This is a genomic window from Ruegeria sp. CL7, assembly GCF_056536445.1.
In genome coordinates this window covers 1-173,096 of the sequence record NZ_JBQFPQ010000008.1, presented here as the reverse complement: position 1 = coordinate 173,096, position 173,096 = coordinate 1, and the positions used below count along the sequence as shown (strand labels likewise).

Genomic DNA, 173,096 nt, shown 5'->3' with positions numbered 1-173,096 from the left:
CGACCAGATACGACAGATGCCCGAAGGTCTTCCTCTCCGCCATCGCCCTCGCCGCAACCGTCATTTATTGGTTATGAGTCCTGACCCTAGACACCCAAAGCTTATGTTAACATGCAATTTGATAGCCTAATCGGGAAGCCGGGTTGCAAAGCGGAGCGGCGCCAACATGACTTCTGAAAGCAAAATAACTTATCTTTCTGACGAAGACTTGGAAGGTTTAGGGATCCAACCTTCGGAAGTTGCCGACGCGATTGAATCTGCGCTGATAGCCAAGGCAAGTAAGCAGCTTCATACGTCCCCTAAGACAGCCATTTTGCCCGGGGATGGACGGTACGCAATGTCGACCTTGGCAGTAGGAGATGATGGGTTCATCGTGACCAAACAGGTAACGGTGTGTCCGAACAATCCGGCAAAAGGGCTCCCTGCGATTAACGGCGCTATCATGGTAATGGACGGGCAAACCGGGGTTCTCCGGGCAGTCTTAGGGGCAAATTGGGTAACGTCTGTTAGAACAGCGGCGCTGTCAGTCGTCGCCGCGCGTCGACTTGCTGATCCCAATGCTGAGACAGTGGCTTTTGTTGGGGCCGGCGTGCAAGCTCACTCCCATTTGCTTGCGTTCTCCGAAGTTTTCCCCTTGAAAAGCATTCGTGTGTTCGGACGTGGCAAAGCGAATGTCGACAAGCTTTGTCGCCGGGCTCGGGACATAGACCTCGAGGCCCAAACAGCCACCAGTGCCAAGGACGCCTTGCGTGATGCCGATCTGGTAGTGACATCAATAACTTTGGACTATTCCATCGAACCTTTTCTGGATGCCCGATGGCTAAAGCCGACTGCCTTCGCCGCCATTACAGATGCCTGCATTCCGTGGCTTCCAGAGGGTATGACCGCTTTCAAAACTGTTATTGTTGACGACCGAAAACAGGAATCTGAAAGCGACAAACCAATGCTGCCATATCAGCGGGTAACAGGGGACTTGACGGAAATTGTCTCGGGAGCAGTCGATACCACTTTAAGCAAGAAACCGGCTGCATTCGCTTTCAGAGGGATTTCTTTGGGAGATTACGCAACAGCGGTACTCGCAGTTCGTCGGGCCGCCGAGGTACGAGCTCGGCAAAAGTAGGAAACTTTCGGCTTTGGGCTCAGCGCTGCCATTTTCTGCGATGAGCATGATTGACCGCTCGCAGCCCCGAACGGTCTTTGAAAGCTGGAAATTAACACCTCAGCCACCGTGGCTCGCTGCGACCGATTTTATGTTAAAGTAAGCAGGCATCAATTGGAGATTGTTGGCTCGGAGCAACGGAGATGGAACGCAAGTTAGCGGCCATTCTGGCCACCGATATAGTCGGTTTCGCGGGATTGGTATCACGCGATGAAAGCGGAACATTAGCTAAGTTGGTTCGACTAGAACGTGAAATCATCGGCATGCAGGTGGAAGCAAACCGGGGTCGTGTTTTTAAGTCTACTGGCGATGGGTTTTTGGCTGAGTTCTCGAGTGTCTTTGAGGCGGTCAATTGTGCAATTAACATTCAAAGAGCCTGCGCACGCGAAGCACGCCGGTCGAACAGTGACGACCCTCTCATCTTACGCGTCGGCGTTTCTCTCGGTGATGTCGTTGTACACGGCGACGATATTCTCGGAGACGGCGTAAATACTGCGGCACGGCTTGAAGCAATAGCGGAACCAGGTGGAATCGCGGTTTCAGGAGAAGTAATGGCGCAAATAGCGGGCAAGATAGATCTTCCGCTGGCGGATTGCGGTCACAAAAGACTCAAGAGAACTGATAGTCCAATACATGTCTACATGACCGTTTCAGAACCCGGAGAAGAGGGAGGTTTTCTGGATTTTGATGAAGATGAATTGGCCAAAACCTTAATAACTGGTGGCTGCATCTGTGGGTTAGTACGGTATGAAATAAACGCGCCTGCCATAAGCACCGGGTATTGCCATTGTAGTTGTTGCAGAAAATTTTCTGGTTCAGCAGTTAATGCATGGGCGGCTTTTCCCGCTTCTGCTGTTCGATTTCTCACCGAGGAACCTCGATACTTCGCAACTACGCCGATAGCAAATCGTGGCTTTTGTGCCAGATGCGGGGCAAGCCTAACTTATAAGCTCGTAAAGCCACGAGAAACGGCCTATCTGGTCCTGCATACTTCGAGCCTCGACCAACCGGAAAACTTTGCTCCTTCAGTCCACTCCGGAATAGAAAGCAAAATGCCTTGGTTTGATATTTTGGATGATTTGCCGCGGACAAGATCTTCAGACTCCAGAGTTTTGCAAGAAGCATGGTCAAGTGTCGGTCTACCAGACCCTGAAACTTGGGGACCTTTGGCTAAGCCGCCTGATGTTTTTTAGTGATCGAGCGATTTCTGCTTTATCCGCAAAGAGAGCATTCCTAGCGTTTGAGAAAATGACAACATCGAGCCCAATGCGGGCGCCCATTCGACGTTAGTGCGGCTGCACAACGACCGAACGCTCGTAGACCAGATCGGTCGGTCGTTTTTTCTAGATTTCCAGTGTCCCCGGCTCACGATCTACTGATCGGCTTGACTTCCATTGAAGCCATGTCGCGGCGGTCAACAGTTCTAATATGCGACAGCACCTCCATCTCGAAACTTTCCTTGAAGGTAAATGGGCATCTGTTCTGATTAGAGCATGAAACTGCAAACCTATTAATCTGACCTAACGTGGCAATGGTAGCTTTGTCCGCAGAGCAATCGTTCACGCCGAGCGCCGCGAAGGTTCGATTGCCGCTCGCCGCTATTCACTTCAACGACTGTTCGCAGACCAAATTGGGCATTCTTCCAGCGGCAAAAAATATGTTTCCACATGTTGCACACTTGCTATGACTTGCCGCTGGTCTACAACTGGTGTCGTCAATCAGGAATGCCTGCGGCTGCCAGCATTTTATAGTAGGCGTCATAGATTTCTGGTTTTGCGATAGAGATACGAGCGCGCATATGCCGGAACATTGAAACGCTAAAATCGGGTTCCCGCGACATATGAATACCTGCGAGCTCTCTAGCTCGGCTCCCATTGCCGAGAGCCATTTCCGCCACAAGTTCGTTCAGGCGAAAGACAGTCACAGTATTATGAAATGCACGCATTTTTTGGGCAGTTTCTCTTAGATCGCGCCAGTTCCCTTCCGCGATTTGCGACAGGCTGATACCCATGTGGACCCGGTAGTTTAGTGGGTCATTCGGGTTAAGTCGGAGCGCCTCCCTGGCATGAGCTTGTGCCACCTGCGCTTCACCCATCAGGCCATGCAGTACGCAACTGGATCCCCAGGCTGAAACGCAATTTGGGCTTCTCTCGACGACTTGATCCACAAGTGACAAACCGTACTCTGTATCCTCCGACAGAAACGCGAGTACGTAACCGGCATATGCTTGCGCCTCTAGGTCAAGATGTGATGCCGCCAGAGCCTCATGTGCCAGCTGAATTGCGCAATCAAATCGGGCCTCGTTTGGACGCGTATCCGGGTTCCATAGCAAAGTGCGGATCCAGCCTCGAAGAGCGCTTGCCAATGGGTACTCACTTGAGAGTGAAAGAGCTTTTGACAAATGGTCGTCTGCTTCAGTGAAATTGAACCTGTAGATCAAGGACTGCGCACGTAGGAAGTGATCATAGGCTCCAAGGGTGTCAGGGCGCTTGTGAGCAGCACGGTCTATTTCAGCTTGTCGGATACCTGGCGCAATCGAAGCAACGACAGCCTCGGTAATCTGGTCCTGAAGCTCAAAAACATCATCGAGCTTGCCATCGTATCGATCCGCCCAAACATGAGACCCGGTTTCCGCATCAATCAGCTGACCCGTGACACGCAACCGGTCACCAGCGCCGCGAACGGACCCTTCCAATATATAGCGGACACCAAGCTCTCGGCCGATACGACGCACATCAACCGAAAGCCCTTTGTAAGAAAAAGAGGAGTTTCGGGCGACCACGAATATCCAGGGCACTCTGGACAAGCTGGTGATTATATCTTCGGCTATACCTTCTGCAAAGTAATCCTGTTCAGCGTCAGGCGACAGATTGTCAAACGCCAATACGGCCACCGAAGGCTTGTCTGGGCGAGATTGAATTATCGGGGATTCAGTAGCAAATGCTGTTTGTACCGAGTAAGCAGTTACAGGGCGTGTGATATTCTTCAGATATTGCGGCCCCAATTCGGTGAACGATACATCCACCTTACCCACAAGGTCTTCGTAAACCCGACCTGAAACGATGATCCCTCCGGGAGGAGCAAGGCTTTCCAGCCGGGCCGCGATGTTGACGCCGTCACCAAGAACATCACCGTCGTCATCAAAAACATCGCCCGCGTGAATTCCCATACGGAATTGCATTTCCGGACTTTGCCCGCGCGCCCCGTTCCGCTCAGCCATCTGACGTTGCATCGTTTCCGCACATGCCAGCGCATCTACAACCGAGGAAAACTCTGCAAGAAAACCGTCACCGGTTCTTTTGAATAGGCGTCCGCCATTCAGGCCGACATGCGGCTCCAGCGCCCTAAAGTGGCCCCTATATGTGTGCAATGCGGCTTCCTCGTTAGCACTGACAAGCGCGCTATAGCCAACAACATCAGCCACGAGTATGGCAGCCAAGTACCGCTCCAAACAAAATCCTCCCGCGTATCCATTGTGAAGGAGTGTCAAAGGGATATTAGGGGTTTCGCGCATAAATCGCGATCAATATTCAATGAACATCAGTGACCGAATAACGACACGCAAGCTTTTTGCTTTTGGGTAAATTAGGCAGAAGCGGACCTCGAAAAACCGAACTTTGTAATTTCGACTTTACACCGCAGCACAGGCACTGGAGCAAGGTGCCGCGTATGACTGCCTTGAGGGCAAAACGAGCTTCTAGCCGCGAATGCAAGGTTTTCGCTTGGCACTTTGAAAGGCCTTCCTACTCGGGTGCCATCAAAATTCTAGGTTCAGCGCCGCATGCTTGCTATCGTTTCATTAAGGGTCCATTGGCGGAAATCAGAATGACGATACGGGCGTCTTCAAGGAAGGCATTCGAGTACAGAACACGTCTCACCGACAATCGGATTTGGGACATGTTCGCGCTGCGCCAAGGAGATGTGATTGTTGCAACACCGCCAAAGTGCGGAACAACATGGACGCAAGCCCTTGTGCTGTCGCTCTTGTTTGAAAAGCCAGGTATGGACAAGGTCATGGATGACCTGTCGGTTTGGCTCGACCCGGCGTTTCGAGATCAACTCCCCATAGCTCGAATGTTCGAAGCTCAAAGCCACAGAAGATGCATCAAGACCCATACGCCTTTTGACGGCATTCCTTTCGGTCCAGATTGCACCTACATCGCGGTGTTCAGACACCCAATCGACGCACATTTTTCGATGCGCCGACATGTGGCAAACCTGAAGGAAGACCTGATCCAAGACAGGTTCCCGGATGAGCCGACAGCTTCATTCGCCCTTTTTCTTGGTGAGACCGTTCGAGAGGAGATGGCCGATGGGATCACCCTTGAGGCCATCGTTCATCACTTCAAGTCCTTCAAGTCAAACATCCAACATCCCAACATACACATTTTCCATTACGCCGATATGCGGCGCGATTTGCTCTCTCATACTAGAAAGCTCGCTTCCGTACTTGGTTTGAAAATTGGCGATGAAATGCTGGCCGCAATTGCGGAAAGTATGCAGTTCGAGAACATGCAAGCCAATGCACGCGCGAGTGCTAAGGAAGAAACACAACGGTCCACAACCTTTAAAGACCCGTCAGCCTTCTTCGATAGCGCAAGCAGTCGCAAGTGGGAGGGCAAGCTTTCAGACGAAGACCTTCTTGCGTTTCACAAACGTCTTGCAGAGTTGCTTCCGGAAGTCGACGCGCGATGGCTTCAGTCTGGCGGAGAGCTTCCTGCTTAGGACCTCACTTTCTTAGTTAAGATTGCCGCTTCGGGACCGTCTCGGCCATCTGAGACTTTTTGCCGGATGACCCGTAACCACGATGAGCGGTCATTCATGCCCGCGAACGCGGCCAGGGTTTGCCCTAACCAACAACAGCCGTTCGCCGCGGTTTCGCCAGATGACTCAAATGTGGACGAAGCGGACCTTGCAAAGTTTGGTGGTCGAGACCGACTTTGGGCATGGTTTATGGTAAGATCCATGCAAGTGCTGCGAGGGAGAGTACCATGATCGACGCTGAACAGCGATTGTTAGACCACAACATCATTTTACCTGCGCCGCTAAAATTGCCTGTTGGTATGGTGTTGCCATTTCCGTGGATTAACGTTCGGGGCGACCGGGCGTTCGTATCTGGTCATGGACCACAAGAAATAGACGGTACTCCGGCCGCGCCATTTGGAGCAGTCGGAGAAAATGTGTCTGTGGAAGAGGGCTACGCCTCAGCACGCAAAGTCGGGCTTTCTATTCTCGGCAGTCTAAAGCGCGAACTTGGCAGTCTAAACCGAATAACGGGGTGGTGCCGAGTTCATGGGATGATAAATTGCAAATCTGGCTTCAGCGATACGCCTGCGGTTCTCAACGGTTTCACGGATTTGATCATTGACGTCTTTGGAGAAGAGATTGGCCGCCATTCACGTACGGCGGTCGGGGTGGCAGGCCTACCAATCAACTTCCCAATTGAAATCGAAGCAGAGGTTATTGTCTCAACGGCCTAGAATACACGTAAATCCGGAACGACCTACTGGTCAAAAAGGAGCAGGAATGTCGCTGCGCCGGGCAGAAGTACTGTATGGAAGAAGGCATTTGGGTGAGCCAGAAAGGAGACTTCATGATTAAGTTTATGCCTAAGTTTCTGATTGTAACGGCGCTTTGTACGATCCAATATTCTCAATTAGCACTCGCGCAAAGTCACACTCACGACGCTGAAATCACGCCATACGCCGGTCTGCAATCCAGGACCATCAAAAGCTTATCTGAGACCGATCTAGAAGAGCTGCGGCGCGGCGGAGGTTGGGGTTTTGCTTTACCAGCGGAGCTGAATGGCAAACCAGGCCCAGCACACTTGCTCGAATTGCAAGATGAACTTGGACTTTCGAAGGATCAGGTGGAAAGAATTGGCACGATCCATTCTGAAATGCGCAAACAGGCAATCGTCGCAGGCGAGCGGTTTATTGAGGCCGAAGCGGCGTTAAGTGAAGCGTTTGCCGGTGACCAGCTTGACTTAGCCGAGTTAAACAAACTTGTTAAAGCGGCAGAAACGGCGAGGGCCGAATTACGACTGGTTCATCTGTCCCGGCACCTGCAAACAACACCGCTGTTGAGCGCAGATCAAATCCAGCAATACAGCATTCTAAGAGGGTATGAGAACGACCCGTGCTCCAATGTGCCCGAAGGCCACGACCCAACCATGTGGAAAAAACACAACGGTTGCAGCTGAATCCTTTTGAAATCAGCGCAAACTAATGTTGGACATGGAGCTGGGAAATCTGATTGCCCTTCATCCAATCTCTCAGCTATGTCGAGCAAACACACTAGTTGTTCCATCCAGACCAACGAGCAAGGTTTCATAAGGTTCTCGTTCGTCTGAAAAATCCATGCCGGGTGAACCCATCGGCATGCCTGGAACTGTTAGGCCGAGGCCTTCAGGATGTTCGGACAAAAGTCGATAGATATCTACTGCCGGGACATGACCTTCGACAAAATAGTCCCCAATAATTGCAGTGTGGCAACTGGAAAGCTCATCTGGGATTTTCATTTGTTCTTTAAGCGACCACAGCTGCTCCTGTTCCATGTCTAGCGTATCGGCGCGAAATCCTGCGGAGATCAGGTGATCTACCCACGCGGAACAACAGCCGCAGGTTGGCGTCTTGTAGACTTTAATGAATGGGGCTTCTTGTCCGACGGAAGGAGTAGCCAACACTGCTGCTGTACCCGCTAATAGAAATTCGCGTCGTTTCATTGGTCTCTTCTCCGCTTCCTCATGGGACTACAAAGATATTGTGCCAAGGCCAAACTTTTCAATGTTACCGGACTGAGCATCAAACGGGCAGTTTCGATACAAGATCTGAATCTCAATCCAAATAACACTGGTCGCCAAACGTTTTGTGGGTTGCATCGCGTATGGCTCAAGTTCACTCGAGCGTTCGGCAATGGACCTCGCGATCAACGTCGTGGTGAGGTCCATAGCAACCTTCTAAGCCGTGGCCATGCCAATTGCCTTGGTGGTGCCTGCCCGTGCAGCCTGACAATGCAATCACTATGACCAAGAATGCCGCTCTGCGCGGGTGCTTGATCCAACAGTTCTGTTCCATGTGCAAACCAACCTAGTAGCAATCCGGCTACCTTTGCTTTGACGCAGGTCAACACCCCATTGCGGCGGCTTCCAAATAGCGGCAGTTAGTCTATCGTGAACAGCTCCTGTCTTTCAGCAACACCGCGCAATCTGTATTGCCCCAGGGAAACAAGACTTGGAATGGAGCCCACCAAGTCGCCCGCCACCTTATCGGAAACCACAATGTTCTGATCAAGAGCGCTGCACATGCCTAAAATGCGCGAAGTTGTATTTACCGCTGGGCCGACCACTGTGAAATCCAAGCGAGACCTACCGCCAATATTGCCGTAAAGAACATCGCCTGCGTGCAACGAGAGAGTGAAGCCGGTCGTTGGCAAACCATCAGCTTGCCGTCGTTGGTTGAGTTCCTCAAAAGTATCTCGCAACTCCGTTGCCGCGTGAATTGCGACGCGGCGAGCGTTCGGGACTTGATTAATATCGAAGATGGCAAGCATTCCATCCCCCATGAATTTTAGAACATTACCGCCATTGCGTTCGACTACGTCAACAGCTTCGGCGAAGTAGTCGTTTAGCAATTCTATGATTGAGTTCCCCGGAAGCGCCTCTGACAATTTGGTAAATCCTTGCAGGTCAAAATACCAAATCACCGCTGAGATAGTTTCCGATGAACCTCGGGTGATGTCCCCGGAAAGAACGCGCCTACTGGCGTCTTTTCCCAAGTACGCGGCGGTTATGTCTTCAGCCATCAGCCGGTTTGCCCCACATTTCAGCGTCAGGCAAAGTGGAGATATCAGTTGACGCAAACCGTCAAGTTGCTGGCTTGTGAAGCCCCCGCTCGCGTCGGTTGCCAACGAAATAATAGCACCTTCTTCGGCCTGCATCGGGTTAACAGGCGTAGCATTGTCCTGAACAAGGAAGAACCGTTTGACAGCAAAGTAGTCAGTTGCACCGCGCTCGCGAAGTTCGTCGAAGATCGGAAAGTTGAGCGCGGGTTCTTCGACTGTAAGATCTTGTCTGATCTCTTCAACGTTGTTTGCCAAAAGATAATAAATTGGACTTAGAACGTATTCCTCAGGCGCATCCGTTCTTCGGACAAAGTTCTCTCGCTCATGACCGCCATCCCTGTGCCAGCGAAAAGCGACAGTCCCAATCTCGGGATGATGAGCGCGAACAGTGATGTTTGCTCTTTGAAGCGGAATTCCTGCCGAAACAAGACGGTTGCAGAATGCTTCAAGCCAGAGCTCCACAGGCGCATTCTCTAAGCCCTGTTGAACCAGCCAATCTGCTATGTCCTGGATGGCGGCAGTCAGTTCCCAGTTTTGGACTAAAGGAGCTGCCATGATGTCCTCTTAGTGAGCTATCTGAACAGTTGGCTCGTAGTCTAATTCACTTCAAGGACACATCAAATTCAATTCTCCCACTGCGCTTGCAGCCCTAAGGTATATGCTGATCTTGTTGCGTGCTGCATGCGCGACACCTGGGCGATGGTCGCAATTCATCGGGAATTACTGGCGATGTAAGGTGTGCTGCGAACCTCAAAACAACTGGCGGTGCTGCTCCCCTAGAAGACTAGGCGATTTGCCGGAGTTACGGCGCCCCCAAGACTTAATCTTGCCAATCCAACCGATACAAGACGTGGTGACCGCGTAGACCTTTCAGGAGTCTGGGTTCTATTTCAGAAAAAGAGAAATCGGTTCGTCCTCCGACCATGGCGCGAGTCGCATCTGAAACGAGTATCTCGCCCGCCGCACCAACGGTCGTTATGCGTGACGCTTTATTGACCACCGTACCGAAAAAATCTCCACGAGATTGCACGACATCACCAGTATGAATCCCAATCCGGACACCGAAAGATGGCTCCTCGGAAGCCGATGCAATGGCCCCCTGGATCTTGATAGCGGCCGTCAGTGCTTCTTTCGCGGACGGAAAGACGGACAACGTTCCGTCTCCAAGGGATTTCACGAACTGGCCATGGTACTTTTCAATGATCGCCGCCAACACTTGGAAGTGGTTTTCGATCAGCACCGACCAACGCTGATCGCCCAACGCCTCCGCCAATGTTGTGCTGCCCTCCACATCAGTGAAAAGTACCGAAGCCAAACCTTCCGTTTGGACCAGATCGGGTCCATCTTCACGCGCAGTATCAACCAGTTTTTGGATGGCCAGCTGTTCCTTACCCACGAGTTCAATATTTGGAGTGGGCACTGAAGCGTGGCGATTGATGATCTTCCAGGCCGCTCCCTCCAGGACAAAAATCAGGACGGTGCGATAAAAGACGGCTTCATCAAAGCCGACAAACTGAATCTTGTGGACGAAGGATGACCATCCCGTTTCTCCGTTTTCGAAGGCCTCAGCTTCAACTTCTTCGAAAACGACGGGTGCCGGGATCTCCGCAAAAAATCCGCTAACCCCATCGCGAACTGCTTGCCCGCTCCAAAACTCACCTTCGCCTGTGCCAACGAACCTTAGTTCATCTGCCTTCGACAGAAAATCCTGCAACTCGTCAGTATTCTTCTTGGTTCTGAGTATTTCATACCAACGCCTCGAAACTGCCAGCAATTCAGGTGAGGAACGTATCATCACAAATGACTCGAGACGCTAAATGGATTGAAACTTGCAAGGTTTTGCAACCGGTATCTCCATTTTTCGAAACATTCAGGTCAATGCTGCCGCTGAGGTTTCGCCGGATCAAGACATTTGTATTTCTCCAGAACAGAGCGCATCAGACGCAGATCAAAATGCGCGCGTCGATTCAGAGCGAACTATCGATTGAGTTTCTAAGTTCGAATCCGGATCGCAGGGCATCGAATCGCTTCGCTGTCTGAGAGCTACTCTACGCTGTACTGACCCGCAAAATAGGATGCTTCATTCTTTTTGGCACACGCTAAGCTAGAAGGTTCCCAGAACTACGCGGTGAATTTCGAAGTGCAGCACGCTCCGTCTTGACATGGTTATGCGAACTGGTTCAGCTTGCGGTCATGACGTTCACACGCATCCACTGCCATCGAATATCGGCCTGAGGTCGATAACCCACGCGAAATCCGCGGGAGGCAGCATTGGTATGCGGGCGAGGCTTATATCCTTGTAATTGCTCCAGATTAGAGTGCACGAGTCGGTTCGATTCCGACGCCTCCTACCATCCTCAGGAGGTGTCCGACATGGCGGACAAAGTTACGAACGCAATTGATTTCAACGACATCAAGCAATCGGTCGAGGAGTGCCTCGGACGCACACCCGAAGGCTGGTCAGGCTTGGTCACGACGCTCTTCACAGAGATCAAAGAACACTGTGATCCGAAGGATGCCACCTACCCCTTCATCCTCCAGATCAAGGAGAAGCTGGGAGAGCTCCGCATCTACCACAGGTGTGATGATCGACACATCCAGTCGATGATCACCGCCACCATTGCACGAGCAAATCGTACCTGTGAGCGATGCTCAAACGCTGCCGAGACCCAACTTCTGGACGGCTGGTACAAGACACTTTGTTGCTGGTGCGCGCATGATGTCGCGAGCAAGCGCCACCCTGAAAGGAAGAGATTCTTTGGCGTTCGGAAAAATCCCCTTCGGGACAGGTTGACCTGCTCATTTTGTGGATATTTCGGTCAGATCGACCGATCTGATGACCGCGGACGTTGCCCTGCGTGCGTGGCGAAAGGCTGCTGAACGATGCTTAAAATCGTTGTCTACGTGAATGAGAGCGAAGTCGCCCGGGCCCATGCTGGGAATGTCAGCGACGATCTTAGTGGCCTCTGCGACTACGAAGTTCGCGTGAACGAACGAATGTCCAAGCCTCTCGGCATCGAAGAAAAAGCAGTACGCTTCGAGATCTCGCAGCATGATCGCAGGCAGACGGTGTGGGCACTGGTTGAGAAGATCGCCGCCATATGGCTGGAGAAGACCGGTGCGCGAGAGCCCCGCACTAAGGCTGATGAGGTGACGCGCGCATTCCTGAGGCTAAAGAAGGCCGAGTTTTTGACCGGACAAGCACCGCTGTCTGATCCGATCAGCAGCGCGGAGGAGTTCGACGCGCTCATTGCTGACGTGGAGATTGATCCATTGACCCGAGCTCTTTTGGCACTGCAAGAAGCGGCGTTGGCATTGGGCCAGGCAAAGCTGTCTGGTCCGATTTCCGCAGATGAAATCAGAGCGCGCAAGGTAGATGAAGAAGGCAACGAATTGCTGTCACAGATTCGGGCGAGCATTCGCGAGCTGGATGACCGCATCGCTAGTGAAGTGAATGGCGAGGACCAGGGCGAGGACGAGCATATAGATCCAGCCATCGAAGCTTTCCTTGAGCTTTTGGAGAAAGACATCGCTGCTGGCAACCTCGTTGGAGACCTAGCCGAACACATCAAAGCGCACAAACGTCGATTGGGTAACGATCATGACCCGGACAATTGAGCCAATTTTCACAGATACCGAAGATCTTCGATTCCTGAAGATGACATTTGCGGTTCACGACAGTGAAAGCAGTGTTGTGGCCCCAATTTCCACCGCCGATTTCGAACGTATCGAAGATCTGACGGACGAAGAAATCATGCGTGTGGCGATTAACAAAGCTGACGCACTGGCGCGGCTGAAGGGTGGGTAATGTGAAACCTGTTGTCGACTGGAATGACATCCAAACAAGCGTTCTAAAAGCACTTGGTGAGCATCGCGCTGGCTGGGCTGATCAGCTCGCACTAGTGTTGGAAGATGTGAAGCGCAGTGTTGCTCAACACACCGATATCTTTGGGGATGAGTTGCCGGTGATCGTACAGATCAAGCAAAAATTGGGAGGCCTTCGTGTCTACACACGAAAGTGTAATCGAAATATCCTCGATGAACTCGATACTCGTGTCGACGAGATCGAGAAGACGTGTGAATCCTGTGGAAACACCGCGCAGGTGCAGAGCATTCGAGGCTACCTAACGACGCTTTGCTGCTGGTGCTACAACGACTACCTTCAAAGTCGGTTTGAAGGCGCTGAGATGATTTGGCCAACAGATCTTGAGCTCAATGTGGCAGATCGCTTCCCGGACCTGGTGAGCGCTGATACTGCCTCACTGTGGCCAAGCATTGGGCCGGGTCGGCTCGTCCTGCTGGGAAGGTTTCTTGCGGAGGCGGAGCATCTGGTTCGAGAGAACTGTGAGACACCGATTCAAGTGCAGATCTCGGATGTTACGACGGGCTCAGACTGTTCGATCCAGATCAACTTCCGTCGGTATGATCAATGCCTGGATCTCCCGCTCAAGCGTCTCGTACTGGACAGCAAACGCACATGTGCACGATGTGGCCATGTGGGGGATATTGTACGGAAGAAGAACAAGGCAACTGCCCTGTGCGCGCACTGTCAGGAGCAAGGCGATTGGAATCCCTTCGATGAGTAATGAGTTTTCCGATGAAGAGATCTTTGGACGTCCGTTGGAGTCGATCCCTCTGGATGACCTGATTTATGAGCTGAAAGCACGACCGAAAGAGGGTTCAGATGCATGGCCGGCACTTCTGAGGACTGTACAAGAGCACATCGTGGACGCTGCTCCAGCTGACGGACTAGCAGAATGGACAGACATCTGGATTAAAGAGAATAAGTGGCCAAAGTGACTGAAAAAGACAAAATCACAGAAGGATCTGGTAGCGTCTATAAGGATATTGGCCTGCCGGAACCGGTTGTCAGTGTGCTGTTCTGCGACCTGAGGATCGTAGCCGTAAGAGGACAGTTCTACCCAGTTGAAATCGCGGTCTTGAGAGTGATCGATGACGAGCCATACACTTGGTCATCTCGCATCTACCCTGCCCTGAACTGGTCACATCAGGTTTTGGCCGCATCTCCAATCAACCTTTCGACGGCTCCACCTGCCGTGGATGTTGCAAGCCAGGTTTCGGGCATCATCGACCAATGCCCGGCGGGTTGGATCTATTCAGATTCTTCTTCAACGTCAGGACTACTGGAGCGCTTGCTGGCAGAAGCAGAGGTTAAATACGTTCAAAAAGTCGATGTGCTGCGTGCGGACCAGATCATGCAGGATGATGCATCTCGTCGAACGATGAAACAGCTGCTGAATTCACACAAGCGAACCACTGACGATCCGCTAGATGAGGTGGAGCGGTTGTGGACATGCTACCAAGCAGCGAAGGCCTCACAGGAAGGAGATGAGCGATGATTTTGGCGAAAGATGCCTGCCGTAGATAATCAGCCCTAGGCAAACGTTCGCAACTGGACTTTACAAATCCGAATAAGCGGACGGAGCTGACATTCGAGATCACCGAGTCTACCATAGCGGCATAAGTTAGGGAGGCTTCAACATGACTGATCCCAATGAAGTCGCGCACCATTACCACTCCGGTCACTTGCTAAAGCGAATTTCTGATGGTTGCGCAGCACTAGACTTGACCCCACCGATTTCTCGCGACGCTTTGGCGCCGGTTGACGAGTTTCACATTGGTGGACGCCTTGCGACCGAACCTTTTGTGCAGGCTTTAGACCTTTCGCCCCAAAGTCGGGTTGTCGATTTTGGATGTGGCCTCGGTGGTCCTGCCCGCTATGTCGCAGCGGCCACTGGTGCTCATGTGACCGGCATCGATTTAACTGCCGAGTTTGTGGAAACAGGACGCGCCCTTACAGAATGGACGGGCATGTCGGATCGGGTTCAACTCATCGAAGGCAGCGTGCTTGATCTGCCGTTGGAATCTGACTCGATGGACGCTGCTTACATGATCCACGTCGGCATGAACATTGCGGACAAAGTTGGCATCGCGCGGGAGGCAATGCGTGTGCTTAAACCAGGGGGTATTTTTGCGATTTACGATGTGATGCAAGTCGGCGAGGGCAATATGGATTATCCAGCGCCTTGGGCTTCGACTTCGGATCAGAGTGCGCTTGCACCACCAGAGACATATGAGGCGGCTTTGAAGTCCGTTGGTTTCGAATTGACCGGTAGGATCGACCGCACCGTGTTTGCCAAACAATTCTTTGAAGATTTGGCGGCTGCGCAAAGCCGTGCGGATGGTCCTCCACATCTTGGCCTGCATCTGATCATGGGCGACGACACAGCGCTAAAGGTCCAAAACATGGTGCGAAACATAGAAGGCGGATTGATAGCCCCGATTGAGATCCACGCCCGTCTGCCCATCTAACTTTGCGTCCGCACTGGGCTCGAATTAATCATTCTCTGCGGTGTGCGGATGGACCGATGGCAGCCCGAAGCAGACATTCACAGTCACGCTTTTCAGTTTTGCACTAAGCCATTCACTAGGACATGCGCGACGTTCAGAAAATCATGTTGTCTTTTCCAAGCAGCGTAATTTGCGCTACCAATAGACATGAATGGAGACCGCAGACTTTCCGCAGTACTCTCGGCCGATGTAGTAAACTACTCAGGCCAGATTAAGGCAGATGAAAATAGGACTCTCAGCGAACTTAGTGTTCTACGTCGAGAGTTATTTGATCCTTTGGTTAGCGATCATCGAGGTAATGTCGTTAAGAGGATGGGTGATGGATGGATAGTCGAGTTTAACTCGGTATCTGATGCAGTACGATGCGCCCTTGATCTTCAAAGCCAGGTGTCAACTCAGTCCTCATTGAAACTACGAGTGGGTGTGCATCTTGGAGATGTCGTATTCGACGAAGATGACATTTTCGGCGATGGCATCAATCTATCTGCACGTCTACAAGAGGCTTCCAACGAAGGGGCTGTGTTAATTTCAGATGTCGTCCATCGCAGCCTTGACGAGCGCCTCGCTGAGCAATTTTATCGCGCTGGAGAGCGACAGTTTAAGAACGCGCCGTCACCAATAGAAGTTTTCCAATGGTCGCCGCCAGGTTCTGCCCCACCGCGAGTAACTCCGGCTAGCCATACAAAGTCTCTGCTAATCGGCGTCTTACCTTTCGATAATCTCTCTTCTGACCCCGATCAGGAGTTTTTTGCAGATGGAATTACCGAAGAGATCATCACCACTTTATCAAAACTCCCGAATTTACTGGTCGTCGCGCGTAACTCTACATTCGTCTACAAAGGTCGCTCCGTTGACGTGAAACAGGTCGGTCTGGAGCAGGGTGTCGATCTTGTTCTTGAGGGAAGTGTCCGTCAAAGCGGTAACCGGGTGAGGATCACAGCACAGCTAATCGATGCAAAGTCCGGCATGCATATTTGGGCAGACCGCTATGATCGCCTCATTGAAGATGTATTCGAAGTTCAGGATGAAATCGCACTTAGGATTGCAACCGAGCTTCAAGTCGAACTGTTGGCGGGAGAAATGGCTCGTTTCAGAGGATCCGGCACAAATAACCTAGGCGCGTGGACTGCTCAACTAAAGGCCGTTGAGGCTTCGCGCAGAATTACCAGGGAAGCTCAGGCCGACGCTCGCCGATTTGCACAACAGGCAATTGCACTCGACCCGGGTTACTCGGCTCCGTATTGTACTTTGGGATTCATTTGCACTGTCGAAGCACGACATGGATTTGTTGCTGACCGGCGTGCCGCGCTAGCGGAGGCTCGTGACTGCGCTCAGCGAGCTCTGGAAATAGACAGCTACAACCCAGAGGCTCACGCTATTGCGGGTTTTGCGGATGCAATCGATGGCAAGCTGGTTTCGGCTATCGAGAAGTTCAACGAGGCACTAGCGCTGAATCCAAACCACGCTGACGTGGCTGCCAGACTGTCAATCACCCTAGCTTTCAATGGCCAGGCAAATGAAGCGATCCAAGTCGCACAACAAGCCATTACCCTGAACCCTCACTATCCAGGTTGGTATGCAGGCGTTCTGGGTTTAGCCCTTCGACTCGACGGTCAATACGAGGAAGCCAAGAAAGCATTCACCGAATATGGTCAAAGGGTTGAAGGCTTTGGTCACCTCGACCTCGTAATCGTCCATGTAGAGACGGGGAACCTTGAGGCCGCTCGCGATGAAGCACGGAATGTGATGAAATACCGCCCTCAGTTTTCCATATCGGACTGGGCGAAAACTCAACTTTTCTCTGACAGAGAAAGGCTGGAGAAAGACTGTGCGTCTTTGCGACTAGCCGGTTTGCCTGAATAAGAGCAGGGTTTCGCAGTAGCAGGTTGGTTTGTGATGGAAACCGATCTCACACGTTTCCGATTTGGGTTCGCGATGGCCTTGCGCTTCTAGGTGCCTTGGCGGTGGGCCGCAGTCCAAACCGGATAATCACAAATGGGCCTAGCAATTTCCCGGTTGCGGAGGAAAGCTGCCCTTCGCGGTTAAACAAACCAAGCCAAAATTTTGGCCGATTATCCGCAGGAACTTGAAGCTTAATTTATTTGATCACGCGGGCTTTATCAGTGTTTCCAGATATTCTCGAGTGTCGGCGTCCCACGAGCTGGGGTCCTCTCCATGGGCGACCACCGCGTGCAGTTCCATGAGCTTCCAGACTTCGTCCTTGGTCGCAGCAACTACTTTGCCCGGGCAGGCCTCCATGCCCTCGCAATCCTTGCAGGCATATGAATAAACAGTGTTCATCGCTTTCTCCTCCGTTCGCTCGAAAAGTTGCTTAGAACTCAGGAAACGTCGGCAGCCCGTCGTCGAGTTTTATCCATGGCTGCTGATGTGACACGAAGATGTGGGCCTTGGGTTGCGCAATCGATGGGTCGTCCAACGTTACAGAAGAAAACCAAGCGTCAGCGCTCCAGTCTTGGCCCTCAACTTCATTTAGGGCGGCATAGGTCAACGTCGTTCCACAGTCCCGACAAAACCCGCGGCGAATACCCGGAGTTTTCTCAATGTGTTGGATTTCGCCTTTGATAACGGCGAAGTCTTCGGCGGCCACTTTAGCCCAAGTTGCAAAGGCGCCACCAAGGGCCATTTGGCATGAACGACAATGGCAATGTCCCGACCAGACAGGTGGTGTCGCGATCTGGTATCGAACAGCACCACAGTAACATCCACCTTGAAGTTTTTCCATCGTATCAAGATCTCCTGGCATGCGGCTAGGTTGACATCAGCACTAAAGCATCCGCTCCAATATTTTATAATAGAAGCGCAGATTTTACTGTGAATAATGTCAAGAATGCCGATATTATGCGACTCAAATAGTCTAATCAAACATTAGAAAATCTACAGCATGGACTGGCTGCACCTTCCCCCAATGAACGCTTTGCGCGCCTTCTCAGCGGTTGCGGAAGCTGGGAGTTACACCGTGGCTGCTGAACGCTTGAACGTGACCCAAGCGGCTGTCAGCCAGCAGGTCAAATCGTTGGAAAGGCATTTGGGAGTAGCTCTCGTTGTTAGACGTGGGCGCAGCATTGAATTGACAGAGCCAGGCATCATTCTTGCGCGTGAACTGGGTATCGGCTTTGAAATCATTGGAAGGGGTGTCGAACGACTGGCAGAACACACAGCGCAGCGTCCCGTTCAAGTGACAATGTCACCAGCATTCGCGGTGGAGTGGCTATTGCCGAGAATGGCAGAGTTTCAACAACAACATCCAGAGATCACTTTGATGCTGAACCCAACTTCTGAACTGGTTCAGATAAGACCAGGCGGCATCGATGTCGCCATTCGGTATCACGACAGACGCATGCCGAGAAAAGAAGAGGATACTGTCCTTGTTTCCGACATGGTCGTGATCGGGGCACCTTCACTGGTGGGAGGCCAAGATCTGCGTGACCCGGCTTCTCTGACGAAGCTGCCCTGGTTGCAGGAACTGGGCACCAACGAGGCGGCTGACTGGTTCACCTATCACGGGGTTGTTCCTGCCGAACCATTGACCATAAATCACATGCCGGGGAACCTGATCATGACTGCGGTTCGCCGGGGTGACGGTATCACGTATACCGCCAGAGCTTTTTTCGAGGACGATCTATCATCTGGTCGGATGATTGAATTGTTCTCTGAGCCTCTCTTCGGCGTCTATTACATCCAGACGCAGGCAGAATTTCAGCGCCCCGAGGCTAAGGTGTTCGTCAACTGGCTTAAATCTCAGTCGCAAGTCGTATCGAGACACAACTCTGGAAGCTGAGACGTATCTATTTACCCCTCTGCTCTGTTTGCTCAAGACCGTTGGTTTCGCCGTTTCTTAAGGCTGCTTTGTGGAGGAGCCAGCTGCGATCAGAGCCGCCATCCCTCCATCGATGAACTGCACGTTTTGAAAACCCATCGCAGTCAATACATTTGCCGCTGCCGCGCCTCGGTAACTAGGAGCGCCGCCACAGGTGGTGAAAATTCGCCTTCCACGATCCTGTAACTCTTGAGATCTGTATTCACTTTCAAGGTCTGCCATCCAAGCGACGGCGCGACCAGGAGCCGGAATTGCTCTCGGGCTGATACCCGTGGCCGCCATTTCAGCACTATCCCTCACGTCCACCACAAGTGCGTTGGGGTCTTCGATCAGTACTGCCAGCGCGTCAGTTGCTGAAATTGGATTTGCTTTGGATATTTCCTGAGCTTCCATTTGTGCGAATGTTAAGACCATGTTGCCCCCCGACTGCAAATCCTACGCGATGCTACCATGCGGCTGATTTACCGCAAAACGGCATCCAAGCGATGATTGCCGGTCTTGTGGTCGCCCAGACGGTTGCCATCAACGAAGTTAAACAATTCCCGATCAACGGCAGAAGCGGGCCTCGCAAATGCCCCAGCCATTGCTGTTGATCCGAGATTACTCGGCGGCCAACGCCTTCTGCCTGCAATAACACGACGCCTTTATCGGCACCTCGGCGCGGGCAGCGGCCTTGTCCAATTGTAGCTTAATGTGGGCGGCTTCGACCGTTTCACCGCGCCGGGTGAGACATTCGTGCAAACCATGCAGGCTCCAGACGTTGCCCGGATGCTGACAGGCCCGGCTAAGCGTTGCATCCAGGCCAAGGTCTGCACGGTAAACAGCTTCGGCTTCCTCCATCTGGCCCTGTTCAAGAAGAAGAGCACCCAGCGCATGACGGGTGGGTTGCATCCAGCCCCAGGGCTCGTCGTATGGCAAGTTATCGTCGATCTCCACTGACTTTCGCAGGTGATCAAAGGCCGTTTCGTGCTCTCCTGTGTGATAGGCCAACTCACCCAGCATCATTTGCTCAGCGACCTTCAGAATGTCCCGACATGTGTTGTTGAACAGCATTCGGGTCTCAGGAACTCTGGCCAGAGCATCATAGAACTTGGCTTTTTCACTCTCGGCTTCAGCGACCCTGTGTAGGTTGGCCAAGGCAACCGTCCTTGCATACCGCATCATGGCGATAGTGACGCTGTAGAGCTCCGAATCTTCAGGTAAATCCTGATCAAGGATAGCCTGCCAGCGTCCAAACCTGATCAATACATGTTGTTTCATAGGAATGAACGCCTCGAACCAATCAGCCATTGGTCGAAGTGTCTCTGAAGGTAAAGTTTCGACAAGCTCATCGGCAGCTTCCAGTGCCGCCGTTGGCTGCCCTAAAAACATCGCTCCGTAGATTTTGAAGTGGTAGTTGTGACACCTGTAAACGGAATAGAAGTTGTCAGGACCTTCGCGTTCCAGGAACTTTCGATCTGACAAGATGGCTTTGTGATTACGCAACACAACGTTCATGTAATCTCCACACAAGACGTCAATATGGGTGGGCATGTGAAGCAAGTGCCCGGCTTCAGGCACCAACGTGCTGAGCACATCACCATGGCGAAGGGCTCGCTCAGGATTTGGCGACATTTCCATCAGGTGAATGTACATGTGAAGGAGCCCTGCGTGCTCCCATGCTCCGGGGAGTGTATCAAATGCAGTTTCGAGGACTGCTATGGCTTCAAGTGTATCGGCTCCATCCGCTGGTTTCCCAGTCGGCAAGTCCCAAAGCTGCCAAGGGGTCCGATTCATGAGTGCCTCGGCCAGGAGGGCGCAAACGTCGAGATCCTGTTTGAATTCAGCATGCAGCTTTCGCATCGCGTCAGCGAAGGCATCATTCCACGGGCTGAAATCCTCAATATCCGATGAGGATGGATAACGAGCCGGAATGGCTTCGATGAGCGCGCGTTCAACAGGCGTCAGTTTGTCCTTTAACGACGCAGCAGCCTCGATTGACGCTTTTGCCAAGGCGATACAGTCAGGCTTCTCGTCTTCTTCGAATGTTTCCCAGGGCTTGTTGTAGTTCGGCCCAATGCAATACGCGATGCCCCAATGCGCCATTGCGCAATTTGGATCCGCAGCCACGGCATTCTGAAAGCATACAATCGCTTCTTCGTGGTTGTACGCGTAAGTCCAAGCCAAACCACGATCAAACCAAAGCTGGGCTTCGTCCGACGAGGTTGTGATCTTTCGGCTGTAGCTACCGAGATCATAGTATTCCATCACAATAACCCCCTAATAAAAGGTAGGAGGTTACCACAATGGGCTGCTTCTCGATACTGGCGACATCAAAGCCGACCCAAGGCATAGACCCGACTTATATGAGCCCCATTTGATCGAAGCACTCTTCTTGGCGACTGATCAACTTATCGGCTACGTGCGTGACGCACCGTCCAATCCATCCACAGTAGCCCACCGACAAGACCACAAACACCGCTCGCACACCTAAGATGGTCTTTTGAGAAAGCTGATGTCGGCAGTCAGGTTGGTCTTTTCCGCCAACCAACACTTTTGGGGCCTGGTAAGGTCGTGCGACAGCTTCTGTTCTAACTGGCGTTGAAAACGTGTAATTTGGGCTCATTGCGGGCGTCAAAAATACGGGCACCCTACCCTTCTAGCGTGGCAACTGCATGGTCGTGAGAGGTATGCGGTCGATGCATGTTGAGGATACGTCGAGCTTCATTCGATTGTCCCGATATTGCCAGCGCATGCGCCAATGAAAACTCAATAATGTCGCGTTGCGCCCGGCTACCACCAAGGCGTTCGTGCTCAGACATGACACTTACGAATTTCTCAATCGCTTCGTCCGCATTTCCATCCGCCAACGCACGGAATGCGCCTGCTACCGAAGCAACGGTGGGGCCTGCGGGTCCCTTTGCGCCATCAATGGTTGCTTCCAGATGCTCTCTTTGTCCCGCCATCGCATGCGCAAGAGCAGCGTGAACATCCGCAAAAGCCAAGCCAGGCGAAGGAAAGAACTGAACAGCATAGTCGCTGAGTTGTTGCCAACGCTCCTGAGGAATTTGCTCGCCAGCCAAAAAGGCGCGGTGAACAATTGCTACACTATCAGTCAAAACGTTAAGTGGCGGCGCAGGAGGTCGGTCGGGGGAAACATAATCATCGAACAGCTTCCACATACCTGCCACATCGCCGCTCTCAAGCGCCCACAGAGCGACGTGCCAGCTGAGATGGCAGTGCAGATACGCTGTGAAGGGATAGTCTTGCCAGAACTCGCGAAGATAAGCGTAGCCAGCGTCCGTCTCCCCGTTCTCATAGTAGAGATGGGCCCTGACATGTGCACTGTGTGCGCTGTCTGGCTTCAACTCAAGTGCGCGCTCAATGTTTTCCGCGGCCGGGCCGATCTGTCCGGCCTCCATCTGGGCAAATGCATGCTGGCAGAGAAACCACCAGTCGTCGCCATAGTGCGGCTTCAACATGGTTGTGTAAGCAAGCTGCTCCGCCTCGCGACCAGCCCGACCTGAAAACCCTATTAAGCCAAATACGCTGGTACATGTCTGAGCAAGCAAAATATCTCGCGGATGGTCTGCGACGTGATCTCGGATGCGCCTGTAGGCCTGCGGTGCACGCCCCTCAATGAGATCGCTGATAATGTCGATCTGGGCGGCTTCGCGCGGGCTGACGCCATGCGACAGTTCCTTTGCGACGGCTATTTCACGCTTTGCATCTTGTCCACGCCCGACAGTAACAAGGTAGCGCGCAAGCCCAACATGCGGCATAGCAAAACCATCATCTGCCCGCATTGCAGAACGGTAAGCTTCTTCAACATCATCAAAAGCACCCAGAAAACGGTCGATGCCTTCAACATAGGCGTCTCGCGCAGTTTGTGATATGGTCGTTAGCGGGCTTCCGTACCGATCTTCAAGCATCCAAACCTTCCACTATCTGTACCAAACCTGTCCGTCAGTGAGCTATATGAGCATGCCTACCCATTAACGAGTCAAAGGAAATTGACGTTACGAGGCGCCATGATTTCAGCATCCGTTTCTTTCAGAAGTCTCATGAAATCATCAAAAAGCCGTTTGAACCATATTTGCTTTATTAAATCCAGATTTTCAAAAATTGGACTCCGAAAGCAATTTTGGGGATTATTCCATACGGCTCGACCCGCGTCCGGTTAGAGGAGAACGTAGGTATGACAACCCAAACTCGCCCGCTCATTGATACGGCTTGGTTGGCAGATAACCTGACTAACCCGAAACTACGCGTCATTGATGTTCGCTGGAAGTTTAGGGAGGAAAACGGCAAGGGCGTAGCCTATGACGATAGGAGTGAGTTCCAGGCCGAGCACATTCCTGGCGCAGTGTATGTTGGCATGTCGACGGAGCTTGCAGACAGCACTCAGAACACTCCCGACATGATGCTCGGGCCAGAGGATTTTGGGAATAAGATGCGCGAGTTGGGTGTTTCTAACGACAGTCATGTCGTGGTCTACGATGACTCCGGGCTTCCATTGGCGTCTGCGCGTCTTTGGTGGGCACTTTCGCACTATGGCCATAAAAACGTGCAGGTCTTGGACGGCGGCTTGCAGCAATGGAAACTCGAAGGTCGGCCCACTGAAACTGGCGATCTAACCGTTCAGCATGGTGACTTTGAACCAATAGTGCAGAGCAATTGGATTGCCCGCAAAGCTGATGTCTTGGATGCGATTGGTAAGCCCGGAGTCAGAATTGTGGACTTTCTTCCAAACGACCTCTTCCGAGGCGACGGAGTTCACACATGGGGAGGTCGCTCGGGACATATTCCCAGTGCCGTCAACATACCGGCGATATCGAACATCGATCCGGATTTGGCACACGTACCCATTGCCGAACGCGCAGCTAAACTAAAGGAACGTGGTTCATTCAAGTTGGCGGATCATTCCAAGCTCCTCAAGCACTATCAGGACAAGGGAATTCAAACTGACGATGAGGTCATCGCCTACTGCGGCCGTGGCATAGCTGCTTCTTGTGGGCTCCTTGCGTTGCGCCAAATGGGGTTCGAAAAGTCCCGCCTGTACGATGGTTCATGGGCTGAGTGGAGCGCCGATGAGGGCCTTCCGGTTGAAACCTCGTGAGACTACGATTTTGGGTCACTTTGGGTGGTCCAATTATTGACGCGTTGCTAGGAGGATATTTTCGATGACGGACAATTTCCGGCTGACCAAAAAAGCTGCGCAGAAGTACAACAACCATAGTGTGCCTGCGATGTTCGGCCCATTGGCTGAAGCAACAATGCAGAAGGTTCAGTTTCGAAGTGGCACTTGCGTTATCGACATTGCATGCGGCACCGGGGCTTTGACGCGAGAGATTGCAAGGAAACTGACGGGCGAAGGCCGGGTTGTTGGCGTAGATCTGAACGAAACCATGATTGAGGTCGCGCAATCCAATCAGCCGGATTGTCGTCATGTGCTCGAGTGGTATGCAGCAGATGTAACCGAGTTACCTTTCGAAAATGCTACGTTTGACTATGCCTTCATACAACAGGGGCTTCAGTTCTTCCCCGACAAATCCTCGGCTTTGCAGGAAGTTCATCGGATCTTGCGCAATGACGGTCAGCTATTTTTGACATGTTGGCGTGCAGTGTCGCCCTTCAATGGAGCACTTGCAAAAGCTCTCGAGCGGCATGTTGGAAAAAATGCCGCAATCAAGGCCAGAGCGCCTTTTTCGTTTCGAGATGGGAACCTCATTTCTAAGTTGTTGGTCGATGCAGGCTTCAAGATAGCTCGTCACGAGCCATTGGTACTAGAGCGCAGATTTATTGACCTTCGTGCGCAAATCATGGCGCTGCCAATCGAAACTGATCTTAGGGATGCAGGTGCTGACGTCACCAACAAGGTCGTGGAAGAGGTTGCAGACGCTTTGTCTAGATATGACAAAAAAGGCGTATTGCACGTACCGCAAGAAGCGCACCTTTTTGTCGCCGCGGTATAGGTCAACGACCACTGGCTCAGTTCTCTAATACGATCTTTACCATGGTCGAATGCCAATGCGGCATTAGCTGCCAAGCGTGGCTCCGCGTTGACGGTTGAGTGGACATCAAACTATACTTTTGCCATGGCCAGCGGAAAATACATCGACGATTTGTCGGTTGGCGAAACCTTCGAAACCGGCGGCGTTACGCTGACCGAGGGAGCGATTATTAACTTCGCACTGGTTCATGACCCGCAGCCCTTCCACGTTAACAAAGTGGCTGCCGCAGAGTCGATTTTCGGCGGTCTCATAGCCAGTGGATTTCAAACAATAGCGCTTACTTTCAGGTTGTTCCGCGACACTGGTGTACTTACCGGCACCAATCTGGGTGGACATGGTATGGACGAGGTACGGTGGCTGGCTCCGGTGTATTCCGGTGACACGATCAGCGTGCGCGTCACGGTTGAGGCAATTGCACCATCACGTTCGAAGCCAGACCGGGGAACGGTCAAATTCCGATACCAGACATTTAACCAGAACAATGTTGAAGTTCTTAACCTGGTGATGCACCACGTGATGGCATGTCGGAGTTAAGACGGTTTGCAGCGACTTGGGCGCGGCGATCAATTCGACCTCCCTTTGTCATCTTCAAGAGTATCCTTGGGCTCGCCACATAAGGCTTCTATTCGCAATTGCGGTCGTGGCGTACATGCAAACTAGCTTGTTCGCGTGTTCTCAATCCTTTTTTGCCCAAATAACTACTTGTAGATTGCCGCATAGCGAGGTGCGAAGAACTTAACGAAGGCTCTAACCTCTGGCCGACGATAGGCTTCCGGCGAAATGAGCATTAGGTGCGGCACCGCAAGTTCGGGGATTTCGTCGAAACATCGGATAAAAGACATGTCTGTTTCCACCAGCTTGACATTGCTGATCCCAAGGCCTTGCCCTGACCTGATCGCCGCATGCATTAGCTCCAGTTCAGTGAAAGACATGACAATCTGGTCCGGCTCCACGTGATTGGTCAACCATTCGTGGAATACATTTGGCACATCGTCCCGCTGAAAGGTAACAAATTGATGCCCGGCCAGATCATTCGTTGACCCCGGTAAGCCAAATTTGTCCGCGTAGTTTCTGCTGCCGAACAAAGACCAGCGGGCCGTGCTGATCTTACGACAGATCAGGTCAGGATCGGGATCGGTTCTTGCAAGGCGCAAAGCAATGTCGGCCTCGCCCGCCATCAGGTCCAGCGCCCGAACGCTGGACAAAAACTCGAATGCGACATCCTGATTGACGGCGGAAAACTCGTTTACGATTTCGATCATGCGTGCGGAGAAATTTGCCGAATAAGCGGTGATACGGATGGGTTGTGTCGACGTCAATTCTTTCGCGCAATCGACAAATTCAAGGACTGAAGTCTCTATTGCTTCGGCGAGGTGAACGAGGCGAAGGGCTTCTGGGGTCGGTTTGAACCCGTGCGTACCGCGCTCAAAAAGCGTCAAGCCTGTTTCTCTTTCGAGAACATCAATGCGTCGGGCAACCGTTGGTTGGGAGACCTTTAGCTTTCTGGAGGCCGCAAGCGTCGACCCTTCTCTGAAGACAGAGAGGAACACACGAATATCCGACCAATTTCGGAACCCGCTCTTCATTTTTGTAGAACAGCACAATTTTGTGCCGGATACCAGAAAAACGAGTGAACAGTTACCGTTGTTGCGACAGCGCAAGTAACTCGGAAAGGACCACGAGATGGCTTCTCATACAATGTCACCCAGCATCTGGACCGTATTTGGTGGACTGTTCGGTAGGACCAAGAGAGGCTTCCCTGAAAACCAGAAATCGCGGCTTACGGACAATGATCTTCACTCGGAACGCGACTATATAAATGAGGTGATCTGGAATAATCCGGACGCGTTTTCGAGTGAGTTGGACGTTCAGAACATGATGAGTCTGTATCCAGAAAGGTTCTGAAAACACTTGGTGACAATCGGCCGAACAGGGCGATTAGATCACGCCAAATACAGCTGCAAGCTGGAAGTGACAGCCACGCACCTGTGTTGTCGCCATTGAGTAAGTACCAATACGAGACCTTCTGTCATTACGCCTATCGCTGCGGTCGTTCGAACGTCTGATCAATGCCTGCACGTCTGGCACTTCCTTGGGACTTCACCGACGACAATTAAGTATGGACAAAAGATTTGCAGCACCTGTTGGGGCGCCTGTGACACCAATGGGGGTCTCTTGAACCGCGACTTTCATGAAGCCCGCGAAAGAACCTAGGCCGATTTACTTAGCTCAATCACCCCTTTTTGCGCACCACGACGACAAATTGGGTCATCGAAAAGAAGAAGCGTCCAGTCCTTGCAAGGCTGAGCTGCTCATCAAACCACGATTGCGCAACTGCGGGATCAACATGGTCATTTGCGACAGTGTATTGCTTCATGAGGTGCATCATCATGATTGCGAGGCCATCAGGCTTTAGCTGGTGATCTGTCATTGTGAACGACAAGACATCTTCCACATGGTCGCCGCGAGCCTTTATTAGTGCAGGCAGTCTTTCCGGGACGGAGCCACTCACAAAGTGCTGGTTCCAGGACGTCAGCATCTTTTGCATTCTGTCGGGCTCGTCGCTGAACCAAATCAAGCTCCCAAAGTGTAGATCGCTGATGACGAGGCGCCCGCCGGGTTTGACGCACCGCAGCGTGTCGGACAGTGCACCGTCTACGTCTTCGATGTACTCAAAGACCTGTACCGAGACGGCCTTGTCAGCACTCTCATCCTCAATGGGCAAACTATTTGCGGCACCAGCACGAAACTCCACGTTTGCGTAGTCACTGCACCGTTCTCTTGCTGCTGCTGTCATATCCTCGCTTGGGTCGATCCCGATGACATAGCCATCCGAGCCAACTGCGCGCGCCAACTCTGCTGTTAACATCCCGTTGCCACAACCGACGTCCAAAATGGTCTCACCGGGAGCAGGGCGCAGCGCATCAAATGAAGCCTGTCTTCGCCGCGTCAATTCAGCTCCTTGATAGGCGATTTCAAGTAATCTCGTTGTTTCAGCGTCAAACTTAAGCAACTCGCTCCCCTTACAAAGACCACAAGTCTACAAACCTTATCAGAAAATGGGTTATCTACGAAAAGCAGGACGGATCGTTGAGTCTTGGGCATGGATCCACCAACAATAAATGATTGCGCCGACTTGATCCGACGAATGATTTAACCTCGAGAGCGAAGGACGCAGCTGGCGTTTTATCGGACCATCTTTTTGTCGTCGTTCCAACGAAAGAACAACATCAATTCAAGGGATGTCGAGACCGTTCTCTCTTCCGAAATCGGTATAGAAGCTGTCACTGCGGCATCGGTTTAAAGTGGCTTCGTCCGCTTCTCTTGGGTCGGTGCCAGGGCTTTGGACACCTGTTCCTTCTATGAAGCGATTCACGAGATTAAAGACACCACAGACCTGGATAGCATCGAACAGCGCGCTCTCTGACCAGCCTGCCGCGTAGACCGCATTTGCGTCGGCTTCCGTCATTCGTGATGGCGAGATGGTGAGCTTTTCAATGTATGCCAGTAACGGTTTGAGGTGATCCTCGACGGGCGCCGTATCGCGGTCTTCCATCAGTGCCTCGATTGTCTCGACTTCAATACCGTAGGCTTTGGCGAAAACGATGTGCGCGCCATGACAATACGCACAAGCATTCAAGCCAGAGACATAGGCTGCGATTAGTTCACGTTCAGCAACCGAGAGGTCGCTCTCGCCCCTCATCACAAGGCTTTCGTACGCACAAAGCGGAGAGAGTTTATCTGGAAAGGCTTGATAGACACTTCCAAGTGTCGCGTTCTCCGGCAGAGATGGAAACAGGCGTTTCATTTAATTCTCTTTCAATCTTGCTATGGATTACGTTTTCTCAAAGTGAGGAACCAACGTTGTTTACGCAACCTTAAAGCAATTTCGGGTTCCGCTCAGAGATTCTGTTGGGATACTGCGAACGGTAAGTTTGCCAGACGACACCCCCAACTTGTTGCTGCTTGGTTAAAGGCAATTTCATTTGAGCCGTTCTCGTAAATTTGCAAAGTCAGCATTCTGCGCATTGATGTCATTGGTGCTTCGCGCAGCATCGGTCTATGTGGGCTCAATACCGTCATTTGCTGCATACTGAGCGTATGGCCGCTTTTAATAGGGATCATTTGCCGCTGAGCCTATTATCGCGGCTTATGTCAAATCTGGAGAAGTTCGTTGGATGAGGCCAAAGTCAGCAATTCTTATACGTGAGATTAAGTTCGACCTGCGATGGTTGCACAGTATTCTACATGAGGATTTGACATGAAAAAACTTGCAACCATTGACCTGCCCAGGACAAACGCAAACGCTTTTGAAGTGCTGGCGCGCTGCCAGTCCGCAGCCGAAAGAGCCGGAGCAGAACAAGCCAGAATTCAGGGCTTCCTTGAGGACGCCGTCCAAGGTGATTATGAGCACTTGTTGCGTGTGGTGAAAACCCATTTCGAGGTCTCTAGCGCCGGGACTTGATTAGAGAGGGCCTGGTATGCCGCTAGGCCCCTAATTCAAAATACTTTCAGTCACCAGTGAGCTGGCCTAACAGGCCAGCGGCTCATGTTGTGTTCGAGAACCTGGTCATCGCCCACGTAAAACCGGTGCGAATTTCCGACAGTTTCAGGAAAACGAATGTTTCTTCCGGTGATATCTTGAAGGACGATGCCCGCAGTATCACTATTAGACTAAGCGTCCTAAAACCAAGTCTTGTTCATTGTTTTCACTCCCTGATTGGCTGCGTTCCAAGCCAAAGCAGCTCACCGAAGCAAAACAAAAGCCCGCAAGCGAGCTTGATGCCGAACCGGTTGCGAAGGTCGGCACCAATATCGACCGGCCGGTCATCAATCTTTATCGACCCCATATCACCTCCGGGGATTGTCTGATTGTTACCGGGTATCAGGACTTCTTGTCTTCGCTGTCGATTTTGATGAAGGAATTGCCAGAGCTGAGGGATCCCGAAAACGACAGCGATATCCGGATCCGGATATCGTTCGGGATCGACACAGCGAATACCAAAAGGCTGACCAACCCCAAACCAGTCACCGAAGAAATGAAACTCTACTGGCTGGAGCGCTCCGGGCTTCAAGTGGAGGAGGATCACGATCTCATCGCAGTGCTGGCAAAACACGCCATCAAAACCGGGAAAATTGATCTGCGTGTCTTCGATCCGGAGCTCGCCAAACGCAAGTTGGGGATATCTGGGGATCGGCAGCTACACTCAAAAATCGTCAGCTCACCAAAAGGTGCCGTCGCCGGGTCCGCAAACTTTTCCTACTCAGGGCTCTACAGAAACATCGAGTATGCCGATGACCTGGATGCGGGCACTCATGAACTTCAGGTCGAACGCACAGAAGCCGCTGAGCAAGCTTGGGATGTGTCTGTCGATTGGAATACCGAAGCGCTGGAGATACTCGAAAAGCTTATCAAACCGGTGACCGCTGAAGACGCGATGGCGCGAACTATCTCGGAACAAAAGGGGTTTGAACCCTGGCTCACCGGCGCCCGAAAAGAGATCACGAGCCATACGCTGTTTGGGTATCAACAGGAGCTGACCTATGAGGCGTGTTCCATCGTCTATGACCATGGCATCGCCTTCGTAGAAGCGCCGACCGGTTCGGGAAAGACAGAAATCGGCTGTCACCTGGCTGAAGCATTGTCAGAAACATTCTCAGAAGTCGTTCCCCGCTCCCCCGTCCATGGCGTTGCGCGAAAAAATGCAGCTGTAATTGCCCCGCCCAAAGTTATTCCCAGTTGGCGCAAGTACTCGACAAACTCGCTCCAACCTGTCGCAAACAGCAAACTTGCCAAACAACACCTCCGCGGCGCTGGCGATGAAGAAAAATCTGGGCTCAGGCTCGATCAGTTTGGCATTCTGATAATCGATGAAAGCCACACAGTTACACCGGGTTTTGAACAAGCGTCTCAAATGGCCTCAGCCATCGAACTTGCCCCGCCAAGCTGGAATGTCTGCCTGTCGGCAACACTGCTCGGGAACCGGGATGTCGACTGGTTGGCCCATATGCAGGAGAAGCGGGCGTCCATTTTCATGACCCCAGCCTTCATTCAGGCCATGGGTGAATTGTTCGAGCGCGAAACCCACGTTCCCAAGGATATCTTCAACCAGGATACACAACTCGCCGTTTTGTCGGAGCCTGACACGACGCTCACGCGAGAGGCTCGCGCCGAACTCGCTCAACTTGTTTCGCCGTTTTTGACACGCAGACAAAGGCGATGCATCGGCGAGGACGAAGATCCCAAGAAGCACAGTTACCCGAAACTTGAAAACCACGGGCGCCCGAAGAAACTTAAGGTGACAAAGCCTCAGCAAACGCGCCTGGATGAGATTGTGGCACTCTGTAAAGAACTTGCGCCTGGCGGTAGGGTGACCGCTGTCGAGAAAAGCCGGTTCGGGCACGTCAGCACGCAACAAAGCACGCAAGACCAACTCTACATCCGCAACCTTTTGAACATTCTGCGCGTGAGCGCCGCCCAGGCCCATTGGGAGATGTCTCATGGAGCTATTGGCAAATCGCTTCGCGACTTCGAGCGTGGTGGGAAATCGAAGAAAAAGGTATCCCACCGCGACCAGTCCGACATGTTCGAAGCATTGGGAATAGAAGCGCCTGAACCCACAAAGAAATGCGACGCTCTAAACCAAAAACTGGGTCTCAGTGTTCTCATGGAGCTTGATGAGAAGCGGTATGAGGCGTGCCTGAGAATACAAAATGAAAAAGACAGAGTCGTCTTTCTCGCAGAACGGACGGACACACTCGAGATTTTTGCAGAAGCACTGTCGCGCAGAGGCCACCACACCAACTATGTCGTGGGAAACCAAACCAAGGGTGAAGATCGCGCCGTGAAGGCGATCTTTGGAGATGGCCCCGACAGCTTCAAGCGTATCAAACAGGGCAAGTCCGTTGAGTCTTACTTCCGACCTGGAGGAAAGAACGAACCAAAAGGATCTGCATCGGTTTTTTTGACTTACAAGATGGCTGAAGGCATCAACCTTCAGTCGTCAGACACGCTGGTGTTGCTTGGCCTGACCTCGAACCTGAAAGAGCTCATCCAAGGTCTGGGTAGGATCGACAGGATCGATAGTGAGTTCGGGGTCGTCAATTACCACCTTGTTGATGTGCCAGTAGGTCAGTTTGCATCTGACGAAAAAATCGCCCAGCGCATAGAGAACTATAAAACTTTGGCTGGGGAGGCGCTAATCGACGCCGTCTTGGAAGAAAGCACCGAAGACGCAGAACTGATCCTCGATAGTGTTGTTGAATATCTGCGATCCCCACGGCGGCTTCGCAACAATAACTTTCACGACGTGCTGGAACGCACCAAGCAAACAATCCCCGAAGACCGCTACAAACTCATCGACAGGGCCAAAATCCAGGGCACCTGGGGTGCAGAGTTGGCGCTCTTATCGGCTCGTGAGAAATTCACGGCGCTACATCTCAAAGGACTTAGCAAGAGCAATAGCTTCTTTCCGCCTCGCCTGCTGCTTCTTAAGGATACCCCGCCAGGCCTGATATTGGAACGCGACCAGCTGGCCTGCGTCCAATCTCTGGAGACTGCATACGAACGGACCAGAAGCCTTGGCATGGAGCACGCCCACATGTCACTGGAAGATCTCTCTGAAGCGCTAGAGACGATTTCAGAGCAGATCGGCAAGCTGACCGAGTGGGACTTGCGCCCGGCGCGCGTTGAGAGCCTCATGAAAGCCTGCGCCGAGTTCATGGGACGCAAGGGTGGTGTCGATCTCAGTGATCAAGAATGGTTTGGCCATCTGTCACTGCCGGCCGTGGAAATGGTGTGCGAGGCGTGGAGCCGTGAGCTTGATCCCTTCTGGGAACAAGCAAAACACGAAGTGCGCGACAGCTTCGCCTATGAGGATCTTCCCAAGGGGTACATCGCGCTTCAGGTTATCCTGGAAAAGCTCGAAAGCGATCATCAGGCGTCCGCTGAGATCCATGAAAAGATGGTCCGGGTCATCGAAGAAGCAGAACATGTTTCTCGCGACCACGAACCCGCAATTGGACAGCGCATTTCAGTGGTGTTCTTTTCAGATGGTGCAGGCGAGCACTAGGCGGCCTCAGACAGCAGCGAAGCGTAAACAAGCCCGTCTTGCTCGGCTAACGGCCTCAAGATGGCAGATCCAAGGTGGCCGGGCGAATGTTACCTTTCATATGGTGTTCAGGTCGCCCGCTGGTACGACACAACGGAACTCGGCCACCCGTTGGCAGTCATGATCCCTTTGAAAACACTCAATTTGTGCGACATTTGTGCAGCGTCTTCAACCTTTACTTGATAACGCCATATGCTACGATCTACCCAAAAGGGATTAGTTTGACAGATTTAACAAAATACAGCGCTAGCGGCCCAATGGCTGGATACTTGTTTCAATGCAGACTTGCTTTGCTACATGGCATGGAGTTGATCCGAAAGAACCCCGATGCGGTAATCTCTATTGAGAAATTCGATGACATTGCATTTGAAACCGATAATTTCGCCGATTGTTTAGTTCAAGCCAAGCACCACGTGATACCAAAATCGCTCGGCGATAAGAGCGAAGACGTTTGGAAGACTCTTCTCATTTGGATTGAGGGAGCCCAAAAAGGCGTCTTCGAAGTGATCAAAACAACCTATATGCTGATCACTACAGCAGAGTGCCCGACCGGCTCAGCAATGTCCAATCTGCGTGAGGGTGCATCGGAGCAGAACATCGATGCCGCTTACGGTTTGCTAACCATTGCTGCACAAGAATCTACAAGCACCACGACGAAAAAAGCGCGCAGCGCGTTTTTGGACATGACATCAAGCGAAGCAAAGCTGCTGCTCTCGCGTGTGGTAGTCGTAGACAGGCATCCAAATTTGATCGATGTTTTTTCGGATATCGCATCGCATTTTCTTACCTTGGCACCCAAAAATCCCGAACTTGCTGCACAGTATCTTGAAGGCTGGTGGCTAAGTAGGATTTGCCTCCATTTGATGGGAGAAGACAAGCAAGGTATCCCAGTCCATCATCTAATCCTCAAAGCTCACGAGATCGGAAAGATGTTCTCGGAAAATGCTTTGCCTTTAGATGACCCATCTAAACTGGACATCAAGGAATATAGTGAAGACGATGAAGCTCGGGTTTTTGTCCGACAGATGAGAGCCATTAAAATCACCGATGGCATGGTACGAAACGCAACGTCCGATTTCTATCGTGCATATGCTCAGCGGTCGCGCTGGAGCAGGGAAAACCTTATTCTTGAAGATGAACTCTCCAACTATGACGAGAAGCTCCAAGACGCGTGGCGGCGAAAATTCGACGCGGAGGTTTTGTTGAAAGGTGCTGATAGCGAAGAAGCAAAGGTACACTTAGGCAGAAACATATTCCTCTGGGCAACCCAAGAATCAACACCACTTCGAAACGTTGTTGAGAAGTGGATTACAGCGGGTTCGTACCACGGCCTTGCAGATCGGAATAAGGTCAGATGGCATCCGGATTACAACAGCGTTGACGTGGCGACACCGGAATTAGACAATGCATAAGGCTTGGCGGGACCGTCCTCGCGAAGAGGCATATTCCTTTAATCCTGCGTACCTATCATCTCTCATGTGCGAATTCGTTCGAGAGTTTACGAAGGCAAAGCAAGAGACGTGCCCAATTACTTTGGTGTATCTATTTCCGGCCTTGTCCCTGCATCGCCAAACAAGAAAACGTTTCCCTAGTCGTACTGTGACGTCGCTTTATGAGTGGATTCAGGACAACGAGGACGTTTTGGTCGATCTCCATCGTCGCACGAGTGCATTAATGCCCTTGCTTCGAGACGGTGCAAAATTCGCGATCTATCAGGAAGTTCTTGAGTTCAGTGGAGGCCATTGCTTGAAGATAGGACAAAAGAAAGGTCACTTCACACCGTCGTTCTTGAAATCAGCTTCGACTGATTTTAGTGAAACCGTTATTTCTACACGGTTTTTGGCCAAATGGTTTGCCAAATCTGGATCAGAGGCATCTATTCTTTCTGGCTGGGGGGTAAGACCTTGAGTTTCATAATTCGCGAAATGGTTGTTTACAGCCACACGGGAGAAGTGCGCTCTATAACTTTTAACTCGAACGGTCTGAATATTATTACGGGAAAGTCGAAAACTGGAAAGTCGGCCATAATTGACATTATTGATTACTGCTTGGGTAGGGGCAGTTACAATGTGGCTGAGGGTGTTATCAGAAAGAAAGTTTCGTGGTTCGGTCTCCATCTTGAAAACGATGGGGATGAAGTGTTTGTGGCGCGCGATAATCCCGGAACCGGGGCATCGACAGGTTCTAAAGTTTACTTCAAACGGGGCAAGCTTGAAGAACGTCCCACGATTGAGGAAATTGAGAAAAACACAACTGAGACCAGCCTCAAAAAGTTCATTACGCAATACAGCGGTATAGTCGAAAACGAACACCGTCCGATTTCCGGCACTCGAGACCCTTTGAGTGCGAATATTTCTCATGCTCTATTTATGTGTTTCCAACCGCAAGGGGTGATTGCGAGAAAAGATCAGCTTTTCAACCGGATGGATGATACGTTTCGGGCTCTGGCTTTGCGAGACACACTTCCCTACTTCCTAGGAGCAGTGGATGAAGAGCATTTCCGTTACTTGGCTGAACTTGATGAACTACGAAAACAGGCTCGACTATTAGAAGCTCAAAAAAGTAAACAGCTACAGGCCATAGAAGTGAGCAGATCGCGTGTTACACGTTTGGTCAACGATGGTAAACGAGTTGGATTAATTCCCCGGGACTATCAGGCAGTCGACGATTCCGTTTTTGACTATTTGTCGCAAATAGCGAAAACGGATGTCGAAGAAGCCGTTGACTATCAAGACTTCGGCGAAACAATAACTCAGTTGGAAGACGAAAGAAGTGCGATCTGGAACCGTATTGATGAATTGTCAAAGGATCGCGCGGCCACCGAGGCATTTTTGTCCGCTCAGACCGACTATGGAAGAGAAGTCTCGGAGCAGAAGTCTAGGCTGAGCAGTATTGGAATTTATAAAGAGCAGATTGGTGATAGAGCGATATGCCCCTTGTGCGCCTCACCTCAAGAAAACCCAACTCCTGATCTTGCAGAAGTGAATGCTGCTCTCGAAATCGTTGATAACCAACTATCGTCCGTACACAAAGAAAGCCCTCATTTGCTGTCACACATTTCTTCTCTAGAAGAGAAGATTCAGGCACTCACCATCGACCTAAGGGAGGTCTCAAAAGAGTTGAGAGCCGCTATATCTTCCGACGAACAGGCACGGGCAGCGCAAGAACAACTTGTTGATAGAGCTCGGTATGTCGGACGTCTGACGAATTTCATCGAAACTGTTTCACCTGAAGAGGATGATGCTTTCGATGAAGCGGAGCTTGATCGTGTAAAGGAACTTATCGAAACAGTATTGTCGAAGCTCAAATCCGAGGAAACGGAATCTAAGATTACGACTTTTTTGGACTTTGTTGGCCAGAAGATGACCGAATACTCCCAAAAGTTAAGCCTCGAATATCAAGGGAGCTCTCTGAGACTAGATGCGAAGAAATTAACAGTTGTTGCAAACACCGAAGATGGTCCTATCCCGCTAAACAGAATGGGAAGTGGCGAAAACTGGGTTGGCTATCATGTGTTGGCACACCTTGCACTTCATTGGTGGTTCAGAAAACGCGGCAGACCTGTCCCAGCTTTTTTGGTGCTAGATCAGCCAACCCAAGCTTACTATCCGCCTGATGCGCTCCAAGGCTCGCTGGATGAGATCAGGATCGATGCCGACAGGCGCGCAGTTCAATCGCTATTTGAATTGATGCATGAAGCTTGCCAAGAGATAAGCGCACCATTTCAACTCATCGTTTTGGACCATGCGCACCTACGACATGAGTGGTTTGAAAACGCCATCATCGAAGAATGGCGTGGCGACAACGCTCTAATTCCATCAAATTGGCCAATCGCTTAGGAAGGCGGAAATAGACCTACGACTAAGACAATTTCAATGAGAACTGAATCCTCCCTCGAGTGACTAAATTCGGGAGAGAATTGTTGATTGTATTGGCAGACTTAAGAAAGACAACCATGCTGATATGCCCCGACTGCTTTGAAAACTCCAGCCTACAAAATCGTATTAAAGAAATTCGGCCACGTTTTAATGAAGGTAAATGTGAGCAACATCCTAGTAAGAAAGGAGTGCCGATAGAAGAAGTCGCGCGGATTATGGATGAGGTCATAACGAACAACTACTATGTCTCGGGAGTCGATTACCTTGGGGAGCCGACTGGAAGCACCTTGCTCGACCTGATTTATGATCTGACAGGCGCTGATCATCACGACGTAGCTACCGCACTCCAGAACGCAATAATCGACAATGAAACTTGGTGGCCCAGTGATGGCGGCGACCCCTTCTTCTCAGAAGAAAATGGTTATGACCGCATTACAGAAGTATTTGACGAACAACGTTCGCAAATGTGGGATAACTTTCGCCGTCAAATAGTTAGTAAACAGCGTTTCTTCAATGACAGTGCTCAGAAGATGTTGTCGGCAATATTTGATGGGTTGCAGCTCCTCAGAGATGATCGAAACGAGCCCGCCATCCGTACTCTTGAGCCCGGGAAGTTGACGATCTTTCGAGCCCGACGTGCCAATACTCTGAGATCACAGGAAGCCATTTCGTCCAACGTTGCTCAAGAACTCGGGCCCCCGCCTCCTAGTCTACGAATGCCCGGAAGGATGAACCCATCCGGGATACCTTCTTTCTATGGAGCTTTCGATTTGGAGACCGCATTAGCGGAGTTGAGGCCAGCGGTCGGAGAGACAGTTATGGCAGCACAGTTTGATTTGGTGAGACCAGTGGTCGTGCTGGATACAACAAAGTTTGAACGCCCACCAAAAGCACTCAACATTTTTGCGAAAACTTACAACAAGCGCCTTAGCCTTTGGGGTTTCATGGCTGAGTTTATGAATGAAATTTCTCAACCATGTCTGCCAGGCGACGAGCACTTAGATTACATTCCGACACAGGTGGTGGCTGAGTATTTGGTTCACCTGCATCGCTTCAAACACAACGAACAAGAGAGAACGGTAGAGGGAATTATCTTCCGCTCAGCGCAAAACAGTGAAGGAAAAAATATTGTCCTGTTTGGTGATGCGACCAAAGTCAAAGCGGACCAGTCGACCCCGACCGGACGCGCCCGCCGTAAAAACCGACGACCTCATACACTTGAGGTAGTCGAGAATAGCCTAACAACCCAGATCATTGACAGTGTGCAGGTAAGCACTTCTAGTGTTTATACTGGAGTGGGTGAAGTTGAAGAGTTTTAATTGTCGATGGTGTTGCGTCACCACGCTGTCGTCCAGCGCAAGAGACAACCTCGGCAAGCAAGTAGTCCCAAAACCTATCAACCCTCACAACACGCCCTGAAATTCGCTGAGGTTCCAAGTGGGTTTTCCGATTGGCTAGCGATTGTTAGCTCCGGCTACTATTGATCGCCTCTCTCGGCATCAATTCTGGTGAGATTTCTGGGTACACTTTCAATCTCGCACTAGCAAAGAACAAGGCGCCGGTGACCAAAATTCCGGCGCCTTTTTTCCTGCAAAACCGAAGAGTTACGAATTGTGGGCGCTAATGACCTTGTGTATGGGCGCTAAAATCGTCGAAATGGGTTCGTATTGCCTTGCGGTTCAACATCAAAGCACCCACCCCCAGCGTCAACCACATTTCGAATGCCCGCAGCTGCGGCAGGTCATGCAGCCCTCAATCATCACCATGTCATACTGGCCGCAGGACGGGCAGGCCCTGCCGCGGGGGGCGTCCATGTTGACCACCTGCGCCTGCGGGTCGGATTTCAGCCCCATCCCTTCGCCTTCGAGGAACCCGATCGCGATCATGTGCTGCTCGATCACGCCGCCGATTGCCGCCAGGATCGAGGGGATGTATTTGCCCTGCACCCAAGCCCCACCGCGCGGGTCGAAGACGGCCTTCAGTTCCTCGACCACGAAAGACACGTCACCACCGCGCCGGAACACGGCCGAGATCATCCTGGTCAGGGCCAGCGTCCAGGCGTAATGCTCCATGTTCTTCGAGTTGATGAAAACCTCGAACGGACGGCGGCGGCCACCGATGACGATGTCGTTGATGGTCAAATAGATCGCGTGCTCGCTGTCGGGCCATTTCAGCTTGTAGGTCGAACCCTCAAGCGATTGCGGCCGATCCAGCGGTTCGGACATGTAGATGACATCGCCGCCATCCACCTCGTGCGGGGCATCCGCGCTTTCACCCGGCACCTTGTCGTCGTTTTCCGAGACGGTCAGAACCGAGCCGGTCACGTCGTTCGGGCGATAGGTGGTGCAGCCCTTGCAGCCCTGATCCCAGGCCTGCATATACACGTCCTTGAAGGCGTCGAACGAGATGTCCTCGGGGCAGTTGATCGTCTTCGAGATCGAGCTGTCGATCCATTTCTGTGCCGCGGCCTGCATCTTGACGTGCTCGGCCGGGGTTAAGGTCTGGGCGTTCACGAAAAAGTCGGGCAGCTCGACATCGCCGAACTTGTCGCGCCACATCTGAACGGCATAGTCCACCACCTCTTCCTCGGTCCGCGAGCCATCCTTCTGCAAAACCTTGCGGGTGTAGGCATAGGCAAAAACAGGCTCGATCCCCGACGACACGTTCCCCGCGTACAGAGAGATCGTCCCAGTGGGCGCGATCGAGGTCAGCAGCGCGTTGCGGATACCGTGTGCACGGATGGCTTCGCGGACATCGTCATCCATCTGCTGCATCGTGCCGCTGGCCAGGTATTTCTCGGCATCGAACAGGGGGAACGCCCCTTTTTCCTTGGCCAAGTCGACCGACGCCAGATACGCGGCGCGGGCGATCGCGTGCAACCAGCGCTCGGTCTGACGCGCCGCCTCGTCGGACCCATAACGCAGGCCCAGCATCAACAGCGCATCCGCCAGTCCGGTCACGCCCAGCCCGATGCGGCGTTTGTCCTGCGCTTCAGCCTCTTGTTCGGCCAATGGGAATTTTGACACATCAACGACATTGTCCATCATCCGGACAGCCGTGGCGACAAGTTCTTGCAGGGCCTTTTCATTCAAACGGGCTTTTGCCTCAAACGGTTCAACCACCAAACGCGCCAGATTGATCGAACCCAACAGGCAGGCGCCATAGGGCGGCAATGGCTGTTCGCCGCACGGGTTCGTGGCCGCGATGGTTTCAACATAGCTTAGGTTGTTGGCCTGGTTGATCCGGTCGATGAAGATCACGCCCGGTTCGGCATAGTCATAGGTGGCCTGCATGATCTTGTTCCACAGATCACGCGCCTGAACCGTGTGATATACCTTGCCGTCAAAGATCAGATCCCATGAGGCATCGGCCTTGACCGCTTCCATGAACGGATCGGTCACCAGAACCGACATGTTGAACATGCGCAGGCGGGCCGGGTCGGATTTGGCGGTGATGAACTGTTCTATGTCCGGGTGGTCACAGCGCATGGTCGCCATCATAGCGCCCCGACGCGAGCCCGCCGACATGATCGTGCGGCACATGGCGTCCCAGACATCCATAAAGCTCAACGGCCCCGACGCATCCGCCGCAACGCCTTTCACGTCAGCACCACGCGGGCGGATGGTCGAGAAATCATAGCCGATCCCCCCGCCCTGCTGCATGGTCAGCGCGGCCTCTTTAAGCATGTCGAAAATGCCGCCCATGCTGTCGGGCACCGTACCCATGACAAAACAGTTGAACAGGGTCACCTGACGCGCGGTGCCGGCACCTGCTGTGATCCGCCCGGCAGGCAGGTATTTGAAATCTTCCAGCGCCTCATAGAATTGCTCTTCCCAGTGCCCCGGGTCGTTTTCCACCCGCGCCAGATCACGGGCGATGCGCCGCCAACTGTCTTCAACCGTCTGATCGACGGGGGTGCCATCCGCCTGTTTAAAGCGGTACTTCATATCCCAGATCTGCTCGGCGATGGGGGCGGCAAAGCGGCTCATTGGTGATTCCCTGTGCTGAAAGAGGTATCCAGACTACCTCAAATCACATGCGCACCACAACACCTTGATGACATCTGGAACCGAGCTACAATATAAAGATGATCCTAGGGACGACTCTGTGGGAAAGCTGTGGATAATTACGTAAACCTCATAAAACTTTCGGTCGGGTCGGAAAGCGTCGACACGCTGATGGCCTGGCAGGACAGCTATCGCCAGCGGTTCGCAGATGGTCTGCCACGCCACGTCACCCGCATGTGGCCCAAGCGCGAAGCCGAAATTCTGAACGGCGGATCGATCTATTGGGTCATCAAGGGCGTAATCCAGTGTCGCCAACGGATCCTGCGGCTGGATGAAGTGATCGGAGACGATGGTATCCGCCGCTGTGCCATTGTGCTGGACCCCAAGCTGCACCGCACACAGAACGCCCTGAAACGCCCGTTTCAGGGATGGCGTTATCTCAAGCCTGAAGATACCCCTGCCGATTTGCCGAAAAACCGCGAGCAGGACGATGCCCTACCCGATGATCTGAACCGCGCCCTGGCGGAAATCGGGGTTCTATAAAGGCCGGCACCAGACCATCCGCAATGTGATGCTTTGAGGATGCCAACAAAATCGCATAGAATGTTTACTTGATTTTATTAAGTTAACGAGGGCAATCTATGATGATTGGACAATTTCGAACAATCGTATTGGCGGCTGTATTTGTAGCAGGTGGAACAAGCGTTCTCGCCGCCCCAAAGGATGGAACCTATAGCCTGACCGTGCCGTCCCAAAATCCGTTCCCGGTGTCGGTTACAATTACCGGCGGCAACATTGCAGGCATCACATCCTCAACGCTGCAAAATATCAACGGCGCCAGCGTTTCGGGGAACAGCAAAAAGCAATCCATCAGTTTCAACTTCGACAGCGCGAACTGCGGAGGCGGCAACACCGGCACCATGACATTCGACCTGAGAAAGAATGTCGTGTTCAAAAAATGGAAAGGGACGTGCAGGTCTAAACGTTTTGACATCAGCAAATCAGTGACCGCTGCCCCTGATTAAGTTTTGCTCACCCGGTCCATTACTTCCGCAAGCACCCGCTTGTCATCAGGCAAATAACTGGCCACCCGACTACGCCACAGCGTGGCCTGCGATTGCAGGATCAGACCGTCCGAGAGGATCTTCAGGTGGTTCGCGCGCAGGGTCTCTCCGGTCGAGGTGATGTCGGCAATTGCTTCAGCGGTTTCATTCATCACCGTGCCTTCAGTCGCGCCCTGACTGTCGACCAGCGTGTAATCGGCCACGCCCGCTTCTGTCAGGAATTCCCGAACCAGACGGTGGTACTTGGTGGCAATCCGCAGCCGGTGGCCATGGGTTTTGCGAAACGCGGCTGCTGCCGCGTCCAGATCATCAAGCGTATCGACATCGACCCAACATGCCGGGATTGCGACGATCAGATCAGCCTTGCCGAATCCAAGCTGCGAAACCTCTTCAACCTGCTGTTCCCAGCGCGGCAGTTTCTCGTGCACCAGATCGATCCCGGTGACGCCCAGATGAATCCGCCCCGCCGCCAGTTCACGCGGGATTTCCCCCGCCGACAGCAGGATCAGAGAGACACCGTCGATCCCTTCGACCTTGCCCGCATATTCCCGGTCCGATCCGCTGCGTGACAAGGTGATGCCGCGTTTTTCGAACCACGAGAAGGTCTTTTCCATCAACCGGCCCTTCGAGGGCACACCCAGTTTCAGGCTCATACAGCACCCTCCTCGATCTCCAGCATCAGGTCGGGGCGCAACACGCCGCCGACAGCCGGGATTTCGTCTCCACGGCCCAATTGCCGTGTCAGCGCGTCATAGCGCCCGCCCGTGGCGATCGGAGGCAAATCAGGCCGACCTTCCGCGTAAAACCCAAAAACGAAACCATCGTAATATTCCATTGATGTCCGACCATAGGCGGCCTCGAAATCCAACCGCTCGACATCGACTCCACGTGCTTGCAGTGCAGCCACACGCGCCTCCAGCCGGTCCAGGGCGGGCGTGACCTGCGGCAGATCCACCGCCACGTCGCGCAGCTGTTCCAGCGCAAATGGCATGGTCTCGCGCACATTCAGCAACGTTTCCAGCCCGGCCAGCTCATTGTCGGAAATCGGCGGCGTATCACGGTCTTCGCGCAGGGCTTCAATGCGCGCTGCGATTTCGGCCTTGCGGCGCTTGCCGATCATAGGGGCATCAAAGGCCATCGGATCGGCAGCGTCCAGCAGCGCGGTTCGCCCTTCCGAGGGCGCCTTGCGACCTGCAAACCGATCCAGCAAGATACGGAATCGGCGCGGTCTCCACAGGTGCCGCATAAGAGCGGCCTTGCGGCGCTCGGTCGTACGCAGCCCTTCGACCGCGGCGGTGAGGATACCGATATCCCCGGTTGCCGCACGCAAGGGCAGCCCGCGCAGTTGCAGCGCCATCAGCGAAAACACTTCGGCATCGGCACCAGCGGGATCTTCGCGGTCAAACACCTCATACCCCACCTGAATATACTCGTTCGAGCGGTCCGGGTCGTGTTCCTGACGGCGGAACACCTCACCGGAATAGGTATAGCGTGCAGGCTCGGCCCCGTCTCGCATGTGCATCTGAACAACAGGCAGGGTGAAGTCCGGGCGCAGCATCTGCTCGCCCCGCAGCGCGTCCGAGGTGACGTAGGCACGGGCGCGGATATCCTCGCCATAAAGGTCCAGCAACATTTCAGCGGGTTGCAACAGAGGCGTATCCACCACCTGCGCGCCCGCAGCCTCGAACCGAACACGCATCATCGCGGCACGGGCCTGTATTTGGGAACGGTTGGGCATGGGTCAGTCCTGACTGTCCAGAATTTCACGCACTTTCGCGACCAGATCAGCGCGCGATACTTCGAACTGGCTGGGGCGTTCTTTCCATTCCTCCAGCGTGGCGCTTTCGGCGATTTTGGTTCCAAGGATCAGGTCCTTGATCTGCACGATGCCTTTTGCCTTTTCGTCCCCGCCTTCGATCACCGCAACCGGAGAGTTGCGCTTGTCCGCGTATTTCAACTGATTGCCGAAATTCTTGGGATTGCCCAGATAGACCTCGGCCCGGATGCCCGCGTTGCGCAGCTCGGCCACCATCGCCTGATAATCGGCCATCCTGTCGCGATCCATGACGGTGACGACCACAGGGCCTTTGGCCTGGGCGCTGATCCGACCCTTTTCGCGCAGGGCCGCCAGCAGGCGGTCAACACCGATGGAAACGCCGGTCGCGGGCACTTCCTGTCCGGTGAAACGCTTCACCAGATCGTCATAGCGCCCGCCGCCCGATACGGACCCGAACTGCCGCTTGCGGCCTTTCTCGTCAAAGATCTCAAAGGACAGTTCGGCCTCATAGACCGGCCCGGTATAATAACCCAGACCGCGCACGACCGAGGGATCGATCTGGATGCGATCAGCGCCATAGCCGCCCGCGGCCAGCAACTCGCCGATCTGTTCCAATTCCGAAATGCCTTCGGCGCCGATTTTGCTGTCACCCACGGCCGCTCGCAGGTTGGCCAGCGTTCCAGCGGCATCATCGGCTTTGGAGGTCAGGAAGGCGATCACCGGCTCTGCCTGATCGTCGGACAGGCCCACACCGTCGATGAACGCGCCCGAGGCATCCAGCCGGCCCTTGGTCAGCAACTCGCGCACGCCATGCCCGCCAACTTTGTCGAATTTGTCGATGGTGCGCAGAACGTCGTCCCGCGCTGCCGCGTCTTCACCCAAACCCATCGCTTCGAGCACGCCGTTCAAAACCTTGCGGTTGTTGACCCGGACCAGATAATCGCCGCGTGGAATGCCCACGGTTTCCAGCGTATCCGACAGCATGGCGCAGATTTCGGCGTCCGCAGCCATGCTGGCCGTCCCCACCGTATCCGCATCACACTGATAGAATTGGCGATACCGCCCTGGCCCCGGCTTTTCGTTGCGCCAGACCGGACCCATCGCATAGCGGCGATAGGGCGTGGGCAAATCGTTGCGGTGCTGGGCATAGACCCGGGCCAAAGGTGCTGTCAGATCATAGCGCAGCGCCATCCAATCGCCGTTGCCGCCCTCGTCAAACTCCTGCCACGCAAAGACGCCCTCGTTCGGGCGGTCCACGTCTGGCAGGAACTTGCCCAGCGCCTCGACGGTCTCGACCGCACTGCTTTCAAGTGCGTCGAACCCGTAACGATGATACACGCCCGCAATCGTCCGCAGCATCTCGGTGCGCTGCGTGACTTCCTCGCCGAAATAGTCACGGAACCCTTTCGGCGTGACGGCCTTGGGGCGGGGCTGTTTCTTGGGCTTGGCCATGTGGGGCGTCCTTGGGAGTGTCCTTGTTCCGCGCGCGGTCTATCCCATGGTCCGCATCGGGGCAAGGCGCGCTTTCTCTGGCCTTGGGCCGACTGTGTCGCTATGACCAGCGCAAGACAGGAGTTCCCCATGCAGCATCTGGAAGAAGAGATCGCCCATCTGACCCATACCGTGGACGAGCTGAACACGGTCGTCACCAGACAACAGTCGGAAATCGACCGGCTGACCCAACGGGTTGAAATGCTGTTGCAGCGCGAAGCAGAACGGGCGCAGGAAGGATCAGGCGGCGTTGTCTTTGGTGACGAACGCCCGCCGCATTATTGAGTGGCCGGGAGGCCGTTTCTTCCGTTTTGTACAGGCGCTTGGGGCTTGGTAGTCCGTTTTGTACGAAACGTCTCAGGGCCGAACCGTCACACTCGGACAGAAACCGCGTTGGGTAACGGCGCCGGGTATGGGTCAGTTGTCAGTAGTGCGGACAAACCCGCCGCCCGGCCCAATGGCGTCTATTGGCGCTTCCGGCGCTTAATTGCTATTTCCATGGACATCCATGAACGGCAGCTTTCTGCATTAAAACCTTCCGAACAGTCTGCTTGGGACAACCAAATAGACCCTGCGGTTCACGTGAAGACCGAACTTATGCTGCTCCAACCGTGCCAAAGCACAGATGCAGAAACAGCCGCGGTTATCATTGCGGGGATTCCGTCTTTCCAGGAGTCAAATATCAGGTGACAGAAGATGGCTCCGACGGATGTTGCCAAAAGTGCTGCTGCTCCGAGCGGACCCAGCCAGGACTGTTGGAACCAGATTGTGACGGCTCCGAACAATTCAATGAGACCCACCAAGAACATGGCCTGCCGATTGAGGCCATAGCTTTCGAACATTGCGAGCTGTGTTTCGAAGATCTTCCTTTGCCAACCCGCAAGTTTGATTGAGCTCGCGAGCAGGAAGAACGCTGACAGGAGCGCAATGACTATCGTTAAGGTCATTCTTCTGGTTCCGTGTAAGAGCGCTTGAAAGCCTGTGGGGACTGACCAGTCCACCTCCGGAACGCCCGTGAGAATGCAGTCGGGTCGGAAAACCCGAGTTGCTGAGCGGTGTCAGTGACCGAGCAGGATTTCACACCCAACAGTTCAATCGCTTTCTCTCGTTTCATGCGTGCAATGACCTTGGATGTTGTCTCGCCACGTTCCGACAGACGCGCATTCAGGGTATTTGGATGCAAACCGACCGTGCGCGCGGCCTCTACCGCTGTAAACGCCGGATCAGCCAGTCGAGACCGGACGATGTCTTCGAACCCGGCCAAAAAATCGAGCGGGGCCGCAAGTTCCATGACTGATGGGTGATACTCGGGGTTGTTCTCCATCATGTCCTCTGAGAGGCGATGGTTCAGCCAGATGGATGGGAAGCGTATCGAAAACCCTCGATCGTCGCAGGGAATGCCAGTGACCCCATAAAACTGTTTGGGCAAAACGTTAGGGTTGGCCAGTTGCAGTACGATCTCACGCGGATCCCAACGGAAATCGATCACTCGGTGCAGCAAAGAAATCCAGATCCCGATCATGAAGCCATCGGCTTGGGCAGGTGACACTGACGAGCGAAAATGCCGTCGGGCCGCAAAGTAAGCATATTCGTCTTCTACGACTAAGGACTGAGTGACTGCATTTGACTCCTTCGAAACAATCTGGGTGAAACGTGTGAACAAGTCACCCAGCGTATAGGCCTTTGCAAGCTCCTGCCCTTTTGGAAGGAAGCGCTTGAGATCAACAGACTGGCCAACCCGAGTGCAAAAATCTGCTCCTTCGGCTTCAGATGCGGCATTGAAGGCTGCATATACGGTTTCATGTGACAGAAATTGCTCAGGTGCGATCATAGTTGCCGCGTCAAAACTCAGATGTGCGAAGACATCATCAGCATCCTGCCCCCGCGCGCGTAACGCCGCGACGACCGGCGCCAGTACTGTTGCCCGCACCAATGGCAGATCAGAGTCTTTTGGTGTTTTGCGATTCCCGAACATATTTGCTCCCTCTACTGGGACTCGTGCCTGCGCCACGGCGTGCTTTCCAGAAAAAAGTTCAATAACCTGACCAAATTCTAACCGAAAAATCTCTAACCTTAGGATACGGTCAAGCATTTTCCAAATGAAGGTGTCATATTCATAAAATGAAATGAACTAGTCGACATCGATCACGCAACTAGGGATTTGACATGGCAAGATATTGCAAAAGAGTTTTCGCTGCCTTGACATTTGTAACGCTGACGCTGTCCACCTCGACTGCATTTGCTCAGCAGGAAGCGCCATCAGTCACCTTGTTCAAAAACGTGAAAGTTTTTGATGGGAACACCGATGGTCTTCTGGACCTGAATGTTCTTGTTGTCGGCAACAAGATCCACAAGGTCGCCGAAGACATTCCAGAGACCGGTACATGGGAAGTGCAAGCTGGTCCGAGTGGGCCATTGTATTCAGAAATTCATAGCGGCAGCAGTGGCTACACTTTCATCATCGAGGGCGAAGAAGGGACGCAGACAGTCGAACTGTCGCCCAATGTCATTGACGGCGGGGGACGCACCTTGATGCCGGGCATGATTGATAGCCATACGCATTTTAACCTTTCTATGGACGGCGGGCGTCCGGGCATGGAAATGGCCAGGTGGGACTATATGGCGGGACATGCCTCGTCTGCCGCATTGGAGTGGTTCTACGATGGCTTCACGACAGTGCGTGATATGGGGGGCATGGCCGACGGATTGCGACGTGTCATCGACAACGGCCTAATGGAAGGACCTCGCATCTACAGCGCTGCCGGGATGATCAGCCAAAGCGCTGGTCACGGTGATCTCTTGTTTGAAAGCCAGACAAGTCCCCAGCAGAGTAGCACCTGGCGCAATGGCATATACCACATTGCAAACAGCCCTGATGAAGTTCGAGCAGCCGTTCGCAGGAACTTTAATGCGGGCGCCACCCATATGAAAATCATGATGGCCGGTGGTGTTGCCAGCAACAAAGGTCCCTTTGAGGCCTCTCAATACACCGACGCTGAAATTATCGCCGCAGTAGAAGAAGCTGCAACGCGTGGAACCTATGTTGCAGCGCACCTTTATCTTGATGAAGCCATTCGCCGTGCGCTCGATTTGGGTGTCATGTCGATTGAACATGGACAGTTCCTACAGGAAGACACGGCCATGTTGATGAAGGAAAAAGGTGCCTTCATTTCTCCTTACATTGCAGCCGTCATGAGCGAAGACATCCTGACCCATCCGGTCTATGGCAATCCTTCAACATTTGAGTACGCCAGAACACTTATGATGAAAGAGGGAACAAAAAACTTCGCTGAAGTCATCAAAAAGGTGAAGCCGAACATTGTGTTCTCAATCGACATCGTGAGTACCAATGGCATGGCCGCAAGACACCACCGGGACCATGAGAAATGGATATTCGCAGATACATTTGGCAACTATGAAACACTGAAAGCAATGACGTCCACTGGCGGCAAGCTTGCCGCCTTGACCGGTGGCAGTAACCCTTACCCCGCACCTCTTGGTGTCATCGAGGAAGGCGCATACGCCGACATTCTGCTTGTCGATGGAAATCCGCTTGAGGACATCACTGTTCTGGGCGGAAACCCTTCATGGTTTAACGCAGAACCGCGTCCGCGTGGCATCAAGACCATCAACCTCATCATGAAGGATGGCGTGATCTACAAGAACACTCTGCAATAATCCCTCGGGAGGCGGGGCTTCGGCCCTGCCTTCCATTGTTAAGAGAAAGAGTTGTGATGAAGATCAAAACAATGACTTCCCTGAGAGCAGTACTGGCCTTGTCGCTGACCTGCTCTGCCGCTCTTGCGCAGGACGACGCGCCGCCACGGACCCTGTTCACCAATGTTCATGTCTTTGACGGCATGAACGAGGCGCGGATCGAGAATGCCAGCGTTCTGGTCGAGGCCAACCTTATCAAGCAGGTCTCGGCAGAGACCATCGACGCGCCGGATGCTACGGTTATTGACGGTGGCGGGCGCACACTGATGCCAGGTATGCTGGATATGCACGTTCATATCTCGACCTTCGGGCCCGTGCAAACGCAATCGCGCGACGGGCTGCATCCTTACGCTCATGGTGCGTTGGCCGCAGATCGTGCCGAAGGGATGCTGATGAACGGATTTACCACAGTACGGGATCTGGGTGGTCCGTCAAATTTCATGCGTCTAATCATCGACGAGGGCGTCATGGTGGGGCCTCGCATCTATCCCACGGAAAACTGGATCACCACAACATCCGGTCATGGCGATTTCCGTGAATTGAATGACTCCCACCCGAATATCGCTGGCGGACGGCAACATTTCTACGAAGATTATGTTACGATTATCGCTGACGGGCGGGCGGAAACCCTGCGCGCGGCGCGTGAAGCATTCCGTCGCGGTGCGGTACAGCTCAAACTGTTCACCGGAGGCGGTGTAACAAGTTTGTTTGATCCACTTCATTCGGGCCCTCTTGATGAAGAGGTCCAAGCAGTCGTTGAGGTGGCGGAGCGCTGGGATACCTATGTCGCGTCTCATGCACACACCGCTGCTGCGCTTCAGCAGGCTATCGACAATGGCGTGATGTCGATTGAGCACGCACCCTATCTGACCGATGAGCAGGCCAAGACGATGATTGAAAACGGCATGTTTCTGTCCACTGCGTTTTCGCCAGTGTTTTCAATCTCAGTGGAACAAGCTGAAAAGGCTTATCCACCAGAAAGCTTTGCAAAGTGGAGCGTTATTCGGGACGCATCGGCAAACTTGCTGGAAGTGATGAAAAACAACCCTGACCTGAAAGTGGTTCTTGCATCAGATCATATTCCCCAATGGAATACTGGTCGCGAATATGATGATCGCGCGCTAGATGAGTTCGAGTTTTTCTCAGAAGCTATTGGCAACTTCCGGACACTAAAGTCGTTTACCTCGACAGCCGGAGAACTGAATGCTCTGACCGGCCAGATGAATCCATACCCAGAAGGCCCGTTGGGCGTCATTCAAGAAGGCGCCTATGCAGACCTATTGCTGGTCGATGGCAATCCTCTGGAAAACATCGAGATCATGAAGGATCCGGACACAAATCTAAAAATCATCATGAAGGACGGCGTGATCTACAAGAACACGCTGAACTGAGCGATGGGCGGGATGGTTCACCTCGTCCATCCCGCCCGTTTGTAAAAACCATTAGAGGAACCAAAAAACGGACATAGGAGAAAGAGACCCGTGGCAAGAAAGCTTTTGCAAGCCACACTGATCACAACCTTGCTTTGCGCGGCCGTAGTGAACGCACAGAGCAGTGGTCCGGGGGTTTTCAGTGCGGAAGGAGAAGGAGTGGTTGTGCCAGCCAAAAGCTGGGATGTGTCGGCAGCCGCCGAAAACCAGATCGACACTGTCCACTTTATTGAAGGTCAATTCGTCAAAGAAGGTGATCTACTGGTGACTTTCGACCAGGTCTTCAAGCAATGGGATGCCAAAATCGGTGAGTTGGCTCACCAGCAGGCCGTGGCTGAACTGGAGTTGGCCCAGGCTGACCTGTCCAGAAAGAAGCGGTTGGGCACCAATTCTGTGTCTGAAGTTGAGATTGCGCAAGCTGAAGCGCGTGTCAAAATCGCCGAAGCGACCGTTGAGACAAAGAGGCTCAATGCGGAAAAGGCCAAGGCTATCTCAGATCTCCAGCTCATCCACGCACCGTTCGACGGCCAGATGAGTGCGCCGCGGTTTCGCGATAATGCAAACGTCGTCGCCGACTCGCCCGAAATCGGAACCCTGTATCAACTGGATCCGATCCACGTTCGCGTGGAGGGAACGTACGAGAAGCATCAGGAACGCATCCTCGCGGGCGAAAGCCACGACAGTGTAATGGGCAGCCTGACTCTGGTGCTGGAACTGCCGGGAGGAAGTGAATTTCCACATCACGGACGCCTTATCTCAACGCCGTTTGAATTCGATCCGGAGACAGGGATTGGCTACAGCATCGCCGAATTCCCCAATCCTGAATTCCTATTGCGCCCCGGCATGAAGGTATTGGTCACGTCTTATGAAAACTCGAAATGATCCAAAGAAAGGGATATCAAATGAAAACTTGGACATCTCCGTTTCTGGCTTCAGCTGCATTGGCGGGACTTGCTACGGTTGCCGCTTCTGAAGCAGCAGACCACGGATCGCACTGGAATTTGATGTCTGACGCTTATGCTCGCGTCGGCGAGATTCTGAAATCTGAGGAAGGCACCATTGCCGTCGAGCGCTTGAACGAAGAATTGTCCGCGCTGAAAGAGGCGTGCGATAAGTTGGAAGTGAAAAGTCAGAACGCGCCATGTCACGAAGATGTACGGCGTCTTCTTTCCATTGCGACCTTCAACGCTGACCCCAATGATCCAAATCGAAACAAGACATTTCCAACGCATATTCCCGATTTTGTCAGCCCGGAGATGCGTGAGGTGATGGTTAACTGGACGCCCAATTGGCTCACCAGCAGTTGGGAAGGCTACCCAGACCCAACGGACTACGGTGCATGGCAGTCGTTGCACGATGAATTGATCGATCCGATGGAGGCCGCCGGCAAACAACTTTTAAAGACTTACAACTTGTCGACCGAGGAACGTGAGATAGGTGGTGTTAGAACGGTCATTATCAGTCCGAGCGAAAACCGCCATCCGGGAAAGATACTCATTCATGCACATGGTGGTGCCTTTTACGGAAACACTCCGGAAACAACGTTTGACCGGACAGCACCACTTGCCAATCATATGGGCATCGACATTGCCTCCGTCGATTACAAATTGATGCCAGCCCCCGACTGGGACATTTTGGACCAGCGGGATCAGGTGATCGCCGTTTTTGATGCACTGACCGGAGAGGGCGGTGGCTATAAACCAGAGAACGTCGGAATTTACGGTTGTTCCGCGGGCGGCGGATTGGTGGCGATGGCGACAAATGCCATGTCGCATCGCGGAGGAGCGCTGCCTGGTGCGGCCGTAATGCAAAGCCCGCAGACTGATTTCTCGTTCAATAGCGATTCGACATGGACGCTGCGGTACGACGATCCACGCACTAACGTAGATCACTTGATCGACTCAGTCTGGCCGATGCTGGGAATTACTGAAGAGAAAGCACAAGATCCGCGCTACTCTACTGTGTACGACAATTTCGAGGGGCGAGATTTCCCTCCGACGATGGTACAGACTGGGTCTAAGGAAATTCAGATGAGCGACGGCATACGCATGTACGGAGTCCTGCGTAGTGCGGGCCACGAGGCAATTCTGGATGTTCACGACGCCATGCAACACTGCTTCCACGGTCATTCCGAGACACCGGAATCCGCTGAAGCTGTTCGCCGCGTCGCTGTGTTCCTAGAAGAGCATCTTGGTTCGGAATGAGAAAAATGGATCGCTGAAAGGAGGGGGCGAGTGGCTTGGAGAGACGCTTTGAAGCCGCTCGCCCATATTGAAAAACGTAAGAAAATGGACGTTGTCAAGTCTCAGCGGATCGAGGCCGTTTTCCGCATTCGGGACCTATGATCCGAGCGCCGTGAACAGCCGATGTCCGCCCTTCGCGCTGATGCTGCACAAAATACGCATGCGCACAATGGGCTCATAGCTGCCATCCCGGCGATTGAAGGCAAAGCCCCCGCTTCTCGCTACGGATCCTCGACCGACTACACCCGGTCCAGCTCGATTCCCGAATTCATTCCAACCGGAACATCAGCTGCTGAAGCCACGGCCTCTCCACACCGGTTGCCTGATACATCGCGTGAAGAAAGTTGTGCGCTGACACCGGGTCGCTCATGAAGGGCGAAGAGCGGATTTCGCCCTTCTTCACCTCGTCGCGCGCCTCGTAGATCACCGTGTCTTCCTTGATCGTCGCCATGATCCTGACGGCGTCCAGCGTCTCGGGGTCGATGGCGGTGGGATCTTCGGAGAGGAGCACGAAATCGGCAAGCTTGCCCGCCTCGATCGACCCCTTGTCGTTCTCCTCGAAATGCTGCCAGGCGGGCCAGATCGTCAGCGCCTTGAGCGCGGTCGCGACGTCGACCCGGTGACGGGGGCCAAGAATGTCACCCGATCGCGTGCGCCGGGTCACGGTGGCATCCAGTATGCGCATGCTGTCAGGCAAGGCGACCGGCGCGTCGTGATGCGAGCCGAACATCATGCCCCGCTCGAGCAGCCAACCAGTGGGCGAAATGTTCTCGGCATTGACCGGGCCCACGGTGTGGTCGCGGTGCCAGTCGCCCCAATAGAAGGTGTGCATCGGGAAAAGGGACATGAACACGCCCAGCCGCTTGTAGGCGTCGACCTGGTCCTCGCGCAGGAACTGGCCGTGTATCAGTGCGGGGCGGTTGCCCGGATCGCCATACTTGTCCTGCGCAGCCTGAAGCGCAGCAATGAGCATGTCCGACGCGCCTTCGCCATTGGAATGGGTGATGATCTGGATGCCATTCTCGTAACACCAGTTCACGGCATCCTGCACCTGCTCGATGGTCACCGCCGAGTACCCCTTGTAGCCTGCAGGATAGTCGCCAACCGGGTCATAATAGGGACGGTCGCGGAGCGCGGTAAAGCCTTGCGGCGAGCCGTCGATCGTCAACTTGCAACCGCCCACGCGAATACCGTTTTCATATTCTTTCGAAACATTGTCGCCAATATAATCCCTGGCTTCCAACACATCGGGATAGGCCACGACGTCAATCGGTATCCTGCCGTCGGCCGCCATGGCCTTCAGCGACTCGACGGCAAACCCCGAGGACCGGCCGTCCTGCCCCGTGGTGTAGCCAAAACGCGCCCAGAGTTTGGACCCGGCAACCGCGAATTCCGCGAAGGCGTCCGGACCGAGTTGCTTCAGGACGGGGACGAGCGTCCCGAAAAACGCGTATTCCTCGAGAACCCCGTTCGGCGCGCCATCGGCTTCCCGCCGAATCTTGCCACCGGCCGGGTCCTGCGTCGATGCATCGTAGCCGACAATCTCAAGCGTCTTCGAGTTCGCCACGCCGAGATGGCCGGACTGGTGGACAATCACGATGGGAAGCTCCTGCGAGATCGCGTCAAGGTCTTCGCGGGTCGGGTGGCGCTTCTCGGCTAGCTGGGCGTTGTCATAGCCGAAGCCGATGATCACTCCGGCCTTCTCGACCGCATCCCTGTTTGCATCGATCCAGTCGCGCAGCGCCTGTTGCAGGCTGGCAATGTCCGTGACCCCGCCGTCCGGCGGCGAAAGAAGGTTCGCCGACAAGGCTTGCAGGCCACCGAAAACCACGTGCCCGTGACTGTCGACAAAGCCCGGCAGCATCGCCCGGCCGTCAAGATCGAACAATTCCGTCGCGTCGCCCCGGTGCGCCATGATATCCGCAAGCGCGCCGACGGCGAGGATACGCCCGTTCTTGACCGCGACGGCCTCGGCGGTCGGCTGCGCATCGTTGATCGTGAGGATCGGTCCGCCAGTATAGATCGTGTCGGCGGCCTCCTGCGCGGTCGCGCCGCTGGTTGACATGGCAAAACCCGCCAGCCAGACAAGATTCAGCAAACGTGACATCAGGAATACCCTCTCAAATACATCGGAAGACAAACGACTGAATAATGGTCGTGTCTATATAATGGTCGTGTCTATCGTGGCTAAAGCGTATTGCCCGACAGACACGCATTGCAAGATTTTTCGGCCAGCCAGAGGTGTCCGCAAGCCGCCATCCCGGCGACTGAAAGCGAAGCCCCGTCTTCCTGCTACAGTTCCTCGACCGACAGCACCCCGTCCAGCGACTTGATCGCGCCCTTGATCTGCGGGTTGATCGGAAAGTCCTGGCCCAGATCCATCTCGACATCGCCCGGCAGCCCCGGCGCCATCAGGCAGAGCTGGATCGGCCCCTTCGAGGCCCCGCGCGCCGCCCCGGCGGCGTCCTCGAGCACCTTGGCGACCGTTGGTACGACCTGCGCTTCGTCAACAAAGATGCGCAACCCGGTTGCTCCGGCTTCGGCCACAAGGGAATCCGCAGGACCAACCGAGCGGCCCAGCAGCTTGAGCTGATCGGCTTCCATCGTCGCCTCGGCGGTCAGAACCACCTGCGCGCCGGTTTCCAGAAACTCGCGGCACTTCTCCAACGTGTCCGAAAACAGCGTGACCTCATAGGCGCCGGTGGGATCAGACATTTGAACGAAAGCAAAGCGGTTGCCCTTGGCCGATTTCCGCTCCTGCCGCCCGGCGACAACCCCGGCCATCTTGGCGATGAACGGACCAGACCGGGCCTTTTCCGTCACCTCGTCCAGCGTCATCACCTGTTTGCGCTTCAGCGCGGGCATGTAATCGTCCAGCGGATGCCCCGAGAGATAGAAGCCGATGGCCTTGAATTCTTCGCTGAGGCGTTCGGCCGGCAGCCAGTCCGGCGTCGGCGACAGGCGCGGTTCGGGCAGGTCGTCGCCTGCCTCGCCGAACAGAGACACCTGATTGGAGTTTTTCTGTTCATGGATCGCCGCCGAATACTGCACCAGACGGTCAAGGCTTTCGAACACGCGGCGACGGTTCTTGTCGAGCTCATCAAAAGCGCCGGCACGCGCCAGCATTTCCAGCGGACGTTTGCCGACCTTCTTCAGGTCGACCCGGCGGGCGAAGTCAAAGAGGTTGACGAACGGTTTGTCTCCCCTGCCCTGCACCACCAGATTCATCGCCTCGACGCCCACGTTTTTCAGCGCGCCCAGCGCATAGACCAGTTGGCCATCCACCACGTCGAAGGTCGCCAGCGAGCGGTTCACGCAGGGCGGCACGTAGGGCAGGCCCAGCCCCTTGCGGACCTCTTCGAAATACACCGCCAGCTTGTCGGTCAGGTGGATATCGCAGTTCATGACCCCGGCCATGAACTCGACCGGGTGGTTCGCCTTGAGCCAGCCGGTCTGATAGCTGACCACCGCATAGGCCGCCGCGTGGGACTTGTTGAAGCCGTAGTTGGCGAATTTCTCCAAGAGGTCGAACACCTCGGAGGCCTTCTTGGCGTCCACGCCGTTCTTGGCCGCGCCGGCCTCGAATTTCGGGCGTTCGGCGTCCATCGCCTCTTTGATCTTCTTGCCCATCGCGCGGCGCAGCAGGTCGGCGCCGCCAAGGCTGTATCCCGCCATGACCTGCGCGATCTGCATCACCTGCTCCTGATAGACGATGATGCCCTGCGTTTCTTCCAGGATATGATCGATCAGCGGGTGGACCGAGGTGATCTCGCGCTGGCCGTTCTTGACCTCGCAATAGGTGGGGATGTTTTCCATCGGGCCGGGGCGGTAGAGCGCCACAAGCGCCACGATATCCTCGATGCAGGTGGGTTTCATGCGCTTGAGCGCGTCCATCATGCCCGAGCTTTCCACTTGGAACACCGCCACGGTCTTGGCCGCGGAATAAAGCTTGTACGTCGCCTCATCATCCAGCGGGATGGCGTTGATCTGGTTTTCAGCCCCCTCGGCGGGCTCATAAAGTTCGGTGCCATCGGCGGCGATGTGCAATGGGCGCCCGGATTTGAAAATCAGGTCCATCGCGTTCTGGATAACGGTCAGGGTCTTCAGACCCAGAAAGTCGAACTTTACCAGCCCGGCCTGTTCCACCCATTTCATGTTGAACTGGGTCGCGGGCATGTCCGAACGCGGGTCCTGATAGATCGGCACCAGCGCATCCAGAGGACGGTCGCCGATCACCACGCCTGCCGCGTGGGTCGAAGCATTCCGCAACAGCCCCTCGACCTGCTGGCCATAGGTCAGCAGGCGGTCGACCACCTCTTCCTCGCGCGCGGCCTCGCGCAGGCGGGGTTCGTCTTTCAGCGCCTTTTCGATGGAAACAGGTTTCACCCCCTCAACCGGGATCATCTTGGACAGGCGGTCCACCTGCCCATATGGCATTTGAAGCACCCGCCCGATGTCGCGCACTGCGGCCTTGGACAAGAGCGCGCCGAAGGTGATGATCTGACCCACTTTGTCGCGGCCGTATTTCTGCTGCACGTAACGGATCACCTCTTCGCGGCGATCCATGCAGAAGTCGATGTCGAAGTCGGGCATCGAGACCCGTTCGGGGTTCAGGAAGCGTTCGAACAGCAGGCTGTAGCGCAGCGGGTCAAGGTCGGTGATCGTCAGCGCATAGGCCACCAGCGAGCCCGCGCCCGAGCCCCGCCCCGGCCCGACCGGAATGTCGTGATCCTTGGCCCATTGGATGAAATCCGCGACGATCAGAAAGTAGCCGGGGAAACCCATGCTTTCGATGATGCCCAGTTCGAAATCCAGACGTTCCTGGTATTCCTCGGGCGTCACCGCATGCGGGATCACGGCCAGACGTTTCTGCAAGCCCTCATTGGCGATGCGCCGCAGCTCGGCCACCTCGTCATCCGCGAATTTCGGCAGGATCGGGTCGCGTCGATAGGCCATGAACGCGCAGCGTCTGGCGATCTCGACGGTGTTTTCGATGGCCTCGGGCAAGTCGGCGAACAGGGTCGCCATCTCTTGTTGTGACTTGAAGTAGTGCTGCGCCGTCAGACGACGGCGGCCTTCCTGCTGGTCGACATAGGCCCCTTCCGATATGCAGATCAGCGCGTCATGCGCTTCGTACATGTCCGGCGTCGGGAAATAGACGTCATTCGTGGCGACCAGCGGCAGGTTCTTGGCATAGGCCATCTCGACATGGCCGCGTTCTGTCAGGCGTTCGGCCTCGGGTTGGCCATCTTCACCCGGATGGCGCTGAAGCTCGATATAAAACCGGTTGGGGAACATTGCCGCCAGCCGATCGACCAACGCTTCGGCCGCCGGGCGCTGACCCTGTTGCAGCAGCATTCCCACCGGGCCGTCAGGTCCACCGGACAGGCAGATCAACCCTTCAGATCGGTCGGCCAGTTCTTCCAAAGTGACCTGAGGCAGTTGCCCGCCCTTGTCCACGTAGAGACACGTGCTGAGTTTCATCAGGTTTTCGTACCCGGTCTCGGACTGCGCCAGCAGCACCAGAGGCGCGGGCATCTTCGGCTTCTCGCCCGGCTGGGCCTGGACATAGGTCAGATCGACCTGGCACCCCATGATCGGCTGTACCCCAGCGCCGCTTGCGGTGACCGCGAATTCCAGCGCCGAAAACATCGAATTGGTATCCGTCACGGCGACCGCCGGCATTTCCATCTTCTCGCACAGGCCCGGCAGCTTTTTCAGCCGCACGGCGCCTTCCAGAAGGGAATATTCAGTGTGAACGCGGAGGTGGATGAATCGTGGAGAACTGCTCATGACGCCCAAGCTACCCCAGCCGGCTGCGCGGCAAAAGACTGAACCGCGTTACGTTTGCCGCAAAAAAATCGCCATTGATTATTCGGCTTTTTCAGAAGGTGCTTCGGGATTGACTGGGCGTCGCAATCAAAAACCGCTTTATTTACAAGTGGCTGCCCATTAATCAGAAAAGGCGGTCTCAGGCCGTATAAGTCTAATGGTGTATAACAGAGGCGGTTTTTCTTGCCAGACAAGCCGCGCTGTTTCTAACATCTCATGGCAAGCAATTCGCCCGCCACTCTTTCTACGTCGCATCGAAGGAGGGCCACAAGGGCGCAACCGGGTAAGGCGACGGGTTTCTCGAATGAACATCACGTTTCTTCTGAACGGAGAGACAGTGGAGTTGGCTGATATCGATCCGACAGCCACCCTGCTGGATTGGCTGCGCGAAGATCGCGGCCTGACCGGCACCAAGGAAGGCTGCAACGAAGGCGATTGCGGGGCTTGCACCGTGATGGTGACGGATGACGAAGGCGCCAAGGCACTGAACTCGTGCATTCTGTTTCTGCCGCAGCTGCACGGCAAAGCGGTGCGCACGGTTGAAGGCGCCAGCGGCCCGAATGGCGAAGCGCACCCGGTTCAGCAGGCAATGGTTGATCTGCACGGTTCGCAATGCGGCTTCTGCACACCCGGTTTCGTCATGTCGATGGTGGCCGGGCACACGAACGGTGCAACGGACCATGACACTTTGCTAGCAGGCAACCTGTGCCGCTGCACCGGCTATGCGCCGATCATTCGCGCAGCGAAAGCGGCCGAGGAACAGCCCGTTCCGGTTTGGGTCAAAGATAAACCACCTGCAACGATTGCCGCTTCGCGCATGCTGCCAACCTCATCCGACGAATTGGCCGCCGTGTATGCCGAGAACCCGAATGCGACTCTGATCGCTGGTGCGACCGATGTGGGCCTTTGGGTTACCAAGCAACTGCGCGAACTGGACCCGGTGATCTTCCTCAACCGCTGTGATGATTTGAAGAAGATCACGCTCAGCGGTGAAGAAGTCCGCTTTGGCGCAATGGTCGACATGAATCGCATGGGCACGGCGATGGCCGATCTGCATCCGTCCTATGCCGAGATGATCCGCCGCTATGCCAGCGTGCAAGTGCGCCATGCGGCCACCGTGGGCGGCAATATCGCAAACGGTTCGCCCATCGGGGACAACCCGCCCGCGCTGATCGCGCTGGGGGCGACGCTGCATCTGCGCAAGGGCGACGAGCGGCGGTCGATCCCGCTGGAAGAGTTCTTCATCGACTACGGCAAACAGGATCGGGTTCCGGGCGAGTTTGTGGAAGCCGTCAGCTTCCCGCGCCGACCAGATCGCCTGAAGGTTTATAAGCTCAGCAAACGGTTCGATCAGGATATTTCGGCCGTCTGCGGCTGTTTCAACATAACCGTTTCGGAGGGCAGCGTCACACAGGCGCGCATCGCCTATGGTGGCATGGCTGCTATTCCGAAACGGGCAACCCATGTCGAGGCCGCTTTGGTCGGCAAACCGTGGACGCGCAAGACCGTTGACGCCGCGCTGCCATCGTTTGCCGACGACTTTTCGCCACTCACGGATATGCGCGCCTCGGCCCTGTATCGACTGGAAACCGCCAAGGCGATGCTGCAACGCTATTTCCTGGAAGATCAGGGCGAGATCACCAATGTGCTGGAGGTGTCAGCATGAGTGTGACGCAAGCCCTGCCCCACGACGCCGCCCCTTTGCACGTTTCGGGCGCGGCGCGGTACGTGGATGACATCCCGACACCCAAGGGCACGCTGCACCTGGCCTTTGGCCTGAGCCCGATCGCCAAGGGCAAGATCACCGCAATGGATCTGTCGGCTGTCAAAAACGCCGAGGGTGTCGTGATGGTTATGACGGCAGAGGACCTGCCTTTCGCCAACGATGTCTCGCCCTCGATCCACGATGAGCCGCTGCTGTCGGACGGCACGGTGCACTACATAGGCCAGCCCGTGTTCCTGGTTGTCGCCACCAGCCATCTGGCCGCCCGCAAAGCGGCGCGATTGGGCAAGGTCGACTATGCCGAGGAAACGCCGATCCTGACGATCGCGGACGCCTTGGCCGCCGACAGCCGGTTTGAAGACGGTCCACGCATCTATGCCAAGGGTGATGCGGATGCGGCCATTGCCAGTGCGCCGCATGTGATCGAAGGTTCGTTCGAATTGGGCGGGCAGGAGCATTTCTATCTGGAAGGTCAGGCCGCGCTGGCCGTTCCGAATGAAGGTGCGGATATGCTGGTGCATTCCTCGACCCAGCACCCGACCGAGATTCAGCACAAGGTGGCCGACGCACTGGGTGTTCCGATGCACGCCGTCCGGGTCGAGACCCGCCGCATGGGCGGAGGGTTTGGCGGCAAGGAAAGTCAGGGCAACGCTTTGGCAGTGGCCTGCGCCGTGGCCGCCCGCGCAACCGGCAAGGCCTGCAAGATGCGCTATGACCGTGACGATGACATGATCATCACCGGCAAGCGCCACGCTTTCCGCATTTCGTACAAGGCCGGGTTCGATGAGCATGGCCATATTCAGGGCGTCTCATTCCACCACTATGCGATCTGCGGCTGGGCGCAGGACCTGTCGTTGCCCGTGGCCGACCGGGCGATGCTGCACTCGGACAACGCCTACCTTTTGCCGAACGCCCGGATCGAAAGCCACCGCTTGAAGACCAACACCCAATCTGCCACCGCCTATCGCGGGTTCGGCGGCCCGCAAGGCATGGTCGGCATCGAACGGGTCATGGACCATGCCGCGCATACGCTGGGTTTGGATCCCGTCGAACTGCGCCGCCGGAATTACTATGCACCCGCGCACGCCGTGGCCGAAAGCACACCGACAGAAAAACCACTGGGGCATCCCGATCCGCACGAAGACCTGACCAGCCGCGGCGCCGTTGAAATGGGTGACGCACCGGTGCGTCCTCTGCCTGCCGGCGGCAACACCACACCCTATGGGATGGAGGTCAGCGATTTCGAACTGCACGGCATGACCGAGGCGTTGCTGAAATCCAGCGACTATGCCGCGCGCAAGGCCGCTGTCGCGAAATGGAATGCCGAGAACAGTGTAATCAAAAAGGGCATCGCCTTTTCCCCGGTCAAGTTTGGTATCTCGTTCACGCTGACCCACCTCAATCAGGCGGGTGCGCTGGTGCATGTCTATCAGGACGGATCAGTCCACCTGAATCACGGTGGCACCGAGATGGGCCAGGGCCTGTTCCAGAAGGTCGCACAGGTCGCAGCGTCGCGCTTTGGCATACCGTTGGAGATGGTGAAAATCACCGCAACCGACACGGCGAAAGTACCGAACACGTCTGCGACGGCGGCATCTTCGGGAAGTGACCTGAACGGTATGGCGGTGAAGGCCGCATGCGACACGATCCGCGACCGGATGGCCGCCTATCTTGCGGAACGTCATCAGGCCGATCCATCAACGGTCACGTTCTCGGATGGGCATGTCTCGGTCTCAGAAGAACGCTACACCTTCGCCGAAGCCACCGCACTGGCCTATCAGGGGCGCGTCAGCCTGTCGACGACCGGGTTCTACAAGACGCCCAAGATCGAATGGGACAGGATCGCCGGGCGCGGTCGCCCTTTCTTTTACTTTGCCTACGGCGCTTCCGTTACCGAGGTGGCGGTGGACACTCTGACCGGTGAAAACCGAATTCTGCGAACGGATATCCTGCATGACGCGGGCGCGTCGCTGAATCCGGCTTTGGACATAGGTCAGGTTGAGGGCGGCTATGTACAGGGTGCAGGGTGGCTGACGACCGAAGAGCTGGTCTGGGATGACACGGGCAACCTGCGCACGCACGCGCCCTCGACCTACAAGATTCCGGCCTGCTCGGACCGGCCGGACATCTTCAACGTCAGGCTTTGGGATGGCGAAAACCGCGAGGACACCATCTATCGTTCGAAAGCTGTGGGCGAGCCGCCTTTCATGCTGGGGATCTCGGCCTGGCTGGCGCTGTCGAACGCGGTTGCCGCCTGCGGAGACAGATACCCGGCCCTGAACGCTCCGGCCACGGCCGAAGAGGTTTGGCGCGGGGTCCAGAGGATGAAAGGAGGCACCTGATGGGATTTGACCTTGAGGCTTTGAGGGAGGCGGTCAAAACCCACGGGAAAGTGGTTCGGGTGGTCATCGCCGGGATCAAAGGGTCGTCCCCGCGCGAGGTGGGTGCTGCGATGCTGGTCTGGAAGGACGGGCAAAGCGGAACCATCGGTGGTGGTACGCTGGAATACCAGGCCGCAGAGGCCGCACGATCGCAAACAGTCGCCACGCGCCTGACGCATCACACGCTGGGACCGGACATGGGCCAATGTTGCGGCGGAGCGGTCTCGTTGTTCAGCGAAGTCTATGATCTCAAGAAGGTTGAAACGCTGGATGATACGATCATTGCACGATCAGCATCCGGTGGCGCCGTGCCTCTTTCGGTCAAGCGAGTGCTGGCGGCAGCACGCAGTCAGGGTATTGCACCTGAAACACGCCTGACCGACGGCTGGATGATCGAACCGGTGCATAAACCGGCACGAAACCTGTGGATCTGGGGCGCAGGTCACGTCGGACGGGCGCTGGTGGATGTTCTGTCCCCCCTGCCCGATCTTGCGATCACTTGGGTCGATACCGGCCCCGAGCGCTTTCCAGACGTGATTCCTGCAGGCGTGACCGATCTGCCAGCGACGAAACCGGCCGAACTTGTGCGACATGCACCGCCCAATGCCGAGCACCTTGTGCTGACTTATTCACACAATCTGGATTTAGAACTGTGCAACAGGCTGCTTTTGCACGATTTCCGCTTTGCGGGACTGATCGGCTCGGCTACCAAATGGGCGCGGTTCAGATCGCGGCTGGCGGCTCTTGGGCATCCGCCCGACCGGATAAGCCGGATTACCTGCCCGATTGGTGACCCGTCGCTGGGCAAACACCCGCAGATGATCGCCGTGGGCGTCGCAGCGCAACTGCTGCGCCCGGCCCGGCAGAATGAGTTGAAGAAGGACCTGAGCGCGTGACCACTCCATTGCTGAGCCTGCAAGGGTTGACCAAAGCCTATCCCGGTGTCGTGGCCAATGACCAGGTGTCCTTTGATATCGGTGAGGGCGAAGTTCACGCCTTGTTGGGGGAAAACGGGGCCGGGAAATCCACGTTGGTCAAGATGATCTATGGGCTGGTGAAACCTGACAGTGGCACCATGCTGTTACGCGGTCAGCCCTTTGCGCCGCCTGAACCCCGCGCCGCGCGGGCTGACGGAATTGCGATGGTGTTCCAGCATTTTTCGCTGTTTGACGCGCTGAACGTGGCCGAGAACATCGCCTTGGGGATGGAAAACCCGCCGGCCATGGGTGATCTGGCCTCGCGCATCCGCGAAGTGTCCGAAACCTATGGCCTGCCGCTGGATCCGTTCCGCACTGTCGGCGATCTGTCCGCCGGGGAACGCCAGCGTGTTGAAATTATCCGTTGCCTCCTGCAAGACCCGAAACTGCTGATCATGGACGAACCGACCTCGGTGTTGACCCCGCAGGAGGTCGAGATCCTGTTCGAGACGCTGAACAAGTTGCGGTCCGAAGGCACGTCGATCCTGTATATCTCGCACAAGCTGGAAGAGATACGGACCCTGTGTGATCACGCCACGATCCTGCGTCTGGGCAAGAATGTGGGCGAGTGTGTCCCCGCTGAGACCTCGGCCCGCGACATGGCCGAGCTGATGGTGGGAACGGCCCTGCAAACCCCGGAACGTTCGGGGCGTGATTTTGGCGCAGTGACGCTGGATGTCAGCGGGCTGTCGGTGCCTTCTCCGTCAGAATTCGGTACCGCATTGCGCAACGTGCATTTGACCGTCCGCAAGGGCGAGGTTCTGGGCATTGGCGGCGTTGCGGGCAACGGGCAGGATGAATTGCTGGGCGTTCTGTCCGGCGAAATCCTGACATCTGCCGACGCGATCAAGTTCAACGGTCAGGCGATCGGCAAGCTGGGTCCGACTGCGCGACGCAAACTTGGCGTGTTGACCGCGCCCGAAGAGCGGCTGGGCCATGCCGCCGCCCCGAACATGAGCCTGACCGAAAACGCCCTGTTGACCGGGTCGGTTCGAGAGGGTCTGGAAAGCAACGGCTTTCTGAAATGGGCCGAGACCAAGAGCTTTGCGGAGAAGATCATCGAGATTTTTGACGTCCGGACACCCGGCCCGGACAACGCGGCGCGGTCCTTGTCCGGGGGGAACCTACAGAAATTCGTGATCGGACGCGAAGTGCTGCAAAACCCGGATGTGCTGGTGGTGAACCAGCCAACCTGGGGCGTGGATGCCGCAGCGGCGGCGGCCATCCGGCAAGCCATTCTCGACCTGGCGGCAAAGGGAACGGCGGTTGTCTGCATCTCTCAGGATCTGGATGAGTTGATGGAAATCTCGGACAGCTTTGCTGCGCTGAACGAGGGCCGCCTGAGTGCACCACGTCCGACAACCGGACTGACAGTAGACGAAATCGGGCTGATGATGGGCGGTGCCCACGGAATGGAGGTGGCGCATGTGTGATCTGTTGGGCCGCCTTCGGCGAGAGTATTTGAGAAAAGATGAAGAAGTCAGGGGAACGAGCTGATGATTGTGCTGGAGAAACGTCCTCAGCCTTCCAGGGTCTGGTCTTATGCGACGCCGTTGATTGCAGTTTTGGCGACGATGTTTTTTGGCGGAGTACTGTTCGCCATACTGGGCAAGAATCCGGTTGAAGCCATCGGCACCATCTTCTGGGAACCTCTTTTTGGTGAATTTGCCTTTTATTACCGCCCGCAGCTGCTGGTGAAAGGCGCTCCGCTGGTGCTTATCGCCATCGGTCTGTCGCTGGGCTTTCGTGCAGGCATCTGGAACATCGGGGCCGAGGGACAGTATATCATGGGCGCCATCTTCGGGGCGGGTGCCGGGCTGGCCTTTTACCCTTTGGACGCCTTCTATATCTTTCCGATCATGGTGATTGCCGGCGCCTTCGGCGGCTGGTTGTGGGCGATGATCCCCGCCTTCCTGAAGGTGCGTTTCGGCACCAACGAAATTCTCGTCTCGTTGATGCTGGTCTACGTGGCCGAGCAGATGCTGGCCTCGGTTTCTCTGGGTTTGCTGAAAAACCCCGAAGGGTTCGGCTTTCCGGGGTCCCGCAATCTGCAATCCTATGACAGTGCGCACAATGCAGAACTGATCGCTGGATCCGGCATGCACTGGGGTGTTGTGACCGCGTTGATCGCAGTGATCTTTGCCTATGTCCTGCTGAACCGGCACATGCTGGGCTTTCACATCCGCCTGACCGGCGAAGCACCGCGCGCCGCGAAATTTGCGGGTGTGAACCCGGCCCGGTTGATCCTGTTCTGTCTGGGTTTGTCCGGCGCGCTTGCAGGACTTGCAGGCATGTTCGAGGTTTCCGGCCCTTCAGGCGTGGTCAGCATCGATTTCAACGTGGGCTACGGTTTCACTGCTATCATCGTGGCCTTTTTGGGCCGTCTGCACCCTGTGGGCATTCTGCTGGCCGGTGGACTGATGGCGCTGACCTATATCGGTGGTGAAATCGCGCAGTCTCAGCTGGGCCTGCCTGCCGCTGCCATTCAGGTGTTCCAGGGCATGCTGCTGTTCTTCCTGCTGGCCTTCGACCTATTGACCAACTACCGCATCCGTGCGGCCCGTAACGAGGTGGCGTGACCCATGGACCTTGGTGAAATCAATCCCGTACTTCTGGTCGCTTCACTGATGGTGGCCGCGACCCCCTTGCTGCTTGCCGCGATCGGAGAGCTGGTCGTTGAGAAAGCAGGCGTTCTGAACCTCGGCGTCGAAGGCATGATGATTGTCGGTGCGATCAGTGGCTTCGCGATTTCGGTCGAGACGGGCTCGCCCTGGCTGGGCTTTGTTGCTGCTGCGATCGGCGGCGCTGTTCTATCGCTGCTGTTCGTCTTGCTCACGCAGTTTGCGCTGGCCAATCAGGTGGCCAGTGGTCTGGCACTGACCCTGTTTGGTCTGGGGTTCAGCGCGTTGATGGGGCAAAGCTATGTGGGGATCAAACCCCCCAGTATGGGCGACATCCATATTCCGCTGATCAGCGATATTCCGGTTGTCGGTCCGATCCTGTTTCAACATGACCCGATCCTGTACGTGGGCATCGCAATCACGGCAGCCGTCTGGGCGGTGCTTAAATACACCCGTCTTGGCCTGATCCTGCGGGCAGTCGGTGAAAACCACGATGCCGCGCATGCGCTGGGCTACAAGGTGATCAAGATCCGCATTCTGGCCATCATGTTTGGCGGCGCCTGCGCTGGTCTGGGCGGGGCCTATATCAGCCTGATCCGCGTGCCGCAGTGGACCGAGGGCATGACCGCCGGTGTCGGCTGGATCGCATTGGCCCTTGTTGTCTTTGCAAGCTGGAAGCCGTGGCGTGTCCTGCTGGGTGCCTATTTGTTCGGCGGCATTACCGTGTTGCAGCTTAATTTGCAGGCGGCAGGCGTTGCCATTCCCGTCGAGTATCTGGCAATGTCGCCCTATATCATCACGATCCTTGTGCTTGTGATCCTTTCGGCCGACAAGAGCAGCGCACCTGCCTCGCTGGGCCGGACCTTCCATGCCTCACACTAGGGGCCAACAGTACCAACTTGGGGAGTAACACATGAAATTCACTGCACTTCTGACGAGCGCCGCCATGGCGCTGGGTCTGGCCTCGGGGGCCATGGCCGAAGACAAGACCAAGGTCGGTTTCGTCTATGTCGGCCCGGTCGGCGATGGCGGCTGGACCTATGAACATGACAAGGGCCGGCAGGCCGTTGAAAAAGAGTTCGGCGACAAGGTTGAAACCGTATTCGTTGAATCCGTTCCCGAAGGCCCGGATGCCGAGCGTGTGATGACCCAGATGGCGCTGGAAGGCGCGGATCTGATCTTTACCACCTCGTTTGGCTACATGGACCCGACCATCAACGTGGCCAAGAAATTCCCGGACGTGAAGTTCGAGCACGCAACCGGCTATAAAACCGCCGACAACGTCTCGGTCTACTCGGCCCGTTTCTACGAAGGTCGCGCGGTTCAGGGCCACATCGCCGGTAAAATGACCAAGTCGAACATCATCGGCTATATCGGCTCCTACCCGATCCCCGAGGTGATCCGCGGCATCAACTCGGCCTATATCCACGCCAAGAAGGTGAACCCGGATGTCGAGTTCAAGATCGTCTGGGCCTACACATGGTTCGACCCGGCGAAAGAAGCTGACGCCGCCACTGTTTTGATCGAACAGGGCGCGGACGTAATCCTGCAACACACCGATTCGACAGCGCCGCAGGCAGCAGCGCAAGAAGCCGGCAATGTGATCACCTTCGGTCAGGCGTCGGACATGAGCGAGTACGCACCGCTTCCGCGTGTGTCATCGATCATCGACAACTGGGCCCCCTATTACATCGCGCGGACAAAAGCGGTAATGGACGGGACCTGGACGTCTTCCAACACCTGGGACGGTATCGGAGCAGGAATGGTTGAAATCGGTGAGATTTCGGACGCGGTTCCCGCAGATGTCAAGGAAGAGGCGCTGGCCCTGAAGGCGGCGCTTGCAGATGGCAGCTATCACGCGTTCACCGGTCCGCTGAAGAAGCAGGACGGCAGCGACTGGCTGGCTGAAGGCGAAACCGCTGACGACGGCACGCTGGCAGGCATGAACTTCTATGTCGAAGGGCTGGAAGGCGAAATTCCGCAGTAAGCTGTATCGTTAAGGAACGGAAAGGGCCCGCAATCCGTGTGCGGGCCCTTTTTTGTGCTGTGCGCACCTGAAGTGCCGAACAACGAATGAGTTTACCTCGTCAGCGCAATCGAGCTCAGATCCATCACGCCCTGCCCTGCCTTCGCCACCCCACCACGCTGAGACAGGCAAACAAGACTGCGGCGACGCAGACAATCGATGGCCCCGCCGGAGTATCGAACACATAAGCTGCCCGTAACCCCGCAACTGAGGAAATCGCGCCTATTGCTGCCGCTATCAACGCCATTGATTCGGGCGATCGGGCCAGATTTCGTGCCGCTCCCGCGGGAATGATCAGCATCGCCGCAATCAGCAATACCCCCACGACCTTGATCGCAACAGCCACGGTTACCGCCAGAGACAGAGTCAGAATCAACTGTTCCCGCCTCGGGTCGAACCCACTGGCATAGGCCAGTTCCTCATTCAATGTGGCCGTCAAAAGCTGAGCCCATCGCCAAGCGATCAGCGCCACGACAAGCGCCGCGCCGCCCCAGATCACAAGCAGATCCGAACGGGATACCGCAAGAATATCGCCGAACAGATATGCCATCAAATCAATGCGGACGCCGGACAAAAACGAAACGGCGACCAGACCGAAAGCCAAGGCGGAATGCGCCATAACCCCCAGCAGCGTGTCCATCGCATAGCCACGACCCGCCAACAAAGTGACCGTCAGCGCCATAATCAACGCAACAGCCAGCGCACCGGTGAAGATCGACATCTGAAAGGTCAGTGACAGGGCCACGCCCAGAATCGCGGCATGTGCGGTTGCATCACCGAAATACGCCATGCGGCGCCACACTACGAAACATCCAAGAGGTGCCGCCGCAAACGCAACGCCAATACCTGCAAGCGTTGCACGCATCATGAAATCGTCAAGCATCATTCCGCCGCTTCCTGAGGATCTGCATCATGGTCGTGGTGGTGATCATGCTCGTGCCGGTACAGGGCAAGCGCACCGCCTGTTCCCGTTCCGAACAAGGCCCGGTATTCGGGTGCCGAAGCGACCACCGCCGGCGATCCTTCACAGCACACATGGCCGTTCAGACAAATCACCCGGTCCGAGGCGCTCATGACCACGTGCAATTCGTGACTGATCATCAGGATTGCACATCCGGTTTCGCGGCGCACGGCCTCAATCTGCTGATAGAAACTCGCCGATCCGCGCTGGTCCAGCCCCTGGGTTGCCTCATCCAGCAGCAGGAGGTCAGGCTGGTTGATCAACGCCCGCGCCAGCAACACACGCTGAAACTGCCCGCCGGACAGTTGCGACATCTGACGTTTCAACAGATCCGGGACGCCCGCTTTTTCCAATGCCTCGACGCACTGACGGCCGGAGACACGGTCGGTCAGTCGCATGAATCTCTCGACCGAGATTGGCAACGTGGGATCCACGTGCAGTTTCTGCGGCACGTACCCGATCTTCAATCCGGGTTTCAGCGATACATGCCCGGCACTTGGCCTGGTCGCACCGATGATGGCGCGCAACAGGCTGGTTTTGCCCGACCCGTTCGGCCCGACGATGGTGACGATCTCGCCGGGTTCGACAGCCATGTCCACATGGCTGAGAACAGTGTTTGAACCATAGCGAACACTGAGATTCTCGACTGAGACGAGCGTCATTTTCAGGCCTTTTCGGTGCAGTCGGGGCAAAGTCCCTCGGCTTCTACAACCGTTCGCTCGATCTCGAAACCCGCTGCGCGCGCAGCGGCACCCAGAACACCTTTGGCCGGCGTGGACTGCGCCTCGGCAACAGCATCGCATTTTCTGCAAATCATGAATGCCGGCGAATGCGACGCGCCGGGATGAGAGCAGGCAACAAATGCATTCAGCCGCTCGATCTTGTGAACGAACCCGTTTTGAACAAGGAAATCAAGCGCCCGATAGGCGACCGGAGGTTGAGACCCGAACCCTTCCTCTCGCAGGCGGTCAAGAATTGCATAGGCACCAAGGGCCCGATGCTCTTGCAGCAGCATTTCCAAGACCTTGCGACGAACCGGCGTCAGGCGCAGCCCCTCGCCCTTGCAGCGCGCCTCGGCGGATACCAACGCAGTTTTGACGCAACTCTGATGGTCATGTTCCTGAAACCCGACCGGGGCCGCCTCATCGACAGAGACAGGATTCGTATCGCTTGTCATGTTATTTCATATCATGTATCGCCACTCGTAACGTTATAAAATCACACAGAGGGTCTGATGTCCAGAAAGCTTCTTCCAGTTTCGATCACGGTTGCATTGATGGGAGGAACGGCCATCGCGGACGTTCCGAACGTCGCGGTCGATATCGCACCGATCCACTCGCTCGTTTCCCGGGTTATGGACGGCGTCGGAACACCGGCCCTGATCGTCGCACCCGGTGCCTCGCCCCATGAATACAACCTGCGCCCGTCCGAGGCGGCCGCATTGCAGGATGCCGATCTGGTGTTCTGGGTAGGAGAAGACCTGACACCTTGGATGGAAAGTGCCATCGAAACCCTTGCCGACAGTGCGACGGTCACGTCCCTTCTTGACGCGGATGGTACGGTTCTTCTGGAGTTCCGCGAAAGCGCTGTTTTCGAGGCACACGATCATGGCGGCGAAGACGAACATGATCATGATGATGAGCACATCGAAGACGACGGGCACGATCACGATGATCATGAACATGGTCACGACGACCATGCAAAGGATGATGACCACGAGCATGATCACGACGACCACGCCAAGGATGATGATCACGGTCACGAAGAACATGCAGATCACGAAAAGCATGATGAGCATCATGATCACGCGCATGGCGCGCACGACCCACATGCGTGGCTTTCACCGGCGAATGCAGAAACCTGGCTGAACCTGATCGCCGCGCAGCTGTCGTCTGCCGACCCGGACAATGCTGGTGCATATTTTTCCAATGCCACAGCCGCGCGCGCTGAAATGGCCGCGCTGTCTGAACAAGTGGCCGAGACGCTTGGACCGGTTCGCGGAGGAAGCTTCGTCGTATTCCACGACGCCTACCAGTATTTCGAGGATGCATTTGACTTTCCGGCCGCAGGTGCGATTTCCATCGCCGACGCCGCGGACCCGAGCCCGGCTCGTATCGCCGAGATTCAAAGCCGTATCCGCGAAGAAGGTATCAACTGCGTTCTCGCTGAGCCGCAATTCAACCCGGGTGTCGTCAAAACCGTGCTAGACGGGACCGAGGCGAAAACGGGCGTAATCGATCCGCTGGGCTCTGATCTGGAACCCGGAGCCGATCTCTACCCGCAAGTCATTCTCAACATGGCGAGAACCTTGGCCGAGTGTCTCTAGCCCTGTTGCAAACCCGGCTCAGGTTGAGAAACTGGCCGGGTTCAACCTTTCAGGAGACGGGGCGGATCAACTCGGCGACCGAAAAAAACGGCAACCTCTTCATGCTCAACGGCGGTGCCAGAGAAACCGGGCACTGCCGCCTCTTCGACCAAGCGTGTTGCAACCAAACAAACCTTCAGGAACACGTCGCAATCACCAACGTGCTTGTCGGATCGCCTCGGAAACTGATTGGTCTCGCGCCTTGAGAAGTTCTTTCAGGAAGGTGATTTCAAACCCAACCTTTTCAGGGCTGCCTCCGCGGCCCGCGTCCACCGTTCCCGTAGGGCAGCGTTGGTGCTGTGGCGCAGGCCAAGTGATCTCAGATGCTCAAATCGTTTCGGGTCATCCTTCCCGAAAGACACCGCTACGCGTGGCCACCAATAGTCCACTGCGTCTTGCATGTCTTGCGACTCTCCGTTTTCAACCAGCTTCACGGCGCCTTCCAACGCCAGTTCGCCGTGATGTGCCTCGATCGGTGCGATCTGCCGGAAAGCCTCGGCCAGTGGCTGGTAAGAGACCGTCGAGAACTCGGCCAGTTGCTCTGCCACGGCACGGCTCATCAGCAGGTTCATGACGACGGCATCAGTCCAACCGGAAATCGGATAATTGAACACCGCAAGCCGCATGTCATGTTCGCTGCGGGTTGCGCCGATATCCGCTTTTCGATCCAACCGGGCAGTCCACGGGTGATGCGTGGCATAACGATCCGTGTCGGCACCGAACTCACCCATGATTTTCAGAACCCGGTCCGCATGGTCCGTCTTTTCCAGCACGATCTTCGCCGCCGCGATGCGTTCCTTTATGCCGGGGCCCTGGTTGATGACATCAGCAAAGCCTGCGGCACCTGCGAGTTCGCTGTCCACAAACGTAGCCATCAGTTTCATCAGCTCGGCGCGGTAACGCGGGGGTACGTTGGTCGGATTGGTCAGCACTCCGCCTGCGGCCAGATAGCTGTCAAGTGTCATGGCGTCGGTCATTGATCCTCTCCCTTTACTGGTCGTAGTCCACGACCACGCGGTCGGTCACCGGGTAAGCCTGACAACTCAGCACGTAACCTTTTTCGACCTCGTAATCTTCCAGCGCGTGGTTGGCGAGCATCTCGACTTCGCCCTCAAGAACACGGCAGCGGCAGGTTGAACAGACCCCGGCCTTGCAGGCGTAAGGTGCGTCCATGGCATTTTCCAGGGCGGCATCCAGAATGGACTGATCCTTCGGCAAGGTGACGGTCTGCGTCGCGCCGTCCAGTGTGATCGAAGCACTGGTCTGGTTTGCCTGCGTGCCTGCGTCGGCCGCGTCTGCCTTGCGTCTGGCCCGACCCGGCTGGGCGCTGGCGAAGAGTTCGAACTTGATCTGGCTGTCCTCAAGACCGTGTTCCCGCAGAGCGGCGGCAATACCCAGCATCATCGGCTCTGGTCCGCAGATGAATGCGGTGTCTGCATTCTTGACATCGATCCAGTGCTTGAACAGCTCTCGGCATTTTTCCTGCGTCACCAGACCGGTGAACAGATCAATCTCCTGCGCGTCGGTTTCCAGAATGTGGATGACGTTCAGCCGGCCCATATAGAGGTTTTTCAGATCCTCCAGTTCCTCGCGGAACATGATCGTGTTGATGCCCTTGTTGGCATAGATCAGCGTAAATCGGGATTTGGGTTCGCGTGCCAACGTGGTTTTGAGGATCGACAAAACAGGCGTGATCCCCGATCCGCCGGCGAAGCCAAGGTATTGTTTTTCCGCATCCGCTTCGATGGGCACGTGAAAATTGCCCATGGGCGGCATCGCCTGCACGACGTCACCTATGTTGAGCTCTTCATTTGCCCAGCTTGAGAACGCGCCACCCTCGACGCGTTTTATGCCAACCTGAAGAACACCGTCATCCTTGCCGGCACAGATGGAGTAGGAGCGGCGCAGTTCTTCACCGTCGAATTCGCGCCGGAACGTCAGGTACTGGCCGGCGGCGAAGTCGAACTGTTCCGCTGCGCCGTTAACAGGTTCAAGCGTAACGACAACCGCATCGCGGATGGTTTTGTGGATGTCGGTGACTTTCAAGTCGTGAAAACGTGCCATCCGGTGCTCCTCCTCAGATGCACTTGAAATAGTCAAAGGGTTCCAGACAGTCCGCGCAGCGCCAATGGGCCTTGCACGGGGTCGAGCCGAACTGGCTGACCTTTTCGACTGCTTTACTGCCGCAATGGGGGCAGCGATCCGGGCCGCCCGCGGGTTGCGGCGGCGCAATTCCATAATCTTCCAGCTTGGCGCGGCCTTTTTCGCTGAGCCAATCGGTGGTCCAGGCGGGTGAAATGCTGGTTTCTATGCGCAGATCCCCGATGCCGTGATCGCGCAGGGCGGTTTCGATATCCATACTGATGATGGATGTCGCCGGGCAACCGGAATACGTTGGCGTGACGGTTACGACCAGCGTATCAGCGTCCCAGCGCACATCGCGCACAATGCCCAAATCCACGACGGAAATCACCGGGATTTCGGGATCGGGCACGGCATCCAGCCAGCTCCATATCTGGTCAGTCGAGACCCGCATCCGCTTTTACCACTTTGCTCCGGGATAGGCGCGTTGCAGCCATTGCATCTGCGTCAGCAGATGGCCCAGATGTTCGGTATGCATGCGCCCGTTGCGGCCGCCTTTATGGGCAAAACGGCTTTCCGGAATGGTCAGCGTCGCCTGATTGAGGACCCGCTCAACCAGAGCGTCGTATTCCTCTCGCAAATCCGCCGGGTTCGGCGCGATCCCTGCGGCGACCATCTGGGCGTCCACCTCGTCGCTGGCAAACATCTCGCCCACATAGGGCCACAGGTAATCCAGTGCGTCCTGCATCCGTGCATGACTTTCCTCGGTTCCGTCGCCAAGCCCGACAACCGTGTCGCCCGAACGTTCCAGATGGTAGGTCACTTCCTTGCTGGCCTTGGCGGCGATTGCCGCGACCCGCTCGTCCGAGGAAGCCATCAGCCGCCCCAGCATGATCGAGTGCCACGCATCGAACAGGAATTGACGCATCAGCGTACGGCCGAAATCGCCGTTCGGCACCTCGACCAGCAACACGTTGCGGAAATCCCAGGCGTCGCGCAGGAAGGCCAGATCGTCGGCGCTTTTGCCACCATCGGCCTCTCCGGCAAGGCCCAGCCACATCTGGGTCTGACCAATCAGGTCCAGCGCGGTGTTGGCCAGCGCTATGTCTTCTTCCAGAACCGGCGCATGGCCGCACCACTCACTGACACGATGGCCGAGGATCAGGGTGTTGTCCCCCATCCGCAGCAGGAATTGCAGAAATGCCTCGTCCCGGGTCATCACATTGCCCCCACTTCATCGGGAATGTCGAAGAAAGTCGGGTGGCGGTACACTTTGCTTTGGCTTGGTTCGTACAGCGGGCCTTTGTCGCTGGGCGACGAAGCCGAGATGTTGTTGGCTTCGACCACCCAGATCGAGACGCCTTCGTTACGGCGGGTGTAAACATCGCGCGCGTTCTTGATTGCCATTTCCGCGTCAGGGGCATGTAGCGAACCGACATGTCGGTGGCTCATCCCATGCTGACCGCGGATGAAGATTTCCCACAGGGGCCATTCGGTATTCATCGGGTATCCTCCTCAGGGTAAGCTTATTCAGCAGCCAGATTGCCGGCCTGTTTCTTGCGGGCGTGGGCCAACAGCCCGTCACGGACCCACTTGCCGTCGTCCCATGCCTTGTTGCGCGCGGCCAGCCGATCCACGTTGCACGGGCCGTTGCCCTTGATCACGTCAAAGAATTCCGACCAGTCGGGTTCCGTAAAGTCGTAATGCCCCCGCTCTTCGTTCCACTTCAGATCCGGATCAGGGATTGTCAGACCCAGATATTCAGCCTGCGGCACGGTCTGGTCGACGAATTTCTGGCGCAGCTCGTCATTGGTGTTGATCTTGATCTTCCACGCCATCGACTGGGCCGAATGCACCGAGTCCTTGTCGGACGGACCGAACATCATCAGTGACGGGTACCAGAAGCGGTTCATCGCATCCTGCGCCATCTTGCGTTGCTCGGGCGTACCTTCGGCCATCTTGCGAATGGCATCGTAACCCTGACGCTGGTGAAAGCTCTCTTCCTTGCAGATGCGGATCATAGCTCGCGAATACGGCCCGTAGGACGTTCTTTGCAGCGGCACCTGGTTCATGATCGCCGCCCCGTCAACCAGCCACCCGACGGCACCGATATCGGCCCAGTTCAAGGTCGGGTAATTGAAAATCGACGAATATTTCATGCGGCCATCCAGCAGCATCTCGGTCAGTTCATCGCGGCTGACACCCAACGTTTCGGCGGCACAATACAGGTAAAGACCGTGCCCGGCCTCGTCCTGCACCTTGGCGAGAAGGATCGCCTTCCGCTCCAGCGTCGGCGCGCGCGTGATCCAGTTGCCTTCCGGCAATTGGCCCACAATCTCGGAATGAGCGTGCTGTCCAATCTGACGGATCAGCGTCTTGCGATACCCGTGCGGCATCCAGTCCTTTGGCTCGATCTTGATGTCCGCGTCGATCCGCGCCTGGAATTCAGCAAGCTTGTCCGGATCTTCATTCGACGCTTCGGATTCTACCATCTGAGCATACATGTCCCGTCTCCTCCGTTACACGCGTTCAAGTATAAGGGCCGCACCCTGCCCGACACCCACACACATGGTGCACAGGGCATAGCGCCCGCCGGTACGTTTCAATTGATAGGCCGCGGTCAGCACAAGACGCGCACCGCTCATGCCAAGGGGATGGCCCAGCGCTATTGCGCCACCGTTGGGGTTCACGTGGGGCGCGTCGTCGGGAAGACCCAGCTCGCGCAAGGTGGCAAGGCCCTGAGACGCAAACGCCTCGTTCAGTTCGATCACGTCCATCTGATCCACGCTCAGCCCTGCGCGGGCCAACACCTTGCGGCTGGCCGGCACCGGGCCGATGCCCATCACACGAGGTGCAACACCCGCAACCGACATGCCAACCACACGGGCCATCGGGGTCAGGCCGTTCTTGGCTGCTGCGGCCTCATTCGCCATCAGGATCGCCGCCGCGCCATCATTCACACCGGACGCATTTCCCGCCGTCACGGTTTTGTCGGGCCCGTTCACACCTTTCAGACCCGCGAGGTTTTCTGCCGTAGTTCCCGGGCGCGGGTGCTCGTCCGTATCAACGACAATCGGATCACCCTTGCGCTGGGGAACCGAAACCGGGGTGATTTCGTCCTTGAACACCCCAGCCGCATGCGCGGCGGCCCAGCGGGACTGGCTGCGCGCGGCAAAGGCATCCTGGTCTTCCCGGCTGATACCATAATCTTCGGCGACATTGTCGGCCGTTTGCGGCATGGAATCGACGCCGTATGCCTGCTTCATCTTCGGGTTCACGAAACGCCATCCGATCGTGGTGTCGTACACCGCGTTGCTGCGGGTGAACGCCGAACTTGCCTTGGGCATCACGAACGGCGCACGGGACATGCTTTCCACGCCACCCGCAATGGCCAAATCATAGTCGCCCGCCTTGATGCCGCGCGCCGCCATTCCCACGGCATCCATGCCACTGGCACACAGACGGTTCACCGTCGTTCCCGGCACATCAATCGGCAAACCCGCCAACAGCGCCGCCATACGCGCAACGTTTCGGTTGCTCTCGCCCGCCTGATTGGCATCGCCATAGATCACGTCGTCAACACTGGCCCAGTCGACCTGAGGGTTGCGCGCCTTCAATGCCGCCAACGGCAGAGCAGCCAGATCATCTGTGCGGACCGTCGAAAGCGCTCCTCCGTAGCGTCCGATCGGAGTGCGCGTCGCGTCACAAATGAAAGCGTCCATCTTAGAGTACTCCTGTTCCCATGGAACAATATCAACCGTCTGGTCGGTTAATAATTCCTCCCCTGATTCGATGCAAGTCTTATGTTACTCAATCTTCTTGTGTGCCGTACATCTTGTAACATTAAATGTGACTACTGACCAAAGAGGTTTTCTTGACTGCAAAAAAGACGACGCAGCCCTTCTTAACAATGGCAGGACATCCAGCAGCTCACCCGAACTTTGCCCCGCTGTGGGTCAGTCCATCAGCTCGGCTTCCAAGCTCGATAGCGAGGGGCGCGGCAGCCTGTCCAACAAGTGCGAGACAGCTTCTCTGCACGCCGCGCCTTTCCAGTCGTCCGGCAGGAAAACCGGTGGCAGGCTTGGGTGGCGCAGAACGATACGTCGCCAGGCATGCACCACCAGTACGCGCAGAACTGCCGAACGCATCGGATCGCCCGCCCCCTCTGCGGGCAAAAGCCGCTCAACAACCTGAATGGCATCCCAGAATTGATCATAGGCGGTTTTCAATGGCTCCGGCCCGCACAGGTCGCGAAGCCAGTTCGGGACGGACATCGTGTCGCTCTCGAAACCCAGAAGCTCTTCAAGATCATCCGGCATCGGCCCGGGCGCCATGGCCGTGGACGCATTCAGCGAGAAGTAATCCCCCGTCAGCATCAGGTCCGACAATTCCTTTCGGGAACTTTCCGAGTTGCTGGCGATGAGGACATGCCAGATATCCGGCATGTTCGGGTCGCGGGAATAGATACGCGGTGCGGCTGCAACGCTTTGACGGCGGCCAAAGCTGGTCAGCCTGTGCACACTGTTCCGACCAACCCGCGTGCTTTCAATCCAGCCTTCCTTGCGCAACCGATGCAACGCAACACGCGTGGCCTCGGCCCTGATCCCCGCCAGACGCGTAAGCGCGGTGATCAGTGATCCACTGATCTGATCTGATCCATCCTGCGCCAGATCGCCGAAAATCGTGACCAGAACAGACCACACCCGCTGGGTGCTTGTCGTGGTCAGCCGGCTGACACAGGTTTCAAACCAGTCTGGAGCGGTATCTTTCATTTGGACAGTATAATCAGGCCCGAGGGAATTGCCATCCGGCCCCGCGCGCCCGGTTTCGTACAGGGCCAGGATTTCGGCAACGGGATCGGTTCAGTCAAGCGTTATCGGGCAAGACAAATGATCGGCCGAGGCAGCGCCAGCTGCGCGCGGCCCGCGTTGCGTGCCGCTCTATTTGGAATGCATGTCACGTTTGCGGTTGCGAGTCCGTTTCGTGGCCTCGTCCGAGCCATCATGATAGGTTCCGAACCACTTGTCCCAGGGCATTTCTGCGTTGCCGTAATTGCATTCGTAATACCGGTGATGCAACTGGTGGAAAAACGCCCCGATCAACAACGCCTGACGGTCGCGCGCCCAGATCGCCTCGTACCCGGAATGAGACGAGGCGGCGCCCAACATCAGCCAATACCCCAGAAAGATCATGTGCACCGGGTTGCTGGGCAGTACCAGCACGATCAGGATGGCACTGAGATACCCCAAGGCCTCGACCGGATGCATCGACATGCCCGACCATGGGCCGGTGTTGACGTTGCGGTGATGTACGGCGTGAACATGTCTGTAGATGAATGGCTGGTGCAGAAACAGATGCACGACGTAGAAATGAAAGCTCTGCCAGATCGCCAGGATCGGAAACAGCAGCACGAACCAGACCGGATGCGCCGTGAAGCTGAGCGTGGCGATATAATTGTTGGCGTACATCCAGCGCAGAAAACACTCCAGCATCGATAGGATCGTCGCGCCAAAGACCATCGAATGGTAGATGTTGTCCCAGGTCTGATAGCCGAACTTATACAAAGCATTCTTGCGCTTCATGTAAGGCCGTGGGTCGTATTTCAGCAGCTTTCCCTGCCCGTCGACCCCGTAGAACCACATGTGCAGACCACCGGCGACGATCAACAGCAGCACCCAGTTCCGAATGAACACCCATGACATCCAGCCCGGGGCAAACGAAGCCTGCCCGGCATCGACGGGCTGTACCCAAAAGGCCACAAGGAAGGCCAAGGCCAGAAAGATCGAGCGGTCCGAGAACTGAAGCCAGTTCTGCCAAACCCATTTCGCCAGGACGCCGATTTTCGGCGGCCAGTTCCAGTACGGGGCGTATTTCACCGGCAAGTCCGGGTGCCAATGCCATTCGCGGCTCATGGGGCCGGGCTCGGGCGGTGCGTTGGTGGTGTCCTGAGGGTTCGCATCTTGAATCGTCACGTGATTGTCCTTTCCTGAATAAAGTCACCTTTTTCAGGACCAAGCCGGAGGCGGCTCGTAAGGATATTTGCGGGACGGCCGGCGATACATGATGTGACCTATTCGAGGAACGGGCGGCGGTTATCGTGCACATTGCGCGACCTGCCCCGCCGATCTGGTTTCTTGGGGGCACGAAAATCGGCCAGACGTTTCAGCCGATTTGCTTCAGGCGTGATGCAGGATCCGCCCATGTCGGCGAACGTATCGGCGCAAGATTGATGATCCGCCATGACATAGATCCGTTTCCTGCCCGCCGCGCACCGCCCTATTCGGCGGCCTTCAGGTCAGATCCTTGCGGGATCACTTCGTAACCGGGCTCTTCGGGTTCATCGTCCAGCATTTCCGATGGGAACCCCGGCGCGCGGATATCCAGCCCGGTTTTGTCTTCGAGCCGGCGGATGATGTTGGGGGAAAACTCACGAGGGCCGTATTTCTCGATCCCGTCCTTGAAAATCTCGATCATCAGCGGATTGATCTCCAGCGGCACCCCGGCGCGATCCGCCACCTCCTGAAACAGGCCGATATCCTTCAACACCAGGTCCATCGTGAACGAGATATCACGAGATCCGTTTAGGATGACCTGACTTTCGGTTTCATGCACGAAGGATGTTCCCGAACTGATCTTCATTGCCTCATACGCCGTATTCAAATCCATTCCGGCGGCCTTGGCGACCACAAGCGCCTCTGAACAGGTGATCAGGTTTGCAGTGGCCAGATAGTTGGTCAGCACTTTCAGTACCGAAGCAGATCCCAGTTCACCGGTATGAAGGATGCGACGCCCCATCGTGGTCAGAAAGGGCAGAATACGTTCGAACGTGGCGCGATCACATCCGGCAAAAATCGAAATGTTGCCGGTATCCGCCCGATGACACCCGCCCGAGACCGGACAATCGACGGCAGCGCCACCGCGTTCCTTCACCATCGCACCTAGACGCTTGACCTCAGCTTCATCCGTGGTGGACATCTCCATCCAGATTTTGCCCCCGGTCACTTCGGGCAGCATGTCCTGCATCACAGCGTCCGAAGCCGCCGGAGAAGGCAGGCAGGTGATCACCGCATCACAATCCCGCATCAGTTGTGCCGGATTCTCGGCGGCCTTTGCCCCGCGGTCGACGAAACCTGACACCAGGTCAGAGTTCAGATCATGTACGGTCAGATCAACGCCATTGCGCAGTAAACTGCCGCTGAGTTTCCCGCCGACATTTCCAAGGCCGATAAATCCAACTTTCATACCTGCGTTCCCTTTCCGGTGGCCAATCAGAGGACCAGCGCTGTTTTTCCCTGATGAAATCTACGGGCGTTGAATGCAGCGTGTAAAACGAATAAATATCGCCGGTATCCATAAAATTTTTTGGTGCTGGAAATGTCAAAAACGCCCAATCTGGTCTGGCTGCGGTCTTTTGACTGTGCCGCACGGCATATGAGCTTTACTGCTGCGGCAGAAGAGCTTGGCATCACCCAGACGGCCTTGAGCCTGCACGTCCGCTCATTGGAAGCACAGCTGGGCTGCCCTTTGTTCTTTCGTGCCGCGCGCAACCTCAGCCTGACAGAGGTCGGGCAGGCGTATGCGTTTTCAGTTCGGCGCGCCTTGGGCGATATCGACCTGTCAACCGCAAGCCTGTTTGGCTCCAGCCACAAGCATGAGCTGGTCGTGCGTGTGCCGATTTCCACGGCCAGCTTGTTCCTTGCCGGCAGATTGCCTGAGTTTTCACGCGCACACCCGGGTGTATCGATCAGGTTGGTTTCAAATATCTGGGCAGAATCCGCGGGCAGGGAAAACGTCGATGTCGAGCTGCGGTTGGGAAACGGGGAATGGAACGACGGGCCGTTCAGCAAGATCTCGGACGAACGTATCGTTCCGGTTGCAGCCGGATCACGAGATCGGAAATGGCCTTCGACGGAACAACTGCTGGTCAAACCCCAGATACAGATTTTGGGATTTCAGGACATGTGGCACCGGTATTTTTCCGCTTTCGGCACAGAGTATTCTCCTGCGGCGTCTTGCTTCACCGTGGACACGACAATTGCCGCCGTGGACATCGTGGCGGAAGGTGGAGGATACGCGGTAATCCTTGAGCGCTTTGCCAGAACCGCAATCAAGGCCGGAAGGTCCATCGCGATAGTCGGGGACGCCATTCCAATCGAACAGAGCCATTTCCTTGTCGATGGTCAGAGATCAAACGCGAACTCTGCTGCCAAACAGATGTTTGAAACCTGGCTCAAACAGATTTTCGCTTGAGATGTGCCTGCGGGCAGTGAGTTCGATCTTGTGTTTTTGCCAGTTACGCGCGTGCCCGCGTCTGCTTGCTGATCCAGTTTGCAAAAACTTGAACGGCGTCGTTCTTCTGACCTGTTGGCGTTGCGATATAATAGGCGCTGTTCGACGTGTTGGCGATCTGGCCGATTTCGGTCAGAACGCCGGACGCCAGCTCTTCTTCAATCAAATACGAGGGCAGAATGGCGGCACCCAAACCGACGACGGCGGCCTCGATCAGCATCGAGAACTGGTCAAACCGCATCCCCGGAAAAACCGCCCCCGGATCCAGCCCGAGTTGAGAGTGATAGGTAGACCACAGCTCGGGGCGCGAGGTCAGATGCAAAAGCGGCAGTTCAAAGGTTTGCGCACGGGTGTCCAGCCTGTGACGTCTCAGCAGCGCAGGTGCTGCCGTGACCACCAGATGCTCGGGGAACAACCTGCGCAATTGCGCGCCCGGCCAATCCTCCTGCCCGAAATGGATGGCCAGATCCATACGTCGTTCTTCAAGGCTGAAAGGCGTCGTGTAAGAGTGCAGATCCAGTTCGATTCCGGGATGGCGCGTTTTGAAATCCGGCAGGCGCGGCACCAGCCACCGTGTCGCAAAGGTGGGCAGGACGGCCAGGGTCAAAAGCGACGCACCGTCTCCGGCTGCAATCGCACGGTTGATCGTGCCGCTGAGACGTTCAAGATCACCTGCCAGCTCGTCCCGCAAGGCCCGCCCCGCTTTGGAAAGGCGCACTGCGCGTCCAACCCGCCGAAACAACGTAACGCCAATCGCGGCCTCAAGCTCTCGGACCTGACGGCTGATCGCGCTTTGCGTCACGCCAAGCTCTTCGGCCGCCATGGTATAGCTTTCATGGCGCGCGGCGGCTTCGAAACTGCGCATTAGGGCCAGAGATGGCAGTGAGTTGATCCGGGGCATGGAACTCATGAGTTTTAGTCACTGAAAAGATACTCATTGGCGTATTTTTCTCAAGTAACTTTGTGGCTAAAACCGAACTTGATTGCAGAGGAAGGTTCATGGTGTTCCAGCGCGCTGACCGGTTGAACGGTATCGAATTGTCGGAAATCGTCCAGATCTCAGAGGCCGCCGCCCGCCTGCGCGCCCAAGGGCGTAATATTCTGGCGCTGTCAACCGGCGAACCGGACCTGCCGACGCCGCCCCGTGTGGTCGAAGCTGCGCATTCAGCGGCACTGGAGGGCAAAACCAAGTACCCGCCCACTGCCGGTGTGCCTGAACTACGCGCGGAAATTGCCCGACAAGCAGGTGCCGAGATGACCCAGGTCATCGTATCAACAGGCGCGAAACAGGTGATCGCAAATGCGATGCTGGCCAGCCTGAACCCCGGCGACGAGGTCATCATGCCCGCCCCCTATTGGACCAGCTATTCCGATATTGTCCGGATGGCAGGTGGGGTGCCGGTTGTTCTGCCCTGCCCGATGGAACAGGGCTTCAAACTGCTGCCTGAACAATTGCAGGCCGCCATCACACCGCGCACGCGCTGGCTGATGCTGAATTCACCCTCGAACCCGTCGGGCGCGATTTACGCTAAGGCAGAACTTGCGGGGCTGGCAGAAGTGCTGGAGCGCCACTCGCAGGTCTGGGTTCTGGCCGATGAGATTTATCGACATCTCAGCTTTGCACCTTTCACGTCCGCGGCCGAGGCCGCCCCGGCACTGACCAACCGCATGCTGATCGTCAACGGTGTGGCCAAGGCTTGGTCGATGACCGGATGGCGCATCGGCTGGGGGATCGGGCCGTCCGATCTGATAAGCGCCATGGTCGCTGTTCAGGGTCAGGTCACATCGGGGGCATGCTCGATCTCGCAATGGGCGTCGCTGGCCGCGATCACTTGCGACCCCGAGTTGCTGGAGGAGCGTCGCGCCCTCTTTGCCGCGCGCCGCGATCTGGTCGTCCACGGGTTGAACGCAGTACCCGGGCTGCACTGTTCCACCCCGGACGGGGCGTTTTATGCCTTTCCGTCCTGCACTGGCCTGCTGAAAGAACAAGGCGGGCCATTTGACAGTGACGCGGAATTCTGCACGTGGTTGCTGGAAGATGCCGGCGTTGCCCTGGTGCCCGGCCGTGCCTTTGGGATGCCGGGCCATCTTCGCCTGTCGTTCGCTTATGCTGAAGATACAATTGCAGCGGGCCTTGCGCGTCTCAAAACCGCTGTGGAAAGGAAACTTGCATGAAACCTCAATCCGCCCCGCACCTTGGCCCCTTCACCTGGGACGATCCGTTCCTGCTGGAAGACCAGCTGGCCGAAGACGAACGCATGGTTCGTGATGCCGCACATGCCTACGCGCAGGACAAACTGCTGTCTCGGGTAACTGCCGCGTTTGCCAATGAAGAAACCGACCCGGCCATCTTTCGCGAGATGGGTGAGATGGGTTTGCTGGGAACAACCATTCCCGAGGAATACGGCGGTATTGGGTCCAGCTATGTGACCTATGGTCTGGTCGCGCGCGAGGTCGAGCGTGTGGACAGCGGCTATCGTTCGATGATGTCGGTGCAGTCCAGCCTGGTGATGTATCCGATCTACGCATACGGCACCGAAGAGCAGCGCCAGAAATACCTGCCCAAACTGGCAACCGGCGAATTTATCGGCTGCTTCGGGCTGACGGAACCCGATGCCGGTTCGGACCCCGGCTCGATGAAGACTGTCGCGAAGAAAACCGAGGGCGGCTATGTGCTGAACGGGTCGAAAATGTGGATCTCGAACGCCCCGATCGCCGATGTGTTCGTCGTTTGGGCCAAATCCGAAGCGCATGGCGGCAAGATCAAAGGCTTTGTCCTGGACAAGGGAACGGCTGGACTGTCGGCCCCCAAGATCGAAGGCAAGCTGTCTCTGCGCGCCTCGATCACCGGTGAGATCGTGATGAACAATGTCGAGGTCGGCGAGGACGCCCTGCTGCCCAATGTCGAAGGTTTGAAAGGCCCGTTCGGCTGTCTGAACCGTGCGCGTTACGGCATTGCCTGGGGATCGATGGGCGCCGCCGAGGCGTGCTGGCACGCGGCCCGGCAATATGGGCTGGACCGCAAACAGTTTGGTCGTCCGCTGGCGCAGACACAACTGTTCCAGCTGAAGCTTGCCAACATGCAGACCGAAATCACGCTGGGCCTGCAAGCCGCGCTGCGCGTGGGTCGCCTGATGGACGAAGCCCGCGCCGCGCCCGAGATGGTCAGCCTGATCAAACGGAACAATTGCGGCAAGGCGCTTGAGATCGCCCGCCATGCCCGCGACATGCATGGTGGCAACGGGATCAGTCAGGACTTCCACGTGATCCGGCACATGGTGAACCTTGAAACCGTCAACACCTATGAAGGCACCCATGATGTGCATGCCCTGATCCTGGGCCGTGCGCAGACAGGCCTGCAAGCCTTCGCCTAAGGACATCTGACATGGATCGCGCCGCAATCGTGCATGACAATTTCCTGCGCCGTGTTGCGGCGCGGGACTTTCCCGAAGGGCCCGCACCGGCCGGACCGCTGAGCGGTCATGAAGCCGTCGCACTTTACAGGGCGCAATGCCTGAGCCGGGCGCTGGACCGGCAAAGCCGCGCGATGCAGAAGGCGGGTCAGGGGTTCTATACGATCGGGTCATCCGGGCATGAGGGCATGGCGGCCGTTGCCGCGGCCCTGCGCCCGACCGATCCGGCGTTTCTGCACTACCGCGATGCGGCCTTTCAGATTGCCCGCGCGGATCAGGTGCCGGGCCAAAGCCCGACATGGGATATTCTGCTGTCCTTTGCCTCGTCTTCCGAGGACCCGATCAGTGGCGGGCGTCACAAGGTTCTGGGATCGAAAGCGCTGTGCATTCCGCCGCAGACCTCGACCATCGCCAGCCATCTGCCGAAGGCGGTCGGCGCGGCATATGCCGTCGCCGCTGCACGGCGTCATCGCCCTGAACATGCAGACATGCCCGAGGATGCCATCGTCTATTGCTCGTTCGGGGATGCCTCGGCCAACCATTCCACCGCACAGGGCGCGTTCAACACGGCGCAGTGGACGTCCTTTCAATCTGTGCCTCTGCCCCTTCTGTTCTGCTGCGAAGACAACGGGATCGGTATCTCGACCAAAACGCCGAAAGGCTGGATCGCGGCCACTTTCGCCAACCGTCCGGGCCTGAAGTATTTCTCGTGCGACGGGTTGGATCTGTTCGACACCTATCGCGTTGCGCAACAGGCGGCCGACTATGTGCGCAGCCGCAGGAAACCTGCTTTCCTACATGTTCGGACTGTTCGCCTGTACGGTCACGCCGGGGCCGATATGCCAACCACCTATATGCCAAAAGCCGAGGTTGAGGCCGAAGAAGCCAACGACCCGCTGCTGCATTCCGTGCGCCTGTTGGATCAGTGCGGCGCGATGAGCCCGGAACAGGCGCTGAGCGTCTACAATGATACCTGCGCCCGGGTCGCCCGCGTGGCCGAACAGGCCATCACGCGCCCTCGCCTGCAAAACGCAACAGAGGTGATGGCCAGCCTGATCCCGCCCGCACGCCCCTGCGCGCCGACCAATGGCCCAACACCCGAGCGTCGGGCCGAGATTTTCGGCGGCGATCTCAAGGCCCATTCCGAACCGCAGATCATGTCGCGATTGATCAACTGGGCACTGACCGATCTGATGCTGGAACATGGCGAGATCGTCATGATGGGCGAAGATGTCGGGCGCAAAGGTGGCGTTTACGGCGTGACCCAAAAGCTGCAAACACGGTTTGGCCCTGACCGGATGATCGACACGTTGCTGGACGAACAGTCGATCCTGGGCCTGGCGATCGGCATGGCCCAGAACGGGTTCACGCCAATGCCGGAAATCCAGTTTCTGGCCTATCTTCACAATGCCGAGGACCAGCTGCGAGGTGAGGCCGCCACCCTGCCCTTTTTCTCGAACGGTCAATACACCAACCCGATGGTCGTGCGCATTGCCGGACTGGGGTATCAAAAAGGGTTCGGCGGACACTTCCACAATGACAACTCGGTTGCTGTATTGCGCGACATTCCGGGCCTAATCCTGGCCTGCCCGTCGAACGGTGCCGACGCCGCGCGGATGCTGCGTGAATGCGTGCGCCTCGCGCGTGAAGAACAGCGGCTGGTCGTTTTCCTCGAACCCATCGCCCTCTACCCGATGCGGGACCTGCACGAGGCCGGAGACGGCGGCTGGATGCAAACCTATCCCGACCCTTCTGAAAAGATCGGCTTCGGCGAGGTGGGCGTGGACGGTGACGGCGACGATCTGGCCATCGTCACCTTTGGAAATGGCGTCTATCTCAGCCATCAGGCGCGCACGGTCTTGCAGGCCGACGGGATCAGGACACGGATCATCGATATGCGCTGGTTGTCCCCTTTGCCCAAAGCGGCACTGACACAGGCCGTGACCAGGGCCAAACGCATCCTGATCGTCGACGAAACTCGCCACCATGGCGGCGTGGCCGAAGCTCTGATGGCGCATTTTCATGAAACATGCGATGTGCCGCTGGCCCGTATCACCGCAGAAGACAGCTTTATCGCCACGGGCCCGGCCTATGCTGCGACCATGCCATCGAAGGACAGTATCGAAGCCGCCGCGCGATCCTTGATGGAGGCCGGCACATGAGTTCCGCCAAACAGACTGCCGTCGTCATCTGCCCTGGCCGCGGTACTTACAACAAACCCGAACTGGGTGTCCTGGGCCGGCAATTCAGCGACAAGACCGTGTTGCGACGCTTTGATGACATGCGGCGCGCGCAGGGGCAAGAAACGCTCAGCGAACTGGACGGTGCGGCCCGATATTCCATTGCCAAGCACACCCGCGGCGACAATGCATCTGCTTTGATCTATGCAGCGACTTTGGGTGATTTCCGCGCCATCAATCCTGACAAAATCGAAGTGGTTGCGGTGACGGGAAATTCGATGGGCTGGTATTCGGCGCTGGCCTGCGGCGGTGCGCTGTCCGCCGAAGGAGGGTTCGAGGTGGTCAACACCATGGGCACTCTGATGCAGGAACACATGATCGGTGGACAACTGATCTATCCTTTCATGGATTCCGACTGGCATCCTGACCAGACCCGCAAGGCAGAGCTGCTTGCCTTGGTGGATGACATTGACCGAACCGATGCAACGTTGACCCTGTCGATTGATCTGGGTGGCATGTTGGTGCTTGCAGGCGACGACGCCGGTTTGGCCGCGTTCGAAAAGGCAGTACCGGTGGTTCAGGAACGTTTTCCCATGCGATTGGCCAACCATGCCGGGTTCCATTCGCATCTTCAGGCTCCGGTCTCGGCGCAGGGCCGCACGAAACTGAGCGCTGGCCTGTTTCGACAACCGGACCTGCCCCTGATCGACGGGCGTGGCCGGATATGGTGGCCCGGAGCTTGCGACCCGAATGCACTTTGGGATTACACTCTGGGCCATCAAGTGACCGAAACTTATGATTTCACCCATGCCATCGCACAGGCCGCGCATGAGTTCGCACCGGATCTTTTCATTGTTACGGGTCCTGGCACCACGCTGGGCGGTGCCGTCGCGCAAAGCCTGATTCTGACCAATTGGTCCGGGCTGTCGGACAAGTCGACATTTCAGTCTCGCCAAGGAAACAGCCCGATTCTGTGTTCGATGGGAATGGTTGATCAAAGGAAACAGGTGACATGAACCTGTGGGCCCACCGGTCAGCCTCAGAGCCGGCGCGCCGAGGCTGCCAAGCCGTTTCAGAAAACCGGTGCAGGTAGTCCGGTTTGTCGTGTCCGGCGCTATTCAATGCGATAGAAACGTTCTGACGTGCCGCGAAAGACGTCGTCCAGCATCGACCCCGGGATGAGCGACGCATGCCGGGAAACGGTTTCCTTGTAGGTCGAGGTAAGGCTGTCGACCGGGAAATTCGATCCGAACATGCAGCGATCGGCACCAAATTGGGACAGGCAGGTTGAAACGATCGGCGAGACGCTTTCAGCATTCCAATCGTGGTCGAACATTCCCAGGCCGGAGAGTTTGCAAAAGACATGTGGCAGGTTTGACAAGGCCGTCAATTCATCTGCCCACCGTCGCAACCCTTGCGGGGTCCGGTCGTATGGCGAACCTGCGTGGCAAAGAGCGATCCGGGTCTCCGGCGCCTGTGCAAGGACATTCGCTGCTTGCCCCATCAGCTCTGGCAGCAGCTGAAGATCAAAGGAAAGACCACGCGCGCCCAGTTGCTTCAGACCAGCCAAGAACTTTGGGTCTTCAAGTAACGCGTTCGTGCCAGTTGAGGCGTCTTCACCCGGAGCGCGGCCAATAATCTGGCGAACGCCGCGAACCGAAGGCAGGGTTTGAAGACGGTCGAGCTGTGCATCCAGATCATCCGAGGTCAGATCGCAGAATGCCACCTGCACCAACGGCCAGTCAGGGAACTGGTCGGCAACGGAGTGTACCCACCGCGCCTCGGCCCAGGGGTCAGCGGCGCCGACCTGAATGTGAACCGAAGCGCCGAACCCCATGGCTTCGGCGTCCGCGCGAAACTCCGGGAGCAAATAGTCCCGCTGGATGGAAGACGGATCGCCGAAAAACCGAACGATACCTTTCTCTGTAAGCCAGGGGTAGTGCACGGCCGAAAGGTCCCACAGGTGGTGATGCGCATCTATCCTCATGATGCTTCAATCCCGGTGGTGCGCGCCAGAATATCCACACCCTGTCCTTTCCAGAAATGCAGCAAGTCGATGAAGATCCAGTTTTCGGCCAGCTTGTCTTCGACGCGGCGATAGATATCGATCACCCTGAATTCGCCGGGTTTTCCGGTGGCTGGCATCCCCATAAAACCACCTGTGGGCGTGGCAGTAAAGTTGGGCCATCCAAAGAAGCCACCGTAATGCCCTTCGGCCAGACGGCAGACATGATTGGTCTTTGACCGGTCCGTGAAGGCAGCGCGAAACGGTCCGGAGTGTTGCCTGGCATAACGTTCGATCGTGTAGGTCGCGCCAATTCCTTCGGGGCCCCACCAGATCATGTCCTGGTGCCACGTGCGCGCCAATTCTTCTTCCAGCGACAGCCCGCTGTCCCAACGGCCCAGATCCGCGATCATCGCATTGATGACCGCCAGCGTTTTTTCGCCTTCGTGTGCGGGCTGCTCATCATGCAGCAATCCATCATGAAACCTTGGTCCGGGCTGCACCAGATGTGCCGCAGTCTGCGGGGGGAACGGATTCTGGCCAGCCTGAACCATCAGGTGCGGGATGTCGAAATACATCGCCGTTTCGACAATTCTGTCACCGGCCACCTTGTAGAACGCGCAATATCGCAGGAACGCCATCTTGCCGGTCGGGCGAATACCCAACCACGGTCGGTCGAACAGCCCCATCAGATGGCCCATGGCGACAACCCAAACGTCGGTTTCTTTCTGCAACGCGTTTTGCCCCGCAAACAGAATATCCACTCGGTTCTGCAAATGAGCAAGGCTGCCCTTCAGCGGCTGCCAGAATTGCCGGGCAACCTGTTCGGCGCCGTTGATTTCGTTGAACGGGTGAAAGCCGCGCCACCTCGAATCCGAAGCGCAGAATTGGCTCATCACCTTCGGAGTTTCCGTCACTGCGGCGGAGTCCAATGCGGTGTGAAACGCAGAGACCAGTTTTTTTTCTGTCTGAAAGTTCACGGTATTTACCATTGTAGTCAAAGTTTTGCGAGCGGCGCGAAGCCAGGTTGAGTCGGATTTCTCCGCAATTTTTGCATACGTATGCAAAAAAGTCTTGCCTGATTTGATACATGCGAATTACAGTTTTGCAAACGTATGCAAAACGATTCCTTGCAGGGGGCACCATGGCGGAAATTCAATTGCGGAACGTCGGCAAGCGATGGGGCTCATTCGTTGGGGTTCACAATTTTGACCTGACGATTGCAGATCGTGAGTTTCTGGTGCTGCTCGGCCCATCAGGCTGCGGCAAGACAACCACCATGCGCATGATCGCCGGCCTCGAAGACGTGACGGAAGGCGAAATCCTTGTCGACGGCAAAGTGGTCAATGATCTGGAACCCAAGGACCGCGACGTGGCGATGGTGTTCCAGAGCTACGCTCTGTATCCCAACATGAACGTTTACGAGAACATCCGCTTTCCGCTGAAAGTGCGTGGTATCGACCCGGCGACGCACGACGAAAAGGTGCGCCGCGCCAGCGCCATGGTGGAACTGGACGATTTCCTGCATCGCAAGCCAGCCGAGTTGTCGGGTGGTCAGAGACAGCGTGTGGCACTGGCACGTGCCATCGTGCGCGAACCCAACGTGTTCCTGATGGACGAGCCGTTGTCCAATCTTGACGCCAAGCTGCGGGTTTCCACCCGGGCCCAGATCAAGAACCTAAGCCATGAGCTGGCCGTCACCACCATTTACGTCACCCACGACCAGATCGAGGCCATGACCCTTGCCGACCGCGTTGTCGTGATGAAACAGGGCGTGGTTCAGCAGGTCGGAAGCCCGACCGAAATTTATGACCGTCCCGCGAATACGTTCGTCGCCAGTTTCATCGGTTCACCTGCCATGAATTTGATGGACGGCGACGTGGCGGGCGGAATATTCCGCGCCGAACATGTCGAAATTGCGGTGGATGCACCGGATGGCCCAATGACACTGGGTTTCAGGGCCGAAGATGCCAGCCTTGCCGATGGCAAAGGTCAGATCACCGCTCCGATCTATACGCTGGAACTGCTGGGCGACGCGACCATGATCTCGGTTCGGGTCGGCGGAGCTCTGGTTTCGGTGAAAGCAGACAAAGCATTCCGCGCCGAGATTGGCGAAATGGTCTCGTTCTCGGTGCCGACGGAAATCTGTCACCTCTTCGAAGCTGGAAGCGGTGCGCGGATCGGGGGCTAACCCCACAAACGGCCCGCAAGGGCATAACACCGGTCCGGACGTCGACGACGGACCGATCCTGACAGGGAGAAACCTATGAAACTCAAGACGATCCTCATGGCCGGTGCCATGTCCATCGCCGCCAGCGGCGCGTGGGCAGATTGCGCCTTTGAAAACGAAGTGCCGCTAAAATCACTGTCCGCCGGTTTTGAAGCCTGGAAGGCGGTCACCGATGCGATGGCAGAATGCGGCAATTTCAGCGCATCGCTGGATCAGGAATTCCGCGAAAAGCAGCCCGAAGCATTTGCTGCGGATCCCGCGCTTTATCAGATCGGCGGTGTTTCAAACGCGACCCTGGTGCCGTTGCTGAACGCAGGCACGATCCGTCCGCTGGATGATCTGGTCGAAAAATACGGCCAGGACCTGCTGCCCAACCAGTTGATCAAGGTTGATGGCAAGACCATGGCCATTGCGATGATGGTGAATGCACAGCACCTGATGTATCGCGATGATGTTCTGGCTGAACTGGGCATCGAAGAACCGAAAACCTATGATGACGTCCTGGCAGCGGCCGCCAAGATCAAAGAAGCCGGTGTCATGGATTATCCGATCGGGGGAACGTTCAAGACCGGTTGGAACCTCGGCCAGGAATTCGTCAACATGTACCTTGGCGAAGGCGGCTCGTTCTTTGGCGACGGCAACGTTCCAACGATCAACAACGAGCAGGGCGTCGCTGCGCTGGAAACACTGAAAGCCATGACCGATTACATGGATCCGGAATATCTGGTTTCCGACTCGACATACGTTCAGCAACAATTCCAGCAGGGCAAGATCGCCATGGCAAACCTTTGGGCCAGCCGTGCCGCCGCGATGAATGATGAGGCCGAAAGCCAGGTCGTCGGCAAAGTCACCATGGCAGCCGCTCCTATGGGTTCGGCAGCACCGGCAACCACTATCTGGTGGGATGGCATCGTTCTTGCTTCGAACATGAGCGACGAAGAGGCCGACGCCGCATTCCGTGTCGCGCTTGAGGGCATGGACGGCGAAATGGTCAGCGCAAACAACGACGTCGCTGTTTGGCTGAGCCCTGCCTATTCAGCGGGTGCTTTGGCGGCAGGAGCAGCCGCTTCGGCTGAAGCGGGCGCAAAGGCGTACCCGGCATCTGGTCCGATGGGCATCATGCACACCGCCCTGGGCAACGGTCTGGCCGACTACCTGACCGGCGCCAAGGATGCTCAGACGACGCTGGCGGATATCGAGGCAGATTACATCACTGCCGCGAAAGAAGCCGGTCTGATCAGCAACTGATCCTCCCGTGGGAGGGCTACGGCCCTCCCGCCCCTTCCCCTCGAGAGTCATGAGAAAGGCAGAGCCATGAATTTCCGGACATTTGCCGCATTTGTCGGCCCCTCTGTCTTTATGATGCTTCTCTTTATCGCGTTTCCTCTGGTCAGCGTGTTCAAGCAGAGTTTTTACGTGACACAGCCGATCTATGAGACGGTCGAAAAGGAAACCTGCACGCCCGGTTTCCTGACGCAGACCTGCGTGACCGAGATGGTTTCGCAGCCAAAGCTCGACGAACATGGCGAGGTCATTACCCAAACCCAATATGTCGGCTTGCAAAGCTATCGCAACGTAATGGAGCCTGAACGCGCATGGCGCGCCATAAGCGACGGCAGTTGGCATGTGCTGTCTACGATCAACTTCTGGAAGGCGCTTCGGTTCACCCTGACCTTCACATTGATCACTCTGCCGCTTGTGGTCGGGTGCGGGCTTGGGATCGCAATACTGATCAACAACGCGGCGCGGTCCATCCGCGGCCCGGTGATCTTTGTGTCCCTGCTGCCCTTCATCATCACACCGGTGATCGGAGTACTGTCGATCAACTGGCTGTTCCGGGGCGACGGCATCCTGACCGCAATGATGGAATGGTGGCTGAACCGGGACATCGCCCTGTTCGCCCAAGCCTGGACCATCGAAATACTGATGATGCTCTACCGCGTCTGGCACGTGGCACCCTTTGCCGCAATCGTCTTCTACGCCGGGCTGCAAACGGTCAATCAGGACAGTCTTGAAAGTGCCGTGATTGACGGTGCGACCCGTTGGCAGCGCCTGAAATACATCGTCATTCCACACCTGATGCCGCTGATCATTTTCGTGTCGATGATCCACCTGATGGACAGCTACCGCGTGTTCGAAGAGATCGTTGGTTTTTCGAGCCAGGGCTACGTCATCTCGCTACAGTGGCTGACCTTCGATTATCTGACGCCTGATCAGGCCGGCAACCGGTCGATCAGCCGGGCGTCCGCCAACTCGATGCTGACCATGATCGGTGTCGTCATCCTGCTTATCCTGCCGCTGCGCCGTACGTGGCGCGACCATAAAGGAGGTCACTGACATGTCCTCGCGTGCGCTTCGCCAGCCCTTCAGCCTGCGGTTGACCTCGAACATCTTCCTTGCGCTCTGGTGCCTGATCGCGGCCTTTCCGATCTTCTGGATCGTGGTCATGAGCTTCAAGTCACCCGTCGATGCGTTCGACAGCAACGCGCTGAACGTGATCTTCGGGCCGGCCACGCTGAGCGTCGGAAAGGGCTTGTCGCTGCTGGATATCATTCTGGGCATCGCGGTTATCTGGGGCACGATCTTCGCTGCCACCAAAACACTGCCATCGATGATAAAGTCCTACACCAAGCCCGGTCAGGAATGGTTCGGCTGGCTGATCGGTGTTCTGGTCTTGCTGGTGGGTTTCCTGCTGGTGTTCTTCGTGGTCCTGCCTGCAATCCTGAACGTGTTGAACCCGCTGTTTGGCCCACTGGGACGGGATGTGCTTGGTCTGACGACCGAGCATTACAAAACCGTCTGGATCGACCGGGGCTTTTCAAACAACTTCAAGAACTCGCTGATCGTAACGACGGGCGTGGTGACGGTGTCGCTGACCGTGGGCACATTGGCGGGCTACGGTCTGGCGCGGTCAGGATCAACTTTGGCCTTCTGGATCCTGATCGTCGCACTGGTGTTTCGGGCATTGCCCCATTCGGTTCTGGTAGCAGGCTATCTGCCGGTGTTCATCAACTCGGCCGAATGGCTCAGCCCAATCTTGGGTGAGAACGCACCAACCTTGTACGGCAAGCCTTTTGCGGTGATCGCTGTTCTGGTTGCGATCAATCAACCCTTCACGATCTGGATGTTGCGCTCGTTCTTCCAGAACATCCCGGCCGAGCTGGATGAGGCCGCCCGCGTGGATGGGTGTAGCCACTTTCAGGCCTTCCGCCGTGTCATCATGCCGGTGATGTGGCCAGGTGTGATCACCACGGGGCTGTTCAGCTTCTTGCTGGCGTACAACGATTTTCTGGTCACCGCGCTGCTGCTTGATGCGCAGAACCAGACCATGGTTCCCGCCATCGTCGGCATGTTCAATCGCGAGACGACGACAACCGATCAGGTCGTTGCGGTTGCCGCTGCCGTGTCGATCACCGCGCCTCTGATCTTCCTTGTGCTGATTTTCCAGCGCCAGATTGTCAGCGGTCTGACAGCCGGGGCAGTGAAAGGCTGATGAGCAAGAACGCCCGACATAACGCCATGTCGCGCCACCCGGCGCTGAACAGGATGCCGAGGGACTTTCTGAGCATTGGGGCCGCACGTCCCAATCCCTCCCTTCGGCAACCTCAAAGGATAGAAAAATGAAAGGTTCCCGTCCCGAACAAGCGGTTCTGACCCGCGAAACGGACATGAGCAAGACGGAAGACACGCGCCGCGTGATCGAAACGATGGTTGATGGTCTGAATGATCACCGCATTGATGACATCGGTGAATTCTTCGCCGAAGGTTTTCGCTGGATGGGCAATCAGGGCTGCGGCACCAAGACCGGCCTGCAGGAATTTCAGGATAACTGGCAGCGCCCGTTTCAAGCCGCGTTTTCGGATAAGGTCTGCGTTGACGAAGCGCGCCTTTACATGGGTGAATGGGCCGCCGCCTTCGGCCGCCAGGAAGCCACGCATTCCGGCGAATTTCTGGGCATTGCCCCCACAGGCAAGCGTGTCGAAATCAGGTACATGGACTTCTGGAAAGTGGTCGACGGCAAAATTGTCGACAACTGGGTGAATGTCGACTTTGCCCACGTTGCGGCTCAGCTGGGCGTGGACCTGTTCAACGGCGAAGGCTGGGAAGCATTTGACCGCGGCGAGAAGACTCCGCCACGGCCGGAAAACTGAGGATTGGAAAGATGGCAATCGAGTATCTTAAACGCGGCAAATCCGATGCGGATCGGGCGGAAGATGATGCCAAGACCCGCGCCGTGGTTGAAGCGACGCTGAAAGACATCGAAACCCGTGGGGATGCCGCGGTGCGAGAGTTGAGTGAGAAGTTCGACAACTACTCACCTGCCTCGTTCCGCCTGAGCCAGCAGGAAATTGATGACCTGATCGGGCAATTGTCCGATCGTGAGCTGGCCGATATCAAATTCGCGCAGGAACAGGTGCGCAACTTTGCGCAGGCGCAGCGGGATTCAATGCTGGACATCGAGGTCGAAACCCTGCCCGGTGTCATCCTGGGGCATAAGAACATCCCGGTGCAATCCGTGGGTTGCTATGTTCCGGGCGGCAAATTCCCGATGGTCGCCTCGGCGCATATGTCGGTGGCGACCGCTTCGGTCGCCGGTGTTCCGCGCATCATCGCCTGCACGCCCCCGTTTCAGGGCAAACCCAATGCAGCGGTAATTGCCGCCATGCACTTGGGTGGCGCGCATGAGATCTATGTCATGGGCGGCATTCAGGCCATCGGGGCCATGGCATTGGGCACCGAAACAATCGATCCGGTTCACATGCTTGTTGGCCCCGGAAACGCCTTTGTCGCGGAAGCCAAACGTCAGTTGTTCGGTCGTGTCGGGATCGATCTTTTTGCAGGGCCGACCGAAACGATGGTCATTGCCGACGAGACCGCCGCAGATGCGGAGCTGTGCGCAACCGATCTGCTGGGGCAGGCCGAGCATGGATACAACAGCCCCTGCGTTCTGCTGACCAACTCACGCAATCTGGCCAATGACACCCTGGCCGAGGTCGACCGGCTGCTGGGCATCCTGCCAACCGCGGATACCGCGAAGGTGTCGTGGGACGAATATGGTGAGGTGATCGTTTGCGACACCTATGACGAGATGTTGCAGGTTGCCGATGACATTGCCTCGGAACATGTGCAGGTGATGACTGACCGCGACGACTGGTTCCTTGAGAACATGACCTGCTATGGGGCGTTGTTCCTTGGGCCGCGCACCAATGTTTCGAACGGGGACAAGGTGATTGGCACAAACCACACGCTGCCCACCAAGAAGGCCGGGCGTTACACGGGTGGTCTTTGGGTTGGTAAATACCTGAAGACGCACAGCTATCAAAAAGTTCTGACGGATGAGGCCGCGACGCTGATCGGCGAGTATGGCTCGCGCCTGTGCATGCTCGAAGGGTTCGTTGGCCACGCGGAACAGTGCAACGTTCGCGTGCGCCGATATGGCGGAATCAATGTGCCCTACGGTGCGCCCGCCCCTTACCGGGACGCTGCTGAATGAGTGACAAACACACACATCACAAGGCCCTGATCGAACCGCTCAGGGCTGCGATGTACGATTTCGATGAGGCCGGCGTACGCCGGGCTTTGGCGGAGGTCACGTCACCGGATGCCGTGTTCCGTCTGTGTCATCCCTTTGGGGACAGCGTCGGTAGTGGTGTTTTCTATGACACTGGCTACAAAGACTTGCTGGCGGCCTGGCCCGATCTTGAACGGCGGGACTATATCGTCATGGCCGGCCCGGATGAGTTCGGCGCAGATTGGGTCGGGTGTGGCGGCTATTACACCGGTGTTTTCACCGGCCCCTGGCTGGACATCCCGCCGACGGGTCATCAGGTCACGATGCGGTTTCATGAATTCTACCGCTTCGAATACGGCAAGATCGTCGAGATGCAGGCCCTGTGGGACATCCCCGAAGTCATGATGCAGGCGAATGCCTGGCCGATGGCGCCAAGTCTGGGCCGAGAATGGCACGTCCCCGGCCCCGCCACCCAGGACGGGTTTGTCCCCGGCCCTTATGATGAAGCCAAAGGCAAACAGACCTGCCAGCATATCATCGACATGCTTGATCATCTCAAGAAACACCCGTCTCAAGGCGGCCCCGAAGTGATGGAGATGGAACGGTTCTGGCACCCGCGCATGAACTGGTACGGTCCTTCGGGCATCGGCACCGGGCGCGGGTTTGCGGGGTTCCGCAACTGGCATCAGATCCCGTTCCTGAACGGTATGCCGGATCGCGGGCAGTTCGTGGACGACATCACCTATCACTTCTTCGGTGACGGGGAATATGCAGCTGTGACGGGCTGGCCCAACATGATCCAGACCGTCACAGACGATGGTTGGATGGGCATCGCTCCGTCAGGCAAGAAGATCACCATGCGCAGCCTCGATTTCTGGCGTTTGGAAAACGGCAGGATCCGGGAAAACTGGGTGCTCGTTGATTTGCTGGATGCGTACCGTCAGCTTGACGTTGACGTCTTTGCCCGTCTGCGTGAATTCAATAAAGCCCGAAATATGGGTCGTATTGAAATACCGGATGGAATGAGCTGATGACTAAACTGCCGCGCACCCCTTCATTTTCTCTGAGTGGAAAAACCGCCCTTGTGACCGGAGCCTCCTCTGGTATCGGGCAAGGATGCGCGGTAGCGCTGGCCGAGGCGGGTGCACATGTAGTTTGCGCGGCCAGAGGAGCGGATCGGTTGAATGAGACAGTTTCCGCTCTGAAAGAGAAGGGATGGTCAGCCGAAGCGCTTGTGATGGATCAGGGTGATTTGGACGCCCTGAAACAGCTTTTCGATCACCGCGCCTTCGATATCGTGGTGAATTCGGCGGGCGTGGCGCGCCACAGCCCGGCTATCGAGACAACACCCGATGACTTTGATGTTGTCACCGACGTCAATTTGCGTTCGGCCTACTTCTTGTCGGCCTACGCCGCCCGCGCTTTGATCAAGGCAGGAAAGCCGGGTTCGATCATCCATATATCCAGCCAGATGGGGCATGTTGGCGGGGTTGATCGGGCGCTTTATTGCGCGACCAAGCATGGGTTGGAAGGCATGGTCAAATCCATGGCCATCGAATGGGGCAAACAGGGCATTCGGATCAATACGGTCTGTCCGACTTTCATCCGAACGCCGTTGACCCAGTCCACATTCGACAATCCTGAACGTGCCGCGTGGATCATGGAGAAGATCAAACTGGATCGCGTGGGCGAAGTCGAAGACATCATGGGCGCGGTACGCTACATCGCCTCGGACGCCTCGGCACTGGTTACCGGCACCTCAATGTTGATTGACGGAGGTTGGACGGCAGACTGATGGCTGAGAAAGTAACATCCCTCCAGGTTGCCCAATTGGCCGGCGTTAGCCAGTCTGCCGTTAGCCGCGTCTTCACGCCCGGTGCCTCGGTCAGCAAAAAGACCGAAGAAAAAGTGCGCAAGGCTGCGTCTGAACTGGGCTATCGCCCCAACGTGCTGGCACGCGCGATGGTGTCCGGCAAAAGCAGGATCATCGGTTTGGTGGTCGCCTATCTGGACAATTACTTCTACCCCGAGGCGCTCGAGAAACTGTCCAATGCCTTGCAGGAACAGGGCTATCACGTTCTGATTTTCATGGCCTCCAGAACCGCTGGAAACATAGACGATGTGATGGAGGAAATCCTTGATTATCAAGTCGATGGCGTCGTTCTGGCATCCGTTGCGATGTCTTCAGACATTGCCACCCGGTGCCAGCAGGCGGGTGTGCCGGTGGTTTTGTTCAACCGCAGCCAGGACCTCGACGGGATCACATCTGTTACTTCTGACAACTATGCCGGTGGTCGCAAAGTTGCGGAATTTCTGATCACCGCCGGGCACAGTCATATCGCCTACATTGCCGGTTGGCCGGGTGCCTCAACCCAGCGGGACCGCGAGGCCGGATTCCGCGCCGCGCTCAACGATGCGGGCCAGGAATTGTATGCGCACGACATCGGAGATTTTCACACCGAGAAAGCGCGTTTAGCTGCCCGCCGGATGTTTGATGTCGAACCGCAGAAACGACCTGACGCCGTGTTTGTCGCCAATGATCACATGGCGCTTGCGGTCATGGACGTCATTCGGTTCGAGTTGGGATTGCGCGTGCCCGAAGACGTGTCTGTCGTTGGTTACGATGACGTCCCTCAGGCCGGATGGCTTGCCTACAACCTTACGACCATTCGCCAGCGGGCAAATTTGATGGTTGCTGAGACCGTTGATGCCCTGCTGGATCATATCGAAAACCCGACAGCTGCTTCGGCACGCAAAGTCGCCATTGATGGGCCGCTGATCGTGCGCACATCGGCACGTCTGCCCAAAGGCTGGACACCTCAAAGGATGAATTCATGAAAGGTTTCGATCCCAAGTTCCGGGATTTCCCCGACTATATCATCGGTATCACCAAAGAGATCTGGGAAGATCGGGGTATCGCCACGCTGCATGAGTATTACAGCGAAGACATTGTGGTACGCTCACCCGGTTCGGTGGTGTTGGGCAATCAGAATGTGATCGGCGCTACCATGGCAACGCTGGCCGAGTTTCCGGACCGGCAGCTGCTAGGCGAAGACGTGATCTGGTCCGGCACACCGGAAGAGGGCATGTTGAGCTCTCATCGGATCATTTCAACGGCCACGCATTTGGCCGAGGGTGTCTATGGCAAGCCCACCGGCACCAAGCTGCGTTACCGGATTCTTGCGGATTGTCACGCCATCGACAATCAGATCAACGATGAATGGCTGATCCGCGATCAGGGCGCGATTGTGCGCCAGATGGGCTGGGACCCTAAGGAATACGCCGCTGATCTGATTGCCCGGGAAGGCTGCAAAGAGAACTGCGTCAAACCTCTGACACCCGAAATTGATCAGCCTGGACCATACAAAGGCCATGGGAATGACAATGAATGGGGGCAGCGCTACGCCGACATTCTGACGCGGATCATGAACGCAGATATGGGCGTGATCGGTTCAGAATATGACCGCGCTGTTCAGTCAGAATATGTGGGTGGTGTAACCGGGCATGGCTGGCAGGCCATCGACCGCTTCTGGATGGGACTGCGGGCGAGTTTTCCAAATGCGGAATTCAAGATCGAGCATCAGATCGGGCGAGATGACCCTGATATGCCTCCGCGTGCGGCAATTCGCTGGAGCCTTTGGGGCAAGCATGACGGCTGGGGCGTGTTTGGCGCGCCGACTGGTGCGCAGGTTTATGTCCTCGGGATCAGCCACGCTGAATTCGGCGCACTTGTTGCGGGGCAGCCGCAGTTGCGCCGTGAATACACCCTGTTCGATGAAACCTCGGTCTGGAAGCAGATCCTGTTGCAGAACGGCGAGGTCTGAGTGGGCCGCCCGGTCTCATATCGCATCCTGTCGGGCGGTCTGTCCGAGCCCCGGACCGTTCGGCTTTTCCATATGTACCGTCAAAGCCTGAGGGCGCGGCGACTGAACCTGCGCCCGCCCGGAAAGTAAGGGCCTGTCCTACTTGGGCACACGAGCTTTCTTTCCAAAAACGCTGAATCGGATCGTACGTCATGACAAAATCATCCATCCCTTCCCGCATCGTCCGCTATGGCGAGCTTCAACCCTGTAAAACCGCTTTTATCGATGCCCATACTCCCGGCAGCGATCAGAAAGAGAACTTCACGATAATCGGCGGCGGCGTCTCGGAATCTCCGGACCAGCATGTCCACATCACGGACAAGATCGGCTTCAACATCGGAGCGGCAGGGCAGCCGCCGAAATGCCGCAACTCACTGCACAGCCACACCACCGCCGAGGTCTTTTTCGTTGCCAAGGGTCGTTGGCGGTTTTTCTGGGGCCGCTATGGTACGGCCGGGGAATTCATCGCCGAGGAAGGAGACATCTTCAACATTCCAACGGGTATTTTCCGGGGCTTTGAGAATGTCGGCCAGGATTACGGAATGATCATGTCGATCCTGGGCGGAGACGATGCGGGTGGCGGCGTCACCTGGGCTCCTCAGGTGATCGAAGATGCGCAGGCACACGGTCTGATGCTGGGCGACAATGGCGTTCTGTACGACTCCAAACTGGGCCAGGAACTGCCCCACAATGTCCGCCCGATGCCTGTGCTGACCGAAAAACAGCTGAAAAGCTATCCCGAAGTTCCTGTCGAGGATGTGGTCGGCAAATACGTTGCGCGGTATTGGGATCTGATGGCGTTGTCGGCCAATAAGCCCGCAAAGGTGATTGGCGAAAACGCGTTGATCAAGGACAAACCCGGATTCGAGGTCGATTTTCTGGGGCGCGGATCCGCAGTGACCCAACCGATCGCTGCCGAGAAACCAGTGGTTCTGATGCCGGCCAGCGGTCACTGGCGTGTTTCGATCGACGGGTACGAGACCACGATCTCGGTAGGCGACACGACCTTGGTTCTTCCTGGCGAAACCTATGGTGTTCAGCCTTCGATGACCGGACAGGCGGGCCTGTACCGGATCACCGCAACCGATGACCCGGCAGGAGCGACCTGGACAGGATGAACGCGGACCCGAATGACACCCACGCCGTTTATGAACGGCAGGCGACCGAGTATGACAGGCGCCGTTCCAAGGCCCTGTTCGAAGCGCGCTGGTTGGCGCGCTTCACGGCCAGCCTGAAGCCGGGTGACCGCGTATTGGACCTGGGCTGTGGCTCGGGCGACCCGATTGCCCGTTGGTTCATGGCCGAAGGGTTTGACGTCACGGGTATCGATTTTTCCGACGCCATGCTTGCCATAGCCCGCGACCGTTGGCCCGATGGCGACTGGCGCAACGCGGATATGCGGAATTTTGAACTGGATCAGCAGTTCGACGGCATCATTGCCTGGAACAGCTTTTTCCACCTTACGGCGGACGAGCAGAAAGACTGTATCGCCCGGATGGCGCGCCATTTGCGACCCAACGGAATGCTCATGCTGACCGTCGGACCTCGTGCCGGAGAGGTCAGCGGCACAGTGGGATCAGAGCTTGTCTACCACGCGTCGCTGTCCCCGGCCGGTTACGCCGGGTGTCTTGAGAAAAACGGGCTGCAAATGACCGGATACCTGGCCGAAGACCCAGAAGCCCAAAGCCACACGATCCTGATGGCACGAAAAATTTAAGGAGGTCCCCATGACCGTAAAAACAACACATGTTGGCTCTCTGCCCCGAACGCAGGACGTCGTGGATTTTATTTTTGCCCGCGAAAACGGCGAACCTTATGACACAGGCGCCTTTGATACCTGCATGGCCAACGCCGTGGCCGAAACGGTGCGCAAACAGGTCGAAGCCGGTGTTGATATCGTCAGCGACGGCGAAACTTCGAAAATCTCCTATGCGACCTATGTCAAAGATCGCTACACCGGGTTTTCGGGCGACAGCCCTCGTAACGCGCCGGCAGACTTGAAGATGTTCCCCGGCTTTCTGCAAAGACTGGCCGATGACGGCGGTACGCCACAATACGCAAGGCCGATGTGCACGGGTGAGGTGCGATCAAAAGGGCAAGGCGAGTTGCAAAAGGACATCGCCAATCTCAAGGCGGCCATGGCTCGACACGGGGCCGAGCGCGGCTTCATGAATGCCGCGTCTCCCGGAGTGATCTCGTTGTTTTTGCAGAATGATTTCTACCCGACGCGTGAGGCTTATCTGGCAGCGTTGGCCGACGCGATGAAGGACGAATACGAAACCATCGTCGCCGCCGGGTTGGACCTGCAGCTGGATTGCCCCGATCTTGCCCTGTCACGCCACATGCTGTTCACCGACCTGTCGGATGAGGCGTTCATCAAGATTGCCGACATGCATGTCGAGGCCCTGAACCACGCGCTTCAGAACGTCCCGCAGGATCGGGTACGGGTACATATTTGCTGGGGCAACTACGAAGGCCCTCATTGCTGCGACATCGCCATGGACAAGGTCTTCAGCACCCTGATGGCAACCAAGTCGCGCTATGTCCTGTTCGAAACGTCCAATCCGCGGCATGCCCATGAATGGACTGTCTTCCGGGACCGCAAGGCCGAGATTCCCGATGACAAGGTTCTGGTGCCCGGCGTGGTCGATACCACGACCAATTTCGTCGAACATCCCGAACTTGTGGCCCAACGGATTGACCGGTTCACGGAAATCGTGGGACCGGACCGGGTGATCGCGGGCAGCGATTGCGGCTTTGGCACTTTTGCGGGTTTTGGCGCCGTCGATCCCCAGATCGCCTATGCCAAACTGGCGGCGTTGTCCGAAGGGGCAAAGCTGGCTTCGGCATGAAACCTCTGATCTTGTTGCCGGGCATGATGTGTGATGCCCGGCTTTTTGGCCCCCAGATCAATGCTCTGTCGGGCAGAATGCCCGTAATGACCTTTCCGTTGTCTCATCACGACAGCATAGAGGCCATGGCCCAGGATATCCTTGGAAATGCGCCGCCGGTCTTCGCGCTGGCCGGGCTGTCCATGGGGGGTATCGTGGCGATGGAGGTCACGCGCCAAGCCCCCGAACGTGTTTCGCGTCTGGCCTTGCTTGACACTAATCCACTGGCGGAAAAGCCAGAGGTAAAAGCGCGTCGTACGCCGCAGATGTCCGCCGTTCGCAAGGGTCAGCTGAGGACCGTGATGCGTGACGAGATGAAGCCCGGGTATCTGGCTGACGGACCGAACCGGGGGGCGATCCTGGATCTGTGCATGGCAATGGCCACCGACCTGGGCCCAGACGTTTTCATACGTCAGTCCAAGGCACTTATGAACCGACCGGACCAAAGCGAGACACTGACGGCCTATGCCGGAAGGGCTCTGGTTTTGTGCGGGCATGAAGACCGGCTTTGCCCAGTTGAACGCCACCGACTTATGCATGACCTGTTGCCACGAAGCGCGCTTGAGATCATCGGCGACGCGGGCCATCTCCCGACATTGGAACAACCTGAAAAAACAACAGCGGCGCTGTCCCGCTGGCTGGAGGACACATGACACCGTCCCTTTTGTCTTTGCTTCGCAAAGTCGATACGCCAACTGTCTGCAATGCCATCGAGGTGGCACAGGGCAGGCGCGGGTTCGACAGGTTCACACGTGGCACCATGCTAAGCTCGGCCCCCGAAGGGCGTGCCATCGTCGGCTATGCGCGCACCGCCAAAATTGCTGCGGTCAATCCCCCGACCGAGCCGCCCGAAGTCATCAAAGCCCGACGTATGGCCTATTACAGGTACATGGCCGAGGCACCCGGCCCTTCAATCGCCGTGATCGAGGATCTGGATTATCCCGATTGCATCGGCGCATATTGGGGTGAGATCAATACGACGGTTCACAAGGGTTTCGGCATGTCTGGCGCTCTGACCAACGGTGTCATGCGGGATCTCGGGGATTTGCCTTCAGGGTTCCCGGTTGTCGCTGGTTCCATCGGCCCGAGCCATGGTTTCGTCCACGTCCGCGAGATTGACACTCAGGTTTCGATTTTTGGTCTGACAGTTGACCCCGGTGATCTGGTTCACGCCGATCGTCATGGTGCATTGGTCATACCGAATGATGTCGTTGATCAATTGGAAGGTGCCATCCAAAAACTTTTGGCGACAGAACGTATTGTTCTGGACGCAGCCCGCGAGCCCGCGTTTGATTTCGAAGCATTCGAAACCGCCTGGGCCGCCTTTGAAAAAGCAAGGGTCTGATCGCAGGGGTCGGAAACAATGAAAGCCGGCTGGGTGAAAAGCACTTACAAGTCCCTTGCTCGTCAACCCAGAGCAAGACGGCCTCTGCCAACGCAATGCCCGTGACGAAGTGTTACCCACATCCGTCTGTCCGGTGGCCGCGTCGCGCCGCTGCTGGTGACGCCCGAACGCAAACCGGACCGTTTCAGATAGAAGTCCATTACACCGGAGTGTAAGGGGGTTCAGATCCGTTCAGCCCCGTGTACAATCCGCGTTTCCAGACAGGTTCCGGAAAGAACAATCAAACCTTGTGAAAAGCGGCGCCCTGCGCATCCCTTCGCTGTTCTCCGATCACGTTCAGCATGGCATCTACATCTGCACGTACGGCTTGTGTTGCCGCTTCGCGCACCGGGCCAAAACCGCGGATATCCAGCGGGGCTGACAGGATTTTCAGGCAGGTTTCCGCCTCCAGCTCGGGGCTGACTTTTTCAATGCGATCCAAGACAGCCAGAAACCAGGCCAGGGTTTCGTTTTCAAGCTTGCGGTCCCTTGAAAACCGGAATGGATCAAGCCAGCCGCCGCGAAGCCTGCGTGCACGCGAAAGGAGCCTCAGAACGGGGGTCATCCAACCACCAAAGCTTCGCTTGCGCGGTCGCCCGCGTTCATCCTTGCGACCGCTCAGAACCGGTGGCGCGAGGTGGTATTTGATCCGAAAATCCCCTTCGAACTCGGACCGCAGTTGTTTCTCGAATTGTTGCGATGTCAGCAACCGAGCAACCTCGTATTCGTCCTTGATTGCCATGAGGCGAAACAGGGATTTTGCCGCAAGCGAAAGCGCTTCCTCGCGTATCTGGTCAGGCAGTGCTGCGGACAGACGGGCCAGGCGATCCCGGTACTTTTGCGCATAACCGTCATCGTGATAGGTCGCCAATTCATCGGACCGGTAATCGATTATCTGCTGCGATGTTTCTTGCGAAAAGCTCTTTTCCCTCGCATTCAGCATCTGCGGGTTTGCAGCGATCACCCGCCCCAGATCAAAGGCCATTATGTTGGCCTCGATCGCGGTTCCATTGAGCTTGATCGCCTGTTTGATTGCAACCTCACTGATTGGAATGTTCCCCAGCTGCCACGCGACACCAAACAGCAAGGTATTGGCAAAGACCGAATCCCCCAGCAAATCCACAGCCAACTGGTTTGCATCCAACGCGAAGACATTTTCTGCGCCAACGGTCCGGCGTATCAATGCTTCTCTTTCGTCGACCTTGAGCTGGGCATCGCGGTGCAAAACAAGGTCGCCTGTTGGCATTTCCGCACGGTTCAGTACGACCTTTGTGCCCTTGCGATAGTGAACCGAGGCTTTGGGCGCCGAAGACACGACCACGTCACACCCGATGACGGCGTCGGCGCTATTGGCCTCAATTCGGACCTGATTGATTTCTTCGGGCGTGCGGGCAATGCGAACATAGCCGACAACCGTACCGAATTTCTGGGCGAACCCGGTGAAATCCAGCACGCTGGCGCCTTTGCCTTCCAAATGCGCCGCCATCGTCAGAACGGCGCCCACCGTTACGACACCGGTGCCGCCGACCCCACCGACCAAAAGATCGTACGGCGCGTGCAGGTCAGGAAGCTGCGGGTCGGGAACCTTGGCAAGAAGCGACGGGATATCCAGTTTCTGCCTGGGTTCCTTTCGCCGCACCGCCCCTTCCACCGTAATGAAACTGGGGCAAAACCCGTTCAGGCAGGAAAAGTCCTTGTTGCACGAGTTCAGGTTGACCTTTCGCTTGCGGCCCAATGGGGTTTCCAATGGTTCAATACTCAGACAGTTGCTCTCGACCGAGCAATCGCCGCAGCCTTCGCACACCGCGGGGTTGATGAAAGCAAACCGCTTGGGGTCTTCTGTTTTGCCACGCTTGCGGCGACGACGTTTCTCGGTGGCGCAGGTCTGCTCGTAGATTAAAACCGTCACACCTTGGATGTCACGCAACTCACGCTGCACCGCATCCATCTCTTCCCGGGGGTGAAAGCTCGTTCGTGCCGGAAAATCGCTGGAATTGAATTTCGTAATGTCGTCTGAAACCAACGCGATCCGGTCCACACCTTCTGCGCGACAGGACTGGGCGATCCCGGAAACGCTGATAGGGCCATCAACAGGCTGCCCCCCCGTCATTGCCACTGCGTCATTGTAAAGGATCTTGTAGGTGATGTTCGTACCCGCCGCCACGGCCTGGCGAATGGCAAGCGACCCGGAATGATACCAAGTGCCCTCGCCAAGGTTTTGAAAGATATGTTTGTTGCCATTGAATTTCGAGGCAACAACATGCGGCACACCTTCCCCACCCATCTGCGCATAACCGACCGTGTTGCGGTTCATCCAACTTGCCATCACGTGACAGCCGATGCCTGACGCAGCCATGCTTCCATCGGGGACTTTGGTGGATGTGTTGTGGGGACAACCCGAGCAAAAATACGGAGCCCTGACCGCACCCGGAACATTCAGAACGGATGGCGGTTCGTCCGTCAGCGCCTTCGCCTTTTCAAGGAAACTCTCTTCCGGGAAAAAACGGTCGAGTCGCTCTGCAACGACTGGGATCAGGTTCAACGGGCTCAACTCTCCGGTCCAGGGAATCAACGGATCGCCCGCTGCGCGGTGTTTTCCGACCATCTTTTCGGGTTTGTCCCCCGGCCAGTCATAGAAATATTCCTTGAACTGGCTTTCGATGATCCCGCGTTTTTCCTCGACGACCAGCACCTCTTTTTTACCACGGACGAAAGACAGCGCATCGCGCCGCGCCAAAGGCCAAACCATCCCGACCTTGTAGATGTCGATGCCCAAACGGCGGCATCCGCTTTCGTCGAGCCCCAGAAGGCGCAGCACTTCCATCAGGTCCAGATGGCTTTTGCCCGTTGTGACAATCCCGAATGGGGCATCCTTGATGTCATAGATGCGCCGGTCGATCGGGTTCGCCTCGACAAAAGCCTCGACTGCCCGCAACTTGTGTTCGATCCGCGTCTCGATGGCCGGGCTTGGCAAATCGGCGCTGCGCACGTGCAAGCCGCCCGGCGGCAGATCTATTTCCGGCAAGGTAAATTTACGGTCCGGCTTCAACCGCACGGATTGCCCGCTTTCCACGGTTTCCGAAATCGCCTTGAACCCGACCCAGGTGCCCGAGTATCGGCTCAGCGCGATCCCGTATTCACCGAACTCCAGGTATTCAGCCACGTTGGCCGGGTTCAGCGTTGGCATGAACCAGGTCATGAAGGCGACGTCGGACTGATGCGGCATTGAAGAAGACACGCAGCCATGATCGTCACCCGCGACAACCAGTACCCCGCCCTTCGGCGACGAGCCATAGGCATTGCCATGGCGCAACGCGTCCCCTGAACGGTCAACTCCGGGGCCCTTCCCGTACCACATCGAAAACACGCCCTCGACCTCACAATCGGGATCAAGCGAGGCCTGCTGGGCACCAAGAACCGCTGTTGCGCCGAGGTCTTCGTTTACGGCCGGCATGAATGTGATCCTGGCCGCCTCGGTTTCCTCTTTCGCTCGCCACAGCTCCAGATCCAACCCACCAAGAGGAGACCCCCGATATCCGGAAATGAACCCGGCCGTGTTGTTTCCTGCTGCTGCGTCCCTGCGGGCCTGGTCTAACATGATGCGCACCAGAGCTTGCGTTCCCGTCAGGAAAACTCGACCCTTTGAGGCTTTGTATCGGTCCGACAGGGCGTAAGTATCGAATTTCAGGGACTGGTCAGTCATGGACACCTCGCCTTTTCTGGGCATTTTACCGGAATCTTTTGAGAAATATGTTCAACCTTCCCGTCATTTCCGGGTATTCTTGAAAAATCCTCTCTTCTTTTGTCGCAATTTGCGGTATTTTTCCCGGATGCTTCTCGACTCACGTGACTGCCAACTTCTCGCGCTGCTTCAAAAGGACTGTCGCATCTCAAACGCTGACCTTGCTGAACGGGTGGGCATGTCATCCTCTGCTTGCTGGCGTCGAGTCCGTGTGTTTGAAGAGGCCGGCCTGATTTCGCAGTACCGTGCCGAATTGTCGCCTGAACACGCCGGGCTTTCGTTTCAGGCCCTGGTGCATGTTCATCTGACCCGGCACAATCCGGAACATCTTGAACGCTTCATTGCCGCGATCGAGAAGCGCCCGGAAGTCATGGAATGCTACGCAACGACCGGGCAGGCAGATTACCACATGCGGGTGATCTGCAAGGATATCGGGGCTTACAACGTTTTTCTTGAAGAATTCCTGTTTCGCCTGCCGGCGGTGGAAAGCGCGCAAACAAATGTCGTTCTGCGCGAAATCAAACGCAGCAACGCCCTGCCCATTCCTTCCTGTTGAGATCGGTTCCCGGGTGGGGCTTTCCGGCTGGTATCGGCTTTGTTGCAAAGCTTTGAACGCACCAAGCGAAAGATCCACTCGAACCCGTTCCCAAGCTACGATTTGGCCCGCCAAACTCCACGGAATTGATGTTCATAGAATTTTTCACGCATCAGGTCTGGGAGCGCCCCCAAAAACCGTCGCGCAATTCAGCTTCAAGGCAGGTAAAACGTGGTTGCCTTTTCGACCGCAACCTTTTGGATTCCGCCTTCTGCGCCGCCCTCTGGGCGGAAGCTTCCATCGACGCCGAACAGCCGCAAAAGCGAATTTCGAAACTGAAGCCATTTTTTTGCTTCGCGTTTCGATTTTCCTGTTTTCTTTTCCCGTGCTTGCATCGAGTCCGGCTCCTGTTCGCTGCCGTCATCCCGAGTGTAGCATCGTTCCTTTGCTTTTTCAGATTTTTATCAGAGAACCTTACGACTATTTCGCAATTTCGTCGATCAGCCGCGTCTCGAGGAGCTGGCCATTCTGGTACAGCACCGGGTAAGCAATAGATGCGATATGGCTGTTGAACTCCCGGAACGCCCGCAACGTCTCAAGATGAATATCACTGGTTTCGAAGCTTTCCCGTGACCCGTGCTGCAATCGGCGCAGATGTCGTTTTCGGCTTTCACGTTCCACCCGTTTGATTTCGGTCTTCTCAAGGCTCAGCAGGCGCGCGCTTTCCAGATCGTCTGAAATAAGCACGTTTGATGCCAGCTTCATGTTGGCCAGAATGCCCTCGTGCATCTGAACAAGTTCCGACCAGCCTTCCTGCGAGAAACTCGAGCCTTTGGCCCGCATTTCACCCGCCAACACGGTCAAGCGCTTGGCCACGACATCACCGGCCGTCTCCAGCCGGATAGCGAATTCCATCAGGTCGCGTGCGGATTTTTCATCTTTTTTTTCATATACATCCGGTGGAATCGCCGAAACGAATGCCCTGATCCCGGACAGGCAATTGTTCACGTCCTCGTCGATGGCCTGTACCGCTCGAATCTGTTGTTTGTCGCCACTGCGATACAATTCCAGGCAAGGCCGGAACATGGTTTCGACTAGGTCGCTCATCCGCAGCAGCTCACGTTTGAGGCTTGGCAGGGCCTGGCTGGGATTTGCCACATTGCCAATGTCCAATGCGCTGGCCGGTCGTGCCGGTTGTGGAACCAGTTCCTTCTTCTGATCCGGCAAAAACCTTTCGAACAGAACATTCAATCTCCCGCAAAATGGCAAGGCCAGAAGCAGCAGTGACAGGTTGAACAAAACATGCACATTGACCAGCATCTGCCCGCCTTGCGGGTCTCCTAACAACCCGGTCCGCAAAGCCATGTTGGCGGCAAACAAACTCACCAAAGCCCAACTGCCACGCAATGCCAGGTTGGCATATGGAATGCGCCGGGCCTGGACTGGCATGGCGCGGGTGAGCCAGACCGGAATGAAGGCAGAGCCGAAATTCGCGCCAAACACCAAAGACATCCCGGCGGCGAACGGGATCGCTCCGATCTGCACAAGGGTGACACACATGAGGATGGCCGCCACCGAAGAATGCATGATGAAAGCCAAGGCGCCCCCGACCAGAAACGCGGTGATATAATCGCGCGCCAGATAATCCGCCACCGCGGGCAGAAACGCGCTGTCCCGAATGGGATCCATTGCCTCGCGAAGGAACCGAAGCGAGATCAGGATAAAGGCCACGCCCATCAGGATGCGCCCCATTTGCCGGGTTTTTTTGGCGTCGGTCTTTACGAACAGATACCCCCCAACCGCCAACAGCATCGGAACAAGCCAGTCCAGCCGGAACGAAAGAATCTGGATGATCAGCGCCGACCCCAGATCGCCGCCAAGCACAATCGCAAGGCCGGCAGGAAAACTGAGCATTCCACTGGCCGCAAACCCCGAGGTCAACAGAGCAACAGCCGCCGAGCTTTGCAACACGACCGCCATCGTCAACCCAACCACCGAGGCCTGAAGGTAGCTGCGTTGTTGGGTCATTACCCGCTGGAAAGACGCCCCATAGCTGCGCTCGATCCCGGTTCGCACCATACGAACCGCGTAAAGCAGCAGCATCGTCGCCCCGGCAAGGCTGATAAGGAAGCTGACAATTGCCATACTCTACCCCGTTATTCTTTTTGGCCCAGCTTGTCGCGGCGCATTGAATTATTCATGTTACCGGCCGCGATCGGGAAGGGATACATCCCATTTTGGCCTACAAGGCGTAAACTCCTGTGAGCTTCACCGCAAGCACTTGACCGCGCTTTGACGGAACATCCGTCACTTATGAACTTGGCCAAGGGCCCCCGGAAGGGCGCGGCCCCTGATCCTATTGTGACACGAGATCGGTAAGGGGCGTCAACTCTCGGCCTTGATTGCAGCAATTACGATATCGATTGCGCGGTCCAGTTCCAAACGCGAGATCGTCAGCGGCGGTGACAGTGTCAGAACGCACCCCTGGCTGATCTTATAGCTCAGACCGGCCTCGAGACAGGCATAATAGATCCGTTCGGCGCACGCGTTCCCCGGTGTTTTGTCGGCGCGATCATCGACGATTTCGATCCCGAACATCAGGCCCCTTCCCCGGATGTCTCCGACAATCGGAACGTTCTGAAGTTCATCCATCAAGCGACCAATGGCATGTTCACCCAGTTCGGCTGACCGGCGAACCAGGCCTTCGTCTTCGATGATCTGAATTGTCGTCAAAGCGGCACGGGCGGTGACCGGGTTTTTTTCGTGCGTGTAATGCCCGATGGCAAAATCTCCGCAGACATCTAGTTGCTTACGGGCGACACAGGCGGCAATAGGCAGGATGCCGCCGCCAAGCGCCTTCCCAAGTGTCACGATGTCCGGGATGATCTCGTCATGTTCAAAGGCGAACATCCTGCCCGTCTTGCCAAGACCCGTCGGGATTTCATCCATGATCAACAGCGCCCCGTGACGGTTGCATGCCTCGCGCACCGTCTTCCAGAACCCCGGCGGAGGGACATAGGGCACGGCACGCATCGGTTCCGCAATGACTGCCGCCACATCTCCTTCGCGCTCGAGGACATATTCGACCATTTTCGCACAAGCCAGCCCGCAGGTTTCGGGGCCCGCATGATTGTACGGGCATCGATAGCAGGCAAAAGGGGCGACATGTTCGGTACCGGACAAAAGGGGCCCCGCAATGTGACTGCGAAAGGTCGCCTCTCCGCCGACACTTGCGGCGCCGAAACCCGCGCCATGGAAGGCATCCCAGAAGCTGATTGTTTTGAAACGACCGGTGGCGGCACGCGCGATCCTGAGGGCAACCTCGTTGGCGTCGGATCCGCCAGTGGTAAAGAGCATTTTGCCCAGATCACCAGGCACGATCTCTGCCAGTTTTTCAGCCAGCTCCACCGCCGGATCATTGGTAAAGCGGCGGGGCGCAAAGGGCAGATCGTCAAGCTGTGCCTTTATGGCGGCTACCAAGCGGGGATGGCCATACCCGATGTGGTGTACCGAGTTGCCGTGGAAATCCATGTACCGGCGGCCCTCGATATCTTCGATCCAGAGCCCTTCGGCCTTTGCAATGGTGCTGACGCAGGGTGAGGACAGAGATTGATGCAGGAAAACGTTCGCATCGCGTTTGAGCAATGGCGATGATTTCGGCCCCGTCGATTTTTGCAGCCACGCCTTGCGCGCCTCGGACGTGTTTGATTCCCCTTCAGTGTGGACAATTTGTGGCATCGCCGCTCCTCTTTGCCGTCATCAAAAGATGCGGACCCCGCAAGGCCCGCCAGTACCAGGGAGGAACTGTGTTGCCCTTTCCGCAAAAGGAGTAAGGGCAACAGACTCAGTTAGGCCACGGCAGCGAATAGGTTTTGACGTTGGTGAAAAACTTCATCGCTTCGATGACGCCTTCCTTCACCCCGTTTCCACTGTCCTTGATGCCGCCAAAGGGCGACATTTCAATGCGGTAACCCGGCTGTTCCCAGATGTTGCAGGTGCCGACGTTCAACCCGTTGATGAAGGCAATCGCCCGGTTCAGATCATTGGTGCAGACACCCGAAGACAGGCCGAACTCGGTTCCGTTTGAAATTGCCATCACCTCTTCGTCGTTGTCCGGCACACGAACGATCGGCACGATGGGACCAAAGGTTTCCTCCATCACCAGCTCGCTGTCATGGGGAACCTTGTCGACGACGATTGGCGGCAGCAGCGCCCCCTGACGACCGGGGTGGTACAGAATTTCAGCACCCTCTTTTTCCGCCTGAAAAACGCGGTTTTCAAAAATTTCGGCGGCCTTGTCATGGATCACGCATCCCAATTCGGTTTCCGGGTCTTGCGGATCGCCGAACTTGATCTTCTTGGCCTTTTCAAGAACCAGCGGCACGAATGTATCGGCCACACTTTCCTGCACGAGAATGCGCTTGACCGCCGTGCAACGCTGGCCGGAATTTCCGGTAGCCCCCGCCACCGCAATGGCTGCCGCCTTGTCCAGATCGGCCTCACTCAGGTCATTCAGAACGATCAGAGGGTCGTTGCCGCCAAGTTCCAGCGCCTGACGCTTGTAGACGCCCTTTTCGGCGATCATCTTGCCGACGGGCACACCGCCGGTGAAGGTGATGATATCGATGTGCTCATTGGTGATCATTTCGTCGCCAATGTCGGCGGGCCAACCTGTCACGACCTGGAACATCTCGGGCGGCAAGCCGGCCTCGTAGAGAATGTCCGCCAGTGTCAATGCAGTCAGCGGCGTCAGCTCGGTCGGTTTGCAAACCATGCAATTGTTGGTGGCAATCGACGGCGCGATCTTGTGGCTGACCATGTTCAGCGGGTGGTTGAACGGCGTGATCGCGCTGATTGCTTTCACCGGTTCTCGGGTGGTGAAAATCTTGCGGGCCTTGCCATTGTGGGTCAGGTCGCAGGAGAAGATCTCACCATCATCCTTCAGTGCCTCGGCCGCCGCGAATTGATACACGTCCTGCGCGCGCTTGGTTTCGTAGATCGCATGCTGGTGACAGATCCCCAACTCCAGCGTCAGCCATTTCGCAAGATAGTCGCGCTTTTCGCCGATCAGCTCGCCTGCCCGTTGCAGGATCTGGCTGCGCTCGTATCGGGTCAGCTTGGGTTTGTAATTCGCCGCGATCTCAAACGCCCGGCGCGCATGTTCGGCTGTACCGGCTGGTACGTGACCCACAACCTCGTTTGTGTACGGGTAGAGAACGGGAACGGTGTCATCGGTAAAGACTATTTCGCCGCCGATCCGCATTCCCTCGTTGCGTACTTCGATTTTCGACATGGTCTGATCTTTCATAGCTTACTGTGCCGCCGCTGTTGTTGCGTAGAAGAAGGCATCGAAATTGCGCAGCACGGGTTGGTTTGGCAGGTCGATGACACGGTTCACGATGAAGGGAACTTCCTGCTCGGTCAAACCACCATGGCTGCGCAACGGCTCTTTGAGTGCTGCCAGATCGTGGCGATGCTCGGACGTGCCGATGCAGATGTTTTCACCGGAAACCATCACGATGTCGCCAATGCGGTCGCCCGGCAATTCGAATTGCTCGATCGCCTCGGCCTTGGTCAGCACATGAGTGATGCCGCTGGTCGCCTTGAGCTTGCTGATGATGTCGTCCTGGTCTGCTCCGTCAGGCAAATAAGCGGTTGCAAAAGACCCCAACGCGCCATGATGCACGACGTATGGATCGGTAATCGGAAGAATGACCCGCGCCGCATCCTTGCCCAGCCATTCGTCCATCAGGTCTTGCACGTACACCACCGAGGGGGATCCATCCGCCAAATGCTTTGGCTTCATGCCGTGATCCGCGGTCACCACGATGGCCGCACCCAATTCATCCAACTCGCCAAGATACCGGTCGAACATGGCATAGAAATCGAGTGCGCCTTTTTGATCGGGTGCAAACTTGTGCTGGATATAGTCGGTCGTCGACAAATACATCACGTCGGGCTTGAACTCTTTCAGCAGCTTGACGCCAGCGGCAAAGACAAATTCGGAAAGCTCTGCCGAGTAGACCTCGGGAACGTCCATGCCCAGCCATTCGCTGGCGTTGTCGATGCCATGTTCCGCCAGCGTCGTTTCACCCGACCGTTCGGAAGAAAACGCAACCGCCCTGCCCTCGTCAAATTTCAGCCCGGCCCCCAACAGCGCGCGCAGCTTGTCCTTGGCGGTTACCATCGCCACGCGGAAACCTGCGTCGTAGAATTGGGAAAAAATGGTCGGCGCACGCAGGAAGCGGACATCATTCATCATCACTTCCTCACCGCTGTCGGGGTCGATGAGGTAGTTGCCGCAGATGCCATGCACGATCGGAGGGCGCCCGGTGGCAATCGAAAGATTGTTGGGGTTGGTGAAGGACGGGATAACGGAATGGGCCAGTCGGTCCGTGCCCTCTTCGCGTATCCGCTTGAGATTGGGCATCAGCCCTTTCGCAATCGCGACATCAAGATATTCGGGCTCGCATCCATCAAGGCAGATGGCAATGGCAGGCACCTTCGGCGTCGGATAGACGCGCTCATTTGCTTCGACAGGGGTTTGAATGGTCATCTGTATTTTCCTTGATGTTTAAGCGGCCAGCTTGGCGCGTTCTTCCAGTGCCCGAAGAGGAGGAGCGGCGTTTGTCACGCCCATTTCTTCCAGGGATTCCTTTGCTGCGCGCACGACATTGCGCATGACGTCTTCGTCCATCTGACCGATGCATCCGACGCGGAAACTGTCGACGACGGTCAGCTTGCCCGGGTAGATAATGAACCCTTTGTCCTTCATCAGGTTGTAGAACTGATCGAATACGAATTTCTCATCGGCGGGGCAGAAGAACGTGACGATGATCGGGCTGAGCCAACGATTGTCCAGCAGCGTTTCGAAACCCAGTTCACGCATGCCCGCAACCATGACGTCCCGGTTGCGGGTGTAACGTGCGCCGCGGCCGGCAACACCGCCTTCAGCTGCATGCGCCCGAAGCGCTTCGATGAAGGCGGCGACCACGTGCGTCGGCGGGGTAAAGCGCCACTGACCGGTCTTGTTCATGTGCGCCCATTGGGCGTGCACATCCAGAGACAGGGAATGACTGTTACCCTTTGCGGCTTCCAGCTCGTTCTTGCGCGCCACAATGAAGCCAAAGCCAGGAACGCCCTCGATGCACTTGTTGGCCGAAGACACCATGGCTTCATAGCGAATATCCGAGGGCCTGAGCTCGATCGCGCCAAAGGCAGACATCGAGTCGATCAAAAGCTTGCGACCGGCTGCATATGTGGCCTCGGATATTTCCTCGACGGGGTTCAAGATACCCGAACTGGTTTCGCAGTGAATGGCAACAACATGCGTGATGGCCGGGTCATCCGCGAGAATGCGCGCAACCTCGTCGCCCCGTGGCGGCAGGTAATCGCCCTTGTCCAGCACGATATGGTCCCGGCCCAGATACTGTAGCGTCTGCGCAGAACGTTGCCCATAGGCGCCATTGGCCAGTACCAGCGCCTTTCCTTCCGGCGGAATAAAAGACGCCAGCATTGCTTCGACCGAGAAGGAGCCGCTGCCTTGCATTGGCACACAATCGAAGGCGTCGGCTCCTTCACCAAGCAGGTCCAGCAGGCTTGACCGCAGCTCTTTTGTCATGGCGCGAAAGTCGTCGTCCCAGCTGCCCCAGTCCTTCAGCATGGCCTCTTTCACGGCATAGGACGTTGTCAAAGGACCGGGTGTCAAAAGGTATGGTTCGCCGAGGCGCGGTTGCTCGATTTTTGGATGGGATGGCGTCATTACCGGGCTCCAGAACAGCGTTTTCACAAACACCATTGCAGCAACGGTTGCTATATGTGAAATTGCAAATATCAATCTAATTATAAGTGCAGCCTATGCACAAATCATTGGGGACCGGTGATGCGGCACAGCCAGCTCAAAGCCTTTCATTACGTGGCCAAACATGGCGGGTTTTCCCGCGCGGCCGAGGCGCTTTTTCTGACGCAGCCGGCAATTTCCGAACAGGTTCGAAAGCTGGAACAGGATCACGATCTGTTGTTGTTTCAGCGCGAACGAAAACGCGTGAACCTCACCCCCGAAGGCGAACAGCTTTACCGGTTCACAAAGCAGTATTTTGAGATCGAAGATCAGATCGAGGACTACCTTTCGGAAACCAAGGCCGCAATCGACGGGGAATTGCGGATCATCGCCGATTCAGCGCATCACATGACGTCTTTCCTGGGGTCGTTTCAAAAGAAGTACCCCAAAATCACCATCACCGTGCGGTCCGGAAACACCGAAGAAATTTTGGAAGAACTTCGGTCGTACAATGCCGAGATTGGTGTTGTCGGCAGCCTGTCCCCCGGCAAGGACATGGATGTGTTGAACCTTGGGTCCACTGAAATCGTGGCCTTTGCCGCCCAAGGCGTTCTTTTGGCATCCAAACCTTCGCTTTCTTTGGAAGAACTGGCCGATCTGCCGCTGGTTTTCAGAGAGCACGGGTCAAAAACACGTCAGAAGTTGGAAGAAGAAGCCGAAAGGCGCGGTATCACGTTGAATCCTGCAATCGTTGCGGAAGGACGCGAGGCCGTGCGCGAGCTTGTGGCCTCGGGGGCAGGCATCGGGTTTGTCTCTCAGGCAGAGTATGGGCATGATGATCGGTTGCGACAAATCAAGCTCAAGGACGTGAAGTTGCAAATGGGTGAAAGCATGATTTCGCTGTCGCAACGGCGCAACGTAAAGATCATCCGGGCCTTCATGGACTTTGCCCAGCGCGCGCTGGAAGAAAAAAGCCCCCCCGCCGATACCTGACCGGCGGGGGCACGGTTCCTTTGGCTACCGGCTTCGCCAAGCCTGAGTGCGCTTCAGGATGCCTTTTGAAGCAATCAGGTGAACGATCCGGGCAGCGGCGTTGGTGTAAAAGATCATCATGCCCATCGCCGCCGCAGGCGCGATATCCCCGGCATCATCCATGTTCAGCACCGCGATGGACGCAAGCGTCGTTTTGGGAGAATAGAGGAATACCACTGCCGACACGGTCGTCATCGCATTGACGAACAGATAGATTGAGATGTCCAACACCGCTGGCAGACAAACCGGAACCGTTACCCGTGCAAACAGCTTCATTGTCGGCTGTTTGAGCGAGGCAGACACTGACTCAAATTCTCTGTCCATTTGCTTGAGCGCGGTGACGGCCGTCAGGTGCGATACGGTGTAGAAATGCGTCACAGTGCAAATCACCAAAATCGCCATCGTGCCGTAAATCCCGTTCAGCGGATTGGACGGGTTGTTGAAGAAGAAGATGTAGGACAGCCCCAATACCATTCCCGGGATCGCCATGGGTAGCATCGCGAACATCTGGAAAATCGACCGGCCGGTTCTGAACCCGTTTGATTTTTCAACCAGATAGGCCCCGAAGAACACAACCGTCGTGCCGATGACTGCCGTCAGCAACGCCAGTTTGATCGAGTTGAAATACGACCCCCAGCCGCCGCCGTCCATTCTGTTGAACTGATAGTTCTTGAAGCTCAGACTCAGGTCGTAGGGCCAGAACTTGATCAGCGCCGCAAACTGACACACAGCCAGAAGACCAACGATGAACAGGCCGATCAGGCTGCAATAGATCAGGAATATGCGGTCAGCTTTCGGGTTTGGCGTCGCCTGATATGGCACGGAACGCGCCGAAAGCAGCGCAACCTGCTTGGACTGAACCATCCGGTCAATGGCAAAAGCCAGAATGGCCGGAATGACCAGAACCACAGAGACCACGGCGCCCATTTCAAAGTTCTGCTGGCCGATCACCTGTTTGTAGATATCCACAGCAAGCACGTTGAATTGACCACCGATGACCTTTGGCAATCCGAAATCAGTGATCACCAGGTTGAACACGACAAAGGCCGCCGAGATCAGGCCATAGCGGGCCCCGGGGATGGTTACGGTCCAGAAGGTCCGCCATGGCGTCGACCGCAAGCTGGCCGCAGCTTCATACAGGCGCGCGTCAGATATCGCGAGCGCGGTCGATATGATCAGAAACGCGTGCGGAAAGGTAAAGAAAACCGATCCGATCACGATGCCTATGGGGCCGTAAATGCTGGCACCGAACAGCAACTCCTTGATCATGCCCTGATTGCCGAACAGATAGACCAACGCGATGCCCGGCAAGAGCGACGGAACCAGGATCGGTGCCATCGCGATAAGGCGAAAAACACCCTTGAACCGCATGCAGCTTCGGTTCAGCGCATAGGCGAACCAAAACGCCAGTGTCACCGTCACAATGGTGCTGACGACCGAGATCCAAAGCGAGTTCTTGATCGAATTGAACAGTGCCGGTGTCGAGAAGTAGTTGATGAAATTGTCCAACCCTCGCGACTGGACCGGCCGCATTTGCACCCGGCGGAACGTGTTGGAATCAAGCTCGACCCAATCGGCGCCTTCATTCAATGTCGATCCGACCAGAAAGCGCCCGGTATCCGTCGTGTTGCGGATCTTGTACATCACCGGGCTGCGAAAGCTGAAATCAGGAAAAAATCCGGTTACCGGCAAGCGCCCGTCCGAACCCGTCACCAGGTCAGAGTCGGAATAGACCCCCAATTGCCTGTTCAACTCGTCTGCCGACAGAATCGTTCCGTCGAAGACGCCTGCGTCGTCACTTACCTGAAACTCGTACTGGGACAGCTCGACCCGATAGGTCGAAAACGACTTGGACAGCATCGTGTAAAGCGGCAACGCCAATGTCACGACCAGATACAGCGCGATCACCATCATGCTGCCGCGCATCAGGATATCATCACGGCTGAGCTTGGGCTTGATGTCCGGCCCGACAGGCAGGCTGTCCTGATTGGTAGAAACCGAGCTCATGCCTTGGCCTCCGGCGCTTCAAACGCCATAAGGCGGTTCTCGGGAAGCTCAATCACCACGCTGCGCCCCTCTTCCAGTTCCAGACGACGCACGGCATTGATCGAGAAATCCGCGATCAGTTCCGATGATCCGAACTTCTCGTTGTTCAAGCGGCAGCGCCAGAACGAACCCAGGAACTCCATCTCATCCAGCGTCACCTCTATGCAGTTCCGATTGCCGCCCGTGTCGAGATAACCAGCTTCATGAGGGATGATGTCTTCGGGTCGAATGGCCGCGATGATCGGAGTTCCATCGTTGAACTTGTGGCTGAGGCAGGCAAAGGTCTTTTCCCCGACGCTCAGACGTCCGCCTTTGGTGACCTGCGACCGGATCTGGTTCATTTCACCGATAAAGTCGGCAACGAACAGATTGGCCGGATCCCGGTAGATTTCGGTAGGGGGCCCCACCTGTTCGATCACACCATGATTCATGACCACGATGCGGTCTGCCATCGCCAGCGCTTCTTCCTGATCGTGAGTCACCATCACGGTGGTCACACCCAGCTTGCGCTGCAACTCCTTGATCTCGTGCCGCAGATGAACACGCACTTTGGCGTCCAGCGCCGACAGGGGTTCGTCCAGCAGCAAAAGTCCGGGGTTGGTCGCAATGGCACGCGCCAGCGCAATTCGTTGCTGCTGACCACCTGACAATTGCGCCGGATATTTCTTGCCCTGATCCGGCAGACCAACCAGGGTCAAGAGTTCGTTTACGCGAATAGCGATATCCGATTTGCTGCGGCCGGTGTTTTCAAGGCCAAAAGCGATGTTCTTTTCAATCGTCAGATTTGGGAACAACGCGTAGGACTGAAACACGATCCCGAAATCACGCTCGGACGGGGGCAGATTGGACACGTCCTTGCCATCCTGCATGACCGTACCCTTGGTCTGCAAATCCAATCCGGCGATTGCCCGCAAAAGAGTGGTCTTGCCGCACCCGGACGGGCCGAGGAAACAGACAAACTCGCCCTCGTTGATTTCCAAAGAGATGTCCTTGAGCGCCAGAAAGCTTCCGAACGCTTTCCACAAATTCTGGATGCTGAGATACAGTTCACCGGGTGGTGTTTTCTGAAGCACGGGAGAAGTCCTCACATCTGCACCTCGGGCGCGGCCGGTCCTGGCCGGTTGAAACCGGGTGAGTAAGTTGTTTTTCGGGGAACAAGAGACTGGTGTGCAGGAGAGGCACGAAAACCTCTCCTGCCAATGGGGTTACTTCGCTTCCGACTTTCCGTCATAGCGAGACTGCCATTCCTTCAGGATTGCCGCGCGATTGTTGGCGGCAAACTCAAAATCATTTTCGATCATTGCATCCAGAAGACCCTCTGGGAAGTGCTCAACCGGTTTTGCAACGCCCGGATAGGCGACAACTGCATAGCCGGTGTTGTACATCTCGTTGGCTTCCTTGGTGACGGTGAAATCCACCAGCTTTTGCGCGGCCTCCAAATTGGCGGTGCCAGCAACAATTGCGGTGGCTTCCATGTCCCATCCGACGCCCTCGGAAGGCACGATGATCTCAAGCGGCGCGCCGTCGGCTTTGGACTTTGCCCCGCGGAACGCAAAGGAAATGCCAATCGGGATTTCGCCTGCTGCGGCCAGTTTGCAGGGTTTTGAACCTGAATGGGTGTACCGCGCGATATTCTCGTGCAGCGCATCCATGTATTCCCAACCACCTTCTTCACCGAACATCTGCAACCAGCTGGACACGTCAAGGAAACCGGTGCCCGATGAGTTCGGATTGGGCATGATCACCTGATCTTTGTACATCGGATCGGTGAGATCCTTCCAGGATGTCGGCGGGGTCAACCCGGCCTTTTCGGCCTCGACGGTATTGTAGCAGACGGATGCAACCCAGGCGTCCATGCCGACCCAGGCAGGGGGGTTGTCGCCATCAACAAATTTTTTGTCCAGCTTTTCCACACCGGCCGGCGCATAAGGCTCCAACATACCTTCTGATTTCAGCAGCAGCAGCGACGTGGCGGCCAGGCCCCAAACAACGTCTGCCTGCGGATTATCACGTTCTGCCAGCAATTTCGCCGTAATGATCCCGGTCGAGTCGCGAACCCAATTGATCTTGATATCAGGGTGGCTTTGATTGAACGTCTCGGCATACCGGGCCAAGTCTTCCGCCTCGACTGCGGTATAAACTGTAAGTTCCGTTTCCGATGCCGCCGCCGTCGCCGTCAGCGCACCGATAGTCAGAGCTGCGAGAAGTGATGCTTTGTGTTTCATTGTGATCCTCTGTTGGTAATTATGTTGTTTTCGCCATTCTTGCGCGGCGTTAGAACTCGATTATTGTGCACCGATTGTTTGACAGCAGTTTGACAGATAAAAACGCCAATAAAAATCGATTATATCTTCGATGTCATAAGCATCTCCTATAGATGAAATCCGCTCGCCCCGGAAGATCAGCGCGGAACTGGCCATGACGATCAACAGATCATCAAGGCATGTCAAAGGAGCTTAATTCTCAAAACTTTCCCGCGGCGGCGCAAGAACGCTCAACGTGTCATCGCAAGGAGTCCGATCCCGATCGCGACAATAGTCGCTGCAAGAAGCCTGTTGGATTTCGGCCCTTCGCCGAACCACATCACACCAATAAGCGATGCAAAGATAACCGAACTTTCCCTAAGCGCGGATACAACGCCCAAGGGCGCGACCGTCTTCGCATACAGCACCAGCCCATACGCCACGCCAGAGATGACGCCGCCTGTCAGACCCGCCCACACATAACGCCTGGGCAGTGCGACGAAACGCTGCCATCTGGTTGCGAAGATAAATCCGGCGACAAAAATTTCCGCAACGAACAATGCCGCAATGTATCCCAGTATATTCCCGGACAGCCGGATACCAATGCCGTCCACAATCGAATAGGACGCTATCATCAGGCCCGTGCCAAACGACGCCGCCACGGCGACCCAGCTTGTGTTTCGGCCCAGCCCGACCAGGGACAGGCACCCAATCCCAGCCGAGATGCAGACAATGCCGACCCACGCGATCGGCGGCAGAAACTCACCCGCGAAAAGAATGGCACCCACCGTGACCAGGATTGGCGTCATCCCGCGTGAGATCGGGTACACCACCGACAGATCCCCATGTTTGTACGCGGTGTTGAGAAACCAATAGTACCCCCAGTGGATCAGGGTCGAACCGATGATGAAGGGGAACGCCGCCCAAACCGGCAAGCCGATAAAAGGCAACGCAATCAGCGCAGGCACGGCGTGGCCAAGCGCCACCAACCCCAAAACAACCGCTTTGTCGGGCGCGCCTTTGACAACCGCATTCCAGAGCGCGTGCAACACGGCTGCGGTCAATACGATGAGAACTGCCTGTAGTGTCATTGTGGCCCGACGATATGAGCTGAATATTTGTCTTGCGTCAGATTTCGACTTTCAGCGCTCTTGTTTGCGCGCGCATGCAGTGACTTGACCAAATCTTGATCTGTATCGCGGCAGCAACGGTTTAGGGGGCTCAATCCCGCTGGGCAATGCGACCCCGGCGAGGGGCGGATCAGGTTGGTCATCGCGGGTTGGTTGCACAACGGACCAACCAGACCAGCCACATGCCATGTGGTGCCACGGCTTGGTTGCCCCTGCTCAATAAGCACCACTTCACGTTGCCACTTTCCGGTCAGATGATACGCAACCGTGCAGCCAATGATGATGCCTCCGACAATAACATGCTGCGCTGTGCGAAAGTTTGGTGTCAGCCATCGGGTCGCTCCGTACTCAGGGATTCGGATTTCCCTTCACCCTATTTGTACTTTGCAAAATTTGGCAATTGCTTTCCTGTATTTGCGTTATGCTTTCACAATATCCACGGGTTGGCTTTGCAGCGCGCCAGCTATGCTGTTTGGCAACTCCTCATCCACAACCAGAGTCGCTTTCACCGGCAGAGGTTTCATCACAATCGGACCAACCACGTCGAACTTGCTGCTATCAGCCAGGATCAGCGGCCGCTGCGCCCGTTGCATCATCATATGACGCAGGTTGGCGCCTTCCAGTGAGAAATCCGTAAACAATGCCCGAGAGCTCACACCGCCGACCCCGATCAACGCATATTCCGTATTGTATCGCGACAGGTGGTCGAGCGTGTCCAAACCCAATGTGACATTCTCTGAAAAATCCAGCCGTCCGCCCAGCAGCGTGACTTCGGCGGCCGCCGACGCCAGCACAGATGCAATCGTCAAATCATTGGTATATATTGTAAGGTTTTGTCGCACAGCAGCCAGAGCCTGCGCCGCCGCCACTGTCGTTGACCCGCTGTCGATTATCACGCTGGCCCCGTCCGGAATCACGCTTGCCACATAGACTCCAATCCGTTCCTTGCCTTGCGGGTTGGTTTGAGCCCGGTCGGCCATCGGAGGTTCCCGCCTGCGAACACTGGTCGCGCCGCCCCGCACCTGATGAAGCTTGTTCTCCAGTGCCAACTGTTCAATATCCTTGCGCACGGTTTCCCGTGACACACCAAGCCGTTCCGTCAGCGAACGGATCGAGACCGCTGGCTGGCGCGAGACTTCTTCCAGTATGATGGCGTGGCGTTCAGGTGCGAGCATTGGCCGGCCCTTTGGTTTTGGACTGCACGAATATGCCAAAATTTGCAAACATGGTACAGCCCAAACACCCAATCAGGCATGCGTTGCCATGGCGCAGCGGTGACGCGCTCACACCAATGGTCAAGAGCGGTCAATGGACCCTGCCACCGGGCACGCAGTGACTACGCTGGATAGATGGGGAACGATTTGCACAACGTTGCGACCGAGGCTTTGCAGCGCGGAATTGTCGCGTCGGTATCACCCGTGGCCTCAGCTTCGATCAAATCCGCAATCACGTTTGCCAACTGGTCGAACGCGGCCTCTTTCATGCCGCGGGTCGTTGCCGCGCTCACGCCCAGGCGCAATCCAACCCATTCTGACGGTCGCGTGCTGTCATTGGGGATCGCGTTTTTGTTGGTCGTGATATTGGCCTTTTCCAGAACGGCCTCGGCGCGTTTGCCTGTGATACCCTTGGGGCTGAGATCCACGAGCACCAGATGCGTGTCAGTACCACCGGACACGATACGCAACCCCCGGGACTGCAAGGTTTCTGCAAGTTTGGCGGCGTTGGCTTTGACCTGCGCTCCGTAGTCCTTGAACTCATCCGTAAGCGCTTCGGCAAGGCAAACCGCTTTGGCCGCCAGAACCTGGCTGTGGATCGAACCCTGAACGCCGGGGAAAACCGCAGATTGCAGCCTCTTGAACCAGTCCTCGTTGTTGGTGAGGATCAGCCCGCCACGAGGACCACGCAGTGTTTTTGTCGTGGTGCACGTCACAATGTCCGCATGCGGAAAAGGCGAAGGATGCACGCCCGCGGCGACCAGCCCGGCAATATGGGCCATGTCCACATGAAAATGCGCACCAACCTTCCTGGCGATTTGCCCCATGCGCCCGAAGTCGATTTCCCGTGGATAGGCAGACCCACCCGCGATCAGCAGCTTTGGCCGGATTTCCTCGGCCAGTTTTTCCAGCGCATCGCAGTCAATGACCTCGGATTCGGCATCGACACCATAATGATGCGGTTCGAACCAGCGACCCGACAGGTTGGCCTTCAGGCCGTGACTCAGATGACCGCCGGCAGCCAGATCCAGCGACAAAACCCTGTCGCCAGGCTTAAGCAGCAGAAAGAAAACAGCAAGGTTCGCCTGGCTGCCGGAATGGGGCTGAACATTGGCATAGTCGCATCCGAACAGTTCCCTGGCGCGGTCGATTGCCGCCTGCTCGACGACGTCGACAAACTGACCGCCCCCGTGGAACCGGTTTCCCGGATACCCTTCAAGCGTCTTGTTGGTCATCTCATGCCCGAGAGCATCCAGCACCGCGCGGCTGACGATATTTTCGGACGCGATCAGCTCAATTTGGTCCTGCTGGCGCTTTTTCTCGTTTGCAAGAGCTTCTGCGACGACGGGGTCGGTCATCCCAACTGGGTTTTCAAAGTGCCGCGACATCCGGGCTCCTCCGATGCGATTGCGTTTTCTCCAAAATTCCAGAGTTCCACTGGCCGAAGCAAATCAGTATTGCTATTTATTTGCCGCAGAAAAACTAAGGCTTAAATGGATGTCACTTTCCCCTCGTCGCCCGAAAGGCCCACATCTCAATGCTTTACGAGCATTCGAAGCGGCGGCTCGGCTTGGAAGTTTTGCCGCAGCGGCAGACGAGCTATCCGTTACTCCGGGCGCGATAACTCAGCACGTCAAGGCCCTTGAAGCCTGGGCCGGCACCCAACTTTTTGTCCGAAATGCCCGCGGGGTCGAGATGACGGCGCTTGCCGAAGAGCTTTTGCCCGGGTTCACCCAGGCGTTTGATCAATTGGGAATGGCCGTGCAGGAACTTCGAACCAAGGCCCTGCCGCGCAAGGTCAAGGTCGCCGCGCTGCCGTCGATCGCGCAATTGTGGCTGGCGCCCAGACTTGGAACGCTCAGACAAATTGCCCCGGATTTGTCCGTGTCTGTTGTGGCCCTTGAAACGCCGCCAAACCTTACGCGTGAACCATTTGACATGACTTTGTTCTTTTCCGGTGAACCGATCGGAATCAACGAAATCAAAATAGCCGAAGATGTGATTTTCCCGGTTTGCGCCCCCTCGGTCGCGGATCGATTGAAATCTGTTTCAGATCTTTCGCAGGAAACCCTTCTCCATGACGGGGCATGGGCAAATGATTGGGACAATTGGCTGAACAGCCAACCAGATGGCGCACGTGTACCGAAGACGGGAACCGTGCACTCGTTGTATTCCGTCGCGCTGGAAGAGGCGCGTCATGGCGGTGGCGTGTTGATGGCGCACGAAGTTCTGGTTCAGAACTTGCTGGACAATGGCGATCTGGTTCGCCCGTTTTCGGCCTCGTTGAAGCTTCCTCGCGCAATGGTGGCCAAATTCACACCCTCTTTCAGCAGATCCCCCGTATTTAAAGAGTTCAGATCGTTTTTGCTGAACGCAAACTGAAAAGCGGTGCCCGCAAAACGGGGTGTTCGCGCCGATCAGGCCCGCCTTCCCCTGACAGTCTCGGCTGGCCAAATTTGGCGACGAATCCTTCGGGCGATACCATCAAATCCGTGAAGCTTCACATACTTAAGTCGTGGTCCGGCCTCGGACTGGAAGGTTGAGAAACGCGCCCCGACGATGCAAGCTGCTGTCAAGAACCATGGTTCGGGACGGAGGAAGAATGTCAGACGCGCGCCCCTCGGCGGAAACCGATCCTGGTCTCGCCGTACGCGACCTGAGCTTTCATTATGGCGCCAAGGCGGCTTTGGATGCTGTCTCTTTTGACGTGTCGGCGGGGATGTTCTGCGGTCTGCTCGGTCCGAATGGGGCCGGAAAATCTACACTGGTGTCGCTGCTCACGCGATTGCTTGTGGCGCCGGACGGTGAAATCACGGTCGCGGGCCATGATCTGCGCCAATCCCCACGCAAGGCGCTGGCAAAGCTTGGCGTGGTCTTTCAGCAACCGACACTGGATCTGGGTTTGACGGTGCGCCAGAACATGGCCTATTTCGCAGCTCTGCATGGGTTGTCGCGATCCGAAGTCCCTGGCCGTATCGATGCGGCGCTGGATCGGCTGAACATGCGCGACCGCGCCGGGGAACGAGTGCGCGATCTCAATGGCGGTCATCGCCGCCGTATGGAACTGGCTCGTGCCCTGCTGCACGAACCTTCGGTGTTGCTGTTGGACGAACCGACCGTTGGGCTTGATGCCGCGGCTCGGCACGCGATAACCGACCATGTGCACGACCTGGCGGAACAGGGGCTGTGCGTCTTGTGGGCCACGCATCTGACAGATGAAATGCGCGACGACGACCAGCTGCTGGTTCTTCATCGCGGTCAGATTCTTGCCAGTGGGCAGGTGGGCCGCCTGCGGGGGGATCAAACACTGTCCGATTGGTTCCTGTCCCGAACCGAGGTCCCGACATGAACGGATTCCTGGGAGTCGCCCGCGCCATCATCGGACGCGAGTTTCTGCGTTTCATCCATCAACGCGAACGATTTCTGGCAGCTCTGGTCCGGCCAATGGTTTGGCTTTTGATCTTCGCAGCAGGGTTTCGCGCGGCCCTCGGTCTGTCGATCATTCCACCCTACCAGACCTATATCACTTACGAGACCTATATCGTCCCCGGCCTGTGTGCGATGGTTCTGTTGTTCAATGGGATGCAAAGCTCGCTCAGCCTTGTCTACGACCGCGAGATGGGCTCGATGCGCCTTCTGCTGACCAGCTCGTTCCCGCGCTGGTGGCTTTTGTTCTGCCGTCTGCTGGGATCAACGGTGATATCCATCCTGCAAGTCTATACGTTTCTCGCATTGGCCGCTGTGTTCGGCATTGTCCTGCCCCTACCCGGATATGTCGCGGTTTTGCCGGGGCTGGTTCTGGGTGGTCTGATGCTGGGCGCGCTGGGGCTGGTGCTGTCCAGTTTCATCAAGCAGCTGGAGAATTTTGCCGGGGTGATGAACTTTGTCATCTTCCCGATGTTCTTCCTGTCCTCCGCCCTTTATCCGCTGTGGAAAATGGCTGAAAGCTCGCCATTGCTGCGGGATATCTGTGCGCTCAATCCTTTCACGCATGTGGTCGAGTTGATCCGGTTTCTGCTTTACTTGCAGATCAACTGGGGGGCCCTGCTGTGGGTTCTGGCGTCAACCGCGATACTGAGCGCGATCGCCGTTTGGGGGTACGATCCGGCCCGGGGCCTGATGAGGCGGAAATCATGACGGCCGCGCCACAAACCGCAAAGCGGAGTCTGCTTCTGAAAACACGCTTGGGCCTTGGGGCCGTCGTGCTGGGATCAGGCACCCTGCTGGCGGCCGCAATCCTTTACTTCGGGATGCAGACCGTCGCCAGCCGCCTGGAAACGGCACTGGCATCGGAAACCCGCATGGCACGATATGCTGCTCTGTCGACCCAGGCGGCCACATTTCTTGTGATCGCAACCGAGTCGATACAGACCGGCCAAACGGTCGAGTCTCGACTCGATCGCCTTTCGCCGATCCAAGACCAAATTGGGGCAACGTTTCTGAACCTTCGTTCCGATGTGGAAGATGCCGTTGCCGCGGTTCAATCCCTGGGGCTGGACGAACAATCGCGATACGGAACCCAATCCCTGGGTCTGGCCAGAATGGAGGCGCTGCTGGCCAGCACGCTGGAAGGGCTAGCCGACGCAGACGCCGATCAGGCCCAGCTCCGCGCCTATGTCGACTCGTTTGCGTCGGCGTTTGATCCCCTTCTCAGCCAGGCGGTGAATACCGAGGTACTGTTTCGAAACTCCGTCATGGCGGGAATCGAAAGGACCCGCTGGGTTCTGACCTGGGCGGCACTGGCACTGGCACTGTTCGCCTTGCTCAGCACGGCGTGGTTCTATTTTGGCCTGGTGCGACCGCAGTTCTCTCGTCTGGATCGGCTGCGCAACGCGGCGGTTCAGGTCGGCCGATCCGAATTCGCAATTTCGCTGCCTCAAACCCGCAATGATGAGATCGGCCAGTTATATGGCGAGACCAACCGCATGGCCGCTGCATTGAGAAAACGCCAGGCCGAGGTTGACGCAGAATGGGCCCGGTTGAACGAGACCATTGCCCAGCGAACCTGCGAACTGAGCGCTGCAAATGAGTCCCTGTCCAAGATCGACGAAAACCGGCGCCGCTTTTTTGCTGATGTCAGTCACGAACTGCGCACACCGCTGACGGTCATCATGATGGAAGCTCAGATAGGCCAGAGGGATAACCAGAACGCGCCAGAGGCGTTGGCAACAATCGAAAGCAGCGCGGCAAAACTGAACCAGAGAATCGATGATTTGCTGCGCGTCGCCCGTTCCGAAACCGGTGAGCTGGCTCTGGAACCAACCAACGTTGCACTATGCGATCTGATGCAAACAGTTGTGAGCGACATTCAACCTGAAATCGACGGCGCCGACATGCAGCTTGAAACGGGCGACTTCCCGGATTGTTCGTTGCACTGTGACCTGAACTGGATTCGTCAGGTCCTGCTCAGTCTGATACGCAATGCGATCCGACATGCGCGGGACGGGAAGGCGTTGTTGCTGTCCGGTCAATCGGTTGATGGTGGCGTTCAAATACAGCTGACCGATAACGGCCCCGGAATTCCCGACGGCGCCCAAACCCGGATCTTCGAGCGGTTTGTACAAGGAGGGGCAGCAAACAGTCAGGGTTTCGGTGTCGGGCTGGCACTGGCCAGGTGGGTTATAGAGGCCCATGAAGGAACCATTTCGGTGGCAAGCCCGGTTCCGCGTGAAGACGCCTTGGGATCAAATGCCGGTACAAATGTCTGCATTCGACTACCACTGGCGGAGGCATAGAAAAATGGTCTCCAGACTGCTGATCATAGATGACGACCCCAGAATCACGTCGGCCCTTGTCCGGGGCCTGTCGCTGCACGGCTACTCAGCCGAGGCTGAAAACCGCGCCGACCAAGGGTTGGAGCGGTTGAAAAGCGGTGTATTCTCGGGCGCGATTGTCGATGTCATGCTGGGAACCGACAGTGGTATCGAACTGGTCCGGGCCGCGCGTCTTGCCGGGGTCGGAATCCCGATATTGATGTTGTCTGCCCTTTCCGATGTCGATCATCGTGCCGCCGGGCTTGAAGCCGGGGCCGATGATTACGTCATTAAGCCGTTCAGCTTTGATGAGCTTGTCGCCCGGTTGCAGGTACAGGAACAACGCGTGCTGTCTCAGCGCCCGGACCCCGCGCGCCTGTCGTCGCGGGACAGAACACTTTCGATCCGCGAGACACGCATTGCGCTCACCGAACGTGAATTCGAACTGCTCACACTGCTCAACAGCAAGGCCGGATCGCCAATATCCCGAGGAGAACTGTTTGACACGCTCTGGTCACAGGACGGGTCCAGTAACGAAAACGTGGTGGACGTCTACATCGGATATCTGAGAAAGAAATTGGGGTCGGATGATTTTGGATTTGAAATCAAAACCATACGCAATCAAGGCTTCTGCCTTCAGGGAACTGCTCCACTGTCAGATGACGCCTGAGTACCGACCAAAGTCTAAATCCTTCTTATGAATTAAGAGTCGCACGGGCGCATGAGACCTGCCACATTGCTCGCAAGCACATTCTAGGAGGAGGACCCTGATATGGCTTGGAACAGACCTGTTATTCGCGAAATCGAATGCGGCATGGAAATCAACATGTACGGCCCCGATCACGACGATGAGCGCGGTGGCGGCCTGATTTGATCAGCTGCAAGCGCCAACATTAAATGACGTTGCGCGCAATAATACTTGGGGCCGCTGCTGGCGGCGGCCTTCCGCAATGGAATTGCGGATGTGAAAACTGCAATCTGGCCCGAAGCGGACATATCCCGGCGCAGACGCAATCATCACTCGCGGTCTCACCCGATGGCCAGAACTGGGCCATCCTGAACGCGTCTCCGGATATTCGAACGCAGATCGGCAATACGCCTGTCCTGTATCCGTCCGGGTTGCGAGAGGTGCCGATTCAATCGGTGCTGGTGACAAATGGTGACATCGACCATGTGGCCGGCTTGCTGACGCTGCGCGAGATGCAGTCATTCACGCTGTTTGCAACCCAGAGCATTCAGGACGTCATCGCGCAGAACCCGATTTTCGACGCCTTGAACGCCTCGGTCGTGACTCGCGCGCCTATCTCGTTGAATCAGACGTTCGATCTGGTTCCCGGCTTGCAGGCAACATTGTTTTCGGTGCCCGGCAAAGTGCCTCTGTATCTGGAAGGGGAACATGTCGAAACCGAATTGGTTGGCGAACAAACCGTCGGAGTGGCGCTGAGCGCGCAGGGGAAGACGGCATATTACATACCGGGCTGTGCCGCATTGACGCCCGAGCTGCGCGCCCGACTTGACGAGGCCGATCTTTTGTTTTTCGACGGCACGCTTTGGCACGACACGGAAATGGTGCAGGCCGGGTTGGGTCAGAAAACGGGCAAGCGCATGGGCCATATGTCGATGGACGGCCCCGATGGATCGATCGCTGGTTTCGCCGATATGAAAATCGGCCGGAAAGTGTTCATCCACATGAACAACACCAATCCGGTTCTGCGCCCCGACAGCGCCGAGAACGCCCGGGCAAGGGCGAAAGGCTGGACGATAGGCCAGGATGGCATGGAGATAACGCTATGACCCAAAGCCACAAAGAGTTCGAGGCCCGACTTCGTCAGATCGGAGCCGAGCGTTACCACGACCTTCATCCGTTTCATCATCGCCTGCACGGTGGTCAATGCACGCCTGACGAAGTGCGGGCTTGGGTGATCAACCGCTACTATTATCAGCATTCCATCCCGATGAAGGACGCCGCCTTCATGTCGCGTGTAGAAGATCCTGCGCTGCGCCGAGCCTGGCGGTCGCGGATCGAAGATCATGACGGCACGGAAGACAACGAAGGTGGTATCCGGCGCTGGTTGCGACTGGCCGAAGCCGTCGGTCTGGATCCGGACTATGTCGCCTCATGCGACGGCGTATTGCCTGCCACCAGATTTGCGGTGGACGCTTACGTGCGATACGTCCGCGAAAAGTCGTTGCTGGAAGCGGTTGCGGCCTCACTCACTGAATTGTTTGCTCCCAAGATTCATGCCAACAGGATCGAAGGCCTGCTTCGGCATTACGATTTTGCGGATGACAGCTCGCTTGCCTATTTCCGCAACCGCCTGAAAGAAGCCCCGAAGGATGTGGCCTTTGGTCTGGCATGGGTATTGGATCATGCCGACACCGCTGAAAAACAGGACGCGGCAGCCAAGGCACTGATTTTCAAGACCGATGTCCTCTGGTCGCAGCTGGATGCCCTGTGGGGCGCCTATGTCGAACCTGCACGAATTCCTCCTGGGGCATGGAAGCCGGACACCGGTTTACGGATGCGGCAGGCGTCGTAATGTTGGCGCAGGAGGTCCCCTTGCTACCGCGTGGTGTCCGCATCCATTTCGATTCCGTGCGAGAACAATGGGTTCTGCTGGCACCTGAACGGGCCGTGACGTTGGATCAGATCGGACATGCGATTCTGAGCGAAGTTGACGGCCAACGCAGCTTTGGTCAGATCACCGCGAGACTGTCCAGGCAATACAACGCCCCGGAAGAACAGATTGTCGAAGACAGCTCGGGGTTTCTGGATGCCCTTCGGGCCCGTCGCTTTCTGGATGTCATCTGATGCAGGTAAAACCCCCTCCCCCCATTGCCATGCTGGCCGAGCTGACGCACAGATGTCCGTTGTCCTGCCCCTATTGCTCCAACCCAGTCGAAATGGCCAAACTCGACAATGAAATGGATACCGAAAGCTGGGCACGTGTTTTCAGAGAAGCGGCGGCACTTGGTGTCTTGCAATTGCATCTTTCCGGTGGCGAACCCGCATCCCGCCGCGATCTGGTTGCGCTGGTCAATGCCGCGCGTGAGGCCGGGTTGTACACCAACCTGATCACGTCTGCGATCGGCCTGTCCGAGCGACGCCTGTATGAGCTGGACGAAGTCGGCCTGGACCATATCCAGCTTTCTCTTCAGGGCACCGACGCCGCGATGGCGGATAAGGTAGGCGGCTATCGCGGCGGGTTTGACCGCAAGATGAAAACGGTCGAATGGATCAAGAAGATCGGGTTTCCGCTGACCCTGAACTTCGTGCTGCACCGTCACAATGCCTACCAACTGCCGCGGGCGCTGGAACTGGCACAGGAGATGGGTGCCCGGCGGATCGAAGTTGCAACAGTGCAGTTCCACGGCTGGGCCTTGCGGAACAGGGATGCGTTGATGCCGACGCGGGAACAGGCGCAACAGGTGACGCGACAGGTGGCCGAGGCCAGGAAAGACCTCAAGGGGCAACTGGTCATCGATTATGTTCCAGCAGACTATCACGACGACTACCCCAAGCGATGCATGGGCGGTTGGGGGACAACCGGGCTGAACGTGGCGCCAGACGGTCAGGTTCTGCCCTGCCATGCGGCACAGTCCATCCCGCATCTGACATTTGACCGGGTACAGGACAAACCGCTTGCGGATATCTGGTTCCATGGCAGCGCGTTCAATGCCTATCGCGGAACGGATTGGATGTCGGACCCGTGCAAAACCTGCGAACGCAAAACCATTGATTTTGGTGGCTGCCGCTGTCAGGCCATGGCCGTTATCGGAGACGCAAGCGCCACTGATCCGGTTTGCATCAAATCACCCCACCATCAGACCCTGCAAAACCAGGCAAACGAACATGCCGCCAAATCGGATGCACCCTTCACATATCGTACCGCACCCGGTGCGGCGAGAGAGCCTGCGGAATGACCCTAACCAAGAACCGCACCGCTGGGCCCGGGTACCAGGGTCAGGATCCGGTCGGAAAGCCGCCGTGCTTCGGGTTTGGAATGCGTCACGAACAGGGTCGCCGGGCGATGCCGCGTGATGAGGTCCTCGGTCAGAGTCAGCATCGTCTCGGCCGTTTCGGTATCCAGTGATACAAAAGGCTCGTCCATAATCAGAAATTCAGGCTGCCCGGCAAAGGCGCGCGCCAGAGAAAGCCGGCGCTGCTGACCCAATGACAATTGACCGGGAAACAAATCCCCCTTTCCGTCCAGGCCGACGTCTGACAGCGCGGCGTCAATGTCAGCCTTCGACAGGTCACCATGGATCAGGGCGAGATTATCGAAAGCCGAACGCCATGGCAGCAAAGTGGGTTCCTGAAACACAATGGCAAGCCGATCCGGCCGCACGATTTGGCCTTCGAAATCCGGGTCAATGCCTGCCACCAATCGCAGCAGCGTCGTCTTTCCGATGCCCGATGGTCCGGTCAGCGCGACCGTTTCCCCAGCGGCGATGTCAAATGCAATGGGGCCCAGAACGGCGTGGTGTTCAAAGCGCTTCCTTTGGATGTCAATTCGGATCATGCAGTTCTCCACCGTCGAGCATTGCGCTCCAAAGGTTGAAGAACCAGCCATTCGACAACCAGCATGACAGCAATGAACGAAAACGCGTAGACCAGCACCATTGCCACATCGAACAGCTGAAAATACAAATGGATCTGAAACCCGACACCGGATGAGCGCCCAAGAAACTCGACCACGAGGACGATTTTCCAGATCAGAGAAAGCCCGGACCGTGCGGCAGCTGCGATAAACGGGGCAAGCTGCGGCAGGATCACATGGCGCTGTCGCCTTTGCCACGGCATCCGGTAGACCCGTGCCAACGCATCCAGATCCGGGCTCAGCGCCCGGCCGCCCTCTCGGAGGATCGTTGCGACATTGGGGATTTTGTTCAGCGTAACCGCCGTGATCGCCGCAGCCTCGGTCAATCCGATCCAGAGGTAGCACAGCACGATCAGAACCAGCGCGGGCAGGTTCAGGAAGACAACCAGCCATGGATCAAGCCAGCGGTTCAGCGCATCCGACCGCCCCATGGCCAGGCCAATGATCGTTCCCAATGTCATTGCCAGCACGAACGCCCAGATCACGCGTGACAGGGTCGCGCCAAGGCTGCGCAGCAACTCTCCTGACGCAAGCTCTTGATGCAACCTGGGGATCAGGTCCCAGGGTTGCGGCAGTATCTGAGGGTCTGCGGTCAGCGACGCCGCAACAATCCACAAGGCCACAAGGCCTGCGATAGACAAAAGCGGCGTGAGGCGCGCATTTTGCATCTGATCCTATTCCACGTCAGCAAAAAGACCCTGCGGCACAGTCGTCGCAGCGCCCACCAGTTCAGCCCCGCCCAATTCGGTCATAAGTTCCAGCATCCTGTTGGCCGCGACCGCATCTACCGGGCGGCGATCGGGAATACCGGCGATCCAATCGAGCTTGAGTTGTTCAAATTGTGCATCGGACTTGACGTTCATCCGCGGTCTGATCGCCTCCCATGCCTCGGGCGAATTGGCCAGCAGGTCCTTGGCGTCGCGGCTGGCGGCAAACAGGCTTTGCGCAAGGTCGGGGTGTTCGTTCAGAAAACTCTCTTTCAGGTAATAGCCCAGCAAGGGCGTATTGGTGTCGAGCCCCAAGGCCTGCCCGGCATCCTCAACCGAGATCAGCTCTTTCATGCCGGACGCTTTCATCTTGGCCAGGAAATGCCAGAAATTGATCGCCCCGGCATAATCGCCGTTCAAAGCAGATTTGAAGATCAGAGGCGGCGCACCGAACACCTGTTCGGTGTCGGCTTTCAAGTCCATCCCGTATTCCTTTGCTGCAAATGCGCGCAGGATCAGCCAGGATTTATCCAGCGGTCCACCCGCGATGCCGATCTTGCCGCCCGACAGGTCCTTCAAACTGGTTGCCGGGCTGTCAGCGGGCACAACCACCCCGCCCACGGCTTTGGAATAAGGGATGAACACATAGTCCTTGCCGGCAGCCCTTTGACGCGCAACCCAAATCCAGTCGGCAACCGCCAAATCAGCCTCATCCCCCTCCACCGCGATACGCGTTGCGCCATTGTCGGCAAACGGTTGAACATCAAGGACAAAGCCATGTTTCCGATCCAGACCGTTCCGGCGAATGGTCTCAAGCTCCCAATTCACCGTTCCGATCTTGAGTACGGCCGCGCGAATGGTCGGCAGGGTTTCGGCGGCCAAAGCCCCCGAACTGAGTGCAAATGCAAGGCACGCGGCAAGAAGTTTGAACATGACCCGATCCCGTTTAATCGCTATTCCGCCTTTCGGCTGATTTCATTCAAGTCTTTGTCCAGTTTGATGTCGAACTGGTTGCCGCCCTTGCAGATGACATCGTCCAGATCGTAACCATCATCTTCAACCTCGATGTCATCCGGGTCCATCTGACACTCGACAGAGACAAGATAGGCCTCGATCTTTGCCACCGTTTCGGCGTCAATGTCGTCGGCGAAAGCCGGGGCCGCCAGAAGCCCGACGGTTATCAACATTCCAAATCTTTTCATGACGTTATCTCTCCGTTACTGAATACTCACCGTAATGCGTTGCGTGTCACCGGTGGAACCGGGGATGCGAATTTCATGACTGCCGGGTTTGATCGCGATAAACGACAATTCGGCGACGCCGGCCTTGTCAAACTCGATGCTGTCCACCGCCATAGGACGGATCTCGATCTTGTTGATCACGATCTCATTCATCCAGATCGCGCGAAAGAAAGACGGCCCCTCGATGGCCAATTCCGCCGAACCGTCAGCGGTGATCTCAAGCTTGTAATACGCGCCGGATTGCAGAACCACGTCCTCACCCAACGGTTGCCCCGAAGCAAGCGTCAGCTTGATGGTTTCCCCGCGGTTGCATTTCGCCAGAAGCCCGGCAAATCCCAGATCATCGCAAAGAGGTGCCGCCGATATCGGCCCACCGAGCGCCGCGACCATTGCCGCGATCATAAGTTTCTTCATTCCTGTCCCTCCCAGAACTTCAGTCAATGGTCACCACACCCCAGGGCTGTTGCCCGACCTGCACCGATTTGATCGCCTTTTCAGAGGCGACATCGATGATGGTGATGTCGTTTGAATTGCCATTCGTGGTCAGCAGATATTTTTCGTCCGGTGTGAAGTCCAACTGCCAGACCCGCTGCCCCACCAAGATATAGTCCAGCACTTCAAGACTTTGCGCGTCAACGACTGCAACCCGGTTTGCGGGCCCCAAAGCAACGAACAGGCGTTTGCCATCCGATGTCACCTTAGCACCGACAGGCTGCAACCATTCCGGCTGCACGCCCGCTACTTCGAAGCTGATCTTGCCGACAACCGTCGGCGTTCCGTCTTCTGCAATATCCATGACCGTGACGGTTCCGCCGATTTCCGATGTCACGAACAGGCGCTTTCCATCCGCTGTATACTGGGCATAGCGCGGGCGCTGGTCGACCAGGACATTATGCTTGATGGAATAATCCTCGGTGGAAATGAAATGCGCCATGTTGGTGGTCTCGGACGTGTTGACCACGAACTTGGCGTCGGGGCTGATCCCCATGCCCTCGGGCTCGACGCCGACCGGAACCTCGGCCAGAATGGTGCGGGTTTCAGTGTCGGTGACCGTCACCAGATTGTCGTCCTCATTGGCGATATAGAGCCGCTTGCCCGAGGGTTCGAGAATGAAAAGTTCGGGGTCCGGACCAGAGGGCAAACTGGGAAGTTCTTCATAGGTCTCTGTATCAAATACCCGGATGATATTGTCATCCGAGGCACAGACATACAGCGTGCCGCCATCCGGACTGACGGTGATCCCGCGCGGTCGGTTGCCGCCTGGAAATTCGGTGATCACCTCCCAGGTTTCGGTATCAACCACGGTAATCGTATTGCCCCGCTCGTTCGAGACAAAAGCCTTGCCCGCAAACACGGGACCCGCGGTCAGCGCAGCACAGGCAACAGTCAACAAAAGTCGTTTCATCAATACCTCCGGTTACTCAAATGCGCGGCAGCTGGATTCCGCCCGATCCAATCCCATCGTATCGAGCGGTGAGACCTGGTGCAGAAACCCCTCTTGCGGACTGACGCTGACAGTGATCGACCCGTCATACAGAAGGATCGGCTGACGCAACTGCCCGTTCCATTCGCGGAATGTCACTTTCTGTCCTTTGAATGCGGCAAGCTCAAACTCGTCCGACAGAGCATAATCCCGAACACCTTCGGGCTCTGCCGTACTGGCGCGGGTCACGGCCTCGCCGATCACGCGCAGTGCAAGCCAGGTGTTGTAGTCTTCGGGGCGGACATAACGGCCTGTCAGATCCTCGAAACGGGTCTGGAACTGGGTCGCGCCCCATGCCTCATGCGCGCCGTGAAACGTCGTCGGACGCAAGCCGCCTGACCCCATCACCGGGCGCGGAGTCCAAAGGTGATAGGACAGATAGCGCGCGAAATAATCAGTTTCGTCTGCGGCAATCACAACGTCATGGTCTCGCGCATCCTGCGTGTCCAATGGCAATTGGCGCTGAACAAGGACGTGACCGGAATCCGTTCTACGAGACCCACCGGTATCCGCAAAGGTTCGATCTTCTGCAATCTTCGCGCCGAACTTTTTGGCTGCGCGGCGATACGCGTCTGCAAGCTGGACATCCTCGGGGTTGGATCCCGCCAACAGGAACCAGTCGCCCCATTTCTTCCAGACGGCAAACTGTGCAACCGCATCGGCCTTCATGGCGCGGGACGGGGCGATATGAAGCAGGTTGCCCCGGCAGTTTGCGTCGCGAAGATCGACATCAGGTGCAGACACGTTGAAAACAAGCGCCCCGGACTCTGCCGCCTTGTCTGTCAGGCGCAACATGTCAGGCGCTTTGGCCAAAAGGACGATCAGGCGCACGCCTCCGGCAAGGATCTGGTCCATTGCGGCATCAGCTTCTTCCGGCGGAACGGCCATCGTGATGGTCTCGTAGGTATGTCCCAGAAATCCGCCCGTGGTTCCGTTATCCTCATCCCCAAGCGCGGCGCCGGCAAACCCCAGGTCGTCCGGTTTCAGATCATATCGCGAGATCGGCAGAAGCGACGGATAGTCGATCCGCAGCACCGCAGCCTTCACATCCAGCGCCGCGGCGGTCATCGCGGATGCACACCAAAGAAGCGCCGCAAGCAGCGGCAGCAGGCGAGTATTCAAGATGTCCTCCCGTTGCCTGAAAGTCAGAGTTCAGATTGAAACACCCGGAGCATAGCGCCCCGAAAAACGGAACCGATACTTTTGGCCGTGTTGTAAAACAAAGCCTATCAGCTTCATCATTGAGCTCGATTCTTATTTTATAAGAATGCGCGTATATGGTTGATCTTGCTGCGGTTTCCCGCGACACCCGCCGATTTTTCAGGGGATGTGACGGGTGACTGGCGAGGTGCGCCCGGCCGTCAGGTCTGACAGAAGAAACGCCGAGAGCGCGCAGCGTCTGCCAACGCTCTGCGCATTCAGGGAGGACATGGAATGCATCGACGATTTCTTCTTGCCGCAACCGCCGCTCTGCTGGTTCCGGGTCTGGTTTGGGCCCACGGGCCGACCCGGCAGAAAGTCACGCTGACTGCCGAGGTCGCAGCCTCACCAGAGGAAGTCTGGGCCGTTGTCGGGAACTTTGATGACATGTCGTGGCATCCGGCTGTGTTTGCGACCGAAGGAAACGGCGGCAACGAGGTCGATGCGACCCGATTGCTGACACTTGGCCAGGAAGGCGGTCCGACGATCAATGAAATTCTGTACAAGTACAGCGCGGAAAAAATGAGCTACTCCTACCGGATCACCGAGGTCGCGGTAGAGGTGCTGCCTGTCACCAACTATTCGTCGCATCTGACGGTAAAACCGCGCGACGGAGGTGGTTCGATCATCGAATGGCGCGGTGCCTTCTATCGCGGGTATCCAAACAACGATCCTCCGGCCGAGTTGAATGACGAAGCCGCCATTGCCGCCGTGACCGGCGTCTATCAGGCGGGTCTCGACGCGTTGATCGAGCGGTTCGGTGCGGCAAGTTAGCCAACTGCTGATGTTGTTTTTGGCGCTCTCTGGCAGCCCGACACTGGCACAGACAGCATTCATCACCTGTCAGAACGGTGAGGAACTAAGCCGGATGGATCTTGCGCGGATGCAGGAAACGGCCCGCTGGCCCCTTCCTGGCAAGCCTGCGGGTGTGGCGGTTGGTCTGGATGAGACGCTGTTCACCGTGTCCCCGGACAGCAAGATGGTCAGGCGTTTGTCTGCCGAGACCGGTGAAACGATCGCACAAGTTACGCTTGAAGGGGGGCCGATTGGAATCGCACTGGATCAGGATCGCGGGCGGGTTTTCGTCTCGGACTGGTACAACGCCCGACTGTGGGTGCTGGACAGTGAAACTCTGAAAGTTCAATCCGAGTTGCCCACTGGAGCCGCCCCGGCGGGTATTGCGATGTCGAAAGACGGGCGTTTTCTGGCGTCGGCCGACAAGGACGCGGACCAGGTGTCGGTTTTCGATGCCGACACTCTTCAGCCTCTGCACCGCAGCCCGGTTGGATCACGCCCCTTCGGGCTGCGTTTTGACCCGGATGGGCGTCTGTTCGTCGGCAATGTCGGCAACAATGATGTCAGCGTGGTCGATGCGGAAACTGGCGCCGTTCTCGCAACGGTCCCGGTCGGGGAACGCCCTTACAGCATCGCCTTCGCCCACGGCCGGGCGTTCGTCACGAACCAATATGCCAATACGCTCAGCGTCATATCTCTGGAGACGCTCGAACATGAGGGCGTGGTTGATGTTGGAGAATACCCCGAAGGCATTGATGCGACGGCGGGCGAAGATCTTCTGGTCATCGCAAACTGGTTCGACAACACCGTCAGCATCGTGGACCCGCAGGCACTGTCGGTGGTAGAAACTATGGAAACCTGTGATGGGCCCCGTGCCTTTGGCAGGTTCCTGCAAGGAGGACGACCATGAAAGTTTCTCATCTGATTACAGTCCTGTTCTGTGTGCTGGCGGCTCCGGTTTGGGCATCCAACGAGGCATGGGAAAATGTCCGAGCGATGTTGTATGGCGACCGACTGATGCAAAACGGAGATGCGTTCATCGCGATTGATGCCCCCTATCGCACGCCCGATGATGCGCGGGCTCAACTGGCGGCTCAGGTTGCGGCCCCTCGGGGAACGAAAGTGGCCAAGGTGACGTTGGTGCTGGACGAAAACCCGATGCCGGTTTCTGCCGTGTTCGAGTTGGAAGAACCATTGCCGGGTTTCTACTTCGACGTGACCATGCGCGTGAACGGCCCGACCCCGATGCATGTCATCGCCGAAACCACGGATGGCCGCCTTTGGGTATCGGAAACTTTCGTCAAAACCTCGGGCCTTGGCGCTTGCGCGGCACCTCCCGGAACTGATCCGGAACTGGCGTTGGCAAACCTTGGAACGATGGAGGCCGAACTGGTGGGCCGCGTCCCTGCGTTGAACACGCGGGCACGATTGTCCAGCCTGGGGGCGAACCGGGCCAACAAGATGGATCTGAACATTGATCACCCGTCGCATTCCGGAATGCAGATGGATCAGATTTCCCTGCTGTTCATCCCGATGCGATATGTAGAGACCGTGGATATCGATCTTGATGGCGCGGGGTATGTCCAGATGACGGGGTCGATTTCACTGTCCGAAAACCCAAGGGTCGGCATTTCCGTTCCAAGCAGGGCGCAAGCGGTTGACGTGACCATGACGGATACGGACGGCACGGTCAGTCACTTACACAAAAAACTGGCGGGTTTTTAGATCAGCCGCCTCCGGCAACGGGCTGGCCCGGGGCTGGCTTTACCCGTTCCAGCGGATAGCCCCACAAGGCCCAGCCGTCGGTACCTTCCGGGAACCAATAGACTTTGGTGTATCCCCATTCGATTGCGCGTCGGGCGGCATTCCAGCTCATCCAGCAATCTTCTAGACAAAAGAACACGAGACCGTGGTTGATATCGCCATCGGTGCTGGCCTCTAGACCGGTACGAAAATAGTCTGTCGTAACATCGGCAATTGCGCCGTAGCCGACATTGGGCAACCACAGTGATCCCGGAATGCTGTCGCGCGGCTTGTCGCGCCAGATCGTGCCTTCAGGCAGATTGGCCGGTTTGGGAGGCTGCGGCAAAACGTCGATGAACGCGACGCTTTGTTCCTGCCATAGGCCGTACGCCTCTTCCGGGCCGATGACCGTCCCGCCGGTTATCTGATCCGGCACCGGCGCGCGGTAGTGGTCCATGCGATAATCACTTGGTTCGGGTACTGTCTGCGCTATTGCGGCAGTCGAGATCAACGCAATTGCCACCGTTGCCCGCATCATTGCGACAGGTCCAGAACCTCTGTCCCCAGATCATTCACCAAGGGAACACCGGCCTCGGCCAATAACGAATTGATCCCGCCCTGGTTACGCCGGATCAGGGAATTCAGCTGTCTTTGCCATACCTTCTCACCCTGCCGCACGCCCATGGTGATGCGATAGAACAGGCGCGGTGGCAGCTCTTCCTTGACCAGCGGGATCACCTTGAAATCAGGATAGTCTGCCTTGACCAGTGGTCCGCCCAGCGGACCCCAAAGAATGGCCGCATCGATCTCACCTGTTTGCAGGTCATCCAGCATGTCGATGGCCGGGCTTTCCACACGTCGGTCAACGAAGAGGTTATAAGGCTTGGCTTGCCCGATCAGCCCGTTCCGCGCCATATGAGCCGCGGGTGGTGTACCCGCCACGATCCCGATCCGTTTCCCTTTGAGCAGGGGATCTTTCAGCCTGTCCACCTGGGCCAGATCACTGTCCATCGGCACGATCAGCGCATAGGCGGACGTGTAGTAGTGGTTGGTGTTCTGCACCAGCTCATGACCTTGCGCATAACCGATCACCACATCGCAACGTTTGGCGGCCAGCGTGTTCCGTATGAAGCCCGTTGCCTGCGGAAACCAGACATATTGCACGGGCAATTCCAGCTTTGCGGCAATCAATTCGGCCAGTTTGTTTTCAAATCCCGATCCATCCTCGGATGACATGGGATAGTTGGCTGGATCCGCACAGACGCGAAAAGCCGTTCTTGAAACCAGGTCAGACGTCTGCGCCGACACGGGCACTGCCTGACAAAGCCAGACGCAAAGTCCGAAAATCGGCAGGTAGGCCTTAGCCCATACACGCATCTTCATCCTCGCGGATCACGTCGGATTTCGCCTCTTTCTTGGGCGGGCGGCCACGCGGGATCGCGCCCGATCCATGAGCCTTCAAGTATACATAGATGTCATCCAGAAAGCACATCACATTCGGGTTGTCGCCAAATCCCGGCATTACCGAGTTTTCAGCGGCGTTCACCACCTGGCGGCCATTGGTGACGACATCAACGAAGTCGTAATAATCCATTTCCAGCGCAGACTCTTTCAGAGCCGGCGCATAGGTCGAGCCCTCGCCATCCGGGCCGTGACAGACATGGCATTCCGCGTGATAGCGCCGGAAGCCCGAAAATGTCATCCAGTCTACGGTTCCATCCTCGGCCACGTTGAATGTCGGGATATCGTCTTCGGTGTAATACCGTCCATCTTCGGAATACGCGACTGCCAGATTGTCAGCGATCGCGGCAACAGGAAGGCACAATGCAAGAATTGATGCCAGAAGACGTACAGAATGGTTCATGGAACGCTCGTTTCTTTTCAAGTGAATACCGGCGCGGCCCTATTGAACCGCGCCGGCCAGATCTTTGGCTTAGTTCGGCAATGCGAACACGGTGAGCTGACCGCCCAGCGCGGTATAGTCGCTGAGTGCGGCATAGCCACCCACGGCGCCCAGACCGTCATTCGGGTTGGTCAAACCAGCCGCCAGACCGATACCGGCCCAGCCACCGACACCGGACAGGATGCCGATATACTGCTTGCCACCTTGCTCGTACGTCATCACGTTGCCGATGATGCCAGAGGGCGTTTTGAACTTGTACAGTTCTTCACCTGTTTCTGCATGAACAGCCTTCAGATACCCTTCGAGCGTTCCATAGAAGACAACGTCACCCGCTGTCGCCAGCGCACCCGACCAGACCGAGAACTGCTCTGGCAGTGACCACTTGATGCTTCCATCAGTGTTGTCCCAGGCAATGAAGTTGCCCATGCCACCATGGCTGTCTGGTGCCGGATACATCGCCAGAGTTGCACCCACATAGGGCTGACCAGCGGTATAGGACACGCGGAACGGCTCATAATCCATGCAGACATGGTTGGTTGGCACATACATCAACTGAGTCTTCGGCGAATAGGCCGCAGGCTGTTGGTCCTTGGTGCCCAAAGCCGCCGGGCAGATACCGGTCGAGTTCACGTCCTCGCCGTTCTGTTCCGTCGAATACTGCGCAACCACGGCCGGGCGGCCATAGGTTTCGCTGTTGGGATCCATGTCGACGCCAGTTGTCCAGTTCACAACCGGGTCGAATTTTTCGGCCACCAGCAGCTCGCCCGTCACGCGGTCCATGGTGTAACCAAGACCGTTGCGGTCGAAATGGGTCAGCAGTTTGCGCTGCTCGCCATCAATTTCCTGTTCCGTAAGGATCATTTCATTGATGCCGTCATAGTCCCATTCGTCATGCGGCGTCATCTGGTAGAACCATCTTGCCACGCCGGTGTCGATGTCACGCGCCATGATGGTCATGGACCAGCGGTTGTCGCCCGGACGCTGCGCCGGGTTCCAGGTCGACGGGTTCCCGGTGCCATAGTACATCAGGTTCTCGTCCAGATCCGCGGAATACCAGCCCCATGTGGTGCCGCCGCCGATCTTCCACTGATCGCCTTCCCAGGTGTTTGTACCCGAGTCCGCGCCAACCGGCTTACCCAGATGGGTGGTCTTTTCCGGATCAACAAGAATGTCCGAATCCGGCCCCATGGAATAGGCCCGCCAGACCTGCTCGCCCGAGTTCATGTCATAGGCCGTAACAGACCCGCGCACACCGAATTCGCCACCCGAGATACCGACGATGACCTTGTCCTTGATTGGCAACACCGTGGCCGTGTTGGTTTCACCAATCGCCGGGTCGCCATTCTGGACTTCCCAGACGACATCGCCGGATTTGGCATCAAGCGCCACAACCTTGGTGTCGGCCTGATGCAGGAAGATCTTGCCATCCGCATAAGCCACACCGCGGTTCACCGTGTCACAGCACATGACCGGAATCACGTCCGGATCCTGCTTGGGCTCATACTTCCAGACGATTTTGCCCTCATTTGCCAGATCCAAAGCATAGACAATGTTCGGGAACGGCGTGTGGACATACATCATGTCACCAATCACCAGCGGTGAACCCTCGTGCCCGCGCAGAACACCGGTCGAGAAGGTCCACGCCACTTGCAGATCACCTACATTGTCTGCGTTGATCTGATCCAGTTCGGAATAGCGCTGATTTTTGTAGTCACCCGTCTGGATCGCCCATTGTTTTGCGTTCTCCATCTGGGCAACCAGGTCGTCATTTGCATAGGCCGTGGTGGCCAGTGCAATGGCAATCCCGGAGGTCCAAAGCGATAGATTTTTCATTCAATCTCCTCCCTTTCGTGCAGCGATCTCTCTCTGCATTGCAACACCTCACCCAGGTCGGATTACGGTGTCTGTTGATGCTCGCCCCGACCGACGGTTTTCCGGTCGCTTAGGTGGGAGAGCAATGCGATCTCCTACGACCCGCTGTCCTCAAAGGTCGCAAGATATGCTATGATGTTGGCCCGATCGTCCTCTTTTCGCAGCCCGGCGAAGGTCATCTTGATCCCCTTCGCGTAGTCGCGCGGTTTCGTCAGAAACGCGTCCAGTTCTTCGGGTGTCCAAACCAGCCCTTCTTCGGACAGCGAAATCAACACCGGTGAATAGCCAAATCCTTCTACGGTTGCGGCCTGACGTCCAACAATGCCGTTCAGCATCGGCCCCACCTTGTTTTCAGCCCCCTCGCCCACCGCATGGCAGGCCTTGCACTTGCGAAAGACTTTCTCACCCGCTTCGGGGTCGCCTTCGGCACTTGCGAAGGCGGGGGAAAGCATGAGGCAGGTTGCTGCGAATACCGTTCTGATCACTATCAATCTTTCCTTGCTATTTTCATTGGCTGAGACGTTCCGCGTGCCATTCGACATGGTCGCGCGCAAAACTGTTCACGAAGAAATACGAATGGTCATACCCTTCCTGAATTCTGATCTGTCCGGGCTGGCGGCGCTTTGCCATCATGTTGGCCAACGCTTCGGGTTTGAGCAGATCAAGGAACTGATCATCCGCGCCCTGATCAATCAGCAGGTCACCTTTCCAGCCGTGCTCTTCCAGCAGCAGGGTGGCGTCATGCGCGACCCAGGTGTTTTCGTCGTCACCCAGATAGCTGCTGAGCTGTTTACGGCCCCAATCCGACCGCGTCGGGTGCGCAATCGGCGCAAATGCCGAAAGAGACCCGAATTTGTCGGAGTTGCGTATCGCGATCGTAATCGCACCGTGCCCACCCATGGAATGGCCCGTGATCCCGTGACGATCCTGCACAGGGAAATTCTTTAGTACGATGTCGCGCAGTTCGTCGACGATGTAGTCATACATCCTGAAATGGGCCCGCCACGGGTCCCGGGTGGCGTTCACGTAAAACCCGGCCCCCTGCCCCAGATCATAGGCGTCATCATCGGCAACATTGTCACCACGCGGGGACGTATCGGGAAACACAACCGCAACACCGTAATCCGCGGCCGCCTCCTGAAATCCGCCTTTGGTCATCGCGTTTTCATGGGTGCAGGTCAGGCCGGACAAGTACCACAACACCGGCACCGGGCCGGATTTGGCCTGAGGCGGCAGGTAGACGGCAAAGGTCATCTCGCAATCACAGGTCTCGGACGCGTGGGAGTACACGGTCTGCTCCCCTCCGAAACTGCGGTTTTGCGAGATGGTTTTCAAACCCATGTCAGTACTCCACGACCGCGCGGATCGATTTACCCTGGTGCATCAGGTCAAAGCCGTGGTTGATTTCATCAAGCGTCAGCTTGTGCGTGATCATGGGGTCGATCTCGATCTTCCCGGCCATGTACCAATCCACGATCTTCGGAACATCCGTCCGGCCCTTGGCACCGCCGAACGCGGTTCCGCGCCATGACCGGCCGGTGACCAGCTGGAACGGACGCGTTGAAATCTCGGCGCCAGCGGGTGCCACACCGATGATGATGCTTTCACCCCAACCTTTGTGTGCGCATTCCAAAGCGGTCCGCATCACGCCGACATTGCCAGTCGCATCAAAGGTATAATCCGCACCGCCGCCGGTCAGTTCGACCAGATGCGCCACGATATCACCGCTGACGTTCGAGGGGTTCACGAAATCGGTCATACCGAAATGAGTCGCCATTTCGGCCTTGCCGTCATTCAGGTCGACACCAACGATCTGATCACAGCCCGCCATGCGACAGCCCTGAATGACGTTCAGGCCGATCCCGCCCAGACCAAAGACCACGCAACGCGAACCAATTTCGACCTTGGCGGTGTTGATAACGGCCCCGATGCCGGTGGTCACGCCGCAGCCGATGTAACAAATCTTGTCAAACGGCGCATCCTTGCGCACCTTGGCCAGTGCAATCTCGGGCACCACGGTGTGATTGGCAAAAGTCGAACAGCCCATGTAGTGGTGGATCGGTGTGCCATCCAACATGCTGAACCGGGTCGTTCCATCCGGCAACAGACCGGCACCCTGAGTCGCCCGCACTTTCTGACACAGGTTTGTCTTGGGGTTCAGGCAATATTCGCATTCGCGGCACTCGGGTGTGTACAGCGGTATCACGTGATCGCCGACGGCTAAGCTGGTAACGCCTTCCCCGATCTCCAGAACAACCCCGGCACCCTCATGGCCCAAAATTGCAGGGAAAATCCCTTCGGGGTCATCTCCGGAACGGGTAAACTCATCCGTATGACATAGACCGGTCGCCTTGACCTCGATCAGGACTTCACCTGCTTTCGGGCCGTCCAGCTCAACCTCCATGATTTCCAGAGGTTGGCCTGCCGCCACAGCAACCGCCGCGCGTGTTCTCATCTCCGTCTGTCCTCCCATGGCACCGGAATCAACCGCAGTCCGGCAGCTTGGGTCGAGTATGGGGGCGAGCACCACGTGCAAACAATTAAGACAATGGTGTGTATTGGGTTGAATGGACTTCGCGCGCACATTTCATGCATGATGTCCGCGTGGAGGAAAGCTGTGATGTCAAACGGCAAGCTGATTGTTTTGGCGCTGGCCTGTCTGGGTGCGGCTGGCCCTGGCTTGGCTGCGGATTTCTCCGATCCAACATGGCCGTGCATTCAGCGCAAGGTCGAGGACCTGTCGCTGGGCCTCATGTGGCCGTATCAGGTTGTTGACGGCGAAACCGCTAAAAACACTGCCGACATCGACGAAATCGCCGGGCTGTTGGCCCTGAGGCGGATCGAACTGGAAGACCTTCGGCCCCAGGTTGCAGAGTTCGCCGCGCGGTACAATGGGGATCCGGATATTCTGGGTCAGGTGTTCCAGCGCGTCTTTGACACCTTGTCCAAAAGGCGCAAGCACATCATCGCGGGGATCGGAGAGTTTTCGCTGAAGCAGATCGATCTGGCCGAAAAGATTGATCTGGCCAGGGTGGAAATGGACCAAGCCCTGTCTTCCGACCCGCCCGACCATGACCGCGTTGACGCCCTGGAAGAGCAATTGGATTGGGATCAGCTTATCTATTCTGACCGTCAACGCTCGATCACCTATCTGTGTGAAACGCCGCAAATCATCGAGCGGCGCCTGTTCGCGATTTCGCAAATGCTGCAACAATTGACCTCAGACCAGGGTTGACGCAGCGCCCTCGGGGGCAAGAAGGGACACATGAAACACGTATTGATCATCTTTCTGACGCTGTCGCCCCTCTCGGCCCTGGGCCAGTCCCCGCTCAGCGGCGTTGACATGACCCTGCCCAAAATGACCCAAGCGCAAATGACCCGCGCCGATGTCGTGGCCCAGCTTGCGGCTGCAACGGCCGACGCCCCTGCCGATTTCACCCGGGTCTGGCTGAACAATCTCGACTTGTCCGGGTTGGATTTCAGCAACGCAATCCTGCGGGCGACGTCATTGAACGGCACCAATTTGTCGGGATCCACTCTGGACGGCGCGATTCTCAGCCAATCCTGGATGATCGGCGCCAACCTTTCAGGCGCATCGCTTGTCGGGGCCGAGCTGTTCCAGACCCAGCTCAGCCGGGCGGATCTGAGCGATACGGATTTCACAAATGCCAGAACAGCCGCCGATTTCACCAAGGCCAATCTGAACCGGGCAGTATTCAAAGGGGCGGATTTTTCGGCCGACATGCGCAACCAATCCATGGGGCTTATGCGCGGTGTTCTGTCCTCGGCTCGTGGATCGGACGTGGATTTCACTGATGCGCAAATGTCCCGCGCCGATCTGGAATTTGCCAAATTGCCTAACGCCAATTTCACCAATGCCGATTTGTCGATGGCTACATTGGGCGGGGCTGACCTGACAGGGGCCACTTTGTCCGGTGCCGATTTTACGAACGCCGATTTGACGGCGACGCGGCTGACTGCTGTTCAGGGCGCAGATCAGGCCAATCTGAACGAAGCGAAAAACGTGGATCGGGCCATTCGCTGACCGGGCTATTCCCATTCGAGTTCGGTGAATGCGACCGTTGCATTGCGCGGGTTGTAGGTGTCAAACAAGTCCCAGTGCACTGCTTCTTCCTGAGCGATCGTTTCAACCGCATCCCCCAACCGCTGGCCACTGTCGATTGCTTTGCGTGTGTCGCTTTCCAGCACGTTCAAATAGCGCATCATATCCTCGGCCCCTTCAGGCCACGCCAGGATCGGCCCACCATGGCCCGGTACGATTTGGGTGACCTCAAGCCCGGTCATCTGTTTCAAGACGCGTTGCCAGCCTATCAGTTGACCATCCAATGCCGGGGTGTGCCGGTGAAATACAAGATCGCCGGTGAACATGACGCCGGTGTTTGCATCCATCACGGTCAAGTCATTCCCGGTATGTGCCCGGGGCCAGGCCCGCAGGATCAGTTTGCGCCCACCCAGATCAATCTCGTGCGTGGTTTCGACGGCGATGTCGACGGAAATCGGCCCGATGCCCACATAGGCGCTTTCGCCGATCGCGGCGCTCAGGCTTTCGACATAGTTGCCCAACCGGTCCAGCAACGCTCTCTCCAGCCCCACATGGCCAACAACCTGCGCACCTGAAAGGGCCAAAGGCTCTGTACCCAATGTGTGATCGGGATGCATGTGAGTCAAAATTACGTGACTGACTGGCTTGTCCGTCTCGGCCCGAATGGCCCGCCAGACAGCCTCGCCTATCCATGGTGCCGTTCCCGTGTCAATCACTGCGACACTCTCCTGGCCAATGACAAACCCGATATTGGACACGTCGCCCAGATTGTCCGCGTCGGGTTCCGCTATCAAGCCGCGATGCACGAACAGACCCGGCGCAGCTTCTTCAAATTCCAGAGCCTGGCCAATGGGTTGGCAATAAGGCGCGCCGCTGCGCCGATCGGACAGCGGAGGAGGAGTTGATTTCAGCTTCTGCTCGCATTCAGCCTGGGATCGGGCTTCGTAACCCGGCAAAAGTTGTTCTCTGCAAGGCTCTGCCGCGACCTGCGCGCATAGCAAAATTACGGCTTCAAACATGGCAGCCCTCCGACCGGAACATTGGCACAGATCTCTGCCCGAACCACCGCGCCTTTCGTCGGCATGTATTTTCCCCGCATTTTGTGGCACATTCTTGGCCACCGGTTGCCGGAGGAGACACCATGGCCAGAGCACTAGCACCCGCAGCGATCCTTTCTCTTGCGCTGTCCCTGCCTGCATGGGCACAGCAGCCGATCAAAAATCCGCTGGTCGACAGCGAAACCTGGAAGGACCTGCAATACGATGTCGTGGGCGACGCCCAGATCGGGAACGCGGACACGCTGCTTTCGCTGGACGCCCCATACCGGGCGCATGATGCCGCAACGGTGCCGATCGTTTTGAAACAGCTTGATCCCGATGCCCGGATTTCTGCTGCCACCGTCGTGATCGACGAAAACCCGGCCCCGATCGCCGGCGTCTTCAGCTTTTCACCGGCCATGGGTCAGTTGGATTTCGAGATGCGCGTTCGCGTGAACCAATATTCGAATGTCCGCGTGATCGCTGAAACGCCGGACGGGCTTCATATGACAGGCCGGTTTGTCAAAGCATCGGGCGGCTGTTCGGCACCGGCCAGCAAAGACCCAGAGGTCGCATTGGCGTCCATGGGCAAGATGAAGCTGCGCAGCTTTGGGGAAGAGGCGCAGATTTCCACATCACGCCGAGAAGCTCAGATCATGATCCGCCATCCGAACTATTCCGGCCTGCAACGCGATCAGGTCACGCAACTGTTCATCCCCGCGCATTTCATCGACCATATCGAAGTCTGGCAGGGCGATGAGTTGCTGTTCACGATGGATGGCGGCATCTCGATCTCGGAAAACCCGGCTTTCCGTTTTGCCTACAATGACAACGGCTCGACCATGTTGACGGTCAAGGCAACGGATACCGAGGGCAACACGTTCGAAAAAGACCTGCCCAAAGCCGCGGCCAGCTGACGGACGAGCCTGCGTTTATCGGAAACAGACAACCTCGGCTTCTGCCTGCGCCCGGCGCAGGTCAGCCACCATGTTTTCGGCCAGTACCGCGCTTTTGAAAAACGCCATACGCTCTCCCCCGACCCGACGCATAGACAGAACAGTTTCCGCCTGTTCATAATGCTCATACGGCAGGATCGAAGCGATCAAATCGATCGAGCATGAACACCTATCCAGCATCTCGCGGGTTTGACCGTTGGTGACCATACATGCAAACACGTAATCCGCGCGCGCCGCGGTCGGGTAGTCATTGAGCCGATCCGCAACGCTTTGTGCTGACGCTGCAATGGGCGCGGCCAGAATGCCCGCGACCAGGGCCGTAAAGGTGATGCGGCTGCGTTCCCGAATTTGGCCTGACGTTTTCATTCGCGACCCTCCTGCATTCCTTCAAACCGCATTTCCGATCGATAAACGGCCGTGCCGTCACGTTCGGAAACAGCTTCCGCCACAAGGCTCAGATACCAGCCCGGAACCTCTTCTGACACCGTGACGCGAAGAACCAGGTCTCCGAACCCTTGCATCCGGTCGCGGTTCGGATCCTCGGCGAAAGGACGCATGAAAATGGTCCGAACGGGGATGGTTCTGCCACCAATCGCCGCCTCGCCTTCGACGATCTCGGCAGGTTGAACCAGCGCATCCTTGATACGGTTTCGGATGTAAAACGGGCTGCCTCCGGCGGACTCGGCCATATCCCGGATGGCGCTTTCATAGAAAACCATGATCATCGGATTGCCGACGCTGGCCGGAAAAACACCCATGGCGCGGTGTTTGTCATCTTGGCGAAATTCCAGATGGGCCATCTCGTTCCCGTCATCCAAAAAACTGAGAGAGATAAGACCGGTATCGCGTTCCGCCGCATCGGGTCTTAGCCGGTTTGTGACGGTACGCTGATAGATCAATTCCTTGTCACGTTCGATTGTGTCCAGAACGCCATTTTGGAACAGCAAATCATAGGCTTGCTCGGCATCAACCGATGCCGCGGAAACGGCTTTCAAACTCAGAAACAAAACGGCGATGCCGCAAAGAAGCCTTCTCATATCCTGGCCCTCCCAAGGATGAGAGTATGGGCAAATCGCCCCATGTCATCGCCGACTTTTGTCGGTGTTGAGCGTTTGCGCGTGCAGGGCATTCTGTATCTTCCAAAAGATCAAGGACCGCAGCCGAGGCAGCTTGACCGGTTTCGCCATAACCGAAATTTCATGCCGCAATCCGTCTTTGCGCAACGCTTCGCTGCGATCAGCCGTGATCAGAATCGCCGGAACTTGAGTCTGCGTCATCTCTCGGATCCGGTGAATGGCCATCACGCCAGTTTCCCCATCATCCAATTGATAGTCGGCCAGAATGATATCCGGGGGCATTCCTATGTCTTTTATGAATTGCAGCGCTTCCTTCGGCGACCGAGCCGGCAGAACACTGGCGCCGTTCTGTTCCAGCCACTGGGTTGTTCCAAAAAGAACATCGCGGTCGTTTTCAATCACCAGAATGATGAAATCCAACGGCAAGTCGCCCGTATTGGCCAGAAGATCCAAGGGTTCGATGGTGCTTGGCCCACTTTCGACCCTGTCCATTTCTATGCTGAACACTGAACCAATGCCAGGTTTGGACCGCAGCGACAGCTTGTGACCCAACAGCCGGCAGGCGCGGTCCACGACGGACAAACCCAGCCCCATGCCGGACCCCAATGGCACGTTTTCGGCCCGAGTGAATTCCTCGAACACGCGTTCCTGGTCTTTGCGTGCGATACCGATACCCGTATCCCAGACCTGCAAAATGACCTTGTCGCCGCGCCTGCGGCACCCCACCAGAACCCGACCACCCGGTTCGGTATACTGGATGGCATTCACGACCAAATTCTGGATTGAGCGCAACAGATAGACCGGGTCGGATTTCACGATTTCCGAACACGGAACCACATCAAGCGTCACATTCTTGCTCTCGGCCACCAGCGTTTGGTCGCCCTGTATCCCTGCAATCATCGTAGCAAGGCTAACTTCTGTGGGTGAGACCGTGTCCGGGTCAGCGGTTTCAAGCCGCGATATATCCAGCAATGAGTGCAACAGTTGTTCAGCAGATCCAAACGCACCGTCCAACCGCTCCATCATCTCATGAAGCTCTGTCTCACGCGTGATCTCCAGCAGGGTCGAGATCATGAGTTTTGCGGCATTGATCGGTTGAAGCAGGTCGTGGCTGGCGGCCGCAAGAAATCGTGTCTTGGAAGAAACCGCAGCTTCGGCGCGTTCCTTTGCGATCCGCAGCGCCTCTTCCACCCGCGCTTTTTCTTCGTATTCCTGAACCAGCTTGGCGTTGGCATGGGTCAACTCTGCCGTGCGTTCCATAACCCGGTTTTCCAGGGTTTCGGTCGCGCGTGCTTCGAACGTTACGTCTTTCAGCTCGACCAGAAAACCACCATCCGGTAGCTGGTTGACCTGAATGTCCAATACGCGGTCTGATCCGTCGCGCACACGTTTGCGCAACCAGCCACGGCTTTTCAGCTCGTGTTGCCACTTGCCGATCCTGAGTTCATCATCAGCCTTGATCAGCCCACGCGCCCGCATCAGATCCAAAAGCGTTTGCACTGGCATATTTGCCTGCAAGACGGATAGCGGCAGGTTCAGTATTTCCCGGAACCGCGCATTGTGCATCATGATCTTCGTATCTGACGAAAACGTGCAAACGCCTGAGCTCATGTTTTGGAAAACCGCCTTAAGGTAGTCCTCCTGACGGTCAATAAGGGTTTCTTTCTCATCACGGTTTCTGCGAACAACGGATGTGATATCGGTCAACAGAATGACCACATTCTGAGGCGACGTGTATTGTGCGCTGAGTTGATACCAACGATCCCCACGCAGTTCGATCACGTCGCTGGACACCATCCCGGTATGGCAATTGCGCTCAAGCGCATCCAGCATTTTCGATATGCCATTATCGGACGATACGAATTCAGGACTGTTCTGCACCAACAGAAAAAACCGACCCAGGCTGAGGCCGGGCCCGACAACATCAGACATATCCGGGAAGATCGCCTGAAACAGCTCGTTGCACAGGTTCAAATCACCATCCGTGAACAGCGCAAACCCTTCTTCCATGGAAGACAGGGCCTTGACGAGGCTCTTGCGGGTTTGTTCGCGTTCGTATCTGGCGCTTTCAAGTTCGGTGGTCGCGCGTTCCAGATCGCGACTCTGCTTCATCACCTGCTGCTGCAACTCTATCGCCGATTGAAACGCCAGAAAGGCGGACGGGCCTACATCTTTCTGACGGTTGGCGCGCCGCATCAGCGCATCAATGATCTTGGCCTGTTTGGATATCTGGATCTCTGGCGGGTCGTCAGGATTAAGCATGATCAGCTCAGTTCCCGCTTTTCGGGTTCAAAGAAAGCGACCCCTACAAAGGTCTGGTTCATGTGAACGCCGGATTGCTGTTCGCCGTAGGTGTTGAAGCCAACCACCCGGTGGGATTGCAAAACATCCGAAACCTGTTTGCTCAACTGCTTCTGTTCGATTTCGAGTTTCCGCAGAATACAGTCGAATCCAAGAATGAAATCCGGGGCCGTCCCGGTGTTGTCGCGCACATTCAACCCAGCTTCGAGCGTTTCAATAATCTCCTTCCCGCGCCCCAGTGTCATGATAAGGCCGTCATCGATCGCCGCTAGAAAAGACAGGGATCCCCCCTCCATCGGTTCACGAATGGCACGTACATAGTAATTGAGGTTCTGTCTGAGAAGCAGCGGGTTTTCCGCGAATACCAGCGGCGAAAGATCTTCGGCCGAACACCCGACCAATCGTGCATATTCCTGCGCTGCCGGCGCCCCGTTGATTTCATACACCACCCGTTCTTCCGGGTTGGCGTCGGTGATGATGATCTCTGACCCGATGGGCAGGAAATGATCAAAACCGATACCCTGAAAACCAAGGTTGGTTTCAATCAACAACAGGACGGCAGCATTGTTGTGCGCGCTGCCACCGTGAAAAACGAACGTCTCTTCATATTGAAGGCCATCCCCGGCAGAGCCGCCAAATATCGGCAATCCATCCAGAACGGTTTCCAGCGTTGAAACCAGCAAGTCTTCCTGCTTGGACAATCCATCCGTAAACACCAGCGCCAGCCTGTTCCACCCCGCCGTGTGGCGGAATCTTTCGGCCAGTCGCTGCGCTGCGGCAGCGATCTCCATTGAATTGAGCGGCCTGAGCGACTCGAACAAAATGGACGAACACCGAAAGTTGGACTTTGGAAAGGCCAACAGCAAAAGCGCATGGGATTCATAACCCGATCGCGTGATTTGACCTGCGGTAGTGCAGCCAAATACTGGAACACCCGCAAGTCTTCTGTTCAGGCAACGTGACACCTCTGCCGGGTCAAGAGTGCTGGGAATAAAGGCCAGGACAAAGCAGGACGACAGACTGTCGATTTCCGCGCAGGCTTCTTCAACGGCAGTCGTCGGGTCCAAATCATCGGAACGGCCAATCGCAATGAAATTTGGTTCATGCTCCAGATCCCGCATGTGTCCCCCCTAGTGTTGAAGAAAGGATTTGACCTCCGGTTCGTGTCGCGACTGTCTGGCGACAACCGAGTCGACCAGAACAGCGGCCTGGGTCCGGTTGCGCACCCCAAGGCGGCGCAGCAAAGCGGTGATATGTGCCTTGACCGTCGCCTCGGCCAACGACAGCTCATATGCAATCTGTTTGTTGGATTGGCCCACGCAGATAAGCTTGAGAATTTTAACCTGCTGCGGCGTCAGTGATGAAAGCTCGGGGCTGGATTGGTAGACGGTGCTTTCGGAGGGCTTCAGCTCTTCGACGCGGTTGTATTCGGTGGGTACGTATCTCCGCCCAGAGGTGATCTCCTGAATGGCGTGTTTCAGGGTTTGCGCCGGCGTATCTTTCGGCAGAAATCCCATCGCACCGTGGTCCAGCAAAGATCTTACCAACTCTCCGGATGCCAGTGACGATATCACCAGAACCGGCGCATTCGGACAGCGCTGCCGTAGCTGCTGAAAACCCGAGATACCCGTTACGTCCGGCAATTTCAGATCGAACATGATCAGATCGGGCTTGAAGCCTGCGCCAAGTATTTCAAGTGTCTGCTTCAGCGTGTTGGCTTTTTCAATTCGGCAGTTTTCGAAGCTCAGCTGCAACGCCGCGGCTAACGCATCGCTGAACAGCGGATGATCATCCACGATAAGCACGCTGGACACCTGGTCCACCGGTTTAGGGCATCCCGCAATGTGCATTGCTTCTCCTCCGACAGGAAAGGTACAGCATTTCCCGATCAGTTCAACTGTTTCATTTTGAGACACGCGAAAGATACCATAGATAACAAATGCTTGATGACTCAGCCGGTCTGGTTCCCGAGGAAGACCCTGGCAAACGCCTTCAAATCGGGCGCCGCAGCATTGGGATCAAAATACTGCCTGTCAAAGTCTTGCATGTGTTTGAGTCGACTGGATGAAGGGCCGTCGCGGCGCAGGATGGCAGAAGCCGCTTGCCGCAGCCTGTCTGCGCGGCCAGCCCTGGCACTGCGTCGCAATTCCCGGGCCAACGGATCAATAACCCCAAAGCGACGCAGTGCCCTTGAAACGGCCAGTTTGTGACCGGACATTCCAAACCCCAAACCGGCCAAAAAAACTACAATGGCGGTTGTGGCCATTGGCCAACCCAACAGCGTTGCTGGTGGCGCATCTGCCTCTGCGCCGCCAAGGTTTACGTCTTCGATGGCCGTGCCATAGGCAATGCGTTGCGGTGAGATGACAACCTCTCGGGTTTCACGGGCCACGGTATCAAAGTAACTGAATTGCAAGGGTTCAACGATGCCGGATGTGTCGTTTGAAGGGCGTATGGTCCAGCGCCAGAACGCATGGGTGACCGGCCCTTCCGGGGTCAGTTCGACAAGCCGTTTCTCAGGATGCGGGAAGATCAGGGCCGAAGGCGAAGTCAACTCGGGCATGGGCGGGATCATCTCGGGCGTCGCGCCCAGAGCTTCCAGTCGAATGACGCGCAAGACCCCCTCACCCGGTGCAAGTTGATCCGGCGCATTCGACCACTGATCCGAAATCTGCAATTTGCGAACCGGAAACCACCACTCCTTGGTGGCCGGGGCTTGCGCCACCTGAATGGTCAGCGGCTCTGATTGAATCTCGTGTTCGAACCAGTCGTCATTTTCGTCTGTCAGGGTCAACCTGTGCACAAACGGACCAATTGTAAGCTTGCCTGCCTCGACAGGATAGATCGCCATCCGTCGGATGAACACTTTGTATTTCCGGCCATTGATCCTTTGTTCCGACCAGCTGTCCGGACCCAGTTGCGCCCAGCTGAACCCATCCAGGCGGGGTTGGATAAGTTCTTCGCGCGTGATGTGCCGACGATAGACACCGCGGATCGTCAACAGCACCATCTCTTGGGTGAACGGAACCGGGGCATTGTCTTCGATGGCAACTTCGATCAACGCCTCGGAGGGCAGCACTGTTTTCGACTGCGCCAAAACCTGCATCGGAAATGCAACAAGAAGCAGAAACAGCCACTTCATTCCGGGTTCTCCGTTTCCGGAGGCGAAAGACCAAGCTTTTCCCGGCGTTTGTGTTCGTGTGCGATCCGGGCCGCCATGAATTCACCCGGAACATCGGAAAGCTGATTGAGCCAGCGCAGATCGGCAACCATGAACTTGTCATCAAAGATGCGGCGCACGCCCAGTTGCCCGCGACTGTCCAATTCCGCCAGTCCCAGCATCGTGTTCGCGTTCGTGACCTCACTGCCGGTTCCCGCCGCCCGCGCATTCCCGCGCGCGACAAAACTGTCGGCCTTGGGGCCGGATTTCCGTTCGGGGAAAAGGCTCAACGCCTCTGGGGTGATCTGCTGCCCTGCGTAATAGGCGGCCAGCACATCGAAATTCGCCTGGGCATCCAGGTTTCCCCTGGCCATGGCCTGATCATAGGCTTCCAGCGCAGCGGCCAATTGGCCGGTCCGGGCGTAAGCATTGCCGAGGTTGTATTGGTTCCCGGCGTGCTCGAAAGCACTGGCTGCTTTGTCAAAAACGCCCGCACGGTAGAAGGCAACACCTTGCCAGTCAGGGTCGGAAAACAGCTTTGCAGCCATTGGATACAGACCGATTGCCAATGCGACGCGGCCAAAAGGGGCAGCGCCGCCCAGCGCAAAGGCAACGGCAATACAAGTGGCACCTGCAATCGCGAACCACCTCATGCCCCTTCCCTCCAGAACAAAAACAGCAGGGGGAGCAATGCGAAATACAGCAAGTACCGCCCCAGATCATGCCAGAACAGCACCGGATAGTCCGCCCGTATCAAGCGGGTTGCGGCATCATCTGCCAGCCAATTGGCCAGATCATCTGACTGGTCCAAAGTGAAGACAGCGCCACCGCCGAGCGCGGCGTGGGTTTGGATTTGCGCAGTCGTGCGGTGAGCCGACACCAAGGACACGCGCACCCCTCGTGCGGCAAGCAATGCGACCCGCTGCAATGAGGGTGATCCCAGCCCGTCCCCGTCAGTGAACAGGACGACGTCCCCGGCCAGGATGCCCGCCCCTTCCATCCGCTGCAAAGCCAAAGCCAGCGCGCGTTCGGGTCGCGATCCCTTGTCCGGAACGGTCTGTCCATCGATGAGCGACAGCGTTTGACCCAATTGGCGGTGATCGGTGGTCATATCCGTGGCGACATACGCATCGCCCGCGTAAACGATGATGCCGCCGGGGCGGGACCCAAGCGCACTGACACCCAAACGCCCCATGCTCAGCAGTTGCGGCCAGCGGTCGCCTTCCGCCACGCTGTCAGATGCATCCACAAGGAACAATACGCCATCCAGATTGCGATAAGTCTGCGCGTCGCGCCGTTCGATTGCCGGGCCGGTCAGGGCAATCGCGACGATCCCGGCGGTCAGAAGCAAGGCGGCGGGTTTGAGCGGGAAGGAGCCGCCTTCGATCCGGCCGATCGCGGCCATCGCCTGGACAAGCTGCGGGTCGGTGATCTTGTCCCAGGCTCCGAACCCTCCGGCACGGGAAAGCAACCACCACCCTGCCCCGCAGATGACAGGCAGCAAAAGCCCCCAGACCGGTCTGAGTAAAGTGACATCCAGCTCAATCATCACGCTTGCCTCCACGCCGCCAACAGGGCAAGTGCGGCCGCCATTGCTGCGGGCCAGGTCCAGAATGATCGGTAGACCTCGGCCGTAAGGCCCGCGCTGTCCGTCGCTTCCAGCCGATCCAAGGCCTGAGTCACGTCGACAAGATCATCGGTGGTTTTGACGCGAAACGCTTCGCCGCCTGAAATTTCGGCAATGGCGCGCAGGGTTGTCGCATCGACGACGCCGCGCTCACCAGGTTCGGCGCTTTGCAGGTCTTTCGGGCTTAGAGCAATCGTATGGACCCGCACCCCCATCTCGGCCGCCAGTTCGGCCACGCCACCGGGGTTCGTGGCGCCCGCGTTGTTCACTCCATCCGACAACAGAATGACGACCCGCGACGCCGCCTGGCTGTTGGCCAGGCGCTTCAAAGCAAGGCCCAGACCATCGGATATGTTTGTCGCACGGCCCGAGATACCGATCGTGGCCTCTTGGATCCGTCGCGCGACAGCCTCGGTATCGAAAGTGAAAGGCGTGGCGAAATAGGCTTCGGACCCGAAAACAATCAAGGCCACCCGGTCGCCGGCGCGGCGTCGGGCGAACTCGGATCCAACGCGTGTCACCGCCTGCAAACGGGTGATCTGGCGCCCATCGAGATAAAAATCCTCCCGCACCATCGATCCCGAAAGATCCAGAACAATCGCAAGGTCCCGTCCGGACACTTTCAGGGCGCTGACGGGTTGCAGTTGGCGCGGACCGGACAGTGCAAAAATCATGAGCCCCCAAATGATCCACAAAATCAGGAGGTCCGCCAAAGTCCGGGTCCTGGCCTGAGCCTGTGGGCTGGCCGCCATAAGCATTCCGCCTATGCGGTCCGGAACTGGGAACCCCCGCTCGAAAACCGGCCGCGGCTTGACCAAACGTGTGATGACAAGAGGCAATGGCAGCGCCAACAAGATCCAGGGGTCAGCAAGCTCAAACACGACTAGCGACCTCCTTTTGCAGGGTCGCCAGATCCGGTTCACCACCGGGTCGATAAAGATCACCCGTCAACTCTGCATAACGCGTCGGATTCTGAGCGCGCAGTTTGTGCAATAGAGCCACCCTGCGGCGATCCACGGACCACCCCGGTGGTTCAACAGATCGATCCGGTGGATCCGGCCGCCTGTTTGCTGCGGTCTTAACACTCAGCAACCGCAAGATGGCGACACAGCCGACCGAAGCCAGCGCCGCGATACCAAGAACAGCCGCGAATTCCGCAACCGCCCCACCTGCGGCCTCGGCGGGCAAATGGATATCCCGCAGGCTGGCCAGCATCGTGGCTTCAGAGAGTGCTTTCTCACTCATGCCACATATCTTGCCGCGAAAACCGACGAAATGCGACGAGAGGTTTGTTCGACCGGGTCACTGGCATTCAGGACAAGCGCAGGATGTGTTGCCACCTTCTGAAACGCAAGTTCGCCGGCAGGCTCTGCCCGGGCCAGATAGACCCGCTTTTGCCGCCCATCTGAAAGGCGGATCGGATACCAGCCTCTTGGCATCTCATGCGCTTTGCTTTCAGTCACAAGCAGCAGTCTGGGGGTGCGGCGATGATTGAGCCGGTCCAGCACGTCCGAAAAGCCCTCTCCCTGCTGATCAAAGCCAGACGCGATGATAATCTCGGCGCCCGTCGCCGTCAGGCGCTCAACGCCGGCAAGTGCCTGTTCCAGCGTCCAGCTTTCATCCTCACCTTTTTGCAGCGCGGTCAGACTGCGCGCATGAGCCTGAACCAGGCCACCGATCACATCCAGCATTCCGCGCGTTTTCCCTCGCAACGGGACGATGACGGGTGCGCCGGGGGTAAGCGCCAATAGACCGACACGCCCGCCGCTTTCAACTATGAACCATCCGATCAGGGTCAAGGCTTCGGCGGCAGCGACTGACAGAAACGCCCGCTGGATGCCCCAGAACATCGGTGCACGAAAATCCGCAACCAACAGGGCGACGCGGTCCTGTTCCTCCTGAAACTGCCGGATATGCATACGCCCCGTGCGGGCGGTCGTTCCGCGATCCAAATGACGAATGTCATCCCCGTCCACATATTCGCGTACATCAGCAACCTCGACGCCCTGCCCGCGCTTTCGGGTCAGAAATCCTCCGGGCAGGGCCGCCATTGTCGGGTTGCCGCGGTCGGTCAATGCGATATGACGCAATGCAATCAAGGCCTCGGTCGTCAGGCGAACCCCCGCATGTGCCAGCACGCCCGTCACAGCGGCTCGACCGCATTCAGAATGTCGGCCACCAACTCGCGCGGCTTTTTCCCATCTGCAACGGCTCTCCAGGTCAGCACCATGCGGTGGGCCAGCGCATCGGGCGCAACAGCGGCGACATCTTCAGGCAGGGCGAAATCCCGGCCCCGCAGATAGGCGCGCGCGCGCGATGCCGAGGCCAGGGCCAATGACCCGCGCGGCGAGACTGCGTGTTCAATATATTCGGAAAACGGACCTTCACGGGTGGCAAGCACAAGCCGTACGATATAGTCCCGCAATTCTGGCGCGACGTGAACCGACTGCGCTTCGGTGCGGGCAATCTTCAGCTCTTCAAGCGTCATCCGCTGCGCGTCCGGAGGCCCATTCCGGGTTTCGGCGATGACCAGATCAAGAATCTCACGTTCCGTTTCCAGATCCGGCAATGTCAGTACGACATGCAGCAGAAACCTGTCCAATTGCGCCTCGGGCAAGGGAAAGGTCCCGTCATGTTCAATGGGGTTCTGGGTCGCCACGACCAGAAAGGGATCCGGCAGAGCGTATGTTTCATTGCCAACCGTAACCTGGTGTTCTGCCATGGCCTCCAACAAGGCAGACTGCACCTTTGGCGGCGCGCGGTTGATCTCGTCAACCAGCACCAGAGTGTGAAACACCGGCCCCGGAACAAACTCAAAGCGGCCTTCCTGAGGCTGGTAAACCGGTGTTCCGGTCAGATCAGAGGGCATCAGGTCAGGTGTGCATTGAATACGGGCAAAGCCGCCCTCGACAGCGTTTGACAGCCATTTGACCGCCCGTGTCTTCGCCAGCCCGGGCGGACCTTCTACAAGAAGATGACCACCTTCCAGCAGCGCGATCAAAAGAGAGTCCACCAGATGCGCGTGACCGATAAGCCCCTGCGACAGATACGCGGACAATCCCGCAATGGCGCGTGGCGGGTTTTCAGGCCTCGTATCCATATGTCCTCCCATAGCCTCTGAGGGCGCATTGCCTGCGCTCAGGCTACCCGGAGTCACCCGCCCGATAAAACACGTCAGATGGTATTACCTGGGCACACGAACCGAATTGGTGCAGCCTTCATCAAAAAGGGCTGCAAATCTGGGATTGGCCAGGGTTTCGTCCGCCTGCGCCCATAGCCGGTCATATTGGGCATCAATGTATTCGATAAAGCCGGGGTCTATGGTTTGATCCACCGGGGATTGCGCGACAGCATGCATCATGAAGATGTCAAACGCACAAAGACCGCTTGGGTTCGAATCCAACAATGCGCGCATGAAGTCGTGCGAACTCCAAGGCAGGCGCTGCAAGTTTACCGGCGTTTCCTGCAATTTCGACAAGAACCCTGACGATTTGTCATATAGCAGGATGTCCATGCCAAAGGTGAAGGACTGAAACAGCTCTTCCAGCAGGATCGATTTGTGAAAATCCCTTTCCAGCTTGCTGGTTTGATCATGCGCCGGTTGTTTGACCACAATATGGGTCCCCTGCCCCCGATAACCAAAAAAGGTCTGTGCCATCGCCGGTGATGTCACCACATAGTTTCGACCCGCAGGCAAACCAAGCTGGTGGAGTTCACTGAGCCAGTCGATATCTGACGAAAGGTCCCGATTGGGAGGGTGCCCGGAATACAATCGCAAAACCACGGTTCGACCGGTTCCACAATCGCGCGCAGATGGGCCTGCGTAGCGCATGGGTGTCGGGTGGCCGAAGCTGTGTTTCAGCAACGCCCGAAAAGTATCAAGAACGACAAGCGTTTGCGGATGCGGTTTTTCGCCAACCAGGCACAGGGCTGCACCGGCCTGATCGCGGCCATTGATGTGAACAGGGATCGCCATGTCGCGTCCCAGCATCGTGGACCGCAGCTCATACCCCCATCCTCTCTGTGCAAGTTCGATATAATCGCTCTTTTCTGCACAAAGCGCGCCTGCAAAAGCGACAATCGCCAATACTTGCAACAACAGATACCGCATTCAGCCCCACTCAAAGTGACGCGCATTCTATCCGGGATACGGGACTCTCGCAAAATTCTTTTAAATCCGCCTGGATGGGAATAACGATCCGTTAAGCCCACCAGCTGAGCAACCTGCTGAACCGGGCAGGTTCCGGGCGTGAATTGATCCTTGCGGATCATGTTAACCAGTTCGATGCCGGCTAGGGCAGATGCAGCTGAAGAGAAAGACCTGAAACCCAACATGGGCCTGATGCGACGTTTGATGACTCGATGGTCCTGTTCCAAGATGTTATTCAAACACTTCCGCCTGATCATCTCGATTGGGATCGGGCAGCCAAAACCTTTTCAGCATTTTGTTAATTGCTTTGAGACCGGCAGTGTTGGCCGGCTTTTGTCGATGACAATCTTCCGTGGCAAACCGTTCACCTCAAGCGCCCAAGAGAAAAACTCTGTCGCAGCGGTCTTATTGCGGCGCTTAGATAGCATGAGGTCCAGGGTCTTGCCGTGTTTGTTGATGGCCCGATAGAGATAAACCCACTCACCCTTCGCTTTCACATAGGTTTCATCCATGCGCCATGAACGATCAGCGGCGCTTTTTGTACCGCGACGCATCCGCTACAAGACCGGCATATTGGTTCACCCATCGGTTCAGAGGTGCGTGATCCAGTTCAACGCCACGTTCCGCCATGATTTCTTCCAGATCCCGGTATGAACACCGTATCAGAGATAGAAGAAAACAGCATACAAAATCCCCTCTTTCGGAAAATGCGCGCCCTTGAATGAGATCGTCATGGTTTGCTCCTGTCATTTTGAGCACGCGCTACCAAAACGACGCTTGATCTGACAGGTGGGAACAGTGTTTGCGAAAGAGCCGAGCTGGACTGCAAATGTCCAGGACGGTTGACTAAACCCTTTTAATTGCAGTTTCGATTTGACCACAAAACTTATCAATATCGCGCTCCAGCATATCGCTTTCTCGGGTCTCATCTCTGACTGCGGATAGTTCATCTACAACAGCCCGCGCTTTCTTTTCTGGAGCCGCTTCAGCAATGCGCACCAAAGCTCGAATAAGGGCGGCCGTCACGAGGCCATTGCCCCGAGCGGCGCGTCTTAGAGCTGGCATCGAGTCGTTAAACAACGACTCTGCCGTGATGGATGGGTAAACCACCCGCACGGCTCCGTCGTCATCTCGATACACACCCGTGCAGAGCTTGGACGACCACGCACGGGCCAGAGAGGCCGACAGACGGTCGATGCAGACTATTGCGGTGAACGTGTCGTTGACACCCGGCGACAATGCCCGAAGTGCGATTTCAACGAGAAGATGGACAGAAAAACGGATATCTCCGTTAGGGTCTCGCGCGGGGATCAACGGAGCTGCCGCCGGCACCAGATCATTGAGATTCTCATCAATATCACCATAAACATTGGCCAAAATGTCCGATGGAACCATAAAGTCACCAGGCTGCACATCAAAAACGACGACTGCTCCTGCTTGTTTGGCCGCATGCACCAGTTCTTCGGTGTTGATCGAGTTCACATATCCGGTGCCCGAAGCCGGGACCGGGCGCTTGTCTCCCTCCTCAGGAATTGCCTCTGAGGATGGAATATCTGCACTGTTTTCGATCGCGGTGCTCACTTGGCGATCCAAGGCTTCAGAAATCCGCGCCGCCTCCTGATCAATGGTTACGCGCGTCGATACTGTATGGACGAAGAGCAGCAGCAATAGAACTGAGACGATCGAATAGATTATGCCAACCACCACGGCTAGGTTCACTGATGTGTCATCGCGTACCAACCACAAGATCATCAAGCTGTATAAAAACGTTGCTCCAAGTGAACCAACTGCAACCTGGTTTACCCTGTCTTCGCCAAAACGCTGCAAGAGCCTGGGGCCAATAGATCCTGCTGCCAAAGTGTAGACCAGCAGAACAATGGAATAGACCATGACCAACGCGGACATGGATGCTGCCGAGATTGCGCTCAGTACATCGCTCGCAGTGCGATTGGAAACGCTGAGCCAATCGGAAGCGGACCAACCCCAACGTACGAGCGCTTGCTCGGTCTTGAAGACAATCCCAGCCACCAAAAGCCCTGAAAGACTTATGGCAGCAGGGATGGTTAGGAACCCGCGAAAGTATCTCACTAATTCTCTGGGTGTTTGCATTCCAGTCCCCATTCACAACACGCGCTTTCTTGACGAACCCTGCTTTACGCGAACCGGTCGGCCGCTTTTTTCAAAGCACTCTGCATGTCATTCCATGCAGCCTCGTAGCCCTCTTTGACATCTTCCCAGGCCTCGTCGCTGGTCGACTTCAACTCTTTCAGCTGAGCTTCTGCGTCAGACCTTACCTTGCAGAGCATGCTGAGTTGTTCCTCGAGCTCGATCTTGGCATCCGCTTCCGCCACTTTCAGCTTGGCTTCAAGAACATCAATCTGGGCATTCCAACTATCCAGTTGCAGCTGTGCCTTTTTCTCGTACCCAACGCGTGTCATCGTTTTTCCTTTCTTCGCAAACTGTGGTTCAGATCGACGGGAGCCGCCCACTAGGCCGCAACAATCGCCTTGAGCATCCAGACTGCTTCTTCATGCTTCGCCATCCTGGCGTTCATCAGATCCTCTGTAGCCCCATCGCCATAACGGGCGGCGGTCGCGGCAGTCTCACGCAGGTTCCGGGCAATCGCTTCGTGGTCTGCAACCAATTGTTTGATCATGCCCTCCGCATCTTTGACCGTCTCTTCTTCGGTCAATTTTGCCTGACTAACCATGTCAGTGAACGAAATCGGTGCCACCTGACCCAACGCGCGCACACGCTCGGCCAATTCATCAGCGGCCTCGAACAGGTCACGATACTGACGCTCTGTCAGCTCATGGATCGGCAGGAATAGTGAGCCCACAACGTTCCAATGTGTGCCTTGGGTTTTCACCATCAGGATCATTGTATCGGCCAGTATTTCCGTCACCGCGTTGGCGATCCACGCATTTTTGTCGATGCCTGTATCGTTCGTTTCTTCCTGAACTTCAGACTTCAATACTTGCTGTATCATATTCACTCCGTTTCGTTGCTTATGGAGTAAAAACTAAGGGGGACACAAAAAATTACAAATAAAAACATGTACTTATTATGGGTATCCGACGCATCATGGGGTGCTTCATGATCCTGGGTATCCTGCCCCACATGCCAATATTGATGTAGACACGCAGGCCCAATGCCATACATGCTTGGAGTAACTGACGTATGCTACTGAGGTCATGCCAGTGTCTGATCAAAATCGACCACCAAAGCGCACCGAAAAACTGCAACTGATGCTCGACCTCGAAGAGCTTAAAGTCATCGATGATTGGCGGTTCGAGAACAGACTGCCCTCCAGAGCGGCCGCCATTCGAGAACTCATCCGTCGCGGTCTGATTTCCAATGAGTTTGAAGAACCACCGACTGATGCGCCTTCCGGCGAGTTTCGTGTTGTGGATGAATGACAGGAACATTCACAGAGCCCCGCGCGAAAACCATTTTTGATTAAGGTGATGTTCAATTCTCACCTTCGCGCCGGTAGTTGACCAGCCTAGCGCGCCGCGAACACATTGGGGACGACTAGGAAGGGCTGTCTTCAGAATTAGTTCTTGGCGCCAGACTATCCTTCACATCGGGGCTGGCGCCCAGCCCGCTCTCGGCGTCAGCAAGCGAAATTGCCTCATCTTCACCGACAGCAAGGACGGCAGTTTCAGGCGTAACCACCCTTGCCGGAGCGCTGACGCGAAATGCGGTCTTGTCACTTTCAGGTACGGCTGACTTGGCCATAATCCGCCAGAACGTAAATACAATCATCAGGCAATGCGCTGCCACAGTTGTCATGAACAGGCCCTGTGGCCCTAATCCAGTCATTGCTACACCTGCTATCAGCGGCCCGACAATCGATCCCAGCCCGTAGACCATCAGCAACCCACCTGAAACCTGAATCGAGGTGCCCGGCGTAGCATGGTCGTTCGCGTGCGCAACGATGATTGGATACATCGCAAAAATTGCAGCGCCGAACATCCCGACCAAAGCAAGGTTCATGACGCGCGACTCCGGCGCAAGAAGGACGAAAGCCAGGTCCGAAGCGAGAGCCACACCCGCTGTAAACAGCAAGACTTTACGCCGGTCCATTCGATCACTTGCAAAACCAATCGGGACTTGCGCAAAGGCTCCGGCTAAAACCGGAATACTCGCGAACAAAGCAATTGCAGTAAGTGATAGCCCGACGCGATCCGCATACACCGCAGCAAGCGTCCCAAATGCTGCATTTGAAATGCCAACAAGAAAGACCGCGGCAACCGCAACTGGTGAGTTTCGCCACAACGCCGGCAGGTCGAGACGCACAGATGTCAGGGGTGCGGGCGACTCAGAGGTTGACAGGGCTGTTGGTATAAGCGCCAAACAATAGACCATCGCACCAATGGCAAAGAAGATGAAACCTGTTGCATCTCCCAGTGAGATAGCCATCTGACCGGCTGTCACCGCACCCAGGTTAACCATCGTGTAGACGCCAAAGACTGTACCACGCGTATTGGGTTCAACCTTATCGTTGAGCCAGGACTCGACGATCATTGCCGCGCCAGCAAAACAAAATCCTGAAACTGCGCGCGACGGTATCCAAGCCCACGATTCTACTACCACAGCCTGGAAAAGGATCGTTACGGCGGCAAGAGCACACATTACGCCGAAGGTTCGAATATGTCCTACTGCTCCAACAAGCCTTGGTGCAACAAGGCATCCTGCGACATAGCCAACTGCCCACCCCGTTCCCAAAAGGCCCAGAGAGCTGGCGGAAAAACCCTCGAAAGAGCCACGAACGGGAAGTATCAGACCATGGACACCACCTGCGAACAGAAGAAGCCCCGAACCAAGAAGTAACGCTGATATCGGTAAGAGCTGTCGGAACATCGGGTCCAGCCTAATGTCAAACTGAGAAATGAGAAGCTATTTTGCTCGCAATAGCGATTTGGCGAAGGTGATCAAGGCTTTCTGTACAGCAGTTTGGTCAACCTTTGGCAATCTACTTTCGCTACAACCACTTCGAGAGTTTGAATACGACGTAAAGTGCAATTCCGATGGCAACCGACGCCAGTGTCAGCGCCCAAAACGCAAAGGGCGCACTCAAGCCGGGCATGCCAGCAACATTCACGCCAAATAGACCAGTCAGAAATCCAAGTGGCAGAAAGATCGCGGCCACGACAGACAAGAGATAGCCGTTTCGAGCAAGCGCATTCGCGTGTTCGGCGTCCATTTGCTCCTGAAGGGCAGTCAAGCGATCCCGACTTGCGTCCAGTTCCTCAAGTGTACGGCGAGTGCGGTTCGCGGTTTCATTGACCAATACGGATGCGTCGCTGTGAATTACGCTACTTTTCAATGAGGACAAAGCGTCGAGCGCATCGCGTTGCGGGCTGATATAGCGCCGAAGTTTGATCACCGTTTGCCGCAATCGCGCAATGCTCTCTGGTTTGATTTCATTTCCTGAAAGTCCAACCTCTTCGAGAGAGTCCGTCTCGTCTTCAAGTTCAAGGGAAACAGCCTCAATCCGCTTTGTGAGCCCCGCAGCAAGTTCTGCCAAAAATGCACCGACACTTTCCGGCCCCGAACCGTTTTCGGCTCTTAGACGAAAATTGTCTGCTGCCCAGACTTTGCGCACACGGGCAGATACGATAGTTCTTTCTGTGGCCCAGAGCCTTAGTGAAACCATATCCTCCGGAGACGCGTCAGGGTTCAAGTTAACGCCGCGTAGGTTCAGGATGATGCCATCCTCGTGCAGATCACATCGTGGTCGCGTTTCGGATTGAAGCAATGCTTGCGCGGCTATGTTTGGCAGTTGTTCGGATGCCCATTGCCTCAAGCCGCTGTCGGCGAGGTCGAAATGAATCCAGCGGTAGCCGTTTTGCTGCCTTGCGAAGGGTTCTGGCCAATCTGAAGAGACAGGGACTGCTTGGCCCGCTACTATATCAAACGCACAGATGGGAGTGACTGTTTGTGTGTTCATTGGCGATCCTATTTTGCGTCGATTGGGAAGCCAATGCATGCCAAAGACTGCGCGCGGACAATTCCCTTAACTGGACGGACCATAAATGGTTTAGCGACCTATGCCACTATTGGTTACGGGCAGAACAAGGCGCATTGAACACTGAGAATTCCAAAACGCGTTCATCTTATGAAAGGTATCAGGTGAGCGATCAATCCGATGTGTGATGGGTCATTTCCCTCTGCGCTTCCAGTTCAGATTTATCATCGTCGTGAATACGCGCGAGGATTTGCACCGAGTGCACATTGGAAAAGGCCAGAACAAGTTTGATGTGTGTCCCAAGCCCTCTTCAAAAACTCTAAAGCTGAGAACCGATGGGCAGAATACCTAGAAAGCCGGCGACTATGTGATCCCAGGCAGAACCCGTCGGTTCTGAGCTATATTCGAGGACTTTGCCATCTGCGTCCCGTGTGCTCCATTTTAGCTGCCCTGCCTCCTCCAGCGTCACGCGATAGGTATATGCCGACAGTGCTTCGTCCAAAGCGCCTAAGGTTTGAATGGTCAGAGCTGGCGAGTCGATCAAAATGCCCATTTCTGTATTGATGTTGACCGAGCGAGGGTCCCAATTGAACGAACCGATGAACAGATACCGGTCGTCCACAGCAAACGCTTTAGAATGCAGGCCAGACCGAGACTGAGCCCAGTTAATACCACGACGTTGGACCTGATAGGCGTCCGGCCGCAATTCATAAAGCTCAACCCCGCTACGCAGCAATGCTCGGCGTTTCTTTGCGTAGTGCGCGTAGACTGGTGCGACATCGTTTGAAGCCAGTGAGTTGGTTACGACTTTGACGTCGACACCGCGGTTTTCTAGTTCGTTCAACCACCTCACGCCATTGTTGCGTGGCACGAAGTAAGCAGAAACGATATTCACCTCACTTTCAGCGCTTTCGAAATACGGCAACAGTTGCGACGCAAGAATTGGACCTGAGTTCTCAAGCCCCGCGGCCTTGGAAGGTGGATCGACGTAGAGTTTTGCGGGCACCCAATCTAGTGACAGCGCGCCGCCTGCAAAGTTTTCCCTCGCCGATTTTCTCAGGGCCGCGCCGTACCGGGTTTGTTTTGCTTCCTCTACCAATTCACTCAACCTGTTTCTCGCTTCGCTAAGTGTGAAGTCTTCGGGTTCCCCGACAACCACGCGGGCCGGAACAGCGAATTCACTGTTCCAGTATGCGTCAAAGCTCTGCGATACTTCATTCACGACGGGACCGACGGCTAATACGTCCAAATCTGCATAGTTCATTTCTTCCCGTGCCAGAAAGTATTCGGCCCCGATATTGCGACCGCCTACAATCGTGAACACGTTGTCTGCGGTCATCGACTTGTTATGCATTCTGCGATTGATGCGTTTGAAATCCGTTAGTCCGGCAACGACTAGGCCTTGGTCACGCCAGAAAGGATTGAACAGGCGGATTTCAATATTCTCATGGTGATCCAACGCGGCTGTCATCGCGTCATAACCGGATGTATCTATGTCATCCAACAGCAGCCGCACCCGCACGCCTCGATCCGCAGCCTGCAAAAGGCTAGCCGCAAAAAGGTGACCTGTCGGGTCGTTGTGCAAAAGGTAGTATTGAGCGTCAATCGTTCGCTCAGCCGCAGCAGCCAACAAAAGTCGTGACACCAGAGCTTGCTCACCGTCACTGATTAATTTGACGCCTGAACGGCCGTCTTTGGGATCTCCCAGCCGATTGGCTGCTAGAGCCAATTCAGTGGTTGTGGCAGCGGGTAACGAAGTCGTTACCGTTTTTTCATAAATGCGAACTTTAGGAGCGCAAGCGACGAGAACAAGCGTGCAGCAGGCACAAAGAACTATAGTCCATGACTTCATCGGTTTCCTCCAGCAGTCACTCTTAAGTGACTACGCTTGAGGTCACGATTGCAAGTTTGTTCTATAAAACTTCAGGAGGTTTCATCGCATAGTGAGGATTTAACGAAACCTTGGTCGTCATCCTGTCCATTGGGGTCAGGACCCATTGATTTCAGCGGGGTTGCGTGACTCACGGTTCGAAAAACGGGCGGTGAACATGTCTGATCTGTTTTGGCTGACCGAC

Annotated in this window: 160 protein-coding genes, 1 tRNA gene and 1 pseudogene; 78 read left to right on the top strand and 84 right to left on the bottom strand. The window is 56.3% G+C overall.

What is annotated here, in order from left to right; translation table 11 throughout:
- Positions 1 to 166: 166 nt before the first annotated feature.
- Complete coding sequence (locus tag ACR0LI_RS17505) at positions 167 to 1,120, top strand: ornithine cyclodeaminase family protein (RefSeq protein ID WP_480492634.1); 954 nt, start codon at positions 167 to 169, stop codon at positions 1,118 to 1,120.
- A 182-nt stretch (positions 1,121 to 1,302) separates the two neighbouring features.
- Complete coding sequence (locus tag ACR0LI_RS17500; RefSeq protein WP_170546192.1) at positions 1,303 to 2,352, top strand: GFA family protein; 1,050 nt, start codon at positions 1,303 to 1,305, stop codon at positions 2,350 to 2,352.
- A gap of 521 nt (positions 2,353 to 2,873) precedes the next feature.
- Here the strand turns inward: ACR0LI_RS17500 and ACR0LI_RS17495 are convergent.
- Entirely contained in the window at positions 2,874 to 4,598 is a 1,725-nt protein-coding gene (locus ACR0LI_RS17495; RefSeq protein WP_480621667.1) for an adenylate/guanylate cyclase domain-containing protein, read from the bottom strand.
- 458 nt (positions 4,599 to 5,056) lie between these two features.
- Here ACR0LI_RS17495 and ACR0LI_RS17490 point away from each other — a divergent pair, with 458 nt between their 5' ends.
- The 3 genes from ACR0LI_RS17490 to ACR0LI_RS17480 all read left to right on the top strand — a co-directional run bounded on the left by ACR0LI_RS17490 (position 5,057) and on the right by ACR0LI_RS17480 (position 7,361).
- Positions 5,057 to 5,884, top strand: coding sequence for a sulfotransferase domain-containing protein (locus ACR0LI_RS17490; protein ID WP_480718944.1), 828 nt, complete (start codon positions 5,057 to 5,059; stop codon positions 5,882 to 5,884).
- 266 nt (positions 5,885 to 6,150) lie between these two features.
- The gene (locus ACR0LI_RS17485; protein ID WP_480456286.1) at positions 6,151 to 6,639 is read left to right on the top strand and encodes a RidA family protein; all 489 of its coding nucleotides are present in this window, start codon (positions 6,151 to 6,153) and stop codon (positions 6,637 to 6,639) included.
- A gap of 74 nt (positions 6,640 to 6,713) precedes the next feature.
- Entirely contained in the window at positions 6,714 to 7,361 is a 648-nt protein-coding gene (locus tag ACR0LI_RS17480; RefSeq protein WP_480492638.1) for a Spy/CpxP family protein refolding chaperone, read from the top strand.
- A 72-nt stretch (positions 7,362 to 7,433) separates the two neighbouring features.
- Here the strand turns inward: ACR0LI_RS17480 and ACR0LI_RS17475 are convergent, their stop codons facing one another.
- The 3 genes from ACR0LI_RS17475 to ACR0LI_RS17465 form a co-directional block, all read right to left on the bottom strand.
- Positions 7,434 to 7,883 (bottom strand): DUF411 domain-containing protein, encoded by a 450-nt coding sequence (locus tag ACR0LI_RS17475; protein WP_480718943.1) that lies wholly within the window; start codon positions 7,881 to 7,883, stop codon positions 7,434 to 7,436.
- A 437-nt stretch (positions 7,884 to 8,320) separates the two neighbouring features.
- On the bottom strand, positions 8,321 to 9,556 hold the full coding sequence (locus ACR0LI_RS17470) for an adenylate/guanylate cyclase domain-containing protein (protein ID WP_480718942.1): 1,236 nt from the start codon (positions 9,554 to 9,556) through the stop codon (positions 8,321 to 8,323).
- Positions 9,557 to 9,821: 265 nt separating this feature from the next.
- Complete coding sequence (locus ACR0LI_RS17465; RefSeq protein ID WP_480718941.1) at positions 9,822 to 10,796, bottom strand: adenylate/guanylate cyclase domain-containing protein; 975 nt, start codon at positions 10,794 to 10,796, stop codon at positions 9,822 to 9,824.
- Between the two features lie 465 nt (positions 10,797 to 11,261).
- On the opposite strand from ACR0LI_RS17465, the gene ACR0LI_RS17460 reads away from it, so the two are divergent.
- The 8 genes from ACR0LI_RS17460 (at position 11,262) to ACR0LI_RS17425 (ending at position 17,236) form a co-directional block, all read left to right on the top strand.
- Positions 11,262 to 11,355: transfer RNA gene (locus ACR0LI_RS17460), tRNA-OTHER, on the top strand.
- A 19-nt stretch (positions 11,356 to 11,374) separates the two neighbouring features.
- Positions 11,375 to 11,881, top strand: a complete 507-nt coding sequence (locus tag ACR0LI_RS17455) for a hypothetical protein (protein ID WP_480492643.1) — start codon at positions 11,375 to 11,377, stop codon at positions 11,879 to 11,881.
- Positions 11,882 to 11,884: 3 nt separating this feature from the next.
- Positions 11,885 to 12,619, top strand: coding sequence for a hypothetical protein (locus ACR0LI_RS17450; protein ID WP_480621662.1), 735 nt, complete (start codon positions 11,885 to 11,887; stop codon positions 12,617 to 12,619).
- Positions 12,603 to 12,809, top strand: coding sequence for a hypothetical protein (locus ACR0LI_RS17445; protein ID WP_480621661.1), 207 nt, complete (start codon positions 12,603 to 12,605; stop codon positions 12,807 to 12,809). Before ACR0LI_RS17450 ends, ACR0LI_RS17445 begins: the two co-directional genes overlap by 17 nt.
- 1 nt (position 12,810) lies before the next feature.
- Positions 12,811 to 13,587 (top strand): hypothetical protein, encoded by a 777-nt coding sequence (locus ACR0LI_RS17440; protein ID WP_480492646.1) that lies wholly within the window; start codon positions 12,811 to 12,813, stop codon positions 13,585 to 13,587.
- A gap of 201 nt (positions 13,588 to 13,788) precedes the next feature.
- The gene (locus tag ACR0LI_RS17435; RefSeq protein WP_480718940.1) at positions 13,789 to 14,361 is read left to right on the top strand and encodes a hypothetical protein; all 573 of its coding nucleotides are present in this window, start codon (positions 13,789 to 13,791) and stop codon (positions 14,359 to 14,361) included.
- Between the two features lie 142 nt (positions 14,362 to 14,503).
- The gene (locus ACR0LI_RS17430; protein WP_480492648.1) at positions 14,504 to 15,334 is read left to right on the top strand and encodes a class I SAM-dependent methyltransferase; all 831 of its coding nucleotides are present in this window, start codon (positions 14,504 to 14,506) and stop codon (positions 15,332 to 15,334) included.
- A 186-nt stretch (positions 15,335 to 15,520) separates the two neighbouring features.
- A complete protein-coding gene (locus ACR0LI_RS17425) occupies positions 15,521 to 17,236 on the top strand; it encodes an adenylate/guanylate cyclase domain-containing protein (protein WP_480718939.1) in 1,716 nt (571 codons plus the stop codon).
- Between the two features lie 243 nt (positions 17,237 to 17,479).
- On the opposite strand, the gene ACR0LI_RS17420 is transcribed toward ACR0LI_RS17425, so the two are convergent.
- Complete coding sequence (locus ACR0LI_RS17420; protein WP_170415288.1) at positions 17,480 to 17,674, bottom strand: DUF1059 domain-containing protein; 195 nt, start codon at positions 17,672 to 17,674, stop codon at positions 17,480 to 17,482.
- 31 nt (positions 17,675 to 17,705) lie between these two features.
- Positions 17,706 to 18,116, bottom strand: a complete 411-nt coding sequence (locus ACR0LI_RS17415; protein WP_170787368.1) for a GFA family protein — start codon at positions 18,114 to 18,116, stop codon at positions 17,706 to 17,708.
- Between the two features lie 159 nt (positions 18,117 to 18,275).
- Between ACR0LI_RS17415 and ACR0LI_RS17410 the strand changes: the two genes are divergently transcribed.
- Positions 18,276 to 19,172, top strand: a complete 897-nt coding sequence (locus tag ACR0LI_RS17410; protein WP_480621658.1) for a LysR family transcriptional regulator — start codon at positions 18,276 to 18,278, stop codon at positions 19,170 to 19,172.
- A gap of 57 nt (positions 19,173 to 19,229) precedes the next feature.
- Here ACR0LI_RS17410 and ACR0LI_RS17405 read toward each other — a convergent pair whose 3' ends face one another.
- The 3 genes from ACR0LI_RS17405 to ACR0LI_RS17395 all read right to left on the bottom strand — a co-directional run bounded on the left by ACR0LI_RS17405 (position 19,230) and on the right by ACR0LI_RS17395 (position 23,122).
- Positions 19,230 to 19,625 carry a rhodanese-like domain-containing protein gene (locus tag ACR0LI_RS17405; protein WP_170594474.1) on the bottom strand — a complete coding sequence of 132 codons (396 nt, stop codon included), beginning with the start codon at positions 19,623 to 19,625 and terminating at the stop codon, positions 19,230 to 19,232.
- 186 nt (positions 19,626 to 19,811) lie between these two features.
- Positions 19,812 to 21,458: a hypothetical protein gene (locus ACR0LI_RS17400; protein WP_475191963.1), complete on the bottom strand. Its 1,647-nt coding sequence runs from the start codon at positions 21,456 to 21,458 to the stop codon at positions 19,812 to 19,814.
- 383 nt (positions 21,459 to 21,841) lie between these two features.
- A complete protein-coding gene (locus tag ACR0LI_RS17395; RefSeq protein WP_480718938.1) occupies positions 21,842 to 23,122 on the bottom strand; it encodes a tetratricopeptide repeat protein in 1,281 nt (426 codons plus the stop codon).
- A 266-nt stretch (positions 23,123 to 23,388) separates the two neighbouring features.
- Here ACR0LI_RS17395 and ACR0LI_RS17390 point away from each other — a divergent pair, with 266 nt between their 5' ends.
- The 3 genes from ACR0LI_RS17390 (at position 23,389) to ACR0LI_RS17380 (ending at position 25,738) form a co-directional block, all read left to right on the top strand.
- The gene (locus ACR0LI_RS17390; RefSeq protein WP_480718937.1) at positions 23,389 to 24,309 is read left to right on the top strand and encodes a sulfurtransferase; all 921 of its coding nucleotides are present in this window, start codon (positions 23,389 to 23,391) and stop codon (positions 24,307 to 24,309) included.
- A gap of 64 nt (positions 24,310 to 24,373) precedes the next feature.
- Complete coding sequence (locus tag ACR0LI_RS17385) at positions 24,374 to 25,165, top strand: class I SAM-dependent methyltransferase (protein WP_480718936.1); 792 nt, start codon at positions 24,374 to 24,376, stop codon at positions 25,163 to 25,165.
- Between the two features lie 87 nt (positions 25,166 to 25,252).
- The gene (locus tag ACR0LI_RS17380) at positions 25,253 to 25,738 is read left to right on the top strand and encodes a MaoC family dehydratase (RefSeq protein WP_480492655.1); all 486 of its coding nucleotides are present in this window, start codon (positions 25,253 to 25,255) and stop codon (positions 25,736 to 25,738) included.
- 164 nt (positions 25,739 to 25,902) lie between these two features.
- On the opposite strand, the gene ACR0LI_RS17375 is transcribed toward ACR0LI_RS17380, so the two are convergent.
- From ACR0LI_RS17375 to ACR0LI_RS17365, 3 genes are all read right to left on the bottom strand, one after another.
- On the bottom strand, positions 25,903 to 26,754 hold the full coding sequence (locus tag ACR0LI_RS17375) for a LysR family transcriptional regulator (protein ID WP_480492656.1): 852 nt from the start codon (positions 26,752 to 26,754) through the stop codon (positions 25,903 to 25,905).
- Between the two features lie 683 nt (positions 26,755 to 27,437).
- Positions 27,438 to 28,217, bottom strand: coding sequence for a methyltransferase domain-containing protein (locus ACR0LI_RS17370; RefSeq protein ID WP_480492657.1), 780 nt, complete (start codon positions 28,215 to 28,217; stop codon positions 27,438 to 27,440).
- A gap of 222 nt (positions 28,218 to 28,439) precedes the next feature.
- On the bottom strand, positions 28,440 to 29,012 hold the full coding sequence (locus tag ACR0LI_RS17365; protein ID WP_113789118.1) for a carboxymuconolactone decarboxylase family protein: 573 nt from the start codon (positions 29,010 to 29,012) through the stop codon (positions 28,440 to 28,442).
- Positions 29,013 to 29,465: 453 nt separating this feature from the next.
- On the opposite strand from ACR0LI_RS17365, the gene ACR0LI_RS17360 reads away from it, so the two are divergent.
- From ACR0LI_RS17360 to ACR0LI_RS17335, 6 genes are all read left to right on the top strand, one after another.
- A complete protein-coding gene (locus tag ACR0LI_RS17360; protein ID WP_480718935.1) occupies positions 29,466 to 29,669 on the top strand; it encodes a hypothetical protein in 204 nt (67 codons plus the stop codon).
- 238 nt (positions 29,670 to 29,907) lie between these two features.
- Positions 29,908 to 33,276 carry a DEAD/DEAH box helicase family protein gene (locus ACR0LI_RS17355; RefSeq protein WP_480718934.1) on the top strand — a complete coding sequence of 1,123 codons (3,369 nt, stop codon included), beginning with the start codon at positions 29,908 to 29,910 and terminating at the stop codon, positions 33,274 to 33,276.
- A gap of 260 nt (positions 33,277 to 33,536) precedes the next feature.
- Positions 33,537 to 34,727, top strand: coding sequence for an ABC-three component system protein (locus ACR0LI_RS17350; protein ID WP_480718933.1), 1,191 nt, complete (start codon positions 33,537 to 33,539; stop codon positions 34,725 to 34,727).
- Positions 34,720 to 35,223 carry a three component ABC system middle component gene (locus ACR0LI_RS17345; protein ID WP_480718932.1) on the top strand — a complete coding sequence of 168 codons (504 nt, stop codon included), beginning with the start codon at positions 34,720 to 34,722 and terminating at the stop codon, positions 35,221 to 35,223. The genes ACR0LI_RS17350 and ACR0LI_RS17345 overlap by 8 nt, the downstream gene beginning before the upstream one ends.
- Positions 35,220 to 37,154 carry a DUF3732 domain-containing protein gene (locus ACR0LI_RS17340; RefSeq protein WP_480718931.1) on the top strand — a complete coding sequence of 645 codons (1,935 nt, stop codon included), beginning with the start codon at positions 35,220 to 35,222 and terminating at the stop codon, positions 37,152 to 37,154. The genes ACR0LI_RS17345 and ACR0LI_RS17340 overlap by 4 nt, the downstream gene beginning before the upstream one ends.
- A gap of 83 nt (positions 37,155 to 37,237) precedes the next feature.
- Complete coding sequence (locus tag ACR0LI_RS17335) at positions 37,238 to 38,512, top strand: RES domain-containing protein (RefSeq protein ID WP_480718930.1); 1,275 nt, start codon at positions 37,238 to 37,240, stop codon at positions 38,510 to 38,512.
- A 387-nt stretch (positions 38,513 to 38,899) separates the two neighbouring features.
- Here the strand turns inward: ACR0LI_RS17335 and ACR0LI_RS17330 are convergent, their stop codons facing one another.
- Positions 38,900 to 41,182, bottom strand: a complete 2,283-nt coding sequence (locus tag ACR0LI_RS17330; RefSeq protein ID WP_480718929.1) for an adenosylcobalamin-dependent ribonucleoside-diphosphate reductase — start codon at positions 41,180 to 41,182, stop codon at positions 38,900 to 38,902.
- Between the two features lie 129 nt (positions 41,183 to 41,311).
- On the opposite strand from ACR0LI_RS17330, the gene ACR0LI_RS17325 reads away from it, so the two are divergent.
- Positions 41,312 to 41,743 carry a DUF1489 family protein gene (locus ACR0LI_RS17325; protein WP_171119093.1) on the top strand — a complete coding sequence of 144 codons (432 nt, stop codon included), beginning with the start codon at positions 41,312 to 41,314 and terminating at the stop codon, positions 41,741 to 41,743.
- A gap of 98 nt (positions 41,744 to 41,841) precedes the next feature.
- Complete coding sequence (locus ACR0LI_RS17320; protein ID WP_480490800.1) at positions 41,842 to 42,225, top strand: hypothetical protein; 384 nt, start codon at positions 41,842 to 41,844, stop codon at positions 42,223 to 42,225.
- On the opposite strand, the gene hisG is transcribed toward ACR0LI_RS17320, so the two are convergent.
- Genes hisG through hisS form a run of 3 tightly spaced genes read right to left on the bottom strand, consistent with a single transcriptional unit; the run spans position 42,222 to position 45,493 of the window.
- Positions 42,222 to 42,917, bottom strand: a complete 696-nt coding sequence (gene hisG / locus ACR0LI_RS17315; protein ID WP_171637052.1) for an ATP phosphoribosyltransferase — start codon at positions 42,915 to 42,917, stop codon at positions 42,222 to 42,224. The two genes, ACR0LI_RS17320 and hisG, sit on opposite strands and share 4 nt — an antisense overlap.
- A complete protein-coding gene (locus ACR0LI_RS17310; protein ID WP_210093026.1) occupies positions 42,914 to 44,002 on the bottom strand; it encodes an ATP phosphoribosyltransferase regulatory subunit in 1,089 nt (362 codons plus the stop codon). Before ACR0LI_RS17310 ends, hisG begins: the two co-directional genes overlap by 4 nt.
- Before the next feature lie 3 nt (positions 44,003 to 44,005).
- On the bottom strand, positions 44,006 to 45,493 hold the full coding sequence (gene hisS / locus ACR0LI_RS17305) for a histidine--tRNA ligase (RefSeq protein WP_480718928.1): 1,488 nt from the start codon (positions 45,491 to 45,493) through the stop codon (positions 44,006 to 44,008).
- 129 nt (positions 45,494 to 45,622) lie between these two features.
- On the opposite strand from hisS, the gene ACR0LI_RS17300 reads away from it, so the two are divergent.
- Positions 45,623 to 45,817 carry a SlyX family protein gene (locus tag ACR0LI_RS17300; protein ID WP_171723865.1) on the top strand — a complete coding sequence of 65 codons (195 nt, stop codon included), beginning with the start codon at positions 45,623 to 45,625 and terminating at the stop codon, positions 45,815 to 45,817.
- A gap of 293 nt (positions 45,818 to 46,110) precedes the next feature.
- Here the strand turns inward: ACR0LI_RS17300 and ACR0LI_RS17295 are convergent, their stop codons facing one another.
- A complete protein-coding gene (locus ACR0LI_RS17295; protein ID WP_171637055.1) occupies positions 46,111 to 46,479 on the bottom strand; it encodes a DoxX family protein in 369 nt (122 codons plus the stop codon).
- Positions 46,476 to 47,507, bottom strand: a complete 1,032-nt coding sequence (locus ACR0LI_RS17290) for a helix-turn-helix domain-containing protein (protein ID WP_171637056.1) — start codon at positions 47,505 to 47,507, stop codon at positions 46,476 to 46,478. Before ACR0LI_RS17290 ends, ACR0LI_RS17295 begins: the two co-directional genes overlap by 4 nt.
- 224 nt (positions 47,508 to 47,731) lie before the next feature.
- Between ACR0LI_RS17290 and ACR0LI_RS17285 the strand changes: the two genes are divergently transcribed.
- From ACR0LI_RS17285 to ACR0LI_RS17270, 4 genes are all read left to right on the top strand, one after another.
- Positions 47,732 to 49,210, top strand: a complete 1,479-nt coding sequence (locus tag ACR0LI_RS17285) for a metal-dependent hydrolase family protein (protein WP_480718927.1) — start codon at positions 47,732 to 47,734, stop codon at positions 49,208 to 49,210.
- Between the two features lie 71 nt (positions 49,211 to 49,281).
- A complete protein-coding gene (locus ACR0LI_RS17280) occupies positions 49,282 to 50,640 on the top strand; it encodes an amidohydrolase family protein (RefSeq protein ID WP_171637059.1) in 1,359 nt (452 codons plus the stop codon).
- Between the two features lie 90 nt (positions 50,641 to 50,730).
- Positions 50,731 to 51,561 (top strand): efflux RND transporter periplasmic adaptor subunit, encoded by an 831-nt coding sequence (locus ACR0LI_RS17275; protein WP_171723869.1) that lies wholly within the window; start codon positions 50,731 to 50,733, stop codon positions 51,559 to 51,561.
- A gap of 20 nt (positions 51,562 to 51,581) precedes the next feature.
- Complete coding sequence (locus tag ACR0LI_RS17270; RefSeq protein WP_480718926.1) at positions 51,582 to 52,883, top strand: alpha/beta hydrolase; 1,302 nt, start codon at positions 51,582 to 51,584, stop codon at positions 52,881 to 52,883.
- Between the two features lie 307 nt (positions 52,884 to 53,190).
- Here the strand turns inward: ACR0LI_RS17270 and ACR0LI_RS17265 are convergent, their stop codons facing one another.
- Both ACR0LI_RS17265 and dnaE read right to left on the bottom strand, forming a co-directional pair.
- Positions 53,191 to 55,029 (bottom strand): amidohydrolase, encoded by a 1,839-nt coding sequence (locus tag ACR0LI_RS17265; RefSeq protein ID WP_171723871.1) that lies wholly within the window; start codon positions 55,027 to 55,029, stop codon positions 53,191 to 53,193.
- Between the two features lie 185 nt (positions 55,030 to 55,214).
- Entirely contained in the window at positions 55,215 to 58,715 is a 3,501-nt protein-coding gene (dnaE, locus tag ACR0LI_RS17260) for a DNA polymerase III subunit alpha (RefSeq protein WP_480718925.1), read from the bottom strand.
- Here dnaE and ACR0LI_RS17255 point away from each other — a divergent pair.
- The 8 genes from ACR0LI_RS17255 to ACR0LI_RS17220 all read left to right on the top strand — a co-directional run bounded on the left by ACR0LI_RS17255 (position 58,714) and on the right by ACR0LI_RS17220 (position 68,443).
- Positions 58,714 to 58,878, top strand: a complete 165-nt coding sequence (locus tag ACR0LI_RS17255) for a hypothetical protein (RefSeq protein WP_210093033.1) — start codon at positions 58,714 to 58,716, stop codon at positions 58,876 to 58,878. The two genes, dnaE and ACR0LI_RS17255, sit on opposite strands and share 2 nt — an antisense overlap.
- A 180-nt stretch (positions 58,879 to 59,058) precedes the next feature.
- Positions 59,059 to 60,420 carry a xanthine dehydrogenase small subunit gene (gene xdhA, locus ACR0LI_RS17250; protein ID WP_480718924.1) on the top strand — a complete coding sequence of 454 codons (1,362 nt, stop codon included), beginning with the start codon at positions 59,059 to 59,061 and terminating at the stop codon, positions 60,418 to 60,420.
- Positions 60,417 to 62,819 carry a xanthine dehydrogenase molybdopterin binding subunit gene (gene xdhB, locus ACR0LI_RS17245; protein WP_480718923.1) on the top strand — a complete coding sequence of 801 codons (2,403 nt, stop codon included), beginning with the start codon at positions 60,417 to 60,419 and terminating at the stop codon, positions 62,817 to 62,819. Before xdhA ends, xdhB begins: the two co-directional genes overlap by 4 nt.
- Positions 62,819 to 63,754, top strand: coding sequence for a xanthine dehydrogenase accessory protein XdhC (xdhC, locus tag ACR0LI_RS17240; protein ID WP_480620381.1), 936 nt, complete (start codon positions 62,819 to 62,821; stop codon positions 63,752 to 63,754). The genes xdhB and xdhC overlap by 1 nt, the downstream gene beginning before the upstream one ends.
- Complete coding sequence (locus ACR0LI_RS17235) at positions 63,751 to 65,268, top strand: ABC transporter ATP-binding protein (protein ID WP_480718922.1); 1,518 nt, start codon at positions 63,751 to 63,753, stop codon at positions 65,266 to 65,268. The genes xdhC and ACR0LI_RS17235 overlap by 4 nt, the downstream gene beginning before the upstream one ends.
- Before the next feature lie 63 nt (positions 65,269 to 65,331).
- Complete coding sequence (locus ACR0LI_RS17230; RefSeq protein ID WP_171637078.1) at positions 65,332 to 66,414, top strand: ABC transporter permease; 1,083 nt, start codon at positions 65,332 to 65,334, stop codon at positions 66,412 to 66,414.
- A 3-nt stretch (positions 66,415 to 66,417) separates the two neighbouring features.
- Entirely contained in the window at positions 66,418 to 67,338 is a 921-nt protein-coding gene (locus tag ACR0LI_RS17225) for an ABC transporter permease (RefSeq protein ID WP_171232333.1), read from the top strand.
- 31 nt (positions 67,339 to 67,369) lie between these two features.
- On the top strand, positions 67,370 to 68,443 hold the full coding sequence (locus ACR0LI_RS17220; RefSeq protein ID WP_171637080.1) for a BMP family ABC transporter substrate-binding protein: 1,074 nt from the start codon (positions 67,370 to 67,372) through the stop codon (positions 68,441 to 68,443).
- A 124-nt stretch (positions 68,444 to 68,567) separates the two neighbouring features.
- Here ACR0LI_RS17220 and ACR0LI_RS17215 read toward each other — a convergent pair whose 3' ends face one another.
- The 3 genes from ACR0LI_RS17215 to ACR0LI_RS17205 are packed head-to-tail and all read right to left on the bottom strand — an operon-like array spanning position 68,568 to position 70,620.
- Complete coding sequence (locus ACR0LI_RS17215; RefSeq protein WP_171637225.1) at positions 68,568 to 69,365, bottom strand: metal ABC transporter permease; 798 nt, start codon at positions 69,363 to 69,365, stop codon at positions 68,568 to 68,570.
- Entirely contained in the window at positions 69,365 to 70,105 is a 741-nt protein-coding gene (locus ACR0LI_RS17210) for a metal ABC transporter ATP-binding protein (RefSeq protein WP_171723877.1), read from the bottom strand. The genes ACR0LI_RS17215 and ACR0LI_RS17210 overlap by 1 nt, the downstream gene beginning before the upstream one ends.
- Before the next feature lie 2 nt (positions 70,106 to 70,107).
- The gene (locus ACR0LI_RS17205; RefSeq protein WP_171119062.1) at positions 70,108 to 70,620 is read right to left on the bottom strand and encodes a Fur family transcriptional regulator; all 513 of its coding nucleotides are present in this window, start codon (positions 70,618 to 70,620) and stop codon (positions 70,108 to 70,110) included.
- A 57-nt stretch (positions 70,621 to 70,677) separates the two neighbouring features.
- Between ACR0LI_RS17205 and ACR0LI_RS17200 the strand changes: the two genes are divergently transcribed.
- On the top strand, positions 70,678 to 71,769 hold the full coding sequence (locus tag ACR0LI_RS17200) for a zinc ABC transporter substrate-binding protein (protein WP_480718921.1): 1,092 nt from the start codon (positions 70,678 to 70,680) through the stop codon (positions 71,767 to 71,769).
- 254 nt (positions 71,770 to 72,023) lie between these two features.
- Here the strand turns inward: ACR0LI_RS17200 and ACR0LI_RS17195 are convergent, their stop codons facing one another.
- From ACR0LI_RS17195 to ACR0LI_RS17150, 10 genes are all read right to left on the bottom strand, one after another.
- The gene (locus ACR0LI_RS17195; protein ID WP_480488456.1) at positions 72,024 to 72,785 is read right to left on the bottom strand and encodes a Phenylacetic acid catabolic protein; all 762 of its coding nucleotides are present in this window, start codon (positions 72,783 to 72,785) and stop codon (positions 72,024 to 72,026) included.
- 13 nt (positions 72,786 to 72,798) lie between these two features.
- Positions 72,799 to 73,872: a 2Fe-2S iron-sulfur cluster-binding protein gene (locus ACR0LI_RS17190; protein ID WP_480718920.1), complete on the bottom strand. Its 1,074-nt coding sequence runs from the start codon at positions 73,870 to 73,872 to the stop codon at positions 72,799 to 72,801.
- A 13-nt stretch (positions 73,873 to 73,885) separates the two neighbouring features.
- Positions 73,886 to 74,344, bottom strand: coding sequence for a 1,2-phenylacetyl-CoA epoxidase subunit PaaD (gene paaD, locus ACR0LI_RS17185; RefSeq protein ID WP_171118426.1), 459 nt, complete (start codon positions 74,342 to 74,344; stop codon positions 73,886 to 73,888).
- Positions 74,345 to 74,350: 6 nt separating this feature from the next.
- Positions 74,351 to 75,109, bottom strand: a complete 759-nt coding sequence (gene paaC, locus ACR0LI_RS17180; RefSeq protein WP_209835369.1) for a 1,2-phenylacetyl-CoA epoxidase subunit PaaC — start codon at positions 75,107 to 75,109, stop codon at positions 74,351 to 74,353.
- Entirely contained in the window at positions 75,109 to 75,393 is a 285-nt protein-coding gene (gene paaB, locus ACR0LI_RS17175) for a 1,2-phenylacetyl-CoA epoxidase subunit PaaB (RefSeq protein ID WP_171118424.1), read from the bottom strand. The genes paaC and paaB overlap by 1 nt, the downstream gene beginning before the upstream one ends.
- Positions 75,394 to 75,416: 23 nt before the next feature.
- Positions 75,417 to 76,394 carry a 1,2-phenylacetyl-CoA epoxidase subunit PaaA gene (paaA, locus tag ACR0LI_RS17170; RefSeq protein WP_171118422.1) on the bottom strand — a complete coding sequence of 326 codons (978 nt, stop codon included), beginning with the start codon at positions 76,392 to 76,394 and terminating at the stop codon, positions 75,417 to 75,419.
- A gap of 15 nt (positions 76,395 to 76,409) precedes the next feature.
- Positions 76,410 to 77,612, bottom strand: coding sequence for a 3-oxoadipyl-CoA thiolase (gene pcaF, locus ACR0LI_RS17165; protein ID WP_209835370.1), 1,203 nt, complete (start codon positions 77,610 to 77,612; stop codon positions 76,410 to 76,412).
- Between the two features lie 234 nt (positions 77,613 to 77,846).
- Positions 77,847 to 78,662 (bottom strand): PaaX family transcriptional regulator C-terminal domain-containing protein, encoded by an 816-nt coding sequence (locus tag ACR0LI_RS17160; RefSeq protein WP_171232340.1) that lies wholly within the window; start codon positions 78,660 to 78,662, stop codon positions 77,847 to 77,849.
- Between the two features lie 168 nt (positions 78,663 to 78,830).
- Entirely contained in the window at positions 78,831 to 79,862 is a 1,032-nt protein-coding gene (locus tag ACR0LI_RS17155; RefSeq protein WP_480718919.1) for a sterol desaturase family protein, read from the bottom strand.
- Positions 79,863 to 80,166: 304 nt separating this feature from the next.
- Positions 80,167 to 81,132 carry an NAD(P)-dependent oxidoreductase gene (locus ACR0LI_RS17150; RefSeq protein WP_480718918.1) on the bottom strand — a complete coding sequence of 322 codons (966 nt, stop codon included), beginning with the start codon at positions 81,130 to 81,132 and terminating at the stop codon, positions 80,167 to 80,169.
- A 132-nt stretch (positions 81,133 to 81,264) separates the two neighbouring features.
- Between ACR0LI_RS17150 and ACR0LI_RS17145 the strand changes: the two genes are divergently transcribed.
- On the top strand, positions 81,265 to 82,140 hold the full coding sequence (locus ACR0LI_RS17145) for a LysR family transcriptional regulator (protein WP_171723884.1): 876 nt from the start codon (positions 81,265 to 81,267) through the stop codon (positions 82,138 to 82,140).
- Between the two features lie 43 nt (positions 82,141 to 82,183).
- Here the strand turns inward: ACR0LI_RS17145 and ACR0LI_RS17140 are convergent, their stop codons facing one another.
- Positions 82,184 to 83,089 carry a LysR family transcriptional regulator gene (locus ACR0LI_RS17140; protein ID WP_480446260.1) on the bottom strand — a complete coding sequence of 302 codons (906 nt, stop codon included), beginning with the start codon at positions 83,087 to 83,089 and terminating at the stop codon, positions 82,184 to 82,186.
- Positions 83,090 to 83,178: 89 nt separating this feature from the next.
- On the opposite strand from ACR0LI_RS17140, the gene ACR0LI_RS17135 reads away from it, so the two are divergent.
- Genes ACR0LI_RS17135 through ACR0LI_RS17120 form a run of 4 tightly spaced genes read left to right on the top strand, consistent with a single transcriptional unit; the run spans position 83,179 to position 88,788 of the window.
- Positions 83,179 to 84,354: a pyridoxal phosphate-dependent aminotransferase gene (locus tag ACR0LI_RS17135; RefSeq protein WP_480718917.1), complete on the top strand. Its 1,176-nt coding sequence runs from the start codon at positions 83,179 to 83,181 to the stop codon at positions 84,352 to 84,354.
- Positions 84,351 to 85,553 carry an acyl-CoA dehydrogenase gene (locus ACR0LI_RS17130; RefSeq protein WP_171170247.1) on the top strand — a complete coding sequence of 401 codons (1,203 nt, stop codon included), beginning with the start codon at positions 84,351 to 84,353 and terminating at the stop codon, positions 85,551 to 85,553. Before ACR0LI_RS17135 ends, ACR0LI_RS17130 begins: the two co-directional genes overlap by 4 nt.
- An 11-nt stretch (positions 85,554 to 85,564) precedes the next feature.
- Entirely contained in the window at positions 85,565 to 87,754 is a 2,190-nt protein-coding gene (locus ACR0LI_RS17125) for a thiamine pyrophosphate-dependent enzyme (RefSeq protein ID WP_480718916.1), read from the top strand.
- Entirely contained in the window at positions 87,751 to 88,788 is a 1,038-nt protein-coding gene (locus tag ACR0LI_RS17120) for an ACP S-malonyltransferase (RefSeq protein WP_480718915.1), read from the top strand. The genes ACR0LI_RS17125 and ACR0LI_RS17120 overlap by 4 nt, the downstream gene beginning before the upstream one ends.
- Positions 88,789 to 88,886: 98 nt before the next feature.
- Here the strand turns inward: ACR0LI_RS17120 and ACR0LI_RS17115 are convergent, their stop codons facing one another.
- Both ACR0LI_RS17115 and ACR0LI_RS17110 read right to left on the bottom strand, forming a co-directional pair.
- Positions 88,887 to 89,759, bottom strand: a complete 873-nt coding sequence (locus ACR0LI_RS17115) for an amidohydrolase family protein (RefSeq protein ID WP_171723888.1) — start codon at positions 89,757 to 89,759, stop codon at positions 88,887 to 88,889.
- Positions 89,756 to 90,757, bottom strand: a complete 1,002-nt coding sequence (locus ACR0LI_RS17110) for a nuclear transport factor 2 family protein (protein WP_480718914.1) — start codon at positions 90,755 to 90,757, stop codon at positions 89,756 to 89,758. Before ACR0LI_RS17110 ends, ACR0LI_RS17115 begins: the two co-directional genes overlap by 4 nt.
- A 164-nt stretch (positions 90,758 to 90,921) precedes the next feature.
- Between ACR0LI_RS17110 and ACR0LI_RS17105 the strand changes: the two genes are divergently transcribed.
- The 15 genes from ACR0LI_RS17105 to ACR0LI_RS17035 all read left to right on the top strand — a co-directional run bounded on the left by ACR0LI_RS17105 (position 90,922) and on the right by ACR0LI_RS17035 (position 105,618).
- A complete protein-coding gene (locus ACR0LI_RS17105; RefSeq protein ID WP_480490834.1) occupies positions 90,922 to 91,968 on the top strand; it encodes an ABC transporter ATP-binding protein in 1,047 nt (348 codons plus the stop codon).
- Positions 91,969 to 92,043: 75 nt separating this feature from the next.
- Positions 92,044 to 93,255, top strand: a complete 1,212-nt coding sequence (locus tag ACR0LI_RS17100) for an ABC transporter substrate-binding protein (RefSeq protein ID WP_480718913.1) — start codon at positions 92,044 to 92,046, stop codon at positions 93,253 to 93,255.
- A gap of 66 nt (positions 93,256 to 93,321) precedes the next feature.
- Positions 93,322 to 94,344 (top strand): carbohydrate ABC transporter permease, encoded by a 1,023-nt coding sequence (locus tag ACR0LI_RS17095; RefSeq protein ID WP_480718912.1) that lies wholly within the window; start codon positions 93,322 to 93,324, stop codon positions 94,342 to 94,344.
- Between the two features lies 1 nt (position 94,345).
- A complete protein-coding gene (locus ACR0LI_RS17090; RefSeq protein ID WP_171637115.1) occupies positions 94,346 to 95,500 on the top strand; it encodes a carbohydrate ABC transporter permease in 1,155 nt (384 codons plus the stop codon).
- Between the two features lie 127 nt (positions 95,501 to 95,627).
- A complete protein-coding gene (locus tag ACR0LI_RS17085) occupies positions 95,628 to 96,158 on the top strand; it encodes an ester cyclase (protein WP_171637117.1) in 531 nt (176 codons plus the stop codon).
- Between the two features lie 11 nt (positions 96,159 to 96,169).
- Positions 96,170 to 97,501 carry a histidinol dehydrogenase gene (gene hisD, locus ACR0LI_RS17080; protein ID WP_171170235.1) on the top strand — a complete coding sequence of 444 codons (1,332 nt, stop codon included), beginning with the start codon at positions 96,170 to 96,172 and terminating at the stop codon, positions 97,499 to 97,501.
- Positions 97,498 to 98,550, top strand: a complete 1,053-nt coding sequence (locus ACR0LI_RS17075) for an ester cyclase (protein ID WP_480718911.1) — start codon at positions 97,498 to 97,500, stop codon at positions 98,548 to 98,550. Before hisD ends, ACR0LI_RS17075 begins: the two co-directional genes overlap by 4 nt.
- A complete protein-coding gene (locus ACR0LI_RS17070) occupies positions 98,550 to 99,314 on the top strand; it encodes an SDR family NAD(P)-dependent oxidoreductase (protein WP_480718910.1) in 765 nt (254 codons plus the stop codon). The genes ACR0LI_RS17075 and ACR0LI_RS17070 overlap by 1 nt, the downstream gene beginning before the upstream one ends.
- Positions 99,314 to 100,357 (top strand): LacI family DNA-binding transcriptional regulator, encoded by a 1,044-nt coding sequence (locus ACR0LI_RS17065; RefSeq protein ID WP_480718909.1) that lies wholly within the window; start codon positions 99,314 to 99,316, stop codon positions 100,355 to 100,357. Before ACR0LI_RS17070 ends, ACR0LI_RS17065 begins: the two co-directional genes overlap by 1 nt.
- Positions 100,354 to 101,343, top strand: a complete 990-nt coding sequence (locus tag ACR0LI_RS17060) for a nuclear transport factor 2 family protein (RefSeq protein WP_480718908.1) — start codon at positions 100,354 to 100,356, stop codon at positions 101,341 to 101,343. The genes ACR0LI_RS17065 and ACR0LI_RS17060 overlap by 4 nt, the downstream gene beginning before the upstream one ends.
- 191 nt (positions 101,344 to 101,534) lie before the next feature.
- Positions 101,535 to 102,500 (top strand): cupin domain-containing protein, encoded by a 966-nt coding sequence (locus tag ACR0LI_RS17055; protein ID WP_480718907.1) that lies wholly within the window; start codon positions 101,535 to 101,537, stop codon positions 102,498 to 102,500.
- Entirely contained in the window at positions 102,497 to 103,099 is a 603-nt protein-coding gene (locus ACR0LI_RS17050) for a class I SAM-dependent methyltransferase (RefSeq protein ID WP_480488489.1), read from the top strand. Before ACR0LI_RS17055 ends, ACR0LI_RS17050 begins: the two co-directional genes overlap by 4 nt.
- Positions 103,100 to 103,109: 10 nt before the next feature.
- On the top strand, positions 103,110 to 104,234 hold the full coding sequence (locus ACR0LI_RS17045; protein ID WP_171118384.1) for a cobalamin-independent methionine synthase II family protein: 1,125 nt from the start codon (positions 103,110 to 103,112) through the stop codon (positions 104,232 to 104,234).
- On the top strand, positions 104,231 to 104,926 hold the full coding sequence (locus tag ACR0LI_RS17040) for an alpha/beta fold hydrolase (protein ID WP_171637129.1): 696 nt from the start codon (positions 104,231 to 104,233) through the stop codon (positions 104,924 to 104,926). Before ACR0LI_RS17045 ends, ACR0LI_RS17040 begins: the two co-directional genes overlap by 4 nt.
- Positions 104,923 to 105,618 (top strand): RraA family protein, encoded by a 696-nt coding sequence (locus ACR0LI_RS17035; RefSeq protein WP_209835382.1) that lies wholly within the window; start codon positions 104,923 to 104,925, stop codon positions 105,616 to 105,618. The genes ACR0LI_RS17040 and ACR0LI_RS17035 overlap by 4 nt, the downstream gene beginning before the upstream one ends.
- A 280-nt stretch (positions 105,619 to 105,898) precedes the next feature.
- Here the strand turns inward: ACR0LI_RS17035 and ACR0LI_RS17030 are convergent, their stop codons facing one another.
- On the bottom strand, positions 105,899 to 109,360 hold the full coding sequence (locus tag ACR0LI_RS17030) for an indolepyruvate ferredoxin oxidoreductase family protein (protein ID WP_480718906.1): 3,462 nt from the start codon (positions 109,358 to 109,360) through the stop codon (positions 105,899 to 105,901).
- Positions 109,361 to 109,487: 127 nt separating this feature from the next.
- Here ACR0LI_RS17030 and ACR0LI_RS17025 point away from each other — a divergent pair, with 127 nt between their 5' ends.
- Positions 109,488 to 109,955, top strand: coding sequence for an Lrp/AsnC family transcriptional regulator (locus ACR0LI_RS17025; RefSeq protein ID WP_171118486.1), 468 nt, complete (start codon positions 109,488 to 109,490; stop codon positions 109,953 to 109,955).
- Between the two features lie 459 nt (positions 109,956 to 110,414).
- Here ACR0LI_RS17025 and ACR0LI_RS17020 read toward each other — a convergent pair whose 3' ends face one another.
- The 5 genes from ACR0LI_RS17020 to ACR0LI_RS17000 form a co-directional block, all read right to left on the bottom strand.
- Positions 110,415 to 112,079 carry a Na/Pi cotransporter family protein gene (locus ACR0LI_RS17020; RefSeq protein WP_480718905.1) on the bottom strand — a complete coding sequence of 555 codons (1,665 nt, stop codon included), beginning with the start codon at positions 112,077 to 112,079 and terminating at the stop codon, positions 110,415 to 110,417.
- Positions 112,080 to 112,319: 240 nt separating this feature from the next.
- Positions 112,320 to 113,672 (bottom strand): (R)-1-hydroxy-2-aminoethylphosphonate ammonia-lyase, encoded by a 1,353-nt coding sequence (gene pbfA / locus ACR0LI_RS17015; RefSeq protein ID WP_171118375.1) that lies wholly within the window; start codon positions 113,670 to 113,672, stop codon positions 112,320 to 112,322.
- Positions 113,673 to 113,778: 106 nt separating this feature from the next.
- Positions 113,779 to 115,227, bottom strand: a complete 1,449-nt coding sequence (phnY, locus tag ACR0LI_RS17010; protein ID WP_171637141.1) for a phosphonoacetaldehyde dehydrogenase — start codon at positions 115,225 to 115,227, stop codon at positions 113,779 to 113,781.
- An 18-nt stretch (positions 115,228 to 115,245) separates the two neighbouring features.
- The gene (gene phnA, locus ACR0LI_RS17005) at positions 115,246 to 116,490 is read right to left on the bottom strand and encodes a phosphonoacetate hydrolase (protein ID WP_171637143.1); all 1,245 of its coding nucleotides are present in this window, start codon (positions 116,488 to 116,490) and stop codon (positions 115,246 to 115,248) included.
- An 18-nt stretch (positions 116,491 to 116,508) separates the two neighbouring features.
- Positions 116,509 to 117,696, bottom strand: a complete 1,188-nt coding sequence (locus tag ACR0LI_RS17000; protein WP_209835386.1) for a 2-aminoethylphosphonate--pyruvate transaminase — start codon at positions 117,694 to 117,696, stop codon at positions 116,509 to 116,511.
- 120 nt (positions 117,697 to 117,816) lie between these two features.
- On the opposite strand from ACR0LI_RS17000, the gene ACR0LI_RS16995 reads away from it, so the two are divergent.
- Positions 117,817 to 118,707 carry a LysR substrate-binding domain-containing protein gene (locus tag ACR0LI_RS16995; RefSeq protein WP_171118368.1) on the top strand — a complete coding sequence of 297 codons (891 nt, stop codon included), beginning with the start codon at positions 117,817 to 117,819 and terminating at the stop codon, positions 118,705 to 118,707.
- 24 nt (positions 118,708 to 118,731) lie between these two features.
- Here the strand turns inward: ACR0LI_RS16995 and ACR0LI_RS16990 are convergent, their stop codons facing one another.
- The 7 genes from ACR0LI_RS16990 to ACR0LI_RS16960 all read right to left on the bottom strand — a co-directional run bounded on the left by ACR0LI_RS16990 (position 118,732) and on the right by ACR0LI_RS16960 (position 126,767).
- Positions 118,732 to 120,753, bottom strand: coding sequence for a putative 2-aminoethylphosphonate ABC transporter permease subunit (locus tag ACR0LI_RS16990; protein ID WP_480490851.1), 2,022 nt, complete (start codon positions 120,751 to 120,753; stop codon positions 118,732 to 118,734).
- Positions 120,750 to 121,865 carry a putative 2-aminoethylphosphonate ABC transporter ATP-binding protein gene (locus ACR0LI_RS16985; protein ID WP_209835388.1) on the bottom strand — a complete coding sequence of 372 codons (1,116 nt, stop codon included), beginning with the start codon at positions 121,863 to 121,865 and terminating at the stop codon, positions 120,750 to 120,752. Before ACR0LI_RS16985 ends, ACR0LI_RS16990 begins: the two co-directional genes overlap by 4 nt.
- A gap of 132 nt (positions 121,866 to 121,997) precedes the next feature.
- Positions 121,998 to 123,017 carry a putative 2-aminoethylphosphonate ABC transporter substrate-binding protein gene (locus tag ACR0LI_RS16980; protein ID WP_171118362.1) on the bottom strand — a complete coding sequence of 340 codons (1,020 nt, stop codon included), beginning with the start codon at positions 123,015 to 123,017 and terminating at the stop codon, positions 121,998 to 122,000.
- A 269-nt stretch (positions 123,018 to 123,286) separates the two neighbouring features.
- A complete protein-coding gene (locus ACR0LI_RS16975) occupies positions 123,287 to 124,126 on the bottom strand; it encodes an EamA family transporter (protein WP_171637153.1) in 840 nt (279 codons plus the stop codon).
- Positions 124,123 to 124,461, bottom strand: coding sequence for an FAD-dependent oxidoreductase (locus tag ACR0LI_RS16970; protein WP_480718945.1), 339 nt, complete (start codon positions 124,459 to 124,461; stop codon positions 124,123 to 124,125). Before ACR0LI_RS16970 ends, ACR0LI_RS16975 begins: the two co-directional genes overlap by 4 nt.
- A 123-nt stretch (positions 124,462 to 124,584) precedes the next feature.
- On the bottom strand, positions 124,585 to 125,340 hold the full coding sequence (locus ACR0LI_RS16965; protein WP_171637155.1) for a DeoR/GlpR family DNA-binding transcription regulator: 756 nt from the start codon (positions 125,338 to 125,340) through the stop codon (positions 124,585 to 124,587).
- A 161-nt stretch (positions 125,341 to 125,501) separates the two neighbouring features.
- The gene (locus ACR0LI_RS16960) at positions 125,502 to 126,767 is read right to left on the bottom strand and encodes a serine hydroxymethyltransferase (protein WP_480488503.1); all 1,266 of its coding nucleotides are present in this window, start codon (positions 126,765 to 126,767) and stop codon (positions 125,502 to 125,504) included.
- Between the two features lie 109 nt (positions 126,768 to 126,876).
- On the opposite strand from ACR0LI_RS16960, the gene ACR0LI_RS16955 reads away from it, so the two are divergent.
- The 10 genes from ACR0LI_RS16955 (at position 126,877) to pqqE (ending at position 135,056) form a co-directional block, all read left to right on the top strand.
- Entirely contained in the window at positions 126,877 to 127,761 is an 885-nt protein-coding gene (locus ACR0LI_RS16955; RefSeq protein ID WP_210093063.1) for a LysR family transcriptional regulator, read from the top strand.
- A 220-nt stretch (positions 127,762 to 127,981) separates the two neighbouring features.
- On the top strand, positions 127,982 to 128,728 hold the full coding sequence (locus ACR0LI_RS16950) for an ABC transporter ATP-binding protein (RefSeq protein WP_171637160.1): 747 nt from the start codon (positions 127,982 to 127,984) through the stop codon (positions 128,726 to 128,728).
- Positions 128,725 to 129,516, top strand: coding sequence for an ABC transporter permease (locus tag ACR0LI_RS16945; RefSeq protein WP_480718904.1), 792 nt, complete (start codon positions 128,725 to 128,727; stop codon positions 129,514 to 129,516). The genes ACR0LI_RS16950 and ACR0LI_RS16945 overlap by 4 nt, the downstream gene beginning before the upstream one ends.
- A complete protein-coding gene (locus ACR0LI_RS16940) occupies positions 129,513 to 131,114 on the top strand; it encodes a sensor histidine kinase (RefSeq protein ID WP_480488509.1) in 1,602 nt (533 codons plus the stop codon). The genes ACR0LI_RS16945 and ACR0LI_RS16940 overlap by 4 nt, the downstream gene beginning before the upstream one ends.
- 4 nt (positions 131,115 to 131,118) lie before the next feature.
- The gene (locus ACR0LI_RS16935) at positions 131,119 to 131,802 is read left to right on the top strand and encodes a response regulator transcription factor (RefSeq protein ID WP_171637164.1); all 684 of its coding nucleotides are present in this window, start codon (positions 131,119 to 131,121) and stop codon (positions 131,800 to 131,802) included.
- Positions 131,803 to 131,904: 102 nt separating this feature from the next.
- On the top strand, positions 131,905 to 132,006 hold the full coding sequence (pqqA, locus tag ACR0LI_RS16930; protein ID WP_117873022.1) for a pyrroloquinoline quinone precursor peptide PqqA: 102 nt from the start codon (positions 131,905 to 131,907) through the stop codon (positions 132,004 to 132,006).
- 23 nt (positions 132,007 to 132,029) lie between these two features.
- Complete coding sequence (gene pqqB, locus ACR0LI_RS16925) at positions 132,030 to 132,926, top strand: pyrroloquinoline quinone biosynthesis protein PqqB (protein WP_171723911.1); 897 nt, start codon at positions 132,030 to 132,032, stop codon at positions 132,924 to 132,926.
- Positions 132,923 to 133,672 carry a pyrroloquinoline-quinone synthase PqqC gene (gene pqqC / locus ACR0LI_RS16920; RefSeq protein WP_171723912.1) on the top strand — a complete coding sequence of 250 codons (750 nt, stop codon included), beginning with the start codon at positions 132,923 to 132,925 and terminating at the stop codon, positions 133,670 to 133,672. Before pqqB ends, pqqC begins: the two co-directional genes overlap by 4 nt.
- Positions 133,672 to 133,944, top strand: coding sequence for a pyrroloquinoline quinone biosynthesis peptide chaperone PqqD (pqqD, locus tag ACR0LI_RS16915; RefSeq protein ID WP_171723951.1), 273 nt, complete (start codon positions 133,672 to 133,674; stop codon positions 133,942 to 133,944). The genes pqqC and pqqD overlap by 1 nt, the downstream gene beginning before the upstream one ends.
- Positions 133,944 to 135,056 carry a pyrroloquinoline quinone biosynthesis protein PqqE gene (pqqE, locus tag ACR0LI_RS16910; protein ID WP_171723913.1) on the top strand — a complete coding sequence of 371 codons (1,113 nt, stop codon included), beginning with the start codon at positions 133,944 to 133,946 and terminating at the stop codon, positions 135,054 to 135,056. Before pqqD ends, pqqE begins: the two co-directional genes overlap by 1 nt.
- Before the next feature lie 2 nt (positions 135,057 to 135,058).
- On the opposite strand, the gene ACR0LI_RS16905 is transcribed toward pqqE, so the two are convergent.
- From ACR0LI_RS16905 to ACR0LI_RS16875, 7 genes are read right to left on the bottom strand one after another with little or no spacing between them, the layout of a single operon-like run.
- Complete coding sequence (locus ACR0LI_RS16905; RefSeq protein ID WP_171637170.1) at positions 135,059 to 135,655, bottom strand: ABC transporter ATP-binding protein; 597 nt, start codon at positions 135,653 to 135,655, stop codon at positions 135,059 to 135,061.
- Positions 135,652 to 136,401, bottom strand: coding sequence for an ABC transporter permease (locus tag ACR0LI_RS16900; protein ID WP_480718903.1), 750 nt, complete (start codon positions 136,399 to 136,401; stop codon positions 135,652 to 135,654). The genes ACR0LI_RS16905 and ACR0LI_RS16900 overlap by 4 nt, the downstream gene beginning before the upstream one ends.
- Positions 136,402 to 136,407: 6 nt before the next feature.
- Positions 136,408 to 137,373: an ABC transporter substrate-binding protein gene (locus ACR0LI_RS16895; protein ID WP_480718902.1), complete on the bottom strand. Its 966-nt coding sequence runs from the start codon at positions 137,371 to 137,373 to the stop codon at positions 136,408 to 136,410.
- Positions 137,374 to 137,393: 20 nt separating this feature from the next.
- Positions 137,394 to 137,642 (bottom strand): PepSY domain-containing protein, encoded by a 249-nt coding sequence (locus ACR0LI_RS16890; protein WP_171637177.1) that lies wholly within the window; start codon positions 137,640 to 137,642, stop codon positions 137,394 to 137,396.
- A 15-nt stretch (positions 137,643 to 137,657) separates the two neighbouring features.
- Positions 137,658 to 138,095 carry a cupredoxin domain-containing protein gene (locus tag ACR0LI_RS16885; RefSeq protein ID WP_171170174.1) on the bottom strand — a complete coding sequence of 146 codons (438 nt, stop codon included), beginning with the start codon at positions 138,093 to 138,095 and terminating at the stop codon, positions 137,658 to 137,660.
- A gap of 19 nt (positions 138,096 to 138,114) precedes the next feature.
- Positions 138,115 to 139,086 carry a YVTN family beta-propeller repeat protein gene (locus ACR0LI_RS16880; RefSeq protein ID WP_171205913.1) on the bottom strand — a complete coding sequence of 324 codons (972 nt, stop codon included), beginning with the start codon at positions 139,084 to 139,086 and terminating at the stop codon, positions 138,115 to 138,117.
- A gap of 12 nt (positions 139,087 to 139,098) precedes the next feature.
- Positions 139,099 to 140,232 carry an ABC transporter substrate-binding protein gene (locus tag ACR0LI_RS16875; RefSeq protein ID WP_480620464.1) on the bottom strand — a complete coding sequence of 378 codons (1,134 nt, stop codon included), beginning with the start codon at positions 140,230 to 140,232 and terminating at the stop codon, positions 139,099 to 139,101.
- A gap of 366 nt (positions 140,233 to 140,598) precedes the next feature.
- Between ACR0LI_RS16875 and ACR0LI_RS16870 the strand changes: the two genes are divergently transcribed.
- From ACR0LI_RS16870 to ACR0LI_RS16860, 3 genes are read left to right on the top strand one after another with little or no spacing between them, the layout of a single operon-like run.
- On the top strand, positions 140,599 to 141,138 hold the full coding sequence (locus ACR0LI_RS16870) for an SRPBCC family protein (protein ID WP_171637179.1): 540 nt from the start codon (positions 140,599 to 140,601) through the stop codon (positions 141,136 to 141,138).
- Entirely contained in the window at positions 141,125 to 142,069 is a 945-nt protein-coding gene (locus ACR0LI_RS16865) for a YncE family protein (protein WP_348539547.1), read from the top strand. Before ACR0LI_RS16870 ends, ACR0LI_RS16865 begins: the two co-directional genes overlap by 14 nt.
- A complete protein-coding gene (locus ACR0LI_RS16860) occupies positions 142,066 to 142,884 on the top strand; it encodes a quinoprotein dehydrogenase-associated SoxYZ-like carrier (RefSeq protein ID WP_480620435.1) in 819 nt (272 codons plus the stop codon). The genes ACR0LI_RS16865 and ACR0LI_RS16860 overlap by 4 nt, the downstream gene beginning before the upstream one ends.
- Position 142,885: 1 nt before the next feature.
- On the opposite strand, the gene ACR0LI_RS16855 is transcribed toward ACR0LI_RS16860, so the two are convergent.
- The 7 genes from ACR0LI_RS16855 to ACR0LI_RS16825 all read right to left on the bottom strand — a co-directional run bounded on the left by ACR0LI_RS16855 (position 142,886) and on the right by ACR0LI_RS16825 (position 149,132).
- Positions 142,886 to 143,440, bottom strand: a complete 555-nt coding sequence (locus ACR0LI_RS16855; RefSeq protein ID WP_480490866.1) for a PQQ-dependent catabolism-associated CXXCW motif protein — start codon at positions 143,438 to 143,440, stop codon at positions 142,886 to 142,888.
- Positions 143,437 to 144,279, bottom strand: a complete 843-nt coding sequence (locus ACR0LI_RS16850) for a substrate-binding domain-containing protein (RefSeq protein ID WP_480490867.1) — start codon at positions 144,277 to 144,279, stop codon at positions 143,437 to 143,439. Before ACR0LI_RS16850 ends, ACR0LI_RS16855 begins: the two co-directional genes overlap by 4 nt.
- Positions 144,263 to 144,766: a c-type cytochrome, methanol metabolism-related gene (locus tag ACR0LI_RS16845; protein ID WP_171637183.1), complete on the bottom strand. Its 504-nt coding sequence runs from the start codon at positions 144,764 to 144,766 to the stop codon at positions 144,263 to 144,265. The genes ACR0LI_RS16850 and ACR0LI_RS16845 overlap by 17 nt, the downstream gene beginning before the upstream one ends.
- Before the next feature lie 69 nt (positions 144,767 to 144,835).
- Positions 144,836 to 146,638, bottom strand: coding sequence for a lanthanide-dependent methanol dehydrogenase XoxF5 (gene xoxF5, locus ACR0LI_RS16840; protein WP_171637184.1), 1,803 nt, complete (start codon positions 146,636 to 146,638; stop codon positions 144,836 to 144,838).
- 134 nt (positions 146,639 to 146,772) lie between these two features.
- Entirely contained in the window at positions 146,773 to 147,129 is a 357-nt protein-coding gene (locus ACR0LI_RS16835) for a c-type cytochrome (RefSeq protein WP_171637185.1), read from the bottom strand.
- Positions 147,130 to 147,184: 55 nt separating this feature from the next.
- Positions 147,185 to 148,018 (bottom strand): S-formylglutathione hydrolase, encoded by an 834-nt coding sequence (fghA, locus tag ACR0LI_RS16830; RefSeq protein ID WP_216598307.1) that lies wholly within the window; start codon positions 148,016 to 148,018, stop codon positions 147,185 to 147,187.
- Between the two features lies 1 nt (position 148,019).
- Positions 148,020 to 149,132, bottom strand: coding sequence for an S-(hydroxymethyl)glutathione dehydrogenase/class III alcohol dehydrogenase (locus tag ACR0LI_RS16825; RefSeq protein WP_480718901.1), 1,113 nt, complete (start codon positions 149,130 to 149,132; stop codon positions 148,020 to 148,022).
- A 165-nt stretch (positions 149,133 to 149,297) separates the two neighbouring features.
- Here ACR0LI_RS16825 and ACR0LI_RS16820 point away from each other — a divergent pair, with 165 nt between their 5' ends.
- A complete protein-coding gene (locus tag ACR0LI_RS16820; protein WP_171637189.1) occupies positions 149,298 to 149,912 on the top strand; it encodes a hypothetical protein in 615 nt (204 codons plus the stop codon).
- Between the two features lie 30 nt (positions 149,913 to 149,942).
- On the top strand, positions 149,943 to 150,722 hold the full coding sequence (locus ACR0LI_RS16815; RefSeq protein ID WP_480718900.1) for a pentapeptide repeat-containing protein: 780 nt from the start codon (positions 149,943 to 149,945) through the stop codon (positions 150,720 to 150,722).
- Positions 150,723 to 150,727: 5 nt separating this feature from the next.
- Here the strand turns inward: ACR0LI_RS16815 and ACR0LI_RS16810 are convergent, their stop codons facing one another.
- A complete protein-coding gene (locus tag ACR0LI_RS16810) occupies positions 150,728 to 151,759 on the bottom strand; it encodes a quinoprotein relay system zinc metallohydrolase 2 (RefSeq protein ID WP_480718899.1) in 1,032 nt (343 codons plus the stop codon).
- Between the two features lie 122 nt (positions 151,760 to 151,881).
- On the opposite strand from ACR0LI_RS16810, the gene ACR0LI_RS16805 reads away from it, so the two are divergent.
- Positions 151,882 to 152,694 carry a quinoprotein dehydrogenase-associated SoxYZ-like carrier gene (locus ACR0LI_RS16805; protein ID WP_210093077.1) on the top strand — a complete coding sequence of 271 codons (813 nt, stop codon included), beginning with the start codon at positions 151,882 to 151,884 and terminating at the stop codon, positions 152,692 to 152,694.
- Between the two features lie 15 nt (positions 152,695 to 152,709).
- Here the strand turns inward: ACR0LI_RS16805 and ACR0LI_RS16800 are convergent, their stop codons facing one another.
- From ACR0LI_RS16800 to ACR0LI_RS16720, 17 genes and pseudogenes are all read right to left on the bottom strand, one after another.
- Positions 152,710 to 153,099 carry a hypothetical protein gene (locus tag ACR0LI_RS16800; RefSeq protein WP_245218211.1) on the bottom strand — a complete coding sequence of 130 codons (390 nt, stop codon included), beginning with the start codon at positions 153,097 to 153,099 and terminating at the stop codon, positions 152,710 to 152,712.
- Positions 153,096 to 153,770, bottom strand: a complete 675-nt coding sequence (locus tag ACR0LI_RS16795; protein ID WP_171637194.1) for a hypothetical protein — start codon at positions 153,768 to 153,770, stop codon at positions 153,096 to 153,098. The genes ACR0LI_RS16800 and ACR0LI_RS16795 overlap by 4 nt, the downstream gene beginning before the upstream one ends.
- Positions 153,771 to 153,815: 45 nt before the next feature.
- Entirely contained in the window at positions 153,816 to 156,071 is a 2,256-nt protein-coding gene (locus ACR0LI_RS16790) for a hybrid sensor histidine kinase/response regulator (RefSeq protein ID WP_480718898.1), read from the bottom strand.
- Positions 156,072 to 156,073: 2 nt separating this feature from the next.
- Positions 156,074 to 157,231 (bottom strand): FIST N-terminal domain-containing protein, encoded by a 1,158-nt coding sequence (locus tag ACR0LI_RS16785; protein ID WP_480718897.1) that lies wholly within the window; start codon positions 157,229 to 157,231, stop codon positions 156,074 to 156,076.
- Positions 157,232 to 157,240: 9 nt separating this feature from the next.
- The gene (locus ACR0LI_RS16780) at positions 157,241 to 157,960 is read right to left on the bottom strand and encodes a response regulator (protein WP_171118293.1); all 720 of its coding nucleotides are present in this window, start codon (positions 157,958 to 157,960) and stop codon (positions 157,241 to 157,243) included.
- A 101-nt stretch (positions 157,961 to 158,061) separates the two neighbouring features.
- Complete coding sequence (locus tag ACR0LI_RS16775) at positions 158,062 to 159,252, bottom strand: hypothetical protein (RefSeq protein ID WP_480718896.1); 1,191 nt, start codon at positions 159,250 to 159,252, stop codon at positions 158,062 to 158,064.
- Positions 159,249 to 159,923 (bottom strand): hypothetical protein, encoded by a 675-nt coding sequence (locus tag ACR0LI_RS16770; RefSeq protein ID WP_480718895.1) that lies wholly within the window; start codon positions 159,921 to 159,923, stop codon positions 159,249 to 159,251. The genes ACR0LI_RS16775 and ACR0LI_RS16770 overlap by 4 nt, the downstream gene beginning before the upstream one ends.
- Complete coding sequence (locus ACR0LI_RS16765; RefSeq protein WP_171723925.1) at positions 159,920 to 160,819, bottom strand: vWA domain-containing protein; 900 nt, start codon at positions 160,817 to 160,819, stop codon at positions 159,920 to 159,922. Before ACR0LI_RS16765 ends, ACR0LI_RS16770 begins: the two co-directional genes overlap by 4 nt.
- Entirely contained in the window at positions 160,819 to 161,571 is a 753-nt protein-coding gene (locus tag ACR0LI_RS16760) for a VWA domain-containing protein (protein WP_480718894.1), read from the bottom strand. Before ACR0LI_RS16760 ends, ACR0LI_RS16765 begins: the two co-directional genes overlap by 1 nt.
- 199 nt (positions 161,572 to 161,770) lie before the next feature.
- The gene (locus ACR0LI_RS16755) at positions 161,771 to 162,142 is read right to left on the bottom strand and encodes a hypothetical protein (RefSeq protein ID WP_480718893.1); all 372 of its coding nucleotides are present in this window, start codon (positions 162,140 to 162,142) and stop codon (positions 161,771 to 161,773) included.
- A complete protein-coding gene (locus ACR0LI_RS16750; RefSeq protein WP_480718892.1) occupies positions 162,139 to 163,035 on the bottom strand; it encodes a DUF58 domain-containing protein in 897 nt (298 codons plus the stop codon). The genes ACR0LI_RS16755 and ACR0LI_RS16750 overlap by 4 nt, the downstream gene beginning before the upstream one ends.
- 5 nt (positions 163,036 to 163,040) lie before the next feature.
- Entirely contained in the window at positions 163,041 to 163,997 is a 957-nt protein-coding gene (locus ACR0LI_RS16745) for an AAA family ATPase (RefSeq protein ID WP_171205901.1), read from the bottom strand.
- A gap of 84 nt (positions 163,998 to 164,081) precedes the next feature.
- Positions 164,082 to 165,008, bottom strand: a complete 927-nt coding sequence (locus tag ACR0LI_RS16740; RefSeq protein ID WP_480488545.1) for a hypothetical protein — start codon at positions 165,006 to 165,008, stop codon at positions 164,082 to 164,084.
- A gap of 158 nt (positions 165,009 to 165,166) precedes the next feature.
- A pseudogene (locus ACR0LI_RS16735) lies at positions 165,167 to 165,559 on the bottom strand (IS6 family transposase); the annotation flags it as partial.
- A gap of 334 nt (positions 165,560 to 165,893) precedes the next feature.
- Positions 165,894 to 167,156 (bottom strand): DUF2254 domain-containing protein, encoded by a 1,263-nt coding sequence (locus ACR0LI_RS16730; RefSeq protein WP_480490880.1) that lies wholly within the window; start codon positions 167,154 to 167,156, stop codon positions 165,894 to 165,896.
- Positions 167,157 to 167,200: 44 nt separating this feature from the next.
- Positions 167,201 to 167,485 (bottom strand): sll1863 family stress response protein, encoded by a 285-nt coding sequence (locus tag ACR0LI_RS16725; RefSeq protein ID WP_480718891.1) that lies wholly within the window; start codon positions 167,483 to 167,485, stop codon positions 167,201 to 167,203.
- Positions 167,486 to 167,535: 50 nt separating this feature from the next.
- Positions 167,536 to 168,036, bottom strand: a complete 501-nt coding sequence (locus tag ACR0LI_RS16720; RefSeq protein ID WP_480718890.1) for a Dps family protein — start codon at positions 168,034 to 168,036, stop codon at positions 167,536 to 167,538.
- 211 nt (positions 168,037 to 168,247) lie between these two features.
- Here ACR0LI_RS16720 and ACR0LI_RS16715 point away from each other — a divergent pair, with 211 nt between their 5' ends.
- Positions 168,248 to 168,466 carry a hypothetical protein gene (locus ACR0LI_RS16715; protein ID WP_171636968.1) on the top strand — a complete coding sequence of 73 codons (219 nt, stop codon included), beginning with the start codon at positions 168,248 to 168,250 and terminating at the stop codon, positions 168,464 to 168,466.
- A gap of 115 nt (positions 168,467 to 168,581) precedes the next feature.
- Here the strand turns inward: ACR0LI_RS16715 and ACR0LI_RS16710 are convergent, their stop codons facing one another.
- The 3 genes from ACR0LI_RS16710 to ACR0LI_RS16700 form a co-directional block, all read right to left on the bottom strand.
- Positions 168,582 to 169,913 (bottom strand): MFS transporter, encoded by a 1,332-nt coding sequence (locus tag ACR0LI_RS16710; protein ID WP_171637216.1) that lies wholly within the window; start codon positions 169,911 to 169,913, stop codon positions 168,582 to 168,584.
- A 121-nt stretch (positions 169,914 to 170,034) separates the two neighbouring features.
- Positions 170,035 to 171,003 carry a zinc transporter ZntB gene (locus ACR0LI_RS16705; protein ID WP_480718889.1) on the bottom strand — a complete coding sequence of 323 codons (969 nt, stop codon included), beginning with the start codon at positions 171,001 to 171,003 and terminating at the stop codon, positions 170,035 to 170,037.
- A gap of 337 nt (positions 171,004 to 171,340) precedes the next feature.
- Positions 171,341 to 172,873 carry a phospholipase D family protein gene (locus tag ACR0LI_RS16700; protein ID WP_480488552.1) on the bottom strand — a complete coding sequence of 511 codons (1,533 nt, stop codon included), beginning with the start codon at positions 172,871 to 172,873 and terminating at the stop codon, positions 171,341 to 171,343.
- Positions 172,874 to 173,096 lie beyond the last annotated feature (223 nt).

Excerpts from the sequence above, each read along its gene's own strand:
- ACR0LI_RS17505 (WP_480492634.1), top strand. The coding sequence starts at position 167 with ATGACTTCTGAAAGCAAAATAACTTATCTTTCTGACGAAGACTTGGAA.
- ACR0LI_RS17500 (WP_170546192.1), top strand. The coding sequence starts at position 1,303 with ATGGAACGCAAGTTAGCGGCCATTCTGGCCACCGATATAGTCGGTTTC.
- ACR0LI_RS17490 (WP_480718944.1), top strand. The coding sequence starts at position 5,057 with ATGTTCGCGCTGCGCCAAGGAGATGTGATTGTTGCAACACCGCCAAAG.
- ACR0LI_RS17485 (WP_480456286.1), top strand. The coding sequence starts at position 6,151 with ATGATCGACGCTGAACAGCGATTGTTAGACCACAACATCATTTTACCT.
- ACR0LI_RS17480 (WP_480492638.1), top strand. The coding sequence starts at position 6,714 with ATGGAAGAAGGCATTTGGGTGAGCCAGAAAGGAGACTTCATGATTAAG.
- ACR0LI_RS17475 (WP_480718943.1), bottom strand. The coding sequence starts at position 7,883 with ATGAAACGACGCGAATTTCTATTAGCGGGTACAGCAGCAGTGTTGGCT.
- ACR0LI_RS17470 (WP_480718942.1), bottom strand. The coding sequence starts at position 9,556 with ATGGCAGCTCCTTTAGTCCAAAACTGGGAACTGACTGCCGCCATCCAG.
- ACR0LI_RS17465 (WP_480718941.1), bottom strand. The coding sequence starts at position 10,796 with ATGATACGTTCCTCACCTGAATTGCTGGCAGTTTCGAGGCGTTGGTAT.
- ACR0LI_RS17455 (WP_480492643.1), top strand. The coding sequence starts at position 11,375 with ATGGCGGACAAAGTTACGAACGCAATTGATTTCAACGACATCAAGCAA.
- ACR0LI_RS17450 (WP_480621662.1), top strand. The coding sequence starts at position 11,885 with ATGCTTAAAATCGTTGTCTACGTGAATGAGAGCGAAGTCGCCCGGGCC.
- ACR0LI_RS17445 (WP_480621661.1), top strand. The coding sequence starts at position 12,603 with ATGACCCGGACAATTGAGCCAATTTTCACAGATACCGAAGATCTTCGA.
- ACR0LI_RS17430 (WP_480492648.1), top strand. The coding sequence starts at position 14,504 with ATGACTGATCCCAATGAAGTCGCGCACCATTACCACTCCGGTCACTTG.
- ACR0LI_RS17425 (WP_480718939.1), top strand. The coding sequence starts at position 15,521 with ATGAATGGAGACCGCAGACTTTCCGCAGTACTCTCGGCCGATGTAGTA.
- ACR0LI_RS17420 (WP_170415288.1), bottom strand. The coding sequence starts at position 17,674 with ATGAACACTGTTTATTCATATGCCTGCAAGGATTGCGAGGGCATGGAG.
- ACR0LI_RS17415 (WP_170787368.1), bottom strand. The coding sequence starts at position 18,116 with ATGGAAAAACTTCAAGGTGGATGTTACTGTGGTGCTGTTCGATACCAG.
- ACR0LI_RS17410 (WP_480621658.1), top strand. The coding sequence starts at position 18,276 with ATGGACTGGCTGCACCTTCCCCCAATGAACGCTTTGCGCGCCTTCTCA.
- ACR0LI_RS17405 (WP_170594474.1), bottom strand. The coding sequence starts at position 19,625 with ATGGTCTTAACATTCGCACAAATGGAAGCTCAGGAAATATCCAAAGCA.
- ACR0LI_RS17400 (WP_475191963.1), bottom strand. The coding sequence starts at position 21,458 with ATGGAATACTATGATCTCGGTAGCTACAGCCGAAAGATCACAACCTCG.
- ACR0LI_RS17395 (WP_480718938.1), bottom strand. The coding sequence starts at position 23,122 with ATGCTTGAAGATCGGTACGGAAGCCCGCTAACGACCATATCACAAACT.
- ACR0LI_RS17390 (WP_480718937.1), top strand. The coding sequence starts at position 23,389 with ATGACAACCCAAACTCGCCCGCTCATTGATACGGCTTGGTTGGCAGAT.
- ACR0LI_RS17385 (WP_480718936.1), top strand. The coding sequence starts at position 24,374 with ATGACGGACAATTTCCGGCTGACCAAAAAAGCTGCGCAGAAGTACAAC.
- ACR0LI_RS17365 (WP_113789118.1), bottom strand. The coding sequence starts at position 29,012 with ATGAAACGCCTGTTTCCATCTCTGCCGGAGAACGCGACACTTGGAAGT.
- ACR0LI_RS17360 (WP_480718935.1), top strand. The coding sequence starts at position 29,466 with ATGAAAAAACTTGCAACCATTGACCTGCCCAGGACAAACGCAAACGCT.
- ACR0LI_RS17345 (WP_480718932.1), top strand. The coding sequence starts at position 34,720 with ATGCATAAGGCTTGGCGGGACCGTCCTCGCGAAGAGGCATATTCCTTT.
- ACR0LI_RS17330 (WP_480718929.1), bottom strand. The coding sequence starts at position 41,182 with ATGAGCCGCTTTGCCGCCCCCATCGCCGAGCAGATCTGGGATATGAAG.
- ACR0LI_RS17320 (WP_480490800.1), top strand. The coding sequence starts at position 41,842 with ATGATGATTGGACAATTTCGAACAATCGTATTGGCGGCTGTATTTGTA.
- hisG (WP_171637052.1), bottom strand. The coding sequence starts at position 42,917 with ATGAGCCTGAAACTGGGTGTGCCCTCGAAGGGCCGGTTGATGGAAAAG.
- ACR0LI_RS17310 (WP_210093026.1), bottom strand. The coding sequence starts at position 44,002 with ATGCCCAACCGTTCCCAAATACAGGCCCGTGCCGCGATGATGCGTGTT.
- hisS (WP_480718928.1), bottom strand. The coding sequence starts at position 45,493 with ATGGCCAAGCCCAAGAAACAGCCCCGCCCCAAGGCCGTCACGCCGAAA.
- ACR0LI_RS17300 (WP_171723865.1), top strand. The coding sequence starts at position 45,623 with ATGCAGCATCTGGAAGAAGAGATCGCCCATCTGACCCATACCGTGGAC.
- ACR0LI_RS17295 (WP_171637055.1), bottom strand. The coding sequence starts at position 46,479 with ATGACCTTAACGATAGTCATTGCGCTCCTGTCAGCGTTCTTCCTGCTC.
- ACR0LI_RS17290 (WP_171637056.1), bottom strand. The coding sequence starts at position 47,507 with ATGTTCGGGAATCGCAAAACACCAAAAGACTCTGATCTGCCATTGGTG.
- ACR0LI_RS17280 (WP_171637059.1), top strand. The coding sequence starts at position 49,282 with ATGACTTCCCTGAGAGCAGTACTGGCCTTGTCGCTGACCTGCTCTGCC.
- ACR0LI_RS17270 (WP_480718926.1), top strand. The coding sequence starts at position 51,582 with ATGAAAACTTGGACATCTCCGTTTCTGGCTTCAGCTGCATTGGCGGGA.
- ACR0LI_RS17265 (WP_171723871.1), bottom strand. The coding sequence starts at position 55,029 with ATGTCACGTTTGCTGAATCTTGTCTGGCTGGCGGGTTTTGCCATGTCA.
- ACR0LI_RS17255 (WP_210093033.1), top strand. The coding sequence starts at position 58,714 with ATGACGCCCAAGCTACCCCAGCCGGCTGCGCGGCAAAAGACTGAACCG.
- dnaE (WP_480718925.1), bottom strand. The coding sequence starts at position 58,715 with ATGAGCAGTTCTCCACGATTCATCCACCTCCGCGTTCACACTGAATAT.
- xdhA (WP_480718924.1), top strand. The coding sequence starts at position 59,059 with ATGAACATCACGTTTCTTCTGAACGGAGAGACAGTGGAGTTGGCTGAT.
- xdhB (WP_480718923.1), top strand. The coding sequence starts at position 60,417 with ATGAGTGTGACGCAAGCCCTGCCCCACGACGCCGCCCCTTTGCACGTT.
- xdhC (WP_480620381.1), top strand. The coding sequence starts at position 62,819 with ATGGGATTTGACCTTGAGGCTTTGAGGGAGGCGGTCAAAACCCACGGG.
- ACR0LI_RS17230 (WP_171637078.1), top strand. The coding sequence starts at position 65,332 with ATGATTGTGCTGGAGAAACGTCCTCAGCCTTCCAGGGTCTGGTCTTAT.
- ACR0LI_RS17225 (WP_171232333.1), top strand. The coding sequence starts at position 66,418 with ATGGACCTTGGTGAAATCAATCCCGTACTTCTGGTCGCTTCACTGATG.
- ACR0LI_RS17220 (WP_171637080.1), top strand. The coding sequence starts at position 67,370 with ATGAAATTCACTGCACTTCTGACGAGCGCCGCCATGGCGCTGGGTCTG.
- ACR0LI_RS17215 (WP_171637225.1), bottom strand. The coding sequence starts at position 69,365 with ATGCTTGACGATTTCATGATGCGTGCAACGCTTGCAGGTATTGGCGTT.
- ACR0LI_RS17210 (WP_171723877.1), bottom strand. The coding sequence starts at position 70,105 with ATGACGCTCGTCTCAGTCGAGAATCTCAGTGTTCGCTATGGTTCAAAC.
- ACR0LI_RS17205 (WP_171119062.1), bottom strand. The coding sequence starts at position 70,620 with ATGACAAGCGATACGAATCCTGTCTCTGTCGATGAGGCGGCCCCGGTC.
- ACR0LI_RS17200 (WP_480718921.1), top strand. The coding sequence starts at position 70,678 with ATGTCCAGAAAGCTTCTTCCAGTTTCGATCACGGTTGCATTGATGGGA.
- ACR0LI_RS17195 (WP_480488456.1), bottom strand. The coding sequence starts at position 72,785 with ATGACCGACGCCATGACACTTGACAGCTATCTGGCCGCAGGCGGAGTG.
- ACR0LI_RS17190 (WP_480718920.1), bottom strand. The coding sequence starts at position 73,872 with ATGGCACGTTTTCACGACTTGAAAGTCACCGACATCCACAAAACCATC.
- paaD (WP_171118426.1), bottom strand. The coding sequence starts at position 74,344 with ATGCGGGTCTCGACTGACCAGATATGGAGCTGGCTGGATGCCGTGCCC.
- paaC (WP_209835369.1), bottom strand. The coding sequence starts at position 75,109 with ATGACCCGGGACGAGGCATTTCTGCAATTCCTGCTGCGGATGGGGGAC.
- paaB (WP_171118424.1), bottom strand. The coding sequence starts at position 75,393 with ATGAATACCGAATGGCCCCTGTGGGAAATCTTCATCCGCGGTCAGCAT.
- paaA (WP_171118422.1), bottom strand. The coding sequence starts at position 76,394 with ATGTATGCTCAGATGGTAGAATCCGAAGCGTCGAATGAAGATCCGGAC.
- pcaF (WP_209835370.1), bottom strand. The coding sequence starts at position 77,612 with ATGGACGCTTTCATTTGTGACGCGACGCGCACTCCGATCGGACGCTAC.
- ACR0LI_RS17160 (WP_171232340.1), bottom strand. The coding sequence starts at position 78,662 with ATGAAAGATACCGCTCCAGACTGGTTTGAAACCTGTGTCAGCCGGCTG.
- ACR0LI_RS17150 (WP_480718918.1), bottom strand. The coding sequence starts at position 81,132 with ATGAAAGTTGGATTTATCGGCCTTGGAAATGTCGGCGGGAAACTCAGC.
- ACR0LI_RS17145 (WP_171723884.1), top strand. The coding sequence starts at position 81,265 with ATGTCAAAAACGCCCAATCTGGTCTGGCTGCGGTCTTTTGACTGTGCC.
- ACR0LI_RS17140 (WP_480446260.1), bottom strand. The coding sequence starts at position 83,089 with ATGAGTTCCATGCCCCGGATCAACTCACTGCCATCTCTGGCCCTAATG.
- ACR0LI_RS17135 (WP_480718917.1), top strand. The coding sequence starts at position 83,179 with ATGGTGTTCCAGCGCGCTGACCGGTTGAACGGTATCGAATTGTCGGAA.
- ACR0LI_RS17130 (WP_171170247.1), top strand. The coding sequence starts at position 84,351 with ATGAAACCTCAATCCGCCCCGCACCTTGGCCCCTTCACCTGGGACGAT.
- ACR0LI_RS17125 (WP_480718916.1), top strand. The coding sequence starts at position 85,565 with ATGGATCGCGCCGCAATCGTGCATGACAATTTCCTGCGCCGTGTTGCG.
- ACR0LI_RS17120 (WP_480718915.1), top strand. The coding sequence starts at position 87,751 with ATGAGTTCCGCCAAACAGACTGCCGTCGTCATCTGCCCTGGCCGCGGT.
- ACR0LI_RS17115 (WP_171723888.1), bottom strand. The coding sequence starts at position 89,759 with ATGAGGATAGATGCGCATCACCACCTGTGGGACCTTTCGGCCGTGCAC.
- ACR0LI_RS17105 (WP_480490834.1), top strand. The coding sequence starts at position 90,922 with ATGGCGGAAATTCAATTGCGGAACGTCGGCAAGCGATGGGGCTCATTC.
- ACR0LI_RS17100 (WP_480718913.1), top strand. The coding sequence starts at position 92,044 with ATGAAACTCAAGACGATCCTCATGGCCGGTGCCATGTCCATCGCCGCC.
- ACR0LI_RS17095 (WP_480718912.1), top strand. The coding sequence starts at position 93,322 with ATGAATTTCCGGACATTTGCCGCATTTGTCGGCCCCTCTGTCTTTATG.
- ACR0LI_RS17090 (WP_171637115.1), top strand. The coding sequence starts at position 94,346 with ATGTCCTCGCGTGCGCTTCGCCAGCCCTTCAGCCTGCGGTTGACCTCG.
- ACR0LI_RS17085 (WP_171637117.1), top strand. The coding sequence starts at position 95,628 with ATGAAAGGTTCCCGTCCCGAACAAGCGGTTCTGACCCGCGAAACGGAC.
- hisD (WP_171170235.1), top strand. The coding sequence starts at position 96,170 with ATGGCAATCGAGTATCTTAAACGCGGCAAATCCGATGCGGATCGGGCG.
- ACR0LI_RS17075 (WP_480718911.1), top strand. The coding sequence starts at position 97,498 with ATGAGTGACAAACACACACATCACAAGGCCCTGATCGAACCGCTCAGG.
- ACR0LI_RS17070 (WP_480718910.1), top strand. The coding sequence starts at position 98,550 with ATGACTAAACTGCCGCGCACCCCTTCATTTTCTCTGAGTGGAAAAACC.
- ACR0LI_RS17065 (WP_480718909.1), top strand. The coding sequence starts at position 99,314 with ATGGCTGAGAAAGTAACATCCCTCCAGGTTGCCCAATTGGCCGGCGTT.
- ACR0LI_RS17060 (WP_480718908.1), top strand. The coding sequence starts at position 100,354 with ATGAAAGGTTTCGATCCCAAGTTCCGGGATTTCCCCGACTATATCATC.
- ACR0LI_RS17055 (WP_480718907.1), top strand. The coding sequence starts at position 101,535 with ATGACAAAATCATCCATCCCTTCCCGCATCGTCCGCTATGGCGAGCTT.
- ACR0LI_RS17050 (WP_480488489.1), top strand. The coding sequence starts at position 102,497 with ATGAACGCGGACCCGAATGACACCCACGCCGTTTATGAACGGCAGGCG.
- ACR0LI_RS17045 (WP_171118384.1), top strand. The coding sequence starts at position 103,110 with ATGACCGTAAAAACAACACATGTTGGCTCTCTGCCCCGAACGCAGGAC.
- ACR0LI_RS17040 (WP_171637129.1), top strand. The coding sequence starts at position 104,231 with ATGAAACCTCTGATCTTGTTGCCGGGCATGATGTGTGATGCCCGGCTT.
- ACR0LI_RS17035 (WP_209835382.1), top strand. The coding sequence starts at position 104,923 with ATGACACCGTCCCTTTTGTCTTTGCTTCGCAAAGTCGATACGCCAACT.
- ACR0LI_RS17030 (WP_480718906.1), bottom strand. The coding sequence starts at position 109,360 with ATGACTGACCAGTCCCTGAAATTCGATACTTACGCCCTGTCGGACCGA.
- ACR0LI_RS17025 (WP_171118486.1), top strand. The coding sequence starts at position 109,488 with ATGCTTCTCGACTCACGTGACTGCCAACTTCTCGCGCTGCTTCAAAAG.
- ACR0LI_RS17020 (WP_480718905.1), bottom strand. The coding sequence starts at position 112,079 with ATGGCAATTGTCAGCTTCCTTATCAGCCTTGCCGGGGCGACGATGCTG.
- pbfA (WP_171118375.1), bottom strand. The coding sequence starts at position 113,672 with ATGCCACAAATTGTCCACACTGAAGGGGAATCAAACACGTCCGAGGCG.
- phnY (WP_171637141.1), bottom strand. The coding sequence starts at position 115,227 with ATGTCGAAAATCGAAGTACGCAACGAGGGAATGCGGATCGGCGGCGAA.
- phnA (WP_171637143.1), bottom strand. The coding sequence starts at position 116,490 with ATGACCATTCAAACCCCTGTCGAAGCAAATGAGCGCGTCTATCCGACG.
- ACR0LI_RS17000 (WP_209835386.1), bottom strand. The coding sequence starts at position 117,696 with ATGACGCCATCCCATCCAAAAATCGAGCAACCGCGCCTCGGCGAACCA.
- ACR0LI_RS16995 (WP_171118368.1), top strand. The coding sequence starts at position 117,817 with ATGCGGCACAGCCAGCTCAAAGCCTTTCATTACGTGGCCAAACATGGC.
- ACR0LI_RS16990 (WP_480490851.1), bottom strand. The coding sequence starts at position 120,753 with ATGAGCTCGGTTTCTACCAATCAGGACAGCCTGCCTGTCGGGCCGGAC.
- ACR0LI_RS16980 (WP_171118362.1), bottom strand. The coding sequence starts at position 123,017 with ATGAAACACAAAGCATCACTTCTCGCAGCTCTGACTATCGGTGCGCTG.
- ACR0LI_RS16975 (WP_171637153.1), bottom strand. The coding sequence starts at position 124,126 with ATGACACTACAGGCAGTTCTCATCGTATTGACCGCAGCCGTGTTGCAC.
- ACR0LI_RS16965 (WP_171637155.1), bottom strand. The coding sequence starts at position 125,340 with ATGCTCGCACCTGAACGCCACGCCATCATACTGGAAGAAGTCTCGCGC.
- ACR0LI_RS16960 (WP_480488503.1), bottom strand. The coding sequence starts at position 126,767 with ATGTCGCGGCACTTTGAAAACCCAGTTGGGATGACCGACCCCGTCGTC.
- ACR0LI_RS16955 (WP_210093063.1), top strand. The coding sequence starts at position 126,877 with ATGTCACTTTCCCCTCGTCGCCCGAAAGGCCCACATCTCAATGCTTTA.
- ACR0LI_RS16950 (WP_171637160.1), top strand. The coding sequence starts at position 127,982 with ATGTCAGACGCGCGCCCCTCGGCGGAAACCGATCCTGGTCTCGCCGTA.
- ACR0LI_RS16945 (WP_480718904.1), top strand. The coding sequence starts at position 128,725 with ATGAACGGATTCCTGGGAGTCGCCCGCGCCATCATCGGACGCGAGTTT.
- ACR0LI_RS16940 (WP_480488509.1), top strand. The coding sequence starts at position 129,513 with ATGACGGCCGCGCCACAAACCGCAAAGCGGAGTCTGCTTCTGAAAACA.
- ACR0LI_RS16935 (WP_171637164.1), top strand. The coding sequence starts at position 131,119 with ATGGTCTCCAGACTGCTGATCATAGATGACGACCCCAGAATCACGTCG.
- pqqA (WP_117873022.1), top strand. The coding sequence starts at position 131,905 with ATGGCTTGGAACAGACCTGTTATTCGCGAAATCGAATGCGGCATGGAA.
- pqqB (WP_171723911.1), top strand. The coding sequence starts at position 132,030 with ATGACGTTGCGCGCAATAATACTTGGGGCCGCTGCTGGCGGCGGCCTT.
- pqqC (WP_171723912.1), top strand. The coding sequence starts at position 132,923 with ATGACCCAAAGCCACAAAGAGTTCGAGGCCCGACTTCGTCAGATCGGA.
- pqqD (WP_171723951.1), top strand. The coding sequence starts at position 133,672 with ATGTTGGCGCAGGAGGTCCCCTTGCTACCGCGTGGTGTCCGCATCCAT.
- pqqE (WP_171723913.1), top strand. The coding sequence starts at position 133,944 with ATGCAGGTAAAACCCCCTCCCCCCATTGCCATGCTGGCCGAGCTGACG.
- ACR0LI_RS16905 (WP_171637170.1), bottom strand. The coding sequence starts at position 135,655 with ATGATCCGAATTGACATCCAAAGGAAGCGCTTTGAACACCACGCCGTT.
- ACR0LI_RS16900 (WP_480718903.1), bottom strand. The coding sequence starts at position 136,401 with ATGCAAAATGCGCGCCTCACGCCGCTTTTGTCTATCGCAGGCCTTGTG.
- ACR0LI_RS16895 (WP_480718902.1), bottom strand. The coding sequence starts at position 137,373 with ATGTTCAAACTTCTTGCCGCGTGCCTTGCATTTGCACTCAGTTCGGGG.
- ACR0LI_RS16890 (WP_171637177.1), bottom strand. The coding sequence starts at position 137,642 with ATGAAAAGATTTGGAATGTTGATAACCGTCGGGCTTCTGGCGGCCCCG.
- ACR0LI_RS16885 (WP_171170174.1), bottom strand. The coding sequence starts at position 138,095 with ATGAAGAAACTTATGATCGCGGCAATGGTCGCGGCGCTCGGTGGGCCG.
- ACR0LI_RS16880 (WP_171205913.1), bottom strand. The coding sequence starts at position 139,086 with ATGAAACGACTTTTGTTGACTGTTGCCTGTGCTGCGCTGACCGCGGGT.
- ACR0LI_RS16875 (WP_480620464.1), bottom strand. The coding sequence starts at position 140,232 with ATGACCGCCGCGGCGCTGGATGTGAAGGCTGCGGTGCTGCGGATCGAC.
- ACR0LI_RS16870 (WP_171637179.1), top strand. The coding sequence starts at position 140,599 with ATGCATCGACGATTTCTTCTTGCCGCAACCGCCGCTCTGCTGGTTCCG.
- ACR0LI_RS16860 (WP_480620435.1), top strand. The coding sequence starts at position 142,066 with ATGAAAGTTTCTCATCTGATTACAGTCCTGTTCTGTGTGCTGGCGGCT.
- ACR0LI_RS16855 (WP_480490866.1), bottom strand. The coding sequence starts at position 143,440 with ATGATGCGGGCAACGGTGGCAATTGCGTTGATCTCGACTGCCGCAATA.
- ACR0LI_RS16850 (WP_480490867.1), bottom strand. The coding sequence starts at position 144,279 with ATGCGTGTATGGGCTAAGGCCTACCTGCCGATTTTCGGACTTTGCGTC.
- ACR0LI_RS16845 (WP_171637183.1), bottom strand. The coding sequence starts at position 144,766 with ATGAACCATTCTGTACGTCTTCTGGCATCAATTCTTGCATTGTGCCTT.
- xoxF5 (WP_171637184.1), bottom strand. The coding sequence starts at position 146,638 with ATGAAAAATCTATCGCTTTGGACCTCCGGGATTGCCATTGCACTGGCC.
- ACR0LI_RS16835 (WP_171637185.1), bottom strand. The coding sequence starts at position 147,129 with ATGCTTTCCCCCGCCTTCGCAAGTGCCGAAGGCGACCCCGAAGCGGGT.
- fghA (WP_216598307.1), bottom strand. The coding sequence starts at position 148,018 with ATGGGTTTGAAAACCATCTCGCAAAACCGCAGTTTCGGAGGGGAGCAG.
- ACR0LI_RS16825 (WP_480718901.1), bottom strand. The coding sequence starts at position 149,132 with ATGAGAACACGCGCGGCGGTTGCTGTGGCGGCAGGCCAACCTCTGGAA.
- ACR0LI_RS16820 (WP_171637189.1), top strand. The coding sequence starts at position 149,298 with ATGTCAAACGGCAAGCTGATTGTTTTGGCGCTGGCCTGTCTGGGTGCG.
- ACR0LI_RS16815 (WP_480718900.1), top strand. The coding sequence starts at position 149,943 with ATGAAACACGTATTGATCATCTTTCTGACGCTGTCGCCCCTCTCGGCC.
- ACR0LI_RS16810 (WP_480718899.1), bottom strand. The coding sequence starts at position 151,759 with ATGTTTGAAGCCGTAATTTTGCTATGCGCGCAGGTCGCGGCAGAGCCT.
- ACR0LI_RS16805 (WP_210093077.1), top strand. The coding sequence starts at position 151,882 with ATGGCCAGAGCACTAGCACCCGCAGCGATCCTTTCTCTTGCGCTGTCC.
- ACR0LI_RS16800 (WP_245218211.1), bottom strand. The coding sequence starts at position 153,099 with ATGAAAACGTCAGGCCAAATTCGGGAACGCAGCCGCATCACCTTTACG.
- ACR0LI_RS16795 (WP_171637194.1), bottom strand. The coding sequence starts at position 153,770 with ATGAGAAGGCTTCTTTGCGGCATCGCCGTTTTGTTTCTGAGTTTGAAA.
- ACR0LI_RS16790 (WP_480718898.1), bottom strand. The coding sequence starts at position 156,071 with ATGCTTAATCCTGACGACCCGCCAGAGATCCAGATATCCAAACAGGCC.
- ACR0LI_RS16785 (WP_480718897.1), bottom strand. The coding sequence starts at position 157,231 with ATGCGGGATCTGGAGCATGAACCAAATTTCATTGCGATTGGCCGTTCC.
- ACR0LI_RS16780 (WP_171118293.1), bottom strand. The coding sequence starts at position 157,960 with ATGCACATTGCGGGATGCCCTAAACCGGTGGACCAGGTGTCCAGCGTG.
- ACR0LI_RS16775 (WP_480718896.1), bottom strand. The coding sequence starts at position 159,252 with ATGAAGTGGCTGTTTCTGCTTCTTGTTGCATTTCCGATGCAGGTTTTG.
- ACR0LI_RS16770 (WP_480718895.1), bottom strand. The coding sequence starts at position 159,923 with ATGAGGTGGTTCGCGATTGCAGGTGCCACTTGTATTGCCGTTGCCTTT.
- ACR0LI_RS16765 (WP_171723925.1), bottom strand. The coding sequence starts at position 160,819 with ATGATTGAGCTGGATGTCACTTTACTCAGACCGGTCTGGGGGCTTTTG.
- ACR0LI_RS16760 (WP_480718894.1), bottom strand. The coding sequence starts at position 161,571 with ATGATTTTTGCACTGTCCGGTCCGCGCCAACTGCAACCCGTCAGCGCC.
- ACR0LI_RS16755 (WP_480718893.1), bottom strand. The coding sequence starts at position 162,142 with ATGAGTGAGAAAGCACTCTCTGAAGCCACGATGCTGGCCAGCCTGCGG.
- ACR0LI_RS16745 (WP_171205901.1), bottom strand. The coding sequence starts at position 163,997 with ATGGATACGAGGCCTGAAAACCCGCCACGCGCCATTGCGGGATTGTCC.
- ACR0LI_RS16740 (WP_480488545.1), bottom strand. The coding sequence starts at position 165,008 with ATGCGGTATCTGTTGTTGCAAGTATTGGCGATTGTCGCTTTTGCAGGC.
- ACR0LI_RS16730 (WP_480490880.1), bottom strand. The coding sequence starts at position 167,156 with ATGCAAACACCCAGAGAATTAGTGAGATACTTTCGCGGGTTCCTAACC.
- ACR0LI_RS16725 (WP_480718891.1), bottom strand. The coding sequence starts at position 167,485 with ATGACACGCGTTGGGTACGAGAAAAAGGCACAGCTGCAACTGGATAGT.
- ACR0LI_RS16720 (WP_480718890.1), bottom strand. The coding sequence starts at position 168,036 with ATGATACAGCAAGTATTGAAGTCTGAAGTTCAGGAAGAAACGAACGAT.
- ACR0LI_RS16710 (WP_171637216.1), bottom strand. The coding sequence starts at position 169,913 with ATGTTCCGACAGCTCTTACCGATATCAGCGTTACTTCTTGGTTCGGGG.
- ACR0LI_RS16705 (WP_480718889.1), bottom strand. The coding sequence starts at position 171,003 with ATGAACACACAAACAGTCACTCCCATCTGTGCGTTTGATATAGTAGCG.
- ACR0LI_RS16700 (WP_480488552.1), bottom strand. The coding sequence starts at position 172,873 with ATGAAGTCATGGACTATAGTTCTTTGTGCCTGCTGCACGCTTGTTCTC.